A 168,861-nucleotide genomic window follows, 5' to 3' on the forward strand; every position below is an offset into this window, starting at 1 on the left:
GGGGCCCGGCGGGGCCGCGCCCGCCCCCGCCGGCACCCCGGGCCCGCCCCCCCGGGCGGGCGCGCCCCCGCCCCGCCCCGCCGCTGTGCCGTGTCAGCGGCTCGTGCCGGCCGGCGCCGTCCCCGCGTTGCGCCGGCCGTTGTTTGCGCCGGCGCTCGTTGCGCCGGCCCTCGTTTGCGCCGGCCCAGTGTCTGCGCGGAACCAGCGTCTGCGCTGGTCCCGCGTTTGTGCCGAACTCGTGTTTGTGCCGGTGAAGCTGGGGAATCGGCAGCACCATGAAACTCGGGTACAAGCTCGCGGCCGAGGCGTTCGGTCCCAAGGAACTCATCCGGCAGGCGATCCGGGCGGAACAGGCCGGCTTCGACTTCGTCGAGATCAGCGATCACTACCATCCGTGGCTGGACGTGCAGGGACACTCCCCGTTCGCGTGGAACGTGCTTAGCGCGATCGCGGTGCAGACCCGCACGCTCGGCCTCGCGACCGGCGTGACTTGCCCCTCCGTGCGGTACCACCCGGCGATCATCGCGCAGGCCGCTGCCACTCTGGCGATCATCTCGGACGGGCGGTTCACCCTCGGTGTCGGCTCGGGCGAGCGGCTCAACGAGCACGTCGTCGGCCAGGGCTTCGGCAGCGTCCGGGAACGGCATGAGCGGCTCACCGAGGCACTCGACATCATCAACCTGCTCTGGCAGGGCGGATACCAGTCCTATCAGGGCAAGCACCTGCAACTCGAGGACGCGCGGGTGTTCGACCTCCCGGAGACGTTGCCGGCGATCGCGGTCGCGGCCGGGGGGAAGGTAGCGGCCGAGCTGGCGGCCACTCACGGCAGCGGGCTGTTCGCGACCGAGCCGCGCGCCGACCTGGTGGAGACGTTCACCGCGGCCGGTGGGAAGGGGCCGAAGTACGCGGAGGCCTCCGTCGCGTGGGCGCCCACTGAGGAAGCTGCGGTGAAAGAGGCCCACCGGACCACCCGCTGGGCTGTCACCGGCTGGAAGGTGATGGCCGAACTGCCCAATCCGGTCAACTTCGAGGCGGCGTCGGCAACGGTCACCGAGGACGACGTGCGCGAGACGTTCGTCTGCGGACCCGACCCCGCTCGGTACGTCGAGTCGATCCAGCAGTACCGTGACGCTGGTTTCGACCACATCGTCCTGATGAACGCCGGTCCGGACCCGGACGGCTTCCTGGACTTCTTCGCCACGGAACTGCGGGACAAATTGTGACGAACGACAGCGTCACGGTGGTGGTGGCCACCCGCAATCGCCGGGATCGGCTCTTCGAGACCCTCCCCGAGCACCAAGCCCCGGTGATCCTCGTCGACAACGCCTCGGACGACGGCGGCCCGGAGGAGATCGCCACGGCGTTCCCGGCCGTCGAGGTGGTGCGGCTCGGCGAGAACATCGGCGCGGCGGCCCGCAATGAGGGGGTGCGTCGCGCGGTCACGCCGTACGTCGCGTTCGCGGACGACGACTCGTACTGGTCGCCGGGCTCTCTGGCGCGTGCCGCGGCCCTGATGGACGCGCACCCGAAGCTGGCCTTGCTCTCGGCTCGCGTGCTGATCGGACCGGAGGGTCGCCTCGACCCGGTCTCCGAGGCCATGGCCGCCGCACCGATCGGCACGCCGGCCGGTGCGCCCGGCCCCGCGATTCTGGGCTTTCTCTCCTGCGCCGTCGTGGTCCGGCGCACGGCGTTCCTTGCGGCCGGTGGTTTCCAGCCACGCCTTTTCGTGTACGGGGAGGAAGCGCTCCTGGCGATGGATCTGGCCGCCGCCGGTTGGTGGTTGTGTTACGACCCGTCGCTGGTGGTGCGCCACTTCCCACTTCCGGCAGGCCGTGATCGCGGCGCCCGCAGGCGGATCGAGGCCCGGAACCGGATGCTGACCGCGCTGTTGCGCCGGCCGGCGGGCGTGATCGCGCGAACCGTGGCCGCGGCGATGCGGGAAGCGCCTGCGGCGGGGTGGGACGTGGCACGCGCGCTGCCGTGGGCGCTGCGTCACCGGCGGCTGCTGCCGCCCGAGGTCGAAGCGGATCTGGTACGGCTGAGCGCACCGCCCGCGTAGTCCCGGCGTCGTGTTCCCCGGCGTGGCGCGCCGGCCGATTCCTAGTGTCGCGTGTCTGAAGTGGTTTGACAGTGTGGCGGGCGACAATGAGGCATGTCTGTCGCGGCTGCGCTGGTTCTTCGTCCGGGTGATGGCGCGCGCCTGCGGGAGTTGACACGCTCGTCCGCCGCGCCGGCTGGGCATGTGCAACGAGCTCGGATGGTGTTGCTGGCGGCCGAGGGGTTGCCGAACGCGGAGGTCGGTCGGCGGGTCGGGATGACCCGGCAGACCGTAATCGCGTGGCGGGCGCGGTACGAGGCCGGTGGGATCGCCGCGCTGGCCGACCTGCCGCGCTCGGGCCGGCCGGGCAGTATCGACGAGGCCGCGGTGATCGCGTCGACGCTGAATCCGCCGCCGTCGGAGTTGGCGGTGACGCATTGGTCGGCGCGGCTGCTCGCTGGCCAGTTGAGTAGGGCGGGGATGCCGGTCAGCTTCGCCGAGGTGGCCCGGATCTGGCGGGCCTGGGGATTGCAGCCGCACCGGATCGAGACGTTCAAGTTCTCCACGGATCCGCAACTGGAGGCGAAGATCCGTGATGTGGTTGGGCTGTATCTGGACCCGCCGGCCAACGCGGTCGTGGTCTGCGTGGACGAGAAGTCGCAGATCCAAGCGTTGGATCGAACGGCACCGCTACTGCCGATGCGGTTCGACGCCGCGGAACGCCGCACCCACGACTATCGGCGCCACGGCACCACCACCTTGTTCGCGGCGCTGGAGGTGGCCACCGGGAAGATCACCGCGGACGCCTGCTACGAGCGGCACTCCAACGCCGAGTTCCTGGCCTTCCTCAAGCAGGTCGCCAAGGCCCACCCTCGGGTGCAGCTGCACGTCGTATGTGACAACTACGCCACCCACAACCACCCGAAGGTCAAAGCCTGGCTGGCCAAGCACCCACGGGTCACGCTGCACTTCACCCCGACCAGCGCCTCCTGGATGAACATGGTCGAGATCTTCTTCGGGCTCATCAGCCGGCAGGCCATCCGCCGCGGCAGCTTCACCAGCGTCACCGACCTGATCGGCGCGATCCGCGCGTTCATCGACGGCTACAACGAACGGTGCCAGCCGTTCCGCTGGACCAAAACCGCCGACCAGACCCTCGCCAAGGCGCAACGCCAGCCCTCGGCCTGACGTCAGAGATCACGCCACACGTGCGGTTCCTGGTAGGCGTGCCAGCCGTGGAAGAACCAGTCCGCGAGGTCCCGTAGCCGTTCCAGGCAGTCGTGGTAGTACTGCACCGGCTCCGGTCGAGGGAAGTTCGGGTGACTGGTCCACTCCGTCACGAAGTGGGAAACGTAGTAGAAGCCCTCCGCCATCCAGCGCGGCAAATCGTCACGGCCTTCGTACTGCTTGCAGACCGTTCGCATCGTCTGCTCCAACTGGCTGAAGGCCGCACGGTCCCAGACCAGGTCAGCGCCTCGCAGGCACAGCAGGAAACTACCCTCCGTCGCCTCGAACTCCCGCCTCAAAACGGTCAACGCGTCATCCATGTCCGCATCCTGGCACTCAGGTACGACATCCCCGGACCGTCAAGCTATTTCAGACACGCGACACTAGATCCGCCGGTGAATCGCGGGCCGGTGCAGGATGTTGCGCCGGGGCTGCCGGGTCGGGTCCACGTGTGCCGGCGGCAGAAACTCCGGCAGGCCGTCGGAGCCCCGGCATGCCGTCCACCCGCCACCGTGGACGAGCCGGTGATGCGGCCGGCACAGCAGCACGCCTTGCGCGACGTCGGTGGGCCCGTCGTGGTCCCAAGGAAGCATGTGGTGGGCTTCGCACCAGCTGGGTGGCCGGTCGCAGTCGGGGAACGCACACCCGCCGTCCCGGACGGCGAGGGCCTGCCGTTGTGCCGGTGTGAAGAGCCGCCGGGAGCGACCGAGATCAAGTGGTTCGCCGGCGCCGCCGAGCACCACCGGGAGGATCCGGGCGTCGCAGGCGATCCGGCGAGCCGCTTCGGCGTCGAGGCGGGCGCCGCTCTCGGTGTACGCGGTTCCCACGCCGGTGAGCAGCGCCTCGTAGTCGATCGTGACGGACATCTGCGGAGGGAGGCCACCGTTGTGGGGAAGGCTTCCGGAGCGGAGGGCACGACGGCAGACCTCGACCAGCGCGTCGGCGCGGCGCTGACGCGGTGAGCAGCTCTCGTCGTGGGCGGCGGCACCGTTCTCGGAGGCCGGGCTGTTCTGGGAGTCCGGGCTGTTCTGGGAGTCCGGGCTGTTCCGGGAATCGGGGCCGTTCTGGGAATCGGGGCCGTTCTGGGAATCCGTGCCGTCCGCAGACGCCGTGCCGTTCCCGGACGATGATCGGGTGGACGCCGGAGCACAGAGCGGATCGAGCGCTGCCTGGACGATGGCGGCGTCTTCGACGGTGAGACAGCCCATCACCCGCACGCTGCCGGCCACCGGGGCACAGAGCGTCAAACCCCGTCGCCACCAGGCCCGCTGTTCGGCGCGGCGGAGCGCCTCACCCTCGAGCCGCGTGGCTTCGTCCGGAGCGACGTGCTCGAGGATCCGGTCTCCGATCTTGCGGAGCCGGGCCGGTTCAAAGCGCTGGGCGTAGTCGATAAGCGCTTGCTCCGCCGCGTTCACGGTCTCCGGCTGCACCGCCTCCGGCAGGAAGCGGAGCGCCTCGCCGATCACCCGAGCCTGCGCGCCGGTGACGTCGCCGGTGCTGAGCGCGCCGTCGAGATCCGGACGCTTGTCCAGCAGGGCGGCTTGCGCGACCATCCGGCGAGCCACGTACCAATCGACACGGAGTTTGTCGCGCAGCCAGGCGGGGGTGCCGCGCGAGGACGTCTTCTTCGCGAAGTCGTTCCGATCCAGCTGGCGGACGAGGCGCAGCTGCAGAGCGGTCAGCGCCTGGATGGTCTCGTGCAGGTCGGCCACACAGGCGGCGGCCACCTCGTCAGCGGGCATGGCGGCGTCCGCGGTGGCAAACGCCACCGCGTCGTCTCTCAGCTTCTGGACCGCTTCACGCACGCCCCCATCATTGAGCGCTCGCTGAGCGAAATCCCAGTCCACGCCCTGTCGCGAATCCGCCTGGCCGCCCGCCCGGAAACCGGCTAGCTCACCAACGCTCCGACAAGCGAACCAGGTTCGAGCGAGCAGGGCCAGCGAGCAGGGCCAGCGAGCAGGGCCAGCGAGCAGAGCACAGAACGAAGCGCAGAACCGATCTCAGCGCCGGCGGTTACGGCGATAATTGACGATGCCGGCGACCACCAGCAACACGGGCAGGAGCAGCCCCCACATCAGCCAGCCATTCATGTGCCCGAGTCTGGCGCGGCGGCGCGCGGGCGCGCTTCACCCCTGGCGGATGAGCGCGCCCGGAGCAGCGTCACCAACCGGTGGGCGGCGCCTCGATGTGGACGGCCTTCATCACGGTCATCTCATCGAGCAGCTCGGGCCCGTACCCGAAGCCCTGTCCGCTGCCGCGGCGCGGATGCGCGGCACCCCCCGGCGCTCCGCCGAAGACCGCGTTGATTTTCACGGTCCCGACCGGGAGCTCGCGCCAGGCCTGCTGGGCGTGGCTCATCGAGCCGGTCAGGACGGTGGCGGCCAGCCCGTACGGTGACTCGGCCGCCCGCGCCAGCGCGGTGCCGAACGAATCGACCGTGACCACCGCCGCGACCGGCCCGAAGGTCTCCTCCCGGACCACCGCCATGTCGTCCGTGCAGTCGGCGAGGACGGTCGGCGGGTAGAAGGCGCCCGCGCCGCCCGGCACGGACCCGCCGTGAAGCACCCGGGCGCCGTCCCGCACCGCGGCCCGGACCTGCTCGTCGACACCCGCGCGGAGCCGAACGTCCACGAGGGGCCCGATCTTCTCGGCCCAGCCGGCGGCCTCCTTCGCGAGCGCGTCGAGGAACGGCGCGGCGACATCCTGATGGACGTAGATCCGTTCGACCGAGACGCAGATCTGCCCGGCGTTGGCGAACGCGCCGACCGCCGCCTGCTGCGCCGCCCACACCGGGTCGACGCCGGAGTCCACGATCAGTGGGTCGCTGCCACCGTTCTCCAGCAGCGCCTTCGCGCCGGTCCGGGCGCAGGCGGCGGCGATGGCCCGCCCGGTGGCGGTGGAGCCCACCTGCGCCACCACGTCCACTTCGCTTCCGGCGAGGGCGGCGCCGACCGGCCCGTCACCGGCCAGCAGTCCGAGCACGCCGTCCGGGAAGTGCGGCGCGAGGATCTGGGCGAGCCGCCACCCGGTGGCCGGGGTGCGCTCGCTCGGTTTGTGCACGACGGCGTTGCCGGTGACCAGGGCAGCGCCGAGCAGGCCGCAGGAGACCGCGACCGGATCGTTCCACGGGGTGATCACCGCGACGACGCCGCGGGGCGCGTAGGCCATCAGGTCGATCGCCTCATCGTTACCGGCCAGAGTCCGGCCACGGTGGGTGGGTCCGAGCTCGGCGTACTGGCGGAGGGTGCCGATGCCGGCGGCGATGCTGTCGCCGGCCTCGCCGACCGGTTTGCCCATCTCGGCGGACATGATCTCAGCGAGTTCGCCCGCGGCGGCCTCGAGGGCGGTGGCGGCGGCGTGCAGGGCGGCGGCGCGGGCGGCCGGCGCGGTCCGGGCCCACTCTCCGGCGGCGGCGTGGGCGGCCTTCACCGCCGCCGCGACGTCGGCCTCGGAGGAGACCGGCACCCGGGTCACCGGGGTGTCGTCGCGCGGGTCGATAACGGTCAGGGTGCGGTCACCGGAGCCGGGACTCCAGGCGCCGGCGATGAGCTGCTCGACGTCGTACATGGGGGGCTGTCTTCCCCGTTGCATTGCATAAAAACTTGGCTGGCCGCAAATGATGGCACCTATCAGTGCAGGTCATGCGCATTTTCCAGAAAGGACTGATCTTTCCGGGAGAAGTCGATGGTCATTTGAATAGACGCAAAAATACGGGGTACTCGGCGCGCCATGCGAGTACTTGGCGTCAACGCGATCTTCCACGATCCCTCGGCCGCCCTGGTCGTCGACGGACGCGTGGTTGCGGCCGCGGAGGAGGAACGGTTCAGCCGGCGCAAGCACGGTAAGCGGCCGGTGCCGTTCTCCGCATGGGAGCTCCCGGAGCTCTCCGCCGCCTGGTGCCTGGAGGCAGCCGGGCTGAAACCGGGCGACCTGGACGCGGTCGCCTACTCCTTCGATCCGGCGCTCTGCGGCGACGCGCAGCAGCTGGGCCTCAGCGATCCCTGGGACCACCTGCGCGTCGACTACGCACGAAGGGCGCCCCAGTTCCTCGCCACGGCGCTGCCCGGCCTCGACCCGGAGCAGGTCCGTTTCGTGCCGCACCACGTGGCACACGCCGCCTCCGCCGGGCTGAGCGTCCCGGAGCAGAACGCGGTGCTGGTGCTGGACGGGCGCGGCGAGTCCGCCAGCCACCTGGCCGGCGCGTACCGCGACGGGCAGCTGGAGGTCTTCAAGAGCCAGGAGCTGCCGCACTCGCTGGGCCTGCTCTACGAGGATCTCACCCGGCACCTGGGCTTCCTGCACTCCAGCGACGAGTACAAGGTGATGGCCCTCGCCTCCTACGGCCGCCCCAAGTTCCTCGGGCTCCTGCGGGAGCTGGTTTACGCCACCGAGGACGGCGGCTTCACCGTGGAGCGCATCGACTGGGACGCCCTGGCGAAGGCCCGGACGGCCGACGGCGAGATGACCGAGGCCCACGCCGACCTGGCCTCCAGCGTGCAGGTCCGCCTCGAGGAGGTGCTGCTCGACCTGGCCCGCTGGACCTACGAGGCGTCCGGTGGGCTGCCGACGCTGACGATGGCCGGCGGCACGGCCCTCAACTGCGTGGCGAACGCCCGGATCGCCGCCGAGGGCCCGTTCGAGCGGGTCTGGGTCCAGCCGGCGGCCGGCGACGCGGGCACCGCCCTCGGCGCGGCCCTGTCGCTCGGCCGGGAGCACGTCCCGTTCGGCACCGCTGCGCTCGGCCGCGGCTGGAGCGACGACGAACTGGAAGCCGAGCTGAAGCGGGCAGCGGTGCCGTACACCCGGCCGGCGTCGATCGCGCACGAGGCGGCCCGGGTTCTCGCCGGCAACGGCATCGTCGCCTGGTACCAGGGGCGCAGTGAGTACGGCCCGCGTGCCCTCGGCCACCGTTCGCTGCTCGCGCACCCCGGCGACGCGCACACCCAGACCCGCATGAACGACGTGAAGGGCCGCGAACAGTTCCGCCCGATCGCGCCGATGGTGCGGGCCGAACGCTTCGACGAGATCTTCGAGGGCGTCTTCCCGAGTCCGTACATGCTCTTCGTGCACAACGTGAAGCCGCACTGGCGGGACCGGATCCCGGCGGTCACCCACGTCGACGGCACGGCCCGGGTGCAGACCGTGCACGCCGAGACCGAGCCGGTCGTGGCGGAGATGCTCGCCGAGTTCGAGCGGCAGACCGGTCTTCCGGTAGTCGTCAACACCTCGTTGAACACGGCCGGGCGCCCGATGGTGGACACCCCGCGGGAGGCCCTCGAGTTGTTCGGTTCGGCGCCGGTGGATCTGCTCGCGATCGGCCCGTTCGCCGTGCACCGGGCGACCACCTTCGAGGCGGGCACCCCTGGGGCGAGCCGATGACGGACGTCACCATCGTCATACCCACGCTCGGCCGGCCGAGTCTGTTCGAGCTGGTCGCGGCCCTGCCGGAGGGGATACCGACCCTGGTCGTCGACGACCGGGCAGACCCCGGCGCCGCACCGCTGGACCTTCCGCCGCACGTTCGTGTCCTTCCCGGCCGTGCCGCAGGCCCGGCTGCCGCCCGCAATGTGGGTTGGCGGGCCGCCCGTACCGAGTGGGTGGTCTTCCTCGACGACGACGTGCTGCCCGGCGACGGCTGGGCCGAGCAACTGGCCGCCGACCTCCGTGACGCTGACTCCCGTGACGCCGACCCCCGTGACGCCGACCCCCGTGACGGCGGGCCTCCGGTCGGGGGAGTGCAGGGCCGGCTGCGCGTCCCGCTGCCCTCCGGCCGCCGGCCGACCGACTGGGAACGGGTCACCGCGGCTCTCGCCGACGGCGAGTGGATCACCGCGGACATGGCCTACCGCCGGTCCGCGCTGGCGCTGGCCGGCGGTTTCGACGAGCGTCTGCCGCGCGCTTTCCGCGAGGACGCGGAGCTTGCGCACCGCGTGCGGGAGGCAGGCTTCCTGCTCCGGCGCGGCCTTCGGGAGACCACCCATCCGGTACGGGGGGAGAGCCGCTGGGTCAGCGTCCGCACTCAGCGGGGCAACGCCGACGACGCGCTGTTGCGCCACCTGTACGGGCCCCGCTGGCGTGCCGTCCTGGAGATCCCGCCCGGCCGCCGTCGCCGTCACGCCGCGGTGACCGCCGCCGGCGTCGTGGCCCTGACCGCTGCCGCCGCCCGCGGGATCACCGGTCAGCGACAGTTCACGGCCGCCGCCGTGCTCGCCGGCCTGGTCTGGGCGGCTGGTACCGCCGAGTTCGCTGCGGCCCGCATCGCACCCGGGCCGCGCGACCGCCGCGAGGTCACCACGATGCTGCTGACCAGCGCCGCGATCCCGCCGGTCGCGGTGGCCCACTGGCTCCGGGGCTGGGCGCGCTGGCGAGGCGCAGAGCCGATCCGTCCGGACCAGGAAGCCGTGGAAACACGGGCCGTGGCCGAGAGAACCGTGGAAAGGACAGTCACGGACAGGACGGCCACGGACAGGACAGTCACGGACAACCGGCAACACCGGGATTTCACGGAGGCCCGCCGGTGACAGCCCTGTTCGACGCGGTCCTCTTCGACCGGGACGGCACCCTCGTGGTGGACGTTCCCTACAACGGCGACCCGGACCGGGTGCAGCCGATGCCGGGCGCCCGGGAGGCCCTCGACCGGCTGCGCGCCGCCGGCCTGCGCCTCGGGGTGGTCACCAACCAGTCCGGGCTGGCCCGGGGCTACTTCACCGGCGACCAGCTGACCGCGGTGCACCGCCGGATCGAGGAGCTCCTCGGGCCGTTCGACACCTGTCAGGTGTGCCCGCACGACGACAGCGCCGGATGCCCGTGCCGCAAGCCCGCCCCCGGGCTGGTCGACGCGGCGGCGGCAGCGCTCGGCACCACGGCCCGCCGCTGCGTGGTGGTCGGCGACATCGGCCGCGACATGGAGGCCGCGCTCGCCGCCGGCGCCGCCGGAATCATGGTGCCCACTGAGATCACCATGCCGGCCGAGGTCGCCGCGGCACCGGAGACGGCGGTCGATCTCGCCGAGGCGGCCGACCTGATCCTGCGGCGCCAGGCGCTGCTCACACCGGCGCCCCGACCCGGCGGCTCCGGCACGACTGGCCGGGCCGGCACGACTGGCCGGGCCGGCACGGTTCTTGCGGTGCGGTCGGATTCGGCCGGGGACATGCTGGTCACCGGCCCAGGGATCCGGGCGATCGCGGCCGGCGCCGACCGTGTGGTGCTGCTCTGCGGCCCGCGCGGCCGGGCCGCCGCCGAACTCCTGCCCGGTGTCGACGAGATCGTCGAGTGGCGCCTGCCCTGGATCGACCCCGAACCCGGCCCGGTCGACCCGGACGACATGCGGGCGCTCACCGAGCGGTTGCGGGCCACCGGCGCCGAGGAGGCGGTGGTCTTCACCTCGTTCCACCAGTCGGCTCTCCCGCTCGCCCTGCTGCTGCGGATGGCCGGGGTGGGTCGGATCACCGCGATCAGCGACGACTATCCCGGCTCGCTGCTGGACGTGCGTCACCGCGTACCCGATGATCTGCCGGAACCGGAACGTGCCCGCAGCGTCGCGGCAGCGGCGGGGTTCGCGCTGCCCGACGGTGACGACGGAGGCCTGCGGGTGTCCGTCGCCGTGCCACCGACCAGGTCCCGCTACGTGGTCGTGCACCCGGGCGCCAGCGTGGAGGCCCGCTCCTGCCCTCCGGAGAATCTGCGCCGCATCGTCGCCGCGCTGGCCGCCGCCGGTCACGAGGTGCTGGTCACCGGCGGTCCGGGGGAGCGGCGGCTGGCTTCCTACGTGGCCGGGACTTCCGGCACCGACGCCGGGCCGACCTCGATGGCCGGTCTGGCCGAGCTGATCGCCGGCGCCGCCTGCGTGATCGTCGGCAACACCGGCCCGGCGCATCTGGCCGCGGCCGTCGGCACCCCGGTGATCAGCCTGTTCGCACCGACCGTCCCCTACGGCCGGTGGGGGCCCTATCGCGTTCCCGCGGTGCGGCTCGGTGACGCTGCCGCGGCCTGCCGCGACACCCGCGCGATCCGCTGCCCCGTCCCAGGTCATCCATGCCTGTCACAGATCGGGCCGCGGGACGTCCTGCACGCGTTGCGCCGGATCGGCGTGACGCCCCACAAACCATATTTCGGCGAGGTGGCTGCGTGAACATCCTTCTCTGGCACGTCCACGGATCCTGGACGACATCCTTCGTCCAGGGCAAGCACCGCTATCTGGTGCCGGTGAACCCGGCCCGGGACGAGTGGGGCCGGGGCCGTGCCCGCACCTTCGACTGGCCGGACACGGTCGAGGAGTTGCCTCTCGAGGACATCCGGGACGCCCGCATCCGGGACGCCCGCATCCGGGACAACGGCAGAGGGGACAACGGCACCGGGGACATCGGCATCGGGGACATCGACGTCGCGATCGCGCAGCGGCCGGAGGAGCTCGATCTGATCCCGCCGCACGTGCCGGTGATCTACGTGGAGCACAACACCCCGAAGGGCGACGTGCCGAACTCGCGGCATCCGCTCGCCGACCGAGACGACCTGGTGATCGCGCACGTCACCGACTTCAACGACCTGTTCTGGGACACCGGCGCCACCCGGACCACGGTGATCGACCACGGGATCGTGGAGCCGAAGGCGCGCTGGACCGGCGAGCTGGACCGGCTCGCGGTCGTCACCAACGAGCCGGTACGCCGGGGCCGGGTCACCGGCACCGACCTGTTCGGACGGTTCGCGGCGGTGGCGCCCCTCGACGTGTTCGGGATGGGGGTGGCCGGGTTGGAGAGGGCCGGGTTGGAGGGTGTCACCGCCTTCGACGACCCACCCCAGCACGTGATGCACACCGAGGTGGCCCGCCGCCGCGCCTACCTGCACCTCTGCCGCTGGACCTCGCTCGGGTTGAGCCTGATCGAGGCGATGCAGATGGGCATGCCGGTCGTCGCGCTCGCCACCACCGAGGCGGTCGCCGCCGTCCCACCGGACGCCGGCGTGCTCGCCACCAAGGTGGACACCCTCGTCGAGGCCGCGCAGTGGCTGATCGACGAGCCGGAGGCCGCGGCCCGCATGGGCGAACGCGCCCGCCAGGTGGCTCTCGCCAAGTACGGGCTCGACCGGTTCCTGGCCGACTGGGACCGGCTGCTGGAGGAGGAAACATGCGCATCGCGATGATCTCGGAACACGCGAGCCCGCTCGCGGCGCTCGGCGGGGTCGACGCCGGTGGGCAGAACTCGCACGTCGCCGAGCTCGCCGCCGCCCTGGCCGCCCAGGGACACGAGGTACGCGTCTACACCCGGCGGGACAGCCCGGACCTTCCCACGGTGGTGCCGATGGGGGAGCGGGTCGACGTCGTGCACGTGCCCGCCGGCCCGGTGGAGGTGCTGCCGAAGGACGAACTGCTGCCGTTCATGGGGCAGTTCGCCGAGTGGATGGCCGCGGACTGGCGGGACGAGTGGCGCCCCGACGTGGCGCACGCGCACTTCTGGATGAGCGGCCTGGCCGCCCTGGACGCCGGGCGCGCCTGCGGGGTGCCGGTGGTGCAGACGTTCCACGCGCTCGGCTCGGTGAAGCGCCGTTACCAGGGTGACGCGGACACCAGCCCGCAGGGGCGGGTCTCCTACGAGCGGCACATCGGCCGGACCGCCGACCGGGTGATCGTGCAGTGCCGCGACGAGATCGGCGAGCTGCTCCGGCTCGGGGTGCCCCGGTCGGCGATGGACCTGGTGCCGTCCGGGGTGAACACCGAGCGGTTCAGCCCACGCGGGCCGGCGGCACCGCGCACGCCCGGCAGGGCCCGGATCCTCACGGTGGCCCGGCTGGTCGAGCGCAAGGGCGTCGAGGACACGATCCGCGCGCTGGCCGCGGTGCCCGGCGCCGAGCTGGTCGTGGTCGGCGGGCCGCCCGCGGACCGGCTGGACGACGAGCCGTACGCCCGCCGCCTGCGCGCCCTGGCCGAGAAGTGCCGGGTCGCCGACCGGGTACGCCTGGCCGGCGCGGTCCCGGCGCACGAGATGCCCCGCTGGTACCGCTCGGCCGACGTGGTCGCCGCCACCCCGTGGTACGAGCCGTTCGGCCTCACCCCGCTCGAAGCGATGGCCTGTGGTGTGCCGGTGGTGGCGACAGCGGTCGGCGGGCTCACCGACACCGTGGTCGACGGCGTGACCGGCGACCTGGTGCCGCCCCGCGACCCGAGGGCCCTCGCCGCGGCGCTGCGCCGGCTGGTCAACGAGGACGTACGCCGGTTCGCGTACGCGGCCGCCGCCGAGGACCGGGCCGCCGCGTCGTACTCCTGGCCCCGCATCGCCGAACGCCTGACCGCCGTCTACTCGACTGTTGCCGACCTGGAGGTAGCCGCGTGAACCCCCTGGAAGATCATCTGGCTGGCCTGGAGGCGGCGATCGCGCCGTTCCGTAAGCAGGCCGGCCACCTCGAGGAGTGGGGCGCCCGCCTCGCCCATCACCTGGGCCGCGGCGGCCGCCTGCTGGTGGCCGGCAACGGCGGCAGCGCGGCGGAGGCCCAGCATCTGGCCGCCGAGCTGGTCGGCCGGCTGCGCGGCGAGCGGATGCCGCTCTCCGCGATCGCGCTCACGCCCGATTCGTCGGCGGTCACCGCGATCAGCAACGACTACGGCTTCGAGGAGGTCTTCGCCCGCCAGGTGCGCGCGCACGGCCGCCGCGACGACGTGCTGCTGCTGCTCTCCACGAGCGGCCGCAGTCCGAATCTGGTCACTGCGGCCCGCGCCGCGAAGGAGATCGGCGTGCACACCTGGGCGATGGTCGGCCAGGCGCCGAACCCGCTCGCCGACGCCTGCGACGAGGTGTTGCGCTGCCCGTCCGAGGACAGCCAGGTGGTGCAGGAGCTGCATCTGGTCGCCGTGCACGTGATGTGCGAGTACATCGACCAACACCTGATCCCGTACACGGCTGAGCCGGGACAGAAGCCGGAACAGAAGCCGGGACAGAAGCCGGAACAGAGGGAGATGGTCACGGTATGAAGCTCGTGATCGTCGGCGACACGCTCCTCGACCGCGACGTCGACGGCAGCGTGCGCCGCATCGCCCCGGACGCTCCGGCGCCCGTGCTCGACGAGGAGAGTGTCCGGGAACGGCCAGGCGGCGCCGGCCTTGCGGCAGTGCTTGCGCGACGTCAGGGGTACAAGGTGAGCCTCGTGACCGCCATCGCCGCTGACGAGCCCGGCGCCCGGCTCACGCGGTTGCTCACCGAGGCGGGGGTCGAGGTGTACCCGCTCCCGCTGCCCGGCGCCACGCCGGAGAAGGTGCGCCTGCGCGCCGCCGGCCAGGTGCTGCTGCGCCTGGACCGGGGCGGCCCGCCGGTCCCGCCCGGTGACGTACCGAGCGCGGTCCTTGACGTGCTCCGGGACGCCGGCGCGATCCTGGTCAGCGACTACGGCCGGGGTGTCGCCCGGCATCCGGCGCTGCGCACCGCGCTGGAGGAGACGAAGGCGCCGGTGGTCTGGGATCCGCACCCGAACGGCCCGGCCCCGGTCGCGAACGTGCGCCTGGTGACGCCGAACGAGTCGGAGGCGCTGCGGCTCGCCGGTGACGCCGGCAACGGCTCGAAGCTCGCGGCCGCGCAGCGCTCCGGTCACCAGCTCCGGCAGCGCTGGCGCGCCGGCGCCGTGGTGGTCACCTGCGGCGCGCGCGGCGCGGTGCTCTGCCATTCCGGCCCGACGCCGCTGGTGGTGCCGGCGCCGCGGGTGAGCGCCGGCGACACGTGCGGGGCCGGTGACAGTTTCGCGGCCGCGGCGGCGATCGCCCTCGCGAACGGCGCCCTGGTCTCCGAGGCGGTCCAGCAGGCGGTCGAGGCCGCCAGCGCGTATGTCGCGGGAGACAAGACCGCGGCAGCCGGCAAGCCCGCGGGACACGGGACAGCGGGGGACAGGGCAGCGGGGGACAGGTCGGCAGGGAGTAAGGCGACAGGCGACAAGGCCGCGGAAGACAAGGCGGTAGAAGACAAGGCGGCAGAAGAAGACAAGGCCGCGACGGCCGGCGGCGCTTCCGAGGTCGTCGCGCGGGTGCGCGCGTCCGGCGGCACGATCGTCGCGACCGGCGGCTGCTTCGACCTGCTGCACACCGGCCACCTCGCCACCCTGCGGGCCGCCCGTAGTCTCGGCGACTGCCTGATCGTCTGCCTGAACAGCGACGACTCGGTTCGCCGGCTGAAAGGCCCGGACCGTCCCCTCAACACCGAGGCCGACCGGGCCCGGCTCCTCGCGGCTCTGGACTGCGTCGACGCCGTCGTGATCTTCGACGAGCCCACCCCGGAATCCGTGCTGGCCTGGCTCCGGCCGGACATCTGGGTGAAGGGCGGCGACTACGCGGACGGCGGCCCGGAGATGCCGGAGGCCGAGCTGATGAAGCGCTGGGGCGGCCAGACCGTGATCGTCCCCTACCTGGACGGCCGGTCCACAACGAAAACGATCCAGGCCGCGAAGACCATCCAGGCCGCGAAGACGATCCAGGCTGCAAAGACCATCCAAGCCGCAAAAACTGGAGGACAGTGAATTGGACGCAGTGATCGTCACCGGTGGATCGAGCGGCCTCGGCGCCGCCGTCGTCGACGCCGTGATCAAGGCGGGTGGCCGCCCGTACGTGATCGACCGGCAGCCCCCGAAGGACGGCGTCGAGTGGATCGAGTGCGACCTGGCCGACACCCGGGCGGCGGAGCAGGCCACCCGAGATCTGATCGAGAGGGCCGGCGGCAGCATCGACGGTGTGGTGACCGCGGCCGGCATGGACGTCCCGGGGGCGCTCGCCGACATCCCCGGCGAGACCTGGGACCGCATCGTGGCGATCGACCTGCTCGCCACGGCGGCCGTCATCCGGGCCGCGCTCCCCGCCCTGAAACAGTCCCACGGCGGGGTCGTCACGATCTCGTCCACGCTGGGGATCAAGGCGGTCGGCGACGCGACGGCGTACTGCGCCGCGAAGTTCGGCGTGGTCGGCTTCACCCGCGCGCTCGCCGCCGAGCTGGCCGGGCAGGTGAACGTCACGCTGCTGATCCCGGGCGGGATGCGCACCAAGTTCTTCGACGAGCGCGAGGACCGCTACAAGCCCGGACCGGACGCGATCCTCAACGATCCGGCGAACGTGGCGTCGGCGGTGCTCTTCGCGCTCAGCCAGCCGGCCGGCTGTGCGGTCCGTGAGCTGGTCGTGGCGGCGGAGATGGAGACGTCGTACCCGTGATCCTGATCCTTCGCGCGCTCGGCGTGGGAGATCTCGCGGCCTCGGTGCCCGCCCTGCGCGGGCTCCGGGCCGCTTTCCCCGGCGAGACGCTGAGCCTGGCGACGCCGACCTGGCTGACGCCGCTCGTCGAGGCCATCGGCGGCGGCGCGACCATCGGCGGCGGCAACGCTCGGGAGGGCAATGCTGGGGAGGGCAATGCTGGGGAGGGCAACGCTGGGGAGGGCAACGCTGGGGAGGGCAACGCTGGGGAGGGCAACGCTGGGACAGGCAACGGCGGCGGGGGCAACGCCGGCGGGGGGAACGCCGGCATCGACCGGATCATCCCGGCGACGGAGCTGGAGCCGCTGACCGGCGCCCCGGCGAACCCGCAGCTCGCGGTGAACCTGCACGGCTCCGGCCCGGAGTCGCACCGGCAGCTCCAGGCGTTGCACCCCGGCAAGCTCTGGGCGTTCGCGAACCGGGCGGCCGGTCACCAGGACGGTCCCGGCTGGCTCGACGAGGAGCACGAGGTCCGTCGCTGGTGCCGGCTGGTGCGCTATTACGGCGTACCCTGTGATCCTGATGATCTTGATCTTGCGACGCCCGGCGTGGACGTCGCGCAGGGCGTGACGATCATCCATCCGGGTGCGAAATCCCCGGCTCGGCGCTGGCCTCCGGACCGCTTCGCGTCCGTCGCCCGCCGGTTGCGCTCAGCGGGCCACCACGTGCTGATCACCGGTTCCGCCGCGGAGCAGGACTTGTGTGTACGGGTGAGCGAGGCAGCCGGACTAGGCCCGGAAGCCGTCGCCCGCACCAGCCTGACCGAACTGCTCGCCCTGGTCGCCGGAGCCCGGCTCGTGATCAGCGGCGACACCGGCATCGCACACCTGGCGACCGGTTACCGAACCCCTTCGGTGACCCTGTTCGGCCCGGTCTCCCCGGCCCGCTGGGGACCACCCGCGAACCGGCCGTGGCATCGCCCGATCTGGCACGGCACCCGCAGCGAGCGCGGTGACCTGCCCGGCCCGGTGCACCCCGCTCTCCGGGCGGTCACGGTGGACGAGGTCCTGGCCGCCGCGGAGGAGGTGCAGCGCGCCTCCCGATGAAGCCGCCTGACGCCCCACAGCTCTGACACCGTCAACCCTCTACCCCTTCGCCCCGACACCCCTTGTGGATGCCCCTCCATGAAAACCGAGACCCCACATGAAGCTGCGTCGCAGTGACCTCGGTAAACCCGGATTCGGCCGCCGCCGCGCCGGAAAGGGTTTCACCTATCTCGACCGGGACGGCAGCCGGCTCGCCGACGAGGAGACCGTCGCCCGGATCACGTCGCTCGTCATCCCGCCGGCCTGGCGCGACGTCTGGATCTCCCCGGATCCACGCGGCCACATCCAGGCCACCGGCGTCGACGCGGCCGGCCGCAAGCAGTACCTCTACCACCCGCAGTGGCGCGAGCAGCAGGACCAGGAGAAGTTCGACCACGCGCTGGAGGTCGCCGAACGGCTGCCGGAGGTCCGCGAACGGCTCTGCGCCGACCTGACCGGCGCGCGCGGCCTGACCCGGGAACGCGTGCTCGCGGCGATCGTCCGGATGCTCGACATGGGCATGTTCCGGATCGGCAGCGACCAGTACGCCGTCCGCGAGGAGGACCCGTCCTACGGCCTCTCCACGCTGCGGCCCGAGCACGTACGCACCAGGGGCGGCTGCGTCCTGCTGGAGTTCCGCGGCAAGTCCGGCGTCGACCACTCGGCCACGGTGGGGGACGGCGAGGTCTGCGCGGTGCTGCGGGACCTCAAGCGCCGCCGCCGTGGCGAGCAGCGGCTCCTCGCGTACTGGGACCGCTCGTCCCGCCGCTGGCAGGAGATCCGCGCCGACGCGATAAACGATTATCTGCGCGACATCAGCGGCGAGCAGATGACGGCGAAGGACTTCCGCACCTGGCACGGCACCGTCAAGGCCGCCACCGAACTGGCCGAGGCGGGCCCGCAGCCGACCAAGGCGAAACGCCAGAAGGCGGTCGCGAACGCGATGCGTGAGGTGGCCGGCATGCTCGGCAACACGCCCACTGTGGCCCGCAACTCCTACGTCGACCCGCGCGTCATCGAGCACTACGAGAAGGGCCGGGTGGCCGACGTCGAACCCGGCGAGCCCCGGGAGAAGGCCGAGGAGGAGGTGCTCGGCCTCCTCGACGGCGACTCCCCCCGCTGACGGCGGGATTCCCTGCCGTGCGAGCCGCGCCGGAAGGCCGCTGAGCCGCTCAGCCGTTGCGGTGGCGCATCGCCGCGTCGAAGACCTGCGCGAGTTCGGCCGCGTCCTCTCCGGCGTGGTGGGTGTGCGGCACGTCGGTCAGGCCGAGCGCGTTCTTGATCTTCCCCTTCCGGGTCTCGACCCACTCGCTGCCGGTGGCGCCCATCCAGAAGCTGCGCAGGTCGACCCCGGACCCGGTGGAGCCGAACGGGCTGTGCCCGAGGAACCGGACGAAATACCAGTGCACGAACATCCCGTCCCACACTGCCGGCGCGGCCAGGAAAACCGGGCGGCCGATTCTCCGCAGCCCGTTCACCCAGGAGGCGGCCGCCTTCATCGCGATCGCGGGCTCGGGAGCTTCCCGCAGGAGCCGGTCCCGGTCGAGCCCGGACACGGCGAGGGCCGCGGGGACGAGGTCGTCGGAGATGGGCCGGAGCTCGGTGTAGAAGGTGAGGTCGGGCCGTCCGGCGACCGCCATGCCGAGCGACAGCATGCTGTACGGCCCCGGAATCGGTCCGTCCGCCTCGACGTCGACGGCCACGAAGAGTTCCGGCAGCGCGGTCATCGCCTCACGTTACAAACGATCCTCGAAGTTGGCGAGAACCTCGGCCCGCGCCCCACCCGACCGGAAATGCTGGAGCAGCGCCCGGGCGAATAGCACCTGGTTGTCCTCACCCACGGATTCATTCAGCGGAGTCACCTCGATGCGCCACCGGAAATAGTGATAGCCGGTGTCCGGATCCGTAGCGAGCTTTTCGTCCGCGTCGTCGTTCGGTGAGATCTCCAGCCAGTTACCACGGAGGTCACACGAGTTCGCCTTCACCTGCACGGCACCAGAAAATGCCGTAATCAGATCCTCGAGGAGGCGCACCCATCCCGTTGCACTGTCCACCATGACGATGAAATGGTTGTCGTACACCCGTGCCGGCTCCTTAACCTAGGGGGCGGAATGGGCCGGTGTCGAGCTTACCGCCGATCCGGAGGACTGAGAACTGGACTTTGTGCGGGGTCTCGGCATCGAGTAAGTCCCGGCGGCGGCGGTGGAAGTCGGAGCCCAGGTCGAAACTGGAGAGTTGGCCGTTCCCGTTGATTCTGCGAATCATGCTGTCACGCAGCTTGGTGCCTGGCCGTGCCCGGGCCAGTGCCTTTTCCGAAAGCTCGAAGAACGTGCGGTCGTTGACACGCAAAGCAACGTCGATGTCTGATCCGGTACGCGCCGTGCCGCGCACCCGGCTCCCGTGTACCACCAGATCTCCGTCCGGCAGGCCGGCTTGCCGTTGTAGCTGGCGAGCGCCGCGCGCGAACCGGGCTAACTGCCGTGCCGTGAATCCCTGGGGAATGCCGAGGACCGTGGAGGACCGTGCGGCCCGTTGAGCCGCGACCTGACCCGCGGGCTCACCGTATTGCTTGGCCGCCCAGTCGGGCGATGATGCCTGTCCCGGCCGGGCCGGCACGCTTGTTTCTAGCCAAGGATCACCTCCGTCGCCTGGCTGACCAGGAAGTCGATGGCGGTGTTGGTCAGTTGCTTGAAGATTGGGATCTCGAGCAGAGAGGCTCCGGCCGTCGGCACGGCCGTCGCGATCGCCTGGATGATCTGAGCTGCCAACAGGGTCAGCTGCACCAAGACATTGATCTTCAGTGCGAGGACCACACCTGCGCAGACGGTGAGCCCGCCCCCGATGGCGATCGCGCCCGCGCTGCCTCGGGTCAGTGCGGCGGCGCCGGAATCCTCAGCCTGCCACTGGGTCAGGAACGCGTCGACCGCGCGGGCGGTGTTGCCGTTCGCCACCTGTCGTGCGGCGGCTACGACATCCTCGTGCAACTCATCGATGACGTTCGCCAGCCTCAGCCATTCCTGGCCGAGGTCCAGCAGCTGGCTCTCGTCGGATTCCGGCCAGGAATATCCCAGTTCTTGCAGGAGGGCGGAGAGTTCACCGGGAAGCTGAATGCTCATCGAGGTTCGTCCAGCACGGCTGCCACGATGTCTTCACCGCTGCTCTCGTCGGTCTGCTCGAAGTCGTCCGCCATGGCATCGAGTACCTCGGCGTAGCCGGCAAGGCTGGCGCTCACCGAGAGATACGAAGCTCGGCGGTGCCGAATGCGGCTCGGTACGATTCCCCGATGAGGCCGCCCACCGGATCAGCGCCGAAGACATCGCCTCTACTGCCGGTGACAGCCGAGTGTTGCCGCCATAACTGCTCCAGCTGTTCTGCCGCAGCGCGTAACTGATCACCAGCGGCGCGCAGCGAGGGCGGATGGATGTCCACCCCGTGGACCGGGCCCGTCACTCGTCATCCTCGATCGCGTTCGAAGCGGGAGACCGCGTCCTGCATCGCGGTCACGAACATCGACATGCCACGCATCGAGTCGTTCTGAATGTCGCGAACCTTGTCGGCGAGGGCCGTGCCCGCAGCGCGAGCGGCTTCTGCGGAGTCCTGTGCCGAGGACTCGAATGCCTGATTGACAGCGTTCCGGATCTCCGCCGCCAGCTCAGCGGTCCCGAGTCGCAAGGCCCGGGCATCCATCTGGAGCGATTCCAGCCGTCCCGGGCTCACTTGTACCTGTATAAGGCCGTCCGCCGCGCTCGCGGATCCGGCAGTTCGAGCGCCACCCGGATCCGTGACTGCCTGTGCCAGCACTGCATTGGCGCGTTCCAGCAGCGCATCGAGCCGTGCGACATCCGTCGAGTCGTATGCCACCGTCACCTCCGCGGATGCGACCGCGCCGTACTCCGGCCAGGTGTGATCCGGCCAGGTGTGATCCGGCACGGTGTGACCCGGCCAGGTGTGATCCGGCGCGGTGTGATCCCATCGACAGAGGGGAATCATCCAGTCTTGAGGCCGGATTGGGACGTCGAACGTCCTCGATCTGACAGCCGTGTCAGCGGCTCTCGCGGACTAGTTCGGTCACCCACGCGACGGCGGTCTGTGCCTGCTCCGGCGTGCTCGCGTACAACCCGTTCACGAGCAGCCAGATCCGGGCGGCCAGCAGCTCCGGCTCGGCCGCCCCGAGCTGCCCCACCAACCGGTCCACCTCGGCGCGCGTGTCCGCGAGGTAGTTCTTGGCGACCCGGGCCGGCTCGTCGTCCTCGCCGGGGAACTCGGTCAGGTAGTTCCGGAAGGCGCAGCCCCGGTATCCGGGCCGGCGGACCCAGTCGGCGATCTCGGCGACCAGGGCGATCAGCCGGTCGGCCGGGGTGCCGGCCCAGCGCAGCGCCTCGCCGGCGGACTGGGCGCGCTCGCGGCGGACCAGGTCGAGGTAGGCAGCGGCCAGCTCGGCCTTGCTGGGGAAGTGCCGGTAGAGCAGATTCTTGCCGCACCCGGCCACCTCGACGACCTGGGCCATGCCGACGGCGCGGACGCCGTACTCGTAGAAGAGGCCGGCGGCGGCGGTCAGGATCGTGTCGCGGGTGCCCGGCGTGGGCGTTCGTGCCATGGTGACCAGTTTAACGGACCGATCAGTCCAACCGGACGTTACACTCGGACCGATCGGTCCGTTAAGAAAGCCCGGGAGAAGCCAAGTCCAGGAGAAGCCAAGTCCAGCAAAGCCAGCGGCAAGGGGAGCAGCCATGCGAGACGCCGTCATCGTCGACGCGGTACGCACACCGGTAGCCAAGGGCAAGCCCACCGGTGCGTACGCCGCCATCCACCCCGTAACTCTGCACGCCCATGTCCTGCGCGCGCTGGCCGAACGCGCACAAATCGCCCCATCCGGTACGACCCAGCCCGGTACAGCCCAGCCCAGTACAGCCCCGTCCGGTACAGCCCCGTCCGTTTCAGATGACCTCATCGACGACGTGATCAGCGGAACCGTCGGCCAGGTCGGCGAGCAGACCGGCAACGTGGCCCGCCTCGCCGCCCTCGCCGCCGGGTTCGCGGAGTCGGTGCCCGGTGTGACGGTCGACCGCCAGTGCGGCAGCAGTCAGCAGGCGCTCACCTTCGCGGCCCAGGGCGTGATCTCCGGCGGCTACGACGTGGTGATCGCGTCCGGAGCCGAGTCGATGTCCCGGATCCCGATCGGCAGCGCCGCGATCCGGGACGGTGAACGTGCCGACGTGGGTGGCCCGCTGCTCGCCGAACGCTACCCCGGCGGCCTGATCCCGCAGGGCATCGCCGCCGAGCTGATCGCCCGCAAGTGGGGTCTCAGCCGCGCCCAGCTGGACGAGTTCGCCATGCTGAGCCACCATCGGGCCGCCGCGGCGTGGCGGGACGGACACGTCGACGGCCAGATCACCCGGATCACCGATCTGGCGACCGACGAGACGATTCGCCCGGACACGGCCATGGCGGTCCTGGCCGGGTTGCGGCCCGCCTTCCGGGACGAGATCTGGGAGCGGCGCTTCGACACGATCGACTGGAAGGTCACCGCAGGCAACTCCAGCCCGGTCAACGACGGCGCCGCCGCCCTGCTCGTCACGACCAGCGAGATCGCGCGGCGGCACGGCTGGCGGCCGCGCGCCCGCATCCACACCGCGGTGGCCACCGGCGACGACCCCATCATGATGCTGACCGGCATCATCCCGGCCACCGCGAAGGTCCTCGCCCGCGCCGGGCTGTCCCTCGCCGACATCGACGCGTTCGAGGTGAACGAGGCGTTCGCCTCGGTCGTGCTCGCCTGGCAGGCGGAGACCGGCGCCGACCCGGCGAAGGTCAACGTGGACGGTGGCGCGATCGCCATCGGTCACCCGCTCGGCGCGAGCGGCGCCCGCCTCGCAACGAGCCTGCTCAGCGTGCTGGAACGCACCGGCGGCCGGTACGGCCTGCAGACCATGTGCGAAGCGGGCGGCACCGCGAACGCGACAATCATCGAACGACTGGACTCACCGCAGGACTGAGCTCACCGCACGACTGAGCCCACCGCACGACTGAGCCCACCGCACGACTGAGCCCACCGCACGACTGAATTCACCGCACGACTGAACTGACCGCCGGCAGGTCCACCACCCGGTCCACCAGGTCACGGCCTTCGAAGCGATGGGCGAAGACCAGCACGGTACGCCCGGACGCCGCGTCCAGCAGGTCCGCCATCAACGCGTGGGCGCCCGCTTCGTCGATCCCCTCGGTCGGCTCGTCCAGGATGAGCAGGTCCGGATCGGCGAGGAGGGCCCGCGCGGTCGCGAGCCGCCGCCGCTGCCCGCCCGACATCGTGCTGCCGCCGGTGCCGAGCCAGGTGTCCAGTCCGTCCGGCAGCCCGGCCAGCCAGTCGCCGAGACCCACCCGCTCCAGCGCCGCGACGAGCATCGGATCGGTCGCGCCGGGTGCCGCGAGACGCAGATTCTCCCGTACGGTCGACGCGAACACATGCCCCGTCTCGTCCCCGACCAGCACCGCCGTCCCGTCGAGCTCGACGGTCCCGGCCCACGGGTCGAGAAGCCGCCCGGCGACGGCCGCGAGCGTCGACTTGCCGGACCCGGACCGCCCCGTCACCATGGTCCGCGATCCGGCCGCCAGGTCGAGGTCCAGCCCGTCCAGCACCGGTTCCCGGCCCCGATCCCAGCCCGCCACCAGCCCCCGGATCCGCAGCTCCCCACTCCCGGCCCGCGTCAGCCCAGTCCCGGCCCGCGTCAGCCCAGTCCCGGCCCGTGCCAGTCCGGTCCCAGCACGCACCGGTCCGGCCTCGGCCCGCACCGGTCCGGCTCCGGCCCGCACCGGTTCGGCTTCGGCCCGCGGCTCGTCCAGCGCGGCGCTGACCGGCTCCTCCGTGGTCAGCGCGTCCACCCGTCGCTCCGCACCGGCGGCCTGACGCCGGGCGATCGCCGCGTCCGGCAGCGCCACCACCGTCTCGCCGAGAACGACAACGCCCAGGAGCAGCACCGCACTCCATTCCGCGGAAATCTCGGTGCCGGCGAGCACCACGGCGGTTCCGGCCACTGCCGCCCCCCACCCCAGGTGGGCGAGCGCCGCGGCCAGGCCGGACTCCCGCGCCGCGCGCGCCTCGAGCCGGGCGAGGGTCAGGCTCCGATTGACGGGTACGCCCAGTCGCGCCGCCCCCGAGCCCACCTCCTCGATCCCGTCCACGGTTTCCACCATGGCGTCCCGCAGCGCGGCCCGCGCGGTTCCGGTGGCCGCGTCGAGCCGGTCGGCCTGCCAGGCGGCCACGGCCGGCGCGAGCACCCCGGCGACCAGCACCCCGACGGCGAGCGGAACGACGACGGCGGGCGCGGCCACGAACACGGCCAGCCCGGCGACGGCGACGGTGGCCGCCGCCGCGAGCGCCGGGAGCCGGCCGCGCAGCAGCCCGTCCACCTGCGCGTCCACGTCGTCGACGAGCTTGGTGAGCAGGTCACCGCGGCGGTGCGCCAGCCGTCCCGGAACGCGCGGGATCAGGTCGGCGTAGACGCGGGCCCGCCGCCGTCCGAGCCGGGCGAACGCCAGGTCGTGCGAGACCAGCCGTTCCAGGTAGCGCAGCAGCGGCCGGGCGACGGCGCTGCCCCGGACCAGTACCACCGCCGCGGAGAGGGTCAGCACCGGTGGCAGCGAGGACGCCCGCACGAGCAGCCACGCGGCGGCCCCGGTCAGCAGCACGCCGGCGAGCGACGACCCGGCGCCGAGGGCAACCGCCGTCCAGGGCCGCCGAAGGCACCCCCACCGGCCCTGCTCCCCATCGGAACCCCGCACACCGGACCGTTCCCGGCCCTCCCCAGGTCCCCCCGAGTACCCGTCCCCACCGCCCTCCCCACCGGCTCCAGGATCCGCAACACCCGGCTGGGCTCCCGAGTCCACCGAGCCGTGCGCTCCCACCGGATCCAGGTCCACCACCCGGTCAGCGGAGGCGAGCAGCGCGGGCCGGTGGGCCACCACCAGAACGGCACAACCCTGCCTCGCGAACTCCCGCAGCCGCGCGACCACCAGCTTCTCCGCGTCCGCGTCCAGGTGCGCGGTCGGCTCGTCGAGCAGCAACGTCACCACCGGCCGCCCACGCCCAACCCGTCCCGCAGCATCCCCGGCAGCAGCATCCCCGGCAGCAGCATCCCCGGCAGCACCGCCGCCGGCCGCCCGGCTCGCGATGGCGGCGGCTTCCGCCACGACCGCGGCCGCCGCCTCCTCCGCGAGCGCCACCGACGCCCGGTGCAGGAGGGCGGCCAGCGCCAGCCGCTGCCGCTGACCCGACGAGATGCCGGCCCCGTGCTCACCGAGCGCTGTCGACGCGGTGACCTCACCGTCCAGGGCGACGGTCCGCAGCGCCTCGGCGATCTCGGCGCCGGTGGCTTCCGGCGGAAAGACCTCGGCGACGGTACGGGCGTGCGGCAGCGCCGGCCGCTGCGACAGGTAGAACGTGCGCCCGACGGCGATGGCGCCCGACTCCGCGGGGTGCAGCCCGGCGAGCACCCGCAGCGCCGTGGTCTTGCCGGCGCCGGACGGCCCGCGCAACGCCACCGTCTCCCCGGCCCGGACCGCGAGCTCCGGCAGGACGAGGGCGCTGCGTGCCGCACCGGGATATCCGGCTCGCAGCGCGCTGACCCGTACCCCCCAGCGGCCGACCGCGCCCGGAACGAGCGCGACGCGCGCGGCGAGATCTCCCCGCGCCGGGCTCGCGCCATTCTCTGGGGAAGCGGTCTCCGGGGAGGCGGGCTCCGGCGAGTGAGTGTCCGGCGAGTGAGTGTCCGGGAGGCGGCGCGGGGGAGCGGCCGGGGCGAGCACCTCGTCCACGTCGGCGATCACCGCGGTGGCATCGGTCGCCGCGTGGTAGCGGGCCGCCATCTCGCGCAGCGGCCGGTAGGCCTCGGGGGCGAGCAGGATCACCAGCAGCGCCGGCGCGAGGTCCATCGTGCCGGCCGCGACGCGCAGCCCGGCCTGCACCGCGATCAGGCCGACCGACAGGGTGCCGACCAGGTCCAGGGCGGTCGACGAGAGGAACGCGACCCGCAGCACCCGCATGGTGGCCCGCCGGTGCTGGTCGGTGAGGTCGGCGATGACGTCGATCTGGCGGTCCGCCCGGCCGAACACCTTCAGCGTCGCGAGGCCGCGGACCACGTCGAGGAAGTGCCCGGCCAGCCGGGCGTCGGCCGCCCACCGCTGCCGTGCGCGGGACTGGGTGGCCCAGCCGATCAGCGCGCCGAGCAGCGGGATCAGCGGCAGCGTGAGCAACGCGATGATCGCCGCCGCCGGGTCCACGACGGACATCACCAGGATGACCAGCGGGGGGAGGATCACGCCGAGGGCGAGCGCCGGAAGGTACCCGGAGAACCACGGTTTCAGCGCGTCCAGCCCGGTGCCGAGAACCGTGGTGAGCCGGCCCGCACCGTAGTCGGCCACCCACGCCGGCCCGCGCCGGGCGACGGTGTCCAGCATCGAGCGGCGCAGCTCGTCGGTGACCCGGGCGGCGGTGCGCCGGGCGGTCACCTGTTCGGCCCAGGCGAGGACGGCCCGCGCGGTGAACGCACCGGCGAGCAGCGTGATCCCGTTCTGCCGGGGCCCACTGACGATCCAGCAGAGACCGATCGCGAGCGCGACGGTGGCAGCCGCCTGACCGGCCCCGATCAGCGTCAGCAGCGCGACCCCGGCACGGCTGGCCCGGGCGTGCCGCAGCAGCCGGGGATCGACCGGTCCCCGCGAGATCCGGCGTTCCCCGCCTGTCCATTGGTTCTCGCCTGCCCGGTGGTTCTCGCCTGCCCGGTGGTTCTCGGGCGATGCGGTCCCGGAACGGTCGAGATCGGCCGGGGACGGCCGCGTCATGACGCCACCCGTTCGCTGGCGATGCGGCGGCGGAAGACCCAATAGGACCAGATTTGGTACGCGAGGACGCCGGGCAGCACGATCACCCCGGCGATCGTGATGAGCTTCAACGCCTCCGGGCCGGCCGCGGCGCTGATCCGGGTCAGGCTCCAGGCGTCCGACAGGGTACTGCGCAGCACCACGTCCCCGTGGACGAGGAACACCGTCACGACGGCGGCGGCCACCCCGGCGGCGACCGCCACGAACGCCGCCGCCTCGCGGGCCCGGCGGGCCAGGACACCGGCGCCGAAACTCAGCACGGCGGCGAGCAGGACGATCCGGGATCCGGTGCCGATGCCGGCGATCAGGAGGGCGACCGCCCCGCCCAGGCCGGCGTGCCGGGCCAGGCCGCGGGCCCGGCGGCGGACCGGGCCGGTGGTGCGCAGCGCGAGGAACGTCGCGCCGAGCAGGATCGCGGCCAGCAGCGCGCCGAGCGCGCCGAGCCCGGCGGCCGGGGTGAGCAGCGGGTCGAGGCTGCGGGACAGGCCGGTGCCGGTGACCTCGCCGTCGGCGCCCAGGGCGAGGCCGTGCACGAAGATCCCGAGGACGGCGCCCCAGAGCAGCACGATGCCGGTGGACGACCCGGCCAGCAGCAGGTCGGCGCGGCGGCGCCAGGCAGGCGAGTCGTGTTTGCCGCGGAACTCCAGGGCGACGCCGCGGATCGCCAGCATCAGCAGGATCAGCACCATCGGCAGGTAGAGGGCGGAGAGCAGGGCGGCGTACCAGGCCGGGAAGGCGGCGAACGTGACGCCGATCGCGGCGACCAGCCAGACCTCGTTGCCGTCCCAGAACGGGCCGATGGTACGGATCGCCGCGCCCCGCTCGTGCTCGTCGCGCCCGAGGACCGGGGTGAGGATGCCGACCCCGAAGTCGAAGCCCTCGAGGACGAAGTAGAGCACCCAGGCGAGGACGAGAACCGCGAACCAGAAGGTGATCATGATGGGAATCTCCTAGTAGGCCGGAACCGATTCACGCTCGGGCGCGGACTCGATCTTGTCCGGTGCGAGCGGCTTGCGCGAGAGGTGCACGACCAGCCGCCACCAGACGATCGCCAGGAGCCCGTAGACGAGCGTGAACCCGGCCAGCGAGGCGATCACTTCGGCGCTGGTCAGCCCGGGCGAGATGCCGTCGGAGACCTTGGAGATGCCGAAGGCGAGCCAGGGCTGGCGAGCGGTCTCGGTGAAGATCCAGCCGAACGTGTTGGCGGCCGCCGGCAGCAGCGGCGCGAGCCAGATGAACCGCCGCAGCAGCGCCGGCGTGCCGCGGCCCGGCTGCAGGAACGCCGGCAGGAAGCGGACCCGGAACGCGTACGACGACCAGAGGTGGAACGCGGCCACCGCCATCGCGAGGATGCCCGCGCCCATCATCAGCCGGAACGTCCAGAACGCCACCGGGATCATCGGCACGTAGCTGCCCGGCCCGTACTGCGCCACGTAGGCGGCCTGGAGGTCGTCGATGCCCTGCACCGTCCCGTTGAACGAGCCGGTGCCGAGGAAGGAGAGCAGCTTGGGCACCTCGATGCTGAAGAACGGCCGATCGTGGCCGAGCTCCCCGATGGCGAAGATGGAGAACGGCGCGCCGGTGGTCGTCTCGTACAGGGCTTCCGCCGCCGCCATCTTCATCGGCTGCACGGCCGTCATCACCTTGCCGAGGTGGTCACCGCTGATCACCGTCCCGAGCCCGCCGACCAGCATGATCCAGGCGCCGAGCCGGGAGAGGGTCTCGAACGAACGGTCGGCCTTGAGCCGCCACACCCCGATCGCCAGCAGCAGCCCGCCGCCGGCCATCGCGGCGCCGGCCATGGTGTGCGGGAACGCGGCCAGGACCACCTCGTTGGTGAGCAGCTCGGTGAAGCTGGTCAGATGAGCGCGACCGGTCTCCGGGTCCAGCGCGTACGCCACCGGGTTCTGCATGAACGAGTTGGCGGCCAGGATGATGTACGCCGACAGCAGCGTCCCCACCGCGACGATCACGATCGTGGCGGCGTGCACGCGGCGGGGCAGCCGGTCCCAGCCGAAGTACCACAGCGCCAGGAACGTCGCCTCCAGGAAGAACGCGAGCATCCCCTCGATGGCGAGGGTGGGACCGAAGACGTCGCCGTAGAAGCGGGCGAACGCGCTCCATCCGAGCCCGAACTGGAACTCCTGGACCAGGCCGGTGACCACGCCGACGGCGAAGGTGGCGATCAGCAGCTTGCCGACGAACTTCGTCAGATGCAGGTATTTCTCCCGAGACGTCCGCATCCAGGCCAGCTGCAGCCCCGCTGCGGTCGCGGCCAGGCAGATCGACAGCGGCACGAACAGGTAGTGGTAGATCGTGACGACCGCGAACTGCAGCCGGGTCAGGTCAAGCACGTCCACGGGTTCCCCCAACGTAGTACGACGCTTCGTAGTAGATACTACGTCGTGTAGTACGACAACCTGACGTAGGCCTCCCGTAGGATGGAACACATGGCGCCGCTCTCGAAGAACCCGCTTTCGAAGACCTCGCTTTCGAAGACCTCGCTCTCGAAGAACCTGGGCGACCTCGAGCGTGAGGTCATGACGAAGCTCTGGGACGCGCCGGAGCCGCTGACCGTCCGCCAGGTGCACGAGCTGCTCAGCCGTGACCGCGACCTGGCGTACACCACGGTCATGACAGTGCTCGACCGGCTCGCCAAGAAAGGCCTGGTCACCCAGCAGAAAGCGGACCGCGCCTACCGCTACGCCCCGGCGCAGACCCGCGAGGAGATGACCGCCGGCCTGATGTTCGACGCGCTCAGCGCCACCCCGGACCGGGACGCCGCGCTGGCGTACTTCATGGGTCAGCTCCCGCCGGAGGCGCTGGCCGCGGCGATCAAAGCGGCAGCCGACCGGAAACCGTGACAGCGCTGCTGCTGGGCGCGCTGGGTCTGACCCTCTCGCTGATCGCGCCCGGCATCCTGGCCAGGGCGAAGTGGCCGGACCGGGCCCCCGTCGCCGGCGTCCTGCTCTGGCAGGCGCTCACCCTGACCGCGGTGCTCTGCGCGCTCGGGGTGGTGCTCGCCGCCCCGGAGGAGGTGACCCGGGCGGCCGGCGCGCGCCATCCGGAGACGGTGGTCGCGCTCGTCCTGTCGCTCGCCATCGCCGCGACCATCGTGATCCGGCTGCTGATCTCGCTCGCCAAGGTGACCTCCCGGGCCCGTGCCCGGCGGGCCCGGCACCGGACCCTGGTGGATCTGCTGGACCGGGTGGAGCGGCGCGACGACATCAAGGGTGGCGAGGTGCGGATCCTCGACGGCGCGCTGCCGATGGCGTACTGCGTGCCCGGCCGCCAGCCGCGGGTGGTGCTCAGCGACGCGGTGCTGCAGGTTCTCGACCGGGACCAGGTGGACGCGGTGCTGGCGCACGAGCGCGCCCACCTGCGGCACCGGCACGAGCTGGTGATGGAGTCGTTCACCGCCTTCTACCAGGCGGTGCCGAAACTGCTGCGCAGCCGGGTGCCGCTCGACGCCGTACACCTGCTGCTGGAGATGGTGGCCGACGATGCCGCGCGGCGCCGCACCGGGCCGGCGCCGCTGCGGGCCGCGCTGGGTCGTCTCGCCGATGCGCTGCCGCTCGCCGAGGGGGTGCTCGCCGACGGGGCCGCGGGGGAGGCCCGCCGGCGGCGCCTGGCGCGCCTGGATCTGCCCGAGAGCCGGTCACTGACGGTCGCCGCGAGCGCCGCCGCGGCGGGTCTCCTGGTGCTACCCACAGTGATCTTGGTGGTGCCGTGGCTGGGGCGCGCGATTAACACCTGGCCCTTTTAGCCACTCTCCGTAAGGGAAATGGAGCGCACGGTTTCGCCACGCGGACGACCTTTTCTTCCGCGTTCCGTGACCGGTACGGTGGTTCCCGGTTCGGTAGCCCCCCAATCGTCCACCCGGCCGATCTGCCGAGCCGCCGCCTAAACGCCGAGTGCTTCGAGACCGAGTGCCTCGAGAGACAAAGCGCGCCGGGGACCCAGGTAGTCCCGGGGTGAAGCCGCTCCCCCCGAGCGGCCGGGCAGCTTCCCGCCCGAACCCGTCAGCTAACCCGGTCGGCGGTCGAGTGGGAAGAAAGGACAACGCACCTAAGTGAAACGGAAAGGCCTCTTACGCGGTTTGGTCTGCGTAATGGCCGCGGCCGGAATCGTTCTCACTGGTCCCGCCGTTGCCCATGCCGAGCCCACGCCGGCAAGCGTCGAGAAGCAAATCGACGAGCAGTGGAACAAGCTCGAGCCCGTCATCGAGGAGTACAACTCGGTGCACGCCAAGCTGAAGAAGCTGCGCAAGCAGCAGTCTTCGCTGGAGAAGACGCTGAAGCCACTGCAGGTGAAGGTGGATGTCGCCATGGCCCAGGTCCGGGGCATGGCCGTGGACGCGTACATGCAGGGCCCGCCGAACGCGTTCAACGCGATGGTCATCAGTGGTTCGCCGACGTCGCTGACCGAGAAGCTCGCGCTGCTCGACCAGCTGGCCCAGCACCAGACCGAGTCCATCGAGCACGTGGCGCAGCTCCGCGACAAGTACGCGGGCGACAAGGCCAAGGTGGACCAGCTCGCCTCCGAGATCGCCGTCCGGGACACGGACCTGGCGTCGAAGAAGAAGGCGATCGAGAAGGAGATCAAGGACCTCCAGAAGCTCCGGATCGAGGCCTACGGCACGGCGAACGCCGACGACGGCGCGCTGCGCACCGGCCCCTGCCCGGTCACCTACACCAACGACAAGGGTGGTCGCGCGGCCCAGCGGGCGTGCGACCTGATCGGCAAGCCCTATGTCTTCGGCTCCAACGGCCCGAACAGTTACGACTGCTCGGGTCTGACGCAGGAGGCGTGGGCGGCTGTCGGTGTTCACCTCGAGCACTACACGAAAGACCAGTGGGGCTCGACCAAGTCGGTCAGCCGGGACGAGTTGAAGCCGGGCGACCTGGTCTTCTACTACTCCGATGTGCACCACGTCGCCATCTACATCGGCGGCGGCAAGGTGGTGCACGCACCGCACACGGGCGACTACGTGCGGATGGCGACGATCGACCGCGGTCCCATCGCGGGCTATCGCCGGCCAGGTTAGGAATCGCTGACGAAGATCGCCCCTCGCCGGAGTGCGGGGGGCGATCTTCGTTTGTCCGGCCTCAACCGCGCGCTTTTCCGCCCGGCGGATCTCACCCGTGCCGCAGTACCCGCCGGGCGGCGAACTCGGCGGGGGCATAATCGCCTGTCATGAGCGACCCCTTGATCGACAGCCTCACCGCCGCGGTGCAGGCCCGTCCCGACGACCTCCCGCTGCGCCTGCACCTGGCCGAGCTGCTGGTGGCCGCGGGCCGGGGCGCGGAGGCGATCGGGCATGCCGCTCAGGTGCTCGCCCGCGAGCCGGGCAACGCCACCGCCCAGCAGCTGATGGGCCGGGCGCTCGGAACCACCCCGGCCGCTACCCCGGCGCCGCCGGCCGAAAAGCCGGCCGAGCAGCCGGTCGCGCCGCCCTCGGCCGAGCCGCAGCCCTCGGCCGAGCCGCCGGCTGCGCCGTCGCCGGCCGCCGTCGACTGGTCCGCCATGGAGCAGCAGTTCGGCGACGTCGTCCCGCCCCGGTTCACCCACACCGGCGAGCCGGACCCGGTCCGGGGCCACCAGGACCGGGTCTTCGACGTCGAGAGCTCCACGATCACGCTCGCCGACGTCGGCGGCATGGCCGACGTGAAGAAGCGCCTCGAGGTCTCGTTCCTCGGCCCGCTGCGCAACCCGAAGCTGCGGTCGCTGTTCGGCAAGAGCCTCCGCGGCGGCCTGCTGCTCTACGGCCCGCCCGGCTGCGGCAAGACGTTCCTGGCCCGGGCGGTCGCCGGTGAGATGGGCGCCGCGTTCATCTCGCTCAGCATCACCGACGTGCTGAACATGTGGGTCGGCAGCTCGGAGAAGAACCTGCACGACCTGTTCGAGTCGGCTCGCGGCCACGCGCCGTGCGTGCTGTTCCTGGACGAGATCGACGCGCTCGGCCACAAGCGCAGCCAGCTCCAGTCGTCGATGCGGACCGTGGTGAACCAGCTGCTCACCGAGCTGGACGGGGTCGAGGGCGGCAACGACGGGGTGTTCGTCCTCGCGGCCACGAACGCGCCCTGGGACGTCGACTCCGCGTTGCGGCGGCCGGGACGCCTGGACCGTACCGTGCTGGTGCTGCCGCCGGACCGCCCGGCCCGCGCCGCGATCCTGGAATTCCACCTCCGGGACCGCCCGGTAGCCGGCGTCGACCTGGACCAGGTCGCGGCGGCCACCGAGCACTACTCCGGCGCGGACCTGGCGCACCTGTGCGAGACCGCCGCGGAGTACGCGATGCGTGACTCGATCGCGTCCGGCGAGATCCGGATGATCGGCCAGGCCGACATGATGGCCGCCGCCCGCGAGGTGCGCCCGTCGACCGACGCGTGGTTCGCGACCGCCCGCAACGTGGCGATGTTCGCGAACGAGAGCGGCGAGTACGACGACCTCGCCACGTACCTCAAGAAGCGCAAGGTCAGGTGAGCGAGCTGCGGGTGAGCGAGCGTCGGGTGAGCGAGCGTCGGGTGAGCGAGCATCGGTTGATTGAGCACGGTCCCGGGACAGAAGCGCGCGTGCGGTGACGGCCGCGTCGCGGGCCCGCGCCCTGGCCGGGGTGGGCCGGCTGTCCGACGCCGAGGCCGAGGTCCGTGCCGGTCTCGCGCGGCTGCCCACCGACCCGGAGCTGCTGGCCCTGCTGGCCGGCCTGTTGCGCCTGCAGGGCCGGCGTGCCGAGGCGCTGGCAGCGGCGGACGCGGCGGTGGCGGCGGCCCCGCATCTGTCCGGCACCCACATCGAGCGGGCCGAGTGCCTGCTGATGATCCCGTCCGGAACGGAGGAGTCGTCCGAGACGTCGCCAGCATCCACGGCGTCGCCAGCATCGGGCCCGTCGACAGCGGAGTCCGACGAAACGCGCACCGCGGAGGCTCTCCGGGAGGCGCGGGAGGCGGTCCGCCTGGACCCGGCGCACCCACCGGCGTACCGCGTCCTGGCCCGTGTCCTGTCCTCCCGCCGCGAGTTCGACCAGGCGCGCGAGGCCGCCCGGCGGGCACTGGCCCTGGACCCGCACTCGGTCATCGATCTGCTCACCCTCGGTGAGATCGAGCGGCACGCCGGCCGGCGCGGGGCCGCCCGGGCGGCGGTCGGCGCGGCCCTGGCCGAGGATCCCGGCAATCCGGACGGCCGCTGGCTGATCGCCCTGCTCGACGCGGAACGCCTGCGGGTGCGCTCGTCGCTGCGCGGGCTGCGGGAGCTGGCCGCCGACCATCCGGACAAGCTCGACGTGACAGCGCTGACCTGGCCGGTCCGCGGCCTGCTCGGCGGTTTCCGCCGCGGTCTCGGCGTCGGTGTCCCGCTGGTCGTGCTCCTCGCCGGCTGCGCGCTGCTCTGGCCGTCCTGGGAGCTCGCCGCCCGTGCGGCCGCCGCCACGGTGACGCTCGTGATGATCGGTTTCGGTCTGCGGGTGCTGGTTCCGGCGGGCCTTCTGCCGTGGCGATGCCTGGCGCTGCTGCCGGTCCGGACACGCCGCGCGGTGCGCGCCGGATGGGTCGCGGCAGGCGCGACGGTTGCGCTCCTTCTCGGGTACGGGGTGACCGCGCTCGCCCTGCTGCCGGTGCTCGCGCTCGTCACCCTGGCCGTGCTGCTCGTCACCGGTAGGGCCGACCGGATGTAACAGGCGTGTTTCCGTTGCGCGTTACATCACTATTACGCCGTTAAATCTTGCACAAGCTGCAAGATCGCCGGATGCTTTCACTCTGCGTTGATACCGGGGGAACTGTCATGGCGAATTCAGGCTCCGCTTGATCGGCCGTCACCCGCGCGCCACCGGCGTCCGGGTGCCGAACCCCAGCCCACTCGCGCCGGGCGCCCGCGCCGGCCGATCCGATCAGGAGCCCGCCGTGGCGAAGCACGCCGTCGAACACAGCCTTGCCGTCGAACCCCGCCCCGAGGTCGAGCCCGGACCGGCTGTCGAACCTGGCCCGGCTGTCGAACACGGACCGGCTGTCGAACCCGGCCCGGCTGTCGAACACCGCCCGGCCGTGGCGCGATCCGGCATCCTCTCGGCGTTACGCGAGTTGTCCCTGGTAGCGGTGCTGTTCCTGGTCTACAAGGTCGGCCGGCTCGCCGCCGACGGCCACGTCGACGAGGCGTTCCGCAACGCCCGGGCGATCTGGGACGCCGAGCGCTGGCTGCACCTGCCGAGCGAGCTGACCGTGCAGCGCGCCCTGCTCGACTGGCACGCCATGGTCGAGGTCGCCAACAGCTACTACGCGTACGTCCACTTCCCGGCGACCGCTGCCGCCCTGATCTGGCTGTACCTGTACCGGCCGGCCCACTACCGCTGGACCCGCAACGTGCTGATCCTGCTCACCGGGTCCGCGCTGCTGGTGCACTTCGTGATTCCGCTCGCGCCGCCGCGGATGTTCGGCGAGACCGGCATGCTGGACCTGGGCCACCTGTACGGGCCGGCCGTCTACGGCAACCCGGAGACCGACCACCTCTCCAACCAGTACGCCGCGATGCCGTCCCTGCACTTCGGCTGGGCCCTGGTGGTGGCGGTCGCCCTGATGGCCGCGATCGGTGGCCGCCGCCGGGCGTTGTGGCTGCTCCACCCGGCGATCACCCTGCTGGTGATCGTGGCGACCGGCAACCACTACTGGCTGGACGCCGCCGCCGGCGGGTTGCTGACCGCGGCCGCCTACGCCCTGCTCCGCCAGCACCGTCCCGCCTCCACCGAGGTCCCGCCGGCGACCCGTGCGCCCCACGGGCTCATCCCGGCCCCGCGAACGCCCGGCGACGAGAACAGCACCCTCGGAGATGACGACGACGCCCCCGGCGGCGAAGCGCACAGCCGGCACGTGGGTGTCGCCTACGCTGGCCGCCATGAGGCTCGACTGACCGGACCGCAGCAACGCCCGCGGCCTCGGCGGGACACCGACCGCTGACGGCGGCACGATCCGCGGCCGGGGCGCTGATCCGCTCGGGCGCCGAGGCCCACCCGCGCGACGCCGGCGTGCCGGAGGCGGACCTGGCCGCGATCAAGCAGCGGCTGCGGTAAAGACCCGCGGCGAAGGAACGAGCCCCGCCGCGCGATGCGACGGGGCTCGTGGTGTGCTGGATCAGCAGGGTGTGCTGGACAAGCAGGGTGTGCTGGACAAGCAGGGTGTGCTGGACAAGCAGGGTGTGCTGGATCGGTCAGGCGACCGCGTAGAGCGCCTCCGGAGTGACCGCGCCGGCGAAGACCCGGCCGTCATCCGTGAGCAGCACCGTGAAGAGCGAGCCGCTGAGCAGCCGGCCGCTGCCCCACTCGCCGCTCACCTTGGGCAGCGTCTCCAGCAGGCCGGCGATCGCCTCGCCGTCCTTGCCCTCCTTGCCGGCTTCGGCAGCCGCGCTCTCCAGTGACGGCGCGTCCTCGGGCAGCTTGGCGCTCAGGATCGACGTCCAGCCCTCGCCGACCATCGTGACGTCCTCGGAGCCGGCCACGTCCGCGGGCTTGGCGCCGTCCTGCTTGGCGCCGTCCTGCTTGGCGTGCTGCTCCAGCTCGTCGGAGGACGGCTTCACCTCTTCCACCTTCGCGCCCGGCGGCGGGTTGAAGGTGAACTGCTGCGCGTCCGGCACCGTGAAGCTGACCTGCTCGAACGCCACCCGGACAGCGGGCTTCGTGGCGTTCTTGGCGTAGACGTCGACACGCAGCGGGATGTGCTCGGCCGCGTCGATCGCGAGCCGGACCTGCCCGATCAGCGAGTTCGCGTCGCGCGGGCTGAGCACCAGCTCGTACGCGTCCCGCCCGGCCACCTCGGCCGCGCCGGTGGTGGTGACCTTGGTGGTGCCGTCGATCGCCGACAGGGCGGCGTCGGCGGCTTCCTGAGGCGTCGACGGGACGCCGCTCGGCAGCGCCTTCTTCTCCGCGGCGGCCTTCTCCTCGATGTCCTCCGGCAGCGTCACGTGCGTGCCGGTGTTGTCGCTGCTCTTCCAGATCCACACGTCGCCGGCGTTGCGGATCACGTCGGTCTCGCCGTCGGTGCCGAGCAGGGCGAGCCGTACCTTGTCGTCGCTCGCGTACCAGACGCGGGCCGTGTTGCTCCCGGAAACCAGGCTGGTGAGGCCGCCACCCTCGATGTTCTTCAGCAGGCCGGCGACGCCGGGCAGCCCCAGATCGGTGCTCTGCACGACAGTGCCGGAGAAGCCTGCCGGGTCGGCGCCCTGCAGATCCACCAGCAACTGCGCGGCGGAGCGCTCCGGCAGGGCCGGGTCGGCGCTCGCCACGATGGTTCCGGCCGCCGCGCCGCCCCCGATGACCGCAACCGCGGCGGCCGACGGAACGAGCCAGCGCAACGCCGGCCTAGACCTGAACACGGACACGATGTCCACCTCCCCCATCTCTGTCCATCATCGTGCTACGGCACCGCTGTGACGAGGCTGAGAAAGCCCCGTAAGGGACGCCCCTTCCTGGTCGGTCAGATAGCTTGAAATCGGAGTTTAAAGGACAAAAGGCGAAGGGCTTTCATGGGTACGTATGAAGGGCGCTCGCTGCCCCGGCCGGAGGAAGACCTGGTGGATCAGGGTTTGCTCTTCGACCTGGGCACGATGGCGCAGCGGCGGCAGGTCTTGAGGGCGCTCGGCCTCGGCGCGGTGGCTCTCGGGCTGGGCGCCTGCGGGGACGGCGACAGCGACGACACCCCGACGACAGCCACCTCGGAGACGAACACGGTCAGCGAGATCCCGGACGAGACGGCCGGGCCGTACCCGGGCGACGGCTCCAACGGGCCCAACGTGCTGACCGAGAGCGGCATCGTGCGCAGCGACATCCGGTCCAGTTTCGGCGACTCCACGACCACGGCCGAGGGCGTGCCGATGACGCTCACCCTGGACATCAAGGACCTGGCGAACGGCGGCGTGGCCTTCGCCGGCGTCGCGGTCTACGTCTGGCACTGCAACCGGGCCGGTGAGTACTCGCTCTACTCCGAGGGGATCACGAACGAGAACTACCTGCGTGGCGTGCAGGTTGCCGGCAGCACCGGGCAGGTGACGTTCACCAGTGTCTTCCCGGCCTGTTACTCGGGGCGCTGGCCGCACATCCACTTCGAGGTCTACCCGGACCAGGCCGGCATCGCCGACGCCGCGAACGCGATAGCGACCTCCCAGGTGGCGCTTCCGCAGACGGCGTGCGACACGGTCTACGCGACCACCGGGTACGAGAACTCGGTCACCAACCTGGCACAGGTCACGCTGGACAGCGACAACGTGTTCGGCGACGATTCCGGCGCGAGTCAGCTCGCGACCGTCAGCGGCGACGTGACGAACGGTTTCACGCTTTCCCTCGAGGTCGGGGTGGACACCACGACCACGCCGACCGGCGGCCAGCTGAGCGGGGACGGCGCGCCGAGCGGCGCCCCGGTGGGATCCGGCGGTCCCGGTGGCGCGCCGCCGAGCGGTCCGCGCCCGAGCGGGGCCGCGCCGAGCCGGTGACTGTGACTGTGACTGTGGCTGTGGCTGTGGCTGTGGCTGTGACTGTGACTGTGATTCAGCTGAGAGCTGCTCACGTCTGACCGCCGCCGCATGCCAAGGTGTGGGTGTGCGGTTGCTGGTGGTGGAGGACGAGGCCCGGCTTGCTGCCGCGCTGCGGCGGGGCCTGCAGGCCGAGGGTTTCGCGGTCGACGTGGCCGCCGACGGACAGGACGGCCTGGAGATGGCCCGCCACGGCGGGTACGACGCGATGATCCTGGATGTGATGCTGCCGCGTCTCTCCGGGTACCGGGTGGTGCGGCAGTTGCGTGCCGAGCGGCATTGGCTGCCGGTGCTCATGCTGTCGGCGAAGGACGGCGAGTACGACCAGGCCGACGGCCTCGACTGCGGCGCCGACGACTATCTGACCAAGCCCTTCTCGTACGTCGTGCTGCTCGCCCGTCTGCGAGCCCTGCTGCGCCGCGGCGCGCAGGCCCGCCCGGTGGTCCTCGCCTTCGGTGACGTGGAGCTGGACCCGGCGGAGCGCCGGGTGCTGGTGGCCGGCGCCGAGGTGACCCTGACCGCGCGCGAGTTCGCGCTGCTCGAGTACTTGATGCGCCGCCCCGGCCAGGTGGTCTCCAAGACCGAGCTGCTCGACCACGTCTGGGACGCCGCGCTGGACACCGCGCCGAACGCGGTCGAGGTCTACGTCGGCTACCTGCGCCGCAAGATCGGCCGGGACCGCCTGGAGACGGTCAGGGGAGCGGGATACCGCCTGGCTCAGGCCGGATCAGACGCGCCGGCTGGATCAGACGCGCCGGCCGGATCAGACGCGCCGGCTGGATCAGATGCGCCGGCCCAGTGAGCTGAGCCTGCGGGCGCGGCTGCTCCTGGTCTCCGCGGCCGGCCTGACGATCGGCCTCGCGGTCGGCGGCGCGCTGCTCGTCGCCGCCCTCGGCTTCGCGCAGAACCGAGCCGTCCACATCGAGACCCTGGAGACCGCGCGCGGCGTGAAACGCCTGGTCGACCAGGGGTCGCTGACAAACCCGATTCCGGTCACCCCGGGCGTCCAGGTCCAGGTCATCGACGACGACGGGAGGGTACGGTCGGTGTCCGCGACCGCCGACCGCCTGGTGCCCATCCTCTACCCGGACGAGTTGCGTGACCTGTCCGACGGCAGCGGCATGACGATCCCCGGCAACCGGATCGGCTTCGACGGCGAGGCCCGCGTCGTGAAGCTCAGCGCCGGCCCGCCCACCGACCCGCTCACCGTGCTCGTCGCGCGCTCGACCGACGAGCTGCGGCAGAGCGTGCACCTGCTCCGGATCACCCTGGTGATCCTGTTCCCGCTGCTGGTGGGGCTGCTCGCGGCCGGGCTGTGGCGGGCGCTGGGCGCCGCGCTGCGACCGGTCGACGCGCTCCGGGCCGGCGCCGAGGAGATCACCGGCGGCACCCGGGCGGGCCGCCTGCCGGTGCCCGACTCCCGTGACGAGGTGCACCGGCTGGCCGTCACCCTGAACGACATGCTGCACCGCCTCGACGCGTCCCGGGCCCGCCAGCGCGCGTTCGTCGCGGACGCCGCGCACGAGCTGCGCAGCCCGCTCACCAACATGCGCACCGAGCTGGAGGTGGCACAGCACCTGCCGGACGACACCGACTGGCCGGCGCTCACCGACGACCTGCTCGCCGACGTGCAGCGGCTGTCCCGGCTCGTCGACGACCTGCTGCTGCTGGCCCGCCAGGACGACGGCTCCACCCGCGCGCTCACCGCCCGGGTCGAGGAGGTCGACCTGGCCCAGTTCGCCGGCGAGGTCGCCGCCCGGTTCCCCGGCGTGGACTACCTGGACCCGGGCGAGCCGCTGCCGGTGCGCGCCGAGCCGGACGCGCTGGCCCGCGTCCTCGCGAACCTGCTCGACAACGCGGTGCGGCACAAACGGGACAGGGTCACGGTGACGGCCGCGGCCGACGGCCCGGACCGCCTCCTCGTGGTGACCGACGACGGCCCGGGCATCCCGGCGGCCGACCGGGAACGGGTCTTCCAGAGATTCGCCCGCCTCGACGACGCCCGCGCCCGCGACGCCGGCGGCTCCGGGCTCGGCCTCGCGATCGTCCGTGAGCTGGTCCGCAGGCACGGCGGATCGGTCATCCTCGGCGACGCTCACCCCGGCCTGCGGGTCGAGGTGCGACTACCCGCCCGGAGCTGAACGGAGGTACAGTCCCCGCGCAAAGATCATCAATGCGGGGGATGTATGAAGTCGCGTGTCTACCACGGTGCCCTGGCCGGCATCGTCCTCACCTCGCTGATCATCCAACTGGTCCTGACCGCCACCGACAGCGCGCCGGACGCCGCCCCCGCGCTCACCAGGTTCATCCGGCTGTTCAGCTACTTCACGATCCAGAGCAACCTGCTCCTGCTCGCCGCGGTCGTGGCCCTGGCCGTGAACCCGCACCGCGACGGCCGCCTCTGGCGCGTGATCCGCCTGGACGCCCTGCTCGGCATCGTCATCACCGGGCTGGTCTACGCCACCATCCTGGCCGGCCAGGCCGACCCGCACGGCGCCGCCTGGCTGGCCGACTTCGGCTTCCATTACGTGGCGCCCTGGGCCGCCCTGCTCGGCTGGCTGCTCTTCGGCCCCCGCCCCCGCATCGACGGCCGCACCCTGGCCTGGGCCGCCATCTGGCCGGCCGCGTGGATCGGCTACACCCTGGCCCACGGCGCGGCCACCGGCTGGTACCCGTACCCCTTCGCGGACGTGACCGAGCTCGGCTACCCGGCCGTTCTGATCAACCTGGGCGCGGTGGTGCTGCTGGCGGCGTTGATCGCCGCGGTGTTGCGCCGGCTCGACACCCGCCTCCCGTTCGGTTCGCCGGCAGCGTCCGAGTTCGAGGCTCCCGAGGTGCCGCATCCCCGTTCTGGTGGGGAGGCTGTCGTGGAACAGGAGAGTGGCGCGGGCCGGTAGATCCGAGCCCCGGTTCCTCCGCGCTGGAGTTCCATGGTGCGAGCCGGCGGGTAGCTGCGGAAGTTGACTCAGGCTTGCTCGCGGTTGCTGCCGGAACGAGGTTGAGGGCACACGATCCGGTCGCGGAACGCGGACAGGAGCGCACCGAAGCCCGCGCCAGCGTGGATGAGAGCACACCGAAGCCGTCCGTGTGCCTGCGTCCCGGCTATGGCGTAGGCGCGGGACCACGATGGCGTTGTGTGCGACCTCATCCACGTCGAGCGTCGATCTTGACGCTTCGCGGGCCCCGAGCGGCGTTGTTGATCAGCCAGCGTCGGGACATCGCGGTGGCAGCGCCAGGATCAGTGCCCTCGGCTGTGGGTCGTAACCGTAGGCGGACGACCTCGTACCCCGGTTCGAGGTCCATCTCGATGTCGTAGCCAGCGCGCGTGGTGTGGAACGTACGGCCCGGCTTTGCCGAACAGTGTGTGAAGGAGGAGGGCAGGTAGCAGCATGAGGAACTGGCTCGAAGAAGTTGGTGGGCAACACGCCAACTCTTTCTCGAGCCGACGCTCGGAGTCCAGCAGCGGGGAGCCACGATGTCGCAATGTTCGCCGGTATCGTCCGAAGCAGGACGGCCGGGCGCGTACCGGAGAATGGTCGCGATCATCGCCGGGGGAGCGGCGCTGATGCTGCCGGCCGCCGGTGTGCCGGCGACCGTGCATGCCGCCGGCCCGGCGACGGTGTTGGCTTCGCCAGGGGTCGCCGGCGCTCAGATCCTGGAGACCAGGGTGCTGGCGGCGCCGTGGCCGGTGCCGGCGAGCGACGACCGGACACATCTGGTCTACGAGGTCGTGCTGCGCAACGTCTCCGCCGGGCCCGTACACCTGGAGCGGGTGGAAGTGCGGGAGCCGGACCGCACCGATCCCGTCGCCGTCTACGACTCCGGCGCGATCGAACACGTCATGCTGGACCCCGGCACCCGCACGTTCGACCGGGCGCTGGCGCCCGGCGAGTCCGGTTCGCTGCTGCTCGACGTCGCGGTGGCGGCCGGGGCCCGGGTGCCGGCCCGGCTGATCCACCGCTTCGATGTGTCCGGAGCCGCCGGCCGGACAGTGCGTGGCGCTGCGACGGAGGTCGACCGGCGCGAGCCCCTGCGCCTCAGCCCACCGCTGCGGGGCGGCGGTCTCGCCGTGTACGGATGCTGCCGACAGCCGTTCGCGCACCGCCAGGCCCTCATGGACGCCGGCGGCGGCACGTTCGCGGCCCAGCGGTACGCGATCGACTTCGTCCGGACCGACGACGGTGTGCGCAGTTACGCCGGTGACCAGGCCCGTAATGAGAGCTACTTCATCTTCGGCGACGATGTCACGGCGGTGGCCGACGGCCGGGTGCTGGCGGTCCGGGACGGCGTGCCCGCGAACACGCCGGAGAATCCACCGGCCAGCCGGGAAGCCGGGGATCTGTCCGGCAACTTCGTGATCCAAGACCTCGGCGGCGGGGCGTACGCTCTCTACGCCCACATGCAGACCGGCAGCGTGCGGGTCCGAGTGGGGGACCGGCTCACCCGTGGGCAGACATTCGGTCTGGTCGGCAACACCGGCAACTCGACCGAACCGCACCTGCATTTCCACGTGGTCGACGGCCCGGGCCTGCCGTTCGGCCTGGCCGGCGACAGTGTTCCGTACACCTTCGATCACTTCCGGATCCAGAACCGGATCGCCGGTCTGGACAGCGACCCGCAGGCGCCGGTACGGGTGGCCGCCCCGCCGGCGCCGGACCGCGCCGGGCGGTACCCGCTCACCGGTGATGTCATCGATTTCCGGTGAACCCGGCGGCCGGAAGTGCCGAGGCCGTCACCGACGTCCTCGTGGCCGGTGCCGGTCCGACCGGGCCGGAGCAACGGCCCCGGCCTCTTTCCGGATCTTCGCCACGGCCCGGAGCGCCGGCACTGACAATGGACAAATGCGACGCTCAGTGCTGTCCACGTTGACGATCGCCGCGCTGGCGGCAACCGGGTGCTCCGTCATTCCAGCCCACGCCGGAGGTCCAGCCCACGCCGGAGGACGATCCGCCGGATGCGGTCCGACAGTGCAGCCGCGCGGCACCGCCGCACAGATCGTCGACATCGCCCGGACGGCGCGCGGAGAGCTCGATCTCGGGGCGGCACTGGTCCGGGTGACGATCGGCGGGCGGGAGGTCGTGACCGCGGCGGTCGGCGAGTCGATGACCGGTGTCCCGGCGACCACTGACATGCACTTCCGCTCCGGGGCGGTCGGCATCGCGTACCTGGGCATCGTGCTGTTGCAGCTGGCGGACGAGGGAACCGTGAAGCTCGACGATCCGATCTCGCGCTGGCTTCCGCAGCTTCCCCGGGCCGACAAGGTCACGCTGCGGATGCTGGGCAGCAGCACGTCCGGCTATCCGGACTACGTGACCTACGAGCCGTTCATCGACCGGATCTACGCCGACCCGTTCCGGCAGTGGACCGAGCGGGAGCTCGTCGACCTCGCCATGTCCCGCCCGCTGTGGTACGAACCCGGCACCAACTGGAGCTACTCGCACGCCAACTTCGTCATCCTCGGCCAGGTCCTCGCCCGGATCACCGGCACGCCCGTCGCCGAGCTGCTGCGCCGGCGGGTCCTGAAGCCGCTCGGCCTCACCGCGACCAGCAGCCAGGACGACGCGGTCATCCCGCAACCCGTCCTGCACGCCTACACCATCGAACGCGGGAAGTACGAGGATTCGACGTACTGGAACCCGTCCTGGACCACCGCGGCCGGCGCCGTCCTGACCACGGACATCTGCGACCTGGAAGCCTCCGCGCGGGCCGTCGGCACCGGCCGCCTCATCTCCGCCCGCGCCCGGCGCACCCAGCTCGACCCGGGCACCGTCGGCCTCGGCGGGCCCACCAAGAACTGTCCCGCGACGATCTGCGTCCATCACACCCGGGAGAGCCACTACGGGCTCGGCCTCATGGTCAAGAACGGCTGGATCCAGCAGAGCCCGTCGTTCGCCGGCTACTCCGCCGTGCAGACCTACCTGCCGGCCAAGGGCATCGCCATCGCCGTCGCGGCCACCCGGGGCCGCACCACGACCGCGGTCAACTCGGCCGTGACCGTCACCGACCGGATCGCAGCCCTGCTCAACCCCTGAGCACCGCAGCTGATCAACTTGGGGTCCGGCGCCGCCGGGCACCCGCGGCGGCCGGTCGGAGACGCAACGACCAGGCGCTGCCCTCGTGAGCGCAGCGCCTGGCCAGCGGGACGGCAGACGCTTGGACCACGTCACCCGGGCTGCGCGGTGGTCACCAACTCCTGGTTCAATTCGCTGTCCGCCAGTTCGCCGGAGACCTGGCCGTATGCGCCGGTGACGGCGAGCCGGAAGTCGCGATGCTGTTTCGCCACGGAGAGGTAGCGGACCGCCTCCGGGTCGAGGTAAACCAGGTCGTTGGCTTCCAGCACAACAGTCGTAGCGCCGCCGTCGAGCGCACGCTCGAGTTCCTCGCGTAGGACGGGCACGCGCTGGGCGCTGAGTGAGCCGGCCAGCGTGATGCGCGCGATGCCACCCGACAGGTCCCGGGTGTCGGCGCTGAAAGCGCATGCGGCGGGAACGAGGCGTACCCGTACCTCTTGCGGCTCGGTGCTGTGCGGGAGGGTCACGGTGAGCGCGTCCGCGTCGAAGTCGGGGTGTTCGCGGCCGTCCACCCAGACCTGCATGAGCTTGACGGTCCCGGGCGGCAGCAGGTCCGGCGCGACGCGCAGCAGACCACCGCCGAACGCACCCGGCCGGGGTGCGAAGAAGAGGTCGATCGGCTGTCGGCGGCTTTCCAGGCCGGAATAGATCGCGGCCAGGTAGCCCAGTTCGGCGCTGTGGTACATCCCCATGGCGTGCGAGCCCTTGCTGCGCTCGCCGCCGAGCATGAACGGGTTGCCGTTCGCCAGCACGTTGAAGAAGACCCCGCCGGCTTGCGTGTCGAGCATCCATCCGTTGTAGAAGGCGGAGCTCTCCCGGGCGTACTTGGCGTAGCTGGGCTCGTCGAACACCGCATTGAGGATCTGGTAGGCGAGGATGCCCTGTTCCTGCTGCCACCATGCCTTGCGGTCGTGCCAGACCAGGCGGTGGAAGCGTTCTCCCGGACCGGTGTGCCGCTCCACCATGTCGTACCAGCCGCCGCGCTGAGGGTCCATGCCGACCGCCGGCATGAGATCGGCGATCTTCTTGGCCATGCTCACGTACGGTGCCTTCGGTCGCACGTTGTTGACCCGCGTCAGGTTCCAGGCGATCTTGAGATTGTGCCCGACGATGGCGCGGTCCTGTTGCTGTCCGTAGTGCCGGTCCGGGCTCCAATCACCGAAGAACTTCTCCTGTACGAACGGGCTGCTGTCGTAGTCCGGGAAATGCTCGGTGATCTGGTCGCAGAGCGACTCCAGTTCGTCGGCGTACCGCTGTTCCCCGGTCGCCAGGAAGAGATTGATCAGGTACGCCGGGATGTGGTCGCCGACCGAGTTCCAGTTCTTGCGGTCGCGGTTGGTGTGGCCGTCCACGTCGAGCGCCGGACTCAGCGGGTCGAAGGTCACCGGGTCGATGTGCGAGTAGTAGCCGCGCCGCGGTGTGCCGTCGGCGTAGCAGGTCTTGTCCTCGAAGTACCGGTGAAACATGTTGATCGTCATGTCGATGATCTCGCGCAGTCTCGGGTCGCCGGTGATCCGGAAGACTTGTGTCAGGCCGGCCAGCGCGTATACCTGCTCGTAGCAGGGAATGGCGTCGAAGTCGTCGCCGGACTCCGAAGCGAAAATCTTGCGCTGGGTGCCGTCCGGGCGGAGATCGAGAGCGTGGTACCAGTAGGCGACCTGGTCAGCGCGATCCACGAAGCACAAATTCTCGATCAGATATGCGGCGCCAGCCACGGCCCCGTCGAGATGGCGGCGGTTCCCGGACATCAGGTATGCGGTGGCCAGACCGTACACCAGGCGGGAGACGGTATCGGTCTCCTGGCGCAGGCCGGAGGTCTTCGCGCCTTCCATGGTGAGGTCGGTGCGGTAGTCACGGTAGTCGAACGTCGCCGATCCAGCGCCGAACTCGCTGTCGAGGTAGAAGTCGGCCAGCTTGCTCACCTGCTGCGTCCACCAGCTCGGCGACTCGAACTTGAACTCGTCGGCGGCCTTGCCGAACAGGAGCACATGCTTGGCCTCGAAGGCGGTGCCCGCCTCGGAGTCGGACGGGTAGAAGACGCCGTACACGTGCAGCAGCCGGCCGTGCTCCAGCATGGCCGGCAGCTGGGCGGTGGCATCGATGTACGCCTCACCGAGGTTGCGCAGCATCTCCGCGGTCGTGGTCGGGGTGAGCCGCACGACGAACGGCCGCCCGTCGGAGGTGTTGATCTGGAACTGTCCCGCCTGCGGATCGGCGCTGATGACGTAGCCCGCGACGAGGTCCGAGAAGGTGAAGTCGATGTTATTAGGCACGATGCCCTCAATTTTCTGTGAAACCGCTCAACTGCTTGGGCGGGAGACGAGAACGATGACGCTGCGCTCCTGCGCGGTATAGGTCGCGGTGAGCACGGCCGGCTCGATGCCGGGATCGGCGATGTCGCTGCCGGTGGGCAGCGAGGTGTCGACGGCCCGCGCCCAGCTGTGCCCCGGCACGGCGGGAAGCTGGAAGTCGAGCGGAGCCCAGTACATGTTGGCGATGATGTGGAGATCGGGATCGTCGCCGACGCCGCCGAGGGTGCAGGCGAGGGTGCGCGCCTCCGGATCACCCCAGTCCGGGCTGGACAGCTGTGTTCCGTGCCAGGTCAGGTCCGCTGTCCGGCCGTTGGCCGAACGGCCGGTGAAGAACGCCGGCTGCCGCAGCACGCGGTGTGTCCGGCGGAACTCGATCATGCGCTGCCAGAAGCGGAGCAGCTCGGCGTTGGTCTCGGGCAGTGACCAGTCCAGCCAGCCGATCTCGTTGTCCTGGCAGTAGGCGTTGTTGTTGCCTTGCTGGGAGCGCCCGAACTCGTCGCCGGCCAGGAACATCGGCACGCCCCGGGACAGCAGCAGCAGGCCGGCGAGGTTCTTCGTCTGCCGCAGGCGCAGTGCCCGGATCGCTGGGTCGTCGGTGGGTCCCTCGGCCCCGCAGTTCCAGCTGATGTTGTCGTCGCTGCCGTCGCGGTTGCCCTCCCCGTTGGCCTCGTTGTGCTTGCCGTCGTACGACACCAGATCGGCGAGCGTGAAGCCGTCGTGGCAGGTGACGAAGTTGATGCTGTTGGTGGGCCGGTGCCCGCGGCTCTGGTACAGGTCGGCGCTGCCAGCGAACCGGGCCGCCACGTCGCCGGTGATGCCGGGTTCGCCGCGAACGAAGCGGCGCATGGTGTCCCGGTAACGGCCGTTCCACTCCGCCCACCGGTAACCGGGGTAGCGGCCCACCTCGTACGCGCCCGCCGCGTCCCACGCCTCAGCGATGATCTTGCGGTCGGCGAGAACCTCGGAGAGCTCGATCTGCCAGACCACCGGTGGCTCGTCCAGCACCGCGCCGTCGACGCCACGGGTCAGCACCGCGGCCTCGTCGAAACGGAAACCGTCCACGTGCATGTCGCGGGCCCAGAACTCCAGGCATTCCACGATCATCTTGGTGACGATCGGGTGGTTCGCCATCAGGGTGTTCCCGCAGCCTGAATAGTCGTAGTAGTACCGCGGATCCGCCGGGTCGACGTAGTAGTAGTTGGCGTTGTCGAGACCGGCGAAGGAGAACAGCGGACCCAGGTGGTTGCCTTCGTCCGTGTGGTTGAAGACCACGTCGAGAATGACCTCGATGCCGGCGCTGTGGAGCGCCCGCACCATGTCGCGGAACTCCACCAGGTGGGCCCCGTGCTCCGGGGACACGCAGTACCCGGCGTGCGGCGCGAAGAACGCCGCGGTGCTGTATCCCCAGTAGTTCGTGAGGCGGCGGCCGTCGACGATGCGAGCCTCACTGTCGTCGAAGTCGCAGACCGGCATCAGTTCCACCGCGGTGACGCCCAGCGACCGCAGGTACGGGATCTTCTCCACCACGCCGGCGAACGTGCCGGGATGCCGCACCTGAGAGGAGGGTGACCGGGTGAAGCCGCCCACGTGCATCTCGTAGATGACCAACTCCTCCATAGGGCGGCGCAGCGGCTCGTCACCGGCCCAGTCGTAGTCGTCGCCGTCGACGACCACCGACCGCAGCGACGTCGCCACGTTGTCACCCGGCCGGCAGGCCGAGGCTCGATCCCACAGCCTGCGGTCGAGCCCGCGGGCGTACGGGTCGACGAGCACCTTGTCCGGGTCGTAGCGCAGCCCCGCCCCCGGACCGGGCCCGAAAGCCCGTATCCCGTAGATGACCGGTGCCCGCAGCCCCCGGACGCGTACGTGCCACACCGCGAAGGTGCGGTTGTCCTCCGGATCCAGGGTGACGATCTGATACGGTGCCGGAGAATCGTGCCGTTCGAAGAGCAGTAACTGCATCGCCACCGCATGCTCCGAGAAAACGGCGAAATTGATGCCCCCGGCATCCGGGTGCGCACCGAGCGGATGTGACGAGCCCCGTTCGACGGGGCACGGTGGACGACCGATTCCCGGTTCCGGGTCAGCTGTCTGTAAACTCATTCTGGTCTCCCTTTCTGGCGACCTGCCCCAGCCGCCGGAAGCAGCAACGCACCGCGGTCCGTCCGGCATTTCAAGCATTGCCGAAGAACCCCACGTTCGCTGATGAAATGCCTGTTCATGGTGCATGCCGGTGCCGCCCCGCCTACCTTTGAAAAATCCCCGAGGGAGCGGAGCTATCGTGGAATTCTGGCTCGTTCAACACGTACCGGCATGGTTCGTGGGCATCGTGCTTATAATCGGACTGCCGATAGTCATGCTGGTCTCGGACGCATTCATTCATCGCACTCTTCCGCATCGTCGGCTGGGCCTGCACAACGACGTCACCGGCGTCATCGTCCTCGTGGTCGGCGTCGCCTACGGAATTGTCATCGGACTGTGCGTGGTGTCGCTTTGGGAACGTTACAGCGAGGCCAGGGACACCGTCGTCGAAGACGCCGTCGTCGTCTCCGCGCTCGTCCCGGCCGGCGCGGTCTTCGACGACCAGACCCAGCGTCGAATGGCCGAGGCCGTCATCCGCTACGAGGCCGACCAGGTCACCGACTGGAACGCCCGGCGCGATCAGGGCCTGCACACTGCGTCCGCGGCCGACCTCGGCGAGATCACGGGCATCGTCGCCGCCCTCCAACCGGCCACGGAAGCACAGCGGGCGTACGTCGAGCACGCCATCAAGACGATCGGCCGCGCCGAGCACTCTCGCAACGACCTCGCCGTCGAGGTGGACGAGCAGTACATGTCGCCGGTCATGTGGTTCGGCGTGCTGGTCTCCACCGTGGCGATCCTCGTCATGTGCCTGTTCTTCGGGCTTGACGACGCTCTACTGCGGCGCATCCTGCTGACCATGTCCACCGCGGTGATCGCCACGAACCTGTTCCTTGTGATCGAGATGAACTACCCGTACTACGGATCGTTCGCCGTGACCCCCGGCGCGTACGAGGAGGTGATCGCCCACTTGCGGCGCGGTCTCTGAGCCGTCGGTCAAACCTCGTAGTCGACGACGGCCCAGGACTCGCGGACGTCCTTGAGGAGAACGCCCAGCCGAAGGTGTGCGGGGTGAGTCAGGAAGACGGCGAACGCCTGGGCGTCGGTGAACTCGGCCTGCACGCACATGTCGTACGCCTCCGGGATGCGGGCCGTGTTCATCCCCACCTCCACCCGCCGGATCACCCCGGTGTCGGCCGGCAGCGCCCGGACGATCGGGGCGAGTTCCCTGGCGATCTCCTCCTTGCCCCGGCCGGGCAGATCGGACCGCAGGCGCCACAGCATCACATGCTTGATCATTCGGTGGTGGCCATCGACGCGGACCGGTCGACCGCGGCCACCTGGCCGGCGAAGCGGCCGAGCACATCGATGTCGATGCCGAGCACCACGTTGCGAAATCCCTGTCGGATCCGGGTGTTGGCGGACTCCGGAACCAGCGTGACGATGCCGCACCAAGCGCCGGCCTCGTCGCAGGCCGCCAGCACGTCGCGGTGTGCCTGCTCGACCCGGGGGTGATCCACCTGATCGCCCAGGCCCATCTCCATGGCCAGATCGAGGGAGCCGAGAAGGACGCCGTCCACGCCGTCGACCCGGACGATGTCGCGGACGTTGCGCAGGCCGTCGAGGGTCTCGATCATCGGGATGACCAGCATGTCCTGGTCCGCCGTGCGGATGTACTCGGTCAGCCGTACGCCCCACCCGCAAGCCCTGCCGAGCCCGATGCCGCGGACGCCGCGGGGCGCGTACGTCGCGGCCCGCACCGCCTGCTCGGCCTCCTCGGCGGAGCTGACCTCGGGCACGATGACGCCGTCGACGCCGGTGTCCAGCGCCCGCTTGATCGCGATCTTGTCGTTCCAGGGCACCCGGGCCAGCGTGCTGATGCCCGAGGCGGCCGCAGCCTGCGCCAGCGTCTCCAGTTGCTCCACCGTCAGCGTCGTGTGCTCCAGGTCGAACCAGAGGTAGTCCACGCCGGACCGGGAGAGAATCTCGGCCACGACGGTGCTGTTGATCGTGACCACCGTGCCGATGCACGTCCGGCCCGCTCGCAGGTCCTGCTTCAAAGTGCCGGTCATCTTCGCTTCCTGTCTACAGGCCTTCGGCCCGCGCCTTGAGCGCCGCCTCCACCGAGGGCGGCGCGTGTTCGGAGAAGGGTGTGCCGCCGGCGGCGACGGAGTCGAGCGGGTGTTCGTTGATGAAGACGTAGATCCGTTCGATGGGCACGTCGAGCACCTCGGCGGTGATCTCCGAGTAGCGGCGTAGCAGCTCGTTCTTCTGTGCCCTGCTGCAGAGCACGGTGCTCAGCATGACGACAGGCATGGCCTCACGCCCCGGCGAGCGCCCGGCGCGGGAGCTCCACCTCGTACGGCGGGTAGACCTCCGCGTCGACCAGCACGTCGATGACGGCGGGCCGGCCGGAGGCGAGAGCCTCGGTGAACGCGCCGGCGAAATCCGGCAGTCGCTCCACTCGGGCGCCGTGCGCGCCGCACGCTCGCGCGTAGGCGGCGAAATCGGGATCCGCGAAGTCGGTGAACGCCGTCTCGTGGAAGTGCATCAGCTGGAACTGTTTGATCACGTTGAACCCGCCGTTGTTGAAGATCACCCAGACGACCGGCAGGTTGTGCGCCACGGCGGTCAGCAGTTCGAAACCCGCCATCAGGTACGCCCCGTCACCACAGCCGACGATCACATGCCGGTCCGGGTTGGCCGCCCGCACGCCGATGGCCCCGTTGACATTGCTGGCCATCGGGCCGAAGCTGCCCGGATTCTGATAGATCTGCCCGTGCGAGAGCCGCAGGTACGCGTTGAGCCACAGCATGTGACCGCCGGCGTCGCCGAGCACGATGGCGCGTTCGGGCAGCAGGCGGTTCAGTTCCCGTACCAGCAACGCCGGGTGGATCCGGGAGCCACCGGCCACCTCGGCATCGGCGTGCTTGCGCATCTCCCACCGGCGTTCAGGAATGGAGCCGACGCGCTCGCCGAGCGCCGCCGACAGGGCCCGTACCGCCGGCCGCACGTCGGCGACGATGCCGTGCCGTGGCCGGTACACCTTGCCGATCTCGGCCGGGTCTATGTTGACGTGCACCAGGTCCTTGCCGTCGAACAGATCCGGGCTGAACTCGAAGGTGGCGTTCTGCGCGAAGGAGTTGCCGAACGCGATCACCACCCGGGCGTCGTCGAACAGGCCGGCCGCTGCGGGGTCGCCGGCGGTGCCCAGGACGCCCGCCGACAGGGGATGGCTCTCCGGCAGGATGCCCTTGGCGTCCATCGTGGTGGCGAACGGGACCTGGAACCGCTCGACGAACGCGAGCAGGTCGTCCGCCGCGTGGCTGCGGACGGCGCCGTACCCGATCAGGACGAGCGTCTCGCCGTCGCGTACCACTGTGGCGACGGTCTCCGCCGCCTCGGAGATCGCCTGCGGGGCCGGAGGCACCGGGTCGACGGCGACCGAAATGGTGCGGAAGGCCGGCACCGGCATCCGGAACACGTCCGTCGGCACCTGCAGGTGGACCGGGCCGGGACGGCCCTCGAAGGCGAGCCGCACCGCCTGTTCCAGGACGTCGATCACGGTGCCCGGATCCTCGACGAGGAATGAGCGCTTGGTCGTGGCCGCGAAGATCGACCACGAGTCGGGGGTACGGTGCAGCCCGCTCGCCTCGTTCAGAGCGCCCTTGCCACGCCATCGAGCCGGGGTGAACGCCGAGATGGCGAGTACCGGCAGAGAGTCCGAGAGCGCGACGGCGAGCCCGGACAACAGGTTGAACTCACCCGGTCCCGCGGTGGCGAAGCAGACTCCGAGCCGATCGGAGAACATGGCGTAGCCGCAGGCCATGAACGCCGCGCCCTGCTCATTGCGGACGATGACGGTCTTCGTGGTGGCCGAACGCAGCGACAGCAGCATGGAGGCGTTGGCCTCCCCGGCGCCACCGAAGACGGTGTCCACCCCGATCGCGCCCAGATTGCGGACGATCGCCTCACCGACGTCCATCGTGGCTCCTCACCGGCCGCTGAGCACGGGAGTGCGCCGGCGCAGCTCCTCGACGAGGGCGGTGCCGAACGCGATGGACGACTCCGCCGACGTCGCTGTCACGAACGGCCAGTCGACGACGACGCAGGGCCGGTCCCGGCTGGTCGACGGGTCGGCGGCCACCTCGCCGTCCGGGCCGGCCGCGTCACGGGCCAGATCCTCCAGCGGCAGCAGGAACCCCGCGCTGACGATGTTGGCGCCCTGATTGTCCGGTGTTGCGCCGTACAGCTGGTACGACATGTCCGCGGTGAAGTCCCAGGCACGGGGATGTGCCGTGATCCGGCGGCCGTGCACGACGCTGCGGTGCCCGGCCGCCGGGTCTCGGGTCATCACCAGCGCCGCCACCGCGAAGCAGATCGCGCCGATCGGCAGGTCGCGCCGGTAGGCGTCCAGGATCAGCCGGTGCAGGGCGCCGTTGTTCGCCAGGTCCAGGTCCGCGCCCGGCCCGCCGGCGATGACGAGCCCGTCATGGTCGGACATCGAGACGTCGGCGAGCCGCATCGGTCGGGCCCACTCCTCGGAGGCCACGAGCTCCTTGGTTCGCCGGCATCCGTCCGGTGGGTTGACCTTGTATTTCTGGATCGGGTCGAAGAAGTCCGGGTCGACGCTGACGGCGAACGGTAACGGTGTCTTGCCCTGCGGCGTGGCCAGCGTCAGCTCGTGACCATCGGCGCTGAGCGCGTCCCACGGCGCCTGCAGCTCCTCAGCCCACACGCCGTAGTTGGACGCCACCACCAGTAGTCTCATAAAATCGCTCTCCATTCATCAGGCCGGGGCGCGTTGATAAGCGCCCGCGACATCGCGGACCGGGCTGAACACGTCGATTGCCTCGGTGTCTCCCACGGCCACGAATTCGTGATTGACATCGGCGGGAACGAAATAGGAGTCGCCGGCGGATATCTCTGAGTACTCGTCTCCCACCGTCATCCGGAACCCGCCCTTGATCACGTAACCGAACTGTTCCTGCGGATGTGCGTGCCGCGGTACGACGGCGTTGTCCGGAAGGTTCCAGTGCACCGCCGAGATGTGGTCGCCCTCCCCGAGCACCTTGAGGAGAACGCCGTTGCTCAGTTCGATTCCGCGAAGGTCGTGCGCAGTAGTGATCAATGTTTGCCCCTCTCTCCGTCTTATCCGGCCAATGCCGGGATGCGCGCGTCCGGCGCGAAAACCGGTGGCCGGCCGGACAACAGATCGATGATGGTGCGGGCGAACTGGTGGCAGTGCGCGCCGGTACGAGCGGTGACCAGGTCACCGTCGACCACCACGTCCGAGTCGACGTAGATCGCGCCCATGTTCTGGACGTCGCCGTGCAGATTGTTGTGCGCGACGACGTGGCGCCCGCGCACCAGTTCCGGCAGCGGTGCCACCAGCCAGAGTCCGTGGCAGATGATCCCCTTGAGAAGGTCCGGCCGGGCGAACGCGCGCCGCAGAAACTCCGTCGCCGGGGGCAGTACGCCGACATCGTCGGTGTATCGCAGGCGATCGGCGACCATACCGGACGGTATGATCACGGCCGCCAGAGAATCGAGCACGGCCTCCATGTCGCTTTCGAAATCGGTGTCGCACACGAGGGGCGCTCTATATTCGTGACCGGTGAACGTGAGCGAGGCCTGCCCCCACAAACGGGTCAGGAAGCGCGTCTCGGCGCCCTCTTCCGGGAATCGATGTTGGTAATAGGCGATTTCGGGCTCGTAGTAGTCGCTCTCGATAAGGACACCGATCGCCCGCCCCTCGAGCGGGCGCGCCGAACCAGTTACATCGATCATTCGTGAATCCCGTCGAGTCGCAGGTCAGCCGCGCCGTGCACGCCAAGTCTCGCGGGTGGGCAGCCACCCGATCAGGGTTTTCGGGAAGTCGCACCCGTTCATCCGAGCGAGCCGCGGTTCTTCGGCCGGCACACGAAAGATCAGTCCGCGGCGACCTGGTCAGATCTTTGTTGCGATGGCTGGACACCCGCCTTCGCCTCGGTTCCTCGACCGCGCGGGATGCTGAGGCCCCGGTGGTCCCACAGCCGCGCTCCGGCGCGGACGTTGGCGCTGACCGGCTTCGACGAGGTGGTCGACGCGACAGTGGACGGTGTGCCCCGGAAACGGCTGGATCTGCTGGTCGCCGATGTGATCAAGGACGAGTGCGGCGTCTCCCGAGCCGTCGCGCGGGCCGTCCAGGACCGGGCGACACGGTACGCCACCACGCTGTGCCATGATCAGGAAATGCGGGATCCGGCGAGTGCGGCTGTGCCGGTGGTCCGCACCTCGTTGTTGCTGCTGGCCTACTGCGCGTTCATCAGTCTCGGACTGCCCGACGGTCTGCTGGGCGTGGGCTGGCCGTCGATGGCCGCCGGCCTGCGGCTCTCCACCGATACCGTCGGCGTGCTGCTGTTCGCCAGCACGGTCGGCTATCTGATCTCCAGCGTCGCGGCCGGGTTCACCATGGCGCGGCTCGGTGTCGGCCGGCTGCTGGCCGGCAGCACGGCGCTTGCGGGCCTCGCCCTGGCCGGGTACGCCGTGTCGCCCGCCCTGGGTCTGCTCGTGCCGTGTGCGCTGCTCGCCGGCTTCGGCGGCGGAGCGGTCGATGCGGGCCTCAACGCGTACGCCGCGAGCGCGTTCGGTCCCCGGCACATGAACTGGCTGCACGCGTTCTTCGGCCTCGGCGTCGCCCTCGGCCCGCTGATCATGACCGGGGTGATCAGCGGTGGGCTGTCGTGGCGGTGGGGGTACGGGCTGGTGGCCGGCGCGCAGGCGCTGCTGGCCATCGCCTTCGCTGTCACCGCGCGGGCCTGGAGGCGGGACGACGCCGGTGGCGCGAACACGCCCGGCGCCGACGAGCGACCGGACGGCCAGCGACCGGACGGCCGGCGGCAGGCGACGATGTCCCCGCGGATCGGGGCGACACTGCGGATGCCAGCGGTGTGGCTCGGCGTCGCCGCGTTCGCTGTCTACGTCGGTGTGGAGGTGGCGACCGGTCTGTGGGCGTACCTGCTGCTCACTGTGGACCGCTCGGTGAGCCCGGCGATCGCGGGGCTGTGCGTCTCGGCGTACTGGGGAAGTCTGTTCGCCGGTCGGGTGGTGCAGGGCTTCACCGTCGAACGGCTGGGCACCGGCCGGACGCTCACCGCCGGTCTGGCCGGCATGCTGACCGGATCGGTGCTGGTGGCGCTGCCCGGCCCGGGCTGGCTGGCCGTCGCCGGGCTGATGATGATCGGCTTCGCCGCGGCGCCGGTGTTCCCGCTGCTCATGCTGACGACCGCGGACCGGGTCGGTGGCGCGCATGCCGACCGGGTGATCGGGCTGCAGATCGCGGCGAGCGGTCTCGGTGGCACCCTCATCCCGGCCGGCGTCGGTGTGCTCGTCGAACGGGTCGGCGAGCACACCCTCGGCCCGTCGCTCGTCGTGCTGTCGCTCATCCTGCTGGCGTTGTACGCGGCCATGACCCGTCGCCGGTGAACCGGCGCGGCCGGGTCGCCGCTGGGCCGGGCCGATCCCAGGGAACTGAGATCAGCGCCGTTTTCACCGACAGCGAGCTTCCGCACCTCGCGAGGAACGCCTGCTCCGCACCGACCGCATCGGCCATCCATCGCTGAGTGGTGCCGCGGCCGCGGTCCTCCAGCGGCAATCCAGACGCGCGTCCCCGCGCGGAGGGGCGTGACCTCGCCCCGGCCGTCGACCTGCCACCGGGCTGTCGTTCACCGTCCGAGAAGGCGGCGGCGGAGGTGGACGACGCCGTTGCGGAATCGGCGCACCCACGAGAACAGTGGGGGGCGCCAGACCCGAACCGGCGGTATTTCCGTCGTATTGCCGACGCTGCCATTCGTCGACGTCAGTGCGTCATGCGAGCCGTGCGCCGCGACAAAGCCTCATACTTGCCGGGCGCTGCCGGCCATGAATGGCACTCTCGCGCTGTTCACAAGGAGGCTCAATGATCGTTCTGGTCGCGACCGTTGTCGGTGCCCTGGGTGTGATCGCCTCGCTCATCTTCAACGGATGGCAAGCCAGGCAGATCCTCAAGCAGATCCGGTTGCAGAATTCCGTGGCGGGACTGAGCGGCACGCACCAGCCGATGGAACTGCTGCACGGCGTCCTTCGAACGATCCTGGACAAGCCCGCCCTGAGGCCTTTCTTCTACGAGGGCACGCCCCTGCCGTCCACGCCGGACGAACTGCGGTGGCAGGTCCTGACCGTCGGGGAGATGCTCGGGGACGTCCTCGAGGTGGGGCTTTATCACACCAAGGAGATCAAGGCCACCGGCGCCTATGAGGATTGGTTCGACTACGCGTCGTTCGTCATGCGGCAGAGCCCGGCACTGAATCACCTGGTCCGAGAGCATCCCGGCTGGTACCCGAAATTGGTTCCGTTGCTGACCGGCGACGAGCAGGCCGGCGCGGCGGGCGTCCCGTCGCTGCCGGGCCGGTGACCTCTTCGTGGCGTCGTAGCACTGCACGCGCGCGTCGCTAGCATCGGATCCCGTGATCGTATGGATCAACGGCACCCACGGAGCGGGCAAGACGACGACCAGCGCGCTCGTGCGGCAACTGATCCCGGACTCCCGGGTGTTCGACGCCGAGAAGGTCGGTGAGACCCTCATGGACATCACGCCGGGCCCGCCCGAGACGGACAACTTCCAGCATTGGCCGCCGTGGCGCCCACTCGTCGTCGAGACCGCCCGCCACGTCCTCGACTACACCGGCGGCACGCTGGTGATCCCCATGACGGTCCTGGTCGAGCAGTACTGGCGCGAGATCAGCGCGGGCCCCGCCCGGTACGCCATCCCGGTCCGGCACTTCGTCCTCCACGCCGACCAGGACACCCTCCGCGGACGCATCGAGGGAGAACACCTCGTTCCCTCCCCGTTCCGCCTGCACTACCTCGAGCCCTACGCCGAAGCGGCCCGCGGATGGCTGCACGCCGAGGCCGAGGTCATCGACACCACCCACCTCACGGCCTCCGAGGCGGCCCGGCGCATCGCCGACGCCGTCACCACGAGACCTGTGTGACGGCTCCGCCCGACATTCAGACGGGTACCCGGGAAGTAATGACAAGACATAGATGTACTGCGATGATGGGAGCGCTCCCAATGCGTCCGTGACCGAGAGGGTACGTCGATGAGTTCGCTATCGAGGAAGGCCGGGCTCGCGTTCCTCGCCGCCGTCCTGGCCCTCGCCGGAGCCGTGTACGGCGTGATGAGACCGGCGTCGGCCGAGGCCGTGGCCCCGTTGAACGGCCCGCAGCTGGTCGCGGACATGGGCGCCGGCTGGAACCTGGGCAACACGCTCGAAGCCAGCGTCGACGGCATCCCCAGCGAGACGGCCTGGGGGAACCCGGTGGTGACCCAGGCGTTCATCGACCGGGTGCGGGCCGCGGGCTTCCGGACGATCCGGATCCCGGTCTCCTACCTCGGGCACATCGGCGCCGCCCCGGACTACACCGTGAACGCGGCCTGGCTGAACCGGATCCAGGCGGTCGTCGACTACGCACACAGCCGCGGCCTCTACGTGCTGATCAACATGCACGGGGACGGCTACAAGTCCGTCTCCGGCTCCTGGCTGATCTGTGACGCGTCGTCGCAGACCGCGATCCAGGAGAAGTACCGGCGGGTCTGGCAGCAGGTGGCGACCAGGTTCCAGAGCTACAACGAGCACCTGATCTTCGAGTCCATGAACGAGAACTTCGATGGACAGTACGGCAATCCGACGCAGCCGTGTTATTCCAACATCAACGCCTACAACCAGATATTCGTGGACACCGTACGCCGTACCGGAGGAACCAATGCCTCCCGGTGGCTGCTGGTGCCCGGCTGGAACACGAACATCGACTACACCGCCGGCAACTACGGCTTCGTGATCCCGACGGACCAGTACCGGTCCGCGACGATCCCGGCCGGGGAGCAGCGTCTGATGATCTCGGTGCACTACTACGACCCGTGGGACTTCACCGGCACCGAGGACGGCACCATCACCCAGTGGGGCGCCGGCGCGACAAACCCGGCGAAGAAGTCGGTCTGGGGCCAGGAGGACTTCCTGGACGGGCAGATGAAGAAGATGCACGACACCTTCGTCACGCGCGGATACCCGGTGTTCGTCGGTGAGTACGGCTCGATCGACAAGACGGCGTACGACGCGTCCAGCAACAGGTACCGCGCGGATTACGCCCGGGCCGTGGTGACCGCCGCCAAGAAGTACGGCGCGGCCACCGCCTACTGGGACAACGGCTGGAACGGGCAGCACGGCTTCGGCCTGTTCGACCGTGGTTCCGGCGCGGTGACCCAGCAGGGCATCGTCGACGCCATCATGAGCGCCATCGGCACCCAGCCGTCCAGCTCACCGTCGTCCTCACCCTCGTCGTCACCGTCCAGCTCGCCGTCCGCGTCACCCAGCACGTCGCCCAGCTCCTCGCCGTCGACCAGCCCCGGCGCCTGCCGGGTCACCAATGCGGTCAACGCGTGGAACACCGGCCTGACCAACAGCATCACGATCGCCAACACCGGCACGACCGCGATCAACGGCTGGCGGCTGGCCTTCACGCTGGCCGGGGGACAGACCATCACCTCCGGCTGGAGCGCCACCTATGCGCCGGCCAGCGGCACGGTGACCGCGACCAACGCGAGCTACAACGGCGCGATCCCGGCGGGCGGGTCGGTGAGCATCGGCTACCAGGCCGGCCACACCGGGAACGCCGCTGCGCCGACCGGCTTCACGCTGAACGGCGCCGCCTGCGGCTGACCCACCGCCTGCGGCTTACCCCCCCTGCCGCTGAACCCCTGCCGCTGACCCACTGCCGACGGGCCGGAGCTGCTTCGACAGCAGCGCCGGCCCGTCATCCGGTCAGACGGTGGCGGCCGCCCCCACGGACACGTCGTCCAGAGCGGTGCTCAGGATCTCCCGGACGTCCGAGACGATGTGCACGGTCAGCGCATCGAGCACGTCGGCGGGGACGTCGTCCAGGTCGGGCTCGTTGCGCTGCGGCAGGTACACCTCGGTGAGCCCGGCCCGCTGCGCGGCGAGCAGCTTCTGCTTCACGCCGCCGATCGGCAGGACCCGGCCGGTCAGCGAGACCTCGCCGGTCATCCCGACCTCGGCGCGCACGGTGCGGCCGAGCAGCAGCGAGACGAGCGCGGTGGTCATCGTGACGCCCGCCGACGGCCCGTCCTTGGGCACGGCGCCCGCGGGCACGTGCAGGTGGATCGGGTGGTCGAGCTGCTCCGGCGAGATGCCGAGCTCGCCGGCGTGCGCCCGGACGTAGGAGAGCGCGATCTGGGCGGACTCCTTCATCACGTCGCCGAGCTGCCCGGTGACCGAGAGGCCGCCCTTGTCGCCGGGCAGCAGGGACGCCTCGATGTAGAGGACGTCGCCGCCCATGCCGGTGACAGCCAGACCGGTGGCCACGCCGGGGACGGCGGTGCGCTCGGCCGCGTCGGGCGTGAACCGCGGCCGTCCGATCAGATCCTTGAGGTCGGCGGCCTCCACGGTGGCGGGCAGGGCGCCCAGGGCCGCCTTGCGCAGTGCCTTGGCGAGGAGGCGTTCGAAGGAACGTACCCCTGCCTCTCGGGTGTAATTGGCGGCGATCTCGCGCAGAGCGTCCTCGGTGACCGTCACCTCGCCGGGGGAGAGCGCGGCCCGTTCGATCTGGCGGGGCAGGAGGAAGTCCCGGGCGATGGCGACCTTGTCGTTCTCGGTGTAGCCGTCGATCGTGATCAGCTCCATCCGGTCGAACAGCGCCTGCGGGATCGTCTCCAGCGTGTTCGCGGTCGCGATGAAGAGCACGTCCGACAGGTCGAGGTCCAGGTCCAGGTAGTGGTCGCGGAACGTGTGGTTCTGCGCCGGGTCCAGCACCTCCAGCAGCGCCGCGGCCGGGTCGCCGCGGTAGTCGCTGCCGACCTTGTCGACCTCGTCCAGCAGGACGACCGGGTTCATCGTGCCCGCCTCCCGGATGGCGCGCACGATGCGGCCGGGCAGCGCGCCGACGTAGGTCCGGCGGTGGCCGCGGATCTCGGCCTCGTCGCGCACCCCGCCCAGGGCGACCCGGACGAACTTGCGGCCCAGGGTCTTCGCGACCGACTCGCCGAGCGAGGTCTTGCCGACACCGGGCGGGCCGGCCAGCAGGATCACCGCGCCCGATCCCCGCCCGCCGACGGTCGCCAGGCCGCGCGACTCGCGGCGGGCGCGGACGCCGAGGTACTCGACGATCCGCTCCTTGACCTCGTCCAGGCCGTGGTGGTCGGTGTCGAGCACCGCGCGGGCGGCCTCGAGGTCCGTGCTGTCGGTGGTGCGGACGGCCCAGGGCAGGTCCAGCACGGTGTCCAGCCAGCTGCGGATCCACCCGGCCTCGGGGTTCTGGTCGCCGGCGCGCTCGAGCTTCTCCACCTCGCGCAGCGCCGCCTCCCGGACCGCGTCGGGAAGGTCGGCCGCCTCCACCCGCGCGCGGTAGTCGTCCTTGTCGCCGGCCTCGCCCTCGCCGAGCTCCTTGCGGATCGCCTTGAGCTGCTCGCGCAGCAGGTACTCGCGGTTGCGCTTCTCGACCGACTCGCGGACGTCGTGCTCGATCTTCTCGCTGACCTCGGACTCGGCGAGGAAGTCACGGGTCCAGTCGATCAGCAGCCGCAGCCGGGCCTCGACGTCCGGGGTCTCCAGCAGCTCCCGCTTGCGGTCGCTGGACAGGTACGGCGCCCATCCCGCGGTGTCGGCCAGGTCGCCGGGGTCGTCGATGGCGCTGACCGACTCGATGACCTGCCAGGCCTCCCGGCGCTGGAGCACCGAGACGACCAGCTTCTTGTAGTCGGCGGCCAGCTCGCGAGCGGCCGCGCTCGGCGTGCTCGGCGTAACGGGCTCGGCCTCGACCCAGAGCGCCGCGCCGGGGCCGGTCACGCCGCTGCCGATGCGGGCCCGGACACCGGTACGGAGGACGGCGGCGGGAGTGCCGCCGCGGAACTTGCCGACCTGCTCGACGGTTGCCACCACGCCGTACGAGGCGTAACGGTCCTCGAGCCGCGGGGCGATCAGCAGCTCGGAGCCGGCCGAGGTGCGCGCGGCGTCCACCGCGGCCCGGGCCTTCTCATCCAGCTCGATCGGCGCCGCCATGCCCGGGAGCAGGACGATGTCGTCGAGGAACAGAACGGGGAGTCGTTTGCTGGTCACCGGGAACCTCCGAGGAGTTGAGTACGGTCGGCTCAACCATGGCGGCGTCCCGGATCTTCCGCCGTTCACTGCGAGCGAACATCGGGCTGTCATCCGCCGCGTCCTCACCCGCGCCGGATGAAGACGCCAGGGGTCGGCGCCAGCACCATCGGAGGTCGGGCGTCCGACGCCCGGACTGTCGAGTGGAGGAGCGGATTCCTATGGCCATCGGTCCCGTCCAGTTGCTGGTACTGGGCTTCAAGCACCCGAATTTCCACGGCGAGATCATCGCCGAGCTCGAGCGGCTGAAGCAGAGCGACACCGTACGGGTGATCGATGCCCTCGCGGTCTACAAGACCCCCGACGGCGAGCTGGAGGCCGAGCACCTGAGCAACCTCACCCGTGAGGAGGCCGTCGAGGTCGGCAGCAAGATCGGTGCCCTGATCGGGCTCGGCTTCGAGGGGGAGCAGGGCGCCGCGGCCGGCTTCGAGAAAGGCGGGCAACTGGCGGCCGAGGAGGGCGTCACGGTCTTCGACGACCCGCAGGCGTGGGACGTCCTCGCCGATATCCCGAACGATTCCGCCGCCGCACTGCTCCTGATCGAGCACCACTGGGCCGTGCCGCTGCGGGACGCGATCTTCCGGGCCGGCGGCTTCCGGGTCGCCGACGGCTTCATCAGCCCTCTCGACCTGGTCGGCATCGGCCTGATCGCGGCCGAGGAGGCCAAGGAGCTGCACGATCTGGAGACCGCTGGAAAGGCCGGCTGATCCGGCACCGAACATCCGGAGATCAGGAGGGAGGGGACATGTTCGCTACACGCAGGGTAGCCCGGCGCACGAGCCGGCGTACCGCACGCAGGGTGAGCCGCCGCCGCGGGTGACACATCCGTGCCGGCCGGCCGGGGCGCTGTCAGCTCTCGCGCGGGCGGCCGCCGAGGTTCCAGGCGGCCGGGCGCACGACGCCGTCGGCGTTCCGCACATCGGCGACCAGCAGGCCGGTGTCGGTGAGCTCGACCACGGAGGTCACGCTCCATCCGGCCGGTGCGGACAGCCGGGTGCGGGCGCCGTCGTCCCGCAGCGACAGCGCGCCGCCGCCGACGGACCCGGCGGTATGGCGGTACCCGGTGTCGAGATCCGGTGTGCCGCGCAGCGGCGTGCGGACGCCGTCCCGGCTCACCAGCTCGGTGTCGCCCTGGACTGGGATCTCCGGATCGACAGTGGTGACCGCCCACGGGCCGTCCGGGCCGACCGCTGTCACGGCGCTGGGATCCGCGCTGAGCAGCGTGCTGGAACGGCCGTCGAGCGACCAGCGGACCGCCCGCGTGGCGTCCAGGGTCACCGATCCGCCGGCTTCCCCGGCGTCGGTGAGGCCGTTCACGTGACCGGACGTCGCGCCGGCGGGGAGCGTGAGCCGCTGACGCCACCAGCCGGCCGGGACCGCCCGCACCCAGCGCTGCGGCAGCTCCACGGACGAGGGGGAGCCGTCCGGCACGGTGATCGTCTCGAGGACGTTGCCGGCCACCACGCCGGACGGGGACGTCCACCGCCCGTACCGATGTCTGCCGGTGTGGTCCGGCCGCCGGCACCGGCAGCAACTCGCCACGAACGGCGGGCGCGGCGGCCGTGGCCGGGGCGGCGGCGATCATGCCGAGGGCGCAGACCGCGACGGCAGGAGCCACGCTTTTATAGAGCAGCATCTATGCCTACCATGTGCCCGCTCTCATCCGCTGCGCATGATGCGGCCTTCTCGATGATCCCCGCATGCTGCTCGCATCACCGGGAGAACCGGGACACCGAGAGAGCCGGGACGGAGTGCAGATGGGTTGCCTGTTCGCCATCTTCGCGGGGATCTTCCCCAGGTTCGCCCTGTTCATCATCTGGCTGGTGCGGCCGAACTTCGTCGATGCCGCCTTCGACACCTGGATCTGGCCGCTGCTGGGCCTGATCTTCTTCCCGTTCGCGACGCTGCTCTACGTCATCTTCTACACGCCGGGTATCGGACTCGTCGGCTGGGAGTGGTTCTGGGTCGGTTTCGCCGCCCTGCTCGACCTGGCTCACCTGGCGAGCAGCTCGTACGCGAGCGCGCGCCGCCGCTCCATGTCCCGCGACTTCTGAGCCCCGCGACTTGCGAGTCCCGCGACTTGCGAGTCCCGCGGATCAGGAGTGCGCCAGGTCCTGAGTGCCGATCACGCTCAGCAACCGCAGCCGCCCCGCCGCGTCGCTGCCGCCCGCCGCCGAATAAGCGACGATCTTCACGTCGCTCCCCGGCGCCATCAGCACGTCGCAATCGACCACGAACGTGCCGGCCTCCGGATGGCGCACCGTCTTGCTGCTCGACCCGTGGACGCCGACCGCCCCGCTGTCCCAGAGCCGGGTGAAGTCCGCGCTCGCGTCCCGCAGGCCGGTGACCAGGTCCCGGAGGCCGGTGTCGGACGGGTACCGGGCGATCGCCGCCCGCAGGTCGGTCACCAGCGACACCCGGAACAGCGCGGTCTGCTCGGGCGTGCAGTGGATCCGGCTGGGCACGCCGGTGAACTCGCGCCAGGCGACGTTGCGCTCGCGCCCGGTCAGTGCGGAGAAGTCCCCGGTCAGGGCCGCGGCGAGGGGGTTGTACAGGATGATGTTCCACGCGGCGTCGCACACGGTGAGCGCCACCCCGTCGAGCTGGTCGATCAGGCGGCGGACGCCGGGCGGGATGTGCGCGGAGATCCGGCCCGGCCCGGGAGCGACCTGACCGGCCAGGACGTAGAGGTGCTCGCGCTCGGCCACGGTCAGCCGCAGCGCCCGGGCCAGCGCCGACAGCACCTGCGCGGACGGGGAGGTGGCCCGCCCCTGCTCCAGCCGCACGATGTAGTCCACCGAGAGGCCGGCCAGCTGCGCCAGTTCCTCGCGCCGCAGCCCGGCCGCCCGGCGGACGCCGGTGGCCGGGACGCCGGCCGACTGCGGTGTCGTGCGATCACGCCAGCCGCGCAGCGCCCTGCCGAGTTCCCGTGAGCCACTCATGTCGTCCAGTATCGCCGCGCCCGGCTCGAACAGCCTGGTACTGCCAGTCCACTGGCAGAGCCGGGCACTGTCTGTCGTCCGGCGCGGGCCGAAAGATGAATCGCATGACGATCACATTGATCACCGGAGCCAACAAGGGTCTCGGGTTCGAGACCGCCCGCCGCCTCGTCGACGCCGGGCACACCGTCTATGCCGCGGCGCGCGACGCCGAGCGGGGCCGGGTCGCCGCCGAGAAACTGGGCGCCCGGTTCGTCCGGCTCGACGTCACCGACGACGCGTCGGTCGCGGCCGCCGCCGAGCTCGTCCGGGCGGAGAGCGGCCACCTCGACGTCCTGATCAACAACGCCGGCATCGCCGGCGCGGGCAAGCTCGGCGAGCGGATCGGCGAGCTCACCGGAGACGACCTGCAGAAGACCTTCCAGACCAACACCTTCGGCCCGGTACGCGTGACGAACGCCTTCCTCCCGCTGCTGCTCCGCGGCGATTCCCCGGTCGTCGTCAACGTCAGCAGCGGCCTCGGATCGGTGGCCGTCGGCGCCGACCCGGACCGGATCGAGTCCCGGGTGGTCAACCTGGATTACAACGCGTCGAAGGCCGCCCTGGTCATGGTGACCGTGCAGTACGCCAAGGCGTTCCCGGCGATCCGCGTCAACGCGGTCGACCCCGGCTACACCGCCACCGATCTGAACGGGCACTCCGGGCCGCAGACGATCGAGGAGGGCGCGGAGATCCTGGTACGGATGGCGACGATCGGCGCGGACGGCCCGACCGGCGGCTTCTTCGACCGGCACGGGACGGTCGCCTGGTAACCGCGACCGGGGCGGCCGGCTGGAACCGCGACAGGGCGGGCCGCCCGGTGACCGCGGCGCACCGGCCGCCGGTGAGCGCCGGCACAGCCGGCGGCCGGTCTACCGGAAAGGATCTAGATCTGTCAAGATGACCCTCCTCCATGGTTGTGATCGACTCGGCAGGCAACGTTTTCGGGCCCGTCCGGCGTCTTGACAGAGAAGAGCCATGGATGGCGCCGGCCGGACCCCCGCGAATGTGAGAGCCATGATCAAGCGACGTAAGGTCATCATCGGCACGATGGGCGTGGCCGCTGCCGCCGCGGCCGCCGGGTGTTCCTCGCGCGGCAGCACGGCGGGCGCCGGCACCACCACGTGGGTCGAGCCGGTGGCGAACGTCGAGCAGCCGCCCGCCGCCGCGCCGGTCCGGCTGGGTGTCACGCCGGAGAGCGGCGCCACCGGGGTCTCGCCGCTGAAGCCGATCGTGGTCACGGTCCAGGACGGCACGCTGAAATCGGTCACCGTCACCGCCGTGAAGGCGAAGGTCGACGGCGGGATGCAGAGCGACGGGACCTGGAAGTCGACGGGCACCCTGGCCTACGGCAAGAAGTACAAGGTGACCGCCGAGGCCGCCGACAGCCTGGGCGTGACGACGACGAAGGAGTTCACCTTCACCACGCTGAAGCCGGAGGCCGTCGCGAAGGTGACGTTCCAGGCCAACGCGATGGTCGCGCTCCAGGAGGGCAAGACGTACGGCGTCGGCCAGCCGGTGATCGTCGCGTTCAGCCGCGCCGTCAACAAGGAGGCGGCGGAGAAGGCCATCGAGATCACCACCTCGCCGTCGGTGGAGGGCAAGTTCTACTGGAAGGACGACCGGACCGTCCACTGGCGTCCGGCGAAGTACTGGACCGCCGGCACCAGGATCACTGTCAGCGTCAACGCGTTCGGCCAGAAGCTGGGCAAGAAGACGTACGGGTCGAAGAACGTCTCGACCTCGTTCAAGATCGGCCGTGAGCTGATCGCGATCAGCGACAACCGGACCCACATGACCAAGGTCTACATCGACGGCAAGCTGGTCCGCACGATGAAGAGCAGCCTCGGCAAGGGCGGCGGGACCACCGGCGCGAACGGCCAGTACGTCAATTACTGGACGGCCGGCGGCCCGCACGTCGTGCTCGGCAAGAAGCGCCGGCACACGATGACCTCGGCCAGCTACGGCGTCACCGACAAGAACGACCCGAACTACTACGTGTCGGAGAACATCGAGTTCTGCACCCGGATCAGCTACTCCGGCGAGTACCTGCACGCCGCGCCCTGGAACGGTTCGCTGGGCCGGGCCAACCTGTCGCACGGGTGCATCAACCTCAGCACGGCGGACGCCAAGTGGGTCTACAACAACTTCATCCTCGGCGACATCGTCGACGTGAAGAACACCCCGCGCGAGCTGCCGATCTGGAACGGCCTCGGCGACTGGACGGTCTCCTTCGACAGGTACGGCCGCTGACCGCGCGCCCGGGTCAGGAGGCGTAGCGTTTCTCGGCCCGTGCGCGGGCCTTCGCCGCCTCCACCTCGCGGTCCTTCGGCGGCGCGGTGGTGACCAGCCCGTCGAGCAGCTCCGCGGTCGCTGCCATCACGGCGGCGACCGCTGTGTCGAAGACCTCCTGGTTGGCCTGCGACGGCCGGGTGGACCCGGCGATCTTGCGGACGTACTGCAGGGCCGCGGCGTGGATCTCGTCGGTCGTCGCGGGCGGCTCGAAGTTGTGCAACTGGTGGATGCTCCGGCACACGGTGTAGGCCTTCCTTCTCGCTGCGTGGTTCACGGGCTGATCACAGACCCCTGTCCATGTCATACTCGGCCCTTCTGCGGATCTCCACCAACATGGGGTGGCCATGCGACTGCGCATCGCGTTGCTGGCGGGCCTGGCAATGGCGACCGTCGTGCAGCTTCTGCACCCGTTCCTGCCCGCATCGGCCGGATTGGCGCTCTCCGATGTGCTGATCGCGGTGGCCAGCGGGTACGCCGCCGTCAACTATCGCAGCCGGGCCCGCGACACCAGCAACCCGCCGCGCATCCAGCTCGCCTTCGGATGCGGCGCGTCGGCCTGTGCCGCCTGGTCCGCCTCGAACGGGCTGTTCCTCCTGTCGGTCCTGGGAGTGTCCTGGGCCGCTTCTCCGGCGGTGGTGCTCTCCACTGTCGCCGCGGTGCTCGTACCCCTGTCAATCGTCCTTGCCGGTCCGCGCCTGCGCGGCATCGCCGCGGCGCGGTGGCTGATCGACCTGGCCGCGGTCTCCGGGGCCTTCTTCGCCCTGGTGGGCGAATTCATGCCGGTGATCGCGCCGGCCGCCGGGGGCGAGGCAGCCTTCGCCGGGGCCGCCTTCACCGGGTACGCCCTGACGATCGTCGTGGTCCTCGGATTCGGCGCGGCCGTGGCGCTGGTGACCCTCGCCGGCTCCGAACCCGGCCGGCGGGCGAGCGCCCAGCAACTCCTCGCGTTCGCCGCGCTGGTCCTGGCGGTGACGCTGCTGGTGTCGCTGCGCAACGACGTCGCGGGTCAGCCCTGGTACGCCAACGGGGTGGGCGCCGGGTACGTGCTCGGCGCGTTCGTGATGGCCGCCTCCAGCAAGCTGGCCGTCTCCCGGCCCGGCGCCGACGGCGTCGAGCGCCTGGTCTTCAGCCCGTGGGCGCTGCTGCCCTACATCCCGGTCGCCACCGCTGTCGGCGTCGCCGCCGGCCGCCAGCTGACCGACGGCGAGCTCGACCCCGTCCTGGTGTGGCTGCTGCTGAGCAGCTTCTCGCTGGTGCTGCTGCGCCAGTTCCTCACCCTGGTCACGGTCGGCCGGCTCACCGTCACCCTGGAGCAGCAGCGGGAGGCCCTCGCCTACCAGGCCCACCACGATCCGCACACCGGCCTGCTCAACCGGTCCGCCTTCGACAGCCGGGCCGCCGCCCGGCTCTCCGCCGGCTACCTGGAAGCCTGCGCGATCGTCATCGACCTGGACGGCTTCAAACCGGTCAACGACACGCTCGGGCACGCGGCCGGCGACGACGTGCTGGTCACGATCGCCCACCGGCTCACCGCCGAGCTGCGCGGCACCGACCTGGTCAGCCGGTGCGGCGGTGACGAGTTCGCGATCCTGCTGATCGACGCCGGCCCGCGCGCCGGCGTGCTCGCCGAACGGCTGCTGCGCCGGATCGCCCAGCCGATGATGATCCAGGGTCACCCGGTGAAGGTCAGCGCCAGCATCGGCGTCGCGGTGACCCGGCGCGGCGAGCGGGTCGGCATCAGCGAGCTGCTGCGCCAGGCGGACAGCGCCATGTACGCCGCGAAGGCGGCCGGCAAAAGCACGGTGAGCCGGCACGAGTCGTCCGCCGCCTAGCATGTGGTTCATGGTGCACTGGTACGAGTCGTCGATCGACCGGCAGCTGCGCGAGGCCACCGAACGCGGCGACTTCGAGAATCTCTCCGGGACCGGCAGACCCCTCCGGGGGTACGGCGAGGAGTACGACGAGGACTGGTGGGTCAAGGACTGGCTGCGCCGGGAGGGCGGCGGCGCCGCGGTCGTGCCGGCGAGCCTGGCCGTGCGCCGCGCGGCCGAGGACCTGCCCGAGGTGGTCGCCAGGCTGGGGTCCGAGGCGCTGGTCCGCGAACATGTGGCCGATCTGAACGAGCGCATCGACCGCTGCCGCCGCGGCCTGATCGACGGCCCGCCGGTGGTCCTGCCCCCGTTCGACCCCGACGAGGTGGTCTGCGCGTGGAGGGCGACCCGAGAGGGCTGAGGGTGCACGGCCGTGCCCCCGGGCGTCGGCGTCCGGTCCGGCTCAGCATGGACCAGAGCACACACAACGTCAGCGTGCATCCTCATCCATGCCAGAGCGCGGATGAAAACGCACGGACCGCTTCGGTGTGCTCTCGTACCCGCGAGCGCGAGTCTCGGTGTGCCGCCGCCCCCGCCGGTGGGCCGGGCGGGACTCGAACCTGCCGGCGTGAAGCCTAGGGAAGCTCGCTGATGCTGATCGGCTTCGCGGTCAGCACGTCGCACTGCACATACGCGAGGTCGATCGTCACGTCCGTGAACCACAGGATCGGCAGCGTCAGCGGCGGCGGCTGCTCGGGGCTGAACGTCACCGGGATCAGGCCGAACAGCTTGCCGGTGAACTTGGGGGAGTAGAACTCGACGTTCCCATCGGTGGTCAGCTCTCCGCTCTTGATCAGCGTGGTGGCGCCGTTCGGTTCGGCGATCTCCAGGCTGAACGGCTTGTTCACCGCCTTGTCCATGCTGAAGAAGAGCGACTTGATCGGCCCGTTCCGGGTGGGGACGTCGACCACGCCCTCGTAGGTCGAGTTGTACATGGTCAGCGACTTGGTCTTGAGGATGCCGGGCTTCGCCCCGGCCAGCGGGATCCCGTCCGCTTCGGCGACCAGGCCCTCCTGCCGGGCGCCGAGGCAGGGGATCTCCTCCGGCTTCCGGCTGGGCGCCGGCGACGCCGACGAGGGAGACGATTGCGAGGGTACGGCGGCAGTGGCCCCCGCCGACGACGGAGCAACCGATGACGGGGAAGCCGACGGCCGAGCAGCCGACGACGGGGCAGCCGAGGAGGGGGCGGGCGGGGCGGCGACCGACGGTGACGGCGCTGCCTGGCCGGGGTGGAAGATGTCGTTCAGCCCGTCGCCGATGTCCTCGAGGGCGTCGCCGATCCCGTCCAGGATCGGGATGCCGGTGTCGTTGTCGTCAGTGCCGGAGTCCCTGCCGGAGCCGGTGGCGGAGTCCGTGCCGGAGTCCGTGCTGTTCTCCGTGCCGGTCTTCGCGCCGGCCTTCGACGGGGACGGCTTGGCCGAAGCCGCACGGGAGGAGCTCTTCGCGGCGGAGGACGACGGCTTGGCCTTCGCCGTGGCGGCTGCGGAGGCCTTCGCGGCCTTCGAGGACGGCGACGGCGACGGCGTCGCCGTGATCGACGGCAGGCCTTCCGGGCACTGCGGAGCCGCGTCCGCAGGCAGGTTGCCTCCGGCCACCACGGCGGTGGCCAGGGCCAGCGGAGCGATCAGGATCAGCGCCTTACGAGACGCCGATCGATGCCCGGGCCGATCCGCCGGCTGGGGCGCCGGCTGGGGTTCCGGCCCCGGCGCTGACCGATGCGCCGAGGGATGCCCCGGCTCCTGGTCCGCAGGATCCGAGGCGGTGCCGGGTTCCATCCCCGGCACGATCGTCGGATCACTCACCACCGCCGGGAACTCCATGGTCGGCGGCCCACTGTCGTGCAGCGGCGTCTGGTGCAGCGGTGTCCCCTGCGGCGGGGTTCCGTGCGGTGAGGTCTCCTCCGGGCCGGCCTCTTCCGCCGCAGCGCTCGGCCGGGGCGGGCCCCACGCGATCGCCAGCGCCCCGCCGACGATCCCGAGCAGCATCCCGACGAACCACCCACCCAGGTTCAGCCCGATGAACGAGTAGAGAGCGGTGAGCGTGCCGACGACGCCGTAGAACAGCCGCTGCGCCGGGCTGAACCAGATCAGCAAGCCGCTGACCAGCAGCAGCACCGGGATCAGGTAGGACAGGAAACCCTGCGGCCCGATATGGATCTTGATGTTGTCGAGGGCCATGTTGGCGCTCAGGAACATCTCCAGCCCGGACAGGACCAGGAACAAGCCGGCCCAGAACGGCCGCTCGTGCCGCCACGTCCGGAACCGGCCCCACGCGTTCTCCGCCGTCACTCGATCCTCCGCACCACAGTCGAACAGCAAGCCACTCGAACGGCATCATGGGCCGGGCTCGTGGGTCGCGCCCCACGAGCCCGGATCAACTCGGATCACTTCGCTAGTAACACTCGTGCTTGCCGCTGACATGGAGCTTGAGGCTCATGCCGTTCAACGTGAAGGTCGAGGCCGAGGTGTAGTAGGCCTGCTGCCGCAGGTTGATGATCGTCACTTTCTTGGCCTGCTGGCCGAAGGCGCCGGGGTCACCCTTCGCCTCGTCCTGAGCCCGGTCCAGGGTCGCGGCGTCCAGGCCGATCTGGATCTCCTCGAACGTGGCGTCGCCGCCCAGCGAGGACATGCCGATCAGCAGGTTGCTCGCGGTGACCGGGTGCTCCGGGTCGTCGCCCGCCTCGATCCGCAGGGTCACCGGACCAACGGCCACCGACTGGCAGAGATCGTTGAGCGTCGCGCTCTCGATGCCCGACATCGCGGCCGTCGTGGTGCCGTCGCGGGTCTCGAGATCGCCGTTGTACTGGGTGAATCCCTCGCCCACCAGCTTGCTGGCGGACAGCTTGAACTGCTCGCCGGCGATGGTGAAGTTCGCGGCGAGTGCGCCCTCGGCGAGCGCGAGGACCAGGCCGCCGGCTACGACGGTCGGCACGCCCACCGCGACGGCGAACCGGCGCCAGTTGGTGCGCCCGAAAGCCTGCGCGCTTTGCGCATCCTTCACGGAACCTCCTTGGGATGGCTACCGGCCGTGACAGGCGAAAACTCCAGCGAATCTCGTCGATGCCGCAGCCGTAATGTGCCGGAAATGTTGCCGCTCTCGCGCGGCGACTACAAGAGCCCCGGCTACCAGTCAGTAACCCAAGTCACCGAGATCAACATGACGCTCGGTGATTCTCGCCACTTTCCTGTCCGACATTTACGACAAAATGATTCGGGCCGCCAAGTTACCCGTTACCCCCGGTACGCAATAGTCCGATTATTGCGAATCGATAACGAACCTGTGCGGATGCTGGGTGGTCGCCGATCTGTGCGGGTGGCTTAGGTCACGGCACCCCCCTGCCGATCGGACAGACATGAACGCTCGCGAGGAGCGCCGCCGATGAGCGTGCTGCGACGTCTCCACCTGGGCTTCGCGGCCCTGCTCCTGCTCTTCGCGGCGTTTCTCGTGGTCCAGTTCGCAGTCGGCGGCAAGGTCCGTTCCGATCATGAGGATGCCACCGCCCGGATCACCGCGGCCCGGCTCGCCAACGACCGGGTTCTGCAGCGGATGACCGACGCGGAGACCGGCGTGCGCGGCTTCCAGCTCACCGGCGATCGCTCCTTCCTCGAACCGTACGAGAACGGCCGCGCCGCCACGCTCGCCGCGCTCGACGAGGTGGCGGCCGGGACCCGGGACGCCGGCGTGCGCCAGATGGTGAGCCAGGAAGGCGCCGTGGTCGGCCGCTGGCTGGAGCAGTACGCGGACGCGGTCGCCACGTCGGATCAACCGGGTGACGCGGTTGCTCTCGCGGCCCGCGGCAAGCAGATCTTTGACGAGTTACGCCTGGTCAACGAGGCGGTGGGGGAGGCGATCGCGGCCGAGCTCCGCGCCGAGGAGCACTCCTGGGTCACCGTGCAGCGACTGGTCAACGGCGGTTCCGTGGTGCTGCTGGCAGCGATCCTGATGGTCGCGTACCTGGTCGCAAGCACCGCACGCCGGAAGTTGTTCGCGCCCCTGGACCAGCTGGGCCGCACGATCCGCCGGCTCGCCGAGGGAGACCGGTCGGCGCGCGCCCAGCCGGTCGAGGCGGTGGAGCTGCGTACCGTGGTCGACGCCCTCAACGACCTGGCCGCGCAGACCGAGGAACTGCTCGCCGGTGAGCAGGCCCGGGCCGACCGGGCCGGGCTGCGCCAGGCGGTCGCCGCCGAGCTGCAGGACGTGCGGGAGCCGACGGTGGCGGTGCGCCGCATCGCCGAGCTGATCGGCGCCGCGGTGACCGGCACCGGCACCGAAACCGGCACCGAAACCGGCACCGGAACCGGCAGGGGCGGCAGCGGCGGTGGCATCGGCACTGGCAGTGGCACCGGCAACGGCGGTGGGAGCGGCAACGGCAGCGTGCACTGCGCGCTGGTCATCCCCGGCGCCGGCACCGTGCAGGTCCAGTGGCCGGACGGCACGCGCCCGCTGTCCGAGGCGGTCGCCGGCAAGCTGCTGGCCGGCGCTCCGGGCCGGGTGCTGACCTTCGACGACGGCGCGATCGGCGTCACGATCGGCGGCGACGCGGACTGCGAAGCCGGATTCCTGCTGGTCAGCCGGCCCGGCCGGCGGACCTGGGCGGACGGCGAGCGGCGGCTGCTGGTCGGCACCGCCGGGGCGCTCGAACGGGTGCTGCGGCAGCTCACGCTGCAGTACCGGCAGACCCGCCTGATCACCGAGCTGCGGATGCTCGACCATCGCAAGGACGTCTTCATCCAGACCGTCACGCACGAGTTGCGCACCCCGCTGACCAGCATCCTCGGCTACACCGAGATGCTCACCGAGGACACCGGGGACCTGTCCCCGGTGCAGCAGCGCTCGCTCAGCGCGATCACCCGCAACGCGCACCGGCTGCACGAGACGATCGCCGACCTGGTGCTGCTGGACCGGCCGGACACCGCGGGGTTCCCCGCCGCGCCGCTCGACCTCGGCGAGCTGGCCGCCATGGTGCACACCGAGCTGGAGAACGCGGCCCGGGCCAAGAGCCTGTCGGTCGGTTTCGAGGCCGAGCCGTGCTGGGTGCTCGGTGACCGGACCCAGCTGCAGCGGGCGCTGCGCAAGCTGATGGAGAACGCCATCAAGTTCACGCCGCCCGGCGGGAGCGTGCGCTGCGAACTGACCACCGGCGCCGACGGCCGGTCGGTCTCGGTCTCGGTCACCGACACCGGGATCGGCATCCCGGCCGAGGACGTGCCGGGCCTGTTCACCCCGTTCCACCGGGCCGGCAACGCGATGGACCAGGCGGTGCAGGGTCCCGGCCTGGGACTGGCGATCGTCCGCGACATCGTCAGCGACCACGGCGGGACGATCGCGGTTCAGTCGGTGCTGGGCCGGGGCAGCACGTTCACCATCACCCTGCCGGCGGTGACCGCACCGGTCCCGCAGTCCGTGCCCGTGGGGTGAATCCCGCCGGCCCGGAGTCCGGCGGTCTGGATCCCGGCGGTGTGGATCCCGGCGGTGTGGTGGGTGATCAGCAGGACGGTGCGGTCGCCGGCCGCGTCGAGCAGGTCACGGGTGAGCGCGGTGGCGGTCTCCTCGTCGAGGTGCTCGGCCGGCTCGTCGAAGATCAGCACCCGGGCGTCGGTGAGCAGGATCCGGGCCAGGGCGAGCCGCCGCCGCTGCCCGCCGGAGAGGGCCATGCCGTGCTCGCCGACCAGGGTCGCGAGGCCGTCCGGCAGGGTGTCCACCCAGTCCAGCAGGCGGGCCGCCCGTAGCGCCGCCCGCAGGTCGGCCTCGGTGGCGCCCGGCTTGGCGATCCGCAGGTTGTCGCCGATCGTGGTGTCGAAGAGGTAGGCGTCCTCGGGCAGGTACCCGACGATCTCCCGTACCCGGTCGGCCGGGATGTCGCGCAGGTCCACCCCGTCCAGGGTGATCCGGCCATCCCGCGGGTCGAGGAAGCGCACCAGCAGGGCCGCGATCGTGCTCTTGCCGGCGCCGCTCGGCCCGGTCAGCGCGACCCGCGCGCCCGCCGGCAGCACGAGATCGACGTCCCGCACGGCGGTCCGTCCCGGCACCCAGCCGGCGGTCACCCCCTCGATCCGGATCTCCGGCACCCGCGTGGTGACTCCGGCTCCCGCCTCGACTCCACACGCCGGACCGGAACGCCCGCTCGGTGTGGAGTTGAGGTGCGCACCGCACCCGAAATCAACACGCGGGGAAGGGGCTGCCGCGGACCAGAGCTCGTTCAGGCGGCGCAGCGACGCCTTCGCCGTCTCGTAGGTCTGCGCGGCCGCCGGCAACGGCCCGGCCACCTCGAACACCGCGAGCGGGGTGAGCACGACGAGCGCCAGCAGTTCCCCGTGCAGGCTTCCCGACCGTACCGCGACCGCCCCGGCCGCCAGTCCGGCCAGCACGCAGAATCCGCTGCTCAGCGTGGTGACAGCGGCCGACATCCCGGTCATCAGGGCGGACCGGCGGCCGGCCGCTGTCAGGCGGGCGTCGATCGCGTCGATCCTCCTCAGGCGCGAGCGGGTGGCCCCGTACGCGGAAAGGTCGGCGAGCCCGTGCACCAGATCGACCACCTCGGTGGCGAGTTCGCCCCGCAGCGGCGCGAGCCGTCCGTCAGCACGCCGGGTCGCCGCGCGCTGCAGCAGCGGCACCCCGATCGCGACCACGAGCAGCCCGAGCGCGAGCGCGATCCCGGCGGCCGGCACCAGCGCGCCCACCACGAGCACCGCGGCGAGCCCGGTCAGCAGCGCCACGCAGAACGGCAGCACCACCCGGGTGACCAGGTCGAGCACCGCGTCGACGTCGGAGGCGAGCCGTTGTGCCAGGTCGGCCCGGCGGAAGTCGGCGAGGCCGGCCGGCGCGAGCCGTTCCAGACGGGTGTAGAGGCGCACCCGCACGTCACCCAGGATCCGGAACGCCGCGTCGTGCCCGACCAGCCGTTCCAGGTAGCGCAGCACGCCCCGGCTCAGCCCGCAGGCGCGCACCGCGACGATCGCGACCATCAGGTGCAGCACCGGCGGGTGCAGCGCGGCGCGCGAGATCAGCCAGGCCGAGCAGGCGGTCAGGGCGATCGCGGCGCCGGCGGCGCCGGTCCCGGCGAGCAGGGCGAGACCCAGGCGGCCCGCCGCCGGCTTGATCATTTGGTACGGGGTGAGCACGCTGGCCGTCATCGAACACCTGCCGGGATCCGGGGGCGGGAAAGGTTGATCTCGCGGTCGGCGAGGGCGATCAGTTCCGGACGATGCGCGGCGATCAGCACGGTCCGGCCTCGGGCCAGCCGGCGGATCGCATTCATCACCTCGGCGGCGGTGGCGGGGTCCAGGTTCGCGGTCGGCTCGTCGAGCAGCACGATCGGCGCGTCCCGCAGGAACGCCCGGGCCAGGGCGATCCGCTGGCGCTGACCGGCGGAGAGCCCGGCGCCCGCGTCGCCGAGCAGCGTGTCGTAGCCGAGCGGGAGGTCGCCGATGAACCCGTCGGCGCCAGCCCGGCCCGCCGCCTCACGAATCGCCGCCGCATGAGTCGCCGCCGCATGAGTCGCCGCCGGTTCCTCCGGGTTCGGCGCGAGCGCGATGTTCTCGGACACGGACGCGGCGAAAAGGTGCGGGCGCTGCGGGACCCAGGCGATCCGGCGGCGCCAGGCTTCTCCATCAAGGCCGGCCGCCGGATCAATCGCGGACAGGGGTACGCCCCCGACAGTCATCTGGCCCGAGGTCGGCGTGACGAAGCCGAGCAGCACGTTCAGGGCCGTCGACTTGCCGCAGCCGGACGCGCCGGTGAGCGCGACCACCTCGCCCGGCTCGATCGTGGCGTCCAGGCGCAGAGCCGGTTCGGAGCGCCCGGGGAACCGCACCTCGACGTCGTCGAAGACGATCGCGCCGCCGGCCGGGGGCGACAGCGTGCCGGCGGTCGGCAGCGGCGTCTCCAGCACCGCGAAGACCTCCTCGGCGGCGGCCAGGCCCTCGGCGCTCGCGTGATAGTTGGCGCCCACCTCGCGCAGCGGCCGGTACGCCTCCGGCGCTAGGATCAGCACGAGCAGCGCGGTCGCCAGGTCGAGCGAGCCTTCGACGAGGCGCAGCCCGATGCCGACCGCGACCAGGGCCACCGAGAGGGTGGCGAGCAGTTCCAGGACCAGCGACGAGAGGAACGCGGTCCGCAGCGTGCGCATGGTCTGCCGCCGCTGGTCCGCGCTGATCCGCGCGATGATGCCGGCCTGCGCCGTGGCCCGGCCGAAGAGCTTGAGCGTCGGCAGGCCGGCCACCACGTCGAGGAAGTGGTGGGAGAGCCGGGCGAGCAGCCGGAACTGGCGGCGGTTCTGCGCCTCGGTGTGCATGCCGACCAGGGCCATGAAGAGCGGGATCAGCGGCAGCGTGACAGTGATCGTGAGGCCGGCGATCAGGTCGGCGGGGAAGAGCCGGACCAGCAGGATGCCCGGAACCAGCACCGCGAGCACGAGTTGCGGCAGGTACCGGGCGAAGTACGCGTCGAGCGCGTCCAGGCCGTGCCCGGCGAGAGCGGCGATCTCACCGGCCGGCCTGCGGTGCGCCGGGCCGAGCGCGGCGAGGTGGCCGAGCAGGCGGCGGCGCAGCTCGCTCTTGACCGAGGCGGCCGAGCGGGCCGCGGCCACCTCCTGCAGCCAGGCGGTCCCGGCGCGGGCGGCGACCACGGCGGCGAGCCCGGCGAGGCCACCGCTGGTCAGCGCCCGATCGTCCAGGAACACGCCGGTGATCGCGTTCGCCAGGAGAACGGCCTGGGCGATCAGGAGCGCGGCCTGGGCGGCGCCGAGGACGACGGTGGCCGCCAGGTACGCCCGGGTGGCCCGGGCGTACCTGAGCAGGCGCGGATCGAGAGGCTTCACGCCGGGATGTCCGCGAGGGTGAGGCGCTTGCGGAACACCCAGTACGTCCAGCCCTGGTAGATCAGCACGATCGGGGTGAAACAGGCCGCCACCCAGGTCATCACCCTCAGCGTGTACGGCGTCGACGACGCGTTCGTCACGGTGAGGCTGTTCGCGGCGTCCAGTGTCGACGGCATGACGTCCGGGAAGAGCGTGACGAACAGGGCCGCCACGGCGAGCAGGATCGTCGCGCCGGTGGCCGTGAACGCCCAGCCCTCCCTCCGGGCGCGGGTCGCCAGCACCGCGCCGACCAGGGCGAGCGCCGCGAGGACCGACAGGGCGATGCCCCAGCCGTCGGCGTGGGTGAGCCCGGTCCAGATCAGGAACGCGGCGGCGACGGGCACGGCCACGAGCGCGAGGCGGGCGGCGAGACGGCCGGCCTGCTCGCGCATCGGGCCGTCGGTCTTCAGCGCCAGGAACACCGCGCCGTGCAGGGTGAACAGTGAGAGCGTGGTGAGGCCGCCGAGCAGCGCGTACGGGTTGAGCAGGTTGACGAAGCCGCCGACGTACTCGTGGTTCGCGTCGATCGGCACGCCGCGCAGGATGTTGCCGAACGCGACGCCCCAGAGGATCGCCGGGACCAGGCTGCCCCAGAAGATCGCCCGGTCCCAGCCCCGCTTCCAGGCGGCGCCGGGCCGCTTGCCCCGGTACTCGAAGGCGAGACCGCGAACGATCAGCGCCACCAGGATGATCAGCAGGGGCAGGAAGAAGCCGGAGAAGAGCGTGGCGTACCACTCGGGGAATGCCGCGAACGTGGCGCCGCCGGCCACCAGCACCCAGACCTCGTTGGCGTCCCAGACCGGGCCGATCGTGTTGATCGCGAGGCGGCGGGACGTGTCGTCCTTGCCGACGACGGGGAGCAGGATGCCGACGCCGAAGTCGAATCCCTCGAGCAGGAAGTAGCCGGCCCAGAGGACGCCGATGAGCAGAAACCAGACGGTGGTGAGTTCCATTGTTGTCGTCCTCGTCAGTAGGCGAAGGCCAGCGGTTTGTCCTCGGATGCGGCGGGCTCCGGTATGTCCGGGGCCCCGGCTTTCGCGTACTTGACGAAGAGTCCGAACTCGATCACCGCGAGGACGCCGTAGAGGACGGTCAGCACGATCAGCCCGGTCGCCGCCTCACCCGCCGATACCGAGGGCGAGCCCGACTCGGCGGTGGTGAACAGGCCGAAGACCGTCCACGGCTGCCGGCCCATCTCGGTGAAGATCCAGCCGAACGAGTTGGCGAGCAGCGGCATCGCGACGGTGCTCACCGCGGCGATCCACAGCCAGCGGCTGCGCGGGCGGCGCTCACCGCGGGTGAACCAGAGCGCGGCCGCCGCGATCAGCATGGCCAGCCCGCCGAAACCGATCATCAGGCGGAACGACCAGTAGGTGACCGGCACGATCGGCCGGTAGTCGCCGGCGCCGTACGTCTGCTCGTACTGGGCCTGGACGTCGTTGATGCCCTCGACCTCGCCGTCCAGCGAGCCGGTCGCCATGAACGAGAGCAGCGACGGGATCCGTACGCTGTACAGCTCCTCGTCGCCGTCCAGCGAGCCGATCGTGAACAGCGAGAACGACGCGCTGCCGGTGGTCTCGTAGAGCGCCTCGGCGGCCGCCATCTTCATCGGCTGCTGCTCGGTCATCACCCGCGCCTGGACGTCCCCGGTGATCAGCACGCCGAGGCCCGCGATCAGCACCACCCAGGCGCCGAGCCGCATCGACGGGCGGAACACCTCCACCTGGTTGTCCTGACGCAGGTGCCAGGCGCTGACCGCGAGCAGCATCGCGCCGGCGGTGAGGAAGCACGCGGTGATCGTGTGCGGGAACGTGACGAGCGTGGTGGAGTTCGTCAGCACCGCTCCGATGCTGGTCAGCTCGGCCCGGCCGGCGCCCATGGTCCAGCCGACCGGGTGCTGCATCCAGGAGTTGGCGGCCAGGATGAAGTACGCCGACAGCGTCGTGCCGAGGGCGACCATCCAGATGCTCGCCAGGTGGATCTTCTTCGGGAGCCGGTCCCAGCCGAAGATCCAGAGCCCGAGGAACGTGGACTCCAGGAAGAAGGCGAGCAGGCCCTCGATCGCCAGCGGCGCGCCGAAGATGTCTCCGACGAACCGGGAGTACGCCGACCAGTTCATGCCGAACTGGAACTCCTGCACGATGCCGGTGACCACACCGATCGCGAAGTTGATCAGAAAGAGCTTGCCCCAGAACTTGGTCGCTCGCAGGTAGTGCTCCTTGCCGGTGCGGACCCACGCGGTCTGCAGGCCGGCGACGAGGGCGGAGAGCCCGATCGTGAGGGGCACGAAGATGAAGTGGTACACGGTGGTGATGCCGAACTGCCACCGCGAAAGATCGAGCGCGTCCACTGACGTCCTTTCCGCGAAGTCCCCCTGACCCTTCCGGGCCGTGATCTTGTGGATCAGGGGCGAAGGGTGCCGGGGGCCCGGGCCTAAAGTCCCGCGTTACTCGCGGTTAACCGTCGGCCGTGACGGACTGCCAAGATCGGAAACACGCAGCGCGTAGCGTACGAACGTGGATCTGAACACCGTCACCGAAGTGATCAGTCCAGCCGCTCCCGGCGCGTGGCGGCCGGGCGATGCCTGGCTGGGCGGCGGGACCGCGCTGTTCGGCGAGCCCCGCCCGCACGTCCGGCGGCTGCTCGACCTGACCACGGCCGGCTGGCCGGCGATCGAGCTCCGGGACGACGGCAGCGTCGACGTCGCCGCCACCTGCACGGTCGCCGAGCTCAACGAGCGGCTCGGCCGGCACACCATCGTGCGGCAGTGCTGCCACGCCTTCCTCGCCTCGTTCAAGATCTGGAACGTGGCGACCGTCGGCGGGAACCTGTGCGCCGCGCTGCCGGCCGGGCCGATGATCTCGCTGAGCGTGGCGCTGGGGGCGTCGGTGCTGCTCATCGGCCCCGACGGCGGGGAGCGGCGGGTGCCCGCGGCCGGGTTCGTGACGGGGGACGGGACGACCGTGCTGCGGGAGGGGGAGTTGCTCCGGTCGATCCACTTTCCGGCGTCGGCGTTCACCGGGCGGATCGCGTACCGTCGTGGCTCTCTGCATCGGCATGGCCGATCGGCCGTGCTCCTGATCGGCCGCGCGCTCCCCTCGGGGGAGGTCACGCTCACCGTTACCGCGGCGACGCGCCGCCCCTATGTCCTGCCCCTGGACTCCTTGTCAGCCCTCGATGCCATCCCGGCCGACGACTACGTCGACGACGTGCACGGGCGTCCGCTCTGGCGGCAGCACCTCACCCGGCACTACGCGGCGCAGATCCTCGCGGAGCTCTCATGATCGATATCAACGGAACGTCACACGACCGCGCGCCGCGGCCCGGCCAGTGCCTGCGCACCTACCTGCGCGAGGAGGGCTGCTTCGGCGTCAAGAAGGGCTGCGACAGCGGGGACTGCGGCGCGTGCACGGTCCACGTCGACGGCACGCCGGTGCACTCCTGCGTCTACCCGGCGTTCCGCGCGCAGGGGCGCAGCGTCACGACGATCGAGGGACTGGGCACGCCGGAGGCGCTGCACCCGATGCAGCAGAGCTTCCTGGACGCGCAGGGATTCCAGTGCGGCTTCTGCACCGCCGGCATGATCATGACGTCGGCCGCGCTCTCCGCGGAACAGCGCGCGGACCTGCCCCGCGCGCTCAAGGGCAACCTCTGCCGGTGTACGGGGTATCGCGCCATCGAGGACGCGATCTGCGGCCGGCCGCTCGCCGATGCCGCGCCGTCCCGCGGGCCGGCCGTCGGGTCGAGCGCGGGCGCCCCGGCCGGTCGCCAGGTGGTCACCGGGACCGCCCGGTACACGTTCGACCTGGACGTTCCCGGCGTGCTGCATCTCAAGGTGCTGCGGTCGCCGCACCCGCACGCCCGGATCGTCGCGGTGGACACCTCGGCGGCCCTCGCGGTGCCGGGCGTGGAAGCGGTGCTGACGCACAAGGACGCGCCGGACCGCTTGTTCTCCACCGCGCAGCACGAGAACGAGGCCGAGGATCCGTACGACACCCGGGTTCTCGACGAGGTCGTCCGGTTCGCCGGGCAGCGGGTCGCCGCGGTGGTCGCCACCTCGGAGGCGGCGGCCGAGGAGGGGTGCCGGCTCCTGCGGGTCGAATACGAGGTCCTGCCGTTCGTGCTCGATCCGGCGGAGGCGATGCGGCCGGGCGCGCCGGTGCTGCACCCGGACAAGGGCACCGCCGAGGGGATCTCCCGGTCGGCCTCGAACGTCGTGGGGGAGTTGCACGCGACGCTCGGGGACGTCGAGGCGGGGTTCGCCGCGGCCGACGAGATCTACGGCGCGACGTTCCGCACCGGCCGGGTGCAGCACGCGAGCCTGGAGACGCACGGGGCGGTCGGGTGGCTCGACGACGATGGGCGGCTGGTGCTGCGGTCCAGCACCCAGACGCCGTTCCTGACCCGGCGGGCCGTCGCCCGGCTCTACGACCTGCCGGCCGATCGGGTCCGGGTGGTCGCGGGGCGGGTCGGCGGTGGGTTCGGGGGCAAGCAGGAGATGCTCGTCGAGGACCTGGTCGCGCTCGCCGTGCTGCGCACCGGACGGCCGGTGAAATGGGAGTACACCCGGTCGGAGCAGTTCACCGGCGCGACGACGCGGCACCCGTTCGAGGTGACGGTCGAGGCGGGCGCCCGGCGCTCGGGCGAGCTGACCGCGCTGCGCCTTTCCGTGGTCGTCAACACCGGGGCCTACGGCAACCACGGCACGTCGGTGATGCACCACGGTTGTCACGAGACGGTCGCCGTCTACAAGTGCGGAAACATGAGCACGGACGCCGTGACCGTGTATACCAACACCGTGCCGGCTGGCGCGTTCCGCGGCTACGGGCTCGGACAGGTCACGTTCGCCGTGGAACAGGTCCTGGACGAACTGGCCCGCAAGATCGGGATGGACCCGGTGACGTTCCGCGAGCGCAACGTGGTGCGCGAGGGGGACGACCTGACCGCGCCCGGTGACCACGTCGACGACCTGGGGATCGCCAGTTACGGCCTGGACCAGTGCCTGGCCCGCATGCGGGCGGCGGCGCTCTCCGCCGACGAGGCCCCGGCGGGCTGGCGCGTCGGCGAGGGGATGGCGATCGCGATGATCGCGGCCGGGCCGCCCGGCGGGCACTTCGCCGACGCCACCGTCAGGGCCCTCGGCGACGACCGGTACGAGGTCTTCGTCGGCACCGCCGAGTTCGGCAACGGCAGCACCACGGTCTTCGCGCAGATCGTCGCGGACGAGATGGCGACCACCCCGGACCGGGTCGTCATCCGGCAGTCCGACACCGACCTGGTCGGCCACGACACCGGCGCGTTCGCCTCCACCGGCGTCGTGGTCGCCGGTCGCGCGGTGCTGCGGGCGGCGCGGTCGCTGCGGGCGGGCGGCGACGGGCACGGCTTCTTCGACGGCACGCCCCGCTCGGTGGCGTTCAACGCGCAGTGGTTCCGGGTCGCGATCGACCCGGACACCGGGGAGCTGCGGATCCTGCGCAGCGTGCACAGCGCCGACGCCGGAACCGTGCTGAACCCGGCTCAGTTGCGCGGCCAGATCGAAGGGGGAGTGGCCCAGGCCCTCGGCGCCACCCTTTCCGAACACGTCGACGTCTCCCCGTCGGGCGAGGTCACCACGACGACGTTCCGGCAGTACCACCTGCCGGCGTTCGCGGACGTCCCGCGTACCGAGGTCCACTTCGCCGACACCACCGACGCGATCGGCCCGCTCGGCGCGAAGTCGATGAGCGAGAGCCCGTTCAACCCGGTCGCTCCGGCGCTGGCCAACGCGATCCGGGACGCGATCGGCGTACGCATGACCGATCTGCCCTTCACCGCCGACCGGATCTGGCAGGCCATGCACGAGGCATGACGTGTTGCGCTTCACACCCGAAGGACTAGATTGCGGGCAAGGAGATCGATACATCTGGATGGTTCCCATGTTCGAACAGTTCAGGATCGTGACCGACCCGGTGGCCGAATCCGTCGCGCTCTCGGCGATCTTCGCTTCGCTCTCGCTGCTCACGCTCTTCCTGCTGCTCGGCGTGGTCCGGATGCGCGCGTGGCTGGCCGGCCTGATCTCGCTCGGGGTGGCACTGGCGGTCGCCGTGCTGATCTACTCGATGCCGATCGGGCAGGCGCTGCTGTCGGCGAGCGAGGGCGCCGCGTTCGGCTTCTTCCCGATTCTGTGGATCGTCATCAACGCCATCTGGGTCTACAACCTGACGGTGGTGAGCGGGCACTTCGACGTGCTGCGCCGCTCGATGGAACGGGTCAGCCCGGACATGCGCATCCAGGCGATCATCGTGGCGTTCTGCTTCGGGGCGCTGCTGGAGGCCCTGGCCGGCTTCGGTACGCCGGTGGCGGTCACCGTGGTCATGCTGATGGCCCTCGGTTTCCGCCCGCTGCACGCGGCAGCGGTGGCGCTGATCGCGAACACCGCACCGGTCGCCTACGGCGCGCTCGCCACCCCGATCGTCACCCTGGGGACTGTCACGTCCGGCGCCGTCCCGGACCCCCGGCTCACCACCGACATCCTGGGCGCCATGGTCGGCCGGCAGACCCCGATCCTGGCCGTGGTCGTGCCGCTGGTCCTGGTGGCGGTCGTCGACGGCCGTCGCGGGGTCCGCCAGACGTGGCCCGCCGCGGTGGTGGCCGGCCTGGTGTTCGGCCTGAGCCAGTTCGTGGCGTCGAACTACATCTCGGTCCCGCTCACGGATATCGTCGCCGCGCTGGTCTCCGCCGCCGCAGTGGTCCTGCTGCTCCGCATCTGGCACCCGGCCGAGTCGCCCGACCTGCACGAAGGCGCCTCCGCATCCCCTGCCGCCGGTCCGCGGACCGGCGACGGGCCGACCGGCGACGGGCCGGCCAGCGGGTCACCGGCCAGCGGGTCACCGGCCAGCGGGTCACCGGCCAGCGGGTCACTGGGCGGTGGATCGGCGGGCGGTGGGTCGGCGGGCGGTGGAGCGCCGGGCGGCGGGGTGAGGGCGGACGTGCCGGTGCCTGAGCCGGCCGGCGCGGGAGTGGGCGGTGCTGGAACGGCCGGCTCCGGGCGGCCGGCGTCGGTCGCGGTGCGGCGTGATCCACCGGTCGAGGTTTTGCGGGCCTATGCCCCGTACCTGATAATCATTGTGATCTTCTCGGTCGCCAACCTGGGGCCGGTCAAGGAAGCGCTGGCCGGCGAGCCGTGGACGGTGGTCTTCCCGTGGCCGGGGCTCGACGTGCTGGGCGCCGACGGGGAGCCGCTCGCGTCCACGAAGTTCACGCTCGGCTGGCTGCCCGCGGCCGGGACCCTGATGATTGTGGCCGGGATCCTCACCGCGATCGTCCTGCGGATTCGTCCCGGTGCGGCCCTGCGCGCCTACGCGCGCACCTACGTCGAACTGCGTCACGCGATCGTCACGGTCATGGCGGTGCTCGCCCTGGCGTACGTCCTGAACCAGTCCGGGCAGACCGCCACCCTCGGCGAGTTGTTCGCGCAGGCCGGCGGGGTGTTCCTGTTCCTCTCCTCGATCCTCGGGTGGATCGGGGTGGCGGTGACCGGTTCCGACACCTCGTCGAACGCGCTGTTCGGAGCGTTGCAGGTGCAGACCGCTGTCCGGGCCGGCCTCGACCCGGTGCTGCTGGCCGCCGCGAACTCGTCCGGTGGCGTGCTCGGCAAGATGATCAGCCCGCAGAACCTGGCGATCGCCGCGTCGGCGGTGGGGATGGCCGGCCGGGAGGGCGACATCTTCCGCCGGGTGGTCGGCTGGAGCGTGGTGCTGCTGCTCTTCATGTGCGTGCTGGTCACCCTGCAGGGCACGCCGGTGCTCGACTGGATGGTCCCGTAGCGAAGTTTCCCGGTGTCACGCCGAGGATGCGGGTGAAGTGGCGGGTCAGGTGCGGCTGGTCGTAGAAGCCGGCGTCCACGGCGACCGACCGCAGCGGGTGGCCGGAAAGGATCAGGCGGCGGGCGAGGTCCACGCGGCGGGAGATCAGGTACTGGTGCGGGGCCATGCCGAACTCGCGCCGGAACGAGCGGACCAGGTGCGCCGGGTCGAAGTGCAGCCGGGCGGCGGCCTGGCTCAGCGGCAGGCCGTCGACGACGTGCTCGTCGAGCAGGTCCCGCAGGCCGTGCGCGGCGACGCGGGTAGGCGGCCTCGGCGGGGCGGGCTCACCCAGGCGGGTGCGCAGCCTTTCCAGGGCGAGGGCCAGGAGGCCGTCGGCGGCGGCTTCGTCCCGGGTACGCAGGACGCGGTGCACCGAGGAGACGAGCCGGTGCAGGGGCTGGTCGGCGATGGCGGGGGTGTCCACCGACGCGCCGATCAGGCGTTCCGGGAGCAGGCGCGGCTCGAGGTAGAGGACCCGTTTGCGGAACCCGTGCGGGCCGGCCGAGACGCCGTTGTGCGGAACTCTCGGTGGCAGCAGGGTGACCAGGTCGCCGTACGCGCCGCGCTCGTGGCGGTCCAGGTCGTACCGCACCGCGCCGTCGTCGACGAGCAGGACGGTCCAGGAGTCGTGCGCGTGCATCGGGTAGCCGTGCTCGCCGAACCGGGCGTGCAGCACTTCGACGACCCCGTCGATCGGCGGCCGCCAGGCGTGGATCCGGTGCACGTCAAAATCGTACAAGACCTGGTCGGAGCGGCCGTCCGACGATGAACGGCATGAACACTCCGCTCCGCTTCGCCACCAAGATCGCTGTGCTGCTCCGCGACGACCTTCCGGTGTGGCAGCGCCTCAACGTGACAGCGTTCCTGGTCAGCGGCCTCGGCGCCGCCGAGCCGTCGCTGATCGGCGAGCCGTACACCGATGCCGACGACGTCACCTATCTGCCCATGTTCCGCCAGCCGGTGCTGGTGTTCCAGGGCGACCGGGGAACGCTGACCGCGGCGCACGGGCGGGCCCTCGCCCGTGACGTGCGGCTCTCGATCTTCACGGCCGACCTCTTCGCGACCGGGAACGACGCGGACAACCGGGCGGCGGTGCGGGCCGTCCCGACGGTCAAGCTGGATCTCGTGGGACTGGCCGTGCACGGCCCGCGGGTCGCCGTCGACAAAATCGTCAAAGGCGCGTCCATGCACCCGTAGAGCGCCGATGATCGGGGGCGGTGCTCCGCCCGTACCCCCGCAATCGGGGTGGGCCCGGCAGCGAGCCGGCAGCGAGCCGGCTCCCTGCCCCGGCAGCGAGCCGGCGGCGAGCCGGAGAAGCGCTCGGACCGAAATACTCGGATTTGCCGGGTACCTGCCGATAAACCATCTGTGACGGTTATCTCGGCATCTCCGATGTCCCGGCCCTGTTCAGGGCCGGGACATCACTGTGCGCCGGAGAATGACCGCGCGGCCGGACACCACGGGGCGGCCGGGCAGCTATCGGGCGAGCCAGCGGGCCGGATCGTTGATCACGTCGCGGACGACGGAGCGTGCTGCGCCGAGGGCGGGCGCCTCTGCGCCGTACGCCGCGGCCCGGACCTCGGGGTTCGCCCAGCGCGCGCCGACGAACTGAGCCCGGACCTCGCGTTCCACCTCGGGGCCGATCCACGGGGCGAGGTCGCGGTAGATGCCGCCGAGCACGATCGTGCCGACGTCCAGCAGGTTGAGGCAGCCGGCCAGCGCGAAGCCGAGCGTCCGTCCGGCCGTCGCGAGGGCTTCCAAGGTCCGTGCGTCGCCGGCCCGGGCGCGTGCGGCGATGAGGTCGGCGGTCGGCCGGACGCCGAGCGTGGTGCCGACGCCGCTGGAGATGCTGGTGGCGCGCAGGATCGCCTCGTGCCCGGCGTAGCGCTCGAGGCAGCCGCGCCGGCCGCACGGGCACTCCGGGCCGTCGCGGTCGATCGTGAGGTGCCCGATCTCGCCGCTCCAGCCGTGCGAACCCCGGTAGAGCGTGCCGTCGAGCACGATGCCGGCACCGACGCCGATCTGGCCGCTCACGTAGAGATAGCTGGCGCCGGACCGGATCAGCTCCTCCTCGGAGAGCGCCGCGAAGTTCGCCTCGTTGTCGAGCGCGGCCCGCTCGCCGTGCACGTCGGCCGGCAGCACCTCGGCGACGTCGAGGTCGCGCCAGCCCAGGTTCGGCGCGAGGGTGACAGTGGCGCGGCGGCGATCGACGATGCCGGGAACCGCGACCGCGCTGCCGCAGAGGGTCAGGCCGTCGGCCTCGGCCGCGTTCTGCGCGCCCCGGGCCAGACGGGCGATCCGGTCGAGCACCTCACGGGTGTCCTGGCCGCGCTGGTCCTCGGAGACCACGTGCTTGTAGCGGACCGCGCCGGTGAGATCGACGACGCAGACCGCGGTGTAGTCGACGTTGACGTCGATGCCGAGCCCGGCCGGGCCGTCGTTGCGCAGGCCCAGAGCCGTACCGGGCCGGCCGGCCCGGGTGCTCTCCCGCCGGCTGCCCACCTCCTTGACCAGCCCGCCCGCCATCAACTCCTCGATCAGCGAGCAGGCGGTGGACCGGTTCAGGCCGGTCGCGGCGGAGATGCCGGCGCGCGAGATCTCGCCGGACTGTTCGGAGACGCAGCGCAGGGCCAGGGCGAGGTGCGCGGCCCTGGGGCTGACGCCGCGTTTGGCCGTGGGGACGCGGGCTGGCATCGCGGCTCCTCTCGCGCTGTGTGCCGTCACGATAGCGTTCCGTACCGGGCCACCCCTCGGCGTATTAGTGGGAGTAGGCAACAAATACTATGGCCCGCACCCCGTGACGGCCCGTGCTGTCAAGGTGCTCTAGCCCTCAGAAGTCGACCTATGTTTACGCAGGCTGATGCCTTGATCACAGGTCTACCTTTGGAGGCGTCGCTCACAGCGAGTGTTACGGAGCCGTTACGGTCACCCGCGTGCGGCGTACGCCTTTCGGCGTATGTTGTTCGCACCAACAAATAGACTCCGGCAGACATCGGCCTGCCGGCTCAAAGGTCGGCCCGCATCGCTGCGGGCCTGATACGAAAGGAGACGTCGAGGTGTCCAAGAACTTCCGGGTTCTCGCGGCGGTCACCCTGGCCGCGACTCTGGCCGCGGCGTCGGGTTGCAGCAGCACTCGCGACGAGGAGAGCTCCGGCTCGGGCAGTGGCTCGAGCAACCTCGTCGGCATCGCGATGCCGACCAAGAGCCTCGAGCGCTGGAACAACGACGGTGCCTACCTTGACGAGCTGCTGAAGAAGGCCGGCTACGAGACGTCGCTGCAGTACGCCGACAACAAGGTCGACCAGCAGATCACCCAGATCCAGAACATGATCAACCAGAACCCGAAGGTCCTGGTGATCGCGTCGATCGACGGTACTGCCCTCGGCCCGGTCCTGGACAAGGCCGCGCAGCAGAACATCAAGGTCATCGCGTACGACCGCTTGATCAACTCGACCAAGAACGTCGACTACTACGCGACCTTCGACAACTACCAGGTCGGCAAGCTCCAGGGTGAGTTCATCGTGGACAAGCTCGGCCTCAAGGACGGCAAGGGCCCGTTCAACCTGGAGCCCTTCTCCGGCTCGTCGGACGACAACAACGCCAAGTTCTTCTTCTCCGGCGCGTGGGACGTCCTCAAGCCGTACGTGGACAGCGGCAAGCTGGTCATCCCGTCCGGCAAGAAGCTCGCCAGCACCGACGACTGGAAGAACGTCTCGATCGACGGCTGGACCTCGCAGAAGGCCCAGTCGGAGATGGACAACCGCCTGAACTCGTACTACACGGGCGGCAAGAAGGTCGACGTCGTTCTCTCCCCGAACGACTCGCTGGCGCTGGGCATCGAGCAGTCGCTCGAGTCCCAGGGCTACAAGCCGGGCACCGACTGGCCGCTCATCACCGGTCAGGACGCCGACCTGGCGAACGTCAAGAACATCCTGGCCGACAAGCAGTCGATGACGGTCTGGAAGGACACCCGCACCCTGGGTGAGCAGGTCTCCAAGATGACCGACCAGATCATCAAGGGCGAGACCGTCGAGACGAACGACACCACCACCTACAACAACGGTGTCAAGGTCGTTCCGTCCTACCTCCTGCCGCCGGTCGTCGTCACCAAGGACGACGTCAAGACGAAGCTCGTCGACTCCGGCTTCTACACCGCCGACAAGCTCGGCCTGTAACGCCCCTCAGCTCTTGCTGGGACCGGTCGGCCGGTTCTCCGGGATCGGACCTTGAAACCTTCAGGGTTCGATCTTGGAAAACCGGCCGGCCAAGGCCCCGGTCCGACCCCCTACAGCAAGCGAGTTGTGATGGCCAACGACGACAAGACCCCGATTCTGGAGATGCGGGGCATTACGAAGACTTTCCCGGGCGTCAAGGCGCTCTCGGACGTCACGCTCAGCGTGGCCCGCGGGGAGGTTCACGCCATTTGTGGCGAGAACGGGGCCGGCAAGTCGACCCTGATGAAGGTGCTCAGCGGCGTTTACCCGTACGGCACCTATGACGGCGACATCGTTTTCGAGGGCGAGGTCGGCCGGTTCAAGACGGTCCGGGACTCCGAGGAGCTCGGCATCGTCATCATTCACCAGGAGCTGGCGCTCAGCCCGTACCTGTCGATCGCCGAGAACATCTTCCTCGGCAACGAGCGGGCCAAGGGCGGCGTCATCAACTGGGCGCAGACCAACAAGCAGGCGTCCGAGCTGCTCGCCCGCGTCGGCCTCGACGAGGCCCCCGACACCAAGATCATGGACATCGGCGTCGGCAAGCAGCAGCTCGTGGAGATCGCCAAGGCGCTCTCCAAGAAGGTCAAGCTGCTCATCCTCGACGAGCCCACCGCGGCGCTCAACGACGAGGACAGCGCGCACCTGCTGGATCTGCTCCGCCACCTGCGTGACCAGGGCATTACGTCGATCATCATCTCGCACAAGCTGAACGAGATCGCCGCGATCGCCGACAACACGACGATCATCCGCGACGGTCAGAGCATCGAGACCCTCGACATGCACGGCGCCGAGCCGGTCACCGAGGACCGCATCATCCGCGGCATGGTCGGCCGGGACCTCGCGCACCGGTACCCGGACCACACGCCGAAGATCGGCGAAGAGGTCCTGCGGATCGAGAACTGGACCGTGCACCACCCGAACGACCCCTCCCGGGTCGTCGTCGACCACGCCGACCTGAACGTCCGGGCCGGCGAGATCGTCGGCATCGCCGGTCTGATGGGCGCCGGCCGCACCGAGCTCGCGATGAGCGTCTTCGGCCGCAGCTACGGCACGAACATCTCCGGCAAGGTCTTCCTGCACGGCAAGGAGATCTCGGTCAAGACGGTCGACGCGGCGATCGAGCACGGTCTCGCGTACGCGACCGAGGACCGCAAGCACTTCGGCCTCAACCTGATCGAGGACATCAAGCGCAACACCACCTCGGCCAACCTCAAGCGGATCTCCAAGCTTGGCGTCGTCAACGGCGCGCAGGAGGTCACCTGGGCCGAGCGGTTCCGCAAGGACATGAAGACCAAGGCGAGCAGCGTCGATGCCGTGGTCGGGAAGCTGTCCGGCGGCAACCAGCAGAAGGTCGTGCTGAGCAAGTGGCTCTTCACCGAGCCCGAGGTGCTGATCCTCGACGAGCCGACGCGTGGCATCGACGTCGGCGCCAAGTTCGAGATCTACGAGATCATCAACAAACTTGCCGACTCCGGCAAGGCAGTCATCGTGATCTCCTCCGAGCTGCCCGAGCTGCTCGGCATCTGTGACCGGATCTACGCGATGAGCCAGGGTCGAGTCACCGGACAGATCCCCCGCGCGGAGGCCAGCCAGGAGAGCCTCATGCGCTACATGACCCAGGAGAAGAGCGGAGCAACGCGGTGAGCGCTTCCACCACGCTGGCGCAGCCGACGGCACAGCCGGAGCCCAGCAAGAAGAATGACAGCGGATCGCTGAAGGCGTACCTGACCCAGAACATCGGGCAGTACGGCATCCTGATCGCGCTGGTCGTGATTGTCGCGCTGTTCCAGATTCTGACGGACGGCAAGCTGCTTTACCCGAACAACGTCGCCGCTCTGATTCAGCAGAACGCCTACGTCTTCATCCTCACCATCGGCATGGTCATGATCATCGTGGCCGGCCATATCGACCTCTCGGTCGGTTCGGTGGTGGCCTTCATCGGCGGCATCAGCGCCTTGCTGATCACCGACCACAACGTGCCGTGGCTCCTCGCGGTGATCATCTCGGTCGCGGTCGGCGGCGTCGTCGGCATGTGGCAGGGCTTCTGGGTGGCGTACGTCGGCATCCCCGCCTTCATCGTGACGCTCGGCGGCCAGCTGATCTTCCGCGGTCTGGCGATCGTCCTCGTCGGCACCACCGTCTCGGGCCTGCCCACCGGATTCAACGACATCAGCAACGGCTCGCTGCCGAACGCGCTCGGCTTCCTCGCCGACCTCGACGGCCTCACCGTGCTGATCGGCATCCTGGCGATCGCCGGCCTGGTGGCCGGCCAGATCCGCACCCGCCACGAGCTGGTCAAGAACGACCTGCGCACCGAGCCGTTCGCCGCGTTCATCGGCAAGATCGTGCTCTCCATCGTGGTGATCGGCTACATCACCTACCTGCTCGCCAAGAGCGCCGGTGGCACCCCGATCGTGCTGATCATCGTCGGCGCGCTGGTCATGATCTACACGTTCGTCATGAACAACACGATCTTCGGCCGGCACGTCTACGCGATGGGTGGCAACCTGCCCGCCGCGATGCTCAGCGGTGTGAAGACCAAGCGGGTCAACTTCATGCTCTTCGTGAACATGGGCCTGCTCGCCGGTGTCGCCGCGGTGGTCACCACGTCCCGGGCCGGCGCCGCGGTCGCCGCCGCCGGTAGCAACTTCGAGCTCGACGCCATCGCCGCCGCCTTCATCGGTGGAACCGCCGTCAACGGCGGCGTTGGCAAGATCACCGGCGCCATCATCGGTGCGCTCATCATGGGCGTGCTCAACATGGGCCTGTCGATCATGAACGTGGACCCGGCCTGGCAGCAGACCATCAAGGGCCTGGTTCTGATCGCGGCGGTCGCGTTCGACTTCCTGAACAAGCGCCGCGGCAAGTAGTTTTCCGCAGTAGTTGGTTGCGCTGACAGCGCCGATCGGTCTCAGCCGGTCGGCGCTGTCAGCGTTTCGCGTCCTTGGTGGGGCCTGCGTTTCGCCGGCTGCGTTTTGTCGGCTGCGTTCGTCGGCGGCGTTTTGCTGGCGGCGTTCGTCGGCTGCGTTTTGTCGGCTGCGTTTTGCGGTGGCGTTTCGGTCGGTCAGCGGAAGGACCAGCGCTGGTTGTTCGCGCCCGTGCACCGGACCACGAAGACCTGCTTGCCGGGCCGGGCGCCGGAGTACGGATCGCTGAGGCACATGGCGTTCGCCGCGTTGGTGAGCTCGCCGTTCTCGCCGAGCGTCCACCGCGCCGTGGTGCGAGTGTCGCAGCGGATCAGCTCGACACCGCCGTAACCGGCCAGGTTCGCGCACATGTCGAGCACTTCGAGAGTCTTGTCGGAGTTCAGCCGCCACCGCTGCGGGCTGGTGCCGTTGCAGTCGTCGACGTGCACGGCGACGCCGTCACCTGCCTCGCCGCCCTGTAGGTCGAGGCAGAGACCGTTGCCGCTGATCAGGGAGCCCCGCGGGTCGGCGAGCGGCGCCGGCGGGACGAGGTCGGCCGGTGGCGCCGCCGCGGTCGTGGTGCTCGCCGCGGCGGTGGGAGCGGCGGGCCGTGTCGTCGTTGCCGACGTCGCCGAGGCGGCGGGAGCGGTGGTGGCGGCGGCGCCGCCCGTGGTGTTCCCGCCGGTTCCGGCGCCTGCCACGTTGTTCTCGGCGCCGCCGGTCGGCGGCTTGCTCGGGGCGGCCGCGCTGGGCGACGGCGCCGGGCCGGTCACGATCGGCAGCGACTGGTCAGGCAGCGACGTCGAGACCGCCGGCCGCAGCGCGGGGCGCACGACGGCGTAGCCGGTGACGGCGAGCACCGCGGCCACCCCGGCGCCGATCAGCAGCGCGGGGCGGCGCCGACGAGGGCCGCGGGGTTTCGCCGCACCCGGAGCGGCAGCCGGCACGGCGGGAATCACCTGGGTCGGCGTCTCCCGCGTCGGGTCCCCCGGCCAGGTCTGCGCGGACGGGGTGGTGCCGCGCGGTTCGTCGGTCGCGTCCGCCAGAACGAACGGCCGAACCAGCAGCGGTTCCCGGTTGTCGCTGCCGTCCTCGCCTACTGAACCCACTGGCTACGCCACCCCCCGCTCAGGCACACCGATGAACCAACTTACCGGCTCGGGCGGAACGGCATGGGGGCCCCTTCGGTCGATCCCTCCGGATCGGCCCCGAGCCGGCGCGCGGGTACGCCGGCCGGGGCCCGTCGTGACGGCGTCCGTGCCGATCGGCGCGGAACCGCCTCGGGGGAACGGCTCCGGTATCAGGAGGTGTAGTAGCCGGCTTCGAGGTCCTCGAGCAGCGTCGGTCCGGTCGGCTCCCAGCCCAGCAGCTCGCGAGTGGCGGCGCTGGAGGCGGGCTGGTCGCCACCGACCAGCTCGCCGAAGGGGCCCATCCGCGCGGGGTCGACGGACGTCGCCGGCAGGCCGGTCTTGGCCGCGATGACTTCGGCGACCTGGCGCATCGGCACGCCTTCCTCGGCGACCGCGTGCAGCACAGAGCCGGCGGGGGCTTTCTCCAGGGCAAGCCGGAACAGGGGGCCGACGTCACCGCGGTGCACGGCCGGCCAGCGGTTCTGGCCGTCGCCCACGTAGGCGGCCACGCCCAGCTGCCGGTCGAAGCCGACCAGCATGGCGATCAGGCCGTGGTCTCCCTCGGCGTGCACGGTGCGCGGCAGCCGGACCAGGCCCGAGCGGATTCCCCGCTCGGCCAGGGCCAGCACGGCCTTGGCCGTGGCGGCGCGCGCACCGGCGGGCCCCGAGCCGTCCATGACGTCACTCTCCTGGGCGGCCCGGCCGGCGACCATCGGAGTGCCGGAGGCGGCGAAGAACGCCTTGCCGCTGCCCTCCAGGGCCGCAGCGACCTTGGTCAGCAGCCGAAGCTCGTTCTCGACCGTCTCCCCGAACTTGGAGAAGTCGAGCGTGAACGCCAAGTGGGCCACAGCGTCGGCCTGCTTCGCCTGCTCCACGATCACGTCGTGGTCGGACATGTCGCCCCGCACGACGCTGCCACCGGCAGCGATGATCTTCTCGGCGGAGGAGTCCGAGCGGGCGAGCCCGACCACGTTGTGACCCGCTGTAACCAATTCCTTGGTCAGCGCCGTCCCGATCCAGCCTGATGCGCCCGTGATGAATACCTGCATGGTGTGACCTCAATCGAATCTGGAGGAAGATCCCGGCGCCTCTGGGGCCCACCGGGACCATTACGCGTCGTGATGTGACTGCGTTTCATCAACGTAGCTGATGTTACTCAGTAACATCAACCCCTCCATGTGACTGAGTTACATCAACTAGGATGGCTCCATGGCGAGGTGGGATCCGGACGCTCGTGGACGACTGCTGCGGGCAGCGATCGAGTTGTTCGCTGAGCAGGGCTACGAGGCGACGACAACGGCACAGATCGCCGAGCGGGCGGGCCTGACGCGGACGACCCTCTTCCGGCTGTTCTCCGACAAGCGCGAGATTCTGTTCCAGGGTCAGGGCGCACTGATCGCAGGCGCGACCGAAGCGATCCACCGGGCGCCCGCCGGAGCGCCCGCAGACGAGGTGCTCACCGCCGCAGTGACGGGACTGGCCGACGTCCACACCTCGGAGCAGCGGGAAACCGGCCAGCTCCTGGTTCCCCTCATGGCCTCGAGCCCGGAGTTGCAGGAACGCGCCGCCTTCAAGCGCGACGCCATCGCACGGGCAATCGAACACGAACTCTTCGAGCGGTTCGACGACCGGCGCCTGGCGGGCGTCCTGGCGGACATCGGTGTGCGGTCCTACTACGCCGGATACGCCTCCTGGATCGCCTCGCCGGACGACCTTCCGCTCACGCCCCTGGTTCATCAGGAGCTGGCCGAGCACACAGCCGCCCTGCGCCACGTCTTCGCCGGATGACGAGGGCGGAACGGAAACCGTCACAGACGGGGCTTGCGCAGGGCGAGATGGTCGCCCTGCGCGCGTCGCGGGTGCGTGCGCCGCTCACAGCCTTGCCGCGTGCCGGTTGCCGTGCGCCGGTGTGCGTGCGGCAACCGGCTGTCAGCGGCTCGCCTCGCTGACCGTGCCGTTACGGCGTGTGACGTCCACCTCCCCGCTGGCTGTGGCTCGTCCGTGCCGGCTCAGCGCTTCCAGAACGGCTTGGCCTTCTTCGCGCTTTTCGGTGTGCCGGCGCCGCTCCCGCCGCCATGGCCCGGATCAGAGCCGGTCCCGCTCGGGCTCCCCGCGCCTCCGCCGCTTCTGGTGCGATCCGTGCTTCCACTGTCTCCGCCGCTCGCGGGAATTCCGGTGCCGGCCGTCGCGAAGTCGGTCAGCACGCGCGCCGCTGTCGCCCACTTCTCGTCGAGGGGAGCGGCTCCCCGCAGCAGTGCGACGAGCTTGCGCAGAACGTCCGCCTCGCTGCCGGTGACGGAGGCGAGGAGCACGTCCAGACGGCTCGCGAGGTCGTCGAGCAGGTCGCGCCGATCGGCGGCGGGCAGCGTGGCGGCCTCGCGGAGGCGGTCGGCCTCGACCACGACGAGATCGCGGAGTTCCGCGACGCTCATCTCGGCGTTGGCGATCGGCGAGACGCCGGTCCGACGTGCGCGCGCCGCCGTCGGGGTGAGGAACCCCCGAGGCGCCACACCGGCCGGGACGCCCAGCAATCCGCCCCCCTGCGCCCCGCCTCCCTGGGGCCGGCCGCCGTGTACCGCGCCGCCCTGCGCCCGAACCGGGCTGAATCCGGGGCCGACCGGAGAGGGAGCGGGCGGGGCAGGGGGAGCCGAGAGCGGCGGTCCGGCGTCAGCCGCGACGAACGGTGACGTTCCCTTGGCGTGGAAGCCGTGCGCGGGCGGCGAGGCAACGGGCGTCTCCCAGCCGGATGGGAACTCGACCGGCTGCGTCACCCGTTTCCCCTGCCCGCCCTCGTTGACCACGCGCTGGTCGACAGCGACATACGCCGTGAACCGGCACAGCACCCCGAACCGCAGCGACGTGCTGACGATCTCCTGCTCCCGATCGTGGTCACCCGCCGCGTACGCGTCCTCGAGGTCGCGGATCCGCGCCCGCGCCCAGAGCGAGGTGATCGCGGGCTCGGAGCGCTGCTGCACCGCGACAGCGGTCCGGAAATCCTGGTCGTCGCGGGTGCGGCCGGTCACCGTGAAGTTTCCGGCGGGCTCGCCCCGATAGCGGCCGGTGATCACCAGGGGCACGCCGGGGTAGAGGCCCGGCAGCCGTGCGGGGCTGCGGCTGTCGTCGAGCAGCGTGATGCCGTCGCCGGTCACCGCGAGCCCGGTCACCACGGGAGCGCCGATCCGCCGGTGAATGTGCTCCATCGCCTCGTCGAGCCGGTCCTCGCTCTCCACCAGCTCGGATCGGCCCGCGCCGATCGCCGCGAGCCGGCCGAGGAATCCGGCGTTGACCGCCCGGTCGATTCCGACGGTGTGCACCCGGGTAGTGCCGATGAGCGGCCGGATCTCCTGCAGGATCTGGTCCTCGTTGCCCACCTGGCCGTCGGTGATCAGCACCAGGACCCGGTCGCGGCCGGTGCTGCCGGAGAGCAGGGTCAGGCCGCTGACCAGTGGTGTGAGCAGCTCGGTGCCGCCACGGGCATCGGCGCGGGCGAGGTGCTCGACCGCGCGGAACCGGTTGCGGTCGGAGGCTTCGCACAGCCCCGTGTCGAGCCCGGCGGGGCGCTCGACGTGGTGATCGAAGGTGAGCACGGTGAATCTGTCCGCGCTGGTCAGCGTGTCGACCACGCGGGCAGCGGCGCGGCGGGCGGCCACCATCTTCCACCCGCCCATGCTGCCGGAACGGTCGAGCAGCAGTACCACGTCTTTCGGCCGGGGCAGCGTCGCGGCCTCCGGCGGGAGGACGACGAGCTGGTAGGTCCCCTCGGAGCCCTCCTCGTCGGGCACGGCCACGGCGGACTCGCCGCCGGGCGCGTAGGCGAGCCGGAGCACGAAGTCACGGTCCGCCCGCTCGCCGGGGGCGATCCGCAGCATGCCGTCGTCATCGGTGACGGTGTGCAGGCTGGATCGCACGTCGCCGAGCTGAAGGCCGGCCGGGTCGATGTCGACGCCGATGGACAGTTTCAGCGGGTTGGGGAAACCGGGCAGCAGCACCGGCGGGGAGATGCGTGACGCGTCCGGGACGGCGTCGGTGTCCGGCAGCTGGCCGTCGCCGGCGTAGCTGTCCGGCAGGGGCGTGCCCGGAACGTATCGCGGCGCCACCACCAGCGGGAACCGGAACGTGGCCGCGCCGTCCTCGTAGGGCAGTGGACCGACCAGCCGCAGCCGGACCGTCACGCGCTCGCCCGGCATGATGTTGCCGGCTCGCATGGTGAAGACGTCCGGGCGCTCCTCCTCGGCGATCGACGCACGCTGGCCCGCCGCGATGGCCCTGTCATATTCCTCGCGGGCCTCGGCGCGCTCGCGCAGCTGGGCGACGACCGTCCGGTCGGCGGCGGTCATCGTCATGCCGGTGACGGCGGCGCGGTCGGGCAGCGGGAAGACATAGGTCGCCTCGAGCGCCGTGTCGTGCGTGTTGACGAACTCGGTGGTCACCTCGGTGCGCACGACCAGACCGCTGATCGAGGCGCGCACGTCCAGGACGTCCAGCGGCAGGTTGCCGCGATCGGTGCGGAGGGTGCCGAGGCCGGCGCCGGGCTGCTCCCGGAGCCGATCCAGCTCGGCCGGACCCATCGGATCGACTGAAATGATCATTCATTTCTCCCATTGGTCAGCCCACCGGACGCGAGCAGATCGAGCAGGGGGCGGGCGGCCGCGGCGAGGTCGTCACGGTCGATGCCGGCGGCGGGGCCGGGAACCAGCAGGATCACGCCGTCGCCGAGCGGGAACCCGGTGAGCAGTGGGCCGCCGGTGATGCCGGGCGCGGCATGCGTGGCGCCGGGCTCATAGCTGGCGAAACCCGGTGGCGCCTTCCGCCAGTCGCCCGGGGGTGGCGCCCCGAGGGGCGCCGGCGCGTCGGCCGCGGCCGGAGCCTGTTTCCAGAACGAGTGCCGGCCCGCGCCGTCCGGCGCGGGCGCGTCGGCCGGAACCCCTTCCGCCGCCGGCTCACCGGTGGTCAGAAGCCTTTCCGGTACGCGTGAAGCGGCTGCCAGTGTCTCGTCGGAGGCGCCGGTCAGCTCCGCCTGGATCTCGGCAAGCGTCCGCCCGGCTGCTTGCCGCCGCTTGATCGCGACGAGTTGCAGCAGGTGACGTGGCCCGTAGAGCGCGGTGCGCCCACGCGTGCCGAGAGGGCGGTCGACCAGGCCGATCGTCGTATACCACCGGATCGACCTGCGGTCGGGCAGGTCACGGACGCGTCCGTTGGGTGCGCCCGGGTACTCCGCGGCGAGTGCCGCGTGTGCCCGCTCGACCAACTGCTCCATCGTCCACATGCCGACCATCTTGACACTGTCACCGTGACACTGTCAATCTCGAACCCCGGCGAAGCGCGAAACGGTGGTGGTGATGGGATGAGGTCCGGGAGGAACGATGCTGGACCGGCTGCGGCTGGTGAATCTGTCGCACGTCAACGACCCGGCGCGGATGAGTGTCTATCCGGGCGACCCGCCGTTCGAGCTGGAAACGGTGGCGACCCTGGAACGGGACGGCTTCTACCTGCGGATGGTGCGGGCCGGCGAGCACACCGGCACCCATTGGGGAGCGCCCGGCCACTTCAACGCGGGCGAGTGCCTCGCCGACGATCTGACGCCGGCGGATCTCTTCCGCCCGGCCGTGCGGGTGGATGTGCGGCGGGAGTGCGCCGCCGACCCGGGTTACGCGGTGACGATCGCGGATCTGGAGTCCTGGGAGGCCCGGCACGGCCGGATCCCACCCGAGTCAGTGGTGATCATTTGGACCGGGTGGGAGGAGAGGTTCGGTACCAGGGATTTCGGCGTCCACCCGGGATTCGCGCCGGAGACGGTGCGATGGCTGATCGAGACGGGCCGGCTGGGCGAGCGGGGCGGCACCGGCACCGACGCGTTCAGCCCGGACGTCAGCACCGACACCGGCTTCACCGTCTCCAGGCTGGTCTACCAGCGCCGGCGGATCAGCCTGGAGGTCCTCGCGCACCTCGCCGACCTGCCCGCCACGGGCGCCTACGTCCTCTGCGGCGGGCAGATCAATCGCGCCGGCTCCGGCTCGACCGCTTCCATCTACGGCGTGCTGCCGCCCGCTTGAGCAGGCTCGTCCCGAGGCAGCGTCTCGCCGTTCACCACGAGGGTGTAAGGGGCGTACTGCTCGGCCGTCCCGGTCGGCTCGTCATAGGCGACGATCGCCGCGACCTTGGGATAATCGTTCAGCCTGTCGAAGTCCTCGAGCGGCACGATCTTGGCGCGTGCCCGGCCCAGCCCGACCAGCATGACGTGCCAGTTGTGCACCGGTGTCGGCCGGACCTGGGTTGGCGACCGCCACTCGTCCAGGGTGGCGCTGCCGATCTTCCGCGCGCCGACCGTGACATCGCCGATGTGCCAGCCGCCCTGGTTGACGGCACTGTCACTGACGTAACGGAATCCCAGCAGGACCCGGTTCCCGGCGTGCTCCGACAGGTCGTACCGCACTGTCGCGCCGGTGGCCCGGCCGGTGATCGCCGCGCCCAGCGGTCCGGCGACCGTCGCGTCGCCGGCGACCGCCCGATAGGTCCGGCCGCCGTCGGTGGAGATCGTCACGTAGCCGTAGTCGAAATCCTTCTCCAGGGCGTACGTCGTGGTGAAGCGCAGGTTCGGGTCGGTGACCGGCACGTCGACCGCCCGCACCGCGGTGGTGTCGAGGCTGGACGCGTTGCCGGAGAAGAGCATGCCCTTGTCGATCGTCCAGCCGAGAGGCAGTGGCGGCAGCGTGGCGGCGCCCTGGAAACTGACCGAGCGCAGCGTGGTCGGCAACCGGACGTAATCGGCGCCGTTCGGCGGCGCCCCCGGTGCGCCGTGCGAGCCCGCGCTGCTGAGGTTGACCGTGGAGCGCAGGCTGCCGGCGGTGACCCGGTCGCGGCTCGCGCCCTTGAGCACGCTGCCCGGCTCGCCGGCGGACTTGTCGACGAGCGTCATCGTCTGGAAATCGTGGAGCACGTCGTAGAACCGGGTGCCGGCCGGCAGCGCGGCCGCGAGCGCGTCGAGGCCGCGGTGATCGGCGTCCCGGTGCAACGCGGAGAGCACCCCCGGCCCGAACCGATCACCCAGGTACAGCATCAGCTGATAGGTGATGCCGTAATCGGCGAGGACGGCGTCGGCTCTGCCCTCGTTCCACAGGTTCAGCGAGTTCGCCGGTCCGTCGCAGTCGCGCGGATTCGGGTTGTTCGCCGTCTTCACCCCGCCGAAACCCTGGTAACAGGCGAGGTGGTTGTCGAAACCGCGGTGGTAGACGCCGAGCCGCGAGTCGACGTACCCGGTCAGGGTCTGCGCGTAATCGCTGAGCCCTTCGTCGAGCCAGTTCTCCTCGTTCGGGTCGGCGTAATAGCTGAGCAGGTGCTGCCACTCGTGGGCGAAGGTGGACTCGTACATCCGCGGGCGGGCCGGGCGGCTGGTGCAGAGGTCCTCGGTCGGCTGGTGTGCCGGATCGGCGCCCAGCCGATGCGCCCAGTCGAAGGCGTCGATGGTTATCACGTTCCGGTCGAAAAGCTCGTTGAGCTGTTCGGAGAAGAACCCGGCTATATAGGTGGGACGTTCCGGGTAACTGACGAAGTTGTCGTCGCGGATGTTGTCGACGAGCGTCACGGTGCGGTTGCCGGCGCCGGTGAAGTCGCCGTCGACGGCGGCGTTCGCCCCGGTGCGGTCCGGCGGCGTGCTGAAGGCGGCCGTCTCGGTGGGGTAGATGTTCTCGTCGAACTCGCGGACGAGGCCGGCGATCTGGGCGTCGGTGATCTCGGTGGCGGCGTCACCGCGGCAGTCGCCGATCGGGAAACCCAGATCCTTCGCCACCCAGACCTCGATGTGCTCGCCGACCGCGCGCAGCACGTAATCCTTGCGGTAGACGTCGGATTCGACCTCGTTGAGCCCGGCCCAGCTGCGCACGGTGCCCACCGGCGGGGTCGCGGGCGCGGCGCGGCGCCCGAGCGGCCCCGGCTCGTAGGTGGCCGGCGGCAGTGGCTCGCCGTTGAGGGTGAGCCGGGTCGGCGGCGTCAGATCCCGGGCGTCCTCGGCAGGCGCCGCCGGAGCGGGCGTGGACGGAGCGGGCGTGGACGGGACGGGCGTGGACGGGACGAGCGTGGACGGGACGACTGCGGAGGGAGCCGGCGAAGGCGTCGGCGCGGCGGAGACCGGGACACCGCGTCGCGGCGTGGGCGAAGCCGGGGCCGTGGCGAGTGGTGTGGCGGAGACGGGAGCCGCCAAGAGCGGGATGGTAACGGCAATAGTCGCGAAGCTCGCAAAAAGGGTACGCGTCACGTCTCGCGACGCTACCCGCGATCGCGAGATCGTGACGCCAACACCCACCGTTGTGGATCAGGAAACCTCCCGGCGGAGCACCCGCACCGTCCCGAGCAGCACTGGAAGCACCACCCACACCGCCACGGAGACGCCCAGCCGGGCCCATTCACCGCCGGTCATATCGGGTTCCGTCATGACCTGCGAGGTGACGTTGAGGTCCAGCCACTCCGACGCGGTGCGCAGTCCGCGGATGGTCTCGCCGAGGATCGACCAGACCGTCGGCAGCGCGAAGTAGATGACGATGGCGAGGGGCGTGTTCTGCAGCAGGGCGCCGAAACCGATGCCCATCAACACGAAGATCACTTGCAGCAGCAGGCCCTGCCAGACGAGGCTGCTGTCCATGCTCCACGAGGCGTCGCCGCCCAGCATCCCGGCGATCACGTTGCCGACCGCCGCCAGGAGCCCGGTCGCTGCCGTGGCGGCGATCGCGATGATCGTCCCGGAGATCAGTTTCGCCAGCACCACCCGGCCGCGCGCCGGCACCAGGGTGAAGGTGGCGAGCGCGGTGCGCTGCGACCACTCGCTGGTGATCGAGAGGATGCCCAGGACGGGCAGGAGCACCGCGGACGGCACCAGCCCGAAGGTGAAGAACGCCTCGAACGTCTGCTCGGCGTCCTCGGCCCAGCCGAGCAGGATCGCGGAGGTGCCGACGGTGGCCAGGCCGATCACCAGCAGCAGCCAGAAGCCGGCCCGGGTGTCCGCGAGTTTCCGCAGCTCGACCACGGTGAGGCGGGGGAGTGGAACGGTCTGGTTCGCGACGACGGTCATCGGCTGACCTCCTCGAGGCCGTTGTTGGCGGTGAGTCGCAGGAACATCTCTTCGAGGCCGCCGGCGCCGGCCGGGCGCAGCTCCAGCAGGACCACACCGGCGCTGGCGGCGGCCTGGGCGATGGTCTGGGCGTCGGAGGGAACGAGCAGGGTGCCGTCCGCGGAGCGGGTCGCTGCCACGCCCATCCGGTCGAGCAGCGCGTCCAGGGCGGCCGGATCGGTGGCCCGCACGACAGTGCCGGCAGCGCTGAGCAACTGCTCCTTGTCGCCCTGGGTCAGGATCTTGCCCTGGCCGATCACGATGAGCCGGTCGGCGACCGCCTCCACCTCGCGCAGCAGGTGCGAGGAGAGCAGCACCGTGCCGCCCCGATCGGCGAACTCGCGAAGCAGCCCCCGCATCCAGAAGATGCCCTCGGGGTCGAGGCCGTTCGCCGGCTCGTCGAGGATCAGCACGGCCGGGTCGCCGAGCATCGCGTACGCCAGGCCGAGCCGCTGCCGCATGCCCAGCGAGTACGCCCGGACCCGCCGCTTGGCCGCGGTGCGGTCCAGGCCGACGCGGGCCAGCCGCTCCGGCACCCGGCCGGTGTCCAGCCCCATGGTGATGGCGGCCAGCGCGAGGGTCTCCCGGCCGGTGCGCCCGGCGTGCTGGGCGGACGCGTCGAGCAGCACGCCGACCCGGCGGCCCGGGTTGCCGAGCTGCCGGTACGGCATGCCGCAGACGGTGGCCCGCCCTGCGGTGGGCGGGGTGAGGCCACAGATCATCCGCAGCGTGGTGGACTTGCCGGCGCCGTTCGGCCCGAGAAAACCGGTGACCGTGCCCGGCTCGCAGGTGAACGACACGTCGTCGACGGCGCGCTGTGCGCCGTACGTCCTGGTGAGGTTCTCGACCGTAATCATGGAAACAGACTGCGGGCCGGTGCCGGGCTGCCGCTTCGGCCGACGGTCGATGCCGTTCATCCTTGGTCGATACTTCGGTTACTACTTTGGTCGGTATCGGCGCGGGAGCCCCGTCCGTACAGTCGAGCGCATGGGGGCGTCGCTGACCGAGTACCGCTGGCTCTGGCCGTCCGCGCTGGCCGCGGACCCGGCCGGGCCGGTGCCGACCCGGCGTTCCACGCGCGACTGGCTGGTCGACACGCTCTGTTTCGTGCTCGGTTTCGGCTCCGCCGTCCTGCTGGCCGCCGATCTCCTCGACCCCGACCCGGCCGTCCTGAGCGAGTGGGTCGGGACCCCGTTCTGGCTGGTCATCGTCGACGGAGTGCTCGGCGCGATCGCCGGTGTCGCGCTCTGGTGGCGGCGGCGGTTCCTCACCCCGCTCGCGCTCTACCTGCTGGCGCTCGCGTTCTTCTCGATCACCAGCGGCATCACCCTGCTGATCATCGTCTTCACCGTCGCGGTGCACCGGCGGTTCAGCGTCCTCGCCGCCTATGTCGTCGCGGTCTGCGGCGTCAACACTGTCTTCGCGGCGGTGCGGGCCGAGCCGGTCGGCGCCGGGTTCTGGGAGAACTTCGGGTGGGGCAACATCATGGTCGTGGTCGCGGCGCTCTGGGGCATGCTGGTCCGGTCACGCCGCCAGCTGATCGTCAGCTGGCGGGAGCGGGCCGAGCGCGCCGAGGCCGAGCAACAGCTGCGGGTCGCGCAGGCCCGGGTTCTCGAGCGCACCCGGATCGCCCGCGAGATGCACGACGTCCTCGCGCACCGCATCTCCCTGCTCAGCCTGCACGCGGGAGCGCTGGAGTTCCGTCCCGGCGCCCCGCCCGAGGAGATCGCCGGCGCGGCCGCGGTGGTGCGGTCGAGCGCGCACCAGGCGCTGCAGGACCTGCGGGCGGTGATCGGCGTGCTGCGCACCACGCAGCCCGACGAGGAAGAGGCGCCGGAACGGCCGCAACCCACCCTCAGCGCATTGCCCGCGCTTGCCGACGAGTGCAGGTCGGCGGGGATCAGGGTACGGCTGAACGTGACGGCCGAGCCCGACGCGGTGCCCGTGGCGACGGGCCGGGCGGCGTACCGGATCATTCAGGAGGGCCTGACGAACGCGCGCAAGCACGCCCCCGGTGTCGGGGTGTCGGTGGCCGTCCGCGGAGGGGTGGCCGAGGGGCTGACCATCGAGGTCCGTAACCCGATGCCGGTGAGCGTTCCCGACGCGGCCGTCCCCGCAGCCGCCGGGCTCGGCCGCGGCCCCGGCGCCGCCGGTCCGGCCATTCCGGGTACGGGGATGGGCCTGATCGGTCTCGCGGAGCGGGCCACGCTCGCCGGTGGGCGGCTCGCGCACGGCCGTCACGGCAACGAGTTCGTCCTCTCCGCGTGGCTCCCGTGGCCGTCGTGAACCGCTGGGGCCCGCGTCCGGCCGTCGTGAACCGCTGGGGCCCGCGTCCGGCCGTCGTGAACCGCTGGGGCCCGCGTCCGGCCGTCGTGAACCGCTGGAGCCCGCGTCCGGTCGTCGTGCACCGCGCGCCCACGTGCCCGGCCGTCGTGCACCGCGGGGAGGCGTCGTGAGCCCGGTGCGTGTTCTGATCGTGGACGACGATCCGCTGGTGCGTGCCGGGCTGTCGATGATCCTGTCGGGCGGCACCGACGTGCAGGTCGTGGGCCAGGCCGCCGACGGTGGCGAGGTGCCGGCGGCGGTCGCGGCGCACCAGCCGGACGTGGTGCTGATGGACATCCGGATGCCCGGCGTCGACGGCCTGACCGCCACCGAGCGGCTGCGGCGGCGGCCCGAGGCACCGCAGGTGCTGGTGCTCACGACGTTCGACGCGGACGAGTACGTGCTGCGGGCGCTGCGGGTCGGCGCCAGCGGGTTCCTGCTCAAGGACACCCCGCCCGGCCAGATCAAGGATGCGGTGCTGCGAGTCGCGCAGGGCGAGGCGACGCTCTCCCCGAGCGTGACCCGGCAGCTGATCGCCCACGTGGCGGCCGATCCCCGGCCCGCCCGTGATCAGGCGGACGAGCTGCTCGACCGGCTCAGCGTCCGGGAGAAGGAGGTGGCGGTGCTGGTGGCGCAGGGCAAGTCGAACGCGGAGATCTCCACCGAGCTCTACATGTCGGTCGCGACGGTGAAGGCGCACGTGTCCCGGGTCCTCACCAAACTGGACCTGAACAACCGGGTGCAGGTCGCGTTGCTGGTGCACGACGCGGGTCTGGCGTGAGAAATGGCCTCACTCGAAGAGCGAGTGGTCGCGGCCGCCCTCGACCCGCTTGCGGGCGCGGCGGCGCAGCTGCACGACCACGATGTCGATCAGGGCGGCCACGGCCCAGGCGGCCAGCAGCCAGCCGGGGACGGTCCACCCGGAGCGGAACAGCAGGATCGACAGGACCGTGCAGACGACCAGCCCGATCGCGGCGAGGACCAGGCGCAGGTTGAGCGGGCTGTACGGCTCCTCGACCGTGCCGCGACGTCCCTTTGGCTGCGGTCCGATCGGCATGCCGGCAGCCTACCCAACGGCGAACCTGCCGAAACCCGACCGGTCATGATCGAGAGGTTTCTATATCGCTGATCCGCTGTGGACGTAATGATGGGAGACGGTCAACCCGTTGATTAGGAGGCGCCAATGCCACAGCCGGTCGCCGAGCGCCGCCTCGGCACGTGGCCGATCTTCGTCATCGCGGTCTCCGCCATGACACCGCTCACCGTCGTGGCCGGGGCGCTGCCCCTCGGCTACGGGCAGGTGGAGGAGAAGGGCATCCCGGTCGCGTACATCCTGGTCGCAGCGGTGCTGGGCGTTTTCGCGGTGGGTCTTGCCGCGATGGCACGGCACGTTCCGAACAGCGGCGCCTTCTACGCGTACGCTGCGGCAGGCCTGTCCCGTCCCGCCGGCGTCGGCACCGCGTTCGTCGCGCTGCTCGCCTACAACGCCATGCAGATCGGTCTCTACGGCGCGTTCGGTGTGGCCACGCACAACGCCATGGCGATCTTCGGCATCGAGGTCTCGTGGGTCATCTGGGCGTTGCTCGGGTGGGCGCTGATCGCCGTGCTGGGCCGGCTGAACATCGATTTGAACGCTCGTATCCTGACCGTCCTGGTCTGCGCCGAAGTGCTGATCGTGCTGGTCTTCGACTATGTGATGGTCACCCATCCGGCGGGCGGCACGGTATCGTTCGGGACCCTCAACCCCGGGCTGATCGCCAGCGCCGGCGGGGTCGCGCTGCTTGTCGCCGCGGTCGCCGGCATGGTCGGCTTCGAGGCGCCGCTCGTCTACGCCGCCGAGGCCCGCGACCCGCGTCGCACGGTGTCCCGGGCGATCGGCCTCACCCTGCTGGTCGCGGCCGTGCTCTACGGCGGGACGGCCTGGGTCATGTCGGTCGTCGCCGGTTACGACCAGATCGTCGCGATCGCCGGCGACCACCTCGACGACCTCTTCTTCTACCTGCCCGATCCCTACCTGCCGTCGGTGATCATCGACCTGGGGCGGATCTTCTTCGCGACGAGCCTGTTCGCCGCGATGCTGGCCTTCCACCACACCGTCGCCCGGTACGCGCTGACCGTCGCGCGCGAAGGCGTCCTGCCGCCGTCGCTGGCCCGCACCCGCGACGGCGTCCCGGTCGCCGCCTCGTCCGCCCAGTCCAGCGTCGCTCTCGGAGTGCTCCTGCTGTTCGCGCTCTTCTCCTGGAACCCGACCACGGACCTGTTCTTCTTCGGCACCGTCTCCGGCGGTCTCGGCGTCCTGATCCTGATGGCGATCGCGTCGATCGCCGTGGTCCGGTACTTCCGGCGCGGCGATCACGGCGAGACCCGCTGGCGCCGCGCCGTCGCGCCGTGGATCTCGGTGGTCTTCCTGAGCCTCATCCTGCTGCTCACCGTGGCGTCCTTCGGCATCCTGCTGGATTCGGACAACCTGCTGAAGGTGTGGTCGCCGCCGCTCGCCTTCCTGATCCTGTTCCTGGTGGGCGTGCGCTGGGGGAGGAAGCTCCGGCGGTGGCGCCCCGAGGTGTACGCGGTGATCGGTTCCGGCCAGCCTCCGGCCTCGGGCCCGTCCTCGCAGGAGGCGCTGGACCGCGAGGCGCGGGAACGCGGCGACCTGGACGTGGACGAGGGGCTGGACCGCGAGGCGCGGGAACGCGGCGACCTGGACGTGGACGAGGGGCTGGACCGCGAGGCGCCGGAGCGCGGCGACCTGGATGAGGGGCTGGACCGGGACGCGCGGGAACGCGGCGACCTGGACGGAGTGGAGGCGCGGGAGCCCGAGCCGCAGAGGGCCGTGGAGCCGGACGCGGAGTCGCAGGAGGCGGCGAAGCGCGAGGAGGCCGAGGACGCCGGGGACAAAACCGGCACCGGCCAGTCCTCCGGGGTGATCGCCGCATCGGCGGAGCCGGCCACGGGGAACGACGCATCGGTCACCCCGGCACAAACCGCCTCGCGGCGCCGCGTTCCGCGAGCCCGGAGCGCACCGGACGCGACAACGCCGGACGCCGCTGCGCCGAACAGTGCCGCAGGGACTCCGGCGGAGAGCAGTGCCGCAGGGACTCCGGCGGAGAACAGTGCCGCAGGGACTCCGGCAGAGAGCAGTACCGTCCCGAAGCCGCCGCGAACCCCGCGGCAGCGGTCTCCGCGCGCTCGCCGCCCGGAGACCCCGAATCCCGCCGAAGCCGACCGCCCGGAGGACTGAAACGGCTAAAACCGACAAACGATTACGAGGGTACGGGCCAGAGCCTCTCCCCGGCACGCGCCTCGGCGTCCCGCATCGCCCGCAGGATGTTGCCTGAGGCCAGCTTCGTCAGGTCGGCCTCGGACCATCCGCGGCCGCGCAACTCGTCCAGCAATCGCGGATATCCCGACACGTCCGGCAGGCCCGCCGGCACCTCGGATGTGCCGTCGAAGTCGCCGCCGAGGCCCACGTGATCCACGCCGGCCACCGCTCTGGCGTGGTCGACATGGTCGGCGACCTGCGCGATCGTGGCGACCGGCTTCGGGTGCGCGGCAAGCCAGGCACGGAACGCCGGCTCGGCGGCCGGGTCGGGCGCCGGGATCACGGGTACGGCGGTGGGGTCCTCGCCGGGGCGGGGTGACCGGGGCCACTCGTCGAGGAGCGCGGGCAGTCCGAGGCGCGCCCACTCGGCATCGGCAGCGGCGGCCCAGTCCCGGACTGCCGCCGAGACGAAGGGCGCCACGAAGGTCAGCTGGACGACTCCGCCGTTGCCGGGAAGCCTGGTCAGCACGTCGTCGGGGACGTTGCGGGGATGATCGGTCACGGCGCGGGCGCCGGAGTGCGAGAAGATCACCGGAGCGTCCGCGACGTCCAGTGCGGCGTGCATGGTGACCGGCGCGACGTGTGAGAGGTCCACGAGAACGCCGATGCGCTGCATCTGGCGTACCAGGTCGCGTCCTTCGGCCGAAAGGCCGCCTACTGCCGGCGGCTGCGCCGCGGAGTCCGCCCAGGCGGTGTGGTGATTGTGGGTAAGCGTGACATAACGGATGCCGAGCCGCGCGAGTGAGCGCAGCACGCCCGTCGAACCGGCCAGGCAGTGGCCGCCCTCGACGCCGATGAGGGAAGCGATCCGCCCGGCCGCCATGATCCGTTCGACGTCGGCGGCGGTGTGCGCGATCTCGAGGTCGTCGGGGTAGGCGGCGACCATCCGGTGCACCAGGTCGATCTGTTCGAGGGTGGCCGTGAGCGCGACAGGTTCCGGCAGGTCGGAGGGGACGTAGACGGACCAGAACTGTCCGCCCACGCCGCCGGCGCGCAGGCGGCGGAGGTCGGTGTGCAGGGACGGGCGGTGCTGGTCGAGGCCGGCGACGCTCGAGCCGTGGAGGGCGCGGAGCCGCATCGGCAGGTCGTTGTGGCCGTCGATGATCAGCGTCATGCCCCCATGGCTACCGCCCGGGAGGCCCGGCGCGCAAGCACACCGTGTGCCCATGCCCGGGGGAGAACAGGGGCACACGGTGTGCTCAGGCGGGGAGGACGGGGGCGCACGGTGCGCCCGCGCCGGGGGGACGGGAGCACACCGTGTGCCGGGGTAGGGGAGAAGCGGGGGACAGGGTCTGAGCAGGGAAAACGTGGCTGGTTGGCGGGGCGGGGGACGGGTGCCGGGGAAGGCGACCAGAAGAGTCGGCACCGGGCCCCGCCACTTGAGCGAACCACCCCCGGAAAAGAAAAAGCCGCTGCAACCGCACGGCACCTGTCCTGGTACTGGACCCGCAACCTGCGACCCGCAATCTCTTTCACATGCCCGGCCGACAACGGCCGGACAGACCGGGGGAGATTCAGAATGCGACGTGCCAAGCTGCCGAAGCACCTGACAGCTCTGACCGCCGTTTTCGCGGGCGCTGCTGCCGCGTTGGCGCCGGGTGCGACCGCTCAGGCGGTTGCCGTGAAGAAGACCAAGGGCACCAAGGAGATGGCCGTCGCCGCCGGCGACGACAGCTACACCTCGTCGTCCCGCAGGACCGCTTCGTTCGGCACCGAGGACAAGCTGGTCGCGGGCAAGGTCGGCAATGACGTCAAGACGTCGTTCCTGAAGTTCACCATTCCGGCCGGCACCGATGTGCAGGACGCGAAGCTGTTCCTGAGCGCGCTGGGCAAGCCGACCGGCAAGGTCACGGTTTCCCGCGTTCTCGACAACACCTGGACCGAGGGCAAGCTGTCCGCGGCCAACGCTCCGAAGCTCGGCCTCCCGATCGCCTCGGTGAGCCCGAAGAGCAGCGACACCAGCCTCGGGTTCGACCTGAGCGCCGAGGTCTACGGCCCGGGCACCTACTCGTTCGCGGTGTCCGCGACCGCGGCCATCAAGTTCCAGTCGGCCGAGAACAAGGCCAAGGGTGGCCCGGAGCTGACCTTCCTGACCACCGCCGCGACCGGCGACGCTGTCACGTCGAACGCGGGCGGGGCGGCGCCGAAGGCCGGCACGAACTGTGTCACGAACGCGAAGCTCGTCCCGTCCTGCAACGTCCTCTGGGGTGGCGCGGCCGGCGGCTTCACCGACACGCCGCGGGACCTGGCGCTCAAGGACTGGGAGAAGCTGAGCGGCCGCACCGCGACGATCTTCCACCAGTACCACAAGGGCAACGAGGCGTTCCCGACCAAGGCCGAGATCGCCATGACCAACGACCCGGCGAAGCCGCGCGTGCTGCTGGAGAACTGGAAGATCGCGTACGGCTCGAACTGGGCCAAGGTCGCGAAGGGCGAGCAGGACGCCCGCATCGACGCGTTCGCCAAGCGCGCGAAGGCGTACGGCAAGAAGTTCTTCCTGGTTCTCAACCACGAGCCGGAGAACGACGTCGTCGCCAAGCGCGGGTCGGGCTGGGAGGCCAAGGACTTCGCCGCGATGTACCGCCACACCATCCTCCGCCTGCGGGCGCAGGGCGTGACGAACGTGGTCAACGTGATGGCGTACATGGGTAACGAGAAGTGGATGGCGCAGAGCTGGTGGAAGGACCTCTACCCGGGTAACGACGTCGTCGACTGGGTGGGTCTGGACTCCTACGTCTCGGTCGAGAAGGGCTACTACCACTTCGGCGACTTCGGCGACATCCTGGACCGTGCTCCCAAGGGCGGCGTCGGCTTCTACGACTGGGCCGTCGCCAAGGCGCCGGGCAAGCCGTTCATGCTGGCCGAGTGGGGTGGCTACCACCGCGTCGGCAAGTACGCCGACAAGAACGCCGTCTACAACGACGTCCTGCCCGAGCTCGCCAAGCGCCCCGCCATCAAGGCGATCGTCCACTTCGACACGAAGAAGGACGACCAGGGCGACCGTGACATCAGCATCAACAGCACCCCGGCGAGCCTCGCTGCCTTCAAGAAGCTGGCCGCCAACCCCGTCTTCAACGTGAAGATCGGCTGAACCACGCACTAGCGAGCACCGCCCGGCACCCGCCGGGCGGTGCTTTTGCTTTTTCGGTGACGTTGTCCGGGTACGCACCAGGATCGTTATCTGCGAGCCCACAAGCTGGGGAAACCTGCCTGTTGACACGATCGCAACGTGCTGCAAGCATTCCCGAAAAGGTTTTCGTCAATCACTCGGAGCAGCCACCGCTCCGGGCGATCTTCCCTGCCCGGAAGAGGCGACGATTTCCCTGCCCCGAAGAGGCGAAAGGCGTCCGCTTGTGACAGCGCCCGCGATACCGAGATCCCCTCTAGCCGCTCTGACCGCCGGCCTCCTCCTCGCCGGCCTCGGCTCCGTCCCCGCCGCCGCGCAGGCGGCCCCCACCGTGCAGGCGACCGCCGCCGCGCAGGCGGCCCCCACCAGCGGCACGCCGTACCCGGTCTTCACCGGCAGCGCCGAACCGGTGCCGGACGAGCGCACCGGCTATCACGCCCGCAACCAGCTCCAGGCGATCTTCGACGCCGACGTCGCGGCCGGCGCCGGGAGCAGCCCCGGCAACGACTTCTGGATCGACGCGATGCTGGCCCGCACCGGCACCACGCCGGGCGGATCCAACTCCGACGCCAACCAGTACCTGTTCAGCCGCGGCCGCGCGGTCTTCATGAAGACCCATCAGCCGGCGACGCTCGGTTTCGGCGGCGAGGTCGCCTACATCGAGTCGATCGCGGGCGGGCAGGGGGCGTACACGATCACGCTCTCGGTCGGCGGAGCCGACATCACCCTGAGTGAGGACGCCGCTCAGCGCAAGCAGACGCCGAGCTACTGGCGGGGCGTCTTCACCAACGGCGCCGCCGGCCTGCGGGTCGTGCAGACGAAGTACATCACCGAGCAGAACGTGGCGGTCACCGACCTCGAGGTGAGCAGCACCGGCGGGGCGAAGGACGTGACGCTCACCGCGAGCTCGCCGTTCGCGCGAACCGCCGAGTCGGGCAACGGCGAGCTGACCGGCGCGGTGCGGTCGTTCAACAAGCTGACCGACCTGTTCCCGCGGTTCTCCGGTGACGGGTTCACACCGGTCGAGGGCACGCTGCGGCGGACCGTCGCGGTGCCGGCGAGCGGGTCGGTGCGTACCAAGGTCCAGCTCGGCTTCGTCGCGACGGAGATCCCGGCGTCGGCGAGCGAGTACGCGGCGTTCCGGGACCTCGCGCCGGCCGCGGCGTACACCAGGCACGTCACCGCGTACAACCGGTGGTGGGCCGAGAACGTGCCCTATCTGGACACCCCGGAGAACAACATCGACAAGACGTTGTTCTACCGCTGGTGGCTGATGCGGTTCAACTTCCTCGACGCGGACATCCCGGGCAACGACTACCAGTTCCCGACCGCGATGGAGGGTGTGCTCGGCTACAACAACGCGATCGTGCTGACCACCGGCATGTTCGTGGACGACCTCAAGTACTTCCGCGACCCGGCGTACTCCTACGGCTCCTGGGTCTCCGCCGGCGAGGTCGCGAAGAGCTCGAAGTACGTCGACAACCCCGGTGACCCGGCGAACTGGTCGAACAGCTACACGGAGTACATCTCCGAGGCGGCCTGGCGGTCGTACCAGCTGCACGGCGGGCCGGCGGCGATCGCCGAGAACCTCGCGGAGTACGCCGAGGACGACGTCAAGGGCCTCCTCGAGGCGTACGACTTCGACGGCAACGACCTGATCGAGTACAGCTGGGGCGCGATGACCGGCAACGACGCCGACGCGGTGTCGTTCGACTGGCGCAAGAACCAGAACATGGACCGCACCGAGAACGCGTACCTCTACTCCAACGCGAAGGCCGCGGCGGCCGCCTACCGGACCGCCGGGAACACCGCGAAGGCCGCCGAGATGGACGCGTTCGCGGCACGGATCAAGGCGGCGGTCCTGGAACATCTCTGGGAGCCGGCCCGCACCACGCCGGACGAGATGGGCCTGTACGGCAACCTGCTCAAGCACCGCAACGTGCCCGGTGACGCGCTGGTGCCGTGGAAAGAGATCAACAACTACTACCCGTTCGCGGTCGGCCTGATGCCGAAACCGGGCGACCCGGACTACGACCAGCCCTATGTGGAGGCGCTGCGGCTGTTCGCCGACGACACGCAGTACCCGATCTTCCCGTTCACCACCGCGAACCAGGCCGACAAGGCGGCCGCCGCGGCGCAGGGCGACCCGGGCAGCAACAACTTCTCCGTGATCAACTCGACGGTGACGTTCCGGATGCTCTCGTCGGTGCTGCGGGACTACCCGACGCGGTACCTCGGCGCCGAGTGGTACAAGAAGCTGCTGTACTGGAACGCCTGGGCGCACTACCAGAACAACGGCGACAACCGGTACCCCGACCAGAACGAGTTCTGGGCCGACGGCTCGGCCGCGAACCAGAGCATCGGGTACCGCTCGTGGATCCACCACACGATCCTGGGCGCCACGAACTTCACCGTCATCGAGGACGCGATGGGCCTGCGCCCCCGCGACGACACGAAGATCGAGCTGGACCCGATCGACATCGGCTGGGACCACTTCACCGCCAACAACATCAAGTACCGCGACCGGGACCTCACTGTCGTCTGGGACGCGCCGGGCGGGGAGCGGCACTACGGCACGGGCACGCCCGAGGGCTACTCCGTCTACCTCGACGGTGAGCTGGCGTTCACCGCCGACAAGCTCGGCAAGCTGATCTACGACCCGGCGACCGGCCAGGTCACCGCGGCGGCCGGGATCACCGTCACCAACGTGGCCGAGAAGAGCCTGAAGGCGCCGCAGGACGTCACCTTCGCGGCGGACGCCCGGGTCACCGACGTGATGGCCAAGGCCGGCATGAACCCCGCGCCGAACGTCGCCGAGGGCCGCCCGGTCACCGCCACCTTCTCCGCCGCCGGGCGTACGCCGGCCGGCGCGGTCAACGGGACCACCGTGAACGAGCCGTTCTGGGGGACCGCCGGCTCCCCGGACGCCACCGACACGATCACCGTCGACCTCGAGGGCAAGCGGACGATCGACGACGTACGGGTGCACTTCTACAAGACGTCGTCGGCCGCCACGGTCCAGGGCTACGCGCCGCCCGCGCAGTTCACCGTGGAGTACCACGACGGCGACGGCTGGCGAGGCGTCCCGGACCAGGCGCGGATTCCCGCGTACCCCCGGGGGAATCTCAATCAGGTCCGATTCCCCGAGGTCATCGCGGAGAAGGTGCGGGTCACCGTGCAGCACGCGGCGGGGGCGCGGACCGGCATCAAGGAGATCCAGGCCTTCGACAGCGGCACGGCCGCACCGGAGGCGGAGAACACGCCGCCGCTGGCGGACGCGTGGGTGGACTCGACCTACCAGCAGGACGGCTCGGTGCGGCTGCTCGGCCTCGCCCAGGACGACGGCGATCCGGGCACGGCGATCACCTCGTCCTGGTCGGTGGTGGACGCGCCGAACGGCGGCACCGTCGCCTTCGAGCAGGCGTCCGCGCCGACCACGATCGCCCGGTTCACCCAGCCGGGCCGGCACACGCTGCGGCTCACCGTGACGTCCGGTGATCAGACCTCCACGAAGGACCTCGTGGTGGACGCGTCCGCGCTGGTCGAGGGCGAGATCAACATCGCTGCCCCGGCGACCCCGTCGGCGAGCTTCACGGCCGGCTGGAACAACGTCAACGCCGTCAACGACGACAAGGCGCCGTTCTTCACCGGCGGCGCCAACCCGGACATCTGGGCCACCTGGACCGGCAACGAGCCGTCCACCCGCTGGCTGCAGTACGACTTCCCGACCTCGGTCCGGGTCAACCGGGCGTCGATCGACTTCTGGTCGGACAGCACCACCGGCGGCAGCGGCGTCGCGGTGCCGCAGAGCTGGAAGATCCAGTACTGGGACGGCACGGCCTGGCAGGACACCACCGGCGGCACCGGGTTCACCCCGGCGGTCCGGGGACGCACCAACGTGGTCACGTTCGACCCGGTCACCACGACCCGGCTGCGGGCCACCTTCAACGCCCTGCCCGACGCGGCCGGCAACCGCTGGTCGGCGGTGGGCGTCACGGAGTGGCGGGTCTTCGCGGCCCCGGCCAGCTCGATCCGGACCGCTGACGTGCGGACGGCGACCGGCGTGGTGCCGGCCCTGCCGGCGACCGTCGACGTGACCTACGCCGACGGGGCTACGCTGCCGGTCGCGGTCGCCTGGAGCGCGATCGACCCCGATCGGGTGGCCCAGATCGGCGACTTCACCGTCACCGGTTTCGTGGCCGGCACGGCGATCACCGCGAAAGCCCACATCTGGGTACGGGGCAACGCGCCGGTGCAGATCAACACGATCGACAGGGTGGCGGTCGGCACAGGGCCCGGAGTGGCTCCCGTCCTGCCGTCCGGTGTCACGGTCGGCTACAACGACGGGTCGCGGCAGAGTGGCGTCGGGGTGAGCTGGGCGCCGATCGACCCGGCTTCCTATGCGAACGAGGGCACGTTCGAGGTGACCGGGCAGGTCGCCGGCACCGACAAGCTCGCGGTCGCCACGGTCACGGTCGGGGCGGGCGGTCAGCAGGACACGACAGCGCCGGTCACTACGCTGACGGCTTCGCCCGACGCGCCGTGGACGAACGCGAACGTGACAGTGACGGCGAGTGCGACGGACAACCGCGATAGCTCGCCAAGAATCGAGATAGATCGGGCAGCGGGCTGGGCCGATTACTCAGGCCCGATCACGCTCACCGACGAGGGCGAATCCACGATCCGGGCGCGGGCCACCGACGCCGCCGGCAACGTCTCCGCGGTCACCGAGCGGAAGGCCGGCATCGACCGGACCGCCCCGACCGCCAAGGCGACGTTTGACAAGGACGCTCGGGAACTGACGATCACCGGCACCGATGCGCTCTCCGGTGTCGCCACTGTGGAGTACCGCATCGGCGACGGCATCTGGACCACGACCGCCGGCCCGGTCGCGGTCGGCTCGGCGGCGGCCACCGTCGAGTACCGCTCGGTGGACCGTGCCGGCAACGCCTCGGCGATCGGCACGACAACCGTCGAGGCCGGGCACGCCCCGGTCAACGTGGCACGGGCGGCCACCGCCTCCGCGTCGTACACGCCCGGCTGGGTCACCGCCGACAACATCGCCGACGGTGTCGCACCGACCGGACCGGCCGGCCCCAACACCGACGTCTGGAACACCTGGCCGCAGGTGGGCGAGCAGTGGATCCAGCTGGACTGGTCGTCGCCGGTGGCGGTGGACCGCTCGCGGATCTGGTTCGCCGAGGATCTCGACGAGACCGGGGCCGGCGTCGCCCCGCCGGCGTCCTGGAAGCTGCAGCACTGGGACGGCACACGGTGGAGGGACATCACGAACGCGACCGCCTACGGCACGTCGGCCACCGGGTGGAACACCGTGACGTTCGACAAGGTGACCACCACGAAGCTGCGGGCGCTGCTCACCGCGTCGGGGACGGAAGAGGGCAAGGGCGCTCCCGGGGTGCAGGAGTGGGAGGTGTACGACGTACCCACCCCCGCCCTTGATCTTGAGGTGACGGCCAGGTCGCAGTGCATCGCGACGACCGCCCACGTCGCGGTCACGGCGAAGAACACCGGCGATGAGCCGGTCACCGTCGAGCTGGTCACCGCCTACGGATCGAAATCGGTCGCGAACGTCGCGCCCGGCAAGTCGGCCTACCAGGCCTTCACCAGCCGGAAGGCGGCGATCCCGGCCGGTGCGGCAAGCGCTTCCGGCATCGACGCGTCCTACCGCGCCATCACCTGCGGATAACGGCGGAGAATCCCGTGAGACTGCTCAGCGCAGCGGTCGCCGGGCTGGTCGCGGCGGGTCTGCTGGCAACAGCACCCGCCGCCCCGGCCCGGGCCGCCGACTCCTACACCCTCACCAGCACCACGAATCCGATCATCAAGGACGGCTCCTACTACAGCGCCGACCCGGCGCCCCTGGTCGCGGACGGCAACCTGCTGGTCTACACCGGACACGACGAGGCGGGTCCGGCCGTCAACGACTTCGTCATGAACGAGTGGGGCGCCCTCGCCACGAGCGATGTCGCCGCAGGCGTCTGGACCCACTACCCGTCACTCATGCGACCGGAGGACGTCTTCAGCTGGGCTACTCCCGGCCGGGCGTACGCCGGTCAGGTCGTCCGCGGCCCGGACGGCCGGTACTACTGGTACGTCCCGGTCAGCGAGCGCGACTCGACGGCCGCCAACACGTTCGCCATCGGCGTCGCGGTGAGCGACACCCCGACCGGCCCGTGGACCGACCACGTCGGCGGGCCGCTGATCTCCCAGCGGACACCGGCGGCGAACACCATCGAGAACATCGACCCGACGATCCTGGTCGAGGGCGAGCGGGTGTTCGTCTACTGGGGAACATTCGGCCAGCTGCGCCGGCTGGAGTTCCGGGCCGACATGAGGACGCCGGTCGGCACCCAGCAGACCGTCACCGGCCTGACCGGGTACTTCGAGGCGCCGTGGCTGTTCAAGCGGGGGAGCACCTACTACCTGGCGTACGCCGGGAACGACGCCGGGCCCGCCTCGGCGTGTACTCCGGCGAACTACCACGCCTGCATCGCCTACGCCACGTCGTCGTCACCGGAGGGCCCGTGGACGTACCGGGGAACGATCCTCACCCCGGTCTCGTCGACCACCAGCCACCCCGGCATCATCGAGTTCAACGGTCAGTGGCAGATGGTCTACCACACCGCCGACGCCGTCGGTGGCGGCCATTTCCGCAGGTCGGTAGCGATCGACAGAGTCGAGTGGGACGACACCCAGTCGCCGCCGCGGATCAAGCAGGTGGTGCGGACGCCGGCGAGGACCGCCGATCGCACGCCGCGCGCCAACATCGCCCCGGCCGCCACGGTCACCGTCTCCACCGACCCGGTCCCGACGCAGTACTGGGTGAAGTCGCTCAACGACGAGATCGTGCGCGCCAACCCGCTGCCGCCGGACATGTGGGGCACCTGGACCGGCAGCAACCCGGCCCAGCAGTGGGTGCAGTACACCTGGGACCAGCCGATGCGGATCTCCGGTTCGCAGATCGAGTTCTGGAACGACCAGCCGCAGGGGACCGGTGTGGGTGTCGCCGCGCCGGCGACGTGGAGGATCCAGTACTGGGACGCGACGCGGTCGTCCTGGACCGAGGTGCCCAATCCCAGCGCATACGGCACCGGCACCCGGGGCTTCCAGGACACGACGTTCGACGCGGTGACGACCACGCAGGTCCGGGCCGTGTTCGACGCGTCGACGAACGGCAGCACGTACTCCGCGGTCGCCGTCGAGGAGTGGAAGGTCCTGGCCGCCCAGCCGGCCTCGGTCACCCCGCCGGCGATCACGGTCGAGGTGGGTGAGACCGAGCTGCCCGCCACGATCCCGGTCGCCTTCGGAACCGAGACGCTGCGCCTGCCGGTGTACTGGGACGGGCTTACGCCGCAGGACGTAGCCCGGCCGGGCACCGTCACCACCACCGGGAGCGTCCTCGGTTACGCCGCCGGGCGGATCACCGCGACCGTGCGGGTGATCTCGCCGGGCGACACCGAAGGGGACGACACCCCACCCGCCGTCGTGGTCACCCCGAGCGGTTCGGCGGGCGCCGCCGATTGGTTCCGCTCCCCGGTCCGGGTACGGGTGAACGCCTCCGACGATCGAGGCGGACGCATGACCATCACCACGAGAGTGGGCAGCGCCGATGCCGTGACCACGGCGAACGCGCGCCACGCCGACACCACGGTCACCGCTGACGGCCGGCACACGGTCACCGCCACCGCGACCGACCGGGCCGGCAACGTCTCACCGCCCGTCACCACCGAGATCGGCATCGACGCCACCAACCCGTCGAGCACTGCCACTCTCGCGGACCGGCGGGTGACTGTCACGGCCACCGACGCCACCTCCGGCGTGGACCGGGTGGAGTACGCGATCGGGACCGGGCCGTGGACGGCGTACTCCGGCCCGATCACGCCGCCCGGCGCCGGGAAGCACACGGTCGGCTACCGGGCCGTCGACAAGGCCGGCAACACCGGGACCGCGAGGTCGATCGTCATCCCGGCGGACCTGTCCGCGCCGCTGACCGGCAACATCGCGCCGATCGGGGTGCCGACCGCGTCCTACACGGCCGGCTGGAACAGCGTCACCGGACTCAACGACGACGCCGACCCGGCCGACCCGGCACAGGCCCAGATCTGGGGCACCTGGTCCGGCGCCCGCCCGGCCACCCAGTGGATCCAGTACGACTGGTCCCGGCCGATCCGGCTCACCGGCGCCGAGCTCAAGTTCTGGCGCGACTCCGGCCCGGGCACCGGGGACGGCGTCGCCGCGCCGGACAGCTGGCGGCTCCAGTGGTGGGACGGCACGGCCTGGCAGGACGTGACGGGCGCCGGCTCCTACGGGACCAGCACGACGGCGTTCAACAGTGTCGGCTTCGAGCCGGTGACCACGTCACGGCTGCGGGCCACGATCAGCGCGAACGGGAACGGCGTCACGTACTCCGCGGTGGCGGTCACCGAATGGCGGGTCTTCGCCGACGAGACCCCGGCGGCGCCGATCACCGTCACCGCGCAGTCGCGCTGCATCGCGGACAAGGCCTATGTCGCCGTCACGGCCCGCAACGACGACGACGCCCCGGCTGACATCGAGGTCGTCACCCCGTACGGGAAGAAGGTCTTCACCCGGGTCGCCGCCGGCGGCAAGGCCTATCAGAGCTTCCCCTCCCGGGTCTCCGCGATGCCGTCCGGGACCGCCTCGGCCAACGGCGTCACCGCCACCTACCCCGCACTCACCTGCTAAGGAGACATCGATGAAGGCACGAATCCCCGTGGCGCTGATCGTGGCGCTCACCGGCGTGGCGGCCCTGCCGGCGTCCGCGCTCGCCGACCCGGGCGACGCCGAGGTGGAGGTCACCGTCGACATCACCGAGATCCGCGAGCCGGGCGTCCTCGCGCTCACCGTCGCCGGCACCGCGGTGGCGCTGACGGAGAACGGCTCCGACCTGACCGTCCGCCGGTTCACCGGCACGCTGCCGACCGTCACCGTGACCGACACCCGCACGCCGGCGGAGATCCCGGACGGCTCGGCGTGGGCCGTGCTCGGCAGTTCCAGCGACTTCACGGCGCCCGGTCGCGCGCCGATCTCCGCCGGCCACCTGGGCTGGAAGCCGCGCCTGATCGACGGCGGGGACACCGGTCTGGTGGCCGAGGGCGAGGAGGTGGTCCCGTCCGTGGACGAGCCGACCCAGCCCGGCAACAACGTCGGCCTGGTCGACCAGGAGCTGCTGGTCTCCACGTACGACTCGTCGGCGGTGACCGGTGGCGCCTACCAGGTGAACGCCGGCCTCGACCTGCACACGCCCGCCGACGTGGCGGCCGGCTCCTACACGGCCACTCTCACCCTGTCCCTCTTCGAGTAGTACGTCTTCGATCGCGGGGCCGGCTCCGGCCGGCCCCTTCAGGAGGTCGGCTTCCTTCAGCCGATCGCACCCCGCCCGATCCTGGAGCCGCCATGCGACGTGTCGTCGTTCTGCTTCTCGCCGCCGCCCTCGTCCTGCCCGCGACTCCCGCAGCGGCCGAACCCGCCAAGCTCACCTGGACGGTGCAGCCGGCGACCGCCGCCGGTCCGGACGGCCGTCGCTGGGTGGAGCGCACCCTCGACCCCGGTCAGGTCGTCACCGAGCACCTGGCGGTGCGCAACTTCAGCGACACGTCCGCGGAGTTCAGGCTGACCGCCGCCGACGGGTACCTCACCGACAAGGGACGGTTCAACATGCTGCCGTCGGATTCTCCGTCGGCCGACGGCGGCACCTGGATCGAGGTGCGGGACACCGTCACGGTGGGCGCCGGCCAGACCGCGGTGGTGCCGTTCACGATCACCGTTCCGGAGGACGCGACGCCCGGCGACCACCCGGCCGGCATCGCCGCGTCGGTGGCCGGCCGGCAGGGGACCGTGCAGGTGGAGAGCCGGGTGGGGTTCCGGGTCCTGCTGCGCGCGTCCGGTGAGGTGCGGCCGGCGCTTGCTCTGCGCGGGGTGTCGGCCGCTTTCGAGCGATCGTGGAATCCGTTCGTGCCCGGGGCGCTGACCGTTTCCCACCAGGCGGCCAACACCGGCAACGTCCGGCTGGACGTGGCCGGGCAGGTGTCTGCGTCGGAGCTCTTCGGGCTGCTGTCGGCGGAACGTCCGGAGCAGCCCGCCGAACTCCTGCCCGGCGGTGACGCGGCCGCCACCACCCGGATCGACGGGGTGTGGGGCCTCGGCCCGATCCGGACGACGGTCCAGCTCAGCTCGGCGGCCGCCGCCTCGGCGACCGTCACCACCTGGGTGGTGCCGTGGCCACAGCTGCTCCTGCTGGTGGCGGCGGCACTTCTCGGGCCGGCCCTGCGCGCCCGGTCCCGGCATCGCCGCCGCCGGCTGGAGGCGCTTCTCGACCAGGCTCGCCGGGAGGGCGCGCGATCGGCCGCCTGAAACTGTCGTACCGGGTCTCTAGGTTCTCGGGCATGGTTTCCGCGGCGTACTCGCACCTCGGCTCGTCGACTCTGGACGACGGCCTCACCCTCCAGACCTCCGGCGGTCCGGCGGCGCACCCCCGCTTCAACACCGGTTTCCTCACCGACCCGGGCGCCGCGGCGACCGGCCTGCTCGCGGTCGCCGAAGTCGCCCGGAGACCCCGTCTCGCCGCGGCCTGCGCCCTGGCCGTCCGGATCGTCCCCGCCTCGCGGGTCGGGGTGCCAGCATGAGCCTGACCTGGGAGACCATCGACCGGCTCGCCCGCCGCAACGACCGGGCCGCCCTGATCCGGCTGCTGGCGTCGGCGACGCCCGCCGAGCGCGCCGCCGCCGCGCCGGTGGTGGAGGCGGGCGTCAAGGCGCTGCCCGCCGACCCCGGCATGGACGCGCGGACCGTCTACGCCCTCGCCGTCGCCGGCACCGCGCCGAGCGCCGCCCGCGCCGCCACGGTGCTGCGCCGGCCCGCGCTCAACACGTGGAACCGGGACGAGTCCGCCCTCTTCCGCACCCTCGCCGAGGCTCTGAACCTGCCGTGGATCGGCGACCTCGGCGCCGAGCCCGCCCTCCCCGCGGCGGTCGCGGCCCGGGCCCGCGAGGGCGTGCCGCCGCCTGCCGTCGTGGCGATGCGGCCGCCTGCCATGGTGGCGATGCGGCCGCCTGCCATGGTGGCGATGCGGCCGCCTGCCGTCGCGGCGATGCCGCCGCCGATCGCCGACGCGGCCGAGTTCGCCGAGGAGCTCGCCGCCCTGGTCCACGATCAGACCGCGGTCGGCTGGGAGCGGGTCCTCGCCGCCCTGGTCGCCCTCCACACCGACGGCGACCGCGAGACCCTGGCGGCGACCCTGCTGCCGGTGATCGAGAGATATGCCGGCTGGTTCGAGCCGAGCCGATGGAACGCCGGCTCACCGTTAGTCAGCCTCGGCCTGGCGATCCGGTCCGCCACCGGTCCCGCCGGCCGGGGCGGAAACGATCCCACCCGCCGGGAACTCGCCGCCGCCGTCCGGGTCGCCTGGCAGGAGGGCCGGCGCGGGCATCCGCACTCGCCGCTGAGCCCGCAGCCCGACGGGGTGCTGGCGTTGCGGGTCGCCGAGGTCGCTGTGCACCTGACCGGCTCGATGGTCCCCATGATCGTCGCCACGCCGACCCACGTGAACGGCAGCGTCGACGCCGGCGTGCTGCTGCAACGCCTCCAGCGGGCCGAGGCCGAGGGCTGGCAGCCCTGGCCGTTCGACTTCGAGCAGGCGCTGCTCCGGGTGCCCCGTGGCGCCGGCGACCTGGCTGCCCGCGCCGTCGATGATCTGGTGGCTCCCCAAGCCGTCGATGATCTGGTGGCCGCCCGGTCCGCCGATGACCTGGTGGCCGCCCGCGCCGCCCGGCTGACGTCACCGGCCGGCCGGCAGTTCGCGCAGTGGCTCTCCAGCGGTGGCCTGCCCGACCCGATCAGCGCGCCCGTCACCAAGCCCGGTGAACGAGGCCGCGACGGCGGCTGGACCTGGGACGCGCCGGTGCCACGCAGGATCGTGGCGACCCTGCGCCCGGCCCGCGACGGCGGCCTGCGCCTGGAACGCCAGCTGCTCACGCTGACACCGGTCGAGCACCCGGTCTACCTGCCCGGCAACTTCGAGGGCACCGAGGACATCCTCGCCATGGTCCTCCCGCACCACCGGGAGGCCGCCGCCGCGTGGGCCCTCGCCGACGTGGCCTCGCCGGCCGATCAGAACCAGCGGAACACCGCCCGCAACCTGTTCCCGCTGCTGGCGGAGTGCACCGGCCCGGTCGGTCCGGCGGTGGCGTACGCGCTCGCCTACGCCCTCGCCGCCGAACACGAGCCGGACCGCGCCGCCGCCGTCGACATGTTCCTGACCCTGGCCGCGACCCGGCCACCGACCCTCACCCCCGCAGTGCCGGCCGCCCCCGCTGCTCGCGAAGGCATCGGCGATTCACCGGGCGAAGGTGCGTCCTTCGCGTCCCTGGTCGGCACGGCTCTGGCCGATCTCGGCGGCGACGGGACGATCAGGCTGACCCGAGTGCTGCCCGCGCTGGCCGGCATGCACCGCGCCGGCGCATCGGTCGCGGTGTGGGAGTTGCTGGTGGCAGCTCTGCCTCCGCTGCTGACCACTACCGTGCGAACCGTGCCGGACCTGTTGGAGCTGGCGAGCCAGGTGGCCGTCACGCTCGGCGTGACGGGCGAGCTCATCCCCGGGTTGGCCGAGGCAGCCGCCCGCCCCGGCTCCACCCGAGTCACGAAGGAGGCGAAGCGCCTGCGGTCGATCCTGGAACCCTGAGCGGCCCGAACGCGAGCAGCAGCCGCCGCGCGCCGCCCGACGTTCGCCGTCGGGCGGGCGCGCTGCCTGCACCCGGTCGGCTGGGCGCGCTGCCTGCACCCGGTCGGCTGGGCGCGCGGCCTGCATTTGCTGTTTACCCGCGGCTGTCCGACCTCCGGCGGAAACCGCACGCGCCAGCCAGATCTTGGCGAATGCGGCCCGTACTGGGACGCCCGTATTGGGACGCCCGTATTGGGCGAGGTAAATCGCCAAGATCGCGGCACCGGCGACAGCAGGCGGCAGCAGGCGACAGTGAGTGGGCCTGGCGGCGCGTGGCACCGCCGAGTGGTCAGCGCAGCGGGGCGGTGGACTCGCGGGTCAGGAGGCGGACCGGGAGGGTCTCCACCCCGGAGGAGAGAGTGCCGTCCATCGCCGCGGACAGGCGCTGGGCCGCGGTCCGGCCCAGCTGCTCCAGGTTGAGGTCCACCGTGGTCAGGGGCGGCCGGGCGTTCGCGGCCAGGACCTGCCAGTTGTCGAAGCCGATCACGGCGACCTGGCGGGGGACGTCGATGCGTTCCTCGTGCAGCACGTCGAGGACGCCTCGGGCGATCTCGTCGGAGCCGGCGAAGATGGCGTCGACGTCGGGGCAGCGGTCGAGGAGCATGCGGGTGGCGCCGCGGCCCCACGCCTCGGACCACATGCCGAACCAGACCTCGCCGCCGGCCAGCGACAAACCCTCCTCGGCCAGACGGTCCAGGGCGCCGCGGGCGCGGTCCTGGGCGGCGCCGTAACCGGGGTCGCCGGTGATGTGCGCGATCCGGCGGCGGCCGCAGCGCAGCAGGTGGTCGACGGCGAGCCGGCCGCCGCCGACGTTGTCGGTGACCAGGGACAGGTCGGCCGGGTCGTCGGAGGGCGCGTACGCGTAGATGACCGGCACCGGCAGGTCCCGGCCCAGTGACGGCCGGGTGTCCGGGCGGGCGCCCACCACGATCAGGCCGTCGACCCGGCGGGACAGCAGGGCGCGCAGGTGGTGTTTCTCGCGGATCGCGTCGCCGCGGGCGTCACAGAGGAAGACCGAGGTCTGGTCGGAGCCGAACGCGTCCTCGGCGCCCATCAGGATCGGTATCGAGAAGCGGCCCTCCAGGTCGGACGTGAGCAGCCCGACCGTGCCGCTGCGCTGGGTGATCAGGCCCTGGGCGAGGGTGTTCGGCGAGAACGACAGCTGCTCGGCGGCCTTGACCACCCGGGCGCGTGTCTCGGCCCGGACCTGGGGCTGGCCGTTGAGCGCCTTCGACGCGGTCGCGACGGACACCCCGGCGAGCCGGGCGACGTCGCGCAGCGTGACGGCACGGTTGGCCGCCGCCCCCATGGTCTCCACGCCTCGCCTCCGATCGGGACGATTGTCGGCCGGTGCATCGCCCACTGTCGAACCTCTTGACAAGAAAATCTCCACAGCATTACGTTTCTGAAAACCTTTTCGGCGACCGATCCGATCGCCACATCACCGCTTTTACCTGCTGATCTACCGCGCGGGGCAGCGATCAGCCTAGCCCATGCGGTGGCAACTCCGAAACATAAGTCCGAAACGCGGTTTCGAGGAGGAACACAGTGAGGACACGGATAACCAAGGGCTACCGCAGAGCGGTCGCGTCGCTGGCGGCACTGGGCCTGATCGCCACGATGGCGGCCTGCGGATCGAGCGGCGACGAGGCGGGCGGATCGTCCGGACCGATCACGGCGGAGGGCACCGACGACGGCTCGGAGCTGACCCTGTGGACCCGGGCGCCGCTGGAGCTGCAGGCAAAGGCGCTCGTCGACGCGTACAACAAGTCGCACAAGAACCAGGTGAAGCTGACCATCGTCCCGAACGACGACTACGTCGCGAAGGTGGGCGCGGCGGCCGGCAGCGGCGACCTGCCGGACCTGTTCGCGGCGGACATCGTCTACGTGCCGAACTGGACGAAGGCCGGTCTGTTCAGTGACATGACCGAGCGGATCGACAAGCTGCCGTACGCCGACAAGATCAACCAGGGGCACGTCAAGGCCGGCACCTACGACGGCAAGGAGTACGTCCTGCCGTTCGTCCTCGACCTCTCGGTGATCTTCTGGAACAAGGAGCTCTACAAGGAGGCCGGCCTCGACCCGGAGAAGGGCCCGACCACCCTCGACGAGTTCAAGTCTCAGGCCCTGGCCGTGCAGAAGCTGAACAAGCCGGACACCTACGGCACCTACTTCGGCGGCAACTGCGGCGGCTGCAACGTTTTCACCTGGTTCCCCATGGTCTGGGCCAGCGGCGAGGACGTCATGGACGCCGAGGGCACGAAGGCGCTGCTCGACGGCCCGGCCGCGCAGAAGGTCTACACCACCTGGCGTGACCTGCAGACGGCCGGCGCGGTCCACCCCGGCTCCAAGGACGAGACCGGCGCCACCTGGGTCGCCGCGTTCCAGGAGGGCAAGATCGGCGTGATGCCGTACCCGGCCACGCTGCTGAAGACGGCCGCGAAGACCGTCGACGTCGGCGTCACCCCGATCCCGGGCGTCAGCGGCGGCCAGTCGACGTTCGTCGGCGGCGACGGCATCGGCATCTCCAAGGACTCCGCGAAGTCCGACCAGGCGTGGAACTTCCTGTCCTGGCTGACCTCGGAGGACGCGCAGGTCGGCGTGCTCGCCGCCAACGACAGCTCGGTGGCGCGCAGCGACCTGGCCGACAACGAGTACGCGGCCAAGGACCCGCGGGTCGCCATGATCAACAAGGTGGCCGCCGAGCCGCAGAGCAAGACGCCGTTCGCTGTCAACTTCCAGCAGGCGTACAACGCTCCGGGCAGCCCCTGGGTGACCCTGCTGCGCAACCAGGTCTACGGCGACGCCGGAGCGCTGGCCGCCGACAACAGCGCGGTCACCGGCGTGCTGGGTCAGTAGCGAGGTAGCCACCACCGGCGAGCGGCGCCGGGACGCCACGTGAACCCGCACGAACCGGCGCCGCTGTGCCGTACCCAAGAAAGCCGCTGTGCCCGTAGCCAAGGAAGCTGCTGTGCCCGTACCCGAGAGAGAAGCGCACGCATGGCACCTGCAACGACCCTCACCAAACCGCCGGAAGGCGCGACAGCGCCGCCCGGCACCCCCCGCAACCGGAAGCGGCGCGGCGGGCAGGCGCTGACCGGATGGGCCTACGCCGCGCCGACCGCCCTCTTCGTCCTGATCTTCTTCGTCGCGCCGATCCTGCTGGTCGGGCAGATGTCGGTCTCGGACTGGGGACTGTTCGCCGGCAACCGCGGCGTCAACGCGCCGGAGAACTTCACCGATGTCCTGGACGACCGCCTGTTCTGGCCGGCGGTCTGGTTCACGATCAAGTACACGGTCGTCACCACCGTGATCCTTCTCGGTCTCGCGCTCGGGCTGGCGATGCTGGTCCAGGAGGCGAACCGGTGGACCGGCTTCCTGCGCACCTCGTTCCTGGTGCCGAGCGCGCTGGGCCTGGCGTCGGCGTCGCTGCTGTTCTACGCGCTGTACTCGCCGCAGAGCACGCCGCTGGAGTTCCTCGGCATCGACTCGTTCCTCGGCACGCCGACCGCGGCGCTCTGGTCCACGGTGGTCCTGATCGTCTGGCGGTTCGCCGGCTTCTACATGCTGTTGCTGCTGGTCGGGCTGCAGGGCATCTCCGGCGACGTCTACGAGGCGGCGCGGCTCGACGGCGCCAACCGGTGGCAGACCTTCCGGTACGTCACGCTGCCGCTGCTCAAGAGCTCGCTCGCGCTCTGCGCGATCCTCTGCGTCACCGGGTCCATGCTCGCCTTCGACCAGTTCTACATCCTGACCAAGGGCGGTCCGGACAACAGCACGCTCACCATCGTGCAGCTGGTCTACAACTTCGCCTTCTTCGGGCAGAACAACCTCGGCAAGGCCGCCGCGCTCTCGGTGCTGGTCCTGGGCGTCCTGCTGGTAGTCAACGTGATCCAGTTCCGTGGCCTGCGCGAGAAGGAGAGCTGATGCGCTCGCTGTTGATCCGTACGCCGCAGCACGTGCTCGCCGGCGGCCTCGCCATCGTCTTCCTCTTCCCGCTCGCCTGGGCCGCCGTCGCGAGTGTCAGCCCGCAGGCCGGGACCGCGCAGACCGACGGCTGGGGCTTCGGCAACTACGAGACCCTCGCCAACTATCAGGCCGGGATCGGGCAGTACCTGCTCAACTCGGCGGTCGTGTCGCTGCTGACCGTGGCGTTCACCCTGGTCGTCAGCGTGTTCGGCGGGTACGCGTTCGCGGTGTTCCGCTTCCCCGGGCGCAACGTGCTGTTCCTGGTGACCCTGGCGATCCTGATGGTTCCGTACGCGACACTGCTGATCCCGCTCTACGTCCTGCTCAACCAGCTCGGCCTGCAGGGCTCGCTGATCGGGCTCGCGCTCGTGCTCACCATGTTCCAGCTGCCGTTCGCCGTCTTCATGATGCGGATCAGTTTCGAGGCGATCCCCGCCGAGCTGCGCGAGGCAGCGCTGATCGACGGCTGCGGCTCGTTCCGGGCGCTGCGGCACATCCTGGTCCCGGCCGTCAAACCCGGCCTGATCACGGTGGGCCTGTTCGCGTTCCTGGCCGCCTGGAACGACTTCATCACGCCGCTCGTGCTGATCAGCGACTCCGACAAGGCGCCGCTCCCGCTCGCCGTCGCGAACATGCGTCAGCAGGTCATGGGCATCGTCGACTACGGCGCGACGGAGGCCGGCGTGGTGGTCCTCGCTCTGCCCTGCGTGCTGCTCTTCCTCGCCCTCCAGCGGCACTACGTCCGCGGGTTCATGTCCGGCGCTCTCAAAGGGTGATCATCCAGTGACGATTCCTGTTTCTCCAAGCCATGGCACGCTGCGGCCGCTGGGCCTGAGCGAGGTCACCCTGAAACCCGGCTTCTGGCAGCGCCGCCAGGAGGTCAACCGGTCCGCCACGCTGGCGCACATCGAGCACTGGCTGGAGAAGGCCGGCTGGCTCGGCAACTTCTCCGCCCCGCCGGACGGGCGCCGGGGCCGCGAGTTCGCGGACAGCGAGGTCTACAAGTTCCTCGAGGCGATGGCGTGGGAGCTGGGGCGCCACCCGGACCCGGAGCTGGAGGCCCGCTACCAGAAGATCGTCGCCCGGGTCGCCGAGGCGCAGGAGGCGGACGGGTACCTCAACACCAACTTCGGCCGGCCCGGCCAGCAGCCCCGGTACAGCGACCTGGAGTGGGGGCACGAGCTCTACTGTTACGGCCACCTGATCCAGGCGGCGGTCGCCCGGGCCCGCACGTTCGGTGCGGACCAGCTGGTCGAGGTCGCGGTCCGGGCCGCCGACCACGTCTGTGACGTCTTCGGTCACGGCGGCATCGCGTCGGTCTGCGGGCACGCCGAGATCGAGCCGGCGCTGGTCGAGCTCTACCGGGTCACCGGCACCACCCGGTACCTGGAACAGGCCCGTCTCTTCGTGGAGCGGCGCGGTCACCAGATCCTCGACGACATCGAGTTCGGCCGGGCGTACTTCCAGGACGACATGCCGGTCCGCGACGCCACAGTGCTGCGCGGCCACGCGGTCCGGGCGGTCTACCTGGCGTCCGGCGCGGTGGACGTCGCGGTGGAGACCGGCGACACCGAGCTGCTGGACGCGGTCGCCACCCAGTGGAGCACCACGGTGGCCCGCCGCGTCTACATCACCGGCGGTATCGGGTCGCGGCATCAGGACGAGGCGTTCGGCGAGGACTTCGTGCTCCCGCCGGACCGGGCGTACTCCGAGACGTGCGCGGGGGTCGGCTCGGTGATGCTCGCCTGGCGGCTGCTGCTCGCCCAGGGCGATCCCCGCTACGCCGACCTGATCGAGCGGACGCTGTTCAACGTGATCGCCACGTCGCCCTCGGACGACGGGACCCGGTTCTTCTACACGAACACGCTGCACCAGCGCGTCCTCGGCACCGAGCCGCCCGCCGACCAGCTGGTGCCGCGGGCCGCGTCGACGCTGCGGGCGCCCTGGTTCTCGGTCTCCTGCTGCCCGACGAACCTGGCGCGCACGTTCGCCGGCCTGGCCGCCTACCTCGCGACGTACAGCGACGACGGCGTGCAGATCCACCAGTACGCCGCCGCGACCATCCGGGTGAACGGCATCGGCCTGGAGATCGACACGGACTATCCGGTGAGCGGCCGGGTGTCCATCCGGGTCACCGAGTCCCCCTCCGCGGACCAGCCCTGGACGCTCACGCTGCGGGTTCCGCACTGGGCCTCCGGCGCGACGGTGGACGGTGAGCCGGTGGCGCCGGGCCTGGTGTCAGTGCGCCGCCGCTTCGCGCCCGGCGACACCGTCGTGCTCGATCTGGCGGTCCGCCCCCGGCTCACCGCCGCCGATCCCCGGATTGACGCGGTACGGGGGTGCGCGGTCGTCGAGCGTGGCCCGGTCGTCTATTGCGTCGAGTCGGTGGACCTGCCCCGCGGCGTGGCCGTTGACGCGCTGCGGCTGGACGCCGAGGCGGATCTGACCGACCGTGACGACGGGGTGGAGGCGACCTGTCACGTGTCCCCGCCGGCGGACGCGGCGTGGCCCTACGGCCCGGCCCGGCCGGAGGGGGCCGTGGGGGAGAGGGTGCCGGTGATGCTGCGGCCCTATCACGACTGGGCGTCCCGGGGGCCGTCCACGATGCGGGTCTGGCTACCGCTGGGGGAGTAGCGGGCTCGCGGAGTGACGGGCGCACGCGGATGCACGGCGTGTGCGCCCGCCGCCGTCCCCGGTGACGCCCCGCGGCGGGCGCACACGGTGACCCCTGGCGGCGTGGGTGGGGGCACACCGTTGTCGTGTGTGTGACCTGGCCTCGGCTATGGCGTAGGCCAGGCGCCACGATCGCGTTACGTGTGCTTTCGTCCGCCGGTGGACGCCGGCCGCCGCTGTCCCGGACTCAGCGGATCCGGGCGGGCAGGCGTCGCCACCGGCTCTCCGGCGCGTATGTGATCAAGATGTACGTCCGCCATGAGCGCGGATCGTCTGCATCGGGAAGAACTCCGTGCCACGATGGCCGAGTTGTGCTAGTTACAAATCCGGTCCGGAGTGGGAGAGATGAGCGAACACGTTTCCGACAGCACCGAGTGGCAGAGCCTGCAGGGGCTCGCGGAGAAGTTCTCGGCGGTGCACCTTCGCGACCTGTTCGGCAGTGACCCGCAGCGGGGCACGCGCTATGCCGCCGAGGTGGCCGACCTGTACGTGGACTACAGCAAGAACCTGGTCACCGACGAGGTGCTGAGCGCCCTGTTCGGGCTCGCCCAGCGCGCCAAGCTCGGCGAGAAGATCACCGCGATGTTCGCCGGCGAGCACATCAACGTGACCGAGGACCGGGCCGTGCTGCACACTGCGCTGCGGCTGCCGAAGTCGGCGAAGCTGGTCGTGGACGGTCAGGACGTGGTCGCCGACGTGCACGAGGTGCTCGACCGGATGGGCGCGTTCGCCGACAAGATCCGCTCCGGGGAGTGGACCGGGCACACCGGTCAGCGGATCACCACCATCGTGAACATCGGCATCGGCGGGTCGGATCTCGGTCCGGTGATGGCCTACGAGGCGCTGAAGGAGTACTCGCAGCGCGACCTCGAATGCCGGTTCGTCTCCAACATCGACCCGACCGATCTGTACGAGAAGACCCGCGATCTGGACCCGGCCTCCACCCTGTTCATCGTCTGCTCCAAGACCTTCACCACGCAGGAGACGCTGACCAACGCGCGGGAGGCCCGCAAGTGGCTGCTCGCGACTCTGAAGGACGACGCCGCGGTGGCGAAGCACTTCGTCGCCGTCAGCACCAACGCCGAGAAGGTGGCCGACTTCGGCATCGACACGGCGAACATGTTCGGCTTCTGGGACTGGGTCGGCGGGCGCTACTCGCTCCCGTCCGCGGTCGGCCTCAGCGTGCTCATCGCGATCGGCAAGGAGCGGTTCGCCGAGATGCTCTCCGGCTACCACGCCGTCGACGAGCACTTCCGGACCACCCCGATCGAGCGCAACGTGCCGGCGCTGCTCGGCCTGCTCAACGTCTGGTACGACACGTTCCTCGGCGCCCAGTCGCACGCCGTCCTGCCGTACGCGCAGTACCTGCACCGCTTCGCCGCCTACCTCCAGCAGCTGACGATGGAGAGCAACGGCAAGTCGGTGCGCCTGAACGGCGACCCGGTCACCTTCCAGACCGGCGAGGTCTTCTGGGGCGAGCCCGGCACCAACGGCCAGCACGCGTTCTACCAGCTCATCCACCAGGGCACCAAGCTGATCCCGGCGGACTTCATCGGCTTCAGCCTGCCGAACCACGACATCGGCGAGATGCACGACCTCTTCATGTCGAACTTCCTGGCGCAGACCGGCGCGCTCGCGTTCGGCAAGACCCTGGAGCAGGTGAAGGCCGAGGGGTCGAACGAGAAGGTCGCCCCGCACCGGGTCATGCAGGGCAACCACCCGACCACGACGATCCTGGCCGAGAAGCTCACCCCGGCCACGTTCGGGCAGCTGGTGGCGCTCTACGAGCACATCACGTTCACCCAGGGCGTGATCTGGGAGATCAACTCGTTCGACCAGTGGGGTGTCGAGCTCGGCAAGGTGATGGCGAACCAGCTCGCGCCGAAGCTGACCTCGGCCGACGCGCCGGCCGACGACGCCGACTCGTCGACGAACGCCCTGATCAAGCGGTACCGGGCCGCGCGCGGCCGCTGAGAAGTGTCGTAGCCGGTCTCTAGGCTCGGTGCCGTGGATTCCTCTGCGGCACTGAGCCTGCGCATGACCGCGCTCCTGCTGGGTTCCCGCGCGACGGCGAGCGTGCGGGAGATCGTCGCGTGGTTCGGCGCGATGCAGGCCCAGGACCTCGGCAGCGTGCTCTGGTCGCTCGGCGTGCGGCTGCCCGGCTCGACGCTGCCGGAGATCGTCGCCGCCACCGAGGACCGATCCGTCGTGCGCACCTGGCCGATGCGCGGCACGGTCCACCTCGTCCCGTCCGCCGACGCGCACTGGATGCTCGGCCTCACCGGCGTCCGCCAGCTCACCGGCGTCGCCCGGCGCTGGGAGCATCTCGGTCTCGACGAGACGATCGCCGGCCGCTCGATGGAGATCCTCGCCGCCGCCCTCGCCGCAGGCGGCGGGCGATTGACGCGATCGGCGTGCCTGGCCGCGCTCCGCGAGGGCGGCATCGACGTGAGCGGTCAGCGCGGTTACCACCTCTTGTGGTACGCGTCTCAGCGCTCGCTGACGGCGATCGCGCCCAGCATCGGGGCGGAGCAGACGTTCGTGCTGCTGGACGACTGGGTTCCCGGCAGGTTCACGCCGTCCTCGCGGGAGGAGGGCCTGGCGATCCTGGCGCAGCGGTTCTACCGGTCGCACGGCCCGGCGACGGTCAAGGACTTCGCCGGCTGGACCAGCCTCGGGATCCGGGACGCGCGGACCGGGATCGCCGCGGCGGGTCTGGCCGCCGTCGACGTCGACGGGGTGGAGATGTGGGCGGACCCGGCGGTGCTGGACGCCGGGCCGGTCACCGGGTGCTGGGCGCTGCCGGGCTTCGACGAGTACCTGCTGGGTTACAAGGACCGGTCGCTGATGGCGTCGCCGGAGCAGCTCGCGAAGATCATCCCCGGTGGGAACGGGATCTTCCAGCCGACTCTCGTCCGCGACGGGCGGGTGGTGGGGACGTGGAAGCGGACGATCGGGAAGAAAGCGGTCACCGTGCGCGTGCTTCCCCACGTACCCGATGATCTTGGAGATTTTGATTCCGCGCTGTCGGGTTTCGCCGCTTACCTGGGGCTGCCGTTAATAGTTAAGAACCCTTGATATTTACTGATGTGAACGCCACTATGTGGGGCATGAGACTTCGACGCGGGTTGATGGCGTTGATCGCCGGTGTGGTGGTGGCGGGCGGGTCCGTGATGGCGTTCTCGCCGAGCGGATCGGCGGCGGTGGCCTGCTCCTCGACGGTGTGGGCCGAGGGAGTGTCGTATTCGGCGGGGCAACAGGTCACCTACCAGGCGCGCCTCTACCAGGCCCTGGTCGCGCACACCGCCTGGGCGGGCGCGGGGTGGACGCCGTCCACGACGCCGACGCTGTGGCGCGATCTCGGAGCCTGCGACGGTGCGTCGCCGTCGCCGTCGGTCTCCCCGTCGTCGTCGCCCTCCTCCTCGCCCTCGTCATCGCCCTCGTCGTCTTCGTCGCCGTCTCCGTCCACCAGCCAGCCCGCCTGCGCCGTGAAGGGACGGCCGGCCGGCAAGGTCCTCCAGGGTTACTGGGAGAACTGGGACGGCGCGTCCAACGGCGTGCACCCCGGCATGGGCTGGATCCCGATCAACGACAGCCGGATCACCCAGCACGGCTACAACGTGCTGATGGCCGCCTTCCCGGTGATCCGCTCCGACGGCACGGTCCTCTGGGAGAACGGCATGGACGCCGGTGTGAAGGTGCCGACCGCGGCCGAGATCTGCGCGGCCAAGGCGCAGGGCGCCACCGTGCTGATGTCGATCGGCGGGGCGGCAGCGGGCATCGACCTGAGCTCCAGCGCCGTCGCCGACCGGTTCGTCGCGACGATCGTGCCGATCCTGAAGGCCTACCACTTCGACGGCATCGACATCGACATCGAGACCGGCCTCTCCGGCAGCGGCAGCATCACCACGCTGTCGCCCTCACAGGCGAACCTGATCCGGATCATCGACGGCGTGCTGGCCGCGATGCCGGCGAACTTCGGGCTCACCATGGCGCCCGAGACGGCGTACGTCACCGGCGGCAGCGTGGTCTACGGGTCGATCTGGGGCTCGTACCTGCCGATCATCAAGAAGTACCTGGACAACGGCCGCCTGTGGTGGCTGAACATGCAGTACTACAACGGGTCGATGTACGGCTGCTCCGGTGACTCGTACCCGGCCGGCACCGTGCAGGGCTTCACCGTGCAGACCCAGTGCCTGAACAACGGCCTCACCATCCAGGGCGTCACCATCAAGATCCCGTATGACAAGCAGGTGCCCGGCCTGCCGGCGCAGACCGGCGCGGGCGGCGGATACATGACGCCGAACCTGGTCACCCAGGCGTGGAACAGCGTGCCGGGGATCAAGGGCCTGATGACCTGGTCGATCAACTGGGACGGTTCGAAGGGCTGGACCTTCGGCGACACCGTGAAGGCGCTCCAGGGCCGCTGACCGCGTCGAGGCGGCGTCCGCGGGGCGCCGCCTCGATCTGCTGGCTCGGGCCTGGTTGACTCGGGTGATGTTCAGTGAACTCGAAGGAACCCTGCACCAGGAGACCATCGACTCGGTTCTGCTGAGGGACAACCCGCTCGGCGACCCGCACGTGCGCCCGCTCTGGGTCTACACGCCGCCCGGCTACGCGGAGGGCGCCGACCGCTATCCCACCATCTACGTGATCCAGGGCTACTCCGGACAGGTCGAGATGTGGGGCAACCGGCAGGCCTTCCGGCAGCCGTTCGTGGTCACCGCCGACCAGGTGTTCGCGCGGGGCCGGGCGCCGGGCTGCATCCTGGTCTACGTGGACGCGTGGACCGCGTACGGCGGCTCACAGTTCGTCGACTCGCCCGGCACCGGCAAGTACCACTCGTACCTCTGTGACGAGGTCGTGCCGCACGTCGACGCCCGGTACCGCACGATCGCCGCCGCCGGATCCCGCGCGATCTCCGGCAAGTCCTCCGGCGGCTTCGGCGCGATGATCACCCCGATGCTGCGGCCGGACCTGTTCGGCGCGCTCGCCACCCACGCCGGCGACGCCCTCTACGAGTACTGCTACCTCAACGAGTTCGCCAAGTCCGCCCGCGCCCTGCGCGAGTACGACCACGACATCCTGAAGTGGTGGACCGACTTCACCTCCCGGGTCAGCATGACCAAGGAGCACGACATGTCGCTCACCCTGCTCCTGGGCTGCACCGCCGCCTTCTCCGCCGACCCGGACGGCACCCCGCGCCTGCCCTTCGACCCGCGTACCGGGCAACTCATCCCGGAACTCTGGGACCGCTGGCTGGCCTGGGACCCGATCCGCATGATCGACCGGTACGCCGACGCGCTGCGCGGCCTGCGCGCCGTCTGGATCGACGCGGGCACCCGCGACGAGTGGTTCCTCGACCTGGGCGCCGAGGCCTTCAAGGACGGCCTGCTCCGGATTGGCGTCCCGCCGGACCGGATCAGCTTCGAGCTCTTCCCGGCCGGCCACGGCGGCATCGACTACCGCTACCCGCTGGCCGTCGAATGGCTCGCCCACCGCCTGGACCGTTCAGCGTGATCGATGTCGCCGGCTGGTCCACCACGGGGAGTGGGGCATCGCCCAGGTGGCCCAGCCGTGTCGGCCCAGCGTTTGTCGACCCAGCCGGGATCAGCTCAGAAGCAACCGGATCGCGGTGAGCGCCGCGCCGCAGAGCAGGGCCAGCACCAGGAAGGAGAGGGTGACGGCGATGGCCGGCCGCCGGTCAGCGGTGGCGGGCGCGGGCGGGAACGCGAGCAGTGGGCCGGCCGGATCGGGGGGCCGGGTCCGGGGGAGCGCGATCAGGTGACGGCGCGCGGACTCGGGCGCGCGGACCGGGGGCGCGGGCGGCCGCCCCCGGGGCAGGGCGATCAGATGATGCCGCCGGGCCGGCACTCCCGGGCCCGAAAGCGCTGTCACCCGTCAACAGTGACACGCTCCGTGCGTACTCAGGAGCGCTGAGTGTGTCACATTCCCGTCGTCGCGCTCACCCGCGCGGGCGCAGCACGTTCATCAGGCTGTGCAGCACGAGCCGCAGGGCCTCGTGCCGGGACACCTGCCGCTCCGCCAGGTAACTCCACCCGGCGTACAGCTGAGCCCACAACAGGCTCTGCACCCAGTCCGCCGGCAGGCTCCGGTCGATGCTCCCGTCCTCGTACCCCCGCCGCACCATCGCCTCGAACTCCGGATCGCAGGCGTCGTCCTTCTCCGCGGCGCCCCCGTCCAGCGTGATCTGGTCGTTGAAGAGCAGCGACAGGATGTCGCCGAGGTCGAAGTACTCCTGCCCGAGCCGCCGTACCGCCTCCGCCCCGGTGTCCTCGCCGATCCGCGCCCGCAGGCGGGCCGTCTCCAGGCGTCTGCCCGCCTCGATGTGCAGGGCGGTCACCAGTTCGGCCCGATCGGCGTAGTACCGGTGCAGCGTCGTCCGCCCCACCCCGGCCGCCACCGCCACGTCGCCGAGGGTCGCGCCCGGGTTCCGCGCGAAGACCGCTGTCGCGGCATCGAGGATCGCTTGCCGGGTGCGCGCGCGGGACCCGGAGACGGTGTCGGTCACGGCCGCAGATTATCACTTGCCTATTTTGGAACATCAATGTTCCACTGTGGTCATGCCGAATCCCGCGCAGGAATCGACGAGACTGCAGACCCTTCTCTCCGTGTTCCGCCCGCACCGCCGCACCATGATCCTGGGCCTGATCCTCGGCCTGCTGGGCAGCGCCGCCGGCCTCGCCACCCCGATGGTCACCAAGTGGGTGCTCGACTCGTTCGGCGCCGGCCTCGAACTGACCGCCCCGGTCGTCACGCTGCTGGTCCTGCTCGTCGCCGGCGCCGCGATCGGCCTCTGGCAGTGGATCGTGATGGGCCGGCTGGCGCAGCGGATCGTCCTCGACGCCCGGACCTCGATCATCCGCAGGTACTTCCAGGCGCGCGTCTACGACCTGCAGAAACGCTCCACCGGGGAGCTCGTCACGCGGGTCACCTCGGACACCGGCCTGCTGCACGAGGCGTCCGGCAGCATCGTCGGGCTGATCAACGCCGGGGTCGGGCTGGCCGGCACGATCGTACTGATGGGGGTGCTCGATCTGACCCTGCTCGGCTGCACCCTCGCGGCGGTCGCGGTGGTGGCCGTGCTGATGTCGCTGCTGCTGCCGAAGATCGGGGTGGCGCAGACTGCCGCGCAGGAGTCCGTCGGCCAGCTCGGCGCGAACCTGGAGGGCGCGCTCCGGGCGATCCGCACCGTGAAGGCCAGCCGTGCCGAGGGCCGGCAGAGCGCCCGCGCCATCGGCAGCGCGCAGGAGGCGGCCCGGCACGGCATCCGCGCCGCCGAGGTCAGCGCGACGGTGTGGACGATCTCCTGGTCCGGCGTCAACCTCGCGGTGATCCTGATCCTGGCGGTCGGCGCGTGGCGGGCCAGCGAGGGCCTGCTCGAAGTGTCCACCCTCGTCGCGTTCCTGCTCTACGTCTTCCAGCTGATGGGCCCGATCAGCGAGCTCACCCAGAATCTGACGGCCCTGCAGGCCGGGATGGCGGCGGCCGGCCGGATCAACCAGCTCCAGGACATCACGCTCGAGAACCACGAGGCCACGGCCCCGGCTTCGGAGGTACGTCCGGACGACTCCATCATCGTGTTCAGCGACGTCACCGCCCGCTACGGACCGGACGGCAAGCCCGCTGTCCGCGGCGTGGACCTGGCCGTCCCGAGGCGCGGCCACCTGGCGATCGTTGGGCCGTCCGGCGCCGGGAAGACCACCCTGTTCTCGCTGCTGCTGCGGTTCCTGGAGCCGGAGCGTGGGCGGATCCTGCTGGACGGCCGGGACTACGCGTCCTACTCGCCGGACCAGGTGCGGTCCCGGTTCGCCTACGTCGAGCAGGAGACCCCCGTCGTGCCCGGGACGATCGCCGAGAACCTCCGCTACACCCACCCGGACGCCACCGACGACGAACTGCGCGACGTCCTGCGAGCGGTACGCCTCGACGACAAGATCGACGAGCTGCCGGACGGCTGGGAGACGTCCCTGGCCTCGACCGACGTCTCCGGCGGCCAGCGCCAGCGGATCGCCCTGGCCCGCGCGCTGCTCCGCACCCCCGACGTGCTGCTGCTGGACGAGGCGACCGCCCAGGTGGACGGCCTGACCGAGGCGGCGGTGCACGACTGCATCCGCGCCCGGGCCGCGACCGGCGCGGTGGTGACGATCGCCCACCGTCTCTCCACGGTGCTGGACGCCGACAGCATCGTCGTGATGGAGAACGGCCGGGTGCGGGCCCAGGGCGCCCACGCCGACCTGTACGCCACCGACGACCTCTACCGCCGCCTGGTCGAGGCCCTCCGCATCGCCGCCGAACAGCCCACCCCGGCCTGACCCCGTCGCCGGGCGTGAGTGCCGCGTCGTTCTACTCGACGGTGAGGGCCGCGTTCAGGTCGATCGACTGCAGGTAGACCCGCTTCTCGTAGTGGCGGTACACCCAGAATCCGAGAATGAGCAGGCCGACCGACGAGGCGGCGAAAAGGCTGACGACCAGCGGAGCGTTGGACATCTGAAAGTCGGCTCCCCGGGCCAGAAAGGCGCTGACGACCAGACCTGCGATGTTCAGCACGTACAGCACGCCGAAACTCATCCGGTCGCGGACGAACATGCGGACCTCGGGATGCCGGCGAAGCCAGCTCTCCCATTCCAGGGCCGGGACGTCACCCCCGAGGACCCGGTTGATCTTCACTTCGAGGCACGACAGGAAGGCGCCGGCCCGGATGGATCGGAAGATCTCGACGAACCACACGCTGACGATGAAGATGCTCAGGAGGGGGACGACGAAGAGAAGAGCCAGGATCGCGATCAGCCTCTCTTCGACCTGAAGCGAGAGGCCGATGAGGACGGCTATGCCGGTGATACCGAACTGCATGATCGTTTGCTGGGCCTGCTGCGCCTGCAACGATTCGGCCCGGAGGCTTTGATACTCAGCGAGTGCCACGGTGGTCCACCGTGAGACGTCCTGATCCTCGGTTCGGAAGGAGACCGGCATCTCGAAGGCGCGGTGATCGAGGATCTGCCGGCGTGTGTGGTGTCCAATACGGGGAACTGGCATGGTCGGCCTCCCGTTCCGGATCGGATGGACGGCTCTAGTTACGTGTCTAGCAGCCCGACGCCAGTGCCGGCCTGCCGTCCCAGCCGCTGGCGAGCGCCCACACCGCTCCGGCGGTCCAGGCCTGGAGCCGGGTGGCTCGTCCGGGCACGAACGGCGGGCCGCCGTCCAGCGGCGCGGCGTAGCACTCCGGCATGCAATGGAGGTGTTCGACGGCGTCGAGTACGCCCCTGCGGACGCGGTCGGCCAGTTCCGTGGCGCCGTGGCGGCGCAAGGCTCCCCAGGCGAACCAGCATTCGAAGGGCCAGACGGCTCCGAGGTGGTACGCGTCCGGGGAGAAGGACGCATGCTCGGGTGAGATGGTGCGCGGGCCCCAGCGGGTCATGAGCGTCCGCAACGCGGACACGGCCGGCTCGACCCGCGCGGGTTTCAGCAGGTCGGACCAGAGCATGATGCCGATCTCGCTGGCCTTCGTCGGGACCGCCCGCCCGTGGCCGTCTACCGCCAGCGCCGGCCACGGTTGCCCGTGCCGGAAGAAGGACTCGTCCACCGCGTCGGCAAGCTGTTCCGCCTCCGCCTCGAACCCGTGACAGCGCAGGGCGTGGTAGGCGAACGCCTGTGCGGAGGCCACCGCCACCGGGCCCTCCACCTGGGCGCCGCTGGGCCACCGGACGCCGGAGCCCTCCTTGTCCCACAGGCCGTCCCGCCATCCCTGGTGGTAGAGCCCGCCTTCACGGTGTCCCACGTAGGTGATCAGTCCGTTCGCCGCCAGGCTGGATCGTAGCCAGTGGAGGGCGGCGGTGACCGTTGAGTCTCTGATCTTCAGCCGGGCGGCGAGGATCAGATACAGAGAGGTGGAGTCCACCGACCCGAAATACCGCAGGCTGCCGTCCGGCTCGACGCGCCACGAACGATCCCGATGCCACTGGGGGGCCACCTCCCAGTCCTCGTGTGGAATCTTCCCCGGCTCCTCGGCGGTTTCCGGGACGAGCCGCCTGCCCTGTCGCGACCCGAGCGCGGCGACCGTCGCGGTGGCGATGTCCGGCCGCGCCGGGAGGATCTGGAGTGCCGCGATGAGCGCGTCTCGGCCGAAGAGCGTGGCATAACGGCCAACCGGCTCGTCGGCTCCGGGTGCGGCCGACGCCGTCAGGAAGCCCTCGCCGGTCACCAGCCGATCGATGACGGAGAGAGCACGTTCCGCTGAGGCATACACGAACCTAGATCCCCTCGCCGCCTTCGGTGATCTTAATACGCCCGGGGCGGGCCGGAGTTCGCACGGCGCCGGGCTCGCCATCGGCTCCGGTGTGACCCCCGCCGCAGCGCAAGTTCTTTGAATCTGAAATAGTTTCCGAGTCAAGCAAGTTGTGCAGGGCAGTACCGGGACGTCAAAAGCCCGGCCGGAGAGCACCAGGAGCGGGTCATGCAGTTCGGCATCTTCTCAGTTTCAGACATCACCACCGACCCCACCACCGGCCGGACCCCGACCGAGGCGGAGCGGATCAAGGACATCGTCACGATCGCGAAGCACGCGGAGGAGGTCGGCCTCGACGTGTTCGCGCTCGGTGAGCATCACAACGAGCCGTTCTTCTCGTCCTCGCCGACCACGACCCTCGCCTACATCGCGGCACAGACGAAGACCCTGCAGCTCAGCACGGCCACGACGCTGATCACCACGAACGACCCGGTGAAGATCGCCGAGGACTTCGCGATGCTGCAGCACCTCGCGGACGGCCGCGTCGACCTCACGCTGGGTCGCGGCAACACCGGCCCGGTCTACCCCTGGTTCGGCAAGGACATCCGCGCCGGCATCCCCCTCGCCATCGAGAACTACGCGCTGCTGCACCAGCTGTGGCGCGAGCACGTCGTCGACTGGCAGGGCAAGTTCCGCACGCCGCTGCAGAGCTTCACCTCGACGCCGCGCCCGCTCGACGAGGTCCCGCCGTTCGTCTGGCACGGCTCGATCCGCAGCCCGGAGATCGCCGAGCAGGCCGCCTACTACGGAGACGGCTTCTTCGCGAACCACATCTTCTGGCCGAAGGAGCACACCCAGCGCATGGTGCAGCTGTACCGCCAGCGCTTCGCGCACTACGGTCACGGCAGCGCCGACCAGGCGATCGTCGGCCTCGGCGGTCAGGTCTTCATGAACAAGAACAGCCAGGAAGCGGTCAAGCAGTTCCGTCCCTACTTCGACAACGCCCCCGTCTACGGCCACGGCCCGTCGCTGGAGGACTTCAGCCGGGAGACCCCGCTGACCGTCGGCAGCCCGCAGCAGGTCATCGACCGCACGCTGGGCTTCCGCGAGTACGTCGGCGACTACCAGCGCCAGCTCTGGCTGATGGACCACGCCGGCCTGCCGGTCAAGACGGTCCTGGAGCAGCTCGACATCCTCGGCTCCGAGGTCGTGCCGGTGCTGCGCAAGGAGTTCGCCGCGCTCAAGCCGGCCCACGTGCCGGACGCGCCGACCCACCAGTCACTCCTCGCCGCCAAGCTGGCGAAGGCCGAGAACAAGGAAGAGGTCCAGGCATGAAGCAGCGCAAGCTCGTCGTCATCAGCTCCGGCCTGAGCCAGCCGTCGTCGACCCGCCTGCTCGCGGACCAGCTCTCCGCGGCGGCGGTCACGGCCGCCACCCAGCTCGGCGTCGCCCTCGACACGCAGGTCATCGAGCTCCGCGACCTGGCCCACGAGATCACCGACAACATGCTGACCGGGTTCGCTCCCACGAACCTGAAGCAGGCCCAGGAGGCGGTCACCGCCGCCGACGCGCTGATCGTGGTGACCCCGGTGTTCAGCGCCAGCTACAGCGGCCTGTTCAAGTCCTTCGCCGACGTCCTCGACAAGGACGCCCTGGTGGACAAGCCGGTCCTGCTCGCCGCGACCGCCGGGACCGCACGCCACTCGCTGGTCATCGACCACGCGCTCCGGCCGCTCTTCGCCTACCTGCGCGCCACGATCCTGCCGACCGGCGTCTTCGCGGCCAGCGACGACTGGGGCGCCAACTCGGTCGAGGGCCCCCTGCGCGGCCGCATCGAGCGCGCCGCCGCCGAGCTGGCCCGCGAGGTCGAGCGCCGCGAACCCGCCGTGGTCACCGACCCGTTCGCGCTCACCACAAACTTCGAGGACCTTCTGAAGAACCTTTGACGGTACGGGACACGAGAGGTCCCCGAGAGTCGCAGCGGCCTGGTTGCCACACCGGGCCGTTGCGCCCGTTTCCCTACCGGTGCATGGTCACCGTCAGGGAATGTAGTTCTCGCTGAGGACCCAGCCCCCGATCGCCAGCGCGAGCACCGCCACGTTGACCCAGCGCACCCGCAACCGCCGCCGCCCGTCGTCGGGCAGCGCGCCGACCTCCGTCACCGCCGCCCGGAACCACCGCACCCCCGCGGCGATGGCCCGCCGATCGAACGCCGTCTGCAGCGCCGCGACGTCGACCGGCCCGTGCCCGCGCGGATCGAGGAAGGTGTCGTCGAGCTCCGCCGCCCCGAGCAGGCTGCGGGCGATCCGCCACCGGTGGAAGGTGTTGTTGACGACCACCTCGTACGGGGTGACGACCACGCTGACCGACGGCCCGAAGAGATAGAGGATCGGCCCGACCGGCCCGACGATCGTCACGGCGAGCATGGTCTCGCCGGGCCGGTCGAGCGCCAGCACGACCGCCATCACGACCACCCACAGCCCGAGAAGGATCAGAACCTGACCTTCCCGGCGCCGATACACCCGTCGTTCGCGAGACACGGCCGGGAGCTTAGATCCCCCCAGGCACGCGGGTCTCCCCGGGAACCGGCCGTGGAGAAGTACCGGAGCGACGACGTCAGCCACCGGCCGGCGATCACGGTCAGGAGTTCCCTCGGGACCTGGATGGCTGATCAGCGGGCGGACTGGAGGGCCGTCAGCAGCGCGAACGACGGCCCGTCCACCGATCTGCATGTGTCGCTCAGGGCGACCACCCCCACCCGCCGCTCCGTGTCGAAACCGGCGAACGACGCGAATCCGCCGGTAGCCCCATTGTGGAAGATCTGCACGAATCCACCCTGCTTCGGATGCAGCTGCCGGGACATCCAGCCCAGCCTCGCGGTCAGGAACGGGTTCACCCGGTGCTCGACGCCGAGGGCTGTCGCCACCGCCGGCGTCAGCTCGCCGGCCGGATCCCACTGGGCCCGCACGAAACGGGCCACATCATCGACGGTCGAGCGCAGGCCGCCGGCTCCGGCCAGGGCGGCCAGGTGCCAGGGGGCGGCGGGACGGCCGGGCTTGCGGTGACCCTGTGTAGTCGGGCCGGCTATGCCCGTACCCGTCAGGTCCAGAGGCCGGGTGATCTCCCGGGTGACCAGGTCCTCGTAGCTGAGGCCGGCGCGGCGCGCCAGCGCCAGGCCGAGCAGACCGGCGCCGAAGTTCGAATAGCGGAAACGGCGGCCAGGCGTCGTGCTCAGGCGCGTGCGGGCCAGGGCCCGCAGCAGGAAATCCTCCGAGCAGCCGGCGTACGGGTCCGGCTGTCCCGGACGCAGGATCGCGCCCAGCAGCATGCCGGTGGGCAGGCGCGGCAGCCCCGACGTGTGCGTTGCCAGGTGACGGAGCGTGATCGGCGCGCCGTCACGGAGCGGCACGGTGGCACCGGACGGGAGCAGGTCGCGCAGCGGCTCGTCGAGGGTGACGGCGCCGGCGACGGCGAGGCGGGCCAGGGTCAGCGCGGTGAAGACCTTGGTGATCGAGCCGATCTCGAAGCGGGTGGAGCCGTCCAGGCCGGCCGTTCCGCGCACCGTGACGTCGTCGCCGGCGATCGTGGCGACCACGACGCCGTGCCGGCGGGACGCGAGGGCGGAAACGGTCTGTTCGAGATCGGTCATGGCTCCATGATGGGTGGACCGCACAAGATGCTGGGTGGACCGCACGAGGCGGCCGCCTACGATGTCGGGGTGCCCCGCGTCTCCGAAGCCCACCTCGCCGCCCGCCGCCAGCAGATCCTCGACGCCGCCGTGCGGTGCTTCCTCCGCAAGGGCTTCCATCAGACGTCGATGCAGGACGTGATCAAGGAGGCGGACCTGTCGGTCGGCGCCTTCTACCGGTACTTCAAGAGTAAGAACGAGCTGATCACCGCGATCGCCGGCGACAAGATCAGCCAGGTGACGTCGGTGCTGGACGAGCTGCTCACCGCCGAGCCGTCCCCGGCCGTGCCGGAGATCATCGATCGGGTTCTCGAGCTGATCGACCGCTCGGTGGAGGAGGACGGGCCGGTGCGGATCGCCGTGCAGGTCTGGGGTGAGGCGGTGCACGATCCGGAGGTGGGCGCGCTGGTCGCCGAGATCTATGGCCGGGTTCGGTCACGGGCCGTGCAGATCGCCGAGCGGGCGCAGGCCGGCGGGCAGTTGCACGCGGACGCGGATCCGGTCGGGGTGGGGGCGGCCCTTTTCGGTCTGATCCAGGGCTACATCCTGCAGCGGATCCTGCTCGGGAACGTGGACCGCAAGCAGTATGTGAACGGGGTCCGGGCGCTGGTCACCAGTTAGTTCGCGCTCTTCCGCGGCGCATTCCCGCTCTTCCGCGGCTCGGTCGTGCTCTTCTCGCCGGCCAGCCTGCGGATCGCGGCGGTCAGCCCGGGCTCGTCGAGATCGGTCTCGGTGGTCAGGGTGAGCAGGATGATCCCGTCGATCAGCGCGCAGATGTCCCGCCCGGCGGCCGCTCCGACATACGGCTCCAGGATTGCCGGCAGGCCGCGCATCCAGACGTCGGCGAGCGGTCGCAGGGCGGCGTCCCGGGCCGCGGCCAGGCACAGTTCGTACTCCAGGCGCACCTGGCGGCGGTCGGCCAGGTACTCCCGCACCAGCTCGGTCAGCGCTGCCGCCATGTCCGGCGCGTTCCTCAGGCGCTCGCCCCACTGATCCAGATCGGTCTGGAGCGCGTCGACGGCATGCCGGAGGCCGGCCGCGATCAAATCATCAAGAGTCGGGAAATAGTAGGTCGTCGCGCCCAGCGGCAGCCCGGCCTTCGCGGCGACCGCCCGGTGCGTTGTCCGCCCGACGCCGGCCTCGGCGATCACTTCCATCGTGGCGGCGGCCAGCGCGGCACGTCGCGCCTCGGGATCGCGAGCGCGGCGCCCGGTCAATGCGCCGTCCCGCTGTGCATGTTCAGCATCACGACTCCGGCGATGATCAGTGAGATTCCGGCAACTTTAGCCGTCGTGACCGGCTCGCCGAGGAACACCGCGCCGATCGCCACGATCGCGGCCGTGCCGACACCGGACCAGATCGCGTAGGCGATGCCGACCTGCATGCCCTTCACCGCCTGCGAAAGCAGCACGAACGACGCTCCGTAGGCGGTCAGGCACGCGAGCGTGGGCCACAGTCGTGTGAAGCCCTCGGTCGCCTTCATCAGGCTGGTGCCGACCAGCTCGGCCGCGATGGCCCCGAACAAGAACACGTAAGGCACGGCGTGCCCCTCTCTTGTACATTCGTACTTGTACGATCGTACAATAAAACCCCTTCCGATGTACGGAGTCTCGGCCGTCCTCAACCGCAACCCCGGCAGTCCCGCCCCTTCCGCGTTCCTGGCCGTCCCGCGCACGAAGGCATCGCGAGTACCGCCCTCAGCACCGGCCGGTCTCAGCACCGTCCGGTCTCAGCCCCGTCCGGTTCGGGTGCCCAGATAGGTGAGCGGCCCCGGATCGGGCACCGGCAGTTCGACGAAGCCCAGCCGGTCGTAGAAGGCGCGCGCCGTGACGTTCGCGGTCACCATGCCGACGTGCACGCCCGGCGCCGGAACCGCGGACAGGAACCGCTCGATCAGCCGTCGTCCGTGCCCCTGCCGCTGGTAGTCCGGCAGCAGATCGATGTGCAGGTGCGCCGGATAGCCGTCGAGGCCGGGCACCAGCATGCGCTCGGGATGGTGATGCAGCGCGTGCATGTCCTGCTCGGGGCTGCGCGGCGGAGGCGGCGGGACCGGGTAGCGGTCGCCGAGGCGCGGAATCCAGTCGCTCCGGTAACGGCGGACGAAGGCCGCGGTGTCAGCGGTCCCGACCACGTAGCCGACCGCCCGCCCGGCGACCTCCGGCGGAGAGCTGCCGCCCGGTCGCGAGCCCGCGCCCGGCCGTGGTGCGCCGCCCGGCCGTTGAGCAATGCCCGGCCCCTGTGCGCCGCTCGGCCGTGGTGCGCCGCCCGGCTGTTGAGCAATGCCCGGCCCCTGTGCGCCGCTCGGCCGTGGTGCGGCGTCCGGCTGTGGTGCGGCGTCCGGCTGGCCGGTGTCGGCCAGGACGAAGGCCAGGTCCGGCTCCAGGTGCACATACGGGCCGGCGAACAGGTCGCCCATCAGGGCGTCGGTGGTGTAGTGGCCCCGGGCGTCCCCTCCCGCGGCGGCGGTCCGGACACAGATGTCATAGACGGCGGCCAGGTCAGCGGCCTGGAACGGGCGGATGATCAGCACGGCCGGACCCTATGCGGTGGAAGCGGTTCCACCGCAACAGCCGGCTCTCACCTCATGGCGCACCTCCGCAGGACGCGCGGAGCACCGGCCGGCTGGGGAACAGGCGGCCGGGCGACGGGGCGCCGAGCGCGGCCCGGACGGCGGACACCGCGATCAGCTCGACCGGGTGGGTGGCGGTCGACAGGGCCGGGTGGACGGCCTCGGCCAGGGGACTGTCGTCAAAACCGGTCACGGCCACGTCGTGCGGGACCCGGAGGCCATCGGTCGCCAGGGCTTGCAGGACGCCGAGCGCCGTGGCGTCGCTGACCGTGGCGATGGCGTCGGTGTCCGGCCAGCGGCGGAGGATCTCGCGGGCGGCGGAGCGGCCCCGGACGGTGGTGAAGTCGCCGTGCACCACGCGCTGGGGCAGGCCGGCCGCGCGGGTCAGCCGGGTGTAGGCCGCCATCGGCGCGCGGGAGGCGGCCAGCCAGCGCGGTCCGGCGACCAGGGCGATGCGGCGGCGGCCCGACCCGTACAGATGAGTGAGGAGCGCGCCGACGCCGGCCGCGCTGTCGACGTCGCTGCCGCCCGCGCCGATCACCGCGGTCCGGCCGCGCAACGCCGCGGGCAGGCCGGCCAGCAGCGCGCGGTCGTGGCCGGCCAGCACCAGCGCGGCGACGCTGCGGTCGGCGGCCAGCCGGTCCAGCTCGGCCGACGCGCTCAGCGGCAGGCGCAGCAGGGCGGTGCCGAGGCCGTCCGGCTCGGTGGCGGCGGACATCGCGGCGGCGGCCCTGGTGACGAACGGATCGCGGAGGATGTCGGCGCGGGCGTCGCGGACCGCGAAGACGATCCGGGTGCCGGACCGGTGCGCCAGCCGGCGGGCGACCGGGTGCGGCACGTAACCCAGGTCGGCGGCGGCCCGGCGGACCGCGTCGCGGCTGGCCGCCGAGGAGGGACCCCGGCCGGAGAGCACGCGCGAGGCGGTCGCCGTGGAGACACCGGCCCGGCGGGCGACGTCGGCGAGGCCCGGATTCGCTGTCATGACGCCATCCTGGCGCGGGCGTACGACACTTTTTTGTCGGGGGGCCGGTCTACTGTGCCGGGCATGACGACGTTGACGGATCGTCCGCACACCGCGCTGCTGGTCATCGACGTGCAGAACGGGGTGGTCGCCGGCGCGCCACGGCGTGACCAGGTGATCGCGAACATCAACACGCTGCTGGCGAAGGCGCGCCTCGAGGACGTGCCGGTGATCTGGGTGCAGCACTCCGACGACGGCCTGGTCCGGGGCAGCGACGACTGGCAGCTGGTGCCGGAGCTGGCGCGCCGCGACGCCGAGCCGCTCGTGCACAAGGAGTACGGCGACTCGTTCGAGGCGACCGAGCTCGAGGAGCTGCTGGCCGCGCGCAAGGTCGGCCGGCTCGTGGTGACCGGGGCGCAGAGCGACGCGTGCATCCGGGCGACCATCCACGGCGGGTTCGTCCGCGGCTATGACGTCACCCTGGTCTCCGACGCGCACACCACGGAGGACCTCACCGAGTACGGCGCGCCCGCCCCGGAACAGGTCATCGCGCACACCAACCTCTACTGGCAGTGGCAGAGCGCGCCGGGCCGCACCGGCGTGACGGCCGAGACGGCGAAGGTCACGTTCGGCGGGTGATCGCGCGCGTGGCCCCGGCCGGGTTCGTAAGGTTGCCGGATGAGCACCGACAACCTGTGGCTTCAGAAGATCGCCGAGAACCCGGGGCACTCACAGTGGTACATCGACCGGTTCCGGGAGATGGCCGCTCGCGGTGACGACCTGGGCGGCGAGTCCCGCATGATCGACGCCATGGTGCCGCGGGGCGCCCGGATCCTCGACGCGGGGTGCGGCACCGGCCGGGTGGGCGGGCGGCTCGCCCGCGCCGGGCACACGGTCGTCGGCGTCGACCTGGATCCGGCGCTGATCGAGGAGGCCCGCCGGGACTACCCAGACGTGCGGTGGCAGGTCGGTGACCTCGCGGAGCTGTCGCTCGGGGAGAGCTTCGACGTGGTGGTGTGCGCCGGCAACGTGATGACGTTCGTGGCGCCGGGCAGCCGGGGGACGATCCTGGGCCGGTTCCGGGAGCACCTCTCCGACGGTGGCCGGGCCGTTGTCGCGTTCGGATCGGGACGGGGGTACGAGTTCGAGGAGTTCCGGAAGGACGCCGCGGTGGCGGGGCTGGAGCCCGACCTGCTGCTGAGCACGTGGGATCTGCGCCCGTTCACCGCGGACGCCGGCTTCCTGGTGGCGGTCCTCCGAGCCGCCTGATTCACCGGGAACAAAGAGGCCGAGCCGTCCGAGCCGCCGGGCACAAAGAGGCCGAGCCGTCCGAGCCGCCGGGCACAAAGAGGCCGAGCCGTCCGAGCCGCCGGGCACAAAGAGGCCCGGGGCGGCGGACGAGGGGGTGGGTCAGCGGGTGGGGGTCAGTGGGGCAGGAGCCGGAACAGGGTCAGCCACTGTTCCGGCCAGACCTCGCCCACCGGCAGGTCCGGGTCGAGGCGGCAGGCGCGGAAGGCGGCGTACGCCCGCTGCCGGCCGTGATCGCGGCTCAGTGTCGCGAACAGGGAGCCGCCGACGCCGGTGAAGCCGCGTTCGACCAGCCGCCGGTAACCGGGCAGGTGTTCCGGTGCGACGAGCGGCACCGGCCGGCGGTCGAGCACTAGGACGCCGCCGTCGACGCGCGGGACCGGCCGGAACGCGGTGGCCGGCACCCGCGCGGCGAGCGTCCACGTGAACTCCGGCCAGGTCAGCACGGTGAGCCGGCTCCAGCGGCCGTAATCGCCGGTGCGTTTGCGGGCGTACTCCCACTGGGTCAGCAGGGTGGCGCGCCGCAGACCCGGCGCACCGAGGCACCAGGTGATCACGGGGGAGGTCAGCCCGTACGGAATGTTGCCGGCCACCGCGAAGCTCCCCGCCGGCGGCTTCGCCGTCAGGAAATCGCCGGTGCGCACGGTCAGACCGGGATGCGCCGGCAGGGCGGACGCCAGGTCCGGATCGATTTCGTACGCGACGACGCGCCGGCAGCGGCGCAGCAGCTCGCTGGTGAGCCGCCCCCGGCCCGCACCCACCTCGTGGACGGTCAGGTCCGGGTCGGCTACGGCGATGTCCGCGAGGAGGCGGGCGGCGCGGGGGTCGGCGAGGAAGTTCTGGCCGTAGGCGCGGCGGGCCCGGGCGTGCGCACGCCGGGGAGACGCCGGAGCCGCCGAGCGCGGCGAGCCGGACGGCACCGGATCGCGGAACTCCGGGTGCTGCCGGCGGGGATGCTCCGGGTGCTGCCGGCGGTGATGCTCCGGGTGCTGCCGGCGGGGATGCTGTGGTGCGGAATGAGGCGCCATGGTCGGTCCTGTCTGCCGCGGGGATGCGGCGACTACGGACAGGCGTCATCGTGGCCCGTCCGGATGGGAATGGACTCGGGCCCTGGCGATCAGCGGCTGATCGGTCGGCGTCAGGCCAGGGCGGGACGCCCGGCGCGCAGACGGATCGCGTGCAGCGGTCCCCGCGCGGGCGTCAGCGCCGTGGCGAGGAGAGCGTGCGTCGTGTGCATGGCCCGAACCGTAGACCGGCGCCTCGACGAGGTCATCCGATTTTCCGCCGGACCGGGGAGGAGATCCGGACCGGGGAGGAGATCTCGGGCAGAGAAGCAGCCCGGCCGGAGGGGGTCCGGCCGGGCTGAGGGGTGGGGCGGGTCGGTTCAGATCAGCCAGCGGTTCCGCTGGACCAGGGGCAGCTTTGCCCACAGGCGACCCAGGCCCCAGGTGTGGCCGGCGTAGGTCAGCGCCAGCACGGCGGCCGCCAGCCCGTAGATCACGTGGTAGTCGACGATCGGGTTGCTCGAGCCCGACGCCAGGGGCCATTCGGCGACCCACATGAAGGCCATCATCAGACCGGTGGCGACGGCGCCGGCGCGCAGGCCGATGCCGGCGATCAGGGCGACGCCGATGCCGAGCAGGCCCAGCATGAACAGCCAGTCGACGACCGGGTTGCCGGCCATGCTGTGGAACGTGTCGACGAACGGGCCGGTCTCCAGGGAGCCGAGGAAGCCCTTGGTCGGCGAGCCGCCGTTGATCCAGGCACGGGCGGACGGGGTGGCGTACCCGAAACCGAAGGTCTTGTCGAGGAACGCCCAGAGGAAGACGAATCCGGTGGCGATCCGGAGGACGGCCAGCGAACGAGCGGCGGTGTGGGTCAACATGGAGCCCGGGGCCTCGACGTTCTCGAGGCGGGTGACGTTTTCGCGGCCGATGGTGGACATCCGGTCCTCCCTTAGACGTTGTCTTCACCTATGACTATTCGCTGCCGCGGGGCCGGGCGCCGGTGCCGGAGAGCCTCGGGTACCGGGCCGAAAGTCCTCTGTGCCGCGCGCGATGCCAGGAAATTGTGCGGGGGTTGCGCGGGGCTTCTCGCGCCATCTGAATGGTGTCGGATCGAGGACATGAGGCGGAGTGCCTGGTCACGACCCCGTTGAACGGGAAAGTTCACCCGGTCGCCTGCTGATCAGCCGTGCTTGTGGCGAAGATGTCAACCAGGGGGGTGGTTGTGATGATGATTCTCGTCGTCGCGGTGGTCGGGCTGATCCTGGCAGCGGTGCTGGCCCTCTGGCCGCTGTCCAAGGAGACGGCGTCCGAGGAGCCGGCGGAGAAGACCTGGGGCCGCGCGCCGGTGAAGCCCGTGCGGGGGCATGCCGAGCCGACAACGCTGGAGGGGATTCTCGCCGGGCAGGTGGTCCGCGGGGAGATCTCGCAGCGGCAGTACCTGCGCGCCCTGGAGAACCTGGCGGCCCGCGACGAGGAACGCCACCCGCTGATCCTGCGCTGGGACGACCGCCCCGGAGCATGGTCATAAGTCACGAGAAACACGTGCAGAAGCCCGATCATCGGCTCCGGTCACCGGGTAGAACTCAGGTGACGAACTAGGAGGGCCGCATGGCGGAGATCGTGCTGGTACGGCACGGGCAGACCGAGTGGAGTGCGAACGGGCGCCACACCTCGTACACGGATCTGGAATTGACCCCGGAGGGGGAGCGGCAGGCCCGCGCGGTCGCCGCACGCCTGGCCGGGCGCTCGTTCGCCGCGGTGCTGGCCAGCCCGCGCAAGCGGGCGCTGCGCACCGCCGAGCTCGCCGGGCTCACCGTGACCGAGGTGACCGAGGATCTCGCCGAGTGGAACTACGGCGAGTACGAGGGTGTCACCACCAAGCAGATCCGCGAGACCCGGCCGGACTGGTCGCTCTGGACCGACGGCTGCCCCGGCGGGGAGTCCCCGGAACAGGTCGGCGCCCGCCTCGACCGGGTGCTGGCCAAGGCCCGCGAGCTCGCCGAGCGGGGCGACGTGGCGCTGGTGGCGCACGGGCACTGCCTGCGGGTCACCGGAGCGCGCTGGGTCGGGCTGCCGCCCAGCGCCGGTGGCCTCCTGAAACTGGACACCGGAACCCTTTCCACGCTCGGTTTCGAGCACGCCGTGGACCCGGTCATCGCCAGCTGGAACGCCTGACATCCAACACACAGGTACGGCACATGGTGGCCCACAGGCTCGCGGCCAATCGTGGATCTACACGAGGGACCCAATGAGGGGATGACCATCATGCTCACGCAGCTCAACCCAGATTCCGCTCCCGCTCCCGCGCCCGGCCCGGTCGTCGCCGTCCTGGGGCAGCGGAGCCGGGTGGCGAGCCTCCCGCAGCACCTGCCGACCGGCTGGACGATGCGGCTGGCGACCGGGATCGACGACATCCGTCCCGAGGAGCTGGTGGTGCTCAGCGGCGCCACCGTGGACGGCGTGCGGGTGGCGCGGGCGGTGCTTCCGGCGGAGAGCCGTCTCGTCGCGCTGATCGACGACTGGGCGGCGGTCGAGCTGGTCTCCGGGGTGCTGACCGCGGGGGCGGACGTCTGCGTGCGCGGCGGGCACCCGGCGATCCTCGCCGGGCACCTGGTCGCGGTGCGACGCCGCCAGCTGGCCGCGCGTTGGGACAACCTGGAAGTGACGCTGTAAGACCGGCCCGGAGCCACGCGCCGGCCCGGAGCCACGCGCCGGCCCGAGCCACGCGCCGGCCCGGAGCCACGCGCCGGCCCGAGCCACGCGCCGGCCCGAGCCGCGCGGGCACGACACTGTCAGCCGCCGCTGAGCATGCGGGCCATCTCGGTGCGGGAGCGCACGCCCAGCCGGGCGAAGACGTTGCGCAGGTGGTGGTCCACGGTGCGCGGGCTCAGGTGCAGCTCCTGCGCCACTTCGCGGTTGGTCGCGCCACCGGCGACCAGCACCGCGATCCGTTCCTGCTGCGCGGTCAGCTCCAGCCCGTCCAGCGCGGTGGCCCGCGGATCGACCCGTTCCCCGGCGGCGCGCAGTTCCCGCATGCTCTGCGCGGCCCACGGCTCCGCGTCCAGCAGCCGGAACGTCTCGGTGGCCCGCCGCAGGTGGGTTCGCGCCTCCACGTGCCGCCGGCGCCGCCGCAGCAACCGGCCGTAGAGCAGCTCGGTGTGCGCCCGGGGGAACCCGGCCTCGCCGGTGTGCCGCAGCGCCTGATCGAAATGGCTCTCGGCGGCCTCGGCGTCGGTGGCCCGCAGCGCCCGGCAGCGGTCACGCAGCGCCAGCCAGGCGGGTTGCCCGGTGCGACCGGCCCAGCTGTCGAACCCGGTCGCCACCGCGTCCAGGCCGAGCGCGTCGTGCAGCGCCGCCTGGCCCGCGGCCTCCAGCAGGTGCGGGACGACCGCCACCTGCAGCATCGCTGAACCGTACCCGGGGGGCGCGGTCACCACCCGGGCCAGCCGCTCGGCCGCGGCCTGGGCCCGGCCGCCGACCAGGTCGAGCAGGGCCAGGGCCCATTCGCAGAGCGCGCGGGACGGCCCGGAGCCGGCCGCCTCGATCCGGGACAGGGCGGTGGCCCGGTCGCCGACCAGGGCGGCCAGGACCGCGAGCACGGCGCTGTGCACGGCGGCGAGGACCGGCTGGCCGGTGGCGCGAGCCAGGGCGGCGCCGTCAAGGGCGGCGGTGTTCGCGGCCGGGTACTCGCCGGCGGCCATGCCGGCCGTGGCGGCCATCTCCAGAGCCTGCGGCACCAGGACCGTCGCGCCCGACTCCGCCGCCAGCACCGCGGCCCGGCCGGCCAGGGCGGCGGCGCGGCGGGAGTCGCCGACCAGCACTCCGGCGGTGGCCGCGCGCAGCAGCGACCGCGGGTCGGCCACCCGGTCGGCCACGTCGAGGGCCTGCCGGAACCGGGCGAACGCGGCCGGCTCGTCGCCGTCGGCCATGCCCGCCAGGCCGGCCACGTGGTGGAACGCGAGCGTGACGGCCGGCGGTTCGTCGCCGCGCCGGTAGGCCAGCACCCGGTGCGCCAGGCAGGCGTATCGGCGCTGCTCACCGGGGCGGGCGGCGGCCTCACCGGCGAGCGCGAGAGCGTCCAGGGCGGTGGCCGTGTCGGTGTCGGCCAGTTCGGCGGCCACGTCGAGGAGCAGCTCGCGGGCGCCGGGACGGCCGTCGGGCAGGCCCATCTCGGCGGTCAGCCCGCGGGCGCGGACCCGGGCCTGGCCGGCCGCGGGCGGGACCCGGCGGATCAGCAGCCCGGCGTCGTGCGGGCGGCCGGCCAGCCACGCCGACCGGGCCGCGTCGACGAGCACCGCGCCCTGGTCGGCCGGGTCGGCGGAGAGGTCGGCGGCGTAGCGGCGGGCCTCGGTGGCGGTGCTGGGCTCGGCGGCGCGGGCGGCGCGGGTCAGTTCGGCGGCGAGCGCCGGGTCGGGGCCGATGGTGGCGGCGGCGCGGTGCAGCAGCGCGGCGAGGCGGTCGCCGCGGGCGGCGAGGACCCGGGCGAGCGCGGCGTGGGCGGCGCGCCGGTGGCCGGCCGGGTTTTCCGTGTACGCGCAACCGCGTGCCGGCGTCGACGGGAAGGACACCCCGGAGCCGTCGATGACGACGAGCCCGGCCCGCTCGGCCGGCGCGAAGTCCGCCAGCAGGCGGTCCGATCCAGCGGAAGCGCTCGCCCTGCTCGAGGGGGCGGAGCTCTCCGAGCCGGGCGAGGACTCGCGGCTCGCGGCTCCGGGAGCGGCGGCGCCGTGGCGGGGCAGGAGCGCGGCGGCGGCCAGGATGTCCGGCAGGGCCGCGAACGGCGGGGCCGCCGCCAGCAGGAGCAGGTCGCGGGTGGCCGCCGGGAGGGCGTCCAGCTCGGCGCGGAAGCGGCGGCGCAACGGGCTCTGCGGTGGCAGGCCGGCCGGCAGCGGGGCGTAACCCCGGCGCTGCTCCGCCGAGAGCGCCGCGGCCAGGTCGATCAGCGCGGCCGGGTTGCCGCCGGCCCGGTCGAGGACCGCGTCGGCGACCTCGCGGGCCAGGTCGGGCGCGTGCCGGGCGAGCAGTTCCCGGGCCTGCTCGGCGGGGAGCGGCCGGAGGTGGTGCACCGGCAGGCCGCCCGGATCGGCGCCGGCCGGCATGGTGGCCAGCAGCGCGAACCGGGCCGTGCGGCGGGCGGCGAACCGGACGGCCTGCCAGGAGGGCTCGTCGAGCAGGTGGGCGTCGTCGATCACGCAGAGGACCGGGCGCCGGGCGGTGAGCGTACCCACCAGGGTCTGCAGGGAGAGGCCGAGCGCGAGGCGCTCCGCCTGCGGTGACGCGCCGCTCAGGCCGCGTCGCAACGCGGCACGTGGCTCCGGCTCGAGCTCGGCGATCACGTCACGCACGCCGGTGAGCAGGCTTTGCAGCCCCGCGTACGGCACACCGGACTCGTCGGCGTGCCCGGTCGCGGACAGGACCGTCCATCCGGGGGCGGCCGCGCTCACGATCCGGCTCAGTGTGGTGCGGCCCGCGCCGGGCAGGCCGCAGACGACGAGCGCGCTGCTCCGGCCGGCCTCAGCGTCGCCGAGGAGCCGGCTGACGGCTGCCCGGTCGGCCGGCGGAAGTTTCTGCACTGACGGTGCATCAAACATGCGGCGAGTTTTCCGCGTCGAGCGCCGGTTGAAAAGGGGCGTTTCGGTTTCTGAAATTTCCTCCAGATTGCCAACTGATGACAACGCCGGTGATTTCGCCGATGCCAGACCCGCTACGACCCGCTGAGACTGACGCTCGTCGATCCGGACCCCCGCGGATCCGATCCCCCCTCAAAGGAGAATCGACGTGACGTCAACCGCTCCCTCCCGGGCACGACGCTTCCTGCTCACCGCAGCGGCGGCCCTCGCACTGACCGCAGGTCTGGGTGCCACCGCCGCACAGGCCGCCGACAACCCCTACGAGCGCGGCCCGGCGCCGACGCTCAGCGCGCTGCAGGCCTCCCGCGGCCCGTTCGCGGTCTCGCAGACCTCGGTCTCCCGGCTCGCGGTCACCGGATTCGGCGGCGGCGAGATCTACTACCCGACCTCGACCAGCTCCGGCACGTTCGGCGCGATCGCCATCTCGCCGGGCTTCACCGCGTACTGGTCGAGCATCTCCTGGCTCGGCCCGCGCCTGGCCTCGCACGGCTTCGTGGTGATCGGCATCGAGACGAACACCACCGCTGACCAGCCGGCCTCCCGGGGCAGCCAGCTCCTGGCCGCGCTGGACTACCTGACCCAGCGCAGCTCGGTGCGCACCCGGATCGACGCGACCCGGCTCGCGGTGGCCGGGCACTCGATGGGCGGCGGTGGCAGCCTGGAAGCGGCGAGCGACCGGCCGTCACTGCAGGCCGCGGTGCCGCTCGCGCCGTGGAACACCGACAAGACCTGGTCCGAGCTCCGGGTCCCGACCCTGATCATCGGTGGCGAGTCGGACTCGATCGCGTCCGTCGCCTCGCACTCGATCCCGTTCTACAACAGCATCCCGGCGTCGGCGGAGAAGTCGTACGTGGAGCTCAACAACGCGAGCCACTTCTTCCCGCAGTCCACCGACACGTGGACCGGGGTGCAGATGGTCTCCTGGCTGAAGCGCTTCGTCGACAACGACACCCGGTACGACCAGTTCATCTGCCCGGGACCGAGCACCACCGCGATCTCGGACTACCGGGCCACCTGCCCGCTGGTCTGATCCTTCGCGGACAGAACCGGGCCGGCGGTGTGAGCACACACCGCCGGCCCGGTCCTCGTGCCGGCGCCGCCATGACGGGGGGCACCGCGGCGCCGGCACGGAGGAACAGCGCTACGAGGTCGCGGCCGCCGACGGCTTGAGCACCGAGCAGGTCTCGACGGCCTTCTTCGTGGTGGCGTCGGACTCGTCGAGGTTCGCGGTGTCCGTGACGCCGTTCTCGGTCAGGCAGTTGGTGTAGGCCGCGTCCGCACCGCCGCCGGCGTTGCTGCCGCCGTTGCCCCGGCCGGCGCCCATGCTCGGGCGCACCGAGGCGCACGCGGTCTGCGCCTTCTCCCAGGTCGCGTCGTCGACACCGGCGGGCTGCTGGAACATGCCGCCACCGGGGAAGCCGCCGCGCTGACCGGCGCTGCCGGACGGGCGGGGCTGACCGGACGGCAGCGCGCCGGCGTTCCCGCCGGGCGCGCCGGAGGGGCGGACGCCGCCGGGCGCGCCGGACGGCCGGGTGCCGCCGTTGCCCCCGCCGGGACCGCCGGACGGCATCGTGATGGTCACGCCGTTGGCGTTCAGGCAGCTGACGTACGCGGCGAACGCCGAGTTGCCACCGCCGCCCTGCGCGCTGCTGTCGGTCGCGGTGCTGCTGTCGTCCGATCCGCCGCCGCAGGCCGCCGTGAACAGCACGGCCGCGGAGGCCACGAGCAGAGCGCCCGCGCGGCGGCGCGCCTTCGAACTGACTACCGGCACGTTGATCTCCTGGGGGACGAAGCGGGGACTGTCGGATCAGAGAAAAACCCCCGCACCTGGGTACGGCATCGGACGACCCTGGGAATTGCGTAAGAGCGGGTCCGGGCGCTCCTAGCGAACTCCGAGGCGGGACCGAGCCCGCGGCGAGGACGGCTCGCCAGACTCCTCGGCCATGGGTGTTGCACTGGCCGGTCGCCGGCGTTTGATCTGGCTCCTCGTGGCGGCCGTCGTGCTCGCGTCGATCGCCTTCGGCGTGGTGCGTGCGCTGACGGCGGGCGCCGCGGACGAAGAGACGAAGGCGGCCGAGACGGCCACCGTCGACAAGGGCGTGGTGACCACCGAGGTCGCCACCACCGGCACGCTGCAGGCCGCGCAGACGCGCAGCCTGTCGTTCTCGGTCGACGGCACGGTGGAGACCGTCACGGTACGGGCCGGCACGACGGTCACCGCCGGTCAGGTGCTCGCGACCGTCGACGACACTGACGCGGCCGAAGCGGTCGACGACGCGCAGGACGCCCTCGACGAGGCGCGGGACAACCTCGACGAGGCGGAGGAGAACGCGGCGGCGGCCGGCGCGACCACCGCGGCGACGACCGGGTGCGACGTCGCTGCGGCGTACACGACCGGCGCGACGGCCTCACCCACGGTCTCAGCGATGCCATCAGCCACGGCGGCGGCGTCACCCTCGTCTCCCGCGACGGCCACGGCTTCGGCTTCGGCGACCTCTGCTCGTACCTCGAAAGCGGCGTCTCCCACCACCACGCCGGGCGCGGGCAGGGGCGGGACCACCGGAGGGTCGTCCGGAAGCTGCGGCAGCAGCTCCGGCGGCAGTAGTGGCAGCAGCGGCAGCGGCAGTAGTGGCAGTGGCAGCGGCGGGGGGCAGCAGGGCGGCGGGAGCAGCAGCGGCAACGACGCGATCCTGAGCGCGCAGCAGCGGGTGAACAAGGCCGAGGTGACGCTCGACGAGGCCGAGGAGGCCCTCGACGGGGCGACGATCACCGCGCCGATCGCCGGCAAGATCCTCACGGTGAGCGGCAAGGTGGGCAGCCAGGTCAGCTCCGGATCGGCGTTCATCACCCTGGCCGACGTGTACGACATGCAGATCAGCGCGGACTTCCCGGAGGCCGACGCCGATCACCTGGCCGTGCGGCAGAAGGCCGTGATCACGCTCGCCGACCGGGCGGGGGAGACGTTCGACGCCACCGTCGTGCAGGTCGACCCGGTCGGCACCAGCGACGGCACGCTGACCCGGTTCGGCGTGGTGCTCTCCTTCGACGACGCGCCGGAGGAACTGCTCGTCGGGCAGAGCGCCAACGTGCGGGTGACCACCGGCACCAAGAAGGACGTGCTGCGGGTTCCCAGCACGGCGGTGCACGACGTGAGCGGGACCACCGGGACCGTGCTCGCCGGCGGCTCTCCGCGCCAGGTGAAGCTCGGTCTGCGCGGCGATCAGTACACCGAGATCACCTCCGGCGTCGCCGAGGGTGACGTCGTCGCCAAATCATGGTGAGTTCATAGCCGGTTCAAAGACTCGGTTGCTAAACCTGCGCGGTGCTTTCCGAAACCCGTGCTGCCGTGACCGTCAGTGATCCCGGGGCGCGCCCCGCCCGCGTCCTCGTCGTCGACGACGAGCCGAACATTTCCGCGCTGCTCAGCGCGACGCTCCGGCTCGTCGCCTTCGACGTCCGGGTCGCCGGCTCCGGGCACGGCGCCCTGATCGCGGTGCAGGAGTTCGAACCGGACCTGGTCGTCCTGGACGTGATGCTCCCGGACGTGGACGGGTTCGAGGTGGCCCGGCGGCTGCGCGCCGCCGGGCACCGGGTGCCCGTCCTGTTCCTCACCGCCCGGGACGCGGTCGAGGACCGGATCGTCGGTCTCTCGGCCGGCGCCGACGACTACGTGACCAAGCCGTTCAGCCTCGAGGAGGTCGTGCTACGGATACGCGCGATCCTGCGGCGCAGCCAGCCGGACGAGCCGGCTCCGGAGACGGGCGTGCTGCGCTACGCGGACCTGGAGCTGGACGAGCACGCGCACGAGGTACGGCGGGCCGGCCGGCTGATCGAGCTGTCCCCGACCGAGTTCAACCTGCTGCGCTACCTGATGACGAACGCGGGGCGGGTGGTGAGCAAGGCGCAGATCCTGGACCGGGTGTGGAAGTACGACTTCGGTGGCGACGGCCGGATCGTGGAGTCGTACGTGTACTACCTGCGGCGGAAGATCGACCGGACGGATCCGCCGCTGATCCACACCGTGCGCGGGGTGGGGTACGCGCTGCGGTTGCCGCGCGAGGAATGACGGTGCCGGGTGGCGCGCGGGGCGGCCGGATCGGAGTGCGGCGCTGGAGTCACTGGACTCTGCGGTCGCGGCTGGTCCTGGTCGTCGCCGTCCTGTCGGGCATCGCGCTGCTGGCAGCCAATGCCGCGGGTGTCCTGCTGATCAGGTCCTATCTGCAAGAGCGGATCGATGAGCAGCTGGTCGGGATCTCCCGGCCCATGTCGGAGATCTCGCCCTGGCAGGGCGTCGCCCCGCGCGCCGGCGGCCGGTTCCGCATCGGCGCTGATCAGGTCACCTATCTTTACCGGTCGGACGGGACACTCGACCCGGCGCGGAGCTCGGCCACGTCCGATGATCGTCCGGCGGTGGAGACCCTCGACGAGGTGGCGGCGCGCGTCGGCGCGCCCTACACCGTCTCCGCCGCCGAGGGCGCCGACTGGCGGATGATCGCGGTCGCGGTCGGCGACACCGGCGGGTACGCCGTCATCGGCTCCTCGCTGATCGAGGTGGAGCAGACCACCGAACGGCTGCTGATCATCGACCTCGGGGTGATGGTGCTGATCCTGGGCCTGCTCGGGGCCGGCGCCGCGTTCGTGGTCCGGCTCGGGCTGCGGCCGCTCACGTCGATGGAGTCGGTGGCGGCGGACATCTCCGGCGGCAACCTCTCCGGACGGGTGCCCGGCCCCGACCCGCACACCGAGCCGGGGCGGCTCGCGCTCGCGCTCAACGCGATGCTCACCCGGATCGAGGCGGAGGTCGACGCGCGTACGCACTCCGAGCAGCGGCTGCGCCAGTTCGTCGCGGACGCCTCGCACGAGCTGCGCACCCCGCTCACCTCGATCCGCGGGTTCGCCGAGCTGTACCGGCGCGGCGGGGTGCTCAGCGCCGCCGAGCTCGACGAGACGATGGCCCGGATCGAGGGAGAGGCCGGGCGGATGGGTGTCCTCGTCGAGGACCTGCTGATGCTGGCCCGGCTGGACCGGCAGCGGACCCTGGAGATCCGCCCGGTGGACCTGCTGGAGATCGCCGCGGACGCCATCCGGGACGGGCACGCCCGCGCTCCCGGCCGCTCGATCGTGCTGGCCGACACGTTCGAGCCGGCGACGGTCCTCGGTGACGAGCACGGGCTGCGCCAGGTCGCGACGAACCTGGTGGCGAACGCGCTGACGCACACCCCGCCGGGAACCACGGTGACCGTGCGGGTGGGGTTCTCCACCGCAGCGGCGGTCGCGGTGCGCTCGGGCCCCGTGACACCCGGTGACGACGCGCTCCTGGCCGTCCTCGAAGTCGCCGACGACGGTCCCGGCGTCGCCCCCGAGCACGCTCCGCGCGTCTTCGAGCGCCTCTACCGCGCCGACTCCAGCCGTTCCCGCCTGTCCGGCGGCGGTTCCGGGCTCGGCCTGGCCATCGTCGCGGCGATCGTGCACACCCACGGCGGGTGGGTCGAACTGGTGCCCGGCGAGTCCGGCGGGGCCTGTTTCCGGGTGCTGCTGCCCGCTGTCAGTGACTCCCTGTGAGGTTCCGAGCAAGCTCCCAGGTTCCGCCGAAGCTCCTCCTAGCCCGACCCTCGAAAGTGTGCAGCCATGAAGGTACGCCTGAGCCGCCACCCGTCCTTGGTGGTCAACGCCGTGATCGGCGTCGCGCTCGTCGCCGGAGCATTAACGGTGTACGAGACATTCTCCTCATCCGACGACGGGACGGCCGCCGTGGCCTCCGAGCGAACGGTCACCGTCCAGCAGGGAACGGTCACCAAGACCGCGACCGCTGACGGCACCCTGGAGAGCGCCAGCACGGCGAGCGCGAGCTTCGAGACCAGCGGCACTGTCACCGCGATCACCGTGAAGGTCGGTGACAAGGTCAAGAAGGGTCAGGTCCTCGCGAAGGTCGACCCGGCCGCCGCGCAGCGCACCCTGGACGCCGCCGAGGCGGACCTGGACGCCGCGCAGGACGCCCTGGACCGCGCCGAGGAGGCCGGCTCGGACACGTCCGACGCGGAGAACCAGGTGGACCAGGCCGAGCTGGCGGTGGACGAGGCGGAGGCCGGTGTCGCGGGCGCGGTGCTGACGGCGCCGATGGCCGGAACTGTCACCGCGGTCAACGGCACGCTGGGAAGCTCGTCGGGAGGGTCCTCTTCTTCCGGCGGTGCTTCAGGCGACGGTTCCAGCTCCTCCTCCAGTTCGGGATTTATTGAAATCTCCGACTTGTCCAAGATGCAGGTCAGCGCCGCCTTCGCCGAGGCCGACGCCACGAGCCTCAAGGAGAAGCAGGCCGCCACTGTCACCTGGAACGCGCTCAGCGGCGTCGAGCAGAGCGCCACGGTCACCGCGATCGACCCCTCGGCGACCACCGCGAACAGCGTCGTCACGTACGGCGTGACGCTCACCCTGGACAAGGTCCCGACCGGCGCGAAGGTCGGCCAGACCGTCTCCGTCGCGGTCACCACCGGCTCCACGGAGAACGCGGTCTACGTGAACCCGGCCGCGCTCACCACGGTCGGCAACCGGCACACGGTCACCGTGGTCGCGAACGGCGTGCAGGAGACCCGCTCGGTGGAGATCGGCCTGGAGGGCGACTCGGCCACCGAGATCACGTCCGGCCTGACCGCCGGCGAGCAGGTCGTCGTGAAGACCACCTCGTCCAGCACGACGAGCGGCAACCAGCAGCAGGGCGGATTCCCCGGCGGCGGTGGCAACTTCGGTGGCGGCGGGGCCGCTCCGGGCGGCGGCGGCAACCTCGGCGGCGGGGGCGGGCGATGAGCAAGCCGGTCCTCGAGGTCCGCGGCCTCAAGAAGATCTACGGCGAGGGTGAGGCGACAGTGCACGCGCTGCGCGGGGTCTCGCTGACCGTCCAGCGGGGCGACTACGCGGCGATCATGGGTTCGTCCGGGTCCGGCAAGTCGACGCTGATGAACATCCTCGGCGCGCTGGACATCCCCACCTCCGGCACGTACCTGCTGGACGGGGTGGACGTGAGCCGCCTCTCCGACGCGCAACTGGCCCTGGCCCGGAACCGGCTCATCGGCTTCATCTTCCAGGCGTTCAACCTGATCCCGCGGACCAGCGCCGTGGCGAACGTGGAGCTGCCACTGGCGTACGCCGGGGTGAAGCCGAAGGAGCGCCGCCGGCGCGCCATCGAAGCCCTGGACGTCGTCGGGCTGGCGGACCGCGCCGGCCACGAGCCCAACCAGCTCTCCGGCGGCCAGCAGCAGCGGGTCGCGGTGGCTCGCGCGCTGGTCACCGAGCCGGCCCTGCTGCTCGCCGACGAGCCCACCGGCAACCTGGACTCGAAGTCGACCGACGACGTGCTGCAAGTCTTCGACGATCTCAGCGCCGCCGGCCGGACCATCGTGATCATCACGCACGAGGACGAGGTCGGCGCCCGCGCCAAGCGGCTGATCCGGCTGGTCGACGGCTCGATCGTGACCGACGTGCGGCAGTCGCCGCTGCACCTGCCGCCGGTCGGCGCGGTCGCGGCAGCGGGGCGGCACCACGTATGAGCCTCCTGGAAGTTCTTCGGTTCTCGTTGCGCGGCCTGTCCGCCAACAAGCTGCGCTCCGCGCTCACGATGCTGGGCATCCTGATCGGCGTGGCCGCCGTGATCCTGCTGGTCGCGGTCGGCAACGGCTCGGCCAAGGCGATCAGCGACCGGATCGAGGCGCTCGGCACGAACACCATCACGGTGATGAGCACCGGCCGGGGCGGCTCCAGCAGCACCTCGCTCACCACGGAGATGTCCGACGCGCTGGTCGACCCCGCGCTGGCGCCGGACGTGAAGTCGGTGTCGCCGGTGGTCAGCTCGTCGTCGGCGACAATGACCTACGAGGGCACCGACCACGCGGTGGCGACGTTCGTCGGCACCACGCCGAGCTGGTTCGCCGCCTCCAGCACGCCGGTCGGCGCCGGCGCCATGTTCACCGCGGACGACGTCGACCAGGGCCGGCGGGTCGTGGTGCTCGGTCAGACCGTGGCCGAGGAGCTGTTCCCCGGTGTCGACCCGATCGACAAGCAGGTCACCGTCGGGGGCGCGCTCTTCACCATCGTCGGCGTCCTGGAGGAGAAGAGCTCCACCGGATTCAACGACGCCAACGACACGGCGATCGCCCCGCTCACCGCGGTGCAGCAGGTGCTGACCGGGTACGGCGCGCTCACCTCGATCATCGTCGAGGCGTCCGACCCGGACCGGGTGGACGCCGCGCAGGACCAGGTGTCGACCATCCTCGACCAGAAGCTGGACGTCGCGGCCACCAGCGGGAGCACGCCGTACCGGATCCAGAACGCGTCCTCGCTGCTGGAGACGCAGACCGAGACCGCCGACACGTTCACCACGCTGCTCGGCGCGGTCGCCGCGATCAGTCTGCTGGTCGGCGGCATCGGCATCACCAACATCATGCTGGTGACGGTCACCGAGCGGACCCGGGAGATCGGCATCCGCAAGGCGCTCGGCGCGCCGCGGCGGGTGATCCTGACCCAGTTCCTGATCGAGGCGACGCTGCTCAGCGTGCTCGGCGGCGGCCTCGGCGTGGCCGCCGCGCTGATCGGCAGCCACTTCACCATCGTCGGCGTGAAACCGGTCATCGTGCCCAGCTCGATCGGGCTGGCCGTGGGCGTCTCCGTCGCGATCGGCCTGTTCTTCGGCGGCCTGCCCGCCGCCCGCGCCGCCCGGCTGCGTCCCATCGACGCGCTGCGCTACGAGTGAGGACGTCAACTGTGAACCGGATGAACGACGAGACCGCGGTGATCCCGGCCCTGCCCTCCCCGGAGGAGCACGAGGGCCTCTCCCAGGAACTGGCCGCCGCCGCGCCGAAGCGCTGGTGGAACAGGGGCACTGTGGGACTGGGGGTGGCGGCGCTGCTGATGGGCGGCTTCCTCGGCGGCGTGCAGGCGCAGAAGCAGTGGGGTACCGAGACGGCCGCGGCCAGCGGGTTCCCCGGTGGCGGCGCCCGCGGGTCGGGTGGCTTCCCGGGCGGTCTGTCCGCGAGCGGCGCGCCGGGCGCCGGGTTCGATCAAGCCGCCAGCCAGGAGGCGGCGAGTGGCACCACCGGCAAGGTGAAGCTCGTCAACGGCAAGACGATCTACATCGAGACCGAGGACGGCAGCACCGTCACGGTCAAGACCGACGGCGACACCACTGTCGCGACGGCCAAGAAGGGCAAGCTCAGCGACGTCAAGGCCGGCGACTCGGTGACCGTCGAGGGGGAGACCGGCACCGACGGATCGGTGACCGCGACGAGCGTCACCAAGAAGTAGGCATTGATGACCGCCCAAGCCGGCCCGCCCCGCACCGGCGGGCCGGCCCTGGCGCGGCGACTCCTCCCGCCGAGCCGCTCGCGCACCGGCACCTGTCGGCACCCCTCGCGGTGTCCGAGATCACCGCGCCGGACTGACCTGCGATTTAGCGACGCTGCGTGACGTGGGTTACCGGAATCCCGTGGCCGCCGTCACTTTCGTCGTCAGAGTTTTACCTGGTGGATTTGGGTAAGTCGCAGAACTGCGGAATCCTTGTTCTCGGAAGCGACGAGGCTTTCTCCGTCACTATCCGTCGAGGAGTTCGACATGCCTTTTCTTCGTCAGGTCCGTACCTCCATCGCCAATTCCCGTGCCGAGCGCCGCGCCCGCCGTCAGCTGAGCGAGGAGCTGGCCGCGTTCCGCACCGCCGCCGAGCGCAGTGAGCTGGACATGATCCTGAGCCGCCACAGCGCCGACGAGACCCGCGAGATCCACGCCATCCTCAACCAGCAGGACGCCGACCGGCGCTACCAGGTGGGTGTCGCAGCGCACCAGAATTGATCCACACTGTTCCACGGGCCGCGAGGGCAGGCCCGCCGGGTTACCGCTGCGAGTCCGGACCGTCCCCGGATGGCGCAGGCTGACCCAGAACCGCCCCTGGCGAGCGAAGTGCGCCAGGGGCGGTTCGCTTATCCGGTTCCGGCCCGTCATCGTCAGGAAAGATCAAGGTTACTCACCCATTTTTCAGGTAGCTCGCAGAATCTTTGGGGATCCTTTGAGACATGCTTGAGGTCTCCGCGCTCGGGTGGACCGTCACCATCGGTGTCATCGTCGCCCTGCTCGCCCTCGATTTGACTCTCGGGGTGCTCCGTCCACACGTCGTCGGCTTTCGCGAAGCCGCCGCCTGGTCAGTTTTCTACATCGCTGTCGCGATAGCGTTCGGCATAGTCTTCGGAAGCATCGTCGGCTGGGATTTCGGCACCCAGTATTTCGCCGGATACATCGTCGAGAAGAGCCTGTCGGTCGACAATCTCTTCGTCTTCGTGATCATCATGAGCACGTTCGCGGTGCCACCGCGTTACCAGCAGGAAGTGCTCACGTTCGGCATCATCATCGCGCTGGTGCTGCGGGTCATCTTCATCGCGCTCGGCGCCGCCCTGCTCAACGCGTTCTCGTTCATGTTCCTGATCTTCGGCCTGATCCTGCTCTACACCGCGGTCCAGCTCTTCCGCCACCGTGACGAGGATCCGGACGTCGGTGAGAACGGCCTGGTCAAGGCCGCCCGCCGCCTCCTGCCGATCAGCGACGAGTACGTCGACGGCAAGATGACCACCCGCATCGACGGCAAGCGGATGTTCACCCCGCTCTTCCTGGTCCTGCTCGCCATCGGCGGCACCGACCTGCTGTTCGCCCTCGACTCGATCCCGGCCGTCTTCGGCGTGACCGAGGAGGCGTACATCGTCTTCGTCGCCAACGCGTTCGCCCTGCTCGGCCTGCGAGCCCTGTTCTTCCTGGTCAAGGGCCTGCTCGACCGCCTGGTCTACCTCTCCACCGGCCTGTCGGTCATCCTGGCCTTCATCGGCGTCAAGCTGGTCCTGCACTGGGCCCACAAGGACATCAACGAGTCGGTCCCCGAGGTCAGCACCCCGGTCTCCCTCGGCGTCATCCTCGGCATCCTGGTGATCACCACGGTCCTGAGCCTGATCAAGTCCCGCAAGGACCCGACCCTGAAAGCCCACGCCGGCAGCCTCCGCGCCAGCTCCGACCAGCACGCCGACAAGTAGCGCTCCGGGCCCCGGTCACCCACCGGGGCCCCCTTCTTCCCCCGGTACGGCTACCGCACTCCCGTGGCGCCCCACCGCGACCCAGGACCGGCGCCGGGCCGTCCGGCCCCTTTCGCTACCGGTGCCCACTCACCCGCTACACCGCCCCGCCCCGCGCAGAGCCCCCGCCCTAGCGGCCCCCGCCCCTCGCAGCCCCGCCCTCGCAGCCCTCGCCCCGCGGCGACTCGGCTGCCCGTCCGCCCCTCGGAGCCGCCGGATCGTCCCCGGCAGGCGGCGCGTTGGCTGTTCGTGTTCGCTGTCGCGCGACCTGTCTGGGCTACGGCTGGCGGAACCGAGCCGTAGCTGGCGCAGGCAAAGCGGCCCTGGGACCTGCTTGGACTACGGCTGGCGGATCCGAGCCGTAGCTGGCGCAGGCAAAGCGGCCCTGGGACCTGCTTGGACTACGGCTGGCGGATCCGAGCCGTAGCTGGCGCAGGCAAAGCGGCCCT

The 168,861-nt window shown here is 71.0% G+C and carries 142 protein-coding genes and 1 riboswitch; of the genes, 84 read left to right on the top strand and 58 right to left on the bottom strand.

Annotated features, from left to right (window positions below; all coding sequences use genetic code 11):
• The first annotated feature begins 275 nt into the window (after positions 1-275).
• The 3 genes from AB0F72_RS22205 to AB0F72_RS22215 all read left to right on the top strand — a co-directional run bounded on the left by AB0F72_RS22205 (position 276) and on the right by AB0F72_RS22215 (position 3,226).
• Positions 276-1,223, top strand: coding sequence for a TIGR03557 family F420-dependent LLM class oxidoreductase (locus AB0F72_RS22205; RefSeq protein ID WP_360434424.1), 948 nt, complete (start codon positions 276-278; stop codon positions 1,221-1,223).
• Entirely contained in the window at positions 1,220-2,059 is an 840-nt protein-coding gene (locus AB0F72_RS22210; protein ID WP_360434427.1) for a glycosyltransferase, read from the top strand. The genes AB0F72_RS22205 and AB0F72_RS22210 overlap by 4 nt, the downstream gene beginning before the upstream one ends.
• Positions 2,060-2,152: 93 nt before the next feature.
• On the top strand, positions 2,153-3,226 hold the full coding sequence (locus tag AB0F72_RS22215; protein ID WP_360434430.1) for an IS630 family transposase: 1,074 nt from the start codon (positions 2,153-2,155) through the stop codon (positions 3,224-3,226).
• Positions 3,227-3,228: 2 nt separating this feature from the next.
• Here the strand turns inward: AB0F72_RS22215 and AB0F72_RS22220 are convergent, their stop codons facing one another.
• The 3 genes from AB0F72_RS22220 to AB0F72_RS22230 form a co-directional block, all read right to left on the bottom strand.
• Positions 3,229-3,585 (bottom strand): hypothetical protein, encoded by a 357-nt coding sequence (locus AB0F72_RS22220; RefSeq protein ID WP_360434433.1) that lies wholly within the window; start codon positions 3,583-3,585, stop codon positions 3,229-3,231.
• Positions 3,586-3,648: 63 nt separating this feature from the next.
• Positions 3,649-5,070 (bottom strand): DUF222 domain-containing protein, encoded by a 1,422-nt coding sequence (locus AB0F72_RS22225; RefSeq protein ID WP_360434436.1) that lies wholly within the window; start codon positions 5,068-5,070, stop codon positions 3,649-3,651.
• A gap of 355 nt (positions 5,071-5,425) precedes the next feature.
• Positions 5,426-6,832, bottom strand: coding sequence for an aldehyde dehydrogenase family protein (locus AB0F72_RS22230; protein WP_360434439.1), 1,407 nt, complete (start codon positions 6,830-6,832; stop codon positions 5,426-5,428).
• Positions 6,833-6,994: 162 nt separating this feature from the next.
• Here AB0F72_RS22230 and AB0F72_RS22235 point away from each other — a divergent pair, with 162 nt between their 5' ends.
• The 10 genes from AB0F72_RS22235 (at position 6,995) to AB0F72_RS22280 (ending at position 18,623) form a co-directional block, all read left to right on the top strand.
• Positions 6,995-8,644, top strand: a complete 1,650-nt coding sequence (locus AB0F72_RS22235; protein WP_360434442.1) for a carbamoyltransferase C-terminal domain-containing protein — start codon at positions 6,995-6,997, stop codon at positions 8,642-8,644.
• The gene (locus AB0F72_RS22240; RefSeq protein WP_360434446.1) at positions 8,641-9,786 is read left to right on the top strand and encodes a glycosyltransferase; all 1,146 of its coding nucleotides are present in this window, start codon (positions 8,641-8,643) and stop codon (positions 9,784-9,786) included. The genes AB0F72_RS22235 and AB0F72_RS22240 overlap by 4 nt, the downstream gene beginning before the upstream one ends.
• On the top strand, positions 9,783-11,396 hold the full coding sequence (locus AB0F72_RS22245; RefSeq protein ID WP_360434449.1) for an HAD-IIIA family hydrolase: 1,614 nt from the start codon (positions 9,783-9,785) through the stop codon (positions 11,394-11,396). Before AB0F72_RS22240 ends, AB0F72_RS22245 begins: the two co-directional genes overlap by 4 nt.
• Positions 11,393-12,403: a glycosyltransferase gene (locus AB0F72_RS22250; RefSeq protein ID WP_360434452.1), complete on the top strand. Its 1,011-nt coding sequence runs from the start codon at positions 11,393-11,395 to the stop codon at positions 12,401-12,403. The genes AB0F72_RS22245 and AB0F72_RS22250 overlap by 4 nt, the downstream gene beginning before the upstream one ends.
• A complete protein-coding gene (locus AB0F72_RS22255) occupies positions 12,388-13,590 on the top strand; it encodes a glycosyltransferase (protein ID WP_360434455.1) in 1,203 nt (400 codons plus the stop codon). The genes AB0F72_RS22250 and AB0F72_RS22255 overlap by 16 nt, the downstream gene beginning before the upstream one ends.
• A complete protein-coding gene (locus tag AB0F72_RS22260) occupies positions 13,587-14,225 on the top strand; it encodes an SIS domain-containing protein (protein WP_360434458.1) in 639 nt (212 codons plus the stop codon). The genes AB0F72_RS22255 and AB0F72_RS22260 overlap by 4 nt, the downstream gene beginning before the upstream one ends.
• Positions 14,222-15,754 carry a PfkB family carbohydrate kinase gene (locus AB0F72_RS22265; protein ID WP_360434461.1) on the top strand — a complete coding sequence of 511 codons (1,533 nt, stop codon included), beginning with the start codon at positions 14,222-14,224 and terminating at the stop codon, positions 15,752-15,754. The genes AB0F72_RS22260 and AB0F72_RS22265 overlap by 4 nt, the downstream gene beginning before the upstream one ends.
• Position 15,755: 1 nt before the next feature.
• Positions 15,756-16,436: an SDR family oxidoreductase gene (locus AB0F72_RS22270; protein WP_360434463.1), complete on the top strand. Its 681-nt coding sequence runs from the start codon at positions 15,756-15,758 to the stop codon at positions 16,434-16,436.
• Entirely contained in the window at positions 16,433-17,521 is a 1,089-nt protein-coding gene (locus tag AB0F72_RS22275; protein WP_360434466.1) for a glycosyltransferase family 9 protein, read from the top strand. The genes AB0F72_RS22270 and AB0F72_RS22275 overlap by 4 nt, the downstream gene beginning before the upstream one ends.
• 97 nt (positions 17,522-17,618) lie before the next feature.
• Entirely contained in the window at positions 17,619-18,623 is a 1,005-nt protein-coding gene (locus AB0F72_RS22280; RefSeq protein ID WP_360434469.1) for a DNA topoisomerase IB, read from the top strand.
• A 49-nt stretch (positions 18,624-18,672) separates the two neighbouring features.
• Here the strand turns inward: AB0F72_RS22280 and AB0F72_RS22285 are convergent, their stop codons facing one another.
• The 6 genes from AB0F72_RS22285 to AB0F72_RS22310 form a co-directional block, all read right to left on the bottom strand.
• Positions 18,673-19,227 (bottom strand): exonuclease, encoded by a 555-nt coding sequence (locus AB0F72_RS22285; RefSeq protein WP_360434472.1) that lies wholly within the window; start codon positions 19,225-19,227, stop codon positions 18,673-18,675.
• A 9-nt stretch (positions 19,228-19,236) separates the two neighbouring features.
• Positions 19,237-19,581: a hypothetical protein gene (locus tag AB0F72_RS22290; protein ID WP_360434475.1), complete on the bottom strand. Its 345-nt coding sequence runs from the start codon at positions 19,579-19,581 to the stop codon at positions 19,237-19,239.
• 13 nt (positions 19,582-19,594) lie between these two features.
• Positions 19,595-20,116, bottom strand: coding sequence for a nucleotidyltransferase domain-containing protein (locus AB0F72_RS22295; RefSeq protein ID WP_360434478.1), 522 nt, complete (start codon positions 20,114-20,116; stop codon positions 19,595-19,597).
• 8 nt (positions 20,117-20,124) lie between these two features.
• The gene (locus tag AB0F72_RS22300; protein ID WP_360434481.1) at positions 20,125-20,616 is read right to left on the bottom strand and encodes a hypothetical protein; all 492 of its coding nucleotides are present in this window, start codon (positions 20,614-20,616) and stop codon (positions 20,125-20,127) included.
• A 337-nt stretch (positions 20,617-20,953) separates the two neighbouring features.
• Positions 20,954-21,430: a hypothetical protein gene (locus AB0F72_RS22305; protein WP_360434484.1), complete on the bottom strand. Its 477-nt coding sequence runs from the start codon at positions 21,428-21,430 to the stop codon at positions 20,954-20,956.
• 112 nt (positions 21,431-21,542) lie between these two features.
• Entirely contained in the window at positions 21,543-22,097 is a 555-nt protein-coding gene (locus tag AB0F72_RS22310; RefSeq protein ID WP_360434487.1) for a helix-turn-helix domain-containing protein, read from the bottom strand.
• 133 nt (positions 22,098-22,230) lie between these two features.
• On the opposite strand from AB0F72_RS22310, the gene AB0F72_RS22315 reads away from it, so the two are divergent.
• Complete coding sequence (locus tag AB0F72_RS22315; protein WP_360434490.1) at positions 22,231-23,496, top strand: thiolase family protein; 1,266 nt, start codon at positions 22,231-22,233, stop codon at positions 23,494-23,496.
• Positions 23,497-23,566: 70 nt separating this feature from the next.
• On the opposite strand, the gene cydC (AB0F72_RS22320) is transcribed toward AB0F72_RS22315, so the two are convergent.
• From cydC (AB0F72_RS22320) to AB0F72_RS22330, 3 genes are read right to left on the bottom strand one after another with little or no spacing between them, the layout of a single operon-like run.
• Positions 23,567-27,337, bottom strand: a complete 3,771-nt coding sequence (gene cydC / locus AB0F72_RS22320; protein WP_360434493.1) for a thiol reductant ABC exporter subunit CydC — start codon at positions 27,335-27,337, stop codon at positions 23,567-23,569.
• Positions 27,334-28,314, bottom strand: a complete 981-nt coding sequence (cydB, locus tag AB0F72_RS22325) for a cytochrome d ubiquinol oxidase subunit II (protein WP_360434496.1) — start codon at positions 28,312-28,314, stop codon at positions 27,334-27,336. Before cydB (AB0F72_RS22325) ends, cydC (AB0F72_RS22320) begins: the two co-directional genes overlap by 4 nt.
• Positions 28,315-28,326: 12 nt before the next feature.
• Entirely contained in the window at positions 28,327-29,736 is a 1,410-nt protein-coding gene (locus tag AB0F72_RS22330; RefSeq protein WP_360434499.1) for a cytochrome ubiquinol oxidase subunit I, read from the bottom strand.
• A 90-nt stretch (positions 29,737-29,826) separates the two neighbouring features.
• Between AB0F72_RS22330 and AB0F72_RS22335 the strand changes: the two genes are divergently transcribed.
• From AB0F72_RS22335 to AB0F72_RS22360, 6 genes are all read left to right on the top strand, one after another.
• Positions 29,827-30,240 carry a BlaI/MecI/CopY family transcriptional regulator gene (locus AB0F72_RS22335; RefSeq protein WP_360434502.1) on the top strand — a complete coding sequence of 138 codons (414 nt, stop codon included), beginning with the start codon at positions 29,827-29,829 and terminating at the stop codon, positions 30,238-30,240.
• Positions 30,237-31,142, top strand: coding sequence for a M56 family metallopeptidase (locus tag AB0F72_RS22340; RefSeq protein ID WP_360434505.1), 906 nt, complete (start codon positions 30,237-30,239; stop codon positions 31,140-31,142). Before AB0F72_RS22335 ends, AB0F72_RS22340 begins: the two co-directional genes overlap by 4 nt.
• A 154-nt stretch (positions 31,143-31,296) precedes the next feature.
• A riboswitch (cyclic di-AMP (ydaO/yuaA leader) is annotated at positions 31,297-31,432 on the top strand.
• A 55-nt stretch (positions 31,433-31,487) separates the two neighbouring features.
• Positions 31,488-32,423, top strand: coding sequence for an NlpC/P60 family protein (locus AB0F72_RS22345; RefSeq protein ID WP_360434508.1), 936 nt, complete (start codon positions 31,488-31,490; stop codon positions 32,421-32,423).
• A gap of 149 nt (positions 32,424-32,572) precedes the next feature.
• On the top strand, positions 32,573-33,862 hold the full coding sequence (locus tag AB0F72_RS22350; RefSeq protein WP_360434511.1) for an AAA family ATPase: 1,290 nt from the start codon (positions 32,573-32,575) through the stop codon (positions 33,860-33,862).
• A 94-nt stretch (positions 33,863-33,956) separates the two neighbouring features.
• Positions 33,957-35,048 (top strand): tetratricopeptide repeat protein, encoded by a 1,092-nt coding sequence (locus tag AB0F72_RS22355; protein ID WP_360434514.1) that lies wholly within the window; start codon positions 33,957-33,959, stop codon positions 35,046-35,048.
• Positions 35,049-35,274: 226 nt separating this feature from the next.
• Positions 35,275-36,321, top strand: a complete 1,047-nt coding sequence (locus tag AB0F72_RS22360) for a phosphatase PAP2 family protein (RefSeq protein ID WP_360434517.1) — start codon at positions 35,275-35,277, stop codon at positions 36,319-36,321.
• A 250-nt stretch (positions 36,322-36,571) separates the two neighbouring features.
• Here the strand turns inward: AB0F72_RS22360 and AB0F72_RS22365 are convergent, their stop codons facing one another.
• The gene (locus tag AB0F72_RS22365; protein WP_360434520.1) at positions 36,572-37,738 is read right to left on the bottom strand and encodes a hypothetical protein; all 1,167 of its coding nucleotides are present in this window, start codon (positions 37,736-37,738) and stop codon (positions 36,572-36,574) included.
• Between the two features lie 144 nt (positions 37,739-37,882).
• Here AB0F72_RS22365 and AB0F72_RS22370 point away from each other — a divergent pair, with 144 nt between their 5' ends.
• From AB0F72_RS22370 to AB0F72_RS22395, 6 genes are all read left to right on the top strand, one after another.
• Positions 37,883-38,845, top strand: coding sequence for an intradiol ring-cleavage dioxygenase (locus AB0F72_RS22370; RefSeq protein ID WP_360434523.1), 963 nt, complete (start codon positions 37,883-37,885; stop codon positions 38,843-38,845).
• Between the two features lie 106 nt (positions 38,846-38,951).
• Positions 38,952-39,686, top strand: a complete 735-nt coding sequence (locus tag AB0F72_RS22375) for a response regulator transcription factor (protein ID WP_360434526.1) — start codon at positions 38,952-38,954, stop codon at positions 39,684-39,686.
• Positions 39,670-41,025: an ATP-binding protein gene (locus AB0F72_RS22380; protein WP_360434529.1), complete on the top strand. Its 1,356-nt coding sequence runs from the start codon at positions 39,670-39,672 to the stop codon at positions 41,023-41,025. The genes AB0F72_RS22375 and AB0F72_RS22380 overlap by 17 nt, the downstream gene beginning before the upstream one ends.
• 45 nt (positions 41,026-41,070) lie before the next feature.
• Positions 41,071-41,781 carry a Pr6Pr family membrane protein gene (locus tag AB0F72_RS22385; protein WP_360434532.1) on the top strand — a complete coding sequence of 237 codons (711 nt, stop codon included), beginning with the start codon at positions 41,071-41,073 and terminating at the stop codon, positions 41,779-41,781.
• Positions 41,782-42,416: 635 nt separating this feature from the next.
• Positions 42,417-43,589 carry a M23 family metallopeptidase gene (locus AB0F72_RS22390; RefSeq protein WP_360434535.1) on the top strand — a complete coding sequence of 391 codons (1,173 nt, stop codon included), beginning with the start codon at positions 42,417-42,419 and terminating at the stop codon, positions 43,587-43,589.
• 262 nt (positions 43,590-43,851) lie between these two features.
• Positions 43,852-44,916 carry a serine hydrolase domain-containing protein gene (locus AB0F72_RS22395; RefSeq protein WP_360434538.1) on the top strand — a complete coding sequence of 355 codons (1,065 nt, stop codon included), beginning with the start codon at positions 43,852-43,854 and terminating at the stop codon, positions 44,914-44,916.
• Between the two features lie 131 nt (positions 44,917-45,047).
• Here AB0F72_RS22395 and AB0F72_RS22400 read toward each other — a convergent pair whose 3' ends face one another.
• Positions 45,048-47,228, bottom strand: a complete 2,181-nt coding sequence (locus AB0F72_RS22400; RefSeq protein ID WP_360434541.1) for an AGE family epimerase/isomerase — start codon at positions 47,226-47,228, stop codon at positions 45,048-45,050.
• A 27-nt stretch (positions 47,229-47,255) separates the two neighbouring features.
• On the bottom strand, positions 47,256-49,337 hold the full coding sequence (gene glgX / locus AB0F72_RS22405; RefSeq protein ID WP_360434837.1) for a glycogen debranching protein GlgX: 2,082 nt from the start codon (positions 49,335-49,337) through the stop codon (positions 47,256-47,258).
• 211 nt (positions 49,338-49,548) lie between these two features.
• Between glgX and AB0F72_RS22410 the strand changes: the two genes are divergently transcribed.
• Entirely contained in the window at positions 49,549-50,337 is a 789-nt protein-coding gene (locus AB0F72_RS22410; protein WP_360434544.1) for a DUF4239 domain-containing protein, read from the top strand.
• Positions 50,338-50,345: 8 nt separating this feature from the next.
• On the opposite strand, the gene AB0F72_RS22415 is transcribed toward AB0F72_RS22410, so the two are convergent.
• Genes AB0F72_RS22415 through AB0F72_RS22445 form a run of 7 tightly spaced genes read right to left on the bottom strand, consistent with a single transcriptional unit; the run spans position 50,346 to position 55,139 of the window.
• On the bottom strand, positions 50,346-50,633 hold the full coding sequence (locus AB0F72_RS22415; protein ID WP_360434840.1) for a Dabb family protein: 288 nt from the start codon (positions 50,631-50,633) through the stop codon (positions 50,346-50,348).
• 11 nt (positions 50,634-50,644) lie between these two features.
• Positions 50,645-51,421, bottom strand: coding sequence for an aldolase/citrate lyase family protein (locus AB0F72_RS22420; RefSeq protein WP_360434547.1), 777 nt, complete (start codon positions 51,419-51,421; stop codon positions 50,645-50,647).
• 13 nt (positions 51,422-51,434) lie between these two features.
• Positions 51,435-51,665, bottom strand: coding sequence for a tautomerase family protein (locus AB0F72_RS22425; RefSeq protein WP_360434550.1), 231 nt, complete (start codon positions 51,663-51,665; stop codon positions 51,435-51,437).
• Positions 51,666-51,669: 4 nt separating this feature from the next.
• Positions 51,670-53,334 (bottom strand): thiamine pyrophosphate-binding protein, encoded by a 1,665-nt coding sequence (locus AB0F72_RS22430; protein ID WP_360434553.1) that lies wholly within the window; start codon positions 53,332-53,334, stop codon positions 51,670-51,672.
• A 9-nt stretch (positions 53,335-53,343) separates the two neighbouring features.
• Positions 53,344-54,120 carry a DJ-1/PfpI family protein gene (locus AB0F72_RS22435; RefSeq protein ID WP_360434556.1) on the bottom strand — a complete coding sequence of 259 codons (777 nt, stop codon included), beginning with the start codon at positions 54,118-54,120 and terminating at the stop codon, positions 53,344-53,346.
• A gap of 18 nt (positions 54,121-54,138) precedes the next feature.
• Positions 54,139-54,480, bottom strand: coding sequence for a cupin domain-containing protein (locus AB0F72_RS22440; RefSeq protein WP_360434559.1), 342 nt, complete (start codon positions 54,478-54,480; stop codon positions 54,139-54,141).
• Positions 54,481-54,500: 20 nt separating this feature from the next.
• Positions 54,501-55,139 carry a DJ-1/PfpI family protein gene (locus AB0F72_RS22445; protein WP_360434562.1) on the bottom strand — a complete coding sequence of 213 codons (639 nt, stop codon included), beginning with the start codon at positions 55,137-55,139 and terminating at the stop codon, positions 54,501-54,503.
• Positions 55,140-55,403: 264 nt separating this feature from the next.
• Here AB0F72_RS22445 and AB0F72_RS22450 point away from each other — a divergent pair, with 264 nt between their 5' ends.
• The 4 genes from AB0F72_RS22450 (at position 55,404) to AB0F72_RS22465 (ending at position 60,088) form a co-directional block, all read left to right on the top strand.
• The gene (locus AB0F72_RS22450; protein ID WP_360434565.1) at positions 55,404-56,816 is read left to right on the top strand and encodes an MFS transporter; all 1,413 of its coding nucleotides are present in this window, start codon (positions 55,404-55,406) and stop codon (positions 56,814-56,816) included.
• Positions 56,817-57,288: 472 nt separating this feature from the next.
• On the top strand, positions 57,289-57,783 hold the full coding sequence (locus AB0F72_RS22455) for a hypothetical protein (RefSeq protein WP_360434568.1): 495 nt from the start codon (positions 57,289-57,291) through the stop codon (positions 57,781-57,783).
• 52 nt (positions 57,784-57,835) lie between these two features.
• Positions 57,836-58,363, top strand: coding sequence for an ATP-binding protein (locus tag AB0F72_RS22460; RefSeq protein WP_360434571.1), 528 nt, complete (start codon positions 57,836-57,838; stop codon positions 58,361-58,363).
• 108 nt (positions 58,364-58,471) lie between these two features.
• Positions 58,472-60,088: a cellulase family glycosylhydrolase gene (locus AB0F72_RS22465; protein ID WP_360434574.1), complete on the top strand. Its 1,617-nt coding sequence runs from the start codon at positions 58,472-58,474 to the stop codon at positions 60,086-60,088.
• A 102-nt stretch (positions 60,089-60,190) separates the two neighbouring features.
• Here the strand turns inward: AB0F72_RS22465 and lon are convergent, their stop codons facing one another.
• Positions 60,191-62,443: an endopeptidase La gene (gene lon, locus AB0F72_RS22470; RefSeq protein ID WP_360434843.1), complete on the bottom strand. Its 2,253-nt coding sequence runs from the start codon at positions 62,441-62,443 to the stop codon at positions 60,191-60,193.
• A 257-nt stretch (positions 62,444-62,700) separates the two neighbouring features.
• Here lon and AB0F72_RS22475 point away from each other — a divergent pair, with 257 nt between their 5' ends.
• Positions 62,701-63,246 (top strand): hypothetical protein, encoded by a 546-nt coding sequence (locus tag AB0F72_RS22475; protein ID WP_360434577.1) that lies wholly within the window; start codon positions 62,701-62,703, stop codon positions 63,244-63,246.
• Positions 63,247-63,388: 142 nt separating this feature from the next.
• On the opposite strand, the gene AB0F72_RS22480 is transcribed toward AB0F72_RS22475, so the two are convergent.
• Complete coding sequence (locus tag AB0F72_RS22480) at positions 63,389-64,003, bottom strand: hypothetical protein (RefSeq protein WP_360434580.1); 615 nt, start codon at positions 64,001-64,003, stop codon at positions 63,389-63,391.
• Between the two features lie 293 nt (positions 64,004-64,296).
• Here AB0F72_RS22480 and AB0F72_RS22485 point away from each other — a divergent pair, with 293 nt between their 5' ends.
• Entirely contained in the window at positions 64,297-64,593 is a 297-nt protein-coding gene (locus tag AB0F72_RS22485; RefSeq protein WP_360434583.1) for a hypothetical protein, read from the top strand.
• Positions 64,594-64,635: 42 nt separating this feature from the next.
• Here AB0F72_RS22485 and AB0F72_RS22490 read toward each other — a convergent pair whose 3' ends face one another.
• Positions 64,636-65,481, bottom strand: coding sequence for a helix-turn-helix transcriptional regulator (locus AB0F72_RS22490; RefSeq protein ID WP_360434587.1), 846 nt, complete (start codon positions 65,479-65,481; stop codon positions 64,636-64,638).
• Between the two features lie 104 nt (positions 65,482-65,585).
• Here AB0F72_RS22490 and AB0F72_RS22495 point away from each other — a divergent pair, with 104 nt between their 5' ends.
• On the top strand, positions 65,586-66,290 hold the full coding sequence (locus AB0F72_RS22495) for an SDR family oxidoreductase (protein ID WP_360434590.1): 705 nt from the start codon (positions 65,586-65,588) through the stop codon (positions 66,288-66,290).
• 244 nt (positions 66,291-66,534) lie between these two features.
• Positions 66,535-67,770, top strand: coding sequence for an Ig-like domain-containing protein (locus AB0F72_RS22500; RefSeq protein ID WP_360434593.1), 1,236 nt, complete (start codon positions 66,535-66,537; stop codon positions 67,768-67,770).
• 13 nt (positions 67,771-67,783) lie between these two features.
• Here AB0F72_RS22500 and AB0F72_RS22505 read toward each other — a convergent pair whose 3' ends face one another.
• A complete protein-coding gene (locus AB0F72_RS22505) occupies positions 67,784-68,053 on the bottom strand; it encodes a DUF2277 domain-containing protein (protein ID WP_360434596.1) in 270 nt (89 codons plus the stop codon).
• A 103-nt stretch (positions 68,054-68,156) separates the two neighbouring features.
• Here AB0F72_RS22505 and AB0F72_RS22510 point away from each other — a divergent pair, with 103 nt between their 5' ends.
• Positions 68,157-69,644: a GGDEF domain-containing protein gene (locus AB0F72_RS22510; RefSeq protein ID WP_360434599.1), complete on the top strand. Its 1,488-nt coding sequence runs from the start codon at positions 68,157-68,159 to the stop codon at positions 69,642-69,644.
• A 10-nt stretch (positions 69,645-69,654) separates the two neighbouring features.
• On the top strand, positions 69,655-70,044 hold the full coding sequence (locus AB0F72_RS22515; protein WP_360434602.1) for a DUF1992 domain-containing protein: 390 nt from the start codon (positions 69,655-69,657) through the stop codon (positions 70,042-70,044).
• 214 nt (positions 70,045-70,258) lie between these two features.
• On the opposite strand, the gene AB0F72_RS22520 is transcribed toward AB0F72_RS22515, so the two are convergent.
• Positions 70,259-71,971: a DUF6114 domain-containing protein gene (locus AB0F72_RS22520; protein ID WP_360434605.1), complete on the bottom strand. Its 1,713-nt coding sequence runs from the start codon at positions 71,969-71,971 to the stop codon at positions 70,259-70,261.
• 103 nt (positions 71,972-72,074) lie between these two features.
• On the bottom strand, positions 72,075-72,683 hold the full coding sequence (locus AB0F72_RS22525; RefSeq protein ID WP_360434608.1) for a DUF6230 family protein: 609 nt from the start codon (positions 72,681-72,683) through the stop codon (positions 72,075-72,077).
• 378 nt (positions 72,684-73,061) lie between these two features.
• Between AB0F72_RS22525 and AB0F72_RS22530 the strand changes: the two genes are divergently transcribed.
• Positions 73,062-75,101, top strand: a complete 2,040-nt coding sequence (locus tag AB0F72_RS22530) for an ATP-binding protein (protein ID WP_360434611.1) — start codon at positions 73,062-73,064, stop codon at positions 75,099-75,101.
• Here AB0F72_RS22530 and cydC (AB0F72_RS22535) read toward each other — a convergent pair.
• The 4 genes from cydC (AB0F72_RS22535) to AB0F72_RS22550 are packed head-to-tail and all read right to left on the bottom strand — an operon-like array spanning position 75,014 to position 80,890.
• A complete protein-coding gene (cydC, locus tag AB0F72_RS22535; protein WP_360434613.1) occupies positions 75,014-76,816 on the bottom strand; it encodes a thiol reductant ABC exporter subunit CydC in 1,803 nt (600 codons plus the stop codon). The genes AB0F72_RS22530 and cydC (AB0F72_RS22535) overlap by 88 nt on opposite strands.
• The gene (gene cydD, locus AB0F72_RS22540; protein WP_360434616.1) at positions 76,813-78,501 is read right to left on the bottom strand and encodes a thiol reductant ABC exporter subunit CydD; all 1,689 of its coding nucleotides are present in this window, start codon (positions 78,499-78,501) and stop codon (positions 76,813-76,815) included. Before cydD ends, cydC (AB0F72_RS22535) begins: the two co-directional genes overlap by 4 nt.
• Positions 78,498-79,493, bottom strand: coding sequence for a cytochrome d ubiquinol oxidase subunit II (gene cydB, locus AB0F72_RS22545; protein WP_360434619.1), 996 nt, complete (start codon positions 79,491-79,493; stop codon positions 78,498-78,500). Before cydB (AB0F72_RS22545) ends, cydD begins: the two co-directional genes overlap by 4 nt.
• A 14-nt stretch (positions 79,494-79,507) precedes the next feature.
• Entirely contained in the window at positions 79,508-80,890 is a 1,383-nt protein-coding gene (locus AB0F72_RS22550) for a cytochrome ubiquinol oxidase subunit I (protein ID WP_360434622.1), read from the bottom strand.
• Positions 80,891-81,056: 166 nt separating this feature from the next.
• Between AB0F72_RS22550 and AB0F72_RS22555 the strand changes: the two genes are divergently transcribed.
• The 3 genes from AB0F72_RS22555 to AB0F72_RS22565 all read left to right on the top strand — a co-directional run bounded on the left by AB0F72_RS22555 (position 81,057) and on the right by AB0F72_RS22565 (position 86,345).
• Positions 81,057-81,824 carry an FAD binding domain-containing protein gene (locus AB0F72_RS22555; RefSeq protein ID WP_360434625.1) on the top strand — a complete coding sequence of 256 codons (768 nt, stop codon included), beginning with the start codon at positions 81,057-81,059 and terminating at the stop codon, positions 81,822-81,824.
• Positions 81,821-84,388, top strand: a complete 2,568-nt coding sequence (locus AB0F72_RS22560; RefSeq protein ID WP_360434628.1) for a molybdopterin cofactor-binding domain-containing protein — start codon at positions 81,821-81,823, stop codon at positions 84,386-84,388. The genes AB0F72_RS22555 and AB0F72_RS22560 overlap by 4 nt, the downstream gene beginning before the upstream one ends.
• Positions 84,389-84,455: 67 nt before the next feature.
• Positions 84,456-86,345, top strand: coding sequence for an L-lactate permease (locus AB0F72_RS22565; RefSeq protein ID WP_360434631.1), 1,890 nt, complete (start codon positions 84,456-84,458; stop codon positions 86,343-86,345).
• Here AB0F72_RS22565 and AB0F72_RS22570 read toward each other — a convergent pair.
• Positions 86,302-87,108, bottom strand: a complete 807-nt coding sequence (locus tag AB0F72_RS22570) for an AraC family transcriptional regulator (protein WP_360434634.1) — start codon at positions 87,106-87,108, stop codon at positions 86,302-86,304. The genes AB0F72_RS22565 and AB0F72_RS22570 overlap by 44 nt on opposite strands.
• Positions 87,109-87,149: 41 nt before the next feature.
• Here AB0F72_RS22570 and AB0F72_RS22575 point away from each other — a divergent pair, with 41 nt between their 5' ends.
• Positions 87,150-87,581: a DUF2000 domain-containing protein gene (locus AB0F72_RS22575; RefSeq protein ID WP_360434636.1), complete on the top strand. Its 432-nt coding sequence runs from the start codon at positions 87,150-87,152 to the stop codon at positions 87,579-87,581.
• A gap of 279 nt (positions 87,582-87,860) precedes the next feature.
• On the opposite strand, the gene AB0F72_RS22580 is transcribed toward AB0F72_RS22575, so the two are convergent.
• Positions 87,861-89,078 (bottom strand): ROK family protein, encoded by a 1,218-nt coding sequence (locus tag AB0F72_RS22580; protein WP_360434638.1) that lies wholly within the window; start codon positions 89,076-89,078, stop codon positions 87,861-87,863.
• Positions 89,079-89,440: 362 nt separating this feature from the next.
• On the opposite strand from AB0F72_RS22580, the gene chvE reads away from it, so the two are divergent.
• The 3 genes from chvE (at position 89,441) to mmsB (ending at position 93,471) form a co-directional block, all read left to right on the top strand.
• Positions 89,441-90,559, top strand: a complete 1,119-nt coding sequence (gene chvE / locus AB0F72_RS22585) for a multiple monosaccharide ABC transporter substrate-binding protein (protein ID WP_360434641.1) — start codon at positions 89,441-89,443, stop codon at positions 90,557-90,559.
• A gap of 129 nt (positions 90,560-90,688) precedes the next feature.
• On the top strand, positions 90,689-92,245 hold the full coding sequence (mmsA, locus tag AB0F72_RS22590; RefSeq protein ID WP_360434644.1) for a multiple monosaccharide ABC transporter ATP-binding protein: 1,557 nt from the start codon (positions 90,689-90,691) through the stop codon (positions 92,243-92,245).
• The gene (gene mmsB / locus AB0F72_RS22595) at positions 92,242-93,471 is read left to right on the top strand and encodes a multiple monosaccharide ABC transporter permease (protein ID WP_360434647.1); all 1,230 of its coding nucleotides are present in this window, start codon (positions 92,242-92,244) and stop codon (positions 93,469-93,471) included. The genes mmsA and mmsB overlap by 4 nt, the downstream gene beginning before the upstream one ends.
• A 194-nt stretch (positions 93,472-93,665) precedes the next feature.
• Here mmsB and AB0F72_RS22600 read toward each other — a convergent pair whose 3' ends face one another.
• Together AB0F72_RS22600 and AB0F72_RS22605 are read right to left on the bottom strand one after the other, a co-directional pair.
• Positions 93,666-94,616 carry an RICIN domain-containing protein gene (locus AB0F72_RS22600; protein WP_360434650.1) on the bottom strand — a complete coding sequence of 317 codons (951 nt, stop codon included), beginning with the start codon at positions 94,614-94,616 and terminating at the stop codon, positions 93,666-93,668.
• A gap of 191 nt (positions 94,617-94,807) precedes the next feature.
• Entirely contained in the window at positions 94,808-95,686 is an 879-nt protein-coding gene (locus tag AB0F72_RS22605) for an SDR family oxidoreductase (RefSeq protein WP_360434652.1), read from the bottom strand.
• A 160-nt stretch (positions 95,687-95,846) separates the two neighbouring features.
• Here AB0F72_RS22605 and AB0F72_RS22610 point away from each other — a divergent pair, with 160 nt between their 5' ends.
• A complete protein-coding gene (locus AB0F72_RS22610; protein WP_360434655.1) occupies positions 95,847-96,425 on the top strand; it encodes a helix-turn-helix domain-containing protein in 579 nt (192 codons plus the stop codon).
• Positions 96,426-96,646: 221 nt separating this feature from the next.
• On the opposite strand, the gene AB0F72_RS22615 is transcribed toward AB0F72_RS22610, so the two are convergent.
• Both AB0F72_RS22615 and AB0F72_RS22620 read right to left on the bottom strand, forming a co-directional pair.
• Positions 96,647-99,226 (bottom strand): VIT domain-containing protein, encoded by a 2,580-nt coding sequence (locus AB0F72_RS22615; protein ID WP_360434658.1) that lies wholly within the window; start codon positions 99,224-99,226, stop codon positions 96,647-96,649.
• Positions 99,223-99,912, bottom strand: coding sequence for a MerR family transcriptional regulator (locus AB0F72_RS22620; RefSeq protein WP_360434661.1), 690 nt, complete (start codon positions 99,910-99,912; stop codon positions 99,223-99,225). The genes AB0F72_RS22615 and AB0F72_RS22620 overlap by 4 nt, the downstream gene beginning before the upstream one ends.
• Before the next feature lie 88 nt (positions 99,913-100,000).
• Here AB0F72_RS22620 and AB0F72_RS22625 point away from each other — a divergent pair, with 88 nt between their 5' ends.
• Positions 100,001-100,690, top strand: a complete 690-nt coding sequence (locus AB0F72_RS22625; protein WP_360434664.1) for a cyclase family protein — start codon at positions 100,001-100,003, stop codon at positions 100,688-100,690.
• Here the strand turns inward: AB0F72_RS22625 and AB0F72_RS22630 are convergent.
• The 3 genes from AB0F72_RS22630 to AB0F72_RS22640 all read right to left on the bottom strand — a co-directional run bounded on the left by AB0F72_RS22630 (position 100,666) and on the right by AB0F72_RS22640 (position 104,594).
• Positions 100,666-102,834 carry a peptidase M6 immune inhibitor A gene (locus AB0F72_RS22630; protein ID WP_360434667.1) on the bottom strand — a complete coding sequence of 723 codons (2,169 nt, stop codon included), beginning with the start codon at positions 102,832-102,834 and terminating at the stop codon, positions 100,666-100,668. The two genes, AB0F72_RS22625 and AB0F72_RS22630, sit on opposite strands and share 25 nt — an antisense overlap.
• Before the next feature lie 111 nt (positions 102,835-102,945).
• Positions 102,946-103,698: an ABC transporter permease gene (locus AB0F72_RS22635; RefSeq protein WP_360434670.1), complete on the bottom strand. Its 753-nt coding sequence runs from the start codon at positions 103,696-103,698 to the stop codon at positions 102,946-102,948.
• Positions 103,695-104,594: an ATP-binding cassette domain-containing protein gene (locus tag AB0F72_RS22640; protein WP_360434673.1), complete on the bottom strand. Its 900-nt coding sequence runs from the start codon at positions 104,592-104,594 to the stop codon at positions 103,695-103,697. Before AB0F72_RS22640 ends, AB0F72_RS22635 begins: the two co-directional genes overlap by 4 nt.
• Positions 104,595-104,724: 130 nt before the next feature.
• On the opposite strand from AB0F72_RS22640, the gene AB0F72_RS22645 reads away from it, so the two are divergent.
• Both AB0F72_RS22645 and AB0F72_RS22650 read left to right on the top strand, forming a co-directional pair.
• Positions 104,725-106,023: a histidine kinase gene (locus AB0F72_RS22645; RefSeq protein WP_360434676.1), complete on the top strand. Its 1,299-nt coding sequence runs from the start codon at positions 104,725-104,727 to the stop codon at positions 106,021-106,023.
• 166 nt (positions 106,024-106,189) lie between these two features.
• Positions 106,190-106,843 carry a response regulator transcription factor gene (locus AB0F72_RS22650; protein ID WP_360434679.1) on the top strand — a complete coding sequence of 218 codons (654 nt, stop codon included), beginning with the start codon at positions 106,190-106,192 and terminating at the stop codon, positions 106,841-106,843.
• Positions 106,844-106,852: 9 nt separating this feature from the next.
• Here the strand turns inward: AB0F72_RS22650 and AB0F72_RS22655 are convergent, their stop codons facing one another.
• Positions 106,853-107,119, bottom strand: coding sequence for a hypothetical protein (locus AB0F72_RS22655; protein WP_360434682.1), 267 nt, complete (start codon positions 107,117-107,119; stop codon positions 106,853-106,855).
• Between the two features lie 126 nt (positions 107,120-107,245).
• Here AB0F72_RS22655 and AB0F72_RS22660 point away from each other — a divergent pair, with 126 nt between their 5' ends.
• Entirely contained in the window at positions 107,246-109,300 is a 2,055-nt protein-coding gene (locus AB0F72_RS22660) for an amino acid permease (RefSeq protein WP_360434685.1), read from the top strand.
• 22 nt (positions 109,301-109,322) lie between these two features.
• On the opposite strand, the gene AB0F72_RS22665 is transcribed toward AB0F72_RS22660, so the two are convergent.
• On the bottom strand, positions 109,323-110,495 hold the full coding sequence (locus AB0F72_RS22665) for a dipeptidase (protein ID WP_360434688.1): 1,173 nt from the start codon (positions 110,493-110,495) through the stop codon (positions 109,323-109,325).
• A 405-nt stretch (positions 110,496-110,900) separates the two neighbouring features.
• Here AB0F72_RS22665 and AB0F72_RS22670 point away from each other — a divergent pair, with 405 nt between their 5' ends.
• From AB0F72_RS22670 to AB0F72_RS22700, 7 genes are all read left to right on the top strand, one after another.
• On the top strand, positions 110,901-112,472 hold the full coding sequence (locus AB0F72_RS22670) for a DNRLRE domain-containing protein (protein WP_360434691.1): 1,572 nt from the start codon (positions 110,901-110,903) through the stop codon (positions 112,470-112,472).
• Positions 112,473-112,734: 262 nt separating this feature from the next.
• Positions 112,735-118,215, top strand: a complete 5,481-nt coding sequence (locus tag AB0F72_RS22675; protein ID WP_360434694.1) for an Ig-like domain-containing protein — start codon at positions 112,735-112,737, stop codon at positions 118,213-118,215.
• Between the two features lie 14 nt (positions 118,216-118,229).
• The gene (locus AB0F72_RS22680; RefSeq protein ID WP_360434697.1) at positions 118,230-121,235 is read left to right on the top strand and encodes a family 43 glycosylhydrolase; all 3,006 of its coding nucleotides are present in this window, start codon (positions 118,230-118,232) and stop codon (positions 121,233-121,235) included.
• 10 nt (positions 121,236-121,245) lie between these two features.
• Positions 121,246-121,854 (top strand): hypothetical protein, encoded by a 609-nt coding sequence (locus AB0F72_RS22685; protein WP_360434700.1) that lies wholly within the window; start codon positions 121,246-121,248, stop codon positions 121,852-121,854.
• A gap of 92 nt (positions 121,855-121,946) precedes the next feature.
• Positions 121,947-122,903: a hypothetical protein gene (locus AB0F72_RS22690; RefSeq protein WP_360434703.1), complete on the top strand. Its 957-nt coding sequence runs from the start codon at positions 121,947-121,949 to the stop codon at positions 122,901-122,903.
• Between the two features lie 32 nt (positions 122,904-122,935).
• Positions 122,936-123,175 (top strand): hypothetical protein, encoded by a 240-nt coding sequence (locus tag AB0F72_RS22695; RefSeq protein ID WP_360434706.1) that lies wholly within the window; start codon positions 122,936-122,938, stop codon positions 123,173-123,175.
• On the top strand, positions 123,172-125,229 hold the full coding sequence (locus tag AB0F72_RS22700) for a hypothetical protein (RefSeq protein WP_360434709.1): 2,058 nt from the start codon (positions 123,172-123,174) through the stop codon (positions 125,227-125,229). The genes AB0F72_RS22695 and AB0F72_RS22700 overlap by 4 nt, the downstream gene beginning before the upstream one ends.
• 328 nt (positions 125,230-125,557) lie before the next feature.
• Here the strand turns inward: AB0F72_RS22700 and AB0F72_RS22705 are convergent, their stop codons facing one another.
• The gene (locus AB0F72_RS22705; protein ID WP_360434846.1) at positions 125,558-126,577 is read right to left on the bottom strand and encodes a LacI family DNA-binding transcriptional regulator; all 1,020 of its coding nucleotides are present in this window, start codon (positions 126,575-126,577) and stop codon (positions 125,558-125,560) included.
• 239 nt (positions 126,578-126,816) lie between these two features.
• On the opposite strand from AB0F72_RS22705, the gene AB0F72_RS22710 reads away from it, so the two are divergent.
• The 8 genes from AB0F72_RS22710 to AB0F72_RS22745 all read left to right on the top strand — a co-directional run bounded on the left by AB0F72_RS22710 (position 126,817) and on the right by AB0F72_RS22745 (position 137,430).
• The gene (locus AB0F72_RS22710) at positions 126,817-128,127 is read left to right on the top strand and encodes a sugar ABC transporter substrate-binding protein (protein ID WP_360434712.1); all 1,311 of its coding nucleotides are present in this window, start codon (positions 126,817-126,819) and stop codon (positions 128,125-128,127) included.
• A gap of 141 nt (positions 128,128-128,268) precedes the next feature.
• Entirely contained in the window at positions 128,269-129,195 is a 927-nt protein-coding gene (locus AB0F72_RS22715) for a sugar ABC transporter permease (protein ID WP_360434715.1), read from the top strand.
• The gene (locus AB0F72_RS22720; RefSeq protein ID WP_360434718.1) at positions 129,195-130,013 is read left to right on the top strand and encodes a carbohydrate ABC transporter permease; all 819 of its coding nucleotides are present in this window, start codon (positions 129,195-129,197) and stop codon (positions 130,011-130,013) included. The genes AB0F72_RS22715 and AB0F72_RS22720 overlap by 1 nt, the downstream gene beginning before the upstream one ends.
• Before the next feature lie 7 nt (positions 130,014-130,020).
• Positions 130,021-131,871 carry a beta-L-arabinofuranosidase domain-containing protein gene (locus AB0F72_RS22725; protein WP_360434721.1) on the top strand — a complete coding sequence of 617 codons (1,851 nt, stop codon included), beginning with the start codon at positions 130,021-130,023 and terminating at the stop codon, positions 131,869-131,871.
• Positions 131,872-132,255: 384 nt separating this feature from the next.
• Positions 132,256-133,884: a glucose-6-phosphate isomerase gene (pgi, locus tag AB0F72_RS22730; protein ID WP_360434724.1), complete on the top strand. Its 1,629-nt coding sequence runs from the start codon at positions 132,256-132,258 to the stop codon at positions 133,882-133,884.
• Positions 133,885-133,917: 33 nt separating this feature from the next.
• Positions 133,918-134,988: a winged helix DNA-binding domain-containing protein gene (locus tag AB0F72_RS22735; RefSeq protein WP_360434727.1), complete on the top strand. Its 1,071-nt coding sequence runs from the start codon at positions 133,918-133,920 to the stop codon at positions 134,986-134,988.
• Between the two features lie 32 nt (positions 134,989-135,020).
• Positions 135,021-136,340 carry a glycosyl hydrolase family 18 protein gene (locus tag AB0F72_RS22740; RefSeq protein WP_360434730.1) on the top strand — a complete coding sequence of 440 codons (1,320 nt, stop codon included), beginning with the start codon at positions 135,021-135,023 and terminating at the stop codon, positions 136,338-136,340.
• Positions 136,341-136,407: 67 nt separating this feature from the next.
• Positions 136,408-137,430, top strand: coding sequence for an alpha/beta hydrolase-fold protein (locus AB0F72_RS22745; RefSeq protein ID WP_360434733.1), 1,023 nt, complete (start codon positions 136,408-136,410; stop codon positions 137,428-137,430).
• 90 nt (positions 137,431-137,520) lie between these two features.
• Here the strand turns inward: AB0F72_RS22745 and AB0F72_RS22750 are convergent, their stop codons facing one another.
• Positions 137,521-137,808, bottom strand: coding sequence for a hypothetical protein (locus AB0F72_RS22750; RefSeq protein ID WP_360434736.1), 288 nt, complete (start codon positions 137,806-137,808; stop codon positions 137,521-137,523).
• A gap of 67 nt (positions 137,809-137,875) precedes the next feature.
• The gene (locus AB0F72_RS22755) at positions 137,876-138,442 is read right to left on the bottom strand and encodes a TetR/AcrR family transcriptional regulator (protein ID WP_360434739.1); all 567 of its coding nucleotides are present in this window, start codon (positions 138,440-138,442) and stop codon (positions 137,876-137,878) included.
• A gap of 52 nt (positions 138,443-138,494) precedes the next feature.
• On the opposite strand from AB0F72_RS22755, the gene AB0F72_RS22760 reads away from it, so the two are divergent.
• Positions 138,495-140,246 carry an ABC transporter ATP-binding protein gene (locus tag AB0F72_RS22760; protein WP_360434742.1) on the top strand — a complete coding sequence of 584 codons (1,752 nt, stop codon included), beginning with the start codon at positions 138,495-138,497 and terminating at the stop codon, positions 140,244-140,246.
• A 31-nt stretch (positions 140,247-140,277) separates the two neighbouring features.
• Here the strand turns inward: AB0F72_RS22760 and AB0F72_RS22765 are convergent, their stop codons facing one another.
• Both AB0F72_RS22765 and AB0F72_RS22770 read right to left on the bottom strand, forming a co-directional pair.
• Complete coding sequence (locus AB0F72_RS22765) at positions 140,278-140,853, bottom strand: hypothetical protein (protein ID WP_360434745.1); 576 nt, start codon at positions 140,851-140,853, stop codon at positions 140,278-140,280.
• A gap of 160 nt (positions 140,854-141,013) precedes the next feature.
• Positions 141,014-142,177 (bottom strand): hypothetical protein, encoded by a 1,164-nt coding sequence (locus tag AB0F72_RS22770; RefSeq protein ID WP_360434748.1) that lies wholly within the window; start codon positions 142,175-142,177, stop codon positions 141,014-141,016.
• A gap of 207 nt (positions 142,178-142,384) precedes the next feature.
• On the opposite strand from AB0F72_RS22770, the gene AB0F72_RS22775 reads away from it, so the two are divergent.
• Both AB0F72_RS22775 and AB0F72_RS22780 read left to right on the top strand, forming a co-directional pair.
• Positions 142,385-143,491, top strand: a complete 1,107-nt coding sequence (locus AB0F72_RS22775) for an LLM class flavin-dependent oxidoreductase (RefSeq protein WP_360434751.1) — start codon at positions 142,385-142,387, stop codon at positions 143,489-143,491.
• Complete coding sequence (locus AB0F72_RS22780) at positions 143,488-144,102, top strand: FMN reductase (RefSeq protein ID WP_360434754.1); 615 nt, start codon at positions 143,488-143,490, stop codon at positions 144,100-144,102. The genes AB0F72_RS22775 and AB0F72_RS22780 overlap by 4 nt, the downstream gene beginning before the upstream one ends.
• A 93-nt stretch (positions 144,103-144,195) precedes the next feature.
• On the opposite strand, the gene AB0F72_RS22785 is transcribed toward AB0F72_RS22780, so the two are convergent.
• Both AB0F72_RS22785 and AB0F72_RS22790 read right to left on the bottom strand, forming a co-directional pair.
• Entirely contained in the window at positions 144,196-144,696 is a 501-nt protein-coding gene (locus AB0F72_RS22785) for a hypothetical protein (RefSeq protein ID WP_360434757.1), read from the bottom strand.
• 131 nt (positions 144,697-144,827) lie between these two features.
• Complete coding sequence (locus AB0F72_RS22790; RefSeq protein ID WP_360434760.1) at positions 144,828-145,805, bottom strand: serine hydrolase domain-containing protein; 978 nt, start codon at positions 145,803-145,805, stop codon at positions 144,828-144,830.
• A gap of 69 nt (positions 145,806-145,874) precedes the next feature.
• Between AB0F72_RS22790 and AB0F72_RS22795 the strand changes: the two genes are divergently transcribed.
• Entirely contained in the window at positions 145,875-146,465 is a 591-nt protein-coding gene (locus AB0F72_RS22795; protein WP_360434763.1) for a TetR/AcrR family transcriptional regulator, read from the top strand.
• Here AB0F72_RS22795 and AB0F72_RS22800 read toward each other — a convergent pair.
• From AB0F72_RS22800 to AB0F72_RS22815, 4 genes are all read right to left on the bottom strand, one after another.
• Positions 146,462-147,061 carry a TetR family transcriptional regulator gene (locus tag AB0F72_RS22800; protein ID WP_360434766.1) on the bottom strand — a complete coding sequence of 200 codons (600 nt, stop codon included), beginning with the start codon at positions 147,059-147,061 and terminating at the stop codon, positions 146,462-146,464. The two genes, AB0F72_RS22795 and AB0F72_RS22800, sit on opposite strands and share 4 nt — an antisense overlap.
• On the bottom strand, positions 147,058-147,384 hold the full coding sequence (locus tag AB0F72_RS22805; protein WP_360434770.1) for a multidrug efflux SMR transporter: 327 nt from the start codon (positions 147,382-147,384) through the stop codon (positions 147,058-147,060). The genes AB0F72_RS22800 and AB0F72_RS22805 overlap by 4 nt, the downstream gene beginning before the upstream one ends.
• 189 nt (positions 147,385-147,573) lie before the next feature.
• The gene (locus AB0F72_RS22810; RefSeq protein WP_360434773.1) at positions 147,574-148,374 is read right to left on the bottom strand and encodes a GNAT family N-acetyltransferase; all 801 of its coding nucleotides are present in this window, start codon (positions 148,372-148,374) and stop codon (positions 147,574-147,576) included.
• Between the two features lie 52 nt (positions 148,375-148,426).
• Entirely contained in the window at positions 148,427-149,395 is a 969-nt protein-coding gene (locus AB0F72_RS22815; protein ID WP_360434777.1) for a LacI family DNA-binding transcriptional regulator, read from the bottom strand.
• Positions 149,396-149,458: 63 nt separating this feature from the next.
• Here AB0F72_RS22815 and AB0F72_RS22820 point away from each other — a divergent pair, with 63 nt between their 5' ends.
• The gene (locus AB0F72_RS22820) at positions 149,459-150,013 is read left to right on the top strand and encodes a cysteine hydrolase family protein (RefSeq protein ID WP_360434780.1); all 555 of its coding nucleotides are present in this window, start codon (positions 149,459-149,461) and stop codon (positions 150,011-150,013) included.
• A gap of 39 nt (positions 150,014-150,052) precedes the next feature.
• Positions 150,053-150,643: a class I SAM-dependent methyltransferase gene (locus tag AB0F72_RS22825; protein ID WP_360434783.1), complete on the top strand. Its 591-nt coding sequence runs from the start codon at positions 150,053-150,055 to the stop codon at positions 150,641-150,643.
• 155 nt (positions 150,644-150,798) lie between these two features.
• Here the strand turns inward: AB0F72_RS22825 and erm are convergent, their stop codons facing one another.
• Positions 150,799-151,710 carry a 23S ribosomal RNA methyltransferase Erm gene (gene erm, locus AB0F72_RS22830; RefSeq protein WP_360434786.1) on the bottom strand — a complete coding sequence of 304 codons (912 nt, stop codon included), beginning with the start codon at positions 151,708-151,710 and terminating at the stop codon, positions 150,799-150,801.
• 356 nt (positions 151,711-152,066) lie between these two features.
• Positions 152,067-152,627, bottom strand: a complete 561-nt coding sequence (locus AB0F72_RS22835) for a hypothetical protein (RefSeq protein WP_360434789.1) — start codon at positions 152,625-152,627, stop codon at positions 152,067-152,069.
• A 287-nt stretch (positions 152,628-152,914) separates the two neighbouring features.
• On the opposite strand from AB0F72_RS22835, the gene AB0F72_RS22840 reads away from it, so the two are divergent.
• The 3 genes from AB0F72_RS22840 to AB0F72_RS22850 all read left to right on the top strand — a co-directional run bounded on the left by AB0F72_RS22840 (position 152,915) and on the right by AB0F72_RS22850 (position 154,362).
• The gene (locus AB0F72_RS22840; protein WP_360434792.1) at positions 152,915-153,217 is read left to right on the top strand and encodes a hypothetical protein; all 303 of its coding nucleotides are present in this window, start codon (positions 152,915-152,917) and stop codon (positions 153,215-153,217) included.
• 80 nt (positions 153,218-153,297) lie between these two features.
• Positions 153,298-153,864, top strand: a complete 567-nt coding sequence (locus AB0F72_RS22845; protein ID WP_360434795.1) for a histidine phosphatase family protein — start codon at positions 153,298-153,300, stop codon at positions 153,862-153,864.
• Between the two features lie 81 nt (positions 153,865-153,945).
• Positions 153,946-154,362 carry a hypothetical protein gene (locus tag AB0F72_RS22850; RefSeq protein ID WP_360434798.1) on the top strand — a complete coding sequence of 139 codons (417 nt, stop codon included), beginning with the start codon at positions 153,946-153,948 and terminating at the stop codon, positions 154,360-154,362.
• A 119-nt stretch (positions 154,363-154,481) separates the two neighbouring features.
• Here the strand turns inward: AB0F72_RS22850 and AB0F72_RS22855 are convergent, their stop codons facing one another.
• Complete coding sequence (locus AB0F72_RS22855; RefSeq protein WP_360434801.1) at positions 154,482-157,280, bottom strand: AAA family ATPase; 2,799 nt, start codon at positions 157,278-157,280, stop codon at positions 154,482-154,484.
• Positions 157,281-157,467: 187 nt separating this feature from the next.
• Between AB0F72_RS22855 and AB0F72_RS22860 the strand changes: the two genes are divergently transcribed.
• Positions 157,468-158,349 (top strand): alpha/beta hydrolase, encoded by an 882-nt coding sequence (locus AB0F72_RS22860; RefSeq protein WP_360434804.1) that lies wholly within the window; start codon positions 157,468-157,470, stop codon positions 158,347-158,349.
• Positions 158,350-158,460: 111 nt separating this feature from the next.
• On the opposite strand, the gene AB0F72_RS22865 is transcribed toward AB0F72_RS22860, so the two are convergent.
• A complete protein-coding gene (locus tag AB0F72_RS22865) occupies positions 158,461-159,090 on the bottom strand; it encodes a hypothetical protein (RefSeq protein ID WP_360434807.1) in 630 nt (209 codons plus the stop codon).
• Between the two features lie 172 nt (positions 159,091-159,262).
• Here AB0F72_RS22865 and AB0F72_RS22870 point away from each other — a divergent pair, with 172 nt between their 5' ends.
• The 9 genes from AB0F72_RS22870 (at position 159,263) to AB0F72_RS22910 (ending at position 168,373) form a co-directional block, all read left to right on the top strand.
• Positions 159,263-160,600: an efflux RND transporter periplasmic adaptor subunit gene (locus AB0F72_RS22870; protein ID WP_360434810.1), complete on the top strand. Its 1,338-nt coding sequence runs from the start codon at positions 159,263-159,265 to the stop codon at positions 160,598-160,600.
• Positions 160,601-160,665: 65 nt separating this feature from the next.
• The gene (locus tag AB0F72_RS22875; RefSeq protein WP_360434813.1) at positions 160,666-161,385 is read left to right on the top strand and encodes a response regulator transcription factor; all 720 of its coding nucleotides are present in this window, start codon (positions 160,666-160,668) and stop codon (positions 161,383-161,385) included.
• A 2-nt stretch (positions 161,386-161,387) separates the two neighbouring features.
• The gene (locus tag AB0F72_RS22880; RefSeq protein WP_360434816.1) at positions 161,388-162,881 is read left to right on the top strand and encodes a HAMP domain-containing sensor histidine kinase; all 1,494 of its coding nucleotides are present in this window, start codon (positions 161,388-161,390) and stop codon (positions 162,879-162,881) included.
• Between the two features lie 66 nt (positions 162,882-162,947).
• Positions 162,948-164,120, top strand: a complete 1,173-nt coding sequence (locus tag AB0F72_RS22885; protein WP_360434819.1) for an efflux RND transporter periplasmic adaptor subunit — start codon at positions 162,948-162,950, stop codon at positions 164,118-164,120.
• Entirely contained in the window at positions 164,117-164,860 is a 744-nt protein-coding gene (locus AB0F72_RS22890; protein WP_360434822.1) for an ABC transporter ATP-binding protein, read from the top strand. The genes AB0F72_RS22885 and AB0F72_RS22890 overlap by 4 nt, the downstream gene beginning before the upstream one ends.
• Positions 164,857-166,059, top strand: coding sequence for an ABC transporter permease (locus AB0F72_RS22895; RefSeq protein WP_360434825.1), 1,203 nt, complete (start codon positions 164,857-164,859; stop codon positions 166,057-166,059). The genes AB0F72_RS22890 and AB0F72_RS22895 overlap by 4 nt, the downstream gene beginning before the upstream one ends.
• A gap of 20 nt (positions 166,060-166,079) precedes the next feature.
• Positions 166,080-166,610: a hypothetical protein gene (locus AB0F72_RS22900; RefSeq protein ID WP_360434828.1), complete on the top strand. Its 531-nt coding sequence runs from the start codon at positions 166,080-166,082 to the stop codon at positions 166,608-166,610.
• A 306-nt stretch (positions 166,611-166,916) separates the two neighbouring features.
• Complete coding sequence (locus AB0F72_RS22905; protein ID WP_360434831.1) at positions 166,917-167,150, top strand: hypothetical protein; 234 nt, start codon at positions 166,917-166,919, stop codon at positions 167,148-167,150.
• A 221-nt stretch (positions 167,151-167,371) separates the two neighbouring features.
• Positions 167,372-168,373, top strand: a complete 1,002-nt coding sequence (locus AB0F72_RS22910; RefSeq protein WP_360434834.1) for a TerC family protein — start codon at positions 167,372-167,374, stop codon at positions 168,371-168,373.
• The last annotated feature ends 488 nt before the right edge of the window (positions 168,374-168,861 follow it).

It is taken from the genome of Actinoplanes sp. NPDC023936 (assembly GCF_040639325.1).
GTDB lineage: Bacteria > Actinomycetota > Actinomycetes > Mycobacteriales > Micromonosporaceae > Actinoplanes.

Bases quoted from the DNA above. Each gene is read 5' to 3' on its own strand.
- AB0F72_RS22205 (WP_360434424.1), top strand. From the start codon at position 276: ATGAAACTCGGGTACAAGCTCGCGGCCGAGGCGTTCGGTCCCAAGGAA.
- AB0F72_RS22215 (WP_360434430.1), top strand. From the start codon at position 2,153: ATGTCTGTCGCGGCTGCGCTGGTTCTTCGTCCGGGTGATGGCGCGCGC.
- AB0F72_RS22220 (WP_360434433.1), bottom strand. From the start codon at position 3,585: ATGGATGACGCGTTGACCGTTTTGAGGCGGGAGTTCGAGGCGACGGAG.
- AB0F72_RS22230 (WP_360434439.1), bottom strand. From the start codon at position 6,832: ATGTACGACGTCGAGCAGCTCATCGCCGGCGCCTGGAGTCCCGGCTCC.
- AB0F72_RS22235 (WP_360434442.1), top strand. From the start codon at position 6,995: ATGCGAGTACTTGGCGTCAACGCGATCTTCCACGATCCCTCGGCCGCC.
- AB0F72_RS22240 (WP_360434446.1), top strand. From the start codon at position 8,641: ATGACGGACGTCACCATCGTCATACCCACGCTCGGCCGGCCGAGTCTG.
- AB0F72_RS22255 (WP_360434455.1), top strand. From the start codon at position 12,388: ATGCGCATCGCGATGATCTCGGAACACGCGAGCCCGCTCGCGGCGCTC.
- AB0F72_RS22265 (WP_360434461.1), top strand. From the start codon at position 14,222: ATGAAGCTCGTGATCGTCGGCGACACGCTCCTCGACCGCGACGTCGAC.
- AB0F72_RS22280 (WP_360434469.1), top strand. From the start codon at position 17,619: ATGAAGCTGCGTCGCAGTGACCTCGGTAAACCCGGATTCGGCCGCCGC.
- AB0F72_RS22285 (WP_360434472.1), bottom strand. From the start codon at position 19,227: ATGACCGCGCTGCCGGAACTCTTCGTGGCCGTCGACGTCGAGGCGGAC.
- AB0F72_RS22300 (WP_360434481.1), bottom strand. From the start codon at position 20,616: ATGAGCATTCAGCTTCCCGGTGAACTCTCCGCCCTCCTGCAAGAACTG.
- AB0F72_RS22310 (WP_360434487.1), bottom strand. From the start codon at position 22,097: ATGGCACGAACGCCCACGCCGGGCACCCGCGACACGATCCTGACCGCC.
- AB0F72_RS22315 (WP_360434490.1), top strand. From the start codon at position 22,231: ATGCGAGACGCCGTCATCGTCGACGCGGTACGCACACCGGTAGCCAAG.
- cydC (WP_360434493.1), bottom strand. From the start codon at position 27,337: ATGACGCGGCCGTCCCCGGCCGATCTCGACCGTTCCGGGACCGCATCG.
- cydB (WP_360434496.1), bottom strand. From the start codon at position 28,314: ATGATCACCTTCTGGTTCGCGGTTCTCGTCCTCGCCTGGGTGCTCTAC.
- AB0F72_RS22335 (WP_360434502.1), top strand. From the start codon at position 29,827: ATGGCGCCGCTCTCGAAGAACCCGCTTTCGAAGACCTCGCTTTCGAAG.
- AB0F72_RS22345 (WP_360434508.1), top strand. From the start codon at position 31,488: ATGGCCGCGGCCGGAATCGTTCTCACTGGTCCCGCCGTTGCCCATGCC.
- AB0F72_RS22350 (WP_360434511.1), top strand. From the start codon at position 32,573: ATGAGCGACCCCTTGATCGACAGCCTCACCGCCGCGGTGCAGGCCCGT.
- AB0F72_RS22370 (WP_360434523.1), top strand. From the start codon at position 37,883: ATGGGTACGTATGAAGGGCGCTCGCTGCCCCGGCCGGAGGAAGACCTG.
- AB0F72_RS22380 (WP_360434529.1), top strand. From the start codon at position 39,670: ATGCGCCGGCCCAGTGAGCTGAGCCTGCGGGCGCGGCTGCTCCTGGTC.
- AB0F72_RS22385 (WP_360434532.1), top strand. From the start codon at position 41,071: ATGAAGTCGCGTGTCTACCACGGTGCCCTGGCCGGCATCGTCCTCACC.
- AB0F72_RS22390 (WP_360434535.1), top strand. From the start codon at position 42,417: ATGGTCGCGATCATCGCCGGGGGAGCGGCGCTGATGCTGCCGGCCGCC.
- AB0F72_RS22415 (WP_360434840.1), bottom strand. From the start codon at position 50,633: ATGCTGTGGCGCCTGCGGTCCGATCTGCCCGGCCGGGGCAAGGAGGAG.
- AB0F72_RS22420 (WP_360434547.1), bottom strand. From the start codon at position 51,421: ATGACCGGCACTTTGAAGCAGGACCTGCGAGCGGGCCGGACGTGCATC.
- AB0F72_RS22425 (WP_360434550.1), bottom strand. From the start codon at position 51,665: ATGCCTGTCGTCATGCTGAGCACCGTGCTCTGCAGCAGGGCACAGAAG.
- AB0F72_RS22430 (WP_360434553.1), bottom strand. From the start codon at position 53,334: ATGGACGTCGGTGAGGCGATCGTCCGCAATCTGGGCGCGATCGGGGTG.
- AB0F72_RS22435 (WP_360434556.1), bottom strand. From the start codon at position 54,120: ATGAGACTACTGGTGGTGGCGTCCAACTACGGCGTGTGGGCTGAGGAG.
- AB0F72_RS22445 (WP_360434562.1), bottom strand. From the start codon at position 55,139: ATGATCGATGTAACTGGTTCGGCGCGCCCGCTCGAGGGGCGGGCGATC.
- AB0F72_RS22455 (WP_360434568.1), top strand. From the start codon at position 57,289: ATGATCGTTCTGGTCGCGACCGTTGTCGGTGCCCTGGGTGTGATCGCC.
- AB0F72_RS22465 (WP_360434574.1), top strand. From the start codon at position 58,472: ATGAGTTCGCTATCGAGGAAGGCCGGGCTCGCGTTCCTCGCCGCCGTC.
- lon (WP_360434843.1), bottom strand. From the start codon at position 62,443: ATGGCGGCGCCGATCGAGCTGGATGAGAAGGCCCGGGCCGCGGTGGAC.
- AB0F72_RS22475 (WP_360434577.1), top strand. From the start codon at position 62,701: ATGGCCATCGGTCCCGTCCAGTTGCTGGTACTGGGCTTCAAGCACCCG.
- AB0F72_RS22485 (WP_360434583.1), top strand. From the start codon at position 64,297: ATGGGTTGCCTGTTCGCCATCTTCGCGGGGATCTTCCCCAGGTTCGCC.
- AB0F72_RS22490 (WP_360434587.1), bottom strand. From the start codon at position 65,481: ATGAGTGGCTCACGGGAACTCGGCAGGGCGCTGCGCGGCTGGCGTGAT.
- AB0F72_RS22495 (WP_360434590.1), top strand. From the start codon at position 65,586: ATGACGATCACATTGATCACCGGAGCCAACAAGGGTCTCGGGTTCGAG.
- AB0F72_RS22500 (WP_360434593.1), top strand. From the start codon at position 66,535: ATGATCAAGCGACGTAAGGTCATCATCGGCACGATGGGCGTGGCCGCT.
- AB0F72_RS22510 (WP_360434599.1), top strand. From the start codon at position 68,157: ATGCGACTGCGCATCGCGTTGCTGGCGGGCCTGGCAATGGCGACCGTC.
- AB0F72_RS22515 (WP_360434602.1), top strand. From the start codon at position 69,655: ATGGTGCACTGGTACGAGTCGTCGATCGACCGGCAGCTGCGCGAGGCC.
- AB0F72_RS22530 (WP_360434611.1), top strand. From the start codon at position 73,062: ATGAGCGTGCTGCGACGTCTCCACCTGGGCTTCGCGGCCCTGCTCCTG.
- cydC (WP_360434613.1), bottom strand. From the start codon at position 76,816: ATGACGGCCAGCGTGCTCACCCCGTACCAAATGATCAAGCCGGCGGCG.
- cydB (WP_360434619.1), bottom strand. From the start codon at position 79,493: ATGGAACTCACCACCGTCTGGTTTCTGCTCATCGGCGTCCTCTGGGCC.
- AB0F72_RS22560 (WP_360434628.1), top strand. From the start codon at position 81,821: ATGATCGATATCAACGGAACGTCACACGACCGCGCGCCGCGGCCCGGC.
- AB0F72_RS22565 (WP_360434631.1), top strand. From the start codon at position 84,456: ATGTTCGAACAGTTCAGGATCGTGACCGACCCGGTGGCCGAATCCGTC.
- AB0F72_RS22575 (WP_360434636.1), top strand. From the start codon at position 87,150: ATGAACGGCATGAACACTCCGCTCCGCTTCGCCACCAAGATCGCTGTG.
- AB0F72_RS22580 (WP_360434638.1), bottom strand. From the start codon at position 89,078: ATGCCAGCCCGCGTCCCCACGGCCAAACGCGGCGTCAGCCCCAGGGCC.
- mmsA (WP_360434644.1), top strand. From the start codon at position 90,689: ATGGCCAACGACGACAAGACCCCGATTCTGGAGATGCGGGGCATTACG.
- AB0F72_RS22605 (WP_360434652.1), bottom strand. From the start codon at position 95,686: ATGCAGGTATTCATCACGGGCGCATCAGGCTGGATCGGGACGGCGCTG.
- AB0F72_RS22610 (WP_360434655.1), top strand. From the start codon at position 95,847: ATGGCGAGGTGGGATCCGGACGCTCGTGGACGACTGCTGCGGGCAGCG.
- AB0F72_RS22615 (WP_360434658.1), bottom strand. From the start codon at position 99,226: ATGATCATTTCAGTCGATCCGATGGGTCCGGCCGAGCTGGATCGGCTC.
- AB0F72_RS22620 (WP_360434661.1), bottom strand. From the start codon at position 99,912: ATGGTCGGCATGTGGACGATGGAGCAGTTGGTCGAGCGGGCACACGCG.
- AB0F72_RS22625 (WP_360434664.1), top strand. From the start codon at position 100,001: ATGCTGGACCGGCTGCGGCTGGTGAATCTGTCGCACGTCAACGACCCG.
- AB0F72_RS22635 (WP_360434670.1), bottom strand. From the start codon at position 103,698: ATGACCGTCGTCGCGAACCAGACCGTTCCACTCCCCCGCCTCACCGTG.
- AB0F72_RS22640 (WP_360434673.1), bottom strand. From the start codon at position 104,594: ATGATTACGGTCGAGAACCTCACCAGGACGTACGGCGCACAGCGCGCC.
- AB0F72_RS22645 (WP_360434676.1), top strand. From the start codon at position 104,725: ATGGGGGCGTCGCTGACCGAGTACCGCTGGCTCTGGCCGTCCGCGCTG.
- AB0F72_RS22655 (WP_360434682.1), bottom strand. From the start codon at position 107,119: ATGCCGATCGGACCGCAGCCAAAGGGACGTCGCGGCACGGTCGAGGAG.
- AB0F72_RS22660 (WP_360434685.1), top strand. From the start codon at position 107,246: ATGCCACAGCCGGTCGCCGAGCGCCGCCTCGGCACGTGGCCGATCTTC.
- AB0F72_RS22665 (WP_360434688.1), bottom strand. From the start codon at position 110,495: ATGACGCTGATCATCGACGGCCACAACGACCTGCCGATGCGGCTCCGC.
- AB0F72_RS22670 (WP_360434691.1), top strand. From the start codon at position 110,901: ATGCGACGTGCCAAGCTGCCGAAGCACCTGACAGCTCTGACCGCCGTT.
- AB0F72_RS22685 (WP_360434700.1), top strand. From the start codon at position 121,246: ATGAAGGCACGAATCCCCGTGGCGCTGATCGTGGCGCTCACCGGCGTG.
- AB0F72_RS22690 (WP_360434703.1), top strand. From the start codon at position 121,947: ATGCGACGTGTCGTCGTTCTGCTTCTCGCCGCCGCCCTCGTCCTGCCC.
- AB0F72_RS22695 (WP_360434706.1), top strand. From the start codon at position 122,936: ATGGTTTCCGCGGCGTACTCGCACCTCGGCTCGTCGACTCTGGACGAC.
- AB0F72_RS22700 (WP_360434709.1), top strand. From the start codon at position 123,172: ATGAGCCTGACCTGGGAGACCATCGACCGGCTCGCCCGCCGCAACGAC.
- AB0F72_RS22705 (WP_360434846.1), bottom strand. From the start codon at position 126,577: ATGGGGGCGGCGGCCAACCGTGCCGTCACGCTGCGCGACGTCGCCCGG.
- AB0F72_RS22715 (WP_360434715.1), top strand. From the start codon at position 128,269: ATGGCACCTGCAACGACCCTCACCAAACCGCCGGAAGGCGCGACAGCG.
- AB0F72_RS22720 (WP_360434718.1), top strand. From the start codon at position 129,195: ATGCGCTCGCTGTTGATCCGTACGCCGCAGCACGTGCTCGCCGGCGGC.
- pgi (WP_360434724.1), top strand. From the start codon at position 132,256: ATGAGCGAACACGTTTCCGACAGCACCGAGTGGCAGAGCCTGCAGGGG.
- AB0F72_RS22740 (WP_360434730.1), top strand. From the start codon at position 135,021: ATGAGACTTCGACGCGGGTTGATGGCGTTGATCGCCGGTGTGGTGGTG.
- AB0F72_RS22745 (WP_360434733.1), top strand. From the start codon at position 136,408: ATGTTCAGTGAACTCGAAGGAACCCTGCACCAGGAGACCATCGACTCG.
- AB0F72_RS22760 (WP_360434742.1), top strand. From the start codon at position 138,495: ATGCCGAATCCCGCGCAGGAATCGACGAGACTGCAGACCCTTCTCTCC.
- AB0F72_RS22775 (WP_360434751.1), top strand. From the start codon at position 142,385: ATGCAGTTCGGCATCTTCTCAGTTTCAGACATCACCACCGACCCCACC.
- AB0F72_RS22780 (WP_360434754.1), top strand. From the start codon at position 143,488: ATGAAGCAGCGCAAGCTCGTCGTCATCAGCTCCGGCCTGAGCCAGCCG.
- AB0F72_RS22790 (WP_360434760.1), bottom strand. From the start codon at position 145,805: ATGACCGATCTCGAACAGACCGTTTCCGCCCTCGCGTCCCGCCGGCAC.
- AB0F72_RS22815 (WP_360434777.1), bottom strand. From the start codon at position 149,395: ATGACAGCGAATCCGGGCCTCGCCGACGTCGCCCGCCGGGCCGGTGTC.
- AB0F72_RS22820 (WP_360434780.1), top strand. From the start codon at position 149,459: ATGACGACGTTGACGGATCGTCCGCACACCGCGCTGCTGGTCATCGAC.
- AB0F72_RS22825 (WP_360434783.1), top strand. From the start codon at position 150,053: ATGAGCACCGACAACCTGTGGCTTCAGAAGATCGCCGAGAACCCGGGG.
- erm (WP_360434786.1), bottom strand. From the start codon at position 151,710: ATGGCGCCTCATTCCGCACCACAGCATCCCCGCCGGCAGCACCCGGAG.
- AB0F72_RS22835 (WP_360434789.1), bottom strand. From the start codon at position 152,627: ATGTCCACCATCGGCCGCGAAAACGTCACCCGCCTCGAGAACGTCGAG.
- AB0F72_RS22840 (WP_360434792.1), top strand. From the start codon at position 152,915: ATGATGATTCTCGTCGTCGCGGTGGTCGGGCTGATCCTGGCAGCGGTG.
- AB0F72_RS22845 (WP_360434795.1), top strand. From the start codon at position 153,298: ATGGCGGAGATCGTGCTGGTACGGCACGGGCAGACCGAGTGGAGTGCG.
- AB0F72_RS22850 (WP_360434798.1), top strand. From the start codon at position 153,946: ATGACCATCATGCTCACGCAGCTCAACCCAGATTCCGCTCCCGCTCCC.
- AB0F72_RS22855 (WP_360434801.1), bottom strand. From the start codon at position 157,280: ATGTTTGATGCACCGTCAGTGCAGAAACTTCCGCCGGCCGACCGGGCA.
- AB0F72_RS22870 (WP_360434810.1), top strand. From the start codon at position 159,263: ATGGGTGTTGCACTGGCCGGTCGCCGGCGTTTGATCTGGCTCCTCGTG.
- AB0F72_RS22885 (WP_360434819.1), top strand. From the start codon at position 162,948: ATGAAGGTACGCCTGAGCCGCCACCCGTCCTTGGTGGTCAACGCCGTG.
- AB0F72_RS22890 (WP_360434822.1), top strand. From the start codon at position 164,117: ATGAGCAAGCCGGTCCTCGAGGTCCGCGGCCTCAAGAAGATCTACGGC.
- AB0F72_RS22895 (WP_360434825.1), top strand. From the start codon at position 164,857: ATGAGCCTCCTGGAAGTTCTTCGGTTCTCGTTGCGCGGCCTGTCCGCC.
- AB0F72_RS22900 (WP_360434828.1), top strand. From the start codon at position 166,080: ATGAACGACGAGACCGCGGTGATCCCGGCCCTGCCCTCCCCGGAGGAG.
- AB0F72_RS22905 (WP_360434831.1), top strand. From the start codon at position 166,917: ATGCCTTTTCTTCGTCAGGTCCGTACCTCCATCGCCAATTCCCGTGCC.
- AB0F72_RS22910 (WP_360434834.1), top strand. From the start codon at position 167,372: ATGCTTGAGGTCTCCGCGCTCGGGTGGACCGTCACCATCGGTGTCATC.